The 212,960-nt window shown below is 66.4% G+C and carries 249 protein-coding genes, 2 tRNA genes, 1 other RNA gene and 1 pseudogene (1 of these 253 only partly in view); 147 read left to right on the top strand and 106 right to left on the bottom strand.

What is annotated here, in order from left to right:
- Window positions 1-30: 30 nt before the first annotated feature.
- Window positions 31-777 (top strand): 23S rRNA (guanosine(2251)-2'-O)-methyltransferase RlmB, encoded by a 747-nt coding sequence (rlmB, locus tag AACL56_RS18280; RefSeq protein WP_339091232.1) that lies wholly within the window; start codon window positions 31-33, stop codon window positions 775-777.
- Window positions 778-792: 15 nt separating this feature from the next.
- Here the strand turns inward: rlmB and AACL56_RS18275 are convergent, their stop codons facing one another.
- The 3 genes from AACL56_RS18275 to AACL56_RS18265 all read right to left on the bottom strand — a co-directional run bounded on the left by AACL56_RS18275 (window position 793) and on the right by AACL56_RS18265 (window position 2,978).
- Window positions 793-2,001: an NAD(P)/FAD-dependent oxidoreductase gene (locus tag AACL56_RS18275; protein WP_339091231.1), complete on the bottom strand. Its 1,209-nt coding sequence runs from the start codon at window positions 1,999-2,001 to the stop codon at window positions 793-795.
- A 93-nt stretch (window positions 2,002-2,094) separates the two neighbouring features.
- Window positions 2,095-2,265, bottom strand: coding sequence for a hypothetical protein (locus AACL56_RS18270; RefSeq protein WP_339091230.1), 171 nt, complete (start codon window positions 2,263-2,265; stop codon window positions 2,095-2,097).
- 110 nt (window positions 2,266-2,375) lie between these two features.
- Window positions 2,376-2,978 carry a helix-turn-helix domain-containing protein gene (locus AACL56_RS18265; RefSeq protein ID WP_339091229.1) on the bottom strand — a complete coding sequence of 201 codons (603 nt, stop codon included), beginning with the start codon at window positions 2,976-2,978 and terminating at the stop codon, window positions 2,376-2,378.
- A gap of 49 nt (window positions 2,979-3,027) precedes the next feature.
- On the opposite strand from AACL56_RS18265, the gene AACL56_RS18260 reads away from it, so the two are divergent.
- Window positions 3,028-3,549: a GNAT family N-acetyltransferase gene (locus tag AACL56_RS18260; protein WP_339091228.1), complete on the top strand. Its 522-nt coding sequence runs from the start codon at window positions 3,028-3,030 to the stop codon at window positions 3,547-3,549.
- A 6-nt stretch (window positions 3,550-3,555) separates the two neighbouring features.
- Here AACL56_RS18260 and AACL56_RS18255 read toward each other — a convergent pair whose 3' ends face one another.
- From AACL56_RS18255 to AACL56_RS18240, 4 genes are read right to left on the bottom strand one after another with little or no spacing between them, the layout of a single operon-like run.
- Entirely contained in the window at window positions 3,556-4,032 is a 477-nt protein-coding gene (locus AACL56_RS18255) for a DUF3237 domain-containing protein (RefSeq protein ID WP_339091227.1), read from the bottom strand.
- 16 nt (window positions 4,033-4,048) lie between these two features.
- Window positions 4,049-5,017, bottom strand: a complete 969-nt coding sequence (locus tag AACL56_RS18250; protein ID WP_339091226.1) for an aldo/keto reductase — start codon at window positions 5,015-5,017, stop codon at window positions 4,049-4,051.
- Between the two features lie 51 nt (window positions 5,018-5,068).
- Window positions 5,069-5,668: a chromate transporter gene (locus tag AACL56_RS18245; protein ID WP_339091225.1), complete on the bottom strand. Its 600-nt coding sequence runs from the start codon at window positions 5,666-5,668 to the stop codon at window positions 5,069-5,071.
- Window positions 5,665-6,270, bottom strand: coding sequence for a chromate transporter (locus tag AACL56_RS18240; protein ID WP_339091224.1), 606 nt, complete (start codon window positions 6,268-6,270; stop codon window positions 5,665-5,667). The genes AACL56_RS18245 and AACL56_RS18240 overlap by 4 nt, the downstream gene beginning before the upstream one ends.
- A gap of 85 nt (window positions 6,271-6,355) precedes the next feature.
- Here AACL56_RS18240 and AACL56_RS18235 point away from each other — a divergent pair, with 85 nt between their 5' ends.
- Window positions 6,356-7,279, top strand: a complete 924-nt coding sequence (locus tag AACL56_RS18235) for a YihY/virulence factor BrkB family protein (protein WP_339091223.1) — start codon at window positions 6,356-6,358, stop codon at window positions 7,277-7,279.
- A gap of 15 nt (window positions 7,280-7,294) precedes the next feature.
- On the opposite strand, the gene AACL56_RS18230 is transcribed toward AACL56_RS18235, so the two are convergent.
- Window positions 7,295-7,846 carry a DUF924 family protein gene (locus AACL56_RS18230; protein ID WP_339091222.1) on the bottom strand — a complete coding sequence of 184 codons (552 nt, stop codon included), beginning with the start codon at window positions 7,844-7,846 and terminating at the stop codon, window positions 7,295-7,297.
- A gap of 140 nt (window positions 7,847-7,986) precedes the next feature.
- Here AACL56_RS18230 and AACL56_RS18225 point away from each other — a divergent pair, with 140 nt between their 5' ends.
- From AACL56_RS18225 to AACL56_RS18210, 4 genes are all read left to right on the top strand, one after another.
- Entirely contained in the window at window positions 7,987-8,436 is a 450-nt protein-coding gene (locus tag AACL56_RS18225; RefSeq protein ID WP_339091221.1) for a CHRD domain-containing protein, read from the top strand.
- A 90-nt stretch (window positions 8,437-8,526) separates the two neighbouring features.
- Window positions 8,527-9,780: a patatin-like phospholipase family protein gene (locus tag AACL56_RS18220; protein WP_339091220.1), complete on the top strand. Its 1,254-nt coding sequence runs from the start codon at window positions 8,527-8,529 to the stop codon at window positions 9,778-9,780.
- Window positions 9,781-9,848: 68 nt separating this feature from the next.
- Complete coding sequence (locus AACL56_RS18215; RefSeq protein ID WP_339091219.1) at window positions 9,849-10,598, top strand: acetoacetate decarboxylase; 750 nt, start codon at window positions 9,849-9,851, stop codon at window positions 10,596-10,598.
- Window positions 10,599-10,953: 355 nt separating this feature from the next.
- A complete protein-coding gene (locus AACL56_RS18210) occupies window positions 10,954-11,736 on the top strand; it encodes a 3-hydroxybutyrate dehydrogenase (RefSeq protein ID WP_339091218.1) in 783 nt (260 codons plus the stop codon).
- A 124-nt stretch (window positions 11,737-11,860) separates the two neighbouring features.
- On the opposite strand, the gene AACL56_RS18205 is transcribed toward AACL56_RS18210, so the two are convergent.
- Window positions 11,861-12,817 carry a bifunctional helix-turn-helix transcriptional regulator/GNAT family N-acetyltransferase gene (locus AACL56_RS18205; RefSeq protein ID WP_339091216.1) on the bottom strand — a complete coding sequence of 319 codons (957 nt, stop codon included), beginning with the start codon at window positions 12,815-12,817 and terminating at the stop codon, window positions 11,861-11,863.
- A gap of 142 nt (window positions 12,818-12,959) precedes the next feature.
- Here AACL56_RS18205 and AACL56_RS18200 point away from each other — a divergent pair, with 142 nt between their 5' ends.
- Window positions 12,960-15,371 (top strand): YgiQ family radical SAM protein, encoded by a 2,412-nt coding sequence (locus AACL56_RS18200; protein WP_339091215.1) that lies wholly within the window; start codon window positions 12,960-12,962, stop codon window positions 15,369-15,371.
- A gap of 3 nt (window positions 15,372-15,374) precedes the next feature.
- On the opposite strand, the gene AACL56_RS18195 is transcribed toward AACL56_RS18200, so the two are convergent.
- Entirely contained in the window at window positions 15,375-16,100 is a 726-nt protein-coding gene (locus AACL56_RS18195; RefSeq protein ID WP_339091214.1) for a cold shock and DUF1294 domain-containing protein, read from the bottom strand.
- A gap of 16 nt (window positions 16,101-16,116) precedes the next feature.
- Window positions 16,117-16,497: a tautomerase family protein gene (locus AACL56_RS18190; protein ID WP_339091213.1), complete on the bottom strand. Its 381-nt coding sequence runs from the start codon at window positions 16,495-16,497 to the stop codon at window positions 16,117-16,119.
- An 86-nt stretch (window positions 16,498-16,583) separates the two neighbouring features.
- Here AACL56_RS18190 and AACL56_RS18185 point away from each other — a divergent pair, with 86 nt between their 5' ends.
- A complete protein-coding gene (locus AACL56_RS18185; protein WP_339091212.1) occupies window positions 16,584-17,531 on the top strand; it encodes a hypothetical protein in 948 nt (315 codons plus the stop codon).
- Window positions 17,532-17,552: 21 nt separating this feature from the next.
- On the opposite strand, the gene AACL56_RS18180 is transcribed toward AACL56_RS18185, so the two are convergent.
- A complete protein-coding gene (locus AACL56_RS18180) occupies window positions 17,553-18,425 on the bottom strand; it encodes a CoA transferase (protein ID WP_339091211.1) in 873 nt (290 codons plus the stop codon).
- A 170-nt stretch (window positions 18,426-18,595) separates the two neighbouring features.
- Here AACL56_RS18180 and AACL56_RS18175 point away from each other — a divergent pair, with 170 nt between their 5' ends.
- Window positions 18,596-19,498 (top strand): SDR family oxidoreductase, encoded by a 903-nt coding sequence (locus tag AACL56_RS18175; RefSeq protein ID WP_339091210.1) that lies wholly within the window; start codon window positions 18,596-18,598, stop codon window positions 19,496-19,498.
- 24 nt (window positions 19,499-19,522) lie between these two features.
- On the opposite strand, the gene AACL56_RS18170 is transcribed toward AACL56_RS18175, so the two are convergent.
- A complete protein-coding gene (locus AACL56_RS18170) occupies window positions 19,523-19,981 on the bottom strand; it encodes an Lrp/AsnC family transcriptional regulator (protein ID WP_339091209.1) in 459 nt (152 codons plus the stop codon).
- 126 nt (window positions 19,982-20,107) lie between these two features.
- Between AACL56_RS18170 and AACL56_RS18165 the strand changes: the two genes are divergently transcribed.
- Window positions 20,108-20,716, top strand: coding sequence for a glutathione S-transferase (locus AACL56_RS18165; protein WP_339091208.1), 609 nt, complete (start codon window positions 20,108-20,110; stop codon window positions 20,714-20,716).
- A 9-nt stretch (window positions 20,717-20,725) separates the two neighbouring features.
- Here AACL56_RS18165 and AACL56_RS18160 read toward each other — a convergent pair whose 3' ends face one another.
- Window positions 20,726-21,124 carry a DUF488 domain-containing protein gene (locus AACL56_RS18160; RefSeq protein ID WP_339091207.1) on the bottom strand — a complete coding sequence of 133 codons (399 nt, stop codon included), beginning with the start codon at window positions 21,122-21,124 and terminating at the stop codon, window positions 20,726-20,728.
- A 26-nt stretch (window positions 21,125-21,150) separates the two neighbouring features.
- On the bottom strand, window positions 21,151-23,022 hold the full coding sequence (locus tag AACL56_RS18155; RefSeq protein ID WP_339091206.1) for a PhoX family protein: 1,872 nt from the start codon (window positions 23,020-23,022) through the stop codon (window positions 21,151-21,153).
- A 109-nt stretch (window positions 23,023-23,131) separates the two neighbouring features.
- Here AACL56_RS18155 and AACL56_RS18150 point away from each other — a divergent pair, with 109 nt between their 5' ends.
- Window positions 23,132-23,959 (top strand): crotonase/enoyl-CoA hydratase family protein, encoded by an 828-nt coding sequence (locus tag AACL56_RS18150; protein ID WP_339091205.1) that lies wholly within the window; start codon window positions 23,132-23,134, stop codon window positions 23,957-23,959.
- A gap of 381 nt (window positions 23,960-24,340) precedes the next feature.
- Complete coding sequence (locus AACL56_RS18145) at window positions 24,341-24,655, top strand: hypothetical protein (RefSeq protein WP_339091204.1); 315 nt, start codon at window positions 24,341-24,343, stop codon at window positions 24,653-24,655.
- 31 nt (window positions 24,656-24,686) lie between these two features.
- Here AACL56_RS18145 and AACL56_RS18140 read toward each other — a convergent pair whose 3' ends face one another.
- From AACL56_RS18140 to AACL56_RS18130, 3 genes are all read right to left on the bottom strand, one after another.
- Window positions 24,687-24,902 (bottom strand): hypothetical protein, encoded by a 216-nt coding sequence (locus tag AACL56_RS18140; protein ID WP_339091203.1) that lies wholly within the window; start codon window positions 24,900-24,902, stop codon window positions 24,687-24,689.
- 84 nt (window positions 24,903-24,986) lie between these two features.
- Entirely contained in the window at window positions 24,987-26,246 is a 1,260-nt protein-coding gene (locus tag AACL56_RS18135; protein ID WP_339091202.1) for an acyl-CoA dehydrogenase family protein, read from the bottom strand.
- 188 nt (window positions 26,247-26,434) lie between these two features.
- Entirely contained in the window at window positions 26,435-27,583 is a 1,149-nt protein-coding gene (locus AACL56_RS18130; RefSeq protein ID WP_339091201.1) for a DSD1 family PLP-dependent enzyme, read from the bottom strand.
- A 123-nt stretch (window positions 27,584-27,706) separates the two neighbouring features.
- Here AACL56_RS18130 and AACL56_RS18125 point away from each other — a divergent pair, with 123 nt between their 5' ends.
- Window positions 27,707-28,558 (top strand): LysR family transcriptional regulator, encoded by an 852-nt coding sequence (locus AACL56_RS18125; RefSeq protein ID WP_339091200.1) that lies wholly within the window; start codon window positions 27,707-27,709, stop codon window positions 28,556-28,558.
- A 4-nt stretch (window positions 28,559-28,562) separates the two neighbouring features.
- Here the strand turns inward: AACL56_RS18125 and AACL56_RS18120 are convergent, their stop codons facing one another.
- The 3 genes from AACL56_RS18120 to AACL56_RS18110 all read right to left on the bottom strand — a co-directional run bounded on the left by AACL56_RS18120 (window position 28,563) and on the right by AACL56_RS18110 (window position 30,039).
- Window positions 28,563-28,685: a hypothetical protein gene (locus tag AACL56_RS18120; protein WP_339091199.1), complete on the bottom strand. Its 123-nt coding sequence runs from the start codon at window positions 28,683-28,685 to the stop codon at window positions 28,563-28,565.
- Window positions 28,682-29,254, bottom strand: coding sequence for a DUF4865 family protein (locus AACL56_RS18115; protein WP_339091198.1), 573 nt, complete (start codon window positions 29,252-29,254; stop codon window positions 28,682-28,684). The genes AACL56_RS18120 and AACL56_RS18115 overlap by 4 nt, the downstream gene beginning before the upstream one ends.
- Window positions 29,255-29,370: 116 nt before the next feature.
- A complete protein-coding gene (locus tag AACL56_RS18110) occupies window positions 29,371-30,039 on the bottom strand; it encodes a GntR family transcriptional regulator (RefSeq protein WP_339091197.1) in 669 nt (222 codons plus the stop codon).
- Between the two features lie 158 nt (window positions 30,040-30,197).
- Here AACL56_RS18110 and AACL56_RS18105 point away from each other — a divergent pair, with 158 nt between their 5' ends.
- The 6 genes from AACL56_RS18105 (at window position 30,198) to AACL56_RS18080 (ending at window position 36,926) form a co-directional block, all read left to right on the top strand.
- Window positions 30,198-31,196: a VOC family protein gene (locus AACL56_RS18105; protein WP_339091196.1), complete on the top strand. Its 999-nt coding sequence runs from the start codon at window positions 30,198-30,200 to the stop codon at window positions 31,194-31,196.
- A 78-nt stretch (window positions 31,197-31,274) separates the two neighbouring features.
- Complete coding sequence (locus AACL56_RS18100; protein WP_339091195.1) at window positions 31,275-32,129, top strand: fumarylacetoacetate hydrolase family protein; 855 nt, start codon at window positions 31,275-31,277, stop codon at window positions 32,127-32,129.
- Window positions 32,130-32,178: 49 nt separating this feature from the next.
- Window positions 32,179-33,411 carry an amino acid ABC transporter substrate-binding protein gene (locus AACL56_RS18095; protein ID WP_339091194.1) on the top strand — a complete coding sequence of 411 codons (1,233 nt, stop codon included), beginning with the start codon at window positions 32,179-32,181 and terminating at the stop codon, window positions 33,409-33,411.
- Complete coding sequence (locus AACL56_RS18090) at window positions 33,411-34,271, top strand: branched-chain amino acid ABC transporter permease (protein WP_339091193.1); 861 nt, start codon at window positions 33,411-33,413, stop codon at window positions 34,269-34,271. Before AACL56_RS18095 ends, AACL56_RS18090 begins: the two co-directional genes overlap by 1 nt.
- Window positions 34,268-36,124: a branched-chain amino acid ABC transporter ATP-binding protein/permease gene (locus AACL56_RS18085; protein WP_339091192.1), complete on the top strand. Its 1,857-nt coding sequence runs from the start codon at window positions 34,268-34,270 to the stop codon at window positions 36,122-36,124. Before AACL56_RS18090 ends, AACL56_RS18085 begins: the two co-directional genes overlap by 4 nt.
- On the top strand, window positions 36,117-36,926 hold the full coding sequence (locus AACL56_RS18080; protein ID WP_339091191.1) for an ABC transporter ATP-binding protein: 810 nt from the start codon (window positions 36,117-36,119) through the stop codon (window positions 36,924-36,926). Before AACL56_RS18085 ends, AACL56_RS18080 begins: the two co-directional genes overlap by 8 nt.
- Here AACL56_RS18080 and AACL56_RS18075 read toward each other — a convergent pair.
- Window positions 36,838-37,152: a hypothetical protein gene (locus tag AACL56_RS18075; RefSeq protein ID WP_339091190.1), complete on the bottom strand. Its 315-nt coding sequence runs from the start codon at window positions 37,150-37,152 to the stop codon at window positions 36,838-36,840. The two genes, AACL56_RS18080 and AACL56_RS18075, sit on opposite strands and share 89 nt — an antisense overlap.
- Before the next feature lie 358 nt (window positions 37,153-37,510).
- Here AACL56_RS18075 and AACL56_RS18070 point away from each other — a divergent pair, with 358 nt between their 5' ends.
- The 8 genes from AACL56_RS18070 to AACL56_RS18035 all read left to right on the top strand — a co-directional run bounded on the left by AACL56_RS18070 (window position 37,511) and on the right by AACL56_RS18035 (window position 42,869).
- A complete protein-coding gene (locus AACL56_RS18070) occupies window positions 37,511-37,759 on the top strand; it encodes a hypothetical protein (RefSeq protein WP_339091189.1) in 249 nt (82 codons plus the stop codon).
- Window positions 37,760-37,991: 232 nt separating this feature from the next.
- Window positions 37,992-38,252: a hypothetical protein gene (locus AACL56_RS18065; protein ID WP_339091188.1), complete on the top strand. Its 261-nt coding sequence runs from the start codon at window positions 37,992-37,994 to the stop codon at window positions 38,250-38,252.
- A gap of 106 nt (window positions 38,253-38,358) precedes the next feature.
- Window positions 38,359-38,649: a hypothetical protein gene (locus tag AACL56_RS18060; protein WP_339091187.1), complete on the top strand. Its 291-nt coding sequence runs from the start codon at window positions 38,359-38,361 to the stop codon at window positions 38,647-38,649.
- A gap of 110 nt (window positions 38,650-38,759) precedes the next feature.
- Window positions 38,760-38,954 carry a hypothetical protein gene (locus tag AACL56_RS18055; protein WP_339091186.1) on the top strand — a complete coding sequence of 65 codons (195 nt, stop codon included), beginning with the start codon at window positions 38,760-38,762 and terminating at the stop codon, window positions 38,952-38,954.
- A 242-nt stretch (window positions 38,955-39,196) separates the two neighbouring features.
- A complete protein-coding gene (locus AACL56_RS18050; protein ID WP_339092892.1) occupies window positions 39,197-39,592 on the top strand; it encodes a hypothetical protein in 396 nt (131 codons plus the stop codon).
- Window positions 39,593-39,810: 218 nt separating this feature from the next.
- Window positions 39,811-39,993: a hypothetical protein gene (locus AACL56_RS18045; protein WP_339091185.1), complete on the top strand. Its 183-nt coding sequence runs from the start codon at window positions 39,811-39,813 to the stop codon at window positions 39,991-39,993.
- Between the two features lie 119 nt (window positions 39,994-40,112).
- Window positions 40,113-40,394, top strand: a complete 282-nt coding sequence (locus tag AACL56_RS18040) for a hypothetical protein (protein WP_339091184.1) — start codon at window positions 40,113-40,115, stop codon at window positions 40,392-40,394.
- A 429-nt stretch (window positions 40,395-40,823) separates the two neighbouring features.
- On the top strand, window positions 40,824-42,869 hold the full coding sequence (locus tag AACL56_RS18035) for an Ig-like domain-containing protein (protein WP_339091183.1): 2,046 nt from the start codon (window positions 40,824-40,826) through the stop codon (window positions 42,867-42,869).
- 333 nt (window positions 42,870-43,202) lie between these two features.
- Here the strand turns inward: AACL56_RS18035 and AACL56_RS18030 are convergent.
- From AACL56_RS18030 to AACL56_RS17980, 11 genes are all read right to left on the bottom strand, one after another.
- A tRNA-Arg gene (locus AACL56_RS18030) sits at window positions 43,203-43,279 on the bottom strand.
- Between the two features lie 406 nt (window positions 43,280-43,685).
- Window positions 43,686-45,779, bottom strand: a complete 2,094-nt coding sequence (locus AACL56_RS18025) for a kelch repeat-containing protein (protein WP_339091182.1) — start codon at window positions 45,777-45,779, stop codon at window positions 43,686-43,688.
- Window positions 45,780-46,128: 349 nt separating this feature from the next.
- Window positions 46,129-47,193 (bottom strand): tyrosine-type recombinase/integrase, encoded by a 1,065-nt coding sequence (locus AACL56_RS18020; RefSeq protein WP_339091181.1) that lies wholly within the window; start codon window positions 47,191-47,193, stop codon window positions 46,129-46,131.
- A complete protein-coding gene (locus tag AACL56_RS18015; protein ID WP_339091180.1) occupies window positions 47,190-47,462 on the bottom strand; it encodes a DUF4224 domain-containing protein in 273 nt (90 codons plus the stop codon). The genes AACL56_RS18020 and AACL56_RS18015 overlap by 4 nt, the downstream gene beginning before the upstream one ends.
- Window positions 47,459-48,115, bottom strand: a complete 657-nt coding sequence (locus AACL56_RS18010) for a J domain-containing protein (RefSeq protein WP_339091179.1) — start codon at window positions 48,113-48,115, stop codon at window positions 47,459-47,461. Before AACL56_RS18010 ends, AACL56_RS18015 begins: the two co-directional genes overlap by 4 nt.
- Window positions 48,112-49,170 carry a hypothetical protein gene (locus AACL56_RS18005; protein WP_339091178.1) on the bottom strand — a complete coding sequence of 353 codons (1,059 nt, stop codon included), beginning with the start codon at window positions 49,168-49,170 and terminating at the stop codon, window positions 48,112-48,114. The genes AACL56_RS18010 and AACL56_RS18005 overlap by 4 nt, the downstream gene beginning before the upstream one ends.
- Window positions 49,171-49,172: 2 nt before the next feature.
- A complete protein-coding gene (locus AACL56_RS18000; RefSeq protein ID WP_339091177.1) occupies window positions 49,173-49,397 on the bottom strand; it encodes a hypothetical protein in 225 nt (74 codons plus the stop codon).
- 12 nt (window positions 49,398-49,409) lie between these two features.
- Window positions 49,410-49,622: a hypothetical protein gene (locus AACL56_RS17995; RefSeq protein ID WP_339091176.1), complete on the bottom strand. Its 213-nt coding sequence runs from the start codon at window positions 49,620-49,622 to the stop codon at window positions 49,410-49,412.
- Complete coding sequence (locus tag AACL56_RS17990; RefSeq protein ID WP_339091175.1) at window positions 49,619-50,083, bottom strand: ASCH domain-containing protein; 465 nt, start codon at window positions 50,081-50,083, stop codon at window positions 49,619-49,621. Before AACL56_RS17990 ends, AACL56_RS17995 begins: the two co-directional genes overlap by 4 nt.
- Entirely contained in the window at window positions 50,070-50,270 is a 201-nt protein-coding gene (locus AACL56_RS17985; RefSeq protein WP_339091174.1) for a hypothetical protein, read from the bottom strand. The genes AACL56_RS17990 and AACL56_RS17985 overlap by 14 nt, the downstream gene beginning before the upstream one ends.
- The gene (locus tag AACL56_RS17980; RefSeq protein WP_339091173.1) at window positions 50,270-51,139 is read right to left on the bottom strand and encodes a hypothetical protein; all 870 of its coding nucleotides are present in this window, start codon (window positions 51,137-51,139) and stop codon (window positions 50,270-50,272) included. Before AACL56_RS17980 ends, AACL56_RS17985 begins: the two co-directional genes overlap by 1 nt.
- 30 nt (window positions 51,140-51,169) lie before the next feature.
- Between AACL56_RS17980 and AACL56_RS17975 the strand changes: the two genes are divergently transcribed.
- The 3 genes from AACL56_RS17975 to AACL56_RS17965 are packed head-to-tail and all read left to right on the top strand — an operon-like array spanning window position 51,170 to window position 52,000.
- Entirely contained in the window at window positions 51,170-51,421 is a 252-nt protein-coding gene (locus tag AACL56_RS17975) for a hypothetical protein (RefSeq protein ID WP_339091172.1), read from the top strand.
- A gap of 2 nt (window positions 51,422-51,423) precedes the next feature.
- Window positions 51,424-51,663, top strand: coding sequence for a hypothetical protein (locus AACL56_RS17970; protein WP_339091171.1), 240 nt, complete (start codon window positions 51,424-51,426; stop codon window positions 51,661-51,663).
- A 34-nt stretch (window positions 51,664-51,697) separates the two neighbouring features.
- Window positions 51,698-52,000, top strand: coding sequence for a hypothetical protein (locus AACL56_RS17965; protein ID WP_339091170.1), 303 nt, complete (start codon window positions 51,698-51,700; stop codon window positions 51,998-52,000).
- Window position 52,001: 1 nt separating this feature from the next.
- Here the strand turns inward: AACL56_RS17965 and AACL56_RS17960 are convergent, their stop codons facing one another.
- The 18 genes from AACL56_RS17960 to AACL56_RS17875 form a co-directional block, all read right to left on the bottom strand.
- Complete coding sequence (locus AACL56_RS17960) at window positions 52,002-52,166, bottom strand: hypothetical protein (protein WP_339091169.1); 165 nt, start codon at window positions 52,164-52,166, stop codon at window positions 52,002-52,004.
- On the bottom strand, window positions 52,163-54,526 hold the full coding sequence (locus tag AACL56_RS17955) for a DNA cytosine methyltransferase (protein ID WP_339091168.1): 2,364 nt from the start codon (window positions 54,524-54,526) through the stop codon (window positions 52,163-52,165). Before AACL56_RS17955 ends, AACL56_RS17960 begins: the two co-directional genes overlap by 4 nt.
- The gene (locus tag AACL56_RS17950) at window positions 54,523-54,690 is read right to left on the bottom strand and encodes a hypothetical protein (protein WP_339091167.1); all 168 of its coding nucleotides are present in this window, start codon (window positions 54,688-54,690) and stop codon (window positions 54,523-54,525) included. The genes AACL56_RS17955 and AACL56_RS17950 overlap by 4 nt, the downstream gene beginning before the upstream one ends.
- 3 nt (window positions 54,691-54,693) lie before the next feature.
- Window positions 54,694-55,425, bottom strand: a complete 732-nt coding sequence (locus tag AACL56_RS17945) for a hypothetical protein (protein WP_339091166.1) — start codon at window positions 55,423-55,425, stop codon at window positions 54,694-54,696.
- 120 nt (window positions 55,426-55,545) lie between these two features.
- Window positions 55,546-55,830: a KTSC domain-containing protein gene (locus AACL56_RS17940; protein ID WP_339091165.1), complete on the bottom strand. Its 285-nt coding sequence runs from the start codon at window positions 55,828-55,830 to the stop codon at window positions 55,546-55,548.
- A gap of 26 nt (window positions 55,831-55,856) precedes the next feature.
- Entirely contained in the window at window positions 55,857-57,599 is a 1,743-nt protein-coding gene (locus tag AACL56_RS17935) for a YqaJ viral recombinase family protein (protein ID WP_339091164.1), read from the bottom strand.
- 12 nt (window positions 57,600-57,611) lie between these two features.
- Complete coding sequence (locus tag AACL56_RS17930; RefSeq protein ID WP_339091163.1) at window positions 57,612-58,634, bottom strand: ERF family protein; 1,023 nt, start codon at window positions 58,632-58,634, stop codon at window positions 57,612-57,614.
- A 10-nt stretch (window positions 58,635-58,644) separates the two neighbouring features.
- Window positions 58,645-58,824, bottom strand: coding sequence for a hypothetical protein (locus AACL56_RS17925; protein WP_339091162.1), 180 nt, complete (start codon window positions 58,822-58,824; stop codon window positions 58,645-58,647).
- Window positions 58,821-59,012, bottom strand: coding sequence for a hypothetical protein (locus tag AACL56_RS17920; RefSeq protein WP_339091161.1), 192 nt, complete (start codon window positions 59,010-59,012; stop codon window positions 58,821-58,823). Before AACL56_RS17920 ends, AACL56_RS17925 begins: the two co-directional genes overlap by 4 nt.
- Window positions 59,009-59,434 (bottom strand): zinc-finger-containing protein, encoded by a 426-nt coding sequence (locus AACL56_RS17915; protein WP_339091160.1) that lies wholly within the window; start codon window positions 59,432-59,434, stop codon window positions 59,009-59,011. Before AACL56_RS17915 ends, AACL56_RS17920 begins: the two co-directional genes overlap by 4 nt.
- A gap of 59 nt (window positions 59,435-59,493) precedes the next feature.
- Window positions 59,494-59,781, bottom strand: a complete 288-nt coding sequence (locus tag AACL56_RS17910; protein ID WP_339091159.1) for a hypothetical protein — start codon at window positions 59,779-59,781, stop codon at window positions 59,494-59,496.
- Window positions 59,778-60,008 (bottom strand): hypothetical protein, encoded by a 231-nt coding sequence (locus tag AACL56_RS17905; protein ID WP_339091158.1) that lies wholly within the window; start codon window positions 60,006-60,008, stop codon window positions 59,778-59,780. The genes AACL56_RS17910 and AACL56_RS17905 overlap by 4 nt, the downstream gene beginning before the upstream one ends.
- Window positions 60,005-60,271: a hypothetical protein gene (locus tag AACL56_RS17900; RefSeq protein ID WP_339091157.1), complete on the bottom strand. Its 267-nt coding sequence runs from the start codon at window positions 60,269-60,271 to the stop codon at window positions 60,005-60,007. Before AACL56_RS17900 ends, AACL56_RS17905 begins: the two co-directional genes overlap by 4 nt.
- On the bottom strand, window positions 60,268-60,504 hold the full coding sequence (locus AACL56_RS17895) for a hypothetical protein (protein WP_339091156.1): 237 nt from the start codon (window positions 60,502-60,504) through the stop codon (window positions 60,268-60,270). Before AACL56_RS17895 ends, AACL56_RS17900 begins: the two co-directional genes overlap by 4 nt.
- A complete protein-coding gene (locus tag AACL56_RS17890; RefSeq protein WP_339091155.1) occupies window positions 60,501-60,806 on the bottom strand; it encodes a hypothetical protein in 306 nt (101 codons plus the stop codon). The genes AACL56_RS17895 and AACL56_RS17890 overlap by 4 nt, the downstream gene beginning before the upstream one ends.
- A gap of 171 nt (window positions 60,807-60,977) precedes the next feature.
- Window positions 60,978-61,247, bottom strand: a complete 270-nt coding sequence (locus AACL56_RS17885; RefSeq protein ID WP_339091154.1) for a hypothetical protein — start codon at window positions 61,245-61,247, stop codon at window positions 60,978-60,980.
- An 83-nt stretch (window positions 61,248-61,330) separates the two neighbouring features.
- Window positions 61,331-61,768: a hypothetical protein gene (locus AACL56_RS17880; RefSeq protein ID WP_339091153.1), complete on the bottom strand. Its 438-nt coding sequence runs from the start codon at window positions 61,766-61,768 to the stop codon at window positions 61,331-61,333.
- Window positions 61,769-61,793: 25 nt separating this feature from the next.
- Window positions 61,794-62,489: a S24 family peptidase gene (locus AACL56_RS17875; protein WP_339091152.1), complete on the bottom strand. Its 696-nt coding sequence runs from the start codon at window positions 62,487-62,489 to the stop codon at window positions 61,794-61,796.
- A gap of 80 nt (window positions 62,490-62,569) precedes the next feature.
- On the opposite strand from AACL56_RS17875, the gene AACL56_RS17870 reads away from it, so the two are divergent.
- From AACL56_RS17870 to AACL56_RS17775, 20 genes are all read left to right on the top strand, one after another.
- Window positions 62,570-62,827 (top strand): hypothetical protein, encoded by a 258-nt coding sequence (locus tag AACL56_RS17870; RefSeq protein ID WP_339091151.1) that lies wholly within the window; start codon window positions 62,570-62,572, stop codon window positions 62,825-62,827.
- Between the two features lie 3 nt (window positions 62,828-62,830).
- A complete protein-coding gene (locus AACL56_RS17865; protein ID WP_339091150.1) occupies window positions 62,831-63,040 on the top strand; it encodes a hypothetical protein in 210 nt (69 codons plus the stop codon).
- A 271-nt stretch (window positions 63,041-63,311) separates the two neighbouring features.
- Complete coding sequence (locus AACL56_RS17860; protein ID WP_339091149.1) at window positions 63,312-63,620, top strand: hypothetical protein; 309 nt, start codon at window positions 63,312-63,314, stop codon at window positions 63,618-63,620.
- A 19-nt stretch (window positions 63,621-63,639) separates the two neighbouring features.
- Window positions 63,640-63,882 carry a hypothetical protein gene (locus AACL56_RS17855; protein WP_339091148.1) on the top strand — a complete coding sequence of 81 codons (243 nt, stop codon included), beginning with the start codon at window positions 63,640-63,642 and terminating at the stop codon, window positions 63,880-63,882.
- A complete protein-coding gene (locus AACL56_RS17850; RefSeq protein WP_339091147.1) occupies window positions 63,882-66,407 on the top strand; it encodes a DNA methyltransferase in 2,526 nt (841 codons plus the stop codon). Before AACL56_RS17855 ends, AACL56_RS17850 begins: the two co-directional genes overlap by 1 nt.
- A complete protein-coding gene (locus tag AACL56_RS17845) occupies window positions 66,404-66,655 on the top strand; it encodes a hypothetical protein (RefSeq protein WP_339091146.1) in 252 nt (83 codons plus the stop codon). The genes AACL56_RS17850 and AACL56_RS17845 overlap by 4 nt, the downstream gene beginning before the upstream one ends.
- Entirely contained in the window at window positions 66,652-67,536 is an 885-nt protein-coding gene (locus AACL56_RS17840; RefSeq protein WP_339091145.1) for a hypothetical protein, read from the top strand. Before AACL56_RS17845 ends, AACL56_RS17840 begins: the two co-directional genes overlap by 4 nt.
- Window positions 67,533-68,945: a replicative DNA helicase gene (locus AACL56_RS17835; protein ID WP_339091144.1), complete on the top strand. Its 1,413-nt coding sequence runs from the start codon at window positions 67,533-67,535 to the stop codon at window positions 68,943-68,945. Before AACL56_RS17840 ends, AACL56_RS17835 begins: the two co-directional genes overlap by 4 nt.
- Complete coding sequence (locus AACL56_RS17830) at window positions 68,942-69,484, top strand: hypothetical protein (protein WP_339091143.1); 543 nt, start codon at window positions 68,942-68,944, stop codon at window positions 69,482-69,484. Before AACL56_RS17835 ends, AACL56_RS17830 begins: the two co-directional genes overlap by 4 nt.
- A 53-nt stretch (window positions 69,485-69,537) precedes the next feature.
- A complete protein-coding gene (locus AACL56_RS17825) occupies window positions 69,538-69,663 on the top strand; it encodes a hypothetical protein (protein WP_339091142.1) in 126 nt (41 codons plus the stop codon).
- Window positions 69,660-70,133: a DUF1367 family protein gene (locus AACL56_RS17820; protein ID WP_339091141.1), complete on the top strand. Its 474-nt coding sequence runs from the start codon at window positions 69,660-69,662 to the stop codon at window positions 70,131-70,133. Before AACL56_RS17825 ends, AACL56_RS17820 begins: the two co-directional genes overlap by 4 nt.
- A gap of 11 nt (window positions 70,134-70,144) precedes the next feature.
- The gene (locus AACL56_RS17815) at window positions 70,145-70,684 is read left to right on the top strand and encodes a nuclease domain-containing protein (RefSeq protein WP_339091140.1); all 540 of its coding nucleotides are present in this window, start codon (window positions 70,145-70,147) and stop codon (window positions 70,682-70,684) included.
- Window positions 70,672-70,875 carry a hypothetical protein gene (locus AACL56_RS17810; RefSeq protein ID WP_339091139.1) on the top strand — a complete coding sequence of 68 codons (204 nt, stop codon included), beginning with the start codon at window positions 70,672-70,674 and terminating at the stop codon, window positions 70,873-70,875. Before AACL56_RS17815 ends, AACL56_RS17810 begins: the two co-directional genes overlap by 13 nt.
- The gene (locus AACL56_RS17805; RefSeq protein ID WP_339091138.1) at window positions 70,872-71,147 is read left to right on the top strand and encodes a hypothetical protein; all 276 of its coding nucleotides are present in this window, start codon (window positions 70,872-70,874) and stop codon (window positions 71,145-71,147) included. The genes AACL56_RS17810 and AACL56_RS17805 overlap by 4 nt, the downstream gene beginning before the upstream one ends.
- A complete protein-coding gene (locus AACL56_RS17800) occupies window positions 71,144-71,395 on the top strand; it encodes a hypothetical protein (protein WP_339091137.1) in 252 nt (83 codons plus the stop codon). Before AACL56_RS17805 ends, AACL56_RS17800 begins: the two co-directional genes overlap by 4 nt.
- On the top strand, window positions 71,359-71,820 hold the full coding sequence (locus AACL56_RS17795; RefSeq protein WP_339091136.1) for a hypothetical protein: 462 nt from the start codon (window positions 71,359-71,361) through the stop codon (window positions 71,818-71,820). Before AACL56_RS17800 ends, AACL56_RS17795 begins: the two co-directional genes overlap by 37 nt.
- A 22-nt stretch (window positions 71,821-71,842) precedes the next feature.
- Window positions 71,843-72,538 carry a hypothetical protein gene (locus AACL56_RS17790; protein WP_339091135.1) on the top strand — a complete coding sequence of 232 codons (696 nt, stop codon included), beginning with the start codon at window positions 71,843-71,845 and terminating at the stop codon, window positions 72,536-72,538.
- Window positions 72,539-72,568: 30 nt separating this feature from the next.
- Window positions 72,569-72,817: a hypothetical protein gene (locus AACL56_RS17785; protein ID WP_339091134.1), complete on the top strand. Its 249-nt coding sequence runs from the start codon at window positions 72,569-72,571 to the stop codon at window positions 72,815-72,817.
- A 60-nt stretch (window positions 72,818-72,877) separates the two neighbouring features.
- Complete coding sequence (locus AACL56_RS17780; RefSeq protein ID WP_339091133.1) at window positions 72,878-73,123, top strand: hypothetical protein; 246 nt, start codon at window positions 72,878-72,880, stop codon at window positions 73,121-73,123.
- A 5-nt stretch (window positions 73,124-73,128) separates the two neighbouring features.
- On the top strand, window positions 73,129-73,428 hold the full coding sequence (locus AACL56_RS17775; RefSeq protein ID WP_339091132.1) for a phage protein NinX family protein: 300 nt from the start codon (window positions 73,129-73,131) through the stop codon (window positions 73,426-73,428).
- Window positions 73,429-73,584: 156 nt separating this feature from the next.
- Here the strand turns inward: AACL56_RS17775 and AACL56_RS17770 are convergent, their stop codons facing one another.
- Window positions 73,585-74,634: a serine/threonine protein kinase gene (locus AACL56_RS17770; RefSeq protein WP_339091131.1), complete on the bottom strand. Its 1,050-nt coding sequence runs from the start codon at window positions 74,632-74,634 to the stop codon at window positions 73,585-73,587.
- A gap of 478 nt (window positions 74,635-75,112) precedes the next feature.
- Here AACL56_RS17770 and AACL56_RS17765 point away from each other — a divergent pair, with 478 nt between their 5' ends.
- Together AACL56_RS17765 and AACL56_RS17760 are read left to right on the top strand one after the other, a co-directional pair.
- Entirely contained in the window at window positions 75,113-75,403 is a 291-nt protein-coding gene (locus AACL56_RS17765; protein ID WP_339091130.1) for a hypothetical protein, read from the top strand.
- A 236-nt stretch (window positions 75,404-75,639) separates the two neighbouring features.
- Complete coding sequence (locus AACL56_RS17760; protein WP_339091129.1) at window positions 75,640-75,918, top strand: hypothetical protein; 279 nt, start codon at window positions 75,640-75,642, stop codon at window positions 75,916-75,918.
- A gap of 31 nt (window positions 75,919-75,949) precedes the next feature.
- On the opposite strand, the gene AACL56_RS17755 is transcribed toward AACL56_RS17760, so the two are convergent.
- Window positions 75,950-76,189, bottom strand: a complete 240-nt coding sequence (locus tag AACL56_RS17755) for a hypothetical protein (protein WP_339091128.1) — start codon at window positions 76,187-76,189, stop codon at window positions 75,950-75,952.
- 96 nt (window positions 76,190-76,285) lie between these two features.
- Between AACL56_RS17755 and AACL56_RS17750 the strand changes: the two genes are divergently transcribed.
- The 32 genes and pseudogenes from AACL56_RS17750 to AACL56_RS17600 all read left to right on the top strand — a co-directional run bounded on the left by AACL56_RS17750 (window position 76,286) and on the right by AACL56_RS17600 (window position 101,882).
- Complete coding sequence (locus AACL56_RS17750) at window positions 76,286-76,708, top strand: hypothetical protein (protein WP_339091127.1); 423 nt, start codon at window positions 76,286-76,288, stop codon at window positions 76,706-76,708.
- Between the two features lie 99 nt (window positions 76,709-76,807).
- A pseudogene (locus AACL56_RS34340) lies at window positions 76,808-77,059 on the top strand (HNH endonuclease); the annotation flags it as partial.
- Window positions 77,060-77,265: 206 nt separating this feature from the next.
- A complete protein-coding gene (locus AACL56_RS17745; RefSeq protein ID WP_339091126.1) occupies window positions 77,266-77,715 on the top strand; it encodes a hypothetical protein in 450 nt (149 codons plus the stop codon).
- Window positions 77,716-79,404 (top strand): terminase TerL endonuclease subunit, encoded by a 1,689-nt coding sequence (locus tag AACL56_RS17740; protein WP_339091125.1) that lies wholly within the window; start codon window positions 77,716-77,718, stop codon window positions 79,402-79,404.
- Between the two features lie 55 nt (window positions 79,405-79,459).
- Window positions 79,460-80,056: an HK97 family phage prohead protease gene (locus tag AACL56_RS17735; protein ID WP_339091124.1), complete on the top strand. Its 597-nt coding sequence runs from the start codon at window positions 79,460-79,462 to the stop codon at window positions 80,054-80,056.
- A 9-nt stretch (window positions 80,057-80,065) separates the two neighbouring features.
- Window positions 80,066-81,448, top strand: coding sequence for a phage major capsid protein (locus AACL56_RS17730; RefSeq protein WP_339091123.1), 1,383 nt, complete (start codon window positions 80,066-80,068; stop codon window positions 81,446-81,448).
- 72 nt (window positions 81,449-81,520) lie between these two features.
- Window positions 81,521-81,910 (top strand): hypothetical protein, encoded by a 390-nt coding sequence (locus AACL56_RS17725; protein WP_339091122.1) that lies wholly within the window; start codon window positions 81,521-81,523, stop codon window positions 81,908-81,910.
- Window positions 81,907-82,140 carry a hypothetical protein gene (locus AACL56_RS17720; RefSeq protein WP_339091121.1) on the top strand — a complete coding sequence of 78 codons (234 nt, stop codon included), beginning with the start codon at window positions 81,907-81,909 and terminating at the stop codon, window positions 82,138-82,140. Before AACL56_RS17725 ends, AACL56_RS17720 begins: the two co-directional genes overlap by 4 nt.
- The gene (locus AACL56_RS17715; protein ID WP_339091120.1) at window positions 82,133-83,539 is read left to right on the top strand and encodes a phage portal protein; all 1,407 of its coding nucleotides are present in this window, start codon (window positions 82,133-82,135) and stop codon (window positions 83,537-83,539) included. Before AACL56_RS17720 ends, AACL56_RS17715 begins: the two co-directional genes overlap by 8 nt.
- A complete protein-coding gene (locus AACL56_RS17710) occupies window positions 83,529-84,932 on the top strand; it encodes a phage portal protein (RefSeq protein WP_339091119.1) in 1,404 nt (467 codons plus the stop codon). Before AACL56_RS17715 ends, AACL56_RS17710 begins: the two co-directional genes overlap by 11 nt.
- Before the next feature lie 2 nt (window positions 84,933-84,934).
- Window positions 84,935-85,261, top strand: coding sequence for a hypothetical protein (locus tag AACL56_RS17705; protein ID WP_339091118.1), 327 nt, complete (start codon window positions 84,935-84,937; stop codon window positions 85,259-85,261).
- Window position 85,262: 1 nt separating this feature from the next.
- Window positions 85,263-85,634 carry a phage head closure protein gene (locus tag AACL56_RS17700; RefSeq protein ID WP_339091117.1) on the top strand — a complete coding sequence of 124 codons (372 nt, stop codon included), beginning with the start codon at window positions 85,263-85,265 and terminating at the stop codon, window positions 85,632-85,634.
- Window positions 85,635-85,699: 65 nt separating this feature from the next.
- Window positions 85,700-86,233, top strand: coding sequence for a hypothetical protein (locus AACL56_RS17695; protein WP_339091116.1), 534 nt, complete (start codon window positions 85,700-85,702; stop codon window positions 86,231-86,233).
- 2 nt (window positions 86,234-86,235) lie between these two features.
- A complete protein-coding gene (locus AACL56_RS17690) occupies window positions 86,236-86,703 on the top strand; it encodes an HK97-gp10 family putative phage morphogenesis protein (protein ID WP_339091115.1) in 468 nt (155 codons plus the stop codon).
- A complete protein-coding gene (locus AACL56_RS17685) occupies window positions 86,700-87,047 on the top strand; it encodes a DUF3168 domain-containing protein (protein WP_339091114.1) in 348 nt (115 codons plus the stop codon). Before AACL56_RS17690 ends, AACL56_RS17685 begins: the two co-directional genes overlap by 4 nt.
- A gap of 76 nt (window positions 87,048-87,123) precedes the next feature.
- Entirely contained in the window at window positions 87,124-87,576 is a 453-nt protein-coding gene (locus AACL56_RS17680; RefSeq protein WP_339091113.1) for a phage tail tube protein, read from the top strand.
- Window positions 87,573-88,364, top strand: coding sequence for a hypothetical protein (locus AACL56_RS17675; RefSeq protein WP_339091112.1), 792 nt, complete (start codon window positions 87,573-87,575; stop codon window positions 88,362-88,364). Before AACL56_RS17680 ends, AACL56_RS17675 begins: the two co-directional genes overlap by 4 nt.
- Window positions 88,357-88,962: a hypothetical protein gene (locus tag AACL56_RS17670; protein ID WP_339091111.1), complete on the top strand. Its 606-nt coding sequence runs from the start codon at window positions 88,357-88,359 to the stop codon at window positions 88,960-88,962. Before AACL56_RS17675 ends, AACL56_RS17670 begins: the two co-directional genes overlap by 8 nt.
- Complete coding sequence (locus tag AACL56_RS17665; RefSeq protein WP_339091110.1) at window positions 88,952-89,395, top strand: hypothetical protein; 444 nt, start codon at window positions 88,952-88,954, stop codon at window positions 89,393-89,395. Before AACL56_RS17670 ends, AACL56_RS17665 begins: the two co-directional genes overlap by 11 nt.
- Entirely contained in the window at window positions 89,338-89,802 is a 465-nt protein-coding gene (locus AACL56_RS34335; protein ID WP_425337065.1) for a phage tail assembly chaperone, read from the top strand. Before AACL56_RS17665 ends, AACL56_RS34335 begins: the two co-directional genes overlap by 58 nt.
- A 62-nt stretch (window positions 89,803-89,864) precedes the next feature.
- Window positions 89,865-92,666, top strand: a complete 2,802-nt coding sequence (locus AACL56_RS17655) for a phage tail tape measure protein (protein WP_339091108.1) — start codon at window positions 89,865-89,867, stop codon at window positions 92,664-92,666.
- A complete protein-coding gene (locus AACL56_RS17650) occupies window positions 92,663-93,253 on the top strand; it encodes a hypothetical protein (RefSeq protein ID WP_339091107.1) in 591 nt (196 codons plus the stop codon). Before AACL56_RS17655 ends, AACL56_RS17650 begins: the two co-directional genes overlap by 4 nt.
- A complete protein-coding gene (locus AACL56_RS17645; protein ID WP_339091106.1) occupies window positions 93,250-93,828 on the top strand; it encodes a hypothetical protein in 579 nt (192 codons plus the stop codon). Before AACL56_RS17650 ends, AACL56_RS17645 begins: the two co-directional genes overlap by 4 nt.
- The gene (locus AACL56_RS17640; RefSeq protein WP_339091105.1) at window positions 93,828-94,223 is read left to right on the top strand and encodes a DUF6950 family protein; all 396 of its coding nucleotides are present in this window, start codon (window positions 93,828-93,830) and stop codon (window positions 94,221-94,223) included. Before AACL56_RS17645 ends, AACL56_RS17640 begins: the two co-directional genes overlap by 1 nt.
- Window positions 94,223-97,270 (top strand): phage tail protein, encoded by a 3,048-nt coding sequence (locus AACL56_RS17635; RefSeq protein ID WP_339091104.1) that lies wholly within the window; start codon window positions 94,223-94,225, stop codon window positions 97,268-97,270. The genes AACL56_RS17640 and AACL56_RS17635 overlap by 1 nt, the downstream gene beginning before the upstream one ends.
- A 69-nt stretch (window positions 97,271-97,339) precedes the next feature.
- Window positions 97,340-98,209, top strand: coding sequence for a hypothetical protein (locus AACL56_RS17630; protein ID WP_339091103.1), 870 nt, complete (start codon window positions 97,340-97,342; stop codon window positions 98,207-98,209).
- Between the two features lie 3 nt (window positions 98,210-98,212).
- Window positions 98,213-98,626, top strand: coding sequence for a hypothetical protein (locus AACL56_RS17625; RefSeq protein ID WP_339091102.1), 414 nt, complete (start codon window positions 98,213-98,215; stop codon window positions 98,624-98,626).
- 15 nt (window positions 98,627-98,641) lie between these two features.
- Window positions 98,642-99,181, top strand: coding sequence for a hypothetical protein (locus AACL56_RS17620; protein WP_339091101.1), 540 nt, complete (start codon window positions 98,642-98,644; stop codon window positions 99,179-99,181).
- Window positions 99,178-99,687, top strand: a complete 510-nt coding sequence (locus AACL56_RS17615) for a hypothetical protein (protein WP_339091100.1) — start codon at window positions 99,178-99,180, stop codon at window positions 99,685-99,687. The genes AACL56_RS17620 and AACL56_RS17615 overlap by 4 nt, the downstream gene beginning before the upstream one ends.
- A complete protein-coding gene (locus AACL56_RS17610) occupies window positions 99,684-100,214 on the top strand; it encodes a hypothetical protein (protein WP_339091099.1) in 531 nt (176 codons plus the stop codon). Before AACL56_RS17615 ends, AACL56_RS17610 begins: the two co-directional genes overlap by 4 nt.
- Window positions 100,211-100,735, top strand: coding sequence for a DUF2514 family protein (locus tag AACL56_RS17605; protein ID WP_339091098.1), 525 nt, complete (start codon window positions 100,211-100,213; stop codon window positions 100,733-100,735). Before AACL56_RS17610 ends, AACL56_RS17605 begins: the two co-directional genes overlap by 4 nt.
- A gap of 70 nt (window positions 100,736-100,805) precedes the next feature.
- Window positions 100,806-101,882: an acyltransferase family protein gene (locus tag AACL56_RS17600; RefSeq protein WP_339091097.1), complete on the top strand. Its 1,077-nt coding sequence runs from the start codon at window positions 100,806-100,808 to the stop codon at window positions 101,880-101,882.
- Between the two features lie 61 nt (window positions 101,883-101,943).
- Here AACL56_RS17600 and AACL56_RS17595 read toward each other — a convergent pair whose 3' ends face one another.
- From AACL56_RS17595 to AACL56_RS17585, 3 genes are read right to left on the bottom strand one after another with little or no spacing between them, the layout of a single operon-like run.
- The gene (locus tag AACL56_RS17595) at window positions 101,944-102,399 is read right to left on the bottom strand and encodes a nucleoside 2-deoxyribosyltransferase (RefSeq protein WP_339091096.1); all 456 of its coding nucleotides are present in this window, start codon (window positions 102,397-102,399) and stop codon (window positions 101,944-101,946) included.
- A complete protein-coding gene (locus AACL56_RS17590) occupies window positions 102,396-102,752 on the bottom strand; it encodes a BrnA antitoxin family protein (protein ID WP_339091095.1) in 357 nt (118 codons plus the stop codon). The genes AACL56_RS17595 and AACL56_RS17590 overlap by 4 nt, the downstream gene beginning before the upstream one ends.
- Window positions 102,749-103,039 carry a DNA-binding protein gene (locus AACL56_RS17585; protein WP_339091094.1) on the bottom strand — a complete coding sequence of 97 codons (291 nt, stop codon included), beginning with the start codon at window positions 103,037-103,039 and terminating at the stop codon, window positions 102,749-102,751. Before AACL56_RS17585 ends, AACL56_RS17590 begins: the two co-directional genes overlap by 4 nt.
- Before the next feature lie 142 nt (window positions 103,040-103,181).
- Between AACL56_RS17585 and AACL56_RS17580 the strand changes: the two genes are divergently transcribed.
- Window positions 103,182-103,490: a hypothetical protein gene (locus AACL56_RS17580; RefSeq protein WP_339091093.1), complete on the top strand. Its 309-nt coding sequence runs from the start codon at window positions 103,182-103,184 to the stop codon at window positions 103,488-103,490.
- A gap of 120 nt (window positions 103,491-103,610) precedes the next feature.
- Window positions 103,611-103,895 carry a hypothetical protein gene (locus AACL56_RS17575; protein WP_339091092.1) on the top strand — a complete coding sequence of 95 codons (285 nt, stop codon included), beginning with the start codon at window positions 103,611-103,613 and terminating at the stop codon, window positions 103,893-103,895.
- On the opposite strand, the gene AACL56_RS34330 is transcribed toward AACL56_RS17575, so the two are convergent.
- The 3 genes from AACL56_RS34330 to AACL56_RS17565 form a co-directional block, all read right to left on the bottom strand.
- Window positions 103,841-104,116: a DUF3606 domain-containing protein gene (locus AACL56_RS34330; RefSeq protein ID WP_425337024.1), complete on the bottom strand. Its 276-nt coding sequence runs from the start codon at window positions 104,114-104,116 to the stop codon at window positions 103,841-103,843. The two genes, AACL56_RS17575 and AACL56_RS34330, sit on opposite strands and share 55 nt — an antisense overlap.
- A 98-nt stretch (window positions 104,117-104,214) precedes the next feature.
- Window positions 104,215-104,472 carry a hypothetical protein gene (locus tag AACL56_RS17570; RefSeq protein WP_339091091.1) on the bottom strand — a complete coding sequence of 86 codons (258 nt, stop codon included), beginning with the start codon at window positions 104,470-104,472 and terminating at the stop codon, window positions 104,215-104,217.
- Window positions 104,472-104,651 carry a DUF3606 domain-containing protein gene (locus tag AACL56_RS17565; RefSeq protein ID WP_339091090.1) on the bottom strand — a complete coding sequence of 60 codons (180 nt, stop codon included), beginning with the start codon at window positions 104,649-104,651 and terminating at the stop codon, window positions 104,472-104,474. The genes AACL56_RS17570 and AACL56_RS17565 overlap by 1 nt, the downstream gene beginning before the upstream one ends.
- A 130-nt stretch (window positions 104,652-104,781) precedes the next feature.
- Between AACL56_RS17565 and AACL56_RS17560 the strand changes: the two genes are divergently transcribed.
- A complete protein-coding gene (locus AACL56_RS17560) occupies window positions 104,782-105,408 on the top strand; it encodes a hypothetical protein (RefSeq protein ID WP_339091089.1) in 627 nt (208 codons plus the stop codon).
- A gap of 12 nt (window positions 105,409-105,420) precedes the next feature.
- Here AACL56_RS17560 and AACL56_RS17555 read toward each other — a convergent pair whose 3' ends face one another.
- Both AACL56_RS17555 and AACL56_RS17550 read right to left on the bottom strand, forming a co-directional pair.
- The gene (locus tag AACL56_RS17555; protein ID WP_339091088.1) at window positions 105,421-105,735 is read right to left on the bottom strand and encodes a phage protein NinX family protein; all 315 of its coding nucleotides are present in this window, start codon (window positions 105,733-105,735) and stop codon (window positions 105,421-105,423) included.
- Window positions 105,732-105,965 (bottom strand): hypothetical protein, encoded by a 234-nt coding sequence (locus AACL56_RS17550; RefSeq protein WP_339091087.1) that lies wholly within the window; start codon window positions 105,963-105,965, stop codon window positions 105,732-105,734. Before AACL56_RS17550 ends, AACL56_RS17555 begins: the two co-directional genes overlap by 4 nt.
- 243 nt (window positions 105,966-106,208) lie before the next feature.
- Between AACL56_RS17550 and AACL56_RS17545 the strand changes: the two genes are divergently transcribed.
- Both AACL56_RS17545 and AACL56_RS17540 read left to right on the top strand, forming a co-directional pair.
- Window positions 106,209-106,877 (top strand): winged helix-turn-helix domain-containing protein, encoded by a 669-nt coding sequence (locus AACL56_RS17545; protein WP_339091086.1) that lies wholly within the window; start codon window positions 106,209-106,211, stop codon window positions 106,875-106,877.
- A gap of 237 nt (window positions 106,878-107,114) precedes the next feature.
- Complete coding sequence (locus tag AACL56_RS17540) at window positions 107,115-107,588, top strand: hypothetical protein (protein ID WP_339091085.1); 474 nt, start codon at window positions 107,115-107,117, stop codon at window positions 107,586-107,588.
- Between the two features lie 251 nt (window positions 107,589-107,839).
- On the opposite strand, the gene AACL56_RS17535 is transcribed toward AACL56_RS17540, so the two are convergent.
- The 6 genes from AACL56_RS17535 to AACL56_RS17510 form a co-directional block, all read right to left on the bottom strand.
- Entirely contained in the window at window positions 107,840-108,319 is a 480-nt protein-coding gene (locus AACL56_RS17535) for a BLUF domain-containing protein (protein WP_339091084.1), read from the bottom strand.
- A gap of 665 nt (window positions 108,320-108,984) precedes the next feature.
- Window positions 108,985-109,458 carry a GNAT family N-acetyltransferase gene (locus tag AACL56_RS17530; protein WP_339091083.1) on the bottom strand — a complete coding sequence of 158 codons (474 nt, stop codon included), beginning with the start codon at window positions 109,456-109,458 and terminating at the stop codon, window positions 108,985-108,987.
- A 114-nt stretch (window positions 109,459-109,572) separates the two neighbouring features.
- Window positions 109,573-110,241 carry a phosphoribosylanthranilate isomerase gene (locus AACL56_RS17525; protein WP_339091082.1) on the bottom strand — a complete coding sequence of 223 codons (669 nt, stop codon included), beginning with the start codon at window positions 110,239-110,241 and terminating at the stop codon, window positions 109,573-109,575.
- A 172-nt stretch (window positions 110,242-110,413) separates the two neighbouring features.
- The gene (locus tag AACL56_RS17520; RefSeq protein ID WP_339091081.1) at window positions 110,414-110,641 is read right to left on the bottom strand and encodes a hypothetical protein; all 228 of its coding nucleotides are present in this window, start codon (window positions 110,639-110,641) and stop codon (window positions 110,414-110,416) included.
- The gene (locus AACL56_RS17515) at window positions 110,638-111,069 is read right to left on the bottom strand and encodes a hypothetical protein (RefSeq protein ID WP_339091080.1); all 432 of its coding nucleotides are present in this window, start codon (window positions 111,067-111,069) and stop codon (window positions 110,638-110,640) included. Before AACL56_RS17515 ends, AACL56_RS17520 begins: the two co-directional genes overlap by 4 nt.
- A gap of 17 nt (window positions 111,070-111,086) precedes the next feature.
- Window positions 111,087-111,515 (bottom strand): hypothetical protein, encoded by a 429-nt coding sequence (locus AACL56_RS17510; RefSeq protein ID WP_339091079.1) that lies wholly within the window; start codon window positions 111,513-111,515, stop codon window positions 111,087-111,089.
- A gap of 158 nt (window positions 111,516-111,673) precedes the next feature.
- Here AACL56_RS17510 and AACL56_RS17505 point away from each other — a divergent pair, with 158 nt between their 5' ends.
- Window positions 111,674-112,363, top strand: a complete 690-nt coding sequence (locus tag AACL56_RS17505) for an SOS response-associated peptidase (RefSeq protein ID WP_339091078.1) — start codon at window positions 111,674-111,676, stop codon at window positions 112,361-112,363.
- Between the two features lie 101 nt (window positions 112,364-112,464).
- On the opposite strand, the gene AACL56_RS17500 is transcribed toward AACL56_RS17505, so the two are convergent.
- The 4 genes from AACL56_RS17500 to AACL56_RS17485 form a co-directional block, all read right to left on the bottom strand.
- Window positions 112,465-112,541: transfer RNA gene (locus AACL56_RS17500), tRNA-Pro, on the bottom strand.
- Window positions 112,542-112,591: 50 nt separating this feature from the next.
- Window positions 112,592-113,296, bottom strand: a complete 705-nt coding sequence (locus AACL56_RS17495) for a glutathione binding-like protein (RefSeq protein WP_339091077.1) — start codon at window positions 113,294-113,296, stop codon at window positions 112,592-112,594.
- 85 nt (window positions 113,297-113,381) lie between these two features.
- On the bottom strand, window positions 113,382-113,639 hold the full coding sequence (locus AACL56_RS17490; protein WP_425337064.1) for a UBP-type zinc finger domain-containing protein: 258 nt from the start codon (window positions 113,637-113,639) through the stop codon (window positions 113,382-113,384).
- Between the two features lie 38 nt (window positions 113,640-113,677).
- A complete protein-coding gene (locus AACL56_RS17485) occupies window positions 113,678-115,357 on the bottom strand; it encodes an FAD-dependent oxidoreductase (RefSeq protein ID WP_339091075.1) in 1,680 nt (559 codons plus the stop codon).
- A 176-nt stretch (window positions 115,358-115,533) separates the two neighbouring features.
- Between AACL56_RS17485 and AACL56_RS17480 the strand changes: the two genes are divergently transcribed.
- The 3 genes from AACL56_RS17480 to AACL56_RS17470 all read left to right on the top strand — a co-directional run bounded on the left by AACL56_RS17480 (window position 115,534) and on the right by AACL56_RS17470 (window position 119,297).
- Complete coding sequence (locus AACL56_RS17480) at window positions 115,534-116,436, top strand: GNAT family N-acetyltransferase (RefSeq protein ID WP_339091074.1); 903 nt, start codon at window positions 115,534-115,536, stop codon at window positions 116,434-116,436.
- A 191-nt stretch (window positions 116,437-116,627) separates the two neighbouring features.
- Window positions 116,628-118,766 (top strand): polyphosphate kinase 1, encoded by a 2,139-nt coding sequence (gene ppk1 / locus AACL56_RS17475; RefSeq protein WP_339091073.1) that lies wholly within the window; start codon window positions 116,628-116,630, stop codon window positions 118,764-118,766.
- A 69-nt stretch (window positions 118,767-118,835) separates the two neighbouring features.
- A complete protein-coding gene (locus AACL56_RS17470) occupies window positions 118,836-119,297 on the top strand; it encodes a SixA phosphatase family protein (RefSeq protein ID WP_339091072.1) in 462 nt (153 codons plus the stop codon).
- 36 nt (window positions 119,298-119,333) lie between these two features.
- On the opposite strand, the gene AACL56_RS17465 is transcribed toward AACL56_RS17470, so the two are convergent.
- Window positions 119,334-120,854 (bottom strand): Ppx/GppA phosphatase family protein, encoded by a 1,521-nt coding sequence (locus AACL56_RS17465; protein ID WP_339091071.1) that lies wholly within the window; start codon window positions 120,852-120,854, stop codon window positions 119,334-119,336.
- A 264-nt stretch (window positions 120,855-121,118) separates the two neighbouring features.
- Here AACL56_RS17465 and pstS point away from each other — a divergent pair, with 264 nt between their 5' ends.
- The 7 genes from pstS (at window position 121,119) to phoR (ending at window position 127,875) form a co-directional block, all read left to right on the top strand.
- Window positions 121,119-122,153: a phosphate ABC transporter substrate-binding protein PstS gene (gene pstS / locus AACL56_RS17460; RefSeq protein WP_339091070.1), complete on the top strand. Its 1,035-nt coding sequence runs from the start codon at window positions 121,119-121,121 to the stop codon at window positions 122,151-122,153.
- 29 nt (window positions 122,154-122,182) lie between these two features.
- On the top strand, window positions 122,183-123,265 hold the full coding sequence (pstC, locus tag AACL56_RS17455) for a phosphate ABC transporter permease subunit PstC (RefSeq protein ID WP_339091069.1): 1,083 nt from the start codon (window positions 122,183-122,185) through the stop codon (window positions 123,263-123,265).
- The gene (pstA, locus tag AACL56_RS17450) at window positions 123,262-124,146 is read left to right on the top strand and encodes a phosphate ABC transporter permease PstA (RefSeq protein ID WP_339091068.1); all 885 of its coding nucleotides are present in this window, start codon (window positions 123,262-123,264) and stop codon (window positions 124,144-124,146) included. Before pstC ends, pstA begins: the two co-directional genes overlap by 4 nt.
- Before the next feature lie 13 nt (window positions 124,147-124,159).
- The gene (gene pstB, locus AACL56_RS17445) at window positions 124,160-124,945 is read left to right on the top strand and encodes a phosphate ABC transporter ATP-binding protein PstB (RefSeq protein WP_339091067.1); all 786 of its coding nucleotides are present in this window, start codon (window positions 124,160-124,162) and stop codon (window positions 124,943-124,945) included.
- Window positions 124,946-124,961: 16 nt separating this feature from the next.
- Window positions 124,962-125,663: a phosphate signaling complex protein PhoU gene (phoU, locus tag AACL56_RS17440; RefSeq protein ID WP_339091066.1), complete on the top strand. Its 702-nt coding sequence runs from the start codon at window positions 124,962-124,964 to the stop codon at window positions 125,661-125,663.
- Window positions 125,664-125,794: 131 nt separating this feature from the next.
- Window positions 125,795-126,487, top strand: coding sequence for a phosphate regulon transcriptional regulator PhoB (phoB, locus tag AACL56_RS17435; protein WP_339091065.1), 693 nt, complete (start codon window positions 125,795-125,797; stop codon window positions 126,485-126,487).
- 44 nt (window positions 126,488-126,531) lie between these two features.
- Entirely contained in the window at window positions 126,532-127,875 is a 1,344-nt protein-coding gene (gene phoR / locus AACL56_RS17430) for a phosphate regulon sensor histidine kinase PhoR (RefSeq protein ID WP_339091064.1), read from the top strand.
- Window positions 127,876-127,906: 31 nt separating this feature from the next.
- Here the strand turns inward: phoR and AACL56_RS17425 are convergent, their stop codons facing one another.
- The 3 genes from AACL56_RS17425 to AACL56_RS17415 all read right to left on the bottom strand — a co-directional run bounded on the left by AACL56_RS17425 (window position 127,907) and on the right by AACL56_RS17415 (window position 131,339).
- On the bottom strand, window positions 127,907-129,250 hold the full coding sequence (locus AACL56_RS17425; RefSeq protein WP_339091063.1) for an MATE family efflux transporter: 1,344 nt from the start codon (window positions 129,248-129,250) through the stop codon (window positions 127,907-127,909).
- Between the two features lie 3 nt (window positions 129,251-129,253).
- Window positions 129,254-130,993, bottom strand: a complete 1,740-nt coding sequence (locus AACL56_RS17420) for a hypothetical protein (RefSeq protein ID WP_339091062.1) — start codon at window positions 130,991-130,993, stop codon at window positions 129,254-129,256.
- A 76-nt stretch (window positions 130,994-131,069) separates the two neighbouring features.
- The gene (locus tag AACL56_RS17415) at window positions 131,070-131,339 is read right to left on the bottom strand and encodes a type B 50S ribosomal protein L31 (RefSeq protein WP_339091061.1); all 270 of its coding nucleotides are present in this window, start codon (window positions 131,337-131,339) and stop codon (window positions 131,070-131,072) included.
- A 172-nt stretch (window positions 131,340-131,511) separates the two neighbouring features.
- On the opposite strand from AACL56_RS17415, the gene AACL56_RS17410 reads away from it, so the two are divergent.
- Entirely contained in the window at window positions 131,512-132,579 is a 1,068-nt protein-coding gene (locus AACL56_RS17410; protein ID WP_339091060.1) for an oxidoreductase, read from the top strand.
- A gap of 54 nt (window positions 132,580-132,633) precedes the next feature.
- Here AACL56_RS17410 and rho read toward each other — a convergent pair whose 3' ends face one another.
- Together rho and trxA are read right to left on the bottom strand one after the other, a co-directional pair.
- Window positions 132,634-133,899, bottom strand: a complete 1,266-nt coding sequence (rho, locus tag AACL56_RS17405; RefSeq protein WP_081266259.1) for a transcription termination factor Rho — start codon at window positions 133,897-133,899, stop codon at window positions 132,634-132,636.
- 179 nt (window positions 133,900-134,078) lie between these two features.
- Window positions 134,079-134,411 (bottom strand): thioredoxin TrxA, encoded by a 333-nt coding sequence (gene trxA, locus AACL56_RS17400; protein WP_093195545.1) that lies wholly within the window; start codon window positions 134,409-134,411, stop codon window positions 134,079-134,081.
- A gap of 156 nt (window positions 134,412-134,567) precedes the next feature.
- Between trxA and AACL56_RS17395 the strand changes: the two genes are divergently transcribed.
- Genes AACL56_RS17395 through AACL56_RS17385 form a run of 3 tightly spaced genes read left to right on the top strand, consistent with a single transcriptional unit; the run spans window position 134,568 to window position 141,627 of the window.
- Entirely contained in the window at window positions 134,568-137,123 is a 2,556-nt protein-coding gene (locus tag AACL56_RS17395) for a PD-(D/E)XK nuclease family protein (RefSeq protein WP_339091059.1), read from the top strand.
- On the top strand, window positions 137,120-140,392 hold the full coding sequence (locus tag AACL56_RS17390; RefSeq protein ID WP_339091058.1) for a UvrD-helicase domain-containing protein: 3,273 nt from the start codon (window positions 137,120-137,122) through the stop codon (window positions 140,390-140,392). Before AACL56_RS17395 ends, AACL56_RS17390 begins: the two co-directional genes overlap by 4 nt.
- The gene (locus tag AACL56_RS17385) at window positions 140,389-141,627 is read left to right on the top strand and encodes a TIGR03862 family flavoprotein (protein WP_339091057.1); all 1,239 of its coding nucleotides are present in this window, start codon (window positions 140,389-140,391) and stop codon (window positions 141,625-141,627) included. The genes AACL56_RS17390 and AACL56_RS17385 overlap by 4 nt, the downstream gene beginning before the upstream one ends.
- A 236-nt stretch (window positions 141,628-141,863) precedes the next feature.
- On the opposite strand, the gene AACL56_RS17380 is transcribed toward AACL56_RS17385, so the two are convergent.
- On the bottom strand, window positions 141,864-142,613 hold the full coding sequence (locus AACL56_RS17380) for a hypothetical protein (RefSeq protein ID WP_339091056.1): 750 nt from the start codon (window positions 142,611-142,613) through the stop codon (window positions 141,864-141,866).
- A 536-nt stretch (window positions 142,614-143,149) separates the two neighbouring features.
- Here AACL56_RS17380 and AACL56_RS17375 point away from each other — a divergent pair.
- Window positions 143,150-143,818 carry a MarR family winged helix-turn-helix transcriptional regulator gene (locus tag AACL56_RS17375; RefSeq protein ID WP_339091055.1) on the top strand — a complete coding sequence of 223 codons (669 nt, stop codon included), beginning with the start codon at window positions 143,150-143,152 and terminating at the stop codon, window positions 143,816-143,818.
- 396 nt (window positions 143,819-144,214) lie between these two features.
- Here AACL56_RS17375 and AACL56_RS17370 read toward each other — a convergent pair whose 3' ends face one another.
- A complete protein-coding gene (locus tag AACL56_RS17370) occupies window positions 144,215-145,252 on the bottom strand; it encodes a hypothetical protein (protein WP_339091054.1) in 1,038 nt (345 codons plus the stop codon).
- A 205-nt stretch (window positions 145,253-145,457) separates the two neighbouring features.
- Here AACL56_RS17370 and AACL56_RS17365 point away from each other — a divergent pair, with 205 nt between their 5' ends.
- Complete coding sequence (locus AACL56_RS17365; protein ID WP_339091053.1) at window positions 145,458-146,051, top strand: recombinase family protein; 594 nt, start codon at window positions 145,458-145,460, stop codon at window positions 146,049-146,051.
- A 63-nt stretch (window positions 146,052-146,114) separates the two neighbouring features.
- Window positions 146,115-146,399, top strand: coding sequence for a hypothetical protein (locus tag AACL56_RS17360; protein ID WP_339091052.1), 285 nt, complete (start codon window positions 146,115-146,117; stop codon window positions 146,397-146,399).
- 60 nt (window positions 146,400-146,459) lie between these two features.
- On the opposite strand, the gene AACL56_RS17355 is transcribed toward AACL56_RS17360, so the two are convergent.
- Window positions 146,460-146,840, bottom strand: a complete 381-nt coding sequence (locus tag AACL56_RS17355; RefSeq protein WP_339091051.1) for a hypothetical protein — start codon at window positions 146,838-146,840, stop codon at window positions 146,460-146,462.
- Between the two features lie 784 nt (window positions 146,841-147,624).
- Between AACL56_RS17355 and AACL56_RS17350 the strand changes: the two genes are divergently transcribed.
- The 3 genes from AACL56_RS17350 (at window position 147,625) to AACL56_RS17340 (ending at window position 153,504) form a co-directional block, all read left to right on the top strand.
- Entirely contained in the window at window positions 147,625-152,340 is a 4,716-nt protein-coding gene (locus AACL56_RS17350) for a transglycosylase SLT domain-containing protein (protein ID WP_339091050.1), read from the top strand.
- A 79-nt stretch (window positions 152,341-152,419) separates the two neighbouring features.
- Window positions 152,420-152,695: a hypothetical protein gene (locus tag AACL56_RS17345; protein ID WP_339091049.1), complete on the top strand. Its 276-nt coding sequence runs from the start codon at window positions 152,420-152,422 to the stop codon at window positions 152,693-152,695.
- Window positions 152,692-153,504 carry an antA/AntB antirepressor family protein gene (locus tag AACL56_RS17340; RefSeq protein ID WP_339091048.1) on the top strand — a complete coding sequence of 271 codons (813 nt, stop codon included), beginning with the start codon at window positions 152,692-152,694 and terminating at the stop codon, window positions 153,502-153,504. Before AACL56_RS17345 ends, AACL56_RS17340 begins: the two co-directional genes overlap by 4 nt.
- A gap of 125 nt (window positions 153,505-153,629) precedes the next feature.
- Here AACL56_RS17340 and AACL56_RS17335 read toward each other — a convergent pair whose 3' ends face one another.
- On the bottom strand, window positions 153,630-154,472 hold the full coding sequence (locus tag AACL56_RS17335; protein WP_339091047.1) for an abortive infection family protein: 843 nt from the start codon (window positions 154,470-154,472) through the stop codon (window positions 153,630-153,632).
- A 311-nt stretch (window positions 154,473-154,783) separates the two neighbouring features.
- Between AACL56_RS17335 and AACL56_RS17330 the strand changes: the two genes are divergently transcribed.
- A complete protein-coding gene (locus AACL56_RS17330; protein ID WP_339091046.1) occupies window positions 154,784-155,338 on the top strand; it encodes a hypothetical protein in 555 nt (184 codons plus the stop codon).
- On the opposite strand, the gene AACL56_RS17325 is transcribed toward AACL56_RS17330, so the two are convergent.
- Together AACL56_RS17325 and ffs are read right to left on the bottom strand one after the other, a co-directional pair.
- On the bottom strand, window positions 155,323-156,987 hold the full coding sequence (locus tag AACL56_RS17325) for a site-specific integrase (RefSeq protein ID WP_339091045.1): 1,665 nt from the start codon (window positions 156,985-156,987) through the stop codon (window positions 155,323-155,325). The genes AACL56_RS17330 and AACL56_RS17325 overlap by 16 nt on opposite strands.
- 115 nt (window positions 156,988-157,102) lie before the next feature.
- Window positions 157,103-157,199: signal recognition particle sRNA small type (gene ffs, locus AACL56_RS17320), an RNA gene on the bottom strand.
- A gap of 179 nt (window positions 157,200-157,378) precedes the next feature.
- Between ffs and dnaX the strand changes: the two genes are divergently transcribed.
- From dnaX to AACL56_RS17280, 8 genes are all read left to right on the top strand, one after another.
- Window positions 157,379-159,277, top strand: a complete 1,899-nt coding sequence (dnaX, locus tag AACL56_RS17315; RefSeq protein WP_339091044.1) for a DNA polymerase III subunit gamma/tau — start codon at window positions 157,379-157,381, stop codon at window positions 159,275-159,277.
- Between the two features lie 73 nt (window positions 159,278-159,350).
- Window positions 159,351-159,683 carry a YbaB/EbfC family nucleoid-associated protein gene (locus tag AACL56_RS17310; RefSeq protein ID WP_007836669.1) on the top strand — a complete coding sequence of 111 codons (333 nt, stop codon included), beginning with the start codon at window positions 159,351-159,353 and terminating at the stop codon, window positions 159,681-159,683.
- Between the two features lie 115 nt (window positions 159,684-159,798).
- Window positions 159,799-160,389, top strand: coding sequence for a recombination mediator RecR (gene recR / locus AACL56_RS17305; RefSeq protein ID WP_339091043.1), 591 nt, complete (start codon window positions 159,799-159,801; stop codon window positions 160,387-160,389).
- Window positions 160,390-160,405: 16 nt separating this feature from the next.
- On the top strand, window positions 160,406-160,798 hold the full coding sequence (locus AACL56_RS17300; protein ID WP_339091042.1) for an MAPEG family protein: 393 nt from the start codon (window positions 160,406-160,408) through the stop codon (window positions 160,796-160,798).
- Window positions 160,799-160,950: 152 nt separating this feature from the next.
- Window positions 160,951-161,988 carry an ABC transporter substrate-binding protein gene (locus AACL56_RS17295; RefSeq protein ID WP_339091041.1) on the top strand — a complete coding sequence of 346 codons (1,038 nt, stop codon included), beginning with the start codon at window positions 160,951-160,953 and terminating at the stop codon, window positions 161,986-161,988.
- A gap of 55 nt (window positions 161,989-162,043) precedes the next feature.
- Complete coding sequence (locus AACL56_RS17290) at window positions 162,044-162,859, top strand: ABC transporter ATP-binding protein (protein WP_339091040.1); 816 nt, start codon at window positions 162,044-162,046, stop codon at window positions 162,857-162,859.
- On the top strand, window positions 162,859-163,695 hold the full coding sequence (locus AACL56_RS17285; RefSeq protein WP_339091039.1) for an ABC transporter permease: 837 nt from the start codon (window positions 162,859-162,861) through the stop codon (window positions 163,693-163,695). The genes AACL56_RS17290 and AACL56_RS17285 overlap by 1 nt, the downstream gene beginning before the upstream one ends.
- 34 nt (window positions 163,696-163,729) lie before the next feature.
- Complete coding sequence (locus tag AACL56_RS17280) at window positions 163,730-164,911, top strand: low temperature requirement protein A (RefSeq protein ID WP_339091038.1); 1,182 nt, start codon at window positions 163,730-163,732, stop codon at window positions 164,909-164,911.
- A gap of 45 nt (window positions 164,912-164,956) precedes the next feature.
- On the opposite strand, the gene AACL56_RS17275 is transcribed toward AACL56_RS17280, so the two are convergent.
- Together AACL56_RS17275 and gloB are read right to left on the bottom strand one after the other, a co-directional pair.
- Window positions 164,957-166,561 (bottom strand): transglycosylase SLT domain-containing protein, encoded by a 1,605-nt coding sequence (locus AACL56_RS17275; RefSeq protein ID WP_339091037.1) that lies wholly within the window; start codon window positions 166,559-166,561, stop codon window positions 164,957-164,959.
- Window positions 166,558-167,337, bottom strand: a complete 780-nt coding sequence (gene gloB, locus AACL56_RS17270) for a hydroxyacylglutathione hydrolase (RefSeq protein WP_339091036.1) — start codon at window positions 167,335-167,337, stop codon at window positions 166,558-166,560. Before gloB ends, AACL56_RS17275 begins: the two co-directional genes overlap by 4 nt.
- Here gloB and AACL56_RS17265 point away from each other — a divergent pair.
- From AACL56_RS17265 to AACL56_RS17205, 13 genes are all read left to right on the top strand, one after another.
- Window positions 167,336-168,106, top strand: coding sequence for a class I SAM-dependent methyltransferase (locus tag AACL56_RS17265; protein WP_339091035.1), 771 nt, complete (start codon window positions 167,336-167,338; stop codon window positions 168,104-168,106). The two genes, gloB and AACL56_RS17265, sit on opposite strands and share 2 nt — an antisense overlap.
- Window positions 168,107-168,172: 66 nt before the next feature.
- Entirely contained in the window at window positions 168,173-168,622 is a 450-nt protein-coding gene (rnhA, locus tag AACL56_RS17260) for a ribonuclease HI (protein ID WP_339091034.1), read from the top strand.
- 142 nt (window positions 168,623-168,764) lie between these two features.
- Window positions 168,765-169,700, top strand: a complete 936-nt coding sequence (locus tag AACL56_RS17255) for a helix-turn-helix domain-containing protein (protein ID WP_339091033.1) — start codon at window positions 168,765-168,767, stop codon at window positions 169,698-169,700.
- 118 nt (window positions 169,701-169,818) lie between these two features.
- The gene (locus tag AACL56_RS17250) at window positions 169,819-170,043 is read left to right on the top strand and encodes a hypothetical protein (RefSeq protein ID WP_339091032.1); all 225 of its coding nucleotides are present in this window, start codon (window positions 169,819-169,821) and stop codon (window positions 170,041-170,043) included.
- 258 nt (window positions 170,044-170,301) lie between these two features.
- Window positions 170,302-171,714, top strand: a complete 1,413-nt coding sequence (locus AACL56_RS17245; protein ID WP_339091031.1) for an amidase — start codon at window positions 170,302-170,304, stop codon at window positions 171,712-171,714.
- Window positions 171,715-171,853: 139 nt separating this feature from the next.
- Window positions 171,854-173,254 (top strand): amidase, encoded by a 1,401-nt coding sequence (locus tag AACL56_RS17240; protein ID WP_339091030.1) that lies wholly within the window; start codon window positions 171,854-171,856, stop codon window positions 173,252-173,254.
- 44 nt (window positions 173,255-173,298) lie between these two features.
- Complete coding sequence (locus tag AACL56_RS17235; protein ID WP_339091029.1) at window positions 173,299-174,522, top strand: urea ABC transporter substrate-binding protein; 1,224 nt, start codon at window positions 173,299-173,301, stop codon at window positions 174,520-174,522.
- A 25-nt stretch (window positions 174,523-174,547) separates the two neighbouring features.
- Window positions 174,548-175,414 carry an ABC transporter permease subunit gene (locus AACL56_RS17230; RefSeq protein ID WP_339091028.1) on the top strand — a complete coding sequence of 289 codons (867 nt, stop codon included), beginning with the start codon at window positions 174,548-174,550 and terminating at the stop codon, window positions 175,412-175,414.
- 28 nt (window positions 175,415-175,442) lie between these two features.
- Window positions 175,443-176,546: a branched-chain amino acid ABC transporter permease gene (locus AACL56_RS17225; RefSeq protein ID WP_339091027.1), complete on the top strand. Its 1,104-nt coding sequence runs from the start codon at window positions 175,443-175,445 to the stop codon at window positions 176,544-176,546.
- Entirely contained in the window at window positions 176,543-177,268 is a 726-nt protein-coding gene (locus AACL56_RS17220; protein WP_339091026.1) for an ABC transporter ATP-binding protein, read from the top strand. Before AACL56_RS17225 ends, AACL56_RS17220 begins: the two co-directional genes overlap by 4 nt.
- Complete coding sequence (locus AACL56_RS17215) at window positions 177,258-177,968, top strand: ABC transporter ATP-binding protein (RefSeq protein WP_339091025.1); 711 nt, start codon at window positions 177,258-177,260, stop codon at window positions 177,966-177,968. Before AACL56_RS17220 ends, AACL56_RS17215 begins: the two co-directional genes overlap by 11 nt.
- Before the next feature lie 13 nt (window positions 177,969-177,981).
- Window positions 177,982-178,971 (top strand): acetamidase/formamidase family protein, encoded by a 990-nt coding sequence (locus AACL56_RS17210; protein ID WP_339091024.1) that lies wholly within the window; start codon window positions 177,982-177,984, stop codon window positions 178,969-178,971.
- A gap of 28 nt (window positions 178,972-178,999) precedes the next feature.
- Window positions 179,000-179,506, top strand: a complete 507-nt coding sequence (locus tag AACL56_RS17205; RefSeq protein WP_339091023.1) for a GAF domain-containing protein — start codon at window positions 179,000-179,002, stop codon at window positions 179,504-179,506.
- 10 nt (window positions 179,507-179,516) lie between these two features.
- Here the strand turns inward: AACL56_RS17205 and glp are convergent, their stop codons facing one another.
- From glp to AACL56_RS17185, 4 genes are all read right to left on the bottom strand, one after another.
- The gene (gene glp / locus AACL56_RS17200; protein WP_339091022.1) at window positions 179,517-180,851 is read right to left on the bottom strand and encodes a gephyrin-like molybdotransferase Glp; all 1,335 of its coding nucleotides are present in this window, start codon (window positions 180,849-180,851) and stop codon (window positions 179,517-179,519) included.
- A gap of 4 nt (window positions 180,852-180,855) precedes the next feature.
- Window positions 180,856-181,491, bottom strand: coding sequence for a molybdenum cofactor guanylyltransferase MobA (gene mobA / locus AACL56_RS17195; RefSeq protein WP_339091021.1), 636 nt, complete (start codon window positions 181,489-181,491; stop codon window positions 180,856-180,858).
- A gap of 14 nt (window positions 181,492-181,505) precedes the next feature.
- On the bottom strand, window positions 181,506-182,651 hold the full coding sequence (gene moaA, locus AACL56_RS17190; RefSeq protein ID WP_339091020.1) for a GTP 3',8-cyclase MoaA: 1,146 nt from the start codon (window positions 182,649-182,651) through the stop codon (window positions 181,506-181,508).
- 79 nt (window positions 182,652-182,730) lie between these two features.
- Window positions 182,731-183,444: a hypothetical protein gene (locus tag AACL56_RS17185; protein WP_339091019.1), complete on the bottom strand. Its 714-nt coding sequence runs from the start codon at window positions 183,442-183,444 to the stop codon at window positions 182,731-182,733.
- Between the two features lie 226 nt (window positions 183,445-183,670).
- Between AACL56_RS17185 and AACL56_RS17180 the strand changes: the two genes are divergently transcribed.
- Together AACL56_RS17180 and AACL56_RS17175 are read left to right on the top strand one after the other, a co-directional pair.
- Entirely contained in the window at window positions 183,671-184,306 is a 636-nt protein-coding gene (locus tag AACL56_RS17180; RefSeq protein ID WP_339091018.1) for a superoxide dismutase, read from the top strand.
- An 11-nt stretch (window positions 184,307-184,317) separates the two neighbouring features.
- Window positions 184,318-185,247, top strand: coding sequence for a ZIP family metal transporter (locus AACL56_RS17175; protein WP_339091017.1), 930 nt, complete (start codon window positions 184,318-184,320; stop codon window positions 185,245-185,247).
- Between the two features lie 92 nt (window positions 185,248-185,339).
- On the opposite strand, the gene AACL56_RS17170 is transcribed toward AACL56_RS17175, so the two are convergent.
- Complete coding sequence (locus tag AACL56_RS17170) at window positions 185,340-186,773, bottom strand: aldehyde dehydrogenase family protein (protein WP_339091016.1); 1,434 nt, start codon at window positions 186,771-186,773, stop codon at window positions 185,340-185,342.
- A gap of 70 nt (window positions 186,774-186,843) precedes the next feature.
- Entirely contained in the window at window positions 186,844-187,398 is a 555-nt protein-coding gene (locus tag AACL56_RS17165) for a peroxiredoxin (protein ID WP_339091015.1), read from the bottom strand.
- A 130-nt stretch (window positions 187,399-187,528) separates the two neighbouring features.
- Between AACL56_RS17165 and AACL56_RS17160 the strand changes: the two genes are divergently transcribed.
- The 8 genes from AACL56_RS17160 (at window position 187,529) to AACL56_RS17125 (ending at window position 195,125) form a co-directional block, all read left to right on the top strand.
- Window positions 187,529-189,103: a phospholipase D family protein gene (locus AACL56_RS17160; protein WP_339091014.1), complete on the top strand. Its 1,575-nt coding sequence runs from the start codon at window positions 187,529-187,531 to the stop codon at window positions 189,101-189,103.
- A gap of 9 nt (window positions 189,104-189,112) precedes the next feature.
- Window positions 189,113-189,889, top strand: a complete 777-nt coding sequence (locus AACL56_RS17155) for a sterol desaturase family protein (RefSeq protein WP_339091013.1) — start codon at window positions 189,113-189,115, stop codon at window positions 189,887-189,889.
- A complete protein-coding gene (locus AACL56_RS17150; RefSeq protein WP_339091012.1) occupies window positions 189,867-190,823 on the top strand; it encodes a fatty acid desaturase in 957 nt (318 codons plus the stop codon). The genes AACL56_RS17155 and AACL56_RS17150 overlap by 23 nt, the downstream gene beginning before the upstream one ends.
- Before the next feature lie 4 nt (window positions 190,824-190,827).
- Window positions 190,828-192,741 carry an iron-containing redox enzyme family protein gene (locus AACL56_RS17145; protein ID WP_339091011.1) on the top strand — a complete coding sequence of 638 codons (1,914 nt, stop codon included), beginning with the start codon at window positions 190,828-190,830 and terminating at the stop codon, window positions 192,739-192,741.
- 6 nt (window positions 192,742-192,747) lie between these two features.
- Window positions 192,748-193,677: a DUF6999 family protein gene (locus AACL56_RS17140; RefSeq protein WP_339091010.1), complete on the top strand. Its 930-nt coding sequence runs from the start codon at window positions 192,748-192,750 to the stop codon at window positions 193,675-193,677.
- Window positions 193,678-193,694: 17 nt separating this feature from the next.
- Entirely contained in the window at window positions 193,695-194,066 is a 372-nt protein-coding gene (locus AACL56_RS17135; RefSeq protein ID WP_339091009.1) for a hypothetical protein, read from the top strand.
- A complete protein-coding gene (locus AACL56_RS17130) occupies window positions 194,053-194,283 on the top strand; it encodes a hypothetical protein (RefSeq protein WP_093122703.1) in 231 nt (76 codons plus the stop codon). Before AACL56_RS17135 ends, AACL56_RS17130 begins: the two co-directional genes overlap by 14 nt.
- Before the next feature lie 278 nt (window positions 194,284-194,561).
- Window positions 194,562-195,125 (top strand): hypothetical protein, encoded by a 564-nt coding sequence (locus AACL56_RS17125; RefSeq protein WP_339091008.1) that lies wholly within the window; start codon window positions 194,562-194,564, stop codon window positions 195,123-195,125.
- 7 nt (window positions 195,126-195,132) lie between these two features.
- Here AACL56_RS17125 and AACL56_RS17120 read toward each other — a convergent pair whose 3' ends face one another.
- Window positions 195,133-195,984, bottom strand: coding sequence for a metal-dependent hydrolase (locus AACL56_RS17120; RefSeq protein ID WP_339091007.1), 852 nt, complete (start codon window positions 195,982-195,984; stop codon window positions 195,133-195,135).
- A gap of 139 nt (window positions 195,985-196,123) precedes the next feature.
- Here AACL56_RS17120 and AACL56_RS17115 point away from each other — a divergent pair, with 139 nt between their 5' ends.
- Window positions 196,124-196,753 carry a TetR/AcrR family transcriptional regulator gene (locus tag AACL56_RS17115; RefSeq protein ID WP_339091006.1) on the top strand — a complete coding sequence of 210 codons (630 nt, stop codon included), beginning with the start codon at window positions 196,124-196,126 and terminating at the stop codon, window positions 196,751-196,753.
- Here the strand turns inward: AACL56_RS17115 and AACL56_RS17110 are convergent.
- From AACL56_RS17110 to AACL56_RS17080, 7 genes are all read right to left on the bottom strand, one after another.
- Window positions 196,750-197,898 carry an ABC transporter permease gene (locus AACL56_RS17110; protein ID WP_339091005.1) on the bottom strand — a complete coding sequence of 383 codons (1,149 nt, stop codon included), beginning with the start codon at window positions 197,896-197,898 and terminating at the stop codon, window positions 196,750-196,752. The two genes, AACL56_RS17115 and AACL56_RS17110, sit on opposite strands and share 4 nt — an antisense overlap.
- Before the next feature lie 8 nt (window positions 197,899-197,906).
- Window positions 197,907-199,091, bottom strand: coding sequence for an ABC transporter permease (locus tag AACL56_RS17105; RefSeq protein ID WP_339091004.1), 1,185 nt, complete (start codon window positions 199,089-199,091; stop codon window positions 197,907-197,909).
- A gap of 18 nt (window positions 199,092-199,109) precedes the next feature.
- Entirely contained in the window at window positions 199,110-200,096 is a 987-nt protein-coding gene (locus AACL56_RS17100) for an HlyD family secretion protein (protein ID WP_339091003.1), read from the bottom strand.
- Window positions 200,096-201,544, bottom strand: a complete 1,449-nt coding sequence (locus AACL56_RS17095) for a TolC family protein (protein ID WP_339091002.1) — start codon at window positions 201,542-201,544, stop codon at window positions 200,096-200,098. Before AACL56_RS17095 ends, AACL56_RS17100 begins: the two co-directional genes overlap by 1 nt.
- Before the next feature lie 4 nt (window positions 201,545-201,548).
- Complete coding sequence (locus AACL56_RS17090; protein WP_339091001.1) at window positions 201,549-202,280, bottom strand: MerR family transcriptional regulator; 732 nt, start codon at window positions 202,278-202,280, stop codon at window positions 201,549-201,551.
- Between the two features lie 64 nt (window positions 202,281-202,344).
- Window positions 202,345-202,713: a nuclear transport factor 2 family protein gene (locus tag AACL56_RS17085; protein ID WP_339091000.1), complete on the bottom strand. Its 369-nt coding sequence runs from the start codon at window positions 202,711-202,713 to the stop codon at window positions 202,345-202,347.
- Between the two features lies 1 nt (window position 202,714).
- Window positions 202,715-205,240 carry a sodium-translocating pyrophosphatase gene (locus tag AACL56_RS17080; RefSeq protein ID WP_339090999.1) on the bottom strand — a complete coding sequence of 842 codons (2,526 nt, stop codon included), beginning with the start codon at window positions 205,238-205,240 and terminating at the stop codon, window positions 202,715-202,717.
- Window positions 205,241-205,493: 253 nt separating this feature from the next.
- On the opposite strand from AACL56_RS17080, the gene ppa reads away from it, so the two are divergent.
- A complete protein-coding gene (gene ppa, locus AACL56_RS17075; RefSeq protein ID WP_339090998.1) occupies window positions 205,494-206,021 on the top strand; it encodes an inorganic diphosphatase in 528 nt (175 codons plus the stop codon).
- A gap of 60 nt (window positions 206,022-206,081) precedes the next feature.
- Here ppa and AACL56_RS17070 read toward each other — a convergent pair whose 3' ends face one another.
- Window positions 206,082-206,834 carry a hypothetical protein gene (locus AACL56_RS17070; RefSeq protein ID WP_339090997.1) on the bottom strand — a complete coding sequence of 251 codons (753 nt, stop codon included), beginning with the start codon at window positions 206,832-206,834 and terminating at the stop codon, window positions 206,082-206,084.
- A gap of 73 nt (window positions 206,835-206,907) precedes the next feature.
- Window positions 206,908-208,140, bottom strand: coding sequence for a GNAT family N-acetyltransferase (locus tag AACL56_RS17065; protein ID WP_339090996.1), 1,233 nt, complete (start codon window positions 208,138-208,140; stop codon window positions 206,908-206,910).
- An 18-nt stretch (window positions 208,141-208,158) separates the two neighbouring features.
- On the opposite strand from AACL56_RS17065, the gene AACL56_RS17060 reads away from it, so the two are divergent.
- Both AACL56_RS17060 and AACL56_RS17055 read left to right on the top strand, forming a co-directional pair.
- The gene (locus tag AACL56_RS17060; protein ID WP_339090995.1) at window positions 208,159-209,847 is read left to right on the top strand and encodes an NAD+ synthase; all 1,689 of its coding nucleotides are present in this window, start codon (window positions 208,159-208,161) and stop codon (window positions 209,845-209,847) included.
- A gap of 5 nt (window positions 209,848-209,852) precedes the next feature.
- Window positions 209,853-210,191, top strand: coding sequence for a P-II family nitrogen regulator (locus tag AACL56_RS17055; RefSeq protein ID WP_339090994.1), 339 nt, complete (start codon window positions 209,853-209,855; stop codon window positions 210,189-210,191).
- A gap of 133 nt (window positions 210,192-210,324) precedes the next feature.
- On the opposite strand, the gene AACL56_RS17050 is transcribed toward AACL56_RS17055, so the two are convergent.
- The 5 genes in view from AACL56_RS17050 to AACL56_RS17030 are tightly spaced (at most 31 nt apart) and all read right to left on the bottom strand, a layout consistent with a single transcriptional unit that may run on beyond the window.
- Window positions 210,325-210,915, bottom strand: a complete 591-nt coding sequence (locus AACL56_RS17050; protein WP_339090993.1) for a TIGR00730 family Rossman fold protein — start codon at window positions 210,913-210,915, stop codon at window positions 210,325-210,327.
- A 31-nt stretch (window positions 210,916-210,946) separates the two neighbouring features.
- Complete coding sequence (locus tag AACL56_RS17045) at window positions 210,947-211,354, bottom strand: diacylglycerol kinase (RefSeq protein ID WP_339090992.1); 408 nt, start codon at window positions 211,352-211,354, stop codon at window positions 210,947-210,949.
- Window positions 211,351-211,935, bottom strand: coding sequence for an RDD family protein (locus AACL56_RS17040; RefSeq protein ID WP_339090991.1), 585 nt, complete (start codon window positions 211,933-211,935; stop codon window positions 211,351-211,353). Before AACL56_RS17040 ends, AACL56_RS17045 begins: the two co-directional genes overlap by 4 nt.
- 19 nt (window positions 211,936-211,954) lie before the next feature.
- Window positions 211,955-212,803 (bottom strand): DUF3106 domain-containing protein, encoded by an 849-nt coding sequence (locus AACL56_RS17035; RefSeq protein ID WP_339090990.1) that lies wholly within the window; start codon window positions 212,801-212,803, stop codon window positions 211,955-211,957.
- A gap of 31 nt (window positions 212,804-212,834) precedes the next feature.
- Window positions 212,835-212,960: the 3' portion of a DUF3619 family protein gene (locus tag AACL56_RS17030; protein WP_339090989.1), read on the bottom strand. 297 nt of this gene lie beyond the right edge of the window; 126 of the gene's 423 nt are visible here — the last part of the coding sequence; its start codon lies off the right edge, out of view; the stop codon is at window positions 212,835-212,837.

The following is a 212,960-nucleotide window of genomic DNA, read 5'->3' as shown; positions in this document are numbered from 1 at the left end:
GCCGGTCCCGCAGGTGGGGATAATCCGGCCATGTCTTCTCCAAAAGTGATCTTCGGCTTCCATGCCGTGGGCGTGCGCATCAAGACCGCGCCGAAATCGGTGCTCGAAGTGATGTTCGACGCCAGCCGGCGCGATGCGCGCATGAAACAGTTCATCGCGCGGGCGCAGGAAGCCGGCGTGCGGCTGGTCGAGGCCGACGGCCTGCGGCTGTCCAAGCTCAGCGGCAGCCATGGCCACCAGGGCGTGGTGGCGCGGGTCGAACCCGTGGCGCAGGTGCGCTCGCTCGACGAACTCCTCGAAGGTCTCGAGGAAGCCGGCACCGTGCCCTTGCTGCTGGTGCTCGACGGCGTGACCGACCCGCACAACCTCGGCGCCTGCCTGCGCGTGGCCGATGGTGCCGGCGCGCACGCGGTCATCGCGCCGAAGGACCACGCAGCCGGCATCAACGCCACCGTGGCCAAGGTGGCCAGCGGCGCGGCCGAGACGGTGCCGTACTTCATGGTCACCAACCTCGCGCGCACGCTCAACGAACTCAAGGAACGCAACATCTGGTGCGTGGGCACGAGCGACGACGCGCCGGGCACGATCTACCAGAGTGATTTCAAGCGCCCGCTGGCGCTGGTGCTGGGCGCCGAGGGCGAAGGCATGCGGCAGCTCACGCGCAAGACCTGCGACGAGCTGGTGAGCATTCCGATGGCCGGCGCGGTCGAAAGCCTGAACGTCTCGGTGGCCAGCGGCGTGTGCCTCTACGAGGCGATGCGCCAGCGCAGCGCCTGAGCGCTGCAGCCTCCTTCAGTCCCGATGCGGGGGCAGGGCGGTGCCCTTGCGGTGGAAATAGACGAGTTCCGCCATGCGCCGCATCTGCGGCGTTCCCAGCAGGTGGTTGAACATCCAGTCGCTCTGGAAATGGTCGAAGGCCCAGCGCAACGTGCGCTTGAGCCGGAAGCCCGGGTAGCTGCGCACGAGCCAACCGGCGGGGTCGTCGGCCTCGCGGCGCACGAAGCGCGCCACGGCCTCGCCCGCACGCTGGCCATGCAGCAACGCGGTGTGGATGCCGCCCGCCGTCACCGGCGACACCATGCCCGCCGCGTCGCCCACCAGCAAGGCGCGTTCGCGTGACACCCGCGGAAGCACGCCGCCACACGGGATCATCCCGGCACGCACTGCCACCGGCGGTGCATCGCCGGGTGTGACCACCGATGAGATCTTGCGCAGCAGCGGGCCGAGCTTCAGCGCACCCTGGTCGTCGTTGCGCTTCATGCGGCGAGCCAGCCCGATCTGGCTCACCCCGACGCCTTCGAGCGCCCAGCCGATGTAGCCCGGTGCCAGCTGGCGGTCGACGAAGCAATGCAGCAGGTCGGGCGCCATGCGCGCACCCTTGTATTCATGTTCGACGCCGTAGAGGAAGCGCGTGTTGCGCGACAGGCCCAGCGCCTTCGCCACGCGCGAATGCGGCCCGTCCGCGCCCACGAGGTAAGTTGCCGAGATGCATGGCCCCTGCATCACCGGGACCTCCCAGCGTCCATTGATCCAGAGCGCCTGCTCGAACAGCGTGCCCAGCCGCACGTCGACGCCGCAGGCGCGTGCGGCGTCCACCATCCACTCGAGCAGCGATGGCGCGTCGGTGGCCCAGAACCAGTAGCCCGGCGCGTGCAGGTCGACGTGGCGCATGCTGGGGGCGTACAGCCGCACGCCTTCGATGCGGCGCACCAGCGCGGGGGGCACCTCGGCGAGCCAGGGCACGGTGTCGACCGCGTCCTTGACGATGATCCCGGTCGTGTGGAGCTTGTCGCCGGCGCTGGCCTTCTTCTCGAGCACCATCACGCTGAGGCCCGCAAGCGCGGCGGCTCGCGCGCAGGCCAAGCCTGCAAAGCTCGCGCCCACGACGAGCAGGTCGACCTTGAGGCTGCCCGTGCTGTTGCCGGCGCCGGGCGTGGGTGCAGGCGCAGCCGAGGAGGCCGCCGGGACGAGTGGGGAAAAGAGGCTGGAAGAGTTGTGCATGAGGCCGCTGACTTGAGCAATGCGCACCGCGTGTTGCGGTGCGCATGCAAAGTTAGCGGCGCTCTGTGCGCGCGGCGTGAAGCCTGCGTGAACTCAGGAAGGATCCTTGCCACGCGTGCGGCCGACCGCACTGAAGATGCCGATGCCCAGCAGGATCATGGCGCCGATGCCGATGTAGAGCGTGGGCACGCCGGCCACCGAGGCGCCCCAGATGAGGCCGCCCAGGAAAATCAAGAAACCGATCATGTAAAGCGCGAAAGACATCGTCGTTCCTCCGGAAGCTGAGATGCCTCGCAGTATCCCGGCCGGTGCCGGCCGTCGAACCGGCGCGTGCCGCCTGTGCATGTGGGAACCTGCCTACCCTCGGTGCACCGTCATTCGGGATTGGCCACCAGCAGGTAGCGGCAGCCTGCGCGTCCCAGCGCCTTGAACACGAGCGGTCGGTCGACGGCGAAGTCGAGGCAATCGCCTGGCGCAAGTTCGAAGCGTTCGTCGCCGTAGTCGACCCGCAGCGCGCCCTCGAGCATCCACAGGCACTGCCGGTATGGCTTGCCGCTCCATCGCGGATAGCCGACTTGCGCGGAGCGCGGCAGCTCGACCTCGACCAGCTCCACGCCGCTGCCCGACTGGCGCTCGGCGACCTGGCGGCGGAGGTAACCGGCCTCGGGATCGCGCCATACCTCCTGCGTTGCGCGCGGGCGCAGCCGTTGCGGCTGCACCTTGTCCTCGGTCAGCAGCTGCGCCAGCGGAACGCCCAGCCCGGCGGCCAGGCGGCCCAGCAACACGGCGGTGGGGCTGCTCTGCGCGCGTTCGACCTTCGAGATCATCGCCTTGCTGACCCCGGAGCGTTCGGCCAGGTCGGCCAGGCTGAGTTGCTGCGCCTGCCGCAGGGCCAGAAGCCGGCTTGCGATGAGGGCGTCGATGTTGTCGCCGGCCGGCTCCGAGGGAGCGGAAAGAGCAGATTTGTCGTTTCTCATATGAGATTATTATTCTCCTATATTGAACGAAATTCCGATGAGGAACACCATGCGTCTGATCCCCTGCACTGAAGAAGCGCACGCTGCTGCGATCCTTGCCATCCTCAACGAAGCCATCGTCACATCGACCGCGCTGTACGACTACAAGCCGCGCACGGCCGAGAACATGGTGGCGTGGTTCGCCACCAAGCGTGCCAACGGCTTCCCGGTGATCGGTGCCGTGGACGACGCGGGCAAGCTGCTGGGCTTCGCGAGCTACGGCACCTTCCGCGCGTTCCCGGCCTACAAGTACACGGTGGAGCACTCGGTCTACGTCCACAGTGCGCACCGCGGCGAGGGCCTGGGCCGCACGCTGATGGAGGCGATCGTTGCCGAAGCGGTGGCGCGCGACGTGCACGTGATGGTCGGCGCCATCGATGCGACGAACGCCGGCAGCATCGCGCTGCACGAGCGCCTGGGCTTCGAACATTCGGGCACCGTGCGCCAGGCCGGCTTCAAGTTCGGGCGCTGGCTCGACGTGGCCTTCTACCAGCGCGTTCTCTCGACGCCGCTGAACCCCGTCGACGGCTGAGGGCGCTCAGGCCAGCAGGTAGAAGCGCATCACCACCTCGGCGGGGTGGCGCATGCCGGCGCCGACGAACATGCGCTCGTTGATCCACTTCAGCGACGGCGATGCCGTCTCGAAGCGCGGGCTGCACCGGAAGTAGACCTGGGACGGGTCCACCGGCTCGCCGCGCAGCAGGCGGCCCATGACCTCGGGTGACGCGGAGCGCACCGCATGGTTCTGCACGTAGATCAGGTCGCCTGCATCGGTCTCGAGCCCGTAGCGCGCATCGAGTTCGCTCAGCGTGTCGCTTGCGATCAGCTGGAAGTCGCTGCCGCCTGGCAGCACGCGTGCGCGCCAGCCGTGGCCGTGTGCCTCGCCACCCGTGATCGGCACCACGCGGCGCGTCCCGCGCGCGCTCGTGCCGAGCACCTGCGGCATGCCCACCTCCACGCGCAGGTCGGCGAAGTGCTCGAGCGTGGGTGCGGCGATGGCATCGAAGACGTTCATCGCGCGGCTTCGTGCGTCAGGCGGCGGCGTTCTCGGCGCTGGCGCGATCGAGCATCTCGATGGTGCCGGTGTCGAGCTTCAGCTGCGTCGCGACCACGAGTTCCTCGAGCTGTGCGATCGAAGTGGCGCTGGCAATGGGTGCCGTCACGCCCGGGCGCGCGATCTGCCATGCAATGGCGACCTGGCCCGGCTTCGCGTTGTACTGCTGGGCCACCTTGTCGAGTGCGTCGAGGATGCGCAGGCCGCGTTCGTTGAGGTACTTCTTCGTGGTGTTGGCGCCGCGCGCGCTCTTGGACGCATCGGCCTCGGTGCGGTACTTGCCGGTGAGGAAGCCGGCGGCCAGCGCGTAGAAGTTGATCACGCCCACCTCGCGCTTCACGCACAGCGGCTCCAGCGCGTCCTCGAACACCGCGCGGTCGTACAGGTTGTACAGCGGCTGAAGGCTTTCGTAGCGCGCGATGCCGAGCCGCTCCGACACGTCCAGCGCTTCCTCGAGCCGCGGCGCGGTGTAGTTCGACGCCCCAATGGCGCGCACCTTGCCTTCCTTGACCAGTTTGTCGAACGCGCCCAGCGATTCCTCCAGCGGCGTGCCGGCGTCGTCGTCGTGCGACTGGTACAGGTCGATGTAGTCCGTCTGCAGGCGCTTGAGCGAAGCCTCGACGGCTTCGCGGATGTACTTGGGCGACAGCCCCACCTTGCCTTCGCCCATCGGCTTGCCGACCTTGGTGGCGAGCACCACGCGGTTGCGCTTGCCGCTCTGCTTGAGCCACTTGCCGATGATGGTCTCCGACTCGCCGCCGGGGTGGCCCGGCACCCAGCTCGAGTACACGTCGGCGGTGTCGACGAAGTTGAAGCCTGCGTCGAGCCATGCGTCGAGCAGCTTGAACGACGCCGCCTCGTCGACGGTCCAGCCGAACACGTTGCCGCCGAAGGCGAGCGGGGAGACGAGGAGGCCGGAGCGGCCGAGCGGGCGAAGTTGCGACATGTCGATGTGTTCCCTGAAGGTGGAGAAAAAGGAAGGACGTTGAACGAGAGGTTAGACGAAGCCCGTGGCGCCCAGCAATGCGCCGGCGCCGAGCAGCCAGAGCAGGTGGATGCGCGTGCGCCAGACGATCAGCGCGGCCACGCCGCTCAGCAGCCACAGGTGCCATGCGGGCGCGTTGCCGGCCTGGTTGCCGGCGGCCAGCACCCATCCGGTGGCGATCAGCAGGCCCACCACCACGGGGGCCATCCCTTGCTTGAAGGCCCGCACGCCACGCCGCGTGCGGTTGCGGTGGCCCCAGCGCGTGGCGAAGTAGGTGAGGGTCGTGCTCGGCAGCATGATGCCGACCATCGTGACCAGCAGTCCGAAGAAGCCGAGCATCCAGGCCGCGGGGCCGGCACCGATGCCGCCGCCCGCGTTGAGCCCGACGTTCCAGCCCATCAGCGCCACGAACAGCACGTTGGGGCCCGGCGCGGCCTGCGCGACGGCCACCGAGGAACTGAACTGCGCATCGGTGAGCCAGCCGTGCTGCGTCACCAGGTAGCGGTGCATGTCGGGCACCGTGGTGATGGCACCGCTGATCGACAGCAGGGACAGCAGCATGTACTGCCCCAGCAGGGCCAGCCAGTCGTGCCATTGCATCGCGATGGTCATGCGGGAATCCTCGTCCAGGTCCACACGCAGGCCACGCCGCCCACCACCAGCAGCACCCAGCCCAGCGGGACCTTGAACACCGCGATGGCCAGGAACACCAGCGCCATGAAGGCCAGGCAGGTGGCGAAGCCCAGCGGGTGCTTGCGCAGTTGCGGCACCAGCTTGATGCCCGTGGCGGCGATGAGCCCGCCCGACACCGCGCCCATGCCGCGCAGCGCGGCTGCCACCTGCGGGTTGCCCGCGTAGTGCGCGTAGAGCACGGCCAGCGCAAGGATCACGAACAGCGGCACCGTGAGCATGCCTGCCACTGCGGCCACCGCGCCGCGAAGGCCGAAGTAGCGGTCGCCGATCATCAGCGCGAGGTTGATCACGTTGGGGCCGGGCATGACCTGGGCGACGGCCCAGTCCTCGAGGAACTGCTCGGGCGTCAGCCATTTCTTCTTCTCGACCATGTCGCGCTGGACGATGGCGAGGACCCCGCCGAAGCCCTGCAGCGCCAGGAAGGTGAACGAGACGAACAGGTCGCGCGGGGACTTCGGATGGGCGATCTCGGGCGTGGCGGATGGCGCCGCCGCGCCGGTGGCGGGGGGAGACGGGTGCATGTGGTGCGATTATCGTAGCCATGCCTTCAACATGCCGGGCACCGCACTGACAAGCCGCCGCCCGGCGCCACGGGGAAACTCCAGCATGCTCCTGCAACTGCGCGCACTCTTCGATCTCTGCCGGCGGGCCTTCAATTCCTGGTCGAACGACTACGCACCGAGCATGGGGGCCGCGCTGGCTTACTACACCGTGTTCTCGATCGCGCCGCTCCTGCTCATCGTGATCGCGGTGGCCGGCCTGGTGTTCGGTCAGGAGGCCGCGCGGGGCGAGATCTTCGCGCAACTCTCGGGGCTCATGGGCGCCCAGGGCGCGGCCGCGGTGCAGGGCATGCTGCAGGCCGTCAACAAGCCCGCCGAAGGCATCGTGGCCACGGTGGTCGGCATCGGACTGCTGGTGGTGGGCGCCACCACCGTGTTCGGCGAACTGCAGGACGCGCTCGACCGCATCTGGCGCGCACCGGCCCGCATCAAGAACAAGGGCCTGTTCAACATGCTGCGGGTGCGGCTGCTGTCGTTCAGCATGATCATGGGCATCGGCTTCCTGCTCATGGTCTCTCTGGTGGCGAGTGCGGCGCTGGCCGCCCTGGGCAAGTGGTGGTCGCCGATGTTCGGTGCCTGGGAGACCACGGCGCAGGTGGTCAACTTCGTCTTCAGCTTCGCGATGGTCACGGTGATCTTCGCGATGATCTACAAGATCATGCCGCGCGCCAAGGTGCAGTGGCGCGACGTGTGGGTGGGCGCCGCGGTGACGGCGCTGCTTTTCACCGTGGGCAAGCACCTCATCGGGCTGTACATCGGCAAGAGCAGCGTGGCCTCGGGCTACGGCGCGGCGGGCTCGCTGGTGGTGGTGCTGGTGTGGGTGTACTACTCGGCGCAGATCTTCCTGCTGGGCGCCGAGTTCACCTGGGTCTACGCGCGGACCTACGGCTCGATGAAGAATGCCAAGGGCATCGCCGACCTGAACCCGTCGCCAACGCGCGACGTGCCGCTGCCGCACGACGACAGCTGAGCACGGAAGGGCCGCTCAGCCTGTGAAGCCGCCTTCGTCGAGGTATTTCTGCTCCTCGGCGGTCGATTCGCGCCCCAGCATCCTGTTGCGGTGCGGAAAGCGGCCGAAGCGCGCCACCAGGTCGCGGTGCATTACGGCAAAGCGCTGCGTGTTGGCGTCCACCGCCGCACAGAGCGCCACCGAGCGTTCCTGCTCCGCCAGCACTTCCGAGTGCATGAAAGGCATGTAGAAGAAGGGGCGCAGCACCGCCTCGATGTGCCGGTCGAAGCCCGCATCGATGGCTTTCTTCGCCACCGCGATCGCCTTGCCGTCGGAGGCCAGCATGTGTGGGTTGTTGCGCCAGGCGTTGCGCGGGAACTGGTCGAGCAGCACCAGCAGCGCGAGCGCGCCTTCGGCGTCGACCATCCAGTGGTCGAGTTCGCCGCGTGCGGCGGCATGGTGGGCATCGGTGAAGCGGGCGGTGAATTCGGCGTCGAAGGCGTCGTTCTTGGCGAACCAGCGCGCGTACCCCGCATCGCGCCAGAAATCGGCCACTTCGCGGGCCGAGGGAAGTGCTTGGGATGTCATCGGCACATTCTCTTCCAGCGCGCGTGAAGCACGCGTTTCTACCGAGGTACGCGGTGCGAAGTCGGGGCGATGGCCGACAAGACAACTCTCCCTGCGCTGCCTATGCTGTGGACGCTTTCACAACTCAGGAGATCGAACTCATGACCAAATATGGCACCTTTTTGCGCGCAGCCCTCGTCACCGGGGTGGCAAGTGCCGCGCTGGTCGGTTGCGGAATGATGTCGAAGTCGAATGTCGCGACCTTCAGCGGCGCGATGAACGCGGCCAGCGAAGTCCCGCCCAACATGACGCGCGGCAGCGGCATGGCGGAGGCCTGGTTGAACCGCGACACCAACGTGCTCAAGTACAAGATCACCTACAGCGGGCTCAGCGGCCCGGCCACCATGGCCCACTTCCACGGCCCAGCAGCCGCGGGCGCCAATGCCGGCGTGGTGCTGCCCTTCGCCAACCCCGCGAGCCCGATCGAAGGCCAGGCGACGCTCACGCCGGCGCAGGCCGCCGATCTCTCCGCAGGCAAGTGGTACGCCAACGTGCACACCGCCGCCAACCCCGGCGGCGAGATCCGCGGGCAGATGCTGCCGAAGATGTGATGTGTGCCTCGGGGCTTCGGCCGCACATGATCCTGCGCGGGTGAAAGCCCTGGTCAGGTTTGTGTCGCAGGGCTGGTGTCAAATGACCGCATGACGACGACATCGCCCAAGAAGAAGACCCAACCGGCACGCGCCACCCGAACCGCCCGCTCACCTTCCGCAGCCCCGTCCCGGCAACAGCCCCTGAATCCCTTCGCCTCGCGCCGCGAGGACATGCGCAACGCGCGCAAGGCGCTGGTGCTCCAGGGCGGTGGCGCACTCGGCGCCTACCAGGCCGGCGTGTATGCCGCGCTCAGCGAGACCGAGCTGCAGCCGCACTGGATCGCCGGCGTTTCCATCGGCGCCATCAATGCGGCGCTGATCGCGGGCAACGCGCCCGAGCACCGGGTCGACCGGCTGCGCGAGTTCTGGCACCTCGTGTCTTCCGGTCCTTCGCAGCGCCTGCCTGCATGGTTCGGCGACCGCGCCACGCAGAACCAGTACAGCGCGACGATGGCTTCGCTGGTGGGCATTCCCGGCTTCTTCGAGCCGCGCTATTCGCCGGCCTTCCTGATGGGTGGCGCCGCGCCGCTGCTGAGCTACTACGACACCTCGCCGCTGAAGGCCACGCTCGAGCGGCTGGTGGACTTCGATCGCATCAATGCCTGCGAGGCGCGCTTCAGCGTGGGTGCGGTCAACGTGCGCACCGGCAATTCGGTGTACTTCGACAACACGCGCCAGCGCATCGGGCCCGAGCACATCATGGCCAGCGGCGCGCTGCCGCCGGGCTTTGCGCCCATCAGCATCGATGGCGACGACTACTGGGACGGCGGCATCGTGTCGAACACGCCGCTGCAGTACGTGCTCGACACGCACCCGCGCTCCGAGCCGCTGGTGGTGCTGCAGGTCGACCTGTTCAATGCGCGCGGGGAAATGCCGCAGACCCTCGCGGGCGTGATGGAGCGGCAAAAGGACATCACCTACTCGAGCCGCACCCGCATGAACACCGACGCGATGGCCGCCAACATGAACCTGCAGCAGGCCATTGCCGACCTCATCACCAAGCTGCCGGCCAGCCTGCGCAACGACCCGAGCGTGCTCGCGGTTCAGTCGCAGCTCACGCACGAGCCGATCGACATCTTCCACCTGATCTACCGCGACAAGCCCTACGAGCTCGAGTCGAAGGACTACGAGTTCTCGCGCGCCGCCGTCGAAGAGCACTGGGAGGCGGGCGCGCGCGACATGCGCGTGACGCTGGCCCACCCCGAGACGCTGCGCGCCGATGCCACCGTCAATGGCGTGACCACCTTCGACCTGGGCGAGCACGGTTCGGGGCGCGTCAAGCGGCCGGGCCTGTCGGCCTGAGTCGGGATTCAGCTTCGACTAAGAAACCGGCGCCAGACTGGATCGTCACTTCAACAGGAGGAAATGCTGTGACCATCGAAGATGTGCGACGAACGGCGTTCGCGATGCCGCTGACCAGCCCGGCCTTTCCGCCGGGCCCGTACCGGTTCACGCGGCGCGAGTTCCTCGTCGTCACCTACCGCACCGACATGGACGCGCTGCGCGCCGTGGTGCCCGAGCCGCTCGAGGTGGTCGAGCCGCTCGTGAAGTACGAGTTCATCCGCATGCCCGACTCCACCGGCTTCGGCGACTACACCGAGTCGGGCCAGGTCATTCCGGTGCAGCTGCGCACCGCCAAGGGCGTGGAGAAGGGCGCGTACGTTCACGCGATGTACCTCAACGACCACCCGCCCATTGCCGGCGGCCGCGAGCTCTGGGGCTTTCCGAAGAAGCTCGCCTCGCCGGTGTTCGACTACGAGACCGACGTGGTGGTCGGCACGCTCGACTACGGCAAGGTGCGCGTGGCCAAGGCCACGATGGGTTTCAAGCATCGCGCCCTCGAACCCGGGCCCATCCTTGCGGGCATCGCGCAGCCCAACTTTTTGCTGAAGATCATTCCGCACGTCGACGGCACGGCGCGCATCTGCGAACTGGTGCGCTATCACATGGTCGACGTCACGCTGCACGGCGCCTGGAGCGGGCCGGCCTCGCTCGAGCTGCATCCGCATGCGCTGGCGCCGGTGGCCGACCTGCCGGTGCTGAAGGTCGAATCGGCGGTGCACTACATCGCCGACATGACGCTGGCGCTGGGCACGGTCGAACACGACTACCTGCAATGAGTACGCCCCCAGGCTGCGCGCACTTCGTGTCGCTTCGCCTTCCCCCTCGCCGGGGGCGACACCTGCGGCCCGGCGAAGCCGGTTCCGCGGTGTCCTTGACTCGCCCCCCAGGCTTCGCGCACTTCGTGTCGCTTCTCCTTTCCCCCTCGCCGGGGGCGACACCTGCGGCCCGGCGAAGCCGGTTCCGCGGTGTCCTTGACTCGCCCCCAGGCTTCGCGCACTTCGTGTCGCTTCTCCTTCCCCCTCGCCGGGGGCGACACCTGCGGCCCGGCGAAGCCGGTTCCGTGGTGTCTCACGATTGGAATCGGCGCAGGAATCAATCCGTCTTTCTCCTCAACCCTCAAGGAACATCACCATGCAACTCAAGGACAAGGTCGCCTACATCACCGGCTCGGCCAGCGGCATCGGCAAGGAAATCGCGATCCTGTTTGCGCAGGAAGGCGCGAAGATCGTCATTGCCGACCTCAACAAGGAAGCCGCCGACGCGACCGCGGCCGAGCTGAAGGCCACGGGCGCGCAGGCGATCGGCGTCGCGGTCGACGTGACGAACGAAGACCAGGTGAATGCGTCGGTGGAAGAGGGCGCGAAGGCCTTTGGCGGCATCGACATCCTCATCAGCAACGCCGGCATCCAGATCGTGCATCCGGTCGAGGAGTTCAGCTTCGCCGACTGGAAGAAGATGCTCGCCATCCACCTCGACGGCGCCTTCCTCACGACCAAGGCCTGCCTGAAGCACATGTACGCGCAGGGCCGCGGCGGCAGCGTGATCTACATGGGCTCGGTGCATTCGAAGGAAGCGTCGCTGCTGAAGGCGCCCTACGTGACGGCCAAGCACGGGCTCATCGGGCTGGCCAAGACCGTGGCCAAGGAAGGCGCCAAGCACGGCGTGCGTGCCAACGTGATCTGCCCGGGTTTCGTGCGCACGCCGCTGGTCGAGAAGCAGATTCCGGAACAGGCGAAGACCCTGGGCATCAGCGAGCAGGAAGTCGTCAAGAACGTGATGCTCAAGGAAACGGTCGATGGCGAGTTCACGACCACGGAAGACGTGGCGCGCGTGGCGCTGCTGTTCGCGGGCTTTCCGACGAATGCGCTCACCGGCCAGTCGCTGGTGGTGAGCCATGGCTGGTTCATGCAGTGAGCTTTTCTCCCTCCCACTCTGGGGGAGGGCAGGTGTGGGGGCGCTGCGGCGTTCGTTCGAGCGCGGCGCCTGATCGGCGCGCCGTCCCCGTCCCGACCTTCCTTCAAATGAGGAAGGCGCGGAGCTACAGCTTCAGCTCCCAGGTCTCGCCCACCAGCTCGGTGCCGTAGCCCTCGTGCGGCTCCGACTGCGTCAACCTGAACCCGCGCTTCGCGTAGATCTCCCGCGCCGCCAGCAGGCAGCTGTTGGTCCACAGCAACATCTTCCTGTAGCCCTTCAGGCGCGCGAAGGCGATGCATTCGTCCACCAGCTTGCCGCCCAGGCCCAGCCCGCGCGCGCTGGGCGCGAGGATCAGCATGCGCAGTTGCGCCACGGTGGCCGACTTGCGCACGACGAAGATCGCGCCCACCCGTTCGCCGTTGAGCTCGGCGATCCAGCAGCGCTCCCATTCGGGCTGGAACTTCAGCAGGAACTCGCTTGCGATGCCGGCCACGAGCGCTTCGAACTTGCTGTTCCAGCCGTATTCGCGCGCGTAGATCTCGCCGTGCTGCTGCACCACCCAGCCGATGTCGCCGGGCGCCGGGTCGCGCAGCACGGCGGCCTGCGGCCTGGCCGGCGTGGTTTCGGGGTCGAGGAGAGACTGCATCGTGCCCATGGCCCGCACCAGTTGCTCGCGCTGCGCCGGCGCGAGCGGGGCGAGCAGGCCGGCGGCTTCCTCGCGCGATTTCTGTTGCAACGGCGCAAATGCGGCATGGCCGGCCTCGGAGAGTCGCAGCACGCTCTGGCGCGCGTCGCGCGGATGCGGCTCGCGCGTGAGCCAGCCTTCGGTCTCGAAGCGGCGCAGGATGCGGCTCATGTAGCCCGCGTCGAGGCCGAGGTCGCGGCCGATCTCGCTGGCCACCGCCATTGCGCGGTGCGCGAGCTCGTAAAGCACGCGCACGTCGGTCAGCGACATCGGACTGCCGAGGTAGGGGTCGAGTGCGCCGATGCGTCGGGTGTAGAAGCGGTTGAACTGCCGGATCGCCTTCACGGCGGCGGCGTCGACGAAAGTGGAAGACTCTGACATGGTTGCCATTGTCATTAGATTGGTTGACTTTGGCAATTAATGGAAGTCATGGCTGGCAGCGCGGTCACAGGATGTTTGTAGCGACAGAAATGATGGAAAACCCTAAAATCGAGGGTTGCCCACAACGGCGCCGGCATGGCGCCGCTCACTCCCAACGATGAACGCCCCCGTCGACGTCTCCCTTTTCGCTCGTGCCGCCAAGCCGCTGACCAGCTACCGCAAGTACTGGGCGGCCCGCTTCGGCACGGCCAGGTTCCTGCCGACTTCGCGCAAGGAAATGGAAGCGCTCGGCTGGGACAGCTGCGACGTCATCGTGGTCACGGGCGATGCCTACGTCGACCATCCGAGTTTCGGCATGTCGGTGATCGGCCGCATGCTCGAGGCGCAGGGTTTCCGCGTCGGCATCATCGCGCAGCCCGACTGGCAGAGCGCAGAGCCGTTCAAGGCGCTGGGCAAGCCGAACCTGTTCTTCGGCGTGACCGCCGGCAACATGGATTCGATGATCAACCGCTACACCGCGGACCGCAAGATCCGCAGCGACGACGCCTACACGCCCGGCGACGTCGGCGGTTCGCGGCCCGATCGCGCGGCCATCGTGTATTCGCAGCGCTGCAGGGAAGCCTGGAACGACGTGCCGATCATCCTCGGCGGCATCGAGGGCAGCTTGCGCCGCATCGCGCATTACGACTACTGGTCGGACAAGGTGCGCCGCTCCGTGGTGGTCGATTCCAAGTGCGACCTGCTGCTGTATGGCAACGCCGAGCGCGCCATCGTCGAGATCGCGCACCGCCTGGCCGCCAAGGAGCCGGTGCAGCAGATCACCGACGTGCGCGGCACTGCCTTCGTGCGGCGCGAAACGCCCGAGGGCTGGTTCGAGATCAACTCCACCAGCGTCGACGAGCCGGGCCGTGTCGAGGCGCACGTCAATCCGTACCTGATGGTGTCCGACCAGGCCAAGGCCAACGGCGCCACCTGCGCCAAGGAAGACGAGGCTGAAGCCGTTGCCAAGGCGGCGGAAGCTGCGGGTTCCGCAGCCGGTTCCGTGGTGAACCCCGCCATCAAGCCGCTGAATTTCGTGCCCAACCCGGCGCTGGCTTCGCGCGCGCGAATCAAGGTGCCGCCGCGCGACCATTCGGTGATCCGCCTGCCGGCCTACGAACAGGTCCGCAGCGACCCGGTGCTCTACGCGCACGCCAACCGCGTGCTGCATCTCGAGACAAACCCCGGCAATGCCCGCGCGCTGGTGCAGGCGCACGGCGAGGGCGCCACGGCGCGCGACGTGTGGATCAACCCACCGCCTATTCCGCTCACCACCGCGGAGATGGACCATGTGTTCGACCTGCCGTACGCGCGCAGCCCGCACCCGCGCTACGCCGACGAGAACGGCAGCCACGACGGCGCGACCAAGATCCCCGCGTGGGAAATGATCCGCTTCAGCGTGAACATCATGCGCGGCTGCTTCGGCGGCTGCACCTTCTGCTCGATCACCGAGCACGAGGGCCGCATCATCCAGAGCCGCTCGGAAGACTCGATCATCAAGGAGGTCGAGGCGATCCGGGACTCGGTGAAGGGCTTCACCGGCACCATCTCCGACCTGGGCGGCCCCACGGCCAACATGTACCGCATCGGCTGCAAGTCGCCCGAGATCGAAGCGGCCTGCCGCAAGCCGAGCTGCGTGTACCCGGGCATCTGCCCGAACCTGAACACCAACCACGACCCGCTGATCAAGATCTACCGCCGGGCGCGTGCGCTGAAGGGCATCAAGAAGATCCTGATCGGTTCCGGCCTGCGCTACGACCTGGCCGTGCAGTCGCCCGAGTACGTGAAGGAACTGGTGCAGCACCACGTGGGCGGCTACCTGAAGATCGCCCCCGAGCACACCGAGCAGGGGCCGCTCACGAAGATGATGAAGCCCGGCATCGGCAGCTATGACAAGTTCAAGCAGATGTTCGAAAAGTACTCGGCCGAGGCGGGCAAGAAGCAGTACCTCATTCCGTACTTCATCGCCGCGCACCCGGGCACCAGCGACGAGGACATGATGAACCTCGCGATCTGGCTGAAGAAGAACGGATTCCGCGCCGACCAGGTGCAGACCTTCTATCCGAGCCCGATGGCCACGGCCACGACGATGTACCACACCAACAAGAATCCGCTGCGCAAGATCACGCGCGAGAGCGAGACGGTGGACATCGTGCGCGGCGACAAGCGCCGCCGCCTGCACAAGGCCTTCCTGCGCTACCACGACGCCAACAACTGGCCGCTGCTGCGCGAGGCCCTGAAGAGCATGGGCCGCGCCGACCTCATCGGCAACGGCAAGCACCATCTGATCCCGACCTGGCAGCCGCTGACCGACGGCGGCTACACGAGCGCGCGGCGCAAGAACTCGACCGCCGCTCCCGTTGCGGCCAAGGCGGCGCCCGTGAAGCTGGCGCCGGTGAAGCCGTCGAAGGGCCGCATGCTCACGCAGCACACCGGCCTGCCGCCGCGCGACAACGGTTCGGCACCTTCGGGACCGGGGTCGCGCAAGGCCGCCGGCCCGGTGCGCGGCAACATCCGCAAGCCGCGCTGAACGCTAAAGAGCAAATGCCAGCAGGTCCGCTGGCAGCAGCTTGCCCACCCAGGCGCCCACGGCCGCCATGTGGGCCAGCACCGTCGCCCAGTAGCCCGCCATGAAGCTCGCCTTGCGCACCTTGTGGCGGAACAGCCGTTGCGCCACCCATGCGCCCGGCCAGCCGCCGGCCAGCGAGAGCATGTGCAGCGTGTTCTCCGGCGTGCGCCAGCGGCCGGTCTCGGCGGCGTTCTTGTCGAAGCCGTAGGCGAAGAAGGCCAGCAGACTCAGCAGCAGCAACACGCCGAGCGCAACAGCCGGCAGACGCGCGGTCCAGACGCCGTAGCCGAGCAGCGCGGCATACACGGCGAGCAGCAGCACCATCGCCAGCGGGAACGAGGCATCCCGTCCGCTGCCGCTGCCGCTGCCGCTGCCGCTGCCGCTGCTGCTGCTGCCGTTGCCGCTGCGAGCGCGAACAGGCTGCCGGTGCGGGGCAGCGGAAGCGCGGCCCTGCCTGCGTTGCTGCTCCGGCCGCCTTGCTGCGCCCACGGCCCTCACCGCCACGGCGCGCGGCCCCTTGCCGCCCACGTGGATTTCCTCGAAGTCCAGCTTCATGCCGACCTGCGGCGTGGTGCCGCTGGCGGCGAAGTCGCGCAGGTGCACGAACACGTCGGCGGAAACATCGGGACAGCGGATGAAGCCGAAGCCCCGGTCCTTTTCCCATCGTACGAGCGTGCCCTGGCGTTTCATCGGCGCATTCTCGTTGCTAGGCGTACTGCATCTCGCCGTTGCCGAACGACCAGTTCTCCTTGGCCACCTCGACGAGATGGATGAACACGTCCTCTCGACGGATATGCAACCGGCGGTGCAGGTCGTCTGCCACGCGCCGGTAGAAGGCCTTCTTCATCTCGACCGTGCGTCCTTGGTTCAGCGTGACCTGGATCATCACCATGCCCGGCGAATAGGCGATGCCGAGGTAGCTCGCCGGACGCACCATGTCGCGCGCTTCGTGCCGCGCGATGACCTGGAACTTGTCGTCCTCCGGCACGTTGATGGTGTCCCGCATGGCCTGGTAGACGAGGTCGCCGATGGCATGGCCCAGGTCCTCGGGGCTGTCATTGGAAATGTCGATCCGGACGAATGGCATGCGGGGTTCCTCGGTGGATACGGAAGCCGGAGATTAGCGGTCAACCGGCAGCACAGGTGAATCGCTCCGATGTATGGTGTGGCCCCATGAGCAGTTCGCCCCGCCTGCCGGTTTCCTGGACCCGAATCCTGGCGGGAGCGTTGCTGCTCGCGGCCTGCGCACGAGTGCCGGCGGCGCCGCCCGATGCCGCAGCGGGCGCGGCACCGGCAGCACCGGCCGGAGCAGCGCAGACGCTGCGCGCCACGCACCAGCGCATGAGCGACAAGCTCGAGCGCAGCAGCTTCGGGCGGCCGATCCAGCTCGATTCCATGGAAACGCCCGATGGCCTGCAGGGCGACGTGTACGCGGTGGTCGACCATCCGCTGTCGGAAATCAGCGCCACGCTCAGGGGCCCGGCCCACTGGTGCGACGTGCTGACGCTGCACGTCAACAACCGCCGTTGCACGGTGGCCAAGGGAGCGCAGGGGCGCGAGACGGTCACGCTGTATGTCGTGCGGCGCTACGACAAGCCGGTCGAGGACGCCTTCGAGCTGCCGTTCGCGTACCGCGTGGCGAGCGCCACGCCGGAGCACCTGTCGGTCGAGCTCACCGCGGAGAGCGGCCCGCTAGGCACCAGCAACTACCGCGTCACGCTGGAGGCGGTGGCGCTCGACGAGCGCAAGAGCTTCCTGCATTTCAGCTACAGCTACGACCACAACGCGATGGTGCGGCTCGGCACCATGGCCTACCTCGCGACCTTCGGCAGCGAGAAGGTGGGCTTCACCGTCACGGGCAAGACACCGGAAGGGCAGCCCGACTACATCCGTGGCATGCGCGGCCTGGTGGAGCGCAATGCAATGCGCTATTTCCTCACGCTCGACGCGTACCTGTCGGCACCGGGCGCCGACCAGGCCGAGCGTCGGCAGCGCCGCTGGTTCGCCGGGGCCGAGCAGTACCCGCGGCAACTCCACGAAATCGACCTCGACACCTACCTCGCGCTCAAGCGCGAGGACAGGCAACGCGACGGCGGCACCGGCGCTCCTTCGTCCAGGTGACGCCGCGGTGCGGCTGTCCGCTCAGCCGGCCAGCGTGAGCAGTGGCACGTCGCGCTCGCGCGCCATGGCGTCGAGCTCGGCACGGGTGCGCTGCGCGATCCAGGCCGCCAGGGCCTCGTGCGTGGCCGGCGCCATCATGTCCTTCGAGTGCAGCTGCGCCGCTTCACCCAGCCGCGCCGCGAAATGCGGCTCCAGCGCGGCCACGGCCACGCGGCCATCGGCGCAGGGGTACACGCGGTAGCCTGCGTGCGCGCCGCCGACCGCGCCGTCGGGCTGCGTCAGGCCCCAGGTGCGGGGTAGCGCCAGCCAGTCGGCCGAGGCATTCAGCGCCACCTCGAGGTACACGCCGCCCGGCCTGCGCGACCGCAGCAGCATCGCCTTCAGCACCGCCTCGCTGGCGAGCAGCGCGCCGCCCATGTCCGCGTAGAGCGTCGGCGGCAGTTCGGTGCCGGTGACGAGGCCGCTTTCGGCGAGGTAGGTCAGGTCGTGTCCCGGTTCCTCGGCGCGTTCGCCCGGCGCGCCGACGATGGCCACCTGCGACAGCGCCGGGTGGCGTGCCTGCAGCGTAGCCCAGTCGAGCCGGAGCTTGGCCAGCGCGGAAGGGCGGAAGGACGTGAGCAGCACGTCGGTCTTCGCGAGCTCTGCGTGCAGCTGCTGCTGGCCGGCCTCGGTCTTGAGGTCGACCGGGCGGATCTCCACGCCCTCGTGCAGCGCCGCGTAGGCGGGCCGGTTGTACAGCGCCATCGGGTCGCCTCCGGGCGGTTCCAGCTTGAGGCAGGCCGCACCCATGGCGCGGCAGCGCAGCAGCGCGGCGGGGCCGGGCAGGTTCAGCGCGAGGCTCAGGACGCGCACGCCGTCGAGCGGTGCACTGTGGTCGTTGGCGGATGTCGGCATGGGCTGGTCTTGTCTCCGGGAAGGGCTTGTTTTCCACATTCTCGCGCGGCGTGCCGGCCCGCACGGAGCCAGTTCCCGCAAGCCGCCGGGCCGCTGCGCGCGTAGCATGGGGCGGTGGCAGCCGTCCCTCGCCGCTGCCGCAGCAACATGCAAACGACAAGGAGACGAACATGTTCGAAGCATCCCTGATGAGCGGCCAGCGCATCCTCGTGACCGGCGGTGGCACCGGCCTGGGCCGCGCGATGGCCGAGCGCTTCCTGGGCCTGGGCGCCGACGTCGCCATCTGCGGACGGCGGCAGTCGGTCTGCGAGGAAACGGCCGCAGAGTGGCGCCAGCAGTTTCCGGGCCGGCGCATCGACACCTTCGGCGTCGACATCCGCATCGCGCAGCAGGTCGACGAGATGGTCGAGAGCCTGTTCGGCAGCGGCGGCCTCACCGGACTGGTCAACAACGCAGCGGGCAACTTCGTGTCGCCCACCGAGAGCCTCTCGCCGCGCGCCTTCGACGCCATCGCCAACATCGTGTTCCACGGCAGCTTCTACGTCACGCAGGCCGTGGGCAAGCGCTGGGTGGCTCAGTCGAAGGCGGGCGAGTGGAAGACGGGCGACGCATTCCGCAGCGTCATGAGCATCATCACCACCTGGGTCGACAACGGCAGCCCCTACGTCGTTCCCTCCGCCATGAGCAAGGCCGGCATCGACGTGATGACCAAGTCGCTCGCGGTCGAATGGGCGCGCCACGGCATCCGCCTGAATGCCGTCGGGCCCGGCGAGATTCCCACCGAAGGCATGAGCAAGCGCCTGAATCCCGGCGAGGAGCCGGGTGCGCGCAGCAAGCAGCACAACCCGATGGCACGCACCGGCCGCATGAGCGAACTGCAGAACCTCGCAGCCTTCCTGATGGCGCCCGGGCAGTGCGACTGGCTCACGGGTCAGAGCATCATGATGGACGGCGGCAACGCGCTGGCCACCGGCGGCAACTTCTATGAACTGCGCCAGTGGAGCGACGCGGACTGGCTGGCCGCGCGCGAGCGCATCGAGGCACAGAACCAGAAGGACAAGGCGCAGCGCTGAACCACCGCGCGGTGGATCGCCGCGCTACTTCTCCGGCGGCTTCGCCGCATGCACCGTCACGTGCTTGTTCACCGGGGTCGACAGCACCAGCGATGTGGTCACGGCGCCGTCGACCGCCAGCGCGTCCACCACGCGTTCGAGATCGGCCGGCTCGGCGATTGCGCAGCGCACGAAGAAGCAGTCTTCGCCGGTGACGCGGTCGGCGCCCAGCACCTCGGGCATGGCCTCGAACAGCTTCAGGTACTTCGCGATGCCGGCGTGCGTGGTGTCGATGCGGATGATGGCCTGCAGGCCCACGCCCAGTGCGCGCAGGTTGACGCGAGCACCGTAGCCCTCGATCACGCCGGCCTCCTCGAGCTTGCGCACGCGCTCGCTCATGGCCGGTTGCGACAGGCCGATGCGCTTGCCGATGGCGGCCAGGCTCTGGCGCGCATCGGCCTGCAGCGCTTCGAGGATCAGGCGGTCTTTCTTGTCGATGTTCATGTGCGTTCCTGCGGCTCACCTCACCGATGGTCGATCGGTTTGCGGCCGCGATTTTCGATGGATCGCCCTTGGGCGCACGCGTTGCCGCCGCTATCGTGAAGAGACATCTTCCTGGAGAAAGAAACGATGCAACTCGTCGGCATGCTCGACTCGCCCTACGTGCGGCGCACCGCCATCTCGCTGCGCCTGCTGGGCGTTCCCTTCGAACACCGGTCGGTCTCGGTGTTCAGCACCTTCGAGCAGTTCCGCGCCATCAACACGGTGGTGAAGGCGCCCACGCTGGTCTGCGACGACGGATCGGTGCTGATGGATTCGGCGCTGATCGTCGATCACGCGCAAGACCTCAGCGGCCGCAGCCTGGTGCCCGCCGACCCGGCCGCGCGCCTGCGCACGCTGCGGCTCACGGGGCTCGCGCTGGCCGCTTGCGAGAAGACGGTGCAGATCGTGTATGAGCACAACGTGCGGCCCGCCGAGAAGCTGCACCAGCCGTGGATGGACCGGGTGCGCGCGCAGCTTGCCGCGGCCTACGCGGCGCTCGAGGGCGAACTGGCCGCCGCGCCGCTGTCGGCCGACGAGGAGACGATGACGCAGGCCGGCGTGTCGACGGCTGTGGCCTGGGCCTTCACGCAACTGGTGGCGCCCGATGCCGTGTCGCCGGCCGGGCATCCGGCCCTGGCGTCGCATTCGGCGCAGGCCGAGAGCCTGCCGGTGTTCCTCGGCGCGCCGATGGTCTGAGCGGCATGCTCAGTCGGCGATCTTCGCGCCGCGCTCGGCCAAGAGGGCGCGAAGCACCGAGCGGTGGCAGCGCGCCTCGTCTTCGCAGTAGCAGCCGAGCGACATGGCGGTGCCGTGTGACAGCGCGGCCAGCAGGTCGAGGCTGCGCCCCGCGTCCGGTTCGGCCATCTCGTGCCTGAACCTGCGCACGAAGGCGTTCCATTCGGCGGCGGATCCGGTCTTCTGCGCTTCCTGCGCCTGCTTCATGGTTTCGGCGGAAGGCGCGAGGTTCGGGTACCACACGTCGTACCAGTCCTGCGAGGCGAACTCGGTCTTGGGAACGCCGCGCGGCGGGCGGCGCACGGTGCCGATGCGCAGGCCTTCGCCGGGTGCGCGCGGGGTGCCCAGTCGGACGATGCGGATGCTCATGCGGGTGCTCCGTGCGGTGATGAGGTTCAGGTGCCGACGATACCGCCGTCGCGCCGCCGGATCGCCAGCGTGGCGGAGCGGGGGCGCGCCTGGCCGGGTGCGGTTCCGTCGGGCCAGGCGCTGTTGTGCCCGCCGTCGCCGTCGTCGCGCGCCTCGCCCGGATGCTGGATGTTCACGAACAGCGTGCGCCGGTCGGGCGTGACCACGCAGCCCGTGATCTCGCAGCCGTTCGGCCCGGTCAGGAAGCGCTTGATGCGGCCGGATGCCGGGTCGGCGCACAGCATCTGGTTGTTGCCGAGCGAGGTGTAGGGCGGCTTGCCGATCGCCTGGCCGCTCATGTCGGTCTGGATCCAAAGCAGGCCGCCACGGTCGAAATGCAGGCCGTCCGGCGCGCCGAACATGTCGGCCTCGGCGCTCGGGTAACGTGCGCCGCTGCCGGCCTGTGCCGGGTCGCCGGCCAGGGCGAAATGGTTCCAGCCGAAGCCGGTGGCAGCGGCATCGCCGCCGTCTTCCCGCCAGCGAAGGATGCCGCCGAAGAAGTTGTTCGCGCGAGGGTTGGCGGCGTCGGTGCCGGGCTTGCCCGCGTCGCCGCGCTGGCTGTTGTTGGTGAGGGTGACGTACACCTCGCCGGACTGCGGGTGCACCGCGATCCACTCGGGCCGGTCCATCTTCGTGCCGCCGACGATGTCGCCCGCCAGGCGCGCGTGGATCAGCACGTCGGCCTGGTCCGCGAAGCCGGCGGCAGCGTCGAGCCCGTCGCGGCCGTGCACCAGAGGCAGCCAGCTGCCGCGGCCGTCCGCGTCGTAGCGCGCCACGTACAGCGTGCCTTCGTCCAGCAGGTGGCTGTTGGCCGCGCGCGCGGCGGCGTCGGTGCCGGGGTGCACCTTGTCGCGGCTGACGAACTTGTAGATGTATTCGAAGCGCGAGTCGTCGCCCATGTAGACCACGAGTCGGCCGTCTTTCGCGACGGTGCAGGTCGCGCTTTCCTGGCGCTTTCGGCCCAGCGCGGTGCGCTTGACGGGCGTGGCGGCGGGGTCGAACGGGTCGATTTCGACCACCCAGCCGAAACGGTGGGGTTCGTTCGGATGGCGGCTCAGGTCGAACCGCTCGTCGAAGCGCCAGTACTCGACCCACTGCGATCCCGCCACGGTGCCGTATCGGCGCTGTGCGGGGGTGGCGGCCCGTGCCGCTTCCTTCGGGCCGCCGAAATAGCCGTGGAAGTTCTCTTCGCAGGTCAGGTAGGTGCCCCACGGCGTGACGCCCATGGCGCAGTTGGCGAAGGTGCCGAGCACCGCGTCGCCCGCCGGATTCGCCGCGGTGCGCATGCGCGGCGTGCCCGCGGCAGGACCCGAGATGCGCATCGGCGTCCTGCCGTGCACGCGGCGCGCGAACGGAGAGGGCAGCACCTGCCGCCAGCCCTCGGGGCCACGGCGGATCTCGATCACCGAGACGCCCATGGCATGCAGCGACTTGCGGACCTTCTCCGCGCTCCACCCGCCGGCCTTGACGCCGTCGACGTGCAGCAGTTGTTCGTCGGTGTATTCGTGGTTCATCACGAGCAGGCCGCGCTCGCCGGCCCCATCGAGCGGAAAGAAGTGCATGCCGTCGTGATGCATGCCGGCCTGCAGCGCCTGGTCGTCGGCGCTGTTGCCCGCGTCGGCTGCAAACGCCGGCATGCGGCCGGCCACGCCGGTGGGGGTGCCCCAGGGGTAGAGCAACTGCCATTCGTACTCGGGCGGGATGGTGACCCCGTCATGCAGCGAGGCGGGCACGCCCGTGAATCCGAGCACCTTGCCTTGCGCGGCGAGGCCCGACGATGCACAGCCCTGGCCGAACAGCGCCACCACGGCCGCGGCCGAACCCGATCGAAGAAGAAACTGGCGGCGGTCCAGGGTCATGGCGAGGCGTTCAAGAGGTGTTGTGCAGGCGACAGCGGCAATCATCGCCGAGCGGCGCGGCGCGCGATACTGCCGCTGAAACGGCAACGGAACCCCCAGGAGACAACGAATGAACGACCGCATCGAATCGATCCGCCACCCCGACGACGTGGTGGAACTCCAGCTGGCGCGCGCCGACAAGATGAACGCGCTCGACCCGGCGATGTTCGATGCGCTCATTGCCGCCGGCGAGTCGCTGCGCAATGACCTGACGGTCCGGGCCGTGGTGATCTCGGGCCGTGGCAAGGCCTTCTGCGCGGGGCTCGACATGGCGTCGTTCCAGCGCATGCAGGAGGGCGCGGGCTCCGGTGTGCTGGGCGAGGGCGCCGCGGGCGCGGACCTGGTGGTGCGCACGCACGGCATCTCGAATGCGGCGCAGCAGGTGGCCATGGTGTGGCGCGACGTGCCGGTGCCCGTCATTGCCGCCGTGCACGGTGTGGCCTTCGGCGGCGGGCTGCAGGTGGCACTGGGTGCCGACATCCGCCTGGTGTCGCCCGACACCCGCATGTCGGTCATGGAGATCAAGTGGGGCCTGGTGCCGGACATGGCCGGCATGGTGCTCATGCGCGAACTGGCCCGTGCCGACGTGGTGCGCGAACTGACCTACACCGGCCGCATCTTTTCGGGCGAGGAGGCCCTGCAGATCGGCTTTGCCACGCGCCTGTGCGCCGACCCGCTGGCCGAGGCCCTGCAGATGGCACACGACATCGCACTGAAGAGCCCCGACGCCATCCGCGCGGGCAAGCGGCTGCTCAACGGGGCGGCCTCGCAGACTGCGGCCGAACTTCTCATGGCGGAGTCGGTGGAGCAGAAGGCGCTGATCGGCAGTCCGAACCAGGTCGAAGCCGTGAAGGCCAACATCGAACGCCGCGCGCCGCGTTTCTCGACGCCTGCCTGAGGCGTCCGGCCGCACGTGCGGCGGGCCGACGTTCCCGGGTGATCCTCCGGCCCGTCAGGGCCGGTTTTCGCGCACGCTCACCTGCTTTCTGTCTGTTTTCTGCCACCTCCGGTCCGTTCCCGCCGGTGGGTTCTGGCGCGCCCGGCTTGCCCGAACTGGGGCGTGATAAGCGCGCGTACAACAGTCAAAACGATTCAAAGTGATTTTTGAGTACTGTTGTGTAAGAATAAAGTAGTTGTTTTATGGGGAAGTTTCATGGAATTGGATACAACTTGTGTGCAGAAGGTCACGCCTTCGCCCCTGATGCCCCCCGCAGAGGGTGGCTCCTGAAGCCGCCCTCATCAACAATTGGATGCTTTCGTTTAGCGACGGCGATCCTGCATGTCGACCACCACGTTTTTCTGTAACCTCAGCGTGCCCATTCTTGTGGGCGAGGATCGCTACAAGTACGTCCCCATCGTCGGGGTCTTTCGCAGCATTCCCTTCGACCAGGTCGATGAATGGGTGATGGACGCCGATGGCGCCCCGCGCAGCGACCGCGAACTCGCGGCCGAAGTCCTTGTAGAGATCCGCAAACCGCTCGGCGCGAGCGGCCGCACCGCGCCCCACGCATTCGACGTGGCGGACATCCTGCAACTCGATCGCGCCGCGGCGATCGTGGTGTCCACCTTCCTGGCGGCGCTTCCACGCGTCTGATCCGCGTGTCTTGCCTGGCTCGGCTGGGCGCTCAATCGCACCTGAACAGCACGCCCTGGCCCGGCGTGGTCGGCGCATCGGCCTGTTCCAGGAAGCGGATCGGATTCCCGTCCTTGCGGCAATAGGCCTCGGCCTCTTGCGGGCCCGCCGCCCGAAAGATGCCGTCGTTGAGCCGCACCACCCCCGTCTGGGGCACGGCGCAGGCGGCGAGGGCGATGGGAAGAAGGGCAGTCAGCAGTCGGCGCATGGAGATCGAGGTCCGGTCGGAAAGAGGAAGACCCGGGACTTTAAGCGCTCCGCCTTCCGAGCGCCCGACACCGCGGCATCCGTATCAGGACGCGATCGCTCCCACCGCCCAGTAGAAGGTCGGCCTGGCCCCGTTCAGCAGGTGGTCGCCCACCACGCGGCCCTTGTAGATCGTCGGGTTGTGCGACGCCAGCGTGCGCGCGTTGCGCCAGTGCCGGTCGAGCCGGCGGTCTTCCTGCAGGGCCGAGGCGCCGCCGATGTCGAACAGCCGCGTGCCTGCCTGCAGCACCGCATCGACGATGCCGGCCTGCGCCTTGGCGGTGTTCAGTTCCACTTCGAACAACAGGCTTTCCGGTGCCGCTTCGCCGCGCGCGCGATGACGGTCGATCTCGCCCAGCCCGCGCGCCACCGCCTGCACGGTCGACGCCGCGATGAAAGCCGTGCTCGCGAGTTGCCCGATGACCTGCTGCACCAGCGGGTCCTCGCGCGGCGTGCTGCCGCCGCCATGGCTGTAGACGCGATTGCGCGGCTGTACGAAGGCCACTGCGTCGCGCACGATGGCGCGCGCGATGCCCGCGAGCGTGGCCAGGTGGGTGAGCTGGAAATGCGCGGTCAGCGGCGTGGGCTGGTCGCGCACATAGAGCAGCACGTTCTCCGGCTTCACCCGCACGTTGCGAAAGCGCGTGGTGCCCGAGGCGGTCAGCCGCTGGCCGAAGCCGGTCCAGTCGTCCACGCGCTCCACGCCCTGCGCCTCGGCGGGCACGAGTGCGATCACGCGGTCGCTGCTGCCGTCGTCGTTGATGCGTTGGGCCGACACCGAGATCCAGTCGGCGTACAGCGTGCCGGTGCTGTAGTACTTGTCGCCGTCGAGCAGCCAGGCGTCGCCGTCGCGACGCAGCGTGGTCTGCATGGTGCCGATCGGGCCGTCTCCCAGTTCAGTGGTGGCATTGCCGAACACCACGCCCTCGGCGGCCAGGCGCATCCATGGGCCGTGCAGTGCGGGATCGATCTCGGCAAGCAGCCGCTCGATGAAGCCGAAGTGCGCGCGCAGGATCTGCGGCAGGTTCGAGTCGGCTTCGCCGAGCTCGATCAGCAGGTCGTAGAGCTGCTCGACCGATGCGCCGATGCCGCCGTGCTCGAGCGGCACGCGCAGCGCACCGAAGCGCTCGGCGTTGAGCCATGCCACGGGCTCGTAGGCCAGTTCGCGCGCGATCTCGCGCCGCGTCGCATGCTCGGCGATTCGCTGGAACACCGGGCGGAAGCGCTCGAAGAGCTGTTGCGAGGAGGGCGCGTGAACGCCCGCGACGTGCGCCGGGGGGCGCGTCGTTTCTTGGATGGATGACATGGGACGGGGCGGCGCCGGAGCGCGCGCTGAAAGAGAAAGGACAGACACGGACAGGCGCTCACTGTCCCCCGCGCTCCCGCGTTTGTGAAATACGCTTTTCGCGTTTTCTTATGCCGTGCGCGATGGGTCCTGGCGATGCCGGTGCGCACGAACCGGCACGCCCGGCACGCCCGGCACGCCCGGCACGTTCAGCGCTTGCCGCGCGCGTCCACCGGCCAGATCGCCACCAGCGTGCCGCCCTCCACCACGTGATAGGCGTCGTGCAGGTTCACCGTCGGGTCGCAGTGCGGCGTCACGAACTCCACGCGCGCGCCGAGCGCGGGCCGGTTGCCCTTCGGGACCATCAGCTTGCCGTGCTCGTCGCCGAAGAAGGCATAGCGGCTCGCGGCGTCCGCACCCTTGGCCACCAGCGGCACGCCGCTGTCGGTCGAGAAGCACTTGGTGCCGCCGTCCACCGTGACCCAGTCGGCCGCGTTGGTGCTGACCACCGCGGTCTGCACGAACAGCGAGACGTCGAACGGCGAAGGCTCGCCGCCGTTCGCCAGCACGGTCGCGTACTCGGCGTCCATGAACACGTACGAGCCGGCCTGCAGCTCGGTGAATGCGTTCTCCTGCACGTCGAGGTCGTGCGTGCCGGTGCCCGCGCCCGTCACGATGTCGAAGTTCAGGCCCTGGCGGCGCGCGGCCGACACGATGCCCGCCACGGTTTCGCGCAACGCCGCCGCGGCGGCGCTGCGCTCCTCGCGCGACACGATGTGCTGCAGGTTGCCCGCATACGACTGCAGACCGCGCAGCCGCAGGCGCGGCTCGGCCGCCACCAGCGCCGCGAGCTCGAGCACCTTGGCCTGTGTGGCGGCGCCGGTGCGGTTGTAGCCGGCGCCGTAGTCCACCAGCACGTCGAGCGGATGCGTGAGCTCGCCGGCGGCGCGCGCCAGTTCCGCCACGTTCAGCGGGTTGTCGACAACCACCATCACGTCGCCGGGCCGTGCGCGCTGCGCCAGCTTGATGAGCCGCGCGAACTTGCTCGGCGTGACCGCGGGCGAGGTGATGAGCACGCCCGGGATGCCGCCCAGGACCATCGCCTCGGCCTCGCCCAGCGTCACGCAGCTCACGCCGATGGCGCCGGCGGCCACCTGCCGCCGCGCGATCTCGACCGACTTGTGCGTCTTCACGTGCGGACGCAGGCTGATGCCGCGCGCCTTCGCGAAGGAGGCCATGCGCTCGATGTTGCGCGTCATGAGGGGCAGGTCGATCAGCAGGGCGGGCGTGTCGAGGAGGTGGCGGCCGCCGGGAACGCCGATGAGGGGCGCGTTGACTTGCTGCGTGTCTTGGGGCATCGGGGAAAGCCTTTGTGGGGGAGGGTGAGCCTGCGGCGAGGCCGTGCAGCGCCGCGCTTGTGTGAAATGATGCATCGAAATGTTCTTGCGACCCATCGTAGTTTCCCAAATGCCGGTGCCCTCATGAAGGTCCTCGACATCGAGGCGGTGCAGGCCTTCGTGCACGTCGCCGACCTGAAGAGCTTCACGCGTGCAGCCGAGGTCATGGACAGTTCCCAGTCGGCAGTGAGCCTCAAGGTGAAGCGCCTCGAGGATGCACTGGGCAAGCGCCTTCTCGAGCGCACGCCCCGGCTGGTGCGGCTTTCGGCCGAGGGCCTGGCGTTCCTGCCGGCGGCACGGCAGCTGCTTGCCGCGCACAGCGGCGCGCTCGAATCGTTCGCCACGCCGTCGCGCCGGCTGGTGGTGGGCATCAGCCACCACATCGTCGGCGCCGAGCTGCCGCTGCTCCTGCGCCGGATGAAGGACGCCGATCCGCACGTGGTGATGGAGGTGCGCGTGTCCACCTCGCGCGAGCTGCTCGACGACTTCGACCGCGGCGTTCTCGACGTCGCCATCGTCCTGCGGCACGACAACCGCCGCCTCGACGGCGAGGTGCTGTTCGAGGAGCATTTCGGGTGGATGGCTGTAACCGACTTCGTGCATCGATCGGGCGAGCCCTTGCGCCTGGCCACGCAGGCCGAACCGTGCAGCGTCCGCGCCATGGCCATCGCGGCGCTGACCGCGGGCGGCGTACCGTGGACCGAGGCGTTCGTCGGCGGCGGCGTGCTCACGGTGGGCGCCGCCGTGTCGGCGGGGCTCGCGGTGGCTGCGCTGGGGCGACGGGTGGCACCGCCGGGCACGGTCGACATGGGCCCGGTGTTCGGCCTGCCGCCGCTGCCGTCGCGCGACGTGGTGATGCACACCGGCGTGTCCGACAGGCAGGCGCGACGTGCGCTGCAGACGCTGGCGACGGCGATCCGCTCGACCGCCGCCTGAAGGCTCAAGAGACGAGGCGGCGCACCACGGCCGCCGCCAGGGCCGCGAGGCCGCAGAGCAGGACGGCCATCGCGCCGACGCTGGCCAGATGCGCCAGCCAGAGCTCGGAGGGGCGCGGCGCTTTCATGCGAGTTGCGCCAGGCCTGGCTTCGCAAGGTGCAGCACTTCGAGAAAGACGCCGGGGTCCCCAGGCGCCGGCGCATCCGCCGAGAGCGTGAAGCGAACCAGCCGCCACGCACCGGGCTCGAGGGCGGTCCACATCGCAACGCAACCCGGTTGCGCTGCGCGCTCGCGGTTGGCTTCGGCTTCCGCCGCGAACACCGCGGCGCGGTCGGCGTTCGCGTCCAGCACGCGCTCTTCGCGCTGCAGCCACGAAGCACGCCGCGCGCGGCCGGCGCCGGAGCGTGCATCCAGCGGCAGCCAGGTTTCCACGCGCGGCCGGCCGAACGAGTCGATCACGCCCTGGAAGCGCTCCCCCATGAGAAAGCGCGCTGCCGCCGAAAGGTCATGCCACAGGTAGACGGACGCATACAGGTGGCCGGTGGCGCCGTGGCGGCCACGCTCCTGCGAGACGAACGCCTTGAAGACCAGCCCTTCGGTGTCGTCCCACAGCGGGCCGCGCCGCAGGGCGCGCTGCCGTATGACTTGCATGTCGTAGTCGGCTGGAAGCCGGTGGGCGTACTGCATCGCGAACATCGATCGCTCCTTGTGATGAATGGGTCACGAAGGAGCTTGCGCGTGCGGTGGCGGCACCGGAAGTGGGCCGCCGATATAGCTGTGATGCGCCGGCGCAATGGCTGGCCGGCGCGCTTTCAGCGTTCGGCCGGCGGATTCGCCTTCAGCGCCGCCAGCAGGAGCCGGCCGGTGGTCTGAAGGTGTTCCGCGATCAGGGTCTGCGCGGCGAGGATGTCGCGGTTGAGCACCGCGTCGAGCAGGGCCTGGTGCTCCGCGCCCACGTCGCGCGATTCCTTCGACATCGGTGCCGACAGCTGCCGGTAGCGCTCGCTCTGCTGGTAGAGCATCTGGTGCATGCGCAGCAGCCAGCCGTTGGGGCAGCCGGCGACCAGCGCGTTGTGGAACTCCGCATGGCTGTCGGTCCACTCGGTGCTCAGCACCGAGGGCATGGCGGCGTCGCGTTCGGCCAGCCTCGAGAGACGGTGGTGGGCCGACACCACGCTGCCTTCCCAGGCCAGGTCGCCGTGGCGGATGGCCTCGGCCAGGCACAGCTTCTCGATCTCGATGCGCGCCTTCACCAGTTCCTCGAGGTCGGCCTGCGAGATCGGGCTCACGCGATAGCCGCGCGCCGGCTCGGACACCACCAGCGCCTCGGCTTCCAGCATGGCCAGGCCCTCGCGCACCGCGCCGGCGCTGACGTCCAGCTCCTCGGCCAGTGCAGCGATGTTGAGCTTGGACCCCGGCAGCAGGCGCCCGCCCACGATGGCGGTCCGCAGTTCGGTGAACACCTGCCGCGTCTGGCTCATGCCTCTTGTTTTTTCGTTCATTGCACTCCCGTCTCACCGCGAAAAACGGCTGATGTTACTTGTTAACCCTAATGATCCATGAACCGGCAAACAATAGACTAACGACAAAAGAATATATTATTTAACTGAACATGGATAGAAGAACGGAGACACACGACATGGCCGAGTTCCAGCTTCGCACCCGCAAGAACCCTGGGCGCGCCGACCTGCACAGCGTTCATTCGCTCGATGCTTTCGTCTTCACCGTGCCCGATCTCGACGAGGCGGCGCGCTTCTACGACGCCTTCGGGCTCGAGCCTCGGCGAGAGGGCGAGGGCGATCGCGCCCGTCTCGACCTGTTCACCGCCGGCCATCCCCATGCGTGGGGCTCGCTCTCTCAGGCGGCCGGCCCGAAGAAGCTGCAGTACCTGCGCTTCGCCTGCTTCGCAGAAGACTTCGACGCGATCGCCGCGCGCATCGAGCGCCTGGGCGTGCCGCGCTGCTCGCCGCATCCGCTGGGCGACGACCGGGGCCTGTGGGTGATGCACCCCGAGGGCTATCCGGTGCAGGTCGTGGTGGCGGCCAAGAGCGCGCCCGACGAAGGCAGCCCACCGGTGGTCGCGCCGCGTCCGCCGGTGGGCATCGGCGCTTCGCCGAACCGCGCGCGCATCCCGAAGGTGCATCCGCGCCGTCTCTCGCACATCCTGCTGTTCTGCGCGAAGGTGCCCGAGGCGGTGCGCTTCTACGAAGACGCGCTGGGCCTGCGCATCACCGACCGCTCGGGCGACCTGATCGTCTTCATGCACGGCGTGCACGGCAGCGACCACCACCTGATCGCCATGGCGCATTCGAACGGACCGGGCCTGCACCACCTGAGCTGGGACGTCGCCAACATCGACGAAGTCGGCCGCGGCATGGAGCAGATGTACGCCGCCGGCCATGCGCGCGGCTGGGGCGTGGGACGCCACGTGCTGGGTTCGAACTACTTCCACTACGTGCGCGACCCGTGGGGCAGCTACTCGGAGTACTCCTGCGACATGGACTTCGTGCCCGGCGACTTCGACTGGACCAGCGCCGACCATCCGCCCGAAGACTCCTTCTACGCCTGGGGTCCGAAAGTGCCCGAGGACTTCGTCACCAACTTCGAGGTCGAGGCCGGGGCGCCAGCCACGGCCTGAGACCGGTTCTCGGCTCTTCTTCTTCTTCTGGTTCTTCTTTTCTTCTTTACGCCAACGGCATCACACAAGGAACTCCCCATGCGTCTTCTCGCTTTCCATCACAACGGCCAGCCCGCCCTCGGCCTGCGCCTCGACCAGGAGGTGGTCAACCTCACCGCCGAAGGCCTGCCCGCCACGCTCGACGAACTGCTGCGCGCCGGCCCCGACGCCATGGCCGCCGCGAAGAAGGCCGGCAGCAGCGCGCGCACGCGCCTGCCGCTGTCGGACATCGACTGGCTGCCGCCCGTGCAGTCGCCCTCCAAGGCCATCGCGGTGGGCCTCAACTACATCGACCATGCGGCCGAGAGCAAGTTCGACCCGCCGACCTACCCGGTGCTGTTCCATCGCTTCCCTTCGTCGTGGGTCGGCCACAACCAGCCGATCGTGCGCCCGCACGTGTCGACGCAGTTCGACTACGAGGGCGAGCTGCTGGTGGTCATCGGCAAGGCCGGCCGGTACATCAAGAAGGCCGATGCGCTGAACCACGTGGCGGGCTACTCGGTGTTCAACGACGGCTCCATTCGCGACTACCAGTTCAAGTCGGCGCAATGGATGATGGGCAAGAACTTCGACCGCTCGGGCTCCTTCGGCCCCGAGTTCGTCACCGCCGACGAGCTGCCCGCGGGCGCCACCGGCCTGAAGCTGCAGACGCGCCTGAACGGCACGGTGCTGCAGGACGCCAACACGCGCGACATGATCTTCGACGTGGCCACGCTGGTGTCGGTGTGCTCCGAGCCGTTCGCGCTGCAGCCGGGCGACATCATCATCGCCGGCACCCCCTCGGGCGTGGGGCTGGCGCGCAAGCCGCAGGTCTTCATGAAGGCCGGCGACGTGTGCGAAGTGGAGATCGAAGGCGTAGGCCTGCTCTCGAACCCCGTCGTCGACGGGGACTGAAGCGCGGCACAACGCCGGCGCCAGTCACAACAACTACGGAGACAAAAAAATGAGCATCGATCGTCGTTCCTTCGTCACGGCCGCCGCAGCCGTCGGTGCCCTCGGCACCGGCGCCCTGACCGGCCGCGCCGCCTTCGCGCAGCAGCCCGCGGGCAAGCCCGTTCGCGTGGGCGGCACGCTGGCGCTCACCGGGCCGCTGTCGGCCACGGGCCTCGTGCACAAGCTCACGGGCGAGATCTACGTGGAGCAGCTCAACCAGCGCGGCGGCCTGTTGGGCCGGCCGGTGGAATGGGTGCTGAAGGACGACCAGTCCAAGCCCGACCTCGCGCGCACGCTGTACGAGCAACTGGTGACGGCCGACAAGGTCGACCTGCTCATCGGCCCGTATGCCACCGGCGCCATTCTTTCGGCCATGGGCGTGGCCCAGCGCTACAACAAGACGCTGGTGCATCACACCTTCGGCATCCCGAGCCTGGCCAAGTACGACCAGCAGTTCCCGGCGTGGTCGCTCGGCCCGGACCCCGAGAAGAGCATGCCCGCGATGGTGCTCGACATGCTGGCCACTTCGCCCAAGCCGCCGAAGACCATCGCGATCGTGACGAGCAAGTTCCCGTCGGTGCACTTCGTGGCGCTGGGCGTGCGCGAGGTGGCGAAGCAGCGCGGCATCAAGGAAGTGCTGTTCCTCGAATGGGACTTCGGCAACCGCGATTTCGGTCCCATCGCGGGCCGCGTGAAGGAGGCCAACCCCGACTTCATCTGGAACGGCGCCATCGGACTCGAAGGCAACCAGCTGCTCGATGCGATGAAGAAGATCGACTATGCGCCGCTGCACCACTTCTATCACGTGCCTGCGCCCGCGCCGATGCTCAAGGCGCCCGAGGCCAACGGCGCATTGGCCACCACGATCTTCGAGGACCACCCGCCGTTCACCGACAACCCCACGGCCGCCGAGTTCGTGAAGGTCTACCGCGAGCGCGCGGCCAAGGCCGGCATGCCCGACACCGCGGTGGAGACACAGGCCGCGGCCTCGTTCTCGGCCTGGCAGATCATCGAGGCGGCCGTGGTCGCCACCAAGGGGCTCGACGACAAGGCCATGGCCACCTGGCTGCGCGCCAACAAGGTCGACACCATCCAGGGCAAGCTGCGCTTCAACGAGCGCGGCAACTTCGGCGACGACCTCGGCAAGGTCAAGCAGGTGCAGAACGGCAAGTGGGTGGTGGTGTGGCCCAAGGAGTGGGCCGCCCCCGGCGCGAAGCTGCAGACGCGCGGGGTGGCCAGCTGATGAACTTCCCCAGTGCCACGCTGCTGGCCCAGTCCGTCCTGGCGGGCCTGTTCACCGGGGCGCTCTACGGCCTGCTGGGGCTCGGCCTCAGCCTGTCGTGGGGGATGCTGCGGCAGATCAACCTCGCGCACTTCGCGCTCGCCTTTCTCGGCGCCTACCTCACGTACGAACTGTCGAGCCACCGCGGCATCGATCCGCTGCTGACGCTGGCGGTGATCGTGCCGCTGTTCTTCGTGCTGGGCGTGGCGCTGCACTGGATGCTCACGCGCTTCAGGGTGAGCCCCTTCAACTCGCTGCTGGTCACCTTCGGCATCACGGTGATCATCGAGGCCCTGCTGCAGTGGACCTGGACAGCCGACTACCGCAAGCTCGAATCGAGCTATGCGGAGCACAAGCTGCAGATCGGTCCGCTGTTCCTGCCGGTGCCCGAGCTCATCACGCTGGTGCTGGGCGTGGGCATTTCGCTGGCCGTGTGGTTCGCGCTGCGCAGCACCGACCTGGGCAAGGCCATGCGCGCCGCCGCCGAGGACGCGCCCATCGCCGCCGCCTTCGGCGTGAACCAGAACGCGCTGGCGCTGATGCTCTCGGGCCTCAATGCGGCGCTGGCCGGCGTGGCGGGCGTGTGCATCGCGCTGGCCTACACGCTGTCGCCTTCGCAGATCTACGCATGGATCGGCGTGGTGTTCGCGGCCGTGATGCTGGGCGGGCTCGGCCGTCCGCTCGGGCCGCTCATCGCGGGCTGCGTCATCGGCGTGACCGAGGCCGTGACCATGACCGTCACCGCGCCGTCCTGGGCGCCGCTGGTGTCGTTCTCGCTGCTGATGTTCGTGCTGCTGGTGCGGCCGGGGAGGGTGGCATGAAGCGCGCGTTCCTGATCGTCCTGGCGGCCGGCGCAGGGCTGGCCGTGGTGCCGTGGCTCGGGCTGCCGGCGTTCTACGAATCCATCCTGTACCTGGTGCTGCACTGGATCGCACTGGCCACTTCGTGGAACCTGCTGTCGGGCTACTCGGGGTATTTCTCGTTCGGGCATGGCGCGTTCTTCGGCATCGGCATGTACACCACGGCCACGCTCGCGACACGCTTCGACATCCCGTTCCTCTGGACGCTGCCGGCCGCGGCGGTGGTCGCCGCGCTGGTCGGCGCACTGCTGGGCGCGGTGGCCTTCCGCGTGCAGGCGGTGCGCGCCGAGCTCTTTTCGCTGCTCACGCTGGCCGCCACGTTCGTGGTGGCGACCATCATCCTCAACACGCCCATCGACGGCGGGCCGGGCGTCTACATGAGCGCGGTGGCGGTGCCGCAGATCGGGCCGACGGCCGCGGGCACGTTCTACCTGCTGGCGCTGTGCGCCGCGGTGCTCACGGTGCTGGCGGCGCTGGCCGTGTACCACTCGCGCTTCGGCACCGGGCTCTTCGCCATCCACGACGACGAGGACGTGGCCGAGGTCATGGGCGTGCCCACCTACCGCTACAAGCTCGGCGCCTTCGCGCTCTCGAGCGGACTGGCGGGCGTGGTCGGGGGCGTGCATGCGCTGTTCATCTCGTACGTGACCACGGGCGACACCTTCACCATTGCGATGCCGCTCACCGTGGTGCTGATGGCGGTGCTCGGCGGCACGCGGCACTGGGCCGGGCCGATCGTCGGCGCCACGGCGATCACGCTGCTGCTGTATGCGTTCACCGGCGGCGACAGCGCCATCATCGGCAAGGGCCTGACGGGGCTGGTGCTGATCGCGGTGATCCTGTTCATGCCGCAAGGTTTGCTGGGTCAGGCGCTGAAATGGTGGAGTGCGCGCCGCGATGCGCCTGCGGCCCCCGCCGCTTCGGCCGCACCGGCGCATGCCGAGGCGCCTGCTGCGTCGGCGCATGCGGCGGCACCGGTGGCCGCCGCGTCCGCCCGGCCGGCCGCCAACGCCGGCGAAGTGCTGCTGCGTGCAGAAGGCGTGCGCAAGTCGTTCAAGGGCGTGCATGCACTGCGCGGCGTGAGCCTGGAAGTGCGGCGCGGCGAGATCCTCGGCCTGCTCGGTCCGAACGGCTCCGGCAAGTCGACCTTCATCAACGTCGCGAGCGGCCACTACGCGGTGACCGCGGGGCTCATCGAGTTCGAGGGGCGGCGCATCTCGGGCGTGCCGGCGCACCGCATCGCGCAGGGTGGCATTGCGCGCACCTACCAGATCCCGCGGCCGTTCGCGCACCTCACGGTGCTGGAGAACGTGGCGCTGCCGGCGATGTTCGGCGCCGCCGCGCTCGACCGGCAAACGGCCGAAGCCGAGGCCTGGCAGTGGCTGGCCTTCACCGGCCTCACCGAACGCGCGCACGCCCTACCGGCCGACCTGAACCTGCACCAGCGCAAGTTCCTGGAGTTTGCGCGCGCACTGGCATCGCGTCCGCAGGTGCTGATGCTCGACGAAGTGCTGTCGGGCCTCACGCCCTCGGAGATCGACGAGGCCGTGGCGCTCATCCGCCGCATCCGCGACCAGGGCGCCACCATCGTCTTCGTCGAGCACGTGATGCGCGCGGTGATGGCGCTGTGCGACCGCATCGTGGTGTTCAACCGCGGCGAGGTGCTCGCGGAAGGCGTGCCGCACGATGTGATGCAGCGCCCGGAGGTGGTGTCCGCCTACCTGGGGCAGGCGATGGAAGAGCAGGCGCCTGTCGCGCCCGCGTCCGCGCATGCCGTTGTGCCCAATGCCGGGAAGGAACTGGCCCATGCTTGAACTCGAATCCATCCGCGTCGCCTATGGCCAGGCCACGGCCCTGTGGGACGTGTCGCTGTCGATCGCCAAGGGCGAACTGCTGTGCATCGTCGGCCCCAACAGCGCGGGCAAGAGCACGCTCATCAACGCAGTGGCCGGCCTGCACCGCATCAGCGCCGGGCGCATGCGCTTCGAGGGACAGGACATCTCGCGCCTGGCGCCGCATCGCTTCTGTGCCCAGGGCATCGCGCTGGTGCCCGAGGGCCGGCGCCTGTTCACCGAGATGACGGTGCGCGAGAACCTCGAGCTCGGCAGCTACCTGCGCGCTGCGCGGCTCGAACGGGCACGTTCGCTCGAGCATGTGTGCGCGCTGTTCCCCGCGCTGAAGGAGAAGCTGGAGCAACCGGCCGGTTCGCTCTCCGGCGGCCAGCAGCAGATGGTGGCCATCGGCCGTGCGCTGATGGCACGCCCCAAGCTGCTGCTGCTGGACGAGCCCTCGCTGGGCCTGGCACCGAGCATCGTGCTCGACATGTTCACCGCCATCCGGCGCATCCATGCGGAGGGCATCGCGGTGCTGCTGGTGGAGCAGAACGTGGGCATGGCGCTGGACGTGGCCGAGCGCGCGGCGGTGCTGGAAGAAGGGCGCATCGTGGCGCTGGGACGGCCCGACGATCTGATGGCCCGGCCCGAACTGCGGCGCGCTTACCTCGGGCTGGATGCGGGGGATGAAGCCGCTACGTCGAATGCGTCGGCTCGCGGCGTTCCTGCAACGCACGGCGATTCGGCCGGCGCAGCGCCATCCACCACAGCAGCGCGGCATTGACCGCCCAGCTGCCCGCCAGCATCAGCAAGGCGGTGTTCGCCACGCCGGGGGAGAGGTCGAGCGTCATCAGGCTCAGCGACCATGGCAGCCCGCCTGCAATGGCGACCAGCATGCCGGCCTCGCTTTCCGGCACCACCGCGCACGCCAGGATGCACGCCACCCCGCCGACCGTGTAGATCAGCGCGACGGCGCGCCATCCGGAGCGCGACGCAGGGCGTTTGTGCAATTGTGAATTCGCAGCGGGCATGTACTGAGCATCGCCGATCCCCGCCCCCGGCGTGAAGGCCTGTTACGCGAAGGGTCGTAGTGTTTTGGCCACGCCAGCATCCACCGTGTGCCAACTTCTGCACGGTGAGCAAGACTGTTGCCGTGGCAGCGGCTTTTTGGCATCGGGTGTCGATGCGATCGGCGCGAGGCGAGGGCCCGCAACCGGCGTTCGAGATTTCAGGATCGGGAGCGCGTGGAGCCGGTGAAATCCGCTGCATGAGGCAGACACGGGCGATGCACTTCCGCGTCTTCGATCTGTAATTTGAGCGGGCCACCATCCGCGCATGGCTGGTCAACTTATCTCCATCGCCCTGACCGTGGACCAACACGACAACGGCGATTACTTCTGGGTGCTGCTGGAATCCTTCGACAACTCGATGGAGTTCGAATCCCTCATGGAAGCTGCCAAGGGCTTCCATACCTATGGCGAAGCGCTGCAGGCGGGCTACGCCGTGCTGCGCGGCCTGCCCGAAGACATGAACGTCGGTCCTCGTGAAGAAGCCGACGAATCGGCGTTCGCCGAGGACGGTGCCAGCGAACTCGACTGCGCACGCCACGATCGCTGACCGCCGCGCTGCGCGCTATGCCGATCGGCTGAAGCCACGCGCATGGGCCGTCCGCCAAATGGCGGATGTCCATTGGCTGTCAGCAGGCGTAGGCTCCGACCGACACGCTTCCCCATGGCGGAACGGAGACATTGCACCAGCACAGGCGGCCACACCCGAGGTGAGCCGCCGCTGTGCGTTGCGGCCTGTGCATACATCCAAGGCTGCGCTCACAAGATGTCGGGGAGTTTCGATGGTCGAGTATTTCCGTGTAGGGCTGCCCTACATCCGAGTGCGTTTCAAGGTTCCCGCGCGGCGCGGCGGGCGTGTCGAGCTGCGAGGAAGATTCGGCGTCATCACCGGCGCCAGCGGCGAGTACCTGCTCGTGAAGTTCGACGGCGAGGTTGCCGCCGTGATCATCCATCCGGTCGAACTCAACTACGTGGAAGCGGGCGAGGCCATCGAGCCTTCACCGCCCATTCAGGGGCCGGGTACGAGGCCTTGCACGGAATAGCCAAGACACTCTTCTTCGACCGGATTCCGGATCGGCCCTTCGCGGTTCCGGATTGCCGCCCAGCCGGGGCTATGCTCGTGCGAGTTATTCGCGCGACAGAAACGACATGAAGAAATCGAAACCCTCTGCCAGGCCTGCGGCCAAGGGCACCTACGACATCAAGAAGCAGTGGCATTGGGGCCGTGCCATGCGCGAACTGCGCATCGCCGATTTCCTGAAGGATGGCCGCGTGCTCGTTCCGGGTGAGTACACCGGCGAAGGTCCGGCTACCGACGATGGCACAGGCGCGCTGCGCACGGTGGGCGGCATCCAGGTGGGCGCGGCCAACTACGAGACCGGGATGATGTGGGTGGGCCGCAAGCTGCGCGAGGGCGACCTGCCTTCCAGGCCGGCCTGATCGCGCATCGATCCGCGAGACAGTCGGTCGAATGTTTTCAGGGTAAATCCCGGCGATTTTTGCCTCCGGCAGGTCTATCTTGAATTGGTGACCAACTGCCGGAGACGATCATGTTGATGGTGACGAAAGTAGTGGTGGTCGGCGCAACGGCCCTCGCGATGGGCGGCGTGCCGGCACCGGGCAGCGACCCTGCCAACACATCTGTCTCGGCCTCGCCTGTAGTGGCCGCAGTGAACACCAGCCAGGCAAGCCCTGCATGCCCGAGCGGCTGCAATGTCTGGCGGATGATCTACGACGGGCGCTGACGCGAAGCAGAGCGTCTTTGCATTGCGGCCCTTGCAGGCTGCCGGAGCGGGTTGTGCTCTTTGCCTGAACCGATGTCGCGTCGTCCCCACCGTGGGCTGGTTTACTGTGCTTTAAAACTGTATATTCATACAGTCTTTTTTGGCAACAGGCCTTGAGAGTGCCCACGCACTCGGGGCGATGAACCATGAATCAATCCGAGCTTTTCTTTCCGCGGGCCGCTGCAGCGGCAATGCCGATGGCCATGCCCGTGTCTTCCCCACCTGTGAAGCCCTTGCCGGCGCCGTTGCCCGCGCGAGCGCCGGTACGTGACGATCCGCCGTTCCGCTTCGAGGACGTCGAAGTCGAGGCGCGGGTGTCGTACACCGTGCGCCTGGCGGACTATCCGCATCCCGCGGCTGATGCCGCGAAGGTCGCAGAGCAGCGCTTTCGCCGCGAGATCGACAAGCAGCTCGGCGGCGACGTGGTCGCGGCGCTGCGCGCGTTCCAGAACGCCAGCGAGTCGAGCGAGAGCGACCTGTCCAGGACCGAGATCGCCATGGCCAAGCGCTGGGCCAAGGCCTACGACGCGGCGCGCACTGCCGGCTTTCGCGATCTGGGTGACACCGACGAGGCGTTCTTCGACGTGCGGCCGATATGAACTGAGTGCCGCTGTTGTCATGGGCGAGGGCGCCAGCCTTCGCCTTCGAGGACCAACTGCCGCACCGGTTGCGGCATGTCCTCGATGGCGCTCGCCGCCATCAAATCGATCGTCAGGCGCACGAGGCTTTGCCCGACCATTCGCCCTGCGTGACAACGGCGCGAAGACTCACCGCGCGACGGTCAGCTGCACAGTGAGGTGCTCCGGAAGGAGCTGACATGTCCACTCGACAGGACGAATTCTTCGCGGCGTTCCAGGCTCTGGAGGCCAGGCGAGAGAAGCACCGCATCCTGATGGCCCAGATCCTCGCGGGTGAGCCCTACGACCGCCAAGCGTTGAAGCGGGACCTGGAAGTCCTATGCAAGGTCTTCCTGGAGAAAGCCAAGCCGTTCGTGCACTAAACGGCACAAGACGCAAATAAAGTGAATCCATTTGTGAGGTCGCTGCGTAGAGCGGTCAGGCGGCCCGGTTGTTCAGCCGGGGCCCAGCCGTTTTTTCCATCTGGCGCAGGAGAAGAGCCATGGCGACCTACGAGAAAGTGATCCGCGAGACCGGCAGGTTCAAGGTGGTGGATGCGGATGACCGGCAGAGCACGGTCATCGAGTACACGACGTTCTTCCTGCGGGTGAGCCTGCACAAGGAATACAGCCCGAAGGTGGGCGAGATCTCCTATCGACTGGCGGATGGGCGGGCCGTCAATCGAACGCAAGGCGGACAGTTCTACATGGGCAACGAGGCCGCGCGGTTTCTGGCGGTGGGGGACTGTGAAGACGGCGCCGATGAGCGGCGCGAATTTCACTGAGGCCGGTTCGCTGACACTGAACGGCACCTCCCTCGCATGACAGACTAGGCGATGGATGTTGTCGGATGCTGAGCCTCGAAGCGCCATGTGCGCTTGTCCTCTAGGACTCGAAAAGTGATGTTGTCGCCTGACACTTGGTCTATCGACATCCTGAGGTTCCGGAATGTGATGGTTTGGGCGTTTCGCGGATCAGTGAGGTTCTGAAAGAACGCTACGCGCGCCAAACTCCCGAATTCGTCAGCATCCCGACCACACAGGTGGTGAACCGGTAGCAGTCCAGGCAGTCTGCGTCAGTAGAAATGACATCGAGCGTGTCCATCGGGCTAACCGGTCCTTCTACCTGTTTTCGGCGATGGACATGCGAGGTGGTCGCAACTATCGTCCCTCGCCATTGCCCACTACCAGATGCGAACGCCGGAAACCGGCGCCTTGCTCAGGCGCACCCAGCGCAGGATGTTCGTTTTCCACCCCTTGGCACTCCATCAGTCTTCTTTGGCACCGACCATTCACTTCGGCCAGCACGAAAGCGCGAGGCGCGTTGAATCCCCGGGACTTCATCGTCTCTTTCACGTCGTATCGTCGGTCCTCGCGTTCGTGATGCTCATGGCACTGGGGGCGTGCGGCGGTGGCGGAAGTTCTCCAGGCGCATCCTTCCTGCCGCTGCCACAGCCTGCGGCGCCAGCCTCGCCGCCGACGCTGGTCTCGATCCAGGTGGACCCGGCCAACCCCAGCCTGGCCGCAGGCACTTCAGTGCAGCTGACGGCCACGGCCATCTACAGCGACAACACGCACGGCGACGTGACATCCACCGCGGCGTGGAGCACGGCCAATGGCGCCGTGGCGAGCGTGGACGCCTCGGGCAAAGCGCTTGGCGCGGCCCCTGGAACCAGCATGGCCACGGCCAGCTTCGGCGGACAGAGCGGCAGCACGACGCTCACGGTCACGCCGGCCACCGTGGTCGGTATGGAAATCACGCCGCGCGCCGCTTCCATCGCCAAGGGAGCCCAGGCTCGGTTCGTCGTCATGGCCACGTTCTCGGACCACACGACGCAGAACATTTCCGCCGATGTCGACTGGCGTTCGTCCCCTCCCGCGGTGGCCACGGTCGATGGAACCGGGCTGGCCAGCGGTGTGGCACCGGGGCAGGCGACGATCACGGCAAGCTGTCGCCTCGCGCGCCTTTGCGCGTCCGTGCCCGCTGCCACCGCCACGCTCGATGTCAGCGCGGCGTCGCTGGCCTCCCTTGCCGTCACACCCGCGAACCCGAGCATCGCGCTCGGCACCGCACAGCAGTTCACCGCCATAGGGACGTACAGCGACCAGACCACGCAGGACCTCACGACCCAGGTGAACTGGGCGTCGAACAACCTCTCGACGGCGAGCGTGAATGCACAGGGCCTGGCCACCTCCGCAACGATCGGCCGCACAGACATCACGGCCGACCTGGGCGGGGTGAAGTTCACGACGACGCTGACCATCACACCGGCGCGCCTGGCGTCCATCGCGATGACGCCGCCATCTGCAACCGCCACGATCGGAGGGACATCCGGCGGCATCACGCGGTTCACCGCGACGGGGACCTACACGGATGGCAGCACGCAGGACATCACTGCTCGCGTGACCTGGGCGTCCGACACCGATGGCGTGGCGACCATCAGCAATGCGGCATTAACCGCGGGTTTCGCGACGAGCGTGGCCCAAGGCACTGCAACCATCAGCGCGGCACTGGGGAGCGTGAGTACGAGCGGACTTCTCACCGTCGAACCCAAGACGATCTTCTCGGCATCGGGTCCTGCGACCTGGAAGGTGCCGGCTGACGTCCACCTTGTCAGGGTTGTCGCATTGGGCGGCGGTGGCGGCGCTGCGGACGCTTCCAACCGCGGTGGCAATGGCGGCCAGGTGACGGCGCAGATGGCGGTCACGCCGGGTGAAACCTTGACTCTTTTCGTTGGGGGCGGCGGTCGCGGAATCGGCAACGGCGGCGTCGGCGGTGGCGGCGACTCCACCACAGCGGGCTCCGGTGGCGGCGCAACCACGCTCCAGCAAAACGCAAGCGTGCTGTTCATCGCCGGCGGCGGCGGAGGTGCCGGTGCCAGCGCAGGGGGAACCGACGGAGGCGACGGAGGCGGAAACGGTTTGGGTTCCGGAGCGCCGGGATCCGGCGTGGGCTTCGCAGGAGGCGGAGCGAACGGGAGCGGCGGGACGGCGGGCGCGGGAACCATCTCTTCCGGCTCCCCTGGCTCCAGCGCGAATGGCGGCGCCGGTTCGTCGTTCGGCGGCGGTGGTGGCGGTGGGTTCGGGGCGGCGGCGGGGGCGGCTTCAATGGCAACTACGGCGGTGGCGGCGGAGGCGGAGGCAGTGCGGGCCCCGCCGGGTCCACCTATGCGGTCGGCGCCAATGGCGCGACACGCTTCGGCAACGGGGGCGACGGCTCGATCACGGTCTCTTACTGATGTGAATCGCGGAGGCTGCTGACACGTTGGACTGCGACCCGGAACTGATGGTCAAGCGACTCTCGAGCGTCGACGTCGCGTGCGCCCACCCCCGGAAGCCATCATGCAAGAGGACTTTGTCCGGATAGGAAGCAGGCGCCTGCGCCGATCACCTGATCCGCATGTTCCATCTCTGATCGCACTCGCGGCGCTGCAGCACGCTGTCCAGTGACCTCTTCCCCTCGCACTGGGTAACTCGCCAAATTCGACGAATCTCAGCGGTTCATCATGATTGCTCGTGGAGCAAAAATGGCCGCTTTACAGAGGGAAGGTGCGTGTTCGTGGGGGCCTTGTGGGGCTTTGTGAATCACCTTATTGGCCTGCCCGGAGGGGATCGAACCCCCGACAACCTGCTTAGAAGGCAGGTGCTCTATCCAACTGAGCTACGGGCAGATTTGAAGCCTGGGAGATGCCTGAAGAATCAACGACTTAGACGTCATTGCTTCCAGGCTGGCCGCGGCGGATTCTACCCAGTTCCGCGCTTTGCCCTGCGGCGCAAGGTTCTGCCTCGCACCGCTCGAAGCCTCAAACAAAAAATGCACACAGCCCGATGAGGACTGTGTGCATTTCGATTTTTTGGTCGGGGCGAAAGGATTCGAACCTTCGACCCTCTGGTCCCAAAACAGACCGAGTTTCCATAGAAATCAACAGCTTAGACCGACTTCTTCTAACGGACGCACCATCTGATTAGATCACTTTTACCCTTGAGGAAAATTCGCCGTTAGAAGGTTTCTAAGCCGTGGAAGGTACTTCAGAGCGCGTCCCTTCAACTTGGTTTGAAAAAGCTAGCGGCCATCGCTCAAGGCAGGAAACGCTCCGCTCCGTCAACTTCGCCCGAGCCGGAGAACCCGCCCACCATCAGGACAGAGCCGTCGCCGAGCAGGACCGCGGAGGCGGCACTGCGCCCGGTGGCCATGGAACTCGCCGGTGTCCAAAGGTCGAAGTCAGGGTTGTAGATTTCCGCGGTGGTCAGGCGGACTCCGCCGCTTGCCGCACCGCCCGCGAGCAGCACCCGGCCGTCCGCCAGCGTCGTCATGGTCGGCAGGCCGCGCGTGCTGGAGAAGCTGCTGACCGTCCAACTCGATGTGGCGGTATTGAACCTTAGGGAAGTCGTGCTGCCGTCGCCCATCGCGAGGACGTCCCCTCCTGCAAGCAGGACCGAGGTGTAGACGTTGGCCGCGGGAACAGGGCCCGCTACGGGCGTTACGGCGCCACTGTCATTGACGGGAAACCGCTCGGCGGAGGTCACGAAACCGTTCTGGTTGACGCCGCCGAGTACCAGCACTTCATTGCCGCCCGGCAGCAACTGTGCTGCATGCTGCGCGCGTGGGGAGGACAGCTGCGTGGTCATGGTGGTCCAAGTGCCTGTCACCGGGTCATACAACTCGGCCGTCTGCGAAAAGGTCAAGCCAGGGTTGCGACTGTAGCCACCGATGACGAGGACCTTCCCGTCGGGCAGACGTGTGATGGTGGAACGCGTGCGCGGCTCGGCCATGTTCGCGACAGGCTGCCAGGTATCGGCGGCGGGGTCGTAGATTTCTGCCGAGGCCACGGTGGAGTTGCCCGTGCTGTCCCCGCCTGCGACAAGCACGCGCCCGTCGAGCAGCACGATGGCCGCCCCGTCGCTGCGAGGCGTCGACATGGACGCGGCCGCGGTCCAGCTGTGGGCCGCCGGGTCGTAGAGGACAACCGACGCGGTCGCTCCAGAAGCCGTGGCGCCGCCGATGACCATTGCTTTGCCGTTGGACAAGCGCACGACCGGCGCGTAGTGCCGTCCAGTCGGCAGTGTGGGCTCCAACGCCCAACTGCCGCTTCCAGTAACCGCGATCTGCACCTGCGCCTGCGCCGAGCCCGCGCTGTTGCTGCCCGTAACCGTGTACGTCGTCAGGGGCTGGATGGCAGCCGGGGTGCCGGTGATCGCACCGGTCAGAGAGTTGAGGCTCAACCCCGCGGGGAGCGCTGGCGCCACCGAGAACGCCGAGGGGGTGCCACCGGTCACCACCGCCGTGTTCGGAACGATGACTTGCGTTGCGGAGTAGAGCGCGCGCGGCGTGGCGTAAGCCACGCTGGCTGGCGCCACTGGCGCCGCCTGGACGGCTATCCGCAACGTGACCACGGCCGACCCGGTCGCATTGTTACCGGTGATGAGGTAGGCCGCGTCCGCAGCAGTTCCTGTAGGCGTTCCGCTGATCACGCCGGTCTGCGGGTCGAACAGCAGCCCCGCGGGCAAAGCCGGCGCGATGCTGTATCCGGTGATCGGACCGCCGCTACTGGCCGGCGCGTTGGCCGCGATGGCGACGCCCACTGTGTAGATCGCGGCACTCTCGCGGTAGGTCAGCCCGGCCGGCGCGGCCGGCGTGCTGCGCACCTCGATTTGCACACGGGCTGTCGCGCTGCCGCCCGCGTTCTCGGCGGTCACGACGTACACGGCGGATGCGGCCACAGCGGTAGGCGTGCCGCTGATGACGCCCGTGCCAGCGTCAAGGGCCAGCCCATCCGGCAATGGCGGCGCCACGGCGAAGCGTTCGATGGCGCCGCCGCTGGCGGTGGGCCTGTTGGGCACAATGGCTTGCCCCACCTCGTAGACCGCGGAGGTCATCGCGTAGCTTAGGCCCGCAGGCGACTGGGTGAGGTTGAGTCCAAAGCCGACGAAGCTCGCGCCGCCGGAGCCACCACCGCCACCGCCACATGCGGACAAGCCCAGAAGGCAGCCTAGGCACAAAGCCGTAAACCAAAGCCGCACGAATTGGAGGCGGAGCAAAGGCGTAGACGCGGACATGTGGGGGAGGGCAATTGCGAGTTTCAAAGCAAGAGGTCCGTAGGAGCGGTTTTCGGCGCACCCACCGCTTTCCTGCGTGACTGAATCACCATCGGCATAGGGAGCGGCGTGCAAGACGAAGAAGCATCCTGGCCTCGCGCCGAGATTTCTCGAATGGACGCCGTTGCAACTTCGGCGCGGAGTGTAAACATCTCGTGACAATTCGGCAACGGCGGATACGCCCTCGGCGCTGCAACCTCGCTGCTAGCTCAGTCGCAGCCAGACGTGATGGGACGATCTCTCCGCTGTTTCTAAGCATCCGCTTCGGCGTCGGGTCCAAAGACGAGCATTAGGGCCGTGCGGGCCGGCCGCGAATGCAGGAATGCCAGATCTCGGGGTTGTGAGCCTCTATACCCGTGTCGTGCATCCCCGCGTGCGCTGCGGAAAATATGCCCCGGCAGGAAGCTTCAACGGCGTTCCGACATCAGCGCGTTGCTGTGGTTTTCTTCGCCCGCTTGTGGCGCACGTACTCGGCTGTTTGCGTCTGTGTGCTGTGGCCCCCCATCGTCTGGGCTTGGCCGATTCCGCGCTCGCTCACGCCGTCGATGTCCGTGAGGGCTTTGGCACGGAGGTCGTGAAAGTGTGCATTCTTGACCTTGGCTCTTTCCCGCGCACGAGTCCAGGCGGTCGAGGCACCATCGTAGGTATAGGGTTCGCCCTTCAGGGTGGAGAACACATATCGCATGCTGACCGGCTTGGCCTTTCCGAGCTTGCCCTTCTGCCCTGGCACCGGCGGCGGATGCTTCAGCCGCTCGATGACCGCTTTCAGCTTCGGCGTCCATTCGATCAGGATGCGCACGGCCGTCGAATCCTCGGTTTTTGCTGGCTCGAAGAGGATCCCGTCTTTCCGGATCTGCGACCACTCCAAGGTCAACAGGTCGCCGATGCGCTGGCCGGTCAAGTAGGCCATATCGATCAGGCAGCAAATGGTGTGGCCTGAGCGCGTGCGAATGCCGTCCTCTCCGTAGCAGGCTGCCACCTTGATGCGGCGCAGTTCGCTGTCCGTGATGTAGCGCGTGCGCGCTCTCACCTTTTTCGTCTTGACCGGGTCGACAGGGTTGCTGCCAGCGGGTCGGAAATCCTTCACTTCGGCAAAGCGAAGTCGCTCTCGCAGGGCTGCGCGATAGGCGTTGTAGCTGCGCGGCTGCGCGTCCCAGGTGTCCAGAAAGTCGATCACAACGGTTGGGGTGATGTCGCGAGCCCTGAACTCTGCGAATGCTTCCGAAATCGCCTTGTTGTGCGTCCTGTCATCGGCCTGAGTTTTCGCGGTGTGCTTGCTCCCGATTTCCCTCATCCACGCGGCACACACTTTCGGCATCATGTCGTCGAGGGACTTGTCGGTCTCAATCTTGGCCAGCGCCATGTACATGGCCGACAGCCCTTCCTTGACCCGGCACAGCTTCGTCCACTTCCGGGTGTCGCCATCAGCTGCGACGTGGTAGTAGCTGCCACTCCTCTCGTAGACCCTTGGCGGTAGGTCGCGTTTCATGCTCTCTTCCTTGTGACCGGGCGGAGTTTTGGCTCATTGGCCGGCACGCTGGCACCAGCGCAGACCGCATCGTAGTGCGGCCGCTCGAGGATGACACTGCCGTCAACCCGAGAGCGGCGCGCGCGATAAAAGCCTTGGCGCAGCAGATCGGCCAGCTGCTCTGCGGGGCGCTTGTAGCCCGTTAGCTGCTTCAGCTCAGCCCGAGTCAGGACTGCGCTTGCTTGCTGCGCGCTAACACTGGGCGCCATGGGGATGCCGGGAGTGGTCATTGGATCTCCTTCAGCGCGTCGTCGCGCGCCTGGTTGAGCTCGGCCATGCGTTCCGTCGATCCGCCGGCGCGGTCGGGGTGCGCCAGGCTGGCCAGCGTGCGGTAGCAGCCGCGGATGATGGCGGCGTCAGGTCGGCCGTCGCCGTACTGGAGCACCTCGCGCCAGTGCCGTTTCATGCCGGCCACGATGGGCGCCGGCAGGGCGGCGAAGCCGGTGAAGGCGCGTTCCAGCACCACGGCGCCGCCGTGCCGCTCGATGGCGCGCATGGCCTCGATGGTGGCTGCCAGCGCGGCGATGTTCATCTCGACCTTCGTGTAGCGGTCGATGGCCATGCAGCGCGGCGCGCTGGTCCACGGGTCGTTCCAGTAGACCGCGGCGCCCGGGTCGGCCGGCTGCGCCTGATCGCTGCGGGGCAGGCCGTCGAGCCGCAGCTTCAGGTTGGTGCTCAGCACGAGGTCGTCGCCGCGCACGGCCATGCGGTCCAGCTCGGCGCGCAGGCGCTGCGTGGCGGCCGCGACGGTGATGTCCTGCACCGAGCGCCAGTTGCCCGCGCTGGATTGCTTCGTGGTGCCGAAGCGGCCGTAGGTGCGAGCGTCGGCTGCCGTGCGCCTCCAGCCGGGCGGCCATGCCAAGGGGAATGCGGTGATGGTCATCGTGCATCCCCTTCGCCGGTCTCGAGCGGCGTGTCGTCGAGCTCGGGCGCCGCCGGCAGCGTGGAGCGTCTCGCCATCTCGACAGCCTTGTCCAGCGTGGTGGCGCTGAAGGAAACGGGGCCGATTGGCGGGAACACCACCCAGTGCCCGGGAGCCCACAGCCGCGCGTAGCGACGCAGCGCGACGCCAGCGTTCATGCGGTCGCGCTGCTCTGGCGTCATCTTGTGATGATCCATACCCGGCCAACGCCACAGCTCTTCATGGTCGATGCGGTCGGCGAGGGTGAGCAGCTTCTGCTGCTTTGCGCTCGGTGTCTCCGCGCTCACTGCCGGCGCGTCCTCGCGCCCTGCGAAGCCGGTAGCATGCACGCAACCTGCTTGGCAATAGCATGTGTGCTTCGGTACAGCATCGCCGCAGTCCAAGCATTTCTCCTGCTCGCGCGCGACGATAGCGGCACCGGGTGAGGCGAGGGCGCCCAAGCAGACCTTGGCCGCACGATAGGCCTCATTCCACTGGGCGATGTCTATGTCACGGGTGCCCGGCGCACCGTAGCCGAGCGGCTTGATGTCCACGAAGGCGCGCAAGGCCTCCGCCACCGCTCCCGAAGCTGGCGCAGGCTCGGGCTTCTTCATGTGGTGAATGCGCCGCTCGATGATCTTCCGAATACCAGTCTGGCGGTCTTCGTCGGTGCGGTTCTGCTGGATGTAGGTCTCGATGACCTGAGCGATGTACGCCGGCCATGCGTCGTCGGCTGGTGCGCACTCGGACAAGACGCAGGCCCTGAGTGCGTCGAGGTAGGCAAGCGCAGAGAACTCCGCAGTCGGCATCGGTTGCCAGTGCGAAGGTCCGCCAGGGCCATCAGGTAGGCTTCGGCTGCACGCGATTCCGAGCGGAATGGACTCGATCAGCCTCCACGGCAGGTCCATCCCGGGGATGAAGCGCGCACGAGATACCTGTGAGCTCTGAAAGCGCAAGATGACGTCTGTTTGGCCGTCGCGCGGCGCAGTCGAGATTGGACGCCATTCGGCTGTGACGGTCTGGTCAGTGATGTTCATGCTCAGTCTCTCCATTCAATGCAGCCAGCGCTCGAGCACCGGCCAGTGGTCCGCGCGCCGATGGGCGACACGGTGTAGTTGAGGAGGCCGCCGCAGCGCGTGCACTTCATGGAGCTGCGCACGGCGGCGGTGGGGTAGTAGCTGGGTGGCGGGCAGTGCTGCTGGCGGATCTCCGCCTGCGCGCGCGCCACCGCGCTGGAGAGGGCGCCGAAGCCGGGACGGGTCATCGTGCGAGGCCTCTAGAACGGGATGTCATCTGAGTACTTCGCAAGCCGCCAGCGCAGCGGCTCGGTCAGCGGGTCCATGCCTTGCGGATGGCGCTCCCAGAGTTCGAAGTAGCGTTCGAGCAGTGCCGGCTTCTCGTCGGGAAGCGTGTAGATGAACCGGGCGAAGAACCGCGCCAGGTGGGCGGCCTTGCGGTACTTCGCGCGGGTCCATCGGAAGCGCCTCATGGGGCTACCTCGAAGAAGCCCAGCGCGCCCTTCAGCGGCCGGAAGGGCAGGGGCTTGGCGTTGGCCAGCACGAAGCCGACGGCGCCCATGTACCAGTGCGACTCGCTGTGCGCGACGCAGTCCACGATGTCGACTTGGCCGACGATGCCGCCGCGCTGCAGATCGTCGAAGTGCGGCAGCTCGACGCCCAGCGGATAGCAGAACTCCATCACGCCGAAGTACTCCGCGCGGGTCATGCCCTGGCTGGCGTGCACAAGGATCGTGCCGCGCTCGCGAGTGCGCCACATGCGGTTCTCGATGGTCTTGATCCGGCCCTTGGCGAGCTCACGCGCACGCTGCTCCGCGTCGGTGAGGTCCGGTCGGATGATCAGCCATGCCCAAGGCTGGCGGATCGACAGCGCCTTCATCGGCGCCAGCGCGGGCGGTAAGGGCTCCGTGGCCACGAACTCAGGCGGCGCCATGGCGGGCCTCCCGGATGTCGAACACCATGTCGTAGGAGCCCATCGCCGGCGGCATGCGCGGCTCGAGCTGGATGGTGACCACAAGGCCGCGCGCTCGGGCCGCGTCGACCAGCTGCTGGGCGGCCATCTGCACGGCCTGGATCTCGTGCGCGCGCTCGCGCTCGGGGGAGGTGTCGAGCAGTTGCATCATTCGTCTCCTGCGTGCTGCAGCGCCTTCTGCACGTCGGTGGAGAGCTGCTGGTCGGCGGCCTCGGCGAACAGGCGGCCGTAGCTCCACGACGTGTCGCGGAACACGCGGCCGTCCTCGAAGTCTTCGAGGCACGACAGCACGTCGTTCGCGATGTCTTTGTCCTCTGTGGTCTCGATCTGGAAGCGGTCGAGCGCGTTCTTCACGCGGTACGGGCCCTCGCTCCAGTCGCCGCGCGTGCGCTGCATGGCCACGGCCAGGTCGAGTCGCTGGTCCTTCTCGCAGAGCGCCTCCAGCACGTCCGACCAGGTCGACTCGAGCGGCAGCTGGTAGCGCAGCAGCATCGCCGCCAGCTCCATGTCGGCCTTGCGTTTTTCGACAAGCGCCTCGGCCTCGCGAGCCTTCTTGGCGTCGGCCTGCTTGGCTTCCTCCTCAGCGCGCGTGGCGTAGGCGTCGTACTCCTTCTTCAGCCGCTCGTAGGTGCTGGTGGCGTGGTCGAAGCTGTCGTCGGTGCGGCAGTGCCGGCGCAGGTCGCCGAGATAGCCGGCGTCGAGTCGGATGGTCTTCGGGTACCGGGCGCGCGACTTCGTGTCGCGCTCGGTGTACGAAGCGGGCATGCCGACCTCGGCCATCAGCGCTTCCACACGTGCGCGCACCGCCTTGTTCGCCTCAATGGCCGGCAGGTTCTTCTCGTGCGTCGCAACGTCGCGGGCACGGGCTTCCCCCAGCATGCGCAGCGCGTGCGCCGCTACGGCGCGCGGGTTGCCGGACTGGTACGAGCTCATCGAACTGGCGTAGCTGCTTGGGCTCGACATGCATTTGCCGATCGCGCTGCACAGCTCGACGGTCTGGATGGTGAGAACGGTCATACTGCGGGTCTTCCAGTGGAAAGGTGAGAAATGGATGCTCCTGACGCGAAGCCAGAGCCGCGAGTGATCCGGGCACGCACGCACGACGCGGCCTTGCCAGAGACCGACCCAAAGACAGCTGCGCAGCGGCAGCGGACTCTGGACCTCTTGAACGCGCGCAGCACCGAGGCTGCAGAAGGCAGCGCCTCCACGGCAAAACAGGCGCTGCGCTGGTCACGTTGGGCCGTGCTGATCGCTGTCATTGCGCTGGCGGTGTCGGCGATCCCGCTGATTCGGCCGTAGCGATGGGAAAGCCCACCCGAACCGCCAAGCAACTGCAGCAGATGCTGATACAGCGCATTGAGGCGCTCCCCGGCCTTCGAGGCCAGCAGACCGACATTCACCGAGGCGGCGTCATCGGAATATCGCCAGATGAAGGCGGCCCCAACTGGACGGTGCGAATCGTGACCGACCGTGGCGCGCACCGCGCCGACATCGCTCAGATCATCCGCACGCTGCAGGGGCAGTTCGACCTCGAGGATTGAAGCGCGACACACTGGAATACCGAGGAGAGAATCAGTGGCTGATTTCAGTACCAAAGACTCCGTGCAAGCATGGGTCAACGAGCGCGAAGATGGCATCTCTGCTCTCCGCTGGAACGTCGACATCGGAACTATCCAAGGAGCCAATGCCCTCGTGGCGCGCGCATGGCTTGCTGATTTCGATACGCGGGAACGCGAGCGGATCGACAGCGAGATGCGAGCGGTCGCGAAGTCAGCGGCCGATGCTGCCTGGTGGTCGGCACGGGTCGCATTCATTGCTCTGCTTGCGTCGGTGGCCTCGCTGCTTGTCTCCGCCTGGCCATACATATGGACGAAATAAGTCATAAGGCGCCCTCCGAGAACAAGCTGAGCTGGCGCGGCGCAGCGATGCGCCCGGCCACGCGGCGCTTCTTCGCCCAGGTCAGCAGCGTGGCGCGCCAACCAGCATGCGGCGTGGCGCGCGCCTGCGTCAGGAACACGCGGGCCATGTGACGGTCAGTGATCACGCGGCGACCCTCCCATAGATCTGCGCCTCATGCGCGAAGTTAGCCCGCACGAGGGCTTCAGCCTGCGCCGGCGCCACGCTGTTGCCGCACATGCGGACCTGGGCCGTCGCGCTGAGCTTGATGCGCGGCACTGCCAGCGGGTCGGCCGCCTGCACGCCGCCGGCAAACAGCAGCGCAGGATCCGGAATCTCGTGGATCACGTAGTCGGCCGGGAAGCTCTGCGCGAGGAACAGCTCGGGTGCTTTCAGCATGCGCAGCGTGATGTCGACCAGCACCCACCATTGGCCGGCGTGCTGCATCAGCACCAGGTCGGCCGGCTCCGAGAACTGCTCGGGTAGGTGCTCGTGCAGCAGGACGGCGCAGTGCCGCGCGCGCTCGCGCAGTTCGGGCGCCAGGCAGTCGGCCGGCACCTGCTCGACCTCGACCAGCCCCATACGGCCCTTCGTAGGCAGCGTGTGCATAGGCTCGGCCAGGCCTTGCCACTGGCCGCCGCTGCTGTAGTACTTCACGCAGTAGGCGGTGATCAGACGTTGGTTGCTTCCCGCGGCCGTGATCGTGGACATGGGGGCGTCGGCGGCGCGGCCGTCGCCTTCGTAGAAGCCACCGTTCGCCTGCTCGATGCATGCAGCCACCAACGCCTGCTCGCCGCGATGCGCGCCGGTGATCGTGCGGATCGGCTCGGCCACGTCGTTGCCCGCGCGCTCGCCGTGGTGAGTTAGGTGCGTGAGGTGCACGGCAGCAACGGCGCTGGTGGCGCCGCTGGCCGTCACCGTGTTGAGCGGCTGCTCGACGCTGCGCACGCCGTGGCTGAAGCGCTTCCCGCCGTCCTTGCCTTCCCCGTGCCCGGCATCGACCAGGTGCGCAGCCACGATGCCCAGCGGCACGCTGCCGCCAGGGCGCTTGATGAAGCTGTTTGCCGTGACGGTGTGCAACGGCTCCTGAATGTCGTGGCCCACGCTGTTCGCTCGGAACTTCGTGATGAACGCGCCTTCGACAACCGCGTGCTTCACGCCGCCGGCCACCACCGTGCCGAGCGGGCGGGTGATGTCGAGCGCGCGCGGCTCTTGCCCGGCACGTTCGCCGTAGCCGATGGTCACCAGGTTGGCACTGGCGAGCGCGTGATGCGTGCCGCCAGCGGACACCGTTGAAAGCGGCGCGGCGATAGCGTCGCCCTGCAGGTGGTTTTCCTCGATGCCGCGCAACGGGGCGATCACGGGCGCGACGACAGCATGGTGTCCGCCGGTGGTAACGGTGGACAGTGGCGCAGAGGCGGGCGCGCCGGCGTGGCCGGTGGTGTTCGTCATCACCAAGGGGGCCAACTGCGGTGCCACCACCGAGAAGTGCCCGCCCTTCACCTGCGCGCAGATCGTGCGCAGCGGCTCGTCGGCGGCCATATTCCGCTGGTTGCTGGCGTTGGCGTGCTCGCTGACGAACGGCGCCAGCACCGGCTGCGCGACGCAGGAATCAGCCTTCGCTGTGATGGTCTGCAGCGGCGCGCCAACCGAGCGCGAGGGCGACTGGCCCATGCGACCTCCCACGCCCACGATGAAGGGCTTCGGGCTGGCGAGCACATGCCGCCACAGGCCCTTCGCCACGCGGCGCATAGTGTTGGCTGCCAGCGGGCGCTCGCGGCCGAACACGCTGCGTGCCGGTAGGCTGAAGTCGATGCACTCGGCGGCTGAGCGCCAGGGCAGGATCTTGCCGGCCAGCACCGCCGCGCTCGTCGGGTCGCCGTGCGTGGCGTCGGGCCAGATGATGGGAAGCCCGTCGCGGCGCGCCACGAGGAACAGGCGCTTGCGGATCGTCGGCGCGCCCTGGTCGCAAGCGCGCAGTTCGCGCCACTCGACGGTATAGCCGTGGCCGCGCAGCTGGCGCACGAAGCTCTCGAACGTCTTGCCCTTGCGCGCCGGGTCCGGCCGGGCCGTGCCGTCAGCGCCCACCAGCAGCGGACCCCACGTGGTGAACTCCTCGACGTTTTCCAGCATCAGCACGCGCGGCTTCGTCAGCGCCACCCAGCGCATGCCCACCCAAGCGAGGCCGCGAATCTCCTTCGCGACCGGCGTGCCGCCTTTGGCCTTGCTGAAGTGCTTGCAGTCGGGCGACAGCCAGACCAGCGCCACCGGCTGATTGCCCGTCACCTTGATGGGATTCACCTCCCACACGCTTTCCAGCAGGTGCCGGGTGTGCGGGTGGTTGATGGCGTGCATCGCCAGCGCCTCGGGATCGTGGTTGATCGCGATGTCGACCGGACGCCCGAAGGCCGCCTCGAGGCCGGTGGACGTGCCGCCGCCACCGGCGAAGTTGTCGATGATCAGCTCATGGCCCAGGTCGAGCGGCATGCTGAAGGCGTCGCGCTTCATGCTGTGTGCGCCTCCTGCTGGTCGACAACCTCGCACACGGCCTCGGGCGTGATGCCGAGGGCCTGAGCTGCGGCGCGGGCGGCTGCCTCGCGGTCAGCGTTCAAGGCGAGGGCACGCGCGAACGCGGCCTTCACCTTTTCGATGGGGATGACGGCGAAGTCCATGGGTCAGGCTTCCTCGCCCCGGTCGTCGCTGTCTGCGTCGGCGTCCGCGTCGGAGTCGGCGTCAGCGTCGCTGTCGTCTGTCGGTTCGTCGCCTTCGGTGTTGCTGTGCTTCTCGAGGAAGAGGTCCGTCGCGTCGGCACCGCCGGGTGCGCCGCTGGTGCCGCCCTCGGCCGCCGGCGTGTCGGGCTTGCCCGCGCGGTAGCCTTTCTTCGCGGGCAGCAGCTCGGCGGGCGCCAGCAGCATGGCGGAGATCTCGCCCTCGCTGGCCAGGCCCGACAGCTCGCCGTAGACGTCGTTGTCCTGCAGCTCCTCGCCGTTGTACTGGATCGTGCCCATGATGGTCACGCTGCCGCCTTCGTTCAGCTCGTAGTGCAGGTTGGCCAGCACCACGTCGGTGAAGTCGACGTGCGATTCGTCGGTGCCCCAGTCCCAGACGAAGCGGTAGCCGCGCCACTTCTCGCCCTTGGCGTAGTGGTACGCCGTGGGCAGCCGCGGGTGGCGCAGATTCGGCAGCGGGATGACGACGTCGGGCAACGTCTCCTGGCCGGACTTCAGCGCGTTGTCGCAGTAGTGGTGCTCGCGCAGGCCGGGCTCGATGAGGTCGAGCAGAGTGTTCTCGCCCTTCAGCGAGAACGCGATGTCGATGGCGCGCACCTTCTCGTCGCCGTGCAGTTCGCGGCGCGGGTTCGCGTTGGTGATGGTGATGAACGTGGGCTTCTCGAGCTGGAAAGACATTGGGCTGGTGCTCCAGATGAAGGTGAAGAAAGAGGGCGTGCCGCTCGCGTGGCGCTGGCTGGAAAGGGAGGAGGGAGGAGGGAGGAGGAGATGGCCCAGCCAGGCGCGCCCGGAAAGGGATCAGGCCGCGACGGGCGCGGGGAACTTGTCGAAGGCCAGGGGCTTGATGTGCTCGCCGAAGTACTTGCCCTTCGACTCGGCGGCCATGAAAGCCGTGTGCACCTCCGGCGCGACGTTCGGGTACTGGTAGATGTGGCCAGGGCTGCGGGTGAATGTCACCTCGAGCGTGCGGCGCTCTGCGTCGTAGCCGATGGCCGCCACCTGGTGGGATTCCACGGGCGTGGTCGGGATCGCCACGTAGGGCTTGGTGGAGAAGGCGGCCGGAGCCGCGTAGGTCTTGGGCATGGTGGTGCTCTAGAAGTTGCGGGTGATCAGGCGGCCTGCTTGGCCTGGATGCCCTGCACGTGCCCCACGATGGCGGCCAGCATGTGAGGGAAATCGCTCTCGTGGTACCGGGGCGCCGCGCGCTCGCGGCCGGCCGGCTCGAAGCCCAGACCGCGCAGGCCTTCGGCGGTCAGCGTGAAGTACTGCAGCCGCTCGTTGATGGCGCCGATGCTCAGTGAGGGCGCGACGTTGGCGGCCGGCTGCGCGAGCGGCGGCATGGCGATGACGGTGGGAGCGGGCGTTGGTGCCGGCGTGGGAACAGGTGCCGCGGAGGCCGGCGCGGGCGCCGCCACTGGTGCGGGTGCTGCAGCGGTGACTCGCGCAGCCTCCTCGCGGGCAAGGCGCTGGCGCTCTTCTTCCTGCTCGCGCTCGAGGCGCGCGGCTTCTTCCTTGCGGATGCGCTCGCGGTCGGCCTCGATGCGCGCCTGCTCCTTCTGCTGGTGCTCGGCGATGCGCGCCTTCACCAGCGTGGCGAGGTCGTCCGGTGCCTTCAGCACGATCTGCGCGGTGTCGGGGAACAGGAATGCCACCTCGGCGGCCTGCTCGCGCAGCGTGGTCAGGTTCACCTGGATGCGGTCGGCGATCTCGTTCGCCGCGAGCTTCGCGCGCGTCAGCTCGTTGGAGACGGCTTCCTCCATGCTGGCCAGGCTGCGCTTGCCCTTGATGGCGCCGCCGAAGTCGGCCGGCACCGTCGGCATGTAGGGCTTGCCGAGGCGGCCGTTCAGCGAGGCAACGTGCGCGGCCAGACCCTTCACGCCGTCGGCGACGATTTCACCGCGTCGGCGATCCTTCTCGGCGGCCAGCAGTTCCTCGGCCATCTTGCAGCTCTGCTGCAGCAGCTTGTCGAGCGCGTCGGCAGCCTTGTTGGCCATGTCGACCGGCTGCACCTGCGCCAGCATCTGAGCCTTGGCCGACTTCAGCGCATCGCGACCCTGCTTCATAGCCTTGATCTGGGCGTCGAGGTTGACGAAGTCTTCGTCGGTCTTCGGCTCGCGGATCAGCCGGTTGTCGAGGAAGTCGCGCAGGCGCTCCTCGAACACCTTGAAGTTGTCCTGCAGGGCGAGCTGACCGGTGACCTGCACGAAGGGCGCGGGCAGGGCCTCCACCGGCTCGGCCACGACCTTCTCGGCCGCCGGCGCGGTGGAGGGCACGTAGGCGGCAAGGTCCTGCGCGAGCTGGGCCCATCCGGCAACGATCTGCGCGCGCAGCTGCAGGTCCGGCGTGTACCAGGCTTCGCGGCGCTCGACCAGCTCGTCGCCGTCCCACTTCGTGGCCATGAACAGCACCCGCTGGCAGCCCGATACCGCGCACTGCTGCTCCATCTGCACGCGGTACGCCAGCGGCAGGGCCGCGCCGTCCATCGTGGTCATCGCGGCGCGCAGTTCGTCGTTGAGCGACTTGTGCTCGAACGCGATCGACTCGTCCATGGTCAGGCCGTCGAACGACGCGCTCAGCTCGCCCTCGGTGCCGACCACCGGGTAGAGGTCTTCGCCGATGGTCGCTTCGGCGAGCGGCCGTGCGAGCGCTTCGGCGCGGTGGCCGTCATCGAAGCGGCGTTGCTGCGCCGCGTCGACCTCCGGCGTGATGCCGGTGTGCAGCTCGTGGAGCAGTTGCGAGCGGGTCTTGTACTTCGAGCAGCCCATCATCGCCGGCGCGTCGCTGGCGTTGAAGTGCGTCGCGCGGTGGGCGTGCCACTCGGGGCTACCTTGAACGAGGTCGAGGTTCTTCATGGTGGTGGTCTTTCAGGCGTTGAGTTCGGCGCGGCGCTTGTCGTAGAGCGCGTTGAGGTCGGTGCGGTGAGTGGCATCCGCCACGGCCTTGATGAGGTCGGCGGCGACGTTGAGCGCGTCTTCGTCGACGGCCTTGTGCAGCTGGTCGGCGACCTGCGCGTAGGTCGGGCCCGGCGCACCGCCACTGGCAGGCGCGCGGATGGCGGTGATCTGCTCGTCACTCAGCGGGTACTTCGTGCGTGCCTTGGCGATGACCTGGTCAGCCTTTGCGCGGCCCGCAGCGATGGCCGCGCGCCACTCAGGCAGGCGCTGCGCGAACAGGTCGGCGGGCCAGCACGTCGGCCCGGCAGGCGGCGGAGGCGCGCTGGCGCGCTGCTGCTGCGCGTCTTGGCCGTCATCGCCGCTGGCGCTGCGGCCGTCGTCATCGGCATCGTCCTTGGTGGCAAGGCCGGTAGCCGCGAGCAGCGTGTAGCGCTGCAGGTAGGTGATGGTCGACGCGACCTGCTGGATGCCGTTCTTCTTCCCGCTGTTGTCCGGCGCGCCGTCGAGCGAAACGGACTCGCTGTGGCCCAGGCGGTGGGTGATGGTGCACGTGACCACGATTCGGCCGCTGCCCTGCTGCAGGTCCCAGCGGTGCGAGAGCCCGTGGCGCGCCATCGCCGGCACCACCACGTCGGTGATGTGCGATAGCTCGGCATGCTTGTAGCCGACGAAGCCGCCCTTGTCCGTGGTGTAGCCCACCTGCTTGCGCTTGAAGATTTCCAGCGGCTCGGCCTTGAAGTCGGCCATGGCCTTCACGAAGGCCTTGCGCGCCTCGTTGGCCTCCCAGCGCTCCTGCAGCTTCATGGCGCTCTCGACCAGGTCGAGCGACGCGCCGCGGCCGAGCGCGATGAGCATCATTCCGAACGGGGAGGACTCGGGCATGCTGCTGGCCAGCGCGCCGCCCTGCTGCACGGCGGGCACCGGCGCCGAAGCAGTGCGGTCGATGGTTTCGAGTTCGAGCACCTCGTGCTCGGCGGTGGACGTTGCGTTCACGGGGTGCCTTTCAGAAGGGAAGGGAGGCGGTGGGGAAGAAGAGGGCGATGACCGCGGCCAGCACGCCGCAGCCGGCGCCGACGGCGATCCAGAGGACCGCCATGCGCAGCAGCGCGTCGATGGAGCCGTAGGGCTCGGCCACGGGGTCCGGGACCTCGTCGGGGAAGTAGTGGGGATGTGCGCGGCTCATCGCGTGCCTTTCAGCGCCGCGTGCTCGGCGGCGCGGTCGTTGTCGATCTGGGCGGTGATGGAGGCCGCCTCGGTCTCGCTGTGCTGGTGCTCGAGGTAGGCCTGCAGGAACAGGACGGTGATCAGGGCCGCGGCGCTGAGCGCCCAGCGCACGAGGTGCTGGCCGACGGTGGTGCGAGTGGCATTCATGCGGTCCTCGCTTTCACGGCGGCCACGACTGCGGCGCACTGCGCGACGTCGAACCACCCGATGTGGCATTGCTCGACGTCGGCGATGCCGAGTGCGCCGGCCAGCCAGGCATAGGCCTCGGTGCGCGTCATGCCGCCGCCTTGCCACAATGGGTTGAAGGCGTCCTTGGCCGCGCCGCGGGCCCGCCGCATCGGCGGTGTGGCCAGCGTGCCCAGCGGGATGCCAGTGAACAGGTGAAGGCCTACGTACGAATCGCAGCCGGTGCACATCAGCGCCCAAGGCCATTCACCGTACTCGCGGCCGTAGATGCAGGCGTTGGAGTCGATGAAGACGGGCGAGCTGCAGTGCGGGCACTTCTCTGGCACCGGCAGCGGGTTGCGCACGCGCGCCACGGCGCGGCGCGAGGGCACCCAGGGGGACACGGGTTCCGTGCGCGGAGGCAGGCTAGCGCGGCGCTCGCGCTCTTTGCGGCTGAGGCCCATCAAGCGGCCCTCGCTTTCATGCCCAGCTGCGCAATTTCGTTGTTGCGGCGGGCGATCTCGACATCGGTCGGCATGTCGTTCATCGCTGCCGACAGCGCGGTCGCCGCTTCGAAGCAACCGCTCTGCATAAGGAAGTGCTGCAGTACGCTTTCGAGACCGCCGAGGAACCCGGCCATCGCCGCGTCATCGCGGCCACCGGTGCGCGCGGCGATCGCGTGCCCGCTCACCTTCGCACTGCGGATGCTGGCGACCAGCAGGGCGGCGTCACGCTTGCTGATCGTGCTCATGCTGGGCTCCCGGTGGCCTTGGCGATGGCGGCGCGGGCTTCGGCGATTCGGTGCAAAGCCGATTTCGCGTTCTGCTCGGCCCACTCCACCTCTTCGGCAGCGCGGCCAACGTTGCCGCGTTCGAACAGGTGCATTGCCGCATCACAGTTGCCGCTGGCATCACCAGCAGCGCTGGCGGCGGCGCGAACCGCGTTGATCGCGCGGTCAAGGTCGAGGCCGTCGCTCATGCTGCTGCCCCTTCCTGCTTGGCCACGCGCTCTGCGTTCCACTTCGCCACCAAGGCCGGCAGCGGATCCGCGTCGACCCACGGCTGTAGCGCTGCGCCGAGCGCCGCGGTGTAGTCCGCGCGCCCATCGATCCCGCGCTCGCGCCAAACGCGCACAGCTTCCGCGCGGTACTCGTAGACCCAGTGGCCGGTAGATTCGAACCAGCGACGGAACGAGTCGGCTGCAAGGGGCAACTGCCCCGGCGTGTGCTGCGCGGTGCTCAAAGGACACCTCGGTTCTGCTGCGACAGCGAGAAGAGGTCGGACGGCGCGAAGTAGGCGGGCGTGGCCTTCGCCGCGTCCAGCGCGCGGTCGGCGGCCAGCGCGCGCTGCTCGGCTTCACCTTCGGCGATGGCAGCGCGGATCTCTTCCGACTGCCAGGCTTGGCCATCCGAGTCGACCAGCGGCAGCACCATGCGCAGCGCCGCGATCAGGCGAGCGGTGGGCTGGGCGCTCATGCCAGCATCCCCAGCGTGTAGTTGATCTGGGCGATGGCTTCGTCCACCGAGCCGGTGAACTGGGCGCCGTAGTCAGCGGCCTCGGCGGCGCGCTGGACCTGGTGCAACTTCGCGATCGCTTCCAGCAGCAGCCTCTTCGCAGCGGCTTCCGCCATCGAGTGCAGCGGGTAATGCTCGCGCGGCGACAGGGCGGCGGACGTCGGTGCGCGCAGCGCGCGCATCTGCGCCAGCTCGCGGTCCATTCCCGCGGTCATCGCGATAGCGCCGCCAGGGCTGCGCGCTTCGCTCGGTTGTACTTGCATTGCCGATCTCCTCAAGACCAATGCGGAAGTGCATCGGTGCGAGTGGAGTATGCATTACGCATAACTCAGGCGCAAGCAGTATGCATACGGCAACGCGAAAAAAAGTTGCGCAGAGTGCGGCGGCAACAAAAAAGCCCGCACGTGGCGGGCTGGTGTTGAAGGGGAGCTTTCCTAGTTCTCAGGTCTGCCTGAGGCCGAAACGGCCTTGGTCAGAGCGTCGAGACGGTCGAGAAGGCGCTGGTTCTCATCGCGGCGATTGCCCTCACTGATTGCGATCTGGATACACCGGCTGAAGATGTAGGGGATCACGGCGAGGCCGAGCGCCATGGCCGCCCCTGCAGCTTGCTGCGGAGCGCTTTGCGATCCGAAAATCGTGAAGGCCAGCAACGCACCGCCAGCGACGGCGCCCAACGCGGTGAGGGAGAAGAAGAACGCAATCATGTGGGCTCCAGGTGGTCTGTGTGGTGGAGTACAAGGCTTCGGCTGTATATCGCGTTTACAGCCTTGAGGCTGTCCGCCGCGGGCTACCTCGATGGCATGTGGTTCTGGTTGAGCTCCGAACCGGGCGGCCTCGGCTCGGAGCGCGTGCCATAGGGGCAACTGGTGGCGGTGCCGGCAAGCCATCCCGGCATGGCCGCCTCGAAGCCGCGATAGCGTGAATGGCGCTTCAGTGTGACGAAGGTCCCGTTGCTGTGCGCCTTGGTCGTGACTTTCACGTAGTCGAATCGAGCCACCTCGCTGACTGCGAACAGGGTGATCTCACCTTCTTTCGCCTCTGGGAAGTAGTTGCTGGCGATGGTGAATCCCTGGGGATAGCACTCGTTCATTGAGTGCACGACATTCCGGAATGCCGCTTCCGAAGAGAGGGGTGACGTGAACTCGGACGCAACGCTGTTCTGAGCGTCGATGACAGAAACGCAGCCGGCCAAGAGAACCGAAGCAAGAAAAACGAAGGTCCGCATACATCGCTCCTGTGCCGCGGCGCGGCTAGATTCGCTCGCTCTGCTTGTGGATCACGCGCCCGACAATGATGCAGGCGTTGCCGGTGCACTCCTTGTCTGGATAGCGCGCCTTGTCGACGTTGTCAGAGGAGAGCCACCAGGAGCCGCGCTCGCGCTTCATGCGCTTGATCACAGCCTCGCCCTCATAGTTGACGGCAAAGACGTCCCCGTCGCGAGGCTCCGTGTCCGCTGTGTTGATGACGACCATGTCGCCCTCGAACAGCTTGTCTTCCATCGACTGGCCGCGCACCTTGATCGAAATCAGGTGATAGGGCTTGAAGCCGCGTTGCTGCATCCAGTCGTTGCGGAAGAAGATCGGCGGCCCATCGATCTCGTCGAGCGGCTCGACTGCAAACCCGTTGACGCCTGCCTGCAGCCTGAGGGTCACCTTGCGAATTGAGGTGAGATCTGGATGGGCATCGAGGTCCACGAGCTCTGGTTCGGTGGCGGAAGACACCGGAGTGTCGAACCAGCCGGCGGGCTTGTTGAAGGCCATTTCCAGCTTGGCTGCCAGTGCGTCGCCAAGACCGCGACTGCCTGCGGTAATCGCGCTGAGGTGCGAACGCGGCGTATCCACGATTCGCGCCACCGCCGCCGCTCCACCTTCGTCGGCAAGTAGTTGCTTGAGGCGCTCCCGACGTCGGATGCGACGCGGGCTTTCTGGGCTCTCACTTTTTTCCATGCGCGGAGCGTATGCGTGTTGCATAAGCTTCCGGTATGCACTATGCTCCGCCTCATGTTGCGCATTATGCATACCACCCAATGAAGCTACGAGCATATCTGGACAGCCTTCCCCGCGGCGGTGTCGCCGAGTTTGCAGGGCGAATCGGCATCAGCCCGGTTTACCTGTCGCAGCTCGCAGCTGAGCAAGACGCCCGCGTCCCGAGCGAAAAGCTCTGCGTGAAGATCGAGCGCGAGTCCCGCGGCGCAGTGCCGCGTCAAGAACAGCGCCCGGACTGGCGCGAGATCTGGCCCGAGCTCTGCGGGCCGGCTTCCGAACTCGCTCGGGCAGGTGCCTGAGCCATGCGTGCCGCCTTCGTCGAGATCTGCATCGGCGCGGCCGTCGTGCTGGTCGGCCTGCATCTCACCTTCATGACCTTCGCGGCCGGCCGCTATGGCGCTGCCGCGTGCGCGCTCTTCGGAGTACTGCTCGGCGTGCTGCTGATCGTGGCAGGCGACCGCGAGTGGCAGGAGTCGCTCGACCGCCAGGACAAGCAGCAGGTCGAGGGCTAGGTCACCGATGTGAGTCCATTCCCCAGAGGCCTTTTTGGGCCGCCCTCCTGCAAGGCCCTCAACCGGCCGACTCCCCCGCGAGGGGGCTGCGCAGACAGGACGGCCCAACAAGACCTTTTCTTCAACCAAAGCGATGGGAGTCGTTTTCACCATGGATCGCAGTCTTCACCCAACCGAATGGAAACCACAAGAAACCACTGGAAAGCGCTGGCAAGCCAGCCTTCCGCTGATCGGCGAGGTGCCCAGGCCCAGCCCGATGGAAAGGGCGGTGGTGCACCGCTTGACCTTCAGCCAGGCGCTGCTCGACGCGGCGAAGCACAGCGGCATGGAGGACTGGGACATCGCCGACAAGATCCACATCAGCCACGGTTACATGAGCAAGTTCATGCGGTCCGTCGGACAGCAGTGGGCGAAGCGTCTCGTCGCGTTCATGCAGGTGACGGGCAGCCTGTCGCCACTGCAGTGGATCGCGGACCAGATGGGCTGCGACATCACCGTGCGCCATGCGCTGTCGGCCGAGCTGGCCGCGGCGCGCGCGCTGATCGCGGAGCACGAGCGCCGCGGCGGTCGGCTGGCCTGATAAGGGGGAGCGCACGAGCATGACGAGCATCTACTGGCCCGGCACGCGCATCGTGCGCTCGACGAACAACGGCTTCACCCTGGGCTTCACCGGCAGGCCGATCAACTGGAAGCCGCTGCAGCGCTCGGCGAATGCGCGGCGCACCAGCACCGCCAACGTGGACCGTGCGCGCAAAACGGGCAAGGACCTGTCGACCATGCACGGCATCAGCAAGAAGGCTGACACGCGCATCGCTGCGCAAGCGCGGAAGGCGAGGTCGTGATGGACTACGCCGACTTCCTCCGGGCCAAGATTCGCATGGCCCAGTTCAAGGGCTTCGATGTTCCGCTCGAGCAGATCAACCCCGCGCTGAAGCCGCACACCCGCGACATCGTGCGCTGGGCAGTGCAGGGCGGGCAGCGGGCCATCTTCGCCAGCTTCGGGCTCCACAAGACGGCCACGCAGCTGGAAATCTTCCGGCAGATCGGCATCGCGCGGCCCGAGCTGCTGCGCCTGCAGGTAGCGCCGCTGGGCGTGCGGCAGGAGTTCCGCGCCGAGATCGACGCGCGTTTCCACGGCGCGCACGCGATCGACATGCGCTTCGTGCGCCGCGACAGCGAGATCGACGATCCGGCCACTCTGTACCTGACCAACTACGAGGCCGTGCGCGAGGGCAACATCACGGTGCCGCGCTTCGGCGCTACGAGCCTCGACGAAGCCAGCGTGCTGCGCAGCTACGGCAGCAAGACCTACCAGGAGTTCCTGCCCGCCTTCGCGCCGGTCGAGTTCAAGTTTGTGGCCACGGCCACGCCGAGCCCGAACCGCTTCAAGGAGCTGATCCACTACGCAGGCTACCTCGGCGTGATGGACACCGGCCAGGCGCTCACGCGCTTCTTCCAGCGCGACAGCGAGAAGGCGGGAAACCTCACCCTCTATCCGCACAAGGAAGAGGAGTTCTGGCTCTGGGTGGCCAGCTGGGCGGTGTTCATCCAGCGCCCGAGCGACCTCGGCCATTCGGACGACGGCTACGCACTGCCAGAGCTTGATGTCCGGTACCACGAGGTGCCGAGCGACTACGCGGCGGCCGGCACCGAGAAGAATGGTCAAGGCCTGTTGATTCCGGACGTGGCCATGGGCCTGTCGGCAGCGGCCAGCGAGAAGCGCGGCAGCATGCCGGCGCGGGTGGCGAAGGTGCAGGAGCTGGTCGCCGCGGATCCTGCTGACCACTTCATCGTCTGGCACGACCTCGAGGACGAGCGCCACGCGATCCAGCAGGCGATACCCGAGGCCGTCAGCGTCTGGGGCACCCAGGACCTCGACGAGCGCGAGGACCGCATCGTCGCCTTCGGCAACGGCGCGCACCGCGTGCTGTCCACGAAGCCCGTGATCGCCGGCAGCGGCTGCAACTTCCAGCGCCACTGCCACCGCGAGGTCTTCGCGGGCATCGGCTTCAAGTTCAACGACTTCATCCAGAGCATCCACCGGGTTCACCGCTTCGGCCAAGCCCATCGGGTGCGCATCGACATCGTGCACACCGAGGCCGAGCGGGAGGTGCTGCGCACCCTGCAGGCGAAGTGGGCACAGCACGAGGAAATGGGCCAGAAGATGACCGACATCATCCGCAAGTTCGGGCTGAGCCAGCTCGCCATGCAGGACGCGCTGGCGCGCACGATCGGCGTGAAGCGCGTCGAGGTGCGCGGCGACCTGTTCACGGTGGCGCAAAACGACTGCGTCGAGGAGGCGCGGCTGCAGGCCGACAACTCCGTCGACCAGATCATCACCAGCATCCCGTTCGCCAACCACTACGAGTACACGCCGAGCTACAACGACTTCGGCCACACCCAGGACAACGCGCACTTCTGGGCGCAGATGGACTACCTGACGCCGGAGCTGCTGCGCATCCTGAAGCCCGGCCGCATCTACTGCTGCCACGTCAAGGACCGGATCAACTTCGGCAACGTCACCGGCGCCGGCATCCCCACCGTCAGCCCGTTCCATGCCGAGGCGCTGTTCCACGGCGTGAAGCACGGCTTCGACTACATGGGGATGATCACGGTGGTCACCGACGTGGTGCGGGAGAACAACCAGACGTACCGCCTCGGCTACACCGAGATGTGCAAGGACGGCACGAAGATGGGTGTGGGCTCCCCGGAGTACATCCTGCTGTTCCACAAGCCGCAGTCGGACCGCTCGCGCGGCTACGCCGACGTGCCGGTGGCGAAGTCGAAGGGCGACTACAGCCTCGCACGCTGGCAGGTCGACGCGCACGCCTTCTGGCGCAGCAGCGGCAACCGCATGCTGTCCGCGGAGGAGATGGCCAGCTACGGGCCCAGCAAGCTCGCGAAGCTCTTCACCGAGCACAGCCTGGCCAACGTCTACGACTTCGACTTCCATGTTCGCATCGGCGAGGAGCTGCTGGAGCGCCAGGCGCTGCCGAGCACCTTCATGAGCCTGGCGCCGGGCAGCCACCACGGCGAGGTCTGGCACGACGTGGTGCGCATGCTGACGCTGAACGGCGAGCAGTCCAATCGCGCCGTCGAGAAGCACGTCTGCCCGCTGCAGTTCGACATCGTCGACCGGCTGATCGAGCGGTACAGCAACAAGGGCGACGTGATCTACGACCCGTTCTGCGGGCTCGGCACCGTCCCTGTGCGCGCGATCAAGGCCGGCCGCCGCGGCGCCGGTTCGGAGCTGAACCCAGCGTACTTCCTCGACCAGGTGCACTACCTGCGCGCCGCCGAGCGCGAGGCGAGCATGCCCAGCCTGTTCGACTTCGAGGCGGCCGAGACCGAAGCGGAGGCCGCATGACGCCCATCCAGATCAAGATCGCCCGCCAGCGCGAGCATCGCATCCTGGCCGAGGGCTTGGCCATCGAGATCGCCATGGATCTGGGCGACCGCGAGGAGGCCGACCGGCACCGCCGCGAGATGGAAGCGCTGATCTCCGCCCGCGAGGCCGCGCTGCAGCTCGAGGAAGAGGAGGGCGCCAGCTACTTCTCGGCAGCGGGCGACATCGCAGCCATCCAGGCGGATGCGCGGAGGGCGGTGAGCGCGTGACCGACTCCGCAGAAAAGACCAAGCGGCCAGCGTCCCAGTACTACTGGGGCGACTGGTTCAAGGACGTGGCCTTGCAGAGCTGCTCGCTGCCGGCGCGCGGGCTCTGGCACGAGATGAACTGCCTGATGCACCAGGGCGAGCCGTACGGGCACCTCACCATGCCCAACGGCAAGCCCATGGAGCCCACGCAGCTGGGCAACCTCTGCAAGATCGGCCCGGCCCTGTGCCGCAAGCTGATCGCCGAGCTGGAAGACAACGGCGTGCTGTCGCGGGCGGAGAACGGAACGATCTTCAGCCGCCGCATGGTGCGCGACGAAGACCTGCGCAACCGCCGCGCCGCGGGCGGCAAGGAGGGTGCCGAGCATGGCATCAAGGGTGCCGAGGCGGGTTCCAAGGGGGGTAGGCCGAAGCAGGTGAAGGGGGGTTACGAAACCCCCCTCCAGGGTTCCCAAGAACCCCCCCCTTCTTCTTCGTCTTCTTCCTCTCCTTCAGATCTATTTCCGGAAGCTAACGCTTCCTCGTCGCCGGCCGAGCCGCCGGCATGCCCACACGCCCGACTGCTCGACCTCTTTGCCGAGCTGGTGCCCGAGCTGCCGCAACCGCGCCGCGAGATGTGGGCCGACGGCAAGGGCGCGGAGGCAATGCGCCAGCGCTGGAAGTGGCTGCTGACGGCGAAGCGCAGCACGAACGGGCAACGGTACGCGACGACGACCGAGGACGGCGTCGAGTGGTTCCGCCGCTTCTTCGAAGCCGTCGGCGCATCCGACTTCCTGACCGGCCGCAACGGCGCATGGCGCGGCTGCGACCTGACCTGGCTGATGGGCAAAGAGAACTTCACGAAGGTGGTGCAGGGCAACTACACGAACAAGGAAACCGCATGAACGACCGAGTCGATGAATCCCTCCTGGCGCCGGTGGCGCTGTGGAGCGCAGAGAGCGAGGCGTCGCTGCTGGGCGCGCTGCTGCTGGACAACGGGCTGTGGGACCGCGTGGGTGACGTGCTGGCCGACAGCGACTTCTTCCGGCAGGAGCACCGGCTGATCTACGGCGCCATAGGCGCGCTGATCAATGCCGGCAGCCAGGCGGACGTGTTCACGGTCTTCGACCAGATGAAGCGGATCCGGAAGGACGATCTGGTCGGACTGCTCACGCTGAACGAGCTGGCGCAGTACGTGCCGAGCGCCGCCAGCGTGCGCCAGTACGCGCTGATCGTGCGCGACTTCGCGCTGCGCCGGAAGCTGATGGCCGCCAGCAGCGAAATCCACGGGCTGGCGTGCCAGCGTGGCGTTGGGTTCGAGGAAACGCTCGAGCAGGCCAGCGCACTCGTCACGAGCCTGTTCGACGAGGGCAAGACCGACGAGTGGCAGACGATGGAGACCGGCGTCGTGCAGCTGCTGGATCGCATCAACGCCCAGGCCGAGGGCACAGCCGTCGACGACTTCACGGCCACAGGGCTGATCGACCTGGACGCGCGTCTCGACGGCGGCCCGCGCGACGGCGAGCTCATCGTCATCGGTGCGCGTCCCGGCATGGGCAAGTCGGCCCTGGCGTTGTCGATGGGCCTGCACATGGCCATGGAGAGTGGCAAGGCCGTCGGCATGTTCTCGATGGAGATGCCGAAGGCGCAGGTGACGAGCCGCGCCATGGCGCTGCAATCGCGCATCCACCTGAGCAGAATCAAGCGCGGTGAGCGCCTGAAGGACTACGACTGGCCCGCGATCACCGCGGCGACCGATCGGCTGCGCAGCGTGAACTTCCTGGTCAATGATCGCAGTGGCCTGAACATCAACCAGGTGCGCGCCAGCGCGCGCAGCCTGCGCCGGCGACACGGCAAGCTGGCATGCCTGATCGTCGACTACCTCGGCCTGATGGCCGGCATCGATCCGAAGATGCCGCGGGTCTACCAGATCGAGGAGATCACGAAGGGCCTGAAGTCGCTCGCCAAGGAACTCGGCTGCCCGATCTTCCTCCTGTGCCAGCTGAACCGCGCCGTCGAGCAGCGCGTCGACCAGATGCCGATCCTGGCCGACCTGCGCGACTCGGGCTCCGTCGAGCAGGACGCAGACATCGTGATGTTCGTGCACCGCCCGTACAAGGCCAACCCGACGCTGTCGGACGAGTGGAAGTACTACGCCAAGCTGTCGGTGGCCAAGCTGCGTGACGGCGAGCCGGGGCTGATCGACCTGATGTATGTGGGCGAGAACACGCGCTTCGCGAACTGGCCGGCGGAGACGCCCATCCCGACCAATCAGGTGCGCGTCGCGCGCTCTTCGAAGGGAGCCGAGCTGTGAGCTTCATCCTCGCAATCGACCCCGGCACCACGCAGTCAGGCTGGGTCATCTACGGTGATGGCCGCGTGCATGACAGCGGCGTGATGCCCAACCGTGAGATGGTGACCTGGCTTGCCACACGCGAAGACAGCGGTGTGCGCCTTGCCATCGAGATGATCGCCAGCTACGGCATGGCGGTGGGCCGCGAAGTGTTCGAGACCTGCGTATGGATCGGCCGCTTTAAGCAAGCCTGGCACTCGCCAGACACGGTGCAGCTGGTCTACCGAAAGGACGTGAAGCTACACCTGTGCGGCACGACGAAGGCCAAGGACCCGAACGTGCGTCAGGCGTTGATCGACCTATTCCCAGCCGTGGGCGGTGGTAAGACGCCGCAGATCGGAACGAAGTCCCAGCCGGGCCCGTTGTATGGCGTGAGCTCCCACGCGTGGCCCGCGCTTGGCGTGGCCGTCACGGTGGGGGAGCGCGAGCGGCCAGCGCCTGCCATCGCCGCAGCATCTGTGGTGGTCTTTGCGCCGATCCCTGAGGGGCTGCCGTTTTGATCTGCGCGCGCTGCCACCGTTGGCTTCACCGCACGCCGGTCTACGTCGCCGGCATGGCGCTCGGCCCGAAGTGCGCCACCGCCGTGGCCGGCTCGAAGCCGCGCCGCACGCCCATCACCACCGCGCTGCGCTCGGCCGATGCGCGCCAGCGCGACCTGTTCACCGAGGGCACGTCATGAGCCACGTCACCATCATCAAGAACACGCAGGGCAGGCTGCAGGGCCTCGACGAGAAGGGCCAGCGCGCCTACGCGAAGTGGCGCCGGCTGGTCGAAGGCCTGGAGATCGGGCAGACGCTGACCTTCAGCTACCGCTTCCCCCGCAGTCCGAAGCACCACCGCTTGTTCTTCGCGAAGCTGCAGAGCCTGCTGGACCGGACCGAAACCTTCAGCGACCTCGACAAGCTGCGGTACTGGGTGGTGATGTGCGCTGGCTACTTCGACCTGGTGCCGGGCTTCGACGGACAGCCGAACGCGATCCCGCGCTCGCTCGACTTCGACAGCATGGACGAGGCGGACTTTGGGGAGCTGCACCGGGCGGTCGACGCGTTCCTCTGGACGGCGCGCGCGCAGGAGACCCTGTGGCCGGCGCTGGACGCCGAGCAGCGATACGCCTGCGTGGACTCGTGGGTGCAGGAGTTCGCGCAGTGAAGCGCTCACCCATGCCCCGCGGCACCGGCTTCAAGCGCCCCGAGTTTGCGAGCGCCCCTCGACTTGCACCGGATCGCAATCCGCTCGCGCCGCTTCGCCCGGTTGTGCGCCGCGGCACCTACGCCGCGCCGCGCGCCGCCGCGGCCATCCCGAAAACGCCGCGCCGCGAGATCCCGCACCTGCTGACCATGGCGCGCGGCAAGCCTTGCCTGTTCCTGCTCGCCGGCATCTGCAACCACAACCCCGAGACCACGGTGGCGGCGCACTCGAACTGGGCCCAGCACGGCGGGAAGGGCGGTGCGCGCAAAGCAGACGACTGCTACTCGGCCTGGGCTTGCTTCGCCTGCCACACATGGCTCGACAGTGGCCCGACCGACAGCGAGAAGAAGCGAATGGCGTTCATGTTCGCGCACCTCTCGCAGGTCAACCACTGGCGGCGCATCGCCTCCGATCCCTCATCGAAGCCCCGAGACCGCGCCGCCGCGCAGCTCGCGCTCGACCACCTCAACGCAACGCCCGTAGGGCAACAGGAGACCGCATGCTCGGAATGATCACGAACCTTGCCAAGGCTGCCGTATCGCTCGCCTCGGCGCCGCTGGTTGCGGTCGCCGATCTGGCAACTCTTCCATCCAGTGCACTCGATGGTCGCGGGCCCTTCGACCGCACCGCCGAAGTACTGAAGAAGGCCGGACGCGCGCTCGAGGCAGCGGTGGTGCCGGAAGAGGAGGGACGCGAATCATGAACTGCAAGCCCGGCGATCTGGCGCTGACTCACGGCGCGCCCATCGACAACGACATCCTCGCTGAGGTGCTTGAGCTGCGTGAAGTGCACGGCGTCTACGGCCAGCTCTGGCTGATCCGGTCGCTGGGTTCCCCATTCCACATCACCCCGACCACCCGTCACATGCTCGTGGTTTGGCCGGACAAGATGCTGCGCCCCATCCGCGACCCTGGCGACGACGCCGTCGACGAGATGCTGCTGCTCGTGGGTGCACCGGAGGCTGCGACGGCATGAGCGCGGGCCTCACTCTCAAGCAAGCCGAGGTGCTGGCCTTCATGCGCGAGTTCTTCGCCGAGAACGACCAGCTTCCCCCGGCCGCCTCGCTGCGCACTCGCTTCGGCTGGGCCAGCGACAACGCCGCGGCCACCTACCTCATCACGTTGGCGAAGAAGGGCTACATCGAGCACAACGCCGTCGGCAAGTATCGTTTCACGAGGAACACAGCATGCGCAAAAAGTGTCGCCGCAAGCACTACGCCCTGAGCAACCCGATCGCGCTGGCCATCGCCGGCGCATGCATCACCGATGACGGCCGGCTCGACAAGCTGCGGCTGCTCGAGCTGTCGGCCATCGACGCCTTCGCCCGCGGCGTAGCCACTCCCGACGACTGGCGGACGATGGCCGACCTCACGAATCTGGCGCAGACCATGTGCGAGATGGGCATCGGCCCCGAGGTGATGCCCGCCGCCCTGCAGGTCGAGAGCGTGCTGGGCGAATCGCACATGCGCTACACGGCGACGGGCCGCATGGGCACGACCGGGCCCGGCCTGCAGGCCATGCGTGAGTTGCAGGAGTGGCACCACCTGCAGCGCACCAGCGTCGCGCGCTCGGTCTACGAGACCGCCATCGAGCGCGCCCACAACAAGATCCGCAGCGCACACCCCAGTGTGAAGGTCTGCATCGCGTGACAACGAACACAGGAAGGAAAACATGAGCACTGAGAGCAATACCCCCACCATCGAGGAGCGCTACAGCAGCGCCACCAACGCCAGCAACCTGAAGGTGGAGCGCGACTCCAACGTCCGCAACGTCGCCGACATCCTGATCGCCGCAGGCTGGAGTCGAAACCACTTCGGCACGTCCCTGATGCGGCTGCAGAGCGAGTGGGACGGAAGCGCAAAGCCGCGCGCGCTGTCGGCAGACGCTGTCCGCGTGCTGGCCGGCACGTTCGAGAAGGAACGCGGGCCGGACGGAAAGGTGTGGTTCAGCTTCCGGAATGGGCGTGTTCGCGTTTCACCCGCAGAGGCAGCCCGGCACCAGGCCAGCGAGTGGCATCTGCACGAGCTGGGCCTGCTGCTCCAGCGCCTCAAGTCGCTGCCCGAGGTACGCGACATGCTCATGTCCTGGGGTTCGTGCATGGGCATCGAGAGTGCCAGCGTGAAGGCGGCGGCGGTGGTTGCCTGGTGGCTGAATCACACCTGCCCGATGTGCCACGGCGGCGGGTACGAGATCGTTCTGGGGACAAATCGTCAGTCGAATCGCCTGTGCACGCACTGCAAGGGCTCGAAGAAGGTGAAGCTGCCGCACGGGCTCGATGGTGCGGCCATGGTCGGCGAGATCGAGCGCTCGCTGCACCAGGCAACGTGCAGCATGGGCGCCGCTACGTCGTCACGCCGCCGGGAGTGACTACGATAGCGGCCTCTGGAAAGGACACCCATGCGCACTCTCTTCATCGGCGGCACGCGGCACGGCAGCACTGCTGACGTCTCGGAAGACGAGACCATCCTCTACTTCGAGGATCAGGGCGTCAATGGGCCGCGGCTGGCCTACCACGTGCGGCGCTGGGACGGCGCAGGCGCGCCGGGTGGGTTCGACGCATTCTTTCTGTGTTCCGTGGTCAGAGAAGACGAGTTCGCCAACCAGCTCGCGGACGCGCTGCGAATCGCTGTCAGCGCACGGGCCTGAGGTCTGTTTGACCGAACGGCGTACCATCGCAGCCGCTATTCATCCAGACGTGAGGGCAGCATGAAAATCCAGGTTCTTCATACGAGTGCGTACTACGTGATGATCGCGGCTCCCGTGCCCGCCGATGGATCTACGCCGACGCGCGCGACCTTTCTGCCCATGATCGAAGACCTGCGAAGCATCGGGCTGCGGTTCCTTGATCTGGCGCTCACGCCTCAGAACGACGGCCCGGCGCTGATCTGTGAGCACGAGGGCGACTTCGTCGTTCGCGCCACAGCGCTGGGCTGGGAAGTGCAGAACGGGTGACCGAGATGACGACTCCCGAACTGACAGGGGCACACCTCGATTACCTGGTTGCCAAGGCCGAAGGCCTCGACCCGACGGTCGAAGCGCAGATGAGATTCATGCCTTCGACCGACTGGGCACAGGGAGGCCCGATCATCGAGCGCGAAAAGATCATGGTGGCCTGGAATGACGGCCACTGGATCGCAGGCGTCAGCGCCCACGTGGAGACCAACGGCGGGGTCATTCACAAAGGGCCGACTCCGCTGGTGGCCGCCATGCGCGCCTACGTCGCGGCCAAGCTCGGTACCGAAATTCAAAATGGCTGATGGCCGTTGACGGCGCGCCAGACCTACATACAATCGCCGCCCCATCGAGGAATCTCGCTGGTCGCTGAACCTGCTGTGCCTCGTACAACGGCCCAGGCCCACATACCCCGTCACGCTTTGAACGCAGCGCGCTCGCCCTTGAGAGGAGAGCTGCGCTCAAACATTGGCTCCAGGCTCAAGCTGCGCTTGATCTAGCGGCTGGGGGTTTAGGTCACGCCAAAGCTCCATGGCCGTTTGCGTCCTGCTTCCAACGTGACGGCGCAAAGCCTTCGAGATTGCGGTTCGATATGGTTCGGGAAGAAGTTCCGCCAACTTTCGAGGCGCGCCGTCGAGAATTTCTTGGTGAGTAAAACTGAGCTCTCGGCCGGCGAGCAGTTGAAGAAATAGAAGCCCGCAGTGATAGAGATCCATCCGATGGTCCAACGGCCCAAACTGATGGGGGTCGAGCGCTTCAGGAGCAAACATACTCGGATTTAGCCTGGTGTTCTGGACGTCAATTTCGCCTGCAAGTTTCGTTATGCCTAGGTCACCTAGCTTGAACGTTACCGCTTGTCCTTCCACGGCCATCTCGCTTCTTACAAACGAGATGAAGACGTTGCCGAAATGAATGTCTTGGTGAACGAAATTGGAACTGTGGAGATACTGGACGGCCTGCAGTAAGCAACGAGCCAGCGGTGTGAGCCATTGGGAAGGGTCAACCCAATCTTGGTAAAGAAGCACTGACAAAGGACGATAGCAGCGCTCTGTGACGATGTAGAACGTTTCCCGATACACAAAGGCGTCATATACGTATGTCACGTTTGGATGGCGCAAATGTAGGAGCCTTTGCACTTCCGCGTAAGCCGCGACGTGCATCTCTTCGAATGTTCCTGCAGGCTTAAGCACTTTGACAGCGAGCTTGTTCTGCCACTCATCGGCAGCCTCAAACACCGCGCCGAACGAACCCTCTCCGATAAATTCACCCACGACATAGGTGATTCCCGTTGCTTCGCTCGTGACAATAAATCCAGGGCTTGGAGGGTGAAATTCAGGAAGGTTCGCCGTTGGTGGATGTTCATCCGCTTCTTGTTCTGCTAAGGCATTGATTGCTAAATCAACCTGTTCAGGTGATGGCGTTGGCTCATCGAACACGTTCTTCAGGGTCCATGCAGACTGGGCAACGGCCTCTTCGTGTTGATTTTGAGCTGCCGAATTGTCATCTGCCATTGCTGTCTCCGGTTTGTGGAGCCTCCATCATCAAGGCTGGATTCGCTCGCGGGCTGATTTTTTACGAACTTTGAAAAGTTCAAAGTAGGTTTCCTCGGGCTGAGTTGACAGGCTCGAGACTTCGTTGTCTCTCAGGCCGACCACCGGCCTGTTCGCCCGCCTAGTGCGGGCTTTCTTATTCGCGCGAGCGACCGGCGGCGAGCGCGTCTCACCGAACTGCCGGACCGGGCACATAGCGATAAAGCGGGGCGCTCACCGGGCGCGCCAGACCGCTCGCGACCTACAGAAGCTAGGGCCTCAGATCGGAGTCACGAGCAGGACCAAGGTGAGCCAACCGCCGAGCGTGCGCGTTGGCCGGCCCCTGCGGCATACATCGGGCTGAACTCGGGTGACATACCGCCGGATCGCGTAACCGGCACCTTTCCCGTCATGGCAAGGGCCCCCGCCGGTAGCCGCGGCAACATCCAACGAGGTTCCCATGGCACATATCCGCTCCAGCTCTCGCTTCTTGGCCTTCGCGTTCGCCGCGGTGGCCGCCGTGTTGAGCACGGCCACCGTCGCTCTCGACCGCGTGGCCACAGCCTGCACCGCCGTCTACCAGTTCGCGTGCGACTTCGTGGCCAGCGTGCCGGCCAAGTTCGCCGAGCCGGTGCTGCGCCTGACCGCCCGCCCGGTCGAGCTGGTGCAGGCCTGCGCATACGCCTTGGGCCTGGCCAAGCGCGAGCGCCCGCACGTGCGCAGCCAGTGGCGCATGTGCCCGTCGGTCTAAACCGTCTGCATCGAGAGGCCCACATGGGCCTCTTTGCCTTGGGCCGCGAGCCGGTCCAGCGCAAAGAGCCAACGACCCCCGCCCCCGCAAGCTCCGCCCAACTTGAGGGCGATCCACTCCGGGCAAAGAGTGGAGTGTTTTCCGCGCTCAGCTCCGAGCGTCATCAAGCATGGAAGAACCGCAGCCTCCAGCGCCTCGCGGCGTAGCCGGATGGATGGCAAAACAAGGAACGCCCGATGCAGACCACCATCCTCGTCCTGTCCATCGTGCAGCTGCTGGCGCTGCTGGTGCTGTTGTGCTGCCTGCGGGTCATCTGGGCGCGGCTGCCGCTCACGCTCGAGGATGAGGCGGCCGCCTGGAAAGCGCAGGCCGAAGCCCACCGTGCCAAGCCGCCAAAGCTCACGCCAGAGGAGCGCGCGCAGGTCGCGGCCTACCGGGCGAAGCGGAAAGACGCGGCGACCGACGCGCAATCCGATCTGGAGGTGCTGGCACTGGCCCGCCTCAACCCGAACTGATCCGTGCAGTCGTCGGCATCGGCCTGCTGTGCTACTGGCCGCCGGCTTCCCGGTGTTTGATCGCGACCTGCAGAAGTTCGACCGCCCGCTTCAGCGCGTAGGTTTGGACGTCTGACATTGACAGGTTGACATTGCGAGGGACCGCCACGGTGAAGGAAATCGCCTCGACCGGATCGCCGTCGACGCGATGGACTACTGCATCTGTCCACGTCACCAGCCAGCCATGCTCGGCTGTGTTTTGAATGCTGAACGGTTGGCCAAGGAGTTTCATTTCGTCCGCCCGTCGCCGGGTCCGTGTTGAGGAACTCGGAATCTACCCGGCGGCAGGGCGGACTCCAGCCCGCACTGACCCGGAGCCAGATCCATCATGAACAAGCCCTACATCCACGGCATGCTGCCCGACGTTGCCGCCTGCGCCGAGGCAAAGCGGCCCGCCGCCGACCAGCCGCAGATCCGCTATCTCGGCGACATGCAGCGCCTGCAGCCGCAGCCCGGCGATGTGTTCGTGCTGACCTGCGAGCGGCCCATCGACACCGCCACAGCCGAGCGCATCAAGGCGCAGCTGTCCGGCCAATTGGGTGGCGCCACCGTGCTGATGCTGGGCGACGGCCTGAAGCTGGAAGTGGTCGCCGCACCCCGCGTCGGTGTCGACCTGGCGGCCGGCCCGTCCCAGGCTGCCATGGTGGATCGGGAAAGGGTGGTGCACAACTTCACTATCGGTGACGTCGCCACCGTTGAGCATGTGCTCGCCGCGGCACATCGGTCGCAGCGCTACGCCCCCAACACCTGATGGCGTGCGCAGGCTGCGACGCGCGACGCATCTGGCTGGCGCGCAAAGCCCGCCTCGCCGCCGAGCTGCTGGCCATCGCCCTGAAGAGGAGCCGACCCAATGGCACGACCGAGGCTCAAGACCCTGAAGTCCCAACTGCAGGGAATGCCGACCAGCCGCATCAAGGTGCTGGAGACGACAGCAGGAGCAACCCAGCGCATCCGCGGCCGTGAGTGGGAAGCCATCCGCGACCGCATCCTCCGCGCCCACGATGGCATGTGCCTGATGTGCCGCAACGAGGGAATCCCCCGCGCCGCCGACGAGGTAGACCACATCGTGTCCCTCGCAGCAGGCGGAAGCAACGACGACAGCAACCTCCAACCCTCTGCACGCCTCACCACGCGGCCAAGACGGCCCAGGAAGCCCGGGAACGGTACCGCAGGGCCTAGCCAGGGTGGGGGAGGGGTCAGGTCCCAGAGGGCCGTTTTGGGTGACCGACTGTTCTCGCACGCGGAGGTTTTTATCCGGGGGCGGGGAATTCACGGTCCCGCCCCATTATTTGTACAGAAATTCGCACCATGCCAACACCGAAGAGGGGCCGGGGCCGACCGGTCTTCAAGCCGACGCCGGCACTGCGGAAGCTCGTTGCCGGCAACGCGGGGGGCGGGATGTCGCGTGAGGCGATCGCCTGTGCCCTCGGTATCTCGCGCACGACCCTGCTCAAGCACTTCAAGGAGGAGCTCACAGCCGGTGCTCATGGCCACCGCAGCGCCGTGCTACAGGCCCTCGAGCGGGCGGCACTGAAGGGCAACGTCACCGCGTGCCGCGCCTACCTGGCCTTCACCTCCCCGGACCTGGAGGCGGTTGTGCCCAAGGCGGACCGCGCCAAAAAGATGGCGGCGCCGCAGCCGAACCAGGTCAAGGATGAGCCGCAAGGCAAGAAGGCGGAGGCACAGGCCGCCGGCCTGGTGGCGCAGGTCGGGACCGAATGGGAGGATCTGTTGAAGCCGCCGGCGCGGCTGCAGTAGGTGGAAGGTCTCGACCTCTCGTGTCCGGACTGGGTTGAACGCCTGAAGTCCGGTCGGGGCCTTGTCCCCGATCTTGACCTGCCGAATCCGACCGAAGGCGATCGGGCGGTTGGGATCTTCAACAAGCTCCGCCTCTTCGACGTCCCCGCGACGCCGACTATGGGCGAGGCCGGCGGGGACTGGTTTCGCCGCATCGTGTGGGTGCTGTTCGCGTCGCTCGATCCGGCTACGAAGGCCAGGCTGATCCGGGAACTGTTCCTGCTGGTCCCGAAGAAGAACAACAAGACGACCGGCGGGGCGCTGCTCATGCTCACCGCCTTGCTGATGAACGAGCGGCCGCGGGCGCCGTTCCTGCTGACCGGTCCAGTGCAGAAGACGGCGGACGATGCCTTCGCGGCTGCGGAGGGCGCCATCGCTCTGGATAACGTGCTCGCGAAAAAGCTGCACGTGCGCGACCACAAGAAGACGATCATCCATCGCGACACAGGCGCGAAGCTGGAGATCATGACGTTCGACCCGGACATCGTCACTGGCAAGAAGGTCGTCGGAGCGCTGATCGACGAAGAGCACATCCTCGGCAAGATGCCGAAGGCGAAGAAGGCCATGGTGCAGCTGCGCGGCGGCATGATGCCGTTCCCCGAGGCTTTCCTGGCCATCATCACGACGCAGAGCGACGAGGCGCCGGCCGGCGTGTTCAAGGAGGACCTGACGAAGGCTCGCGACATCCGCGACGGCAAGCGGCTGGGCGACATGCTGCCGGTGCTGTACGAGTTCCCGCGGGAGATGCAGAAGGATGCGTCGAAGCCGTGGCGCGATCCCGCGAACTGGTCGATGGTCACGCCGAACCTCGGACGTTCCATCGCGCTGACTTCGCTGGTGAAGGCCTGCGACGACGAGGAGGCCAACGGTGAGGATGCGCTGCGCACCTGGGCGTCGCAGCATCTGAACGTCGAGATCGGCGTGGGCCTGCACTCCGACCGCTGGGCCGGTGCCGACTTCTGGGAGGGCAACGTCGATGAGACGCTGCGCGATCTCGACGTGCTGCTCGACCGCAGCGAGGTCGCGGTGGTGGGCATCGACGGCGGCGGCTTGGACGACCTGCTGGGATTGACGGTCATCGGGCGCGAAAAGGAAACGCGCCGCTGGCTTGCGTGGCACCGCGCTTGGGCTCATCGAGTTGTACTGAAGCGCCGCAAGGAAATCGCCTCTCGGCTGCTGGACTTCGTAGAGGCTGGCGACCTGGTGCTGGTGGAGCGGCCGGGCGACGACGTCACCGCTGTGGCCGACGTCGTCTGCCAGATCCGCGACCGCGGGCTGTTGCCCGAGAAGCTGGCCATCGGCGTGGACGCCGCAGGCATCAACGACATCTTCGACGAGCTCACGTCGCCGGCGCGCGGCATCACCGAAGAGCAGATCATCGCCATCCCCCAGGGCTGGAAGCTGAATGGTGCCATCAAGACGACCGAGCGGAAGGTGGCCGGCGGCGAGTTCGTGCACGGCGGCACCGCGCTGATGAACTGGGTGGTCGGTAACGCGAAGGTCGATGACAAGGGCAACGCCGTCGCGATCACGAAGCAGGCGAGCGGAAAGGCAAAGATCGACCCGCTCATGTCCACCTTCAACGCTGTGTCGCTGATGTCGCTCAACCCAGCGGCGATGCACAAGAAATACCAGATGTTCTTCGCCTGAACAGGCGAAACCTTCCCAGGCCCGCAGTCGCGGGCCTTTTTCATTGGAGCGAACCATGGCCCTTAAGCGCGCCTATTCCACCCTCGAGATAAAGGCCGTCGACGGCGCCGAGGGAGAGAAGCGAACCTTCACCGGCATCGCCTCGACGCCCGGCACCGACCGCATGGGCGACATCGTCGAGCCCAAGGGCGCGGTGTTCAAGCTGCCGATTCCGCTGCTGTGGCAGCACGACAGCCGCCAGCCCATCGGCTGGGTGACCGCTGCGAAGGTGACCGACATGGGCATCGAGATCTCTGGCGAGGTTGCCGACGTGCCGGAAGAGGGCGACCTCAAGAACCGGCTGGCCACGGCCTGGCAGTCGATCAAGGCCAAGCTGGTGCGCGGCCTGTCCATCGGGTTCGATCCCATCGAGCACTCGCAGATCGACGGCACGTGGGGCCAGCGCTTCACGAAGTGGGAATGGCTCGAGCTGTCGGCCGTGACCATCCCGGCGAACTCCGAAGCATCCATCACCGCAATCAAGGCGGCTGACACGTCGACGCGGGCCGCGCTTGGCCTCACGCGTACGCCGGTCGTCCACCTCGACACCCCTCCCGGCGCCTCGGGAATCAAGAAAGACCGCCGTCCCGGCGTCGTTTACCTCAATCCCTGAAAGACCACCATGACCATCGCTGAACAAATCGCGGCCTTCGAAGCAAGCCGCCAAGCCAAGGCCGCCGAGCTCGCCGGCATCATGACGAAGTCGGCCGACGAAGGTCGCACTCTCGACGCCGAAGAAGCCGAGAAGTACGACACGCTGAAGGCCGAAGTCGAGCAGATCGACAAGCACCTGCTGCGCCTGCGCGATCAGGAAAAGCTGAACGTGCAGCGCGCCGCCCCCGTGGCCGGCGGCAACAGCGCCGACGCCGCTGCATCGCGCGCTCCCGCCATCATCAAGACCACGCGCAACGACGAGCCGGGCATCGGCTTCGCTCGCTTCGCACTGGCCATGTACGCGGGCAAGGGCGAGGTGAATGCGGCAAAGGCGTTCGCCGAGCAGAAGTACGGCAACGACACGCGTCTGCAGTCCATCATGAAGGCAGCCGTCGCCGCCGGCACCACGACCAGCGCCACCTGGGCGGGCAACCTGGTGGACTACCAGAACCTGTCGAGCGAGTTCGTCGATTTCCTGCGCCCACGGACCATCGTGGGCCAGTTCGGTGTGGCCGGCATTCCGGGTCTGCGCAAGGTGCCGTTCAACGTGCGCATCCCCGGCAAGACCAACGCTGGTACCGCCCAGTGGGTCGGTGAAGGTTACCGCAAGCCGGTGACCGCAGCCGGCTACGCGGCCGCCACGATGAAGTGGGCCAAGATCGCGGCCATCTCGGTGGTGACCGAAGAGCTCGAGCGCTTTTCCGATCCGTCGGTGGTGCAGCTGACTCGCGACGATCTGGCCGACGCGGTGGTCGAGCGCATGGACGTCGACTTCGTGGACCCCGCCAAGGCCGCCGGTACCGGCGCAGGCGAGTCGCCGGCTTCGATCACGAACAACGTCACGCCCATCCCCTCGTCGGGTACCGATGCCGACGGCGTGCGCGCCGACATCGCCGCGCTCTGGGCGACGGCCGACGCGACGAACCTGCCGGCCAACAGCGCGGTGTACATCACCGATGCGAAGACCGCGCGTGCGCTGACGCTGATGCGCAATCCGCTGGGCGCTCGTGAATTCCCGAACGTGCGCATCAACGGCTCGGGCGACATCGACGGCGTGCCGCTGCTGATCTCGAACTACGTACCGAGCGACACCTCCGGCTCGCTGTTCATCCTGGCGTTCGCCAGCGAGATCTACCTGGCCGACGACGGTCAGGTGAACATCGACATTTCGCGCGAAGCGACCATCTTCATGGACGACGCGGCGGCCACGGCCACCCCGACGGCCGCGCAGCTGGTCTCCATGTTCCAGACCAACCAGCTCGCGGTGCGCGCCGAGCGCTACGTGCGCTGGCAGAAGCGCCGCCCTCAGGCGGTGGCGTTCCTCAACGGTGTGCAGTGGGGCGGCGCGTAAGCAGGACTCGCCTGGTTGAAGGGGCCTCCCACGGGAGGCCCTTTTTGCAAGGCTGACCACAAAGGAACGACCATGAAAGTCACAGTGTTCGACAGCAAGACCGGCCGGGAGAAGGTGATGGCTCCGCGCTACGCCCGCATCTTCGAGGCCATGGGCCGTGGTCGCTACTCCACGCGGGACATGGTCGCCGCGACGGCCGAGCCGCCTGCTGCGCCCGCGCCCGCGCCTGCGACGGCACCGGCACCGGCACCGGCACCGGCACCGGCACCGGCTGCCGCAGCGACCGCGCCAGCTGGCAAACATGTCATCGCGGTCGACGGCGCGACTGTCGTGCTCGACGAGATGGACGCCGCGGCGCTGCACGAGCTGGCCAAGAAGCTCGACGTGAAGGTGCACCATGCCTCCGGCGCCGACAAGGTGCGCGCCGCGCTCGTGGAAGCCAAGGGCGCCGCTGCCGAATGAAGGCGGCCACGATCACGCGGGCCCTGGCGGCCGGCGCCAGCCTGCTCGCTGTGGTCGGCGCGGTGGCGCTCTCGGCGCTGCTGTGGTTCATCGTGCTCGGTGCCGCCGGCATCGGGCTCGTGGTGGCTGGCGTCTACGTGCTGGCCGGCCTCGGCTGGGCGCTCATCGCCGCCGGCGTCTTCCTGCTGCTTGTGACGGCCCTCGTGGGCAGAGGCATGAACCATGCGTAGCTTGTCCGTCTTTTCGGCCATGGCCAACGGCGCCCGGCAGAAGGCCAGCGGCCCGCTGCAGTCCGTGCCGACGCGCGGCGGATGGTGGCCGGTCGTGCGAGAGGCCTTCACCGGTGCCTGGCAGCAGAACATCGAGTGGAGCGTCGACACTGCGCTGGCCTACCACGCTGTGTACGCCTGCATTACGCTGATCGCGGCCGACATCGGCAAGCTGCGACCGAAGCTGATGGAGCAGGATGCTAACGGCATCTGGAACGAGACGGACAGCCCCGCCTACTCGCCGGTGCTGCGCAAGCCCAACCGCTTCCAGAACCACATCCAGTTCAAGGAGCAGTGGATCACTTCAAAGCTCATGCGCGGCAATGCGTATGCGCTGAAGGAGCGCGACGATCGAGGTGTTGTGAGGCGCGAGTACCTTCTGGACCCGACGCGCGTGCAGCCGCTCGTGTCGCCGGACGGCTCGGTCTTCTACCAGCTGGGCGGCGATTACCTTGCCCGCGTGACGGACGGCGGCGTCACGGTGCCGGCGAGCGAGATCATCCACGACCGGATGAACTGCATCTTTCATCCGCTGGTTGGCACCTCGCCGCTGTTCGCATGCGGCCTTGCCGCGAGCCAGGGCCTGAAGATCCAGGAGGACTCGACTCGCTTCTTCGCCAACGGCGCGCGGCCGGGCGGCGTGCTGACCGCACCTGGTGCCATCAGCGACGAGACCGCCAAGCGCCTGAAGGACCACTGGGACGAGAACTATGGTGGCGCGAAGGCTGGCAAGGTCGCCGTGCTCGGAGATAACCTGAAGTTCGAGCCGATGCGCATGTCCGCGGTGGAGGCTGAGCTCATCGCACAGCTGAAGTGGACGGCCGAGGTAGTTTGCTCGTGCTTCCACGTGCCGCCATTCAAGATCGGGCACGGCGACCTGCCGACTGGCCAGAAGGTCGGCGACATGAACCAGATCTACTACACCGACTGCCTGCAGTCGCTGATCGAGAGCATGGAGCTGTGCCAGGACGAGGGCCTCGGGCTCGACGTTCGGATCGACGGCCGCGGTCCCATGGGCACCGAGCTTGAGCTGGATGGCTTGCTGCGAATGGACCCCTCCTCCCAAACCGACATCCTGGTGAAGCGCGTGGGCGGATCGATCGATACCCCGAACGAAGCTCGGAAGGCGCTCAACCGCGGGCCGCTGACCGGCGGCGACACCGTCTACATGCAGCAGCAGAACTACTCGCTGGCCGCACTGGCGGAACGAGACAAGGGCAACCCGCTCGCAGCGCCAGCGACTGCTCCTGCGCCTGCGCCCGCTGTGGCGCCCGCGCCTGCACCGCCAGATGACGCCGCCGCGCAGGAGGCGCGCGACTTCCTCGACTACATCCAGAAGGAACTGACCCATGCGGCCTGAATTGAAAGCGCTCGCTGACGGCGTGATCGCGGCCGTGAAGGGGGTGGTGCGGGCCGCCGAGGAGACGTTGGCGTCGCGCATATCCGTCGTCGAACAGCGGCTTGCCACGCTACCGGACATTGTTGCCGAGGCCGAAGCGGCCGCCGGCCGAGCGCTGGCCGCGTTGCCGAAGCCCGAGGACGGGAAGAGCGTTGAGCCTGAGACTGTGCAACGCATGGTCGACGCCGCTGTGGCCGCGTTGCCAGCGCCGAAGGACGGCGTAAGCGTCACAGTGGCCGAGGTCGCGCCTCTCGTCGCCGAGCAGGTGGCCGCCGCGGTCGCGGCATTGCCGAAGCCCCAGGATGGCAAAGACGCCGATCCGGCTGTCGTCGCGCAGTTCGTCCGAGAGGCAGTTGGCGCACTGCCGGCTCCAAAAGACGGGATCAGCGTTACGGTGGACGAACTCGCTCCCCTCGTGGCAGAGCAGGTCGCTGCTGCCGTCGGCGCGCTGCCAGCGCCGCAGAACGGGAAGGACGTCGAACCTGAAGCGGTCGCCGCTCTCGTGCAGGCGGCCGTCGACGCCATTCCTCGGCCGAAGGACGGAGTGAGCGTGACCGTCGAGGAGCTGGCTCCGCTCGTCGTGCAGGAGGTGGCCAAGGCCGTCGCAGCGATCCCGGCGCCCAGGGACGGCAACGACGCCGATCCCGAACTGGTCGCAAAACTTGTGCGCGAGGCTGTCGACGCCGTGCCGAAGCCGAAGGATGGCGTCAGCATCACGCCTGCCGATGTGCAGCCGCTGATCGCAGACGAGGTAGCAAAGGCTGTTGCCGCGCTGCCAGTACCTAAGGACGGCGAAAGCGTGCCCGCCGAGCACGTGCAGCGCATGGTCGAAGACGCGGTGGCGAAGGCAGTGGCCTCCATTCGCGTGCCGCTCGATGGCGAGCCGGGCCGAGATGCCGCCCACATCGAAATTCTTCCCGCTATCGACGCGGCGAAGTCGTACCCGCGCGGCACCTACGCGCGCCACGCTGGCGGCCTGTGGCGCAGCTTTGAGACGACGGCAGCCATGAAGGGCTGGGAGTGCATCGTTGAGGGCGTCGCCGAGATCAAGGTTTCGTTCCAGGGCCGCACTGGCTTCGTGAGCGTCGAGCGCTCGAGCGGCACGCCGGACCTGCATCCCTTCAGCCTGCCGGCCATGATCTACCGCGGAGTGTTCCGTGAGGGCGAGACCTACGAGCAGGGCGACACCGTGACCTGGGGCGGCTCGCTGTGGTTCTGCAACGAGCCGACGGCGGACAAGCCGCTCGACGGCAGCAGGACCTGGCAGCTGGCGGCCAAGCGCGGCCGCGACGGCAAGGATGCACGCGACCCCGGCGCCCAGGCTGCTCCGGCACCTGTGAAACTGGGGACATGATCATGGTTGCACTCGTCACTCTTGAACAGGTGCAGCGGCGCGCGAACGACTTCTTGCCCGACAACGAGCCGGACCTGCAGTTTTGCGCCGACGCCGCGTCGGCAATCGTCATCGACTACCTGAAGTTCGGCGACACGCCACCAGCGTGGCTGGCCGCACTGAGCGATTCGCCGCCGGGCCCGCTTTCGGCGGTGCCGATGGTGATTCAGGCCGCAGTGCTCGAAGTCGCCGTGGAGATGGCCAAGAACCGCGAGGCCTCGGTGGGCGACCTGCTCTCCGACAAGGTCACACGGATCCTGTGGAGGCAGCGCGACCCCGCGCTGGCGTGACATGGGTCAGGTCTTCGCAGGGCGCCTGAACCAGCGCATCACGATCCAGAAGAAGACGGTCGGCCGTGACAGCTGGGGTCAGCCGACCGAGACGTGGGTGGATGTGCATTCCCGCTTGCCGGCCAGCCTGAAGACGATCAACGGCAGTGGGTTCGTCAATCAGGAGTTCGTGGCCGGCGGCGCCGAGGTCAGTCGCGCGACGGCGAGCTGGCGGATCCGGTACGTCGAGCCTGTCGACGCGAGCATGCGCATCGTGCACCACCGGATGCCGCGCTACCCCGATCTGATCTACGAGATCAAGGTGGTGCTGCCCGACGGCGTGGCGCAGGAGTTCATCGACCTGGGCGCCGCAATCGGGGCCAACAAGGGATGACGGCTTGGTCGGTTCCGGCCATGTGGGCCGGTCGGACAGTCGCAATCTGCGCGAGCGGGCCCAGCATGAGCCGCGAAGTCGCTGACCAGCTGCGCGCGGCCGCGGTGCCCGCCATCGTGCTCAACGACACGTTCCGGCTGGCGCCCTGGGCCGACATGCTCTACGCGGCAGACGTGATGTGGTGGGTGCGAAACGAGCCGGAGGCGCTGGCGTTCGAAGGGCTGAAGGTCACGGCCATGCCGAACCAGCGCTTCCCAGACCTGCTGTGCCTGCGCAGCACCGGCGAGCGCGGCTACGACCCGGACCCGGCCTGCATCCGCACCGGCGGCAACTCCGGCTATCAGGCGCTGCATGTCGCGATTCAGGCGGGCGCCGCGCGGATCCTGCTGTGCGGATACGACATGTCGGCGGGCAACGGGGGCCACTGGTTCGGACGCCACGCGGCGCCGCTGCGCAATGCCGACGCCAGCAGCTACCGGCGGTGGATCGCGCGCTTCCCTGATCTCGGCGGCCGCGGCGCTGACATCGTGAACTGCACGCCGGGCAGCGCGCTGGAGTGTTTTCCAGCCGGCGACCTGGCGACCGAGCTGCGGAGGTAGGGATGGCAAACGGCAGAGGATCGCAGCGGCGTGTGCATGCCAGCACTGCGGCGATGTTCCAGAAGGATGGCGTCGGTGTTGCATTCCTCGGTCCCGACATCGAGCAGGTCAACAAAGCACTGGAAAAGGGAATCCAGGAGAAGGTGCTGCGATCCGCTGCGCGTGCCGGCATCGATGTGTTCTACAAGGAAATCCGGCTCAAGGTGCCGTTCCGCACTGGCCAGTTGTACGAAGCCATCTACCAGTGGCACGACTACAAGCAGTCCACAGCGACGCGACAGGTCTACGCGACGGGCCCGAACAAAAAGAAGGCGCCGCACTGGCACCAGGTGGAGTACGGCAATCGCAACGTCGCCGCGCACCCCTACATCCGACCGGCCTTCCTTGGCAAGCTGCAAGCGGCCAACGACGCCGCCCGAATGCGGCTGGGCGAGCGCACGAGGGAACTCATCAGGGAGCTGAATCGATGATCGAGCCGACAGTCGTTGCCGCGCTGGAGACATTGTTTCCGGGCGCGGTCTACCCAGACGTGGCGCCCCAGGGCACCACGCATCCATTCGTGACGTACCAGCAGGTCGGCGGCGTGCCGTCGAACACGCTGTGCGGCAACACCGACAAGCAGAACGCGAGGCTCCAGTTCACCGTATGGGCCGACACCCGGCCGCAGGCGAACACCCTCATGCGGCAGGCAGAGAAGCTGCTCACCGACCCACCGATTCGTGGCGTATCGCAGGGCGGCCTTGCCGCGATCTTCGACGCTCCGACGAAAGCCTACGGCGCGCGCCAAGACCTGAGCTTCTGGGCCGCCGACTGAATTTCTCCGCCCGCGATTGGGCATCTCCACCAAGCCACCTTCGGGTGGCTTTTTCTTGTCCAAAGAAAGGCCAACCATGCCCTCCGAAGTCCTCTTGGTGCAAGGCACCTCCATCCGCATCTCCGAGACCACCGTCGACGTGCTCGACCCCACGCCGCTGCCGACGTTCGCGTCGCTCGACTGCATCGCGCGCGAGATCCAGTACCAGGGCGGCACGACCCCGGAAATCGATACCACCACGCTGTGCTCGACCGCCAAGGAGTTCCGCCTTGGGCTGGAAGACAGCGGCACCATGACCGTCACCGGCCACTGGAAGCAGGGCAACCCCGCGCACGCGGTGATCCGCACGGCGTCGCGCGACAAGCAGCCGCGCCTGATCGAGGTGACCTTCGAGGATGGCTCGATCTTCCGGGCGCTGGCGCTGGTGTCGCAGCGCTCCTGGTCGGCGGCCGTCGACGGCGTGGTCAGCGCGACCTACAACTTCCGGCTCACCGGCGAGACCGAGGAAGTCGATCCGTCTGGCGCGTGATCGACCTGACCATCGTTGCGACGGCCGAGCATCAGACCAGGTGCGGGCTGGCCGTGGCCGACGGCATCCGCGCCGTCGGCGGCACCGCGCGCCTGCAGCGCACGGAGGTTTGCTCGACGCTGCACGTGTGCGCCTGGGGCTGGCGGCAGGGCAAGCGGCTGCGCGATGCTGGCCACGAGGTGCTGGTGATGGAGCGCGCGTACCTGGGCGACCGCTTCGCCTGGTACTCGCTGGGCTGGAACGGCCTGAACGGTCGAGCCCGATTTCCCGAATGGCCGGCCGACGGCGGCGCGCGCTTCCGCGAGCACTTCGGCCACCTCAAGCGGCCGTGGCGCCGAGATGGCGGCTATGTGCTGCTGGTCGGACAGGTGCCCGGCGATGCGAGCCTCCAGGGGCGTGACCTGTCGAGCTGGTACAGCGAAGCCGCGCTGAAGGCGCAGATCGGCTACGAGGCTGACGTGCTGTTCCGGCCGCACCCGGCCGCCGTAAAGCGGGGAATCATCCACCGCCCCAACTACACGAGGCCGTCGACTGGGTCCCTTTCTGAGGCGCTCGACGGCGCGCTGGCATGCATCACGTTCAACAGCAATACAGGCGTCGAGGCGGTGCTGGCCGGCGTGCCGACTGTCGCCGTTGATCCCGGCGCCATGGCTTGGGACGTGGCCGCGCACCGGGTCGGTGACCTCCATCGGCCCGCGCGCGAAGCGTGGGCCCACCGGCTAGCGTGGCGGCAGTGGCGCCTCGAAGAGATTGCAGCCGGCAAACCATTCGAAGGAATCCATGCTTAAAACCTTCTCTGGCCGCCGCGCCAGCCAAGACGAATCCGAGCTGCGCGCGTTCATCGCGCTGCTGCAGGCCGAGGGTGTCACCCGCTACGCCGAGATCGGTGCACGCGAGGGTGACACCTTCCACGAGGTGATGACCAGTCTGCCGGCCGGCGCCGTCGGCCTTGCGTGCGACCTGCCCGGCGGCCTGTGGGGAAAGTCCACGACGGGGCAGAAGCTGCAAGCAGGCGTCCACGACGTCGGGCGTCGCGGCTATCAGGTCAGCACGCTGCTCGGGGACAGCACCCACCCTGATGTCGTCGCCGCTGTCGCGGACCTCGGGCCCTTCGACGCCATCCTCATCGATGGCGATCACACCTACGACGGCGTGAAGGCCGACTGGGTCAACTACCGCGACCTCGCGCCCGTCGTCGCCTTCCACGACATCGTCGGTACCGGCCAGGCCGAGCGTGTGCACGGCCGCCTCGTCGAGGTGCCGCAGCTCTGGGCCGAGATCAAGGCCGAGGGCTATCGCACCACCGAATTCATCGCGCCGGGCTCACTCATGGGCATCGGCGTCGTCTTCACTCGTTCACTTCCCAAGGACTCCCATGAACTTTGACATTCAGGCTCTCGAATCGACCACCCAGCTGACCCATGACGTGATCGTGGGACATCTTGCCGACACCACGGACGCAGACGGCAAGGTCGAACCGGGCGCCAAGGTCGGATTCGTCGTCGTCGGCCCGGCCAGCCCCGAGTACTCCGCGGCCGACCGCCGGATCCAGATGCTCAACATCCAGGATGCCAACAAGAGGAAGACGAGTGCCGACCTGACCACCGAAGCAGGTGCCGGCGCCGTCGTGGATGGCGGCAGTGTGCGGCAGATGATCATCATCCAGGCGTGCACCGTGGGATGGTTCGGCTTCACCGACGGCGGAAAGCCGTTCGAGTTCAGCGCCGAGAACCTGGCCCGCATGCTGAAGGCGCGTCCGAACTGGGTCGGCCGCCTACTGGGTGCAATCGAGAACGAAGCAAATTTCGCCGGGGCCTGACGGCGGCCCTGCTTGAGTACGCCCGCGCGCAATTCACGCTGTCCAAGCCCGACAAGAAAACGGGCAAGACCCGACTCAAGCTTCTGATCGAAATTCGGGACCAGACGGGCGTGGTCGCGCCCGAGCTGGCCAACATGCCGCCGTTGCCTGCCGAGACCGCACACCTGTGGAACTGGTTCCTCGACCTCAACAGCACGCGCACCGCGGGATTCACGATCAACCCGATCGGATGGTCAGACCTCGACGCTTACTTCCGGCTGCAGCGCATTCGCCCTGACGGCTGGGAAGTGGCAACGCTGCGGGCCCTTGATGACGCGTACCTGTCGATCCAGAACGACGAAGCGACCGGCGCTGTTGCTGGCGCCAAGGCCTTGAAGAGCCAGATGACCGGGAAGGCCGCCTTGTAGGCCTTGCCCTTGAACAACCATGGCCCGCCACGCGCGGGCCTTTTTCCCATGGAGGAGCCTCGATGTCCGATGTGATCGCCTCCGCCGTACTCGAATACACCGCCGATTCCTCGGGCGTCTCTGCGGCGATGGCCAGCGCGACTCAGGCCGTCAAAGGCTTCGAGAAGGCTGCAACCGGTGCGGGCGCGAGCGCTGGGAACGCGCTGGCCAAGGGCGCGAAGGATGCCGGCACCGCATCAACAAGCCTGACGCGAGAACAGGAGCGCCTGATCAACTCGATCGAGCGCTACTCCACGACGATCGGAAAGACTCGCGGCGAGGTGCTGGAGTTTCGCGCCGCGCAAGCGGGCATCACCGACCAGGTGCAGGCGCAGATCGCAGCGATTCGTGCTCAGGAAGCGGCATTGAAGAGCGGTGGCGCCCAGTTCAACAAGTATGGTGTCACCGCTGGCCAGACGGCCGCGGCGCTGCGCGGCGTGCCCGCGCAGCTCACAGACATCGTTGTAGGGCTGCAGGGCGGCCAAGCGCCGCTGACGGTGCTGCTGCAGCAGGGCGGTCAGCTGAAAGACATGTTCGGGGGGATCGTGCCCGCGGCGAAGGCGCTTGGCGGTGCGCTGCTGGGCCTCATCAATCCGTACACCGTCGTGGCGGCGGCCGCGGCCACGCTGGCGGCGGCGTATTTCCAGGGTGCCAAGGAATCGGAGAACTACAACAAGGCGCTGATCCTGACCGGCAACTATCTCGGCATCACAGTCAGCCAGTTGCAGGGCTACGCCACGACCATCTCTCGCACGGTGGGCACCCAGGGCGCCGCAGCGGAGGCGCTGACCTCGCTCGCCAACAGTGGCAAGGTGGCGACCGAGCAGCTGACGGCCGTCGGCACGGCTGTGGTCTACATGAACCGCGTGCTGGGCACGTCGATCGATGACGCGACCCAGAGCTTCACCAAGCTCGCCGACGAGCCAACCAAAGCCTCCGCCAAGCTGAACGAGTCGATGCACTACCTGACGCTCGAGACGTACGAGCGGATCCGGGCGCTGGAGGAGCAGGGCGACAAGGAAGCAGCTACGGCCGCCGCGCAGGGCGCGTTGGCGTCGGAGACGACTGCTCGCCTGTCGAAGATCGAAGCGTCGGCAGGATCGCTCGAGCGCGGCTGGCGCCTCCTCGCTGATGGCGCGAAGGCTGCGTGGGATGCAATGCTGGGCGTCGGACGCACGCAATCCATCGGTGAGCGGCTGACCGAAGCCCAAGGGAAGCTGAACGAATATCAGGCCAGAGTCTCGAACAATCCCGTGTACGGTCGCGCCTTCGGCGCTGCGGGCGAGAAGTTCCAGGCCGACGTCACTGCGCTCAACCGGTCCCTGCTCGTAGCGCAGGAGAAAGCCATCGCCGAAGGCGAGCGCGCGCGATCGGAGTCCGCCAAGATCGCCGCGTCCGACCGGCTCAAGAAGCTCAGCGATGAGATCGCGACCAACGCCAGCAAGCGGTCGAAGGCGCTCAAGCAGCTCGACGCCGACTACAAGACGCTCGGCAAGTCGACCGACACGCCGGAGTACCGGAAGCAAGTCGCCGACATCAACGAGAAGTTCAAGGATCCGAAGGGCGCCACCCCGAAGGCCTACCAGGACGACGCGGCAACGAAGTATCTCGAGGGCGTCCGCCAGGCCGGCGCGGCGCTGAAGGCTCAGCTCGAGGATGCGGACAAGCTGACCGCCTCCGAGAAGAAGATGGCGGAGTTCACGCAGCTGATTGCCGACCTCAAGGATAAGAAGGTGCTCACTGCTGAGCAGAAGAGCCTGCTCGCGGGCCAGGACGCGATCAAGGGTGCGCTCGCCCAGAACGTTGCGCTCGACGACCAGATCCGGAAGAAGGAAGCCGCCAAGAAGCTCAACGAGCAGGAGCTCGCCTTCGCCAAGCAGATGGAGGGGATCACGCGCTCCCTTGAATCGGCGCAGGAAACTCGCAACGAGCAGTACTTGCGCGTGCTCTCCGGCGCTGGCCTCGGTGACCGTGGCATGCAGGAGCTCGATGCTCAGAACGCGCTGTACCGCGAGTACCAGAAGAACCTGCGCTCGGTAAACGACAAAGCGTCCGATGCTTCGAAGAACGGCTTCGATGCGTTCAACACCGACGCCTACCGTGACGAGGTGAAAAAGATTCGTGCGGCGCTCGACGACGCGCTGGCCGCGCAAAAGGATTTCTACGCGAAGGACGCGGAGGCACGTGCGAACTGGGTCAACGGTGCCAGAAAGGCACTGAACAACTACCTCGACGAGGTGAGCAACGTCGCGAAGCAGACGGAGCAGGTGTGGTCGAAGGGATTCAGCGGACTCGAAGACCAGCTTGTCTCGCTCGTCACCACGGGCAAGGCCGACTTCAAGAGCTTGGCCGACTCCATCATCGCCGACCTCGCCCGTATCACGATCAGGCAGCAGATCACCGGACCGCTTGCGAAGCTGATGCTGGGCGGCATTGGGAATGGCGGAAGCGCGCTGGACTCTCTGCTCGCTTCGAACAACGCCTTCGGAACGGGCACCGGCGAGAGCAGCTGGTTGAGTTCCCTGGGGTCCAGTATTGGCAACTGGTTCACCGGGCTGAAGTTCGCTGATGGCGGCATTCCTCCCGTGGGCCGCGCATCGATCGTCGGCGAGCGCGGCCCGGAGTTGTTTGTCCCGAACACTGCTGGTCGCATCGTTCCGAATCATGAACTTTCCGGCGGCGGCCCCCCGGTCTCGGTGGTCATCCAGAACACCGTGGGTGACGTGGCCACGCTGTCCATGCTGAAGGAAGCGCAGTTGGGGACGGAGCGGCGCATTGCTGCCGCTCTCGGCCGGCAAAGCCAGTATGGGAGCACGCGGATATGAGCCTGATTGTTCCGCCTACCGGCTTCTGTCCCAACCTCTTCACGCTGCGGATGCAGGTTGCGCAGCGCGTGTTCTCCTCGCCGGACAGCGGCAGCGAGCAGGTGATCGACCGCCTCAACGATCGCTGGCTGCTTTCTCTGACGCTGCCGAATCGGCTGCATGCCGACGCCGCGGTGATCGAGGCGTTCATTGCCTCGCTCCGGGGGATGACGAATACCGTGGCCCTGTACCACTACGTGCGCAGAGTGCCGCGGGGCTCAATGCGGGGCGCGCCGACCGCTCAGGCTGCGGCGGCCGGCGCTCAGGCGTTGGTGCTCAATACGACCGCCGGCGCCACGCTGAAGGCAGGCGACATGATCGGCGTGGCTGGCCTGTTGCTCATGGTGGCGACCGACGCAACGGCCAATGGTGCAGGCGTGATGCTCGTGCAGATCGTGAACTGCCTGCGCGTAGCGGTGGGCGGTGGCTCTCCGGTGACCTGGGACAAGCCTACGGCACCGTTTCGCCTCGTGTCTCCCTCCGCCATCCAGTACATCCCGGGCCATTCGCCGGAAGCGTCATTCGACTTTGTGGAGGCCGTCGGATGAGATCGCTATCGGCCGCGGCCCTCACTGCACTGAGCAGTTCGCCCCTCCGCATCGCGCAGCTGGTTTACATGGGCTTCCCAGGCGTGCCGGTGGCTTTGGCGTCTTCCAATTTCGACATCGTGCATGCCGGCGTCACGTATCGCGGCGCCGCAGGGCTTGGATCGATCAGCCCCATTGAAGATGCGAAAGGCGAGGTGAAAGGCCTGCAGTTCCAGATGTCAGGGGTTCCAATCGAATACCTGGCGCTGGCGCTCGCGGACGCAACGGTGGTGCAGGGCGCTGCAATCAGCATTCGCAACGCCATCCTCGATGCCGGTCGCTCAGTCATCGAGGCGCCTGTCGATTGGACCGGATACGTCGACACGATGGCGATCGAAGAAGACGGAGAGACCTGCACAGTTGCTGTCACTGCGGAGAGCTCGGAGGTCGATCTCCTGCGTGGCAACGTGCTCACCACGAGCGACGCGGATCAGAAATTCCTCTACCCGGGTGACCGAGCGTTCGAGTTCGTCATTCCCCAGGAGGGCGTGCCGATCGTCTGGCCCACCAAGCAGTACTACATCGCCAGCCGCTGATGAGACTTCCCAACTGGCAATCGCGCTTTTCCGACTTCGGCAAGGCGCGCGCAAGCATGCCCTTTTCCTGGGGCTCCAACGATTGCTGCACGTTCGCTGCCGCCGCCGTGCAGGCGCTGACGGGCGTGAACCCGATGGCTGGCGTGCCGGTCTACGACAGCGCCCTCGCCGCAGCGCGGCTGATCGAGGAGGGCGGAGGCCTGCACGCGCTGGCCACCTCGTTGCTGGGTCCGCCCGTGGCTCCAACCATGGCCGCCGTCGGCGACGTGGTGCTCGTGCTGAACGATGGTCGAGAAGCCCTCGGCGTGTGCAACGGCACTTGTGTGGCTGGTGCCGGTCCTGAAGGCACCGTCTTCATCGGAATGGATGCCGCGCTCGCGGCCTGGAAGATCTGATGCCAACGTTCATCGCTCCCGTCGTCGCCTGGGCAACCGGGCTCAGCGTCACATCGGCCGTCGTCGTCGGTATCTCGTACGCGATCACGTTGGTGGGCACGATCGCGCTCTCCAGCTACCAGAAGCGCAAGGCCGAGCGCGTGGCGCGCGCGCAGTTCGATGCCGCGCAGGTCGACCGACTCGTGAACTACCCCGGCACCACGATGCCGCGCGAGCTGGTCCTGGGCCGCGTGCGCAAGGGCGGGCACGCGTTCTACAAGACCAGCATCGGGCAGTACAAAGAGCTGTTCGTCCTGTGCATCGCGATGGCCGGCCACGAGATCGACGGCTACGAGCAGATCTACCTGAATGATCAGCCCGTCGACGTGAACGAAGTGGGCCAAGTCACCTCAGCGCCATACGGACGCCCCGCCACGATCAGCGCGGAGCAGTCGGTGCCGTTCGGAGCGGACACCATCACGCTGGACCGCGACCCTATTGCCGGATCGGTCTCCGCCATCGAGTCACCTGTCGGCCAGATCGGCGGACACCCGGTCGAGTGCACCGTGTCCGGTCGCGTCGTGACGATCATCAACCAGCTGCCGGGCTGGACTGTGAAGGTGCACTACCAGTATGAGGGGTTCAATTCCTTCGTGCGCATCCTGAAGCACCTGGGCTCGCCTGATCAAGCTGCCGACGGCGAGCTGATGGTGATGCAGCCGGGTGTCTGGACCGCAGACCACCGGGCTCGGGGCGTGGCTTACCTGGTCTGCCACTTCGCATACAACGATGGTGCGCTGCCATCGGGCATTCCCACGGTGACCGCTGTCCTGCGCGGCGCGAAGATGCTGGACACGCGCACGGGCCCGACCCAGTTCTCCGAGAACCCCGCGTTGATGATGCGGCACGTCATGCAACTGCCGCAGTTCGGGAAGCGCACCAGCTTCACCCCGGCCGAGGACACGCGGATCATCGCGGCGGCCAACGCCTGTGACGACACGATCGACTACATCCCCGGCACCGTCGTTCGGATGTATCGCGCTGCGATCGTGATCCCCTTCGGCACTGCCACTCGCGACGTGCTGGACGACCTGGCGCAAGCCATGGGCGGCGAGTGGGCCTACGCCGCCGGCGAGCTGTTCGTGCGCGCAGGCGTTTACCAGTTGCCGGTGATGACGCTGACCGAGCGGGACCTAGCGACGGTGCAGCGCAACGGCGATGGATCGATCTCGCAGAACCCGAACGCGCTGAACCCGCATCGACCGCGCAACGAGAAGTTCAACACCGTCGCGATCCGAATCTGGGACCAGGCGGCGAACTACATCGAGACCACGATCACGCCGTTCCGGGCAGACGCCTTGGTTGCCGCCGATGGCGCAGAGCTTTCTCAGGAAGTGCAGATGCCGGCCGTGTTCTACGCGGGGCAGGCGTTCCACATCGCCGGCATCATGCTGCGCGACAGCCGCGATCCGATGACGGTGACGCTGTCGTTCAAGATGAGCGCCTATCCGCTGGAGCTTTTCGACGGGGTGCTGCTGGACTTGCCCCGCTACGGCTTCAGCAACAAAGAGTTCCGGATCCTGTCGCGCACGTTCGTGCCGGACGGTCGCATCGTGTTGATGCTGAAGGAAACCACTGCGGCGATCTTCACCTGGGGCGCTGGCTTCCTGCCGGGCGGTCTGGCCCCGAACAGCAACCTTCCGCAGCCATGGGACATTCACCCGCCGGCGATCCTCTCGGTCAGCAGCGGCGAAGACGAGCTGATCGTTCAAGGTGACGGCACCATCTTGAACGGCGTGCGGGTGACCTGGTCCCCAATCCTCGACGCTTCGATTCTGAATGGCGGGGCCGTCGAACTCGAGCACCGCGTCCTGCCGGACGGGGAGTGGATACGCGAGACTGCGCCAGGTGATGCGACTGGGTTGAAGTTCTCGGGCGTGGCCGATCTCGCTGTGATCCTGATCCGCGCGCGCACGCGCAACGGAATCACGGTCAGCGACTGGAGTCCGCAACTGATGCATCAGGTCATCGGCAAGACCGAGCCGCCGCCCAATGTCGAGAACCTCTCCATCGCTGGCACCGTGCTGTCGTGGTCGTTGTCGCGGCGCGTGCCAGACCTTGCGGGCTTCGTCTTCCGCTTCCACTACACCCAGAACCAAGACTGGAACAGCGCCGCGCCCCTGCATCAGGGACTCGTGACGGAGAGCCCGTGGGAGCCGGAGATGCGGCCCGGCGGCTTGGTGACCATCATGGTCAAGGCGCAGGACACGAGCGGCAATCAGTCCTTCCTGCCGGGCGTGGTGGTGATGAACCTGGGCGACCCGCCCATCGCAAACGTCGTCGAGGAGTGGGACTACAAGGCGCTCGGATGGCCGGCTGCCGCCGGGGAACAGAGCGGGTGGACGCTGGTCTCCGGCGACCCCACCGCGGACCCGTTGGATTCGTTTTATGGGTCGGACAACCAGGCGTTCTACGGCGGCGACACGGCACCGTTCTACAAGGCCGAGTCCTATGCGGAGATGGTCTACGTCACCACGCCGCTGCCGATCGGCTCCGCGCTCGCTGGGTCGAAGATGACGGTGGTTGCCGACGTGCAGGGCATCGACCTGCGCATCGAGTACCGGCTTGCAGGCCCTGGCGCCTTCTATGGGCCCGACGAGGATTCTTTCTACGGCCCTGACAGCGAGCCCTTCTACGGACCTCCCGGCGACTGGATGCCATGGCCTGGCCAGATCGTGGTTGCGAACGACGTGTACCAGTTCCGCGTCACCCTCGGCGCCGGCGCAACCCGGGGCATCTTGCAGGGTTTGGTGGTCACCGTGGACGCTCCAGACATCGAGGAGAACATCGACAACCTGGCCATCTCAGCGGCCGGGACGGTGATTCCCTACAACGAGCTTTTCTCGGTCATCAAGAACATCCAGGCCACGCTGCAGGTGAATGGCAGCGGCGCGGTGACCATCCGCATCGACAAGACCAACCCGATGGCCCCAGTGATCTGGGCCTACAACGCGGCGGGCGCCGCCGTCGCTGGCGCTACCGCCGACATCACGCTCAAGGGCTACTAGCCCGCCCATCCCGCATCAACAACGGCCCGCCTCGAGCGGGCTTTTTTTCGTTCATCGAAAGGAGCAGAGATGCCCGCACCACCCGCAAAAGATAGCATCGCCGGCAGCGGCGCCACGCCCAGCAACGCGCAGGCCCGAGCCGGCTTCGACGCGTTGTGGGAGAACCTTTGGGGGGCTGCAGGCCTTCTCGGATCGACTGGCTTGGCGGCGGATGCGCGTGCCCGGCTCGGCATCGGCCCCGTCATCAGCTTCCGCAACCGCGCGCGCAATCCGAACTTCGTCGTCAACCAGCGCGCGAAGGCTGGCTCGGTGGTGCTCGCAGCCGGTGTCTACGGGCACGACGGCTGGAAGGCGGGCGCGGCCGGCTGCAGCTACACCTTTGCCGCGTCGGGCCCTGACATCGTCATGACCATCACCGCCGGCTCGCTGGTGCAACCGATCGAGGGCAATCTGATCGAGGGCGGCGACTACGCGATGTCGTGGTTCGGCACCTCCCAAGGAAAGATCGGCGCGGGCGCTGCAGCGGCGACAGGCGTGACCGCCACTGGCGTGGCAGCGAACACGAACCTGTCCATCGAGTTTGGCACCGGCACTCTGTCCCGAGTGCAGTTTGAGCCTGGCCTCGTGCCAACGCCGTATGAGCGTCGACCGCTCACTTTCGAAGAGTTGCTGAACCGGCGCTACTTCCAGCTCGTCAACGTCGGGGCGCGATTCCTGGCGACCACACCTGGACAAGCCACCTCGACCATGGTGAACCTTCCGGTGGTGATGAGGGCGACGCCGACCATCGCCACATTCGCCACAGGCTCGGCCTCGAATGCCGCCACGTTCGTCTATCTCGCGGCGACGGTTCGTGGATTCCGATGCGAGCTGAACTGCTCCACAGCTGGCGATTCTTACGTTGTCGATTACACCGCGTCTGCCTCTGCGGAGCTCTGAACCATGTACACGAAATTCTCGAACTACATCCTCCGCGAAGATGGCGCCACCATTCCAATCGACCCGGAGAACGCCGACTACCTGGCCTTCGTCGAATGGTCTGCCGACAACGAGCCGGCGCTGCCGACAGGGCCGACGCTCGATCAGCGCGCCGCGGTGCTTCTCGCCGGCGTGGATGCGCACCTGAACGCCGCAGCTCGTGCCAAGGGCTACGACAGCATTCTGAGTGCATCGGTGCGCGCAGCGCTGCCGGACAGCCCTTTCCACGCGGACGGCGTCGCATTCGGAACCTGGATGGATCAGGTCTATGCGACCTGCTACCAGCTGATGGCGGCGGTGCAGGCGGGAGACGCCGAAGAGCCGACGCTCGAGCAGCTGATCGCGATGCTGCCGGCCGCGCCGGTGTTCGACAACTGATCGAGGGGTATGACCATGTCAATCCAGATCGACACCCCCGAGAAGCTGGCCGAATGGGTGAAGCGTGCTCCCTCGATCACGCTGTCGCCACTGGCGCGTGCGCAAAAGGAAATCCGCATGTACCAAGCCGCCGCGGTGATCATCGTGCTGCTGCTGGTGATCGAGCCGCAACTGTACCTGTACGACGTGCAGGAATCGTTGATCTACCGGGTTGCCAAGTTGGCTCCATCGCCGTACATGGTCACGGGCCTGTTCACTACCGGCGTGCTGGCCTGCTTGCCCCACCTGTGCACGCTGATCGCCATCCCGACGAAGCTCGGGCTGTATTGGCCGCGCATCGTGGCCGCGGGCGGGTGCTTCCTCATTTCGGTGACCTGGATCTATCTTGCGAACCTGGCAGCGCCTCTTGACCTCGGTTCGCTCAGTGGCTCGTACCTGGTGCGCTCGGCAGTCACAGTGGTCATCGGCATGTTCTACGCGTACTCCGTGAACTCCCAGCAAGCCCGAGAGCGGGCGGAAGCGCACGTAAAGCAAGAACAGGAAGCCGCACGATGAACAAGACTTTTTCCTCGGCCGCCGCGGCCTGGCTCCTCGCGTACAGCGCCGTCTGCTATGCGAACACGACGCTCGCGCAGGACGTGATGGCGTTCGACTGGATCTCGCTGGGGCTGGCCGGAGCCGCAGGCCTGCTCGGCGGCATCGGCCGCACGATGGTCACCATGATGAGCTTCAAGGCGCTTGTCGGAGACCTGAAGTTCGTCCTCGCGAAAGACATGCTGGTCGCCGTGGTCGGCGGTGTCTTCGCGCTGATCTGCGTGGAAGCCTGGAACTCGGCCGCCGATGCGATGAAGCAGATCGATCTCGTGAGCCTGCCGCAGATCACCCGCGGGTGGCGCATCTGGATCCTCGTGGTGGCTGGCGCATCGCGCGGCCGTTGGCTGGGCGTGGTGGACAAGTTCGTCACTGACGCAATCGACAACGCTCGCGCGAAGGTGCGCAACGGCGCGCCGGCCGACCCTGCGGTCAGCGACGTGGTTCCCCTCAACGAAAGCAAGCCATGACCCTCGACGAAATCATGCGCACCGGCATCGAGCCCGCCCTTGCCTGGCTGCCGGCGAAGATGACCAGTCTCGAGGCGCGCGTCATGCTGCTGGCCATCGGATTGCAGGAATCGAAGTTCGAGCACCGGTGGCAGGTCGTGAACGACTTTTCAAAGAAGGGGCCGGCGCGCTCGTTCTGGCAGGCCGAGCAGGGCGGCGGCATGGTGGCGGGCACCATGACCCATCCGGCAACCAAAGACTTGGCTTGTGCTGCCTGTGACGCCCGCCACGTGGCGTTCACCACCTTGGCGGTTTGGATCGCCATCGAGAACGACGACGTGCTGGCCGCGATCCTTGCACGTCTGCTGCTTTGGACCGAGCCCGGTGCGCTGCCGCGGGTGACGGACACCGAGGCCGCATGGCTCCTCTACCTGCACGCCTGGCGACCTGGTGCACACGCGCGCGGGACGCCCGCGAAGCGGGCCCAGCTGCGCGCCGAGTGGGAAAGACACCACCGCGCCGCGCGCGCCTTCCTGGGGCTTCCGTGAGCGCCGCGCTGGCTTGGGCCGTCGGCAACTGGCGGTTGATCGCTGTCGCCGGTCTTCTGGCGCTGCTGGGCCTGCAGACCGTGCGCCTCGCAGAGCAGCGCAGCGACACCGCCTCGGCGCGCACTGAGCTGGCCGACTACCGCGCCACTGCAGCTGAGTCCGCCCGCCTGGCCGAGCGCGCGCAGCGCACCCTCGAACAGACATGGCGCACCCGCGTCGATGGAGTCATTCAAGATGGACAAAAACAGATCGCCGCTGCACGCGCTGACGCTGATCGCGCTGGGGATGCTGCTCGTCAGCTGCACCAGCAGCTTGCCACCTATCGCGCCGCCGTCCGTGCAGCCAGCGCAGCGCCCGCCGCTGCCGCCGGAGGGCCGACAACCGCCGACCCCCTCGATTTGCTTGCCGACCTGTTCGGCCGGGCTGACGCTCGAGCGGGAGAACTGGCGCGCATCGCTGATAAACGCGGCGCCGCCGGCACCATCTGCGAGCGGCACGCCGATGCAGTGACGCTTCCGTAAAGGAGAGTCGCTCTTGAGCAACCATTTATCATTGCGACCGTCGGGAGGCAGACTCCTCTAGAAGAAGAAAATGGACAAAAAGCGGATCGATGCTCTGAATGGGCTCCGAGGCGCAGCTGCCTGCGCAGTTGCGCTTGAGCATTTCGTAATCTCGAACACGTACACAGTGCCGGGCGATTTGCGGTTTGAGGTCTCGGCATTCATCGGCGGGGTTGCCGTTGCCGTCTTCTTTTTGATCAGTGGCTTCGTGACGCCCATCGCCCTCGGGTCTACCTCCGCACGCGAGTTCTTGATCCGACGCGCACTGCGCCTCTACCCGGTTTTTGCGGTGTGTTGCCTGCTGCATGTTGCGGTCGGGATACTGGTCGGAAATTACGCCGCCAACTTCGACATGGCTAGGCTGTACTTCTTGATGGTTTCGCTCGTTGGTGGACTATGGGAACCGCCGCACGCCATGCCACAGCCGGTTGTATGGACGCTTCAGATCGAGCTCAAGTTCTACTTGATCTGCGCGGCCATCCTGTGGATTTCGCGGGGATCGTGGGCATCGATCAACCGACTATCGCTGGGCTTCCTCATCCTTGTGGCGATGTTCGCTTTCAAGTTTCCAGGTCTTGGCCCGGCATGGACTGGCGACATCGGTTTTGCAGCGACCATGTTGCCGTTCATGTTTATCGCCTTCTTCGCGTCCTTGCACTTCACTGGCCGGATCAGTGCTGGCGACATGTGGCTTGGCATGCTCGCCTCAAGTTGCGTTTTCTTGATGGGCCCTATGAGGCTTTTCACTTCCTGGGGCACACCGCTTCTCTCATTCGTGTTGGCGGCGGCGATCTTCGGGGCTGTTTTTGTGTACAGGAACTCGATCCCTTTCTTGCGTGGGCGAGTTGCAAATTTCGTGGGAGAGATCTCCTATCCGATGTATGCGATCCACACATCAGTCTCCACATTGGTCTTCAGCTACACGCCGCACGGGAAGCTGCCCCTTAAGTTCGCGCTCTATGTGCCGGGGGTGCTGCTTGCCTCCTACGTCATTCATCGATGGGTCGAGAAGCCCGCAATCGCTCTTTCAAAACGCCTTGCCCCTGGGCGTCGGAATGAGTCGAAGCCTGTTGATCTCCCGGCCGAGCTGCAGCTAGGGCGCCGATAGGCGACTGACCGCTATTCCGTCATTGGCCGCGTCTGAGTTGTGCGTTTTCTGCTCGACACAGTTACCGAAGATCGCGCATCGCCGGCGGTACCGTAGGCTGCGTCACGCCGAACAGTAACCTTGCTATCAGCTGCAGCGCCTCCTCGGCACCGGACACGAAGACAAGCGCCTGCTGCAAGTTGACGCCGAAGTCAGCAGGCTGGCCGCCATAGGCGACCACTGGCAGGCCAAGTGCCACGGCTGCTCCGACCTCGAAAGCAGTGCCCGAGTCCGGCCCGGCGCCGCGGAAGGCCTCCAGGTTCGCCACAACCCCATGGGCTGAACGAATCATCGCCATGTTGGCCTCGTAGATCGCGTGCGGCGGGATGCTGGCGGTGATCGACGCGTCGAACGGGGAGAGTGCTTCGAGGCCGAGCGTCTCGCACGCAGCGGCCATTACGGCGAAGTGCTGTTCCGCATCGGGCCGGAAGACGTCAGGGCCTGCGAGGTAAACGCGGGGGCGCGCTACTGTGCTCATGCCGTGGTGCGCGGCACACGGGGCGCTGCCTTCTTCGCCACGAAAGCCGCACGCAGAGCGTCGTTTGCGCGCGTTTGCCAGCCTGGCCCTGCCGCTTTGAGTGCTTCCAGCACCTCCGCGTCCAGGCGGATAGTCGTGGCCACCTTCGGGTCGGCCTTCACGCTGCCCACCGGCCGGCCGCGCTTGCGTGCCGCCAGCTGCTCGGGCGTGTGCACGGCAGCGAACTTGCCGGCCTGTGCCTCGGCCAGCGACTCGCGCAGACCTGACAGCGCCTCGCCTGCGTCGGCCTCGATGGCCTTCGCCACCTTCTCGACATCGAGGCCCTTCAGGGCCTTCAGAGACTTGATGGTCATCGCTTGATCTCCTTCGGAAGAATGTTGGCCTTGTCGGCCTTCGAATACACCGCCACCAGCAGCACCACCTCATCCTCGGTCAGGTTGAAGTAGATCACCCGGGCGCCGCCACGCTTGCCCTTGCCTGCCACCGTCCAGCGAACTTTACGGGCACCTTCGGCACCGGGAATCACGTCGCCTGCTTCAGGGTTGGCGGCAATGAAGCTGATGAACTCCATACGTTCCGTTTCGTTCCACACGTCGGCGGCTTGCTTCTGGAAGGTGGGGGTTTCGATGACGGTGAGCATGGATTTAATTGTAGTAACGATTAAATCGGCATGCAACGATTATTTTGTGCATACAGAAAAATGGTTGCAGGATCAGCGATGTCCTGAGCCGCGAGCGGTCCGCCAGCGTAGAAATCTCGCAGCGCATCCCCATGTGTGGAGCATGACCAGCACCATGTTGTTTCCGGCTCCGGCCGGTTCTGATCGTGCCCAGGCACTCGCAGCCGAAGTCGGCTGCGCCGTGGGCGAGTTCTCCCCGCCGTTCGGCCACATGAAGCCGGCCTTGATTGGAGCAGTGAAAGGGTTCTCGACAGCCTTAGAGACCTTTGGCGGTCGATTCGAGCGCCGGCAGCGGGTATACGTGTTCCCGAGCTGGCCGACGCTGGAGGCGGCGTTGCGCTATGTCCTGGACCGGCGCGCCGCCGGCGCCGGCGGCGAGCGCGCGCAGGCATACGTCAGCGCTGACCGGTAGGAAGCTTGTAGGCGAACAACGCGACTTCGGCGCGGAAGGCTCCATTCGTTGCTTAATCGATGAGCGCGTCCTCCAAGATTCGCCGCTGAGTCAGCCGAGAGGAACCAAACGCCAATGCCAATGAATTTTTTGCGACGCATCGAGAATGCGTCGTTCCCCCTGTTGATCCATGAGGAAGCCGACATCCATTGCGCGGCGGTGTTGGCTGCGGCGCAGTTGCTGGAAGCGAATCTGCCGGAGCCCGGCCAACTCGCCGACCAAGGGGCGGTTATCCTTCGCATCACGCCGATGGGACGAGCAGAGCTTCGCCGGCTTCGCGACCGTGGCGACGATTTCGCCGCCATCTCACTTCAGGAATTTGACGATTGCAGCCCCGGCCAACCTCGCGGGCTCAATGCCAAATGACCTTCGCTGGGTCCCGGGCGGTCGAATGCAGTTGAGACTGCAGCATCAGCCGTGCGGCCGTTGAGCGCGGCCAAATAGGTCCTGACACGCTCGGTTGAATTTCCGACCGCACGTAGTGCGATCCTGAGCTCTGGAACTGTGCAGCCGAGCTCCTTTGCCCACGCCTTCGCATCGGCAGCTGTATTCGCGGTGATCCTTTGGGTTTGCTTGCGAGAGATCATGATCGCAGGTCGTCTGGAAGTTAGGCGAGAGGGCCCCGCCGCACGTACCAGGCGAACTTTCGCCAAGCGCACAGCAGGGCATAGAGGCTCACGAGCGTTTACCTGATGGGAATGCCGACCGGCGATGCATCCTCGTCGTCGCCGGGCTCTCGCGGACCGATGCGCTCGTCTGGCGCGTATGCGATCAGCGCTTTCGTGCCGGCCTGCAGCGCGTCGAGCCACATGTCGTAGCTCTCGTCGGCCGACTCCAGTTCGCGCCACTGGGATGCATCATCGCCTTCCTCCATGAGCACCCAGTAGAAGTGCCCAGGATCCGACTCGTCGACGTGCACGGAAATCCGGCGGATATGCGACATCACTTCTTCTTCCCGAGGTAGACGCGCACGGCCTCGGCGGAATTGCCAACGGCTGCGACTGCCTCACGCAATTGCGCTTCCGTGCAGCCCAGCGATTTTGTCCACGACAGCACCTCGTGCGGCTCACTCAATGCGATGAGCTTTCGGTCGAGGCCTGTCTTTTTCGGATCGTCTGTCATGCGGGTCTCCTGTTGGCGCCAGCACCGCGCCAGCGTTGCCTGAAGTTCTCGCCGCGGTGGGCGGCCGGCCATCCTCAAAAAGCGATTCCGGCTGACAGCAACTCTCCTACGCCGGCGAGACTTTCCAGCCATGCCGCGCCTTGCCGATTACCCGCCCATGCTGCTCGACGAGCGGCCGCTCGACTTCGACGAGCCGGGCTGGATCTACGAGATCAAGTTCGACGGCTACCGTGTGGCGGCAGAGTTCGAGCGCGGTACGGTATCGCTGCGGAGTCGCAACGGCGCCGACGCGACCCGATGGTTTCCCGAGATCACACAGGCGCTGGCCAGCGTGAAGGGCGGGCAGTATGTTGTCGACGGCGAGATGTGCGTGCTTGACGAGCTGGGCCGAAGCGACTTCGACAAGCTGCAGGACCGGGCGCGTCGGCGTCGCTGGTACGAGGGTGCCTCGCCCGTCGTGTATTGCGTTTTCGACCTGCTGGTGTTCCGTGGAGAGGACATCACTCAGCAGCCGCTTGTCCAGCGGAAGGCGGCGCTGGCGAGGCTGTTCAAGCCGGCTCGGCCGGGGATCCTGGTGGTGCGGCATTTCGAGGACCAGCCCGGCGGGATTTTTGAAGAGGCGGTGATCCCGCTGAAGCTCGAGGGCTTGGTGGCCAAGCGCGCCGCCAGCGTGTACGAGCCAGGCATCCGTTCGAGGGACTGGGTGAAGGTCAAGCGGAAGGGCGCGGTGCCGCCCGAGCGGTTCAAGCGCAGGTGACGCTCAGCCGCGCTACTGGCTGAGGTCGTATCCGAACCGAGCCACTACATAGGCCCGCATGGCGGCTGCAAGAGGCGTCGGGCCTTCGACCCAGCCTCCGCCGGTGCCCCCACCTGCACGCACCGGCAGGCGCCCCACGGCGATGGCGCACCACGTCGATCCCTTGGCGGGCATCGGCGCGACGTGAATGCCCTCCCGTTCGATGATGGGGCCGCCGGCCGCCCAGTCCGTCGACGGGCTGAACCCAGAGGGCGCGGCCTTGCCTTCGGCCTTTGCCACCCAGCGGTCAAGCTCTGCCCCCAGCAGCTCGCGTGCTGATGCGCTCACTGCAGCACCACCTCAGTGCCGTCTGCTGCAACCATCACGCCCGGCGTGTTCTCCGCCACTTCAATCAGCACGCCCATGTGCCGATCGGGCGCGGTGATCGTCTTCGCCCTGTTGGTCGTCATCGTGCGCAAGCACTGCAGATACTCGTCGCGCAATGCCGGCGACAGCACGAACTTCTGCGGATAGACGTTGTTGTTCGCTCGCCAGTGGCTGATGAGCTTATCGGTCATCGTGAGGTACAAGGTCGCCATGGGCTGAAATGTTATCGAGGAGCGTCGAGGAAAACGAACCCCACAGAAGCGGGCTGATGCGGAACGACACTGATCTTGCGTCAATGCGACATCGAATCTTCGTGGATGAGACGCGGGGCGCCCGACGCCGTCCCACTGCATCCCGCTGCGGTGCCTCGCGGCATAGTCAAGCGCCAACGCCAGGTACAACACGAGCAGAATGGGCCAACCCGAGGGCATCCCATGCGAATCCTGCTAATTGAAGATGACCCCTTTCTCTTAGTTAGCGTACAGAAAGCTCTAACAGCGCTGGGCTATTCCATCGACGTCGCGTGCGACAGCTTGGAAGGACGGTACTTGGCGACTGAGGGTAATTACTCCCTCGTGCTGCTGGACGTTGCCCTTGCGGGCCCCGATCTGACTGTCTTGCAAGCCATCCGACGCTCCAAGCAGACACCTGTGCTGATGATCACGACGCGTGACAAGGTCGAAGATCGCCTCAAAGGCCTGCAACTAGGCGCGAGCGACTATCTTGCCATGCCGTTTTCTGAGCTAGCGCTCCAAGTACGCGTGCAGGCGATTTTGGAGCGACGTATGCCGCCGGAGACCAGTCGGCTGGGACTCGCCGATCTTGAGGTTGACATCCTGCGCCGGCAAGTCGCGCGCCAGGGGGTCTCGATCAAACTCTCGCCCAACGAATTTGCCCTCCTAGCGGAGCTTTTGCAGCATGCAGGCAAAACGGTTTCTCGCGGGGCCCTGGCACAGCGTGTCTGGCATACAAGCTTGGACAACGAATCCAATGCGTTGGAAGTAACGGTTCGCCGGTTGCGAAAGAAGCTTGATGATCCATTCGACACAAAATTGCTGCACACAGTGCGAGGGGTCGGTTACATGCTTGCCGATCGGGAGTGATAGCGGCGCGGTCTTTCGGCGTGCCGTCACAACGGTTCGAGCCGTCGCGCTCCATGCTGCAGACGATGACCTGCTCGGCATCGCAAGCCACGGCAAGGTTGGCAGTGTGAGTGACCATCAAAACCTGGCGGTGTTGCTCGGCCCGCGTGATAAGCCTACGAGCAGGTTGTAGCCGGTCTCGTGGTCAGGTTTTCTTCGGTCAGTAACCGTTAGGCGTTGAAACAGTTTCCGGAATGAGTGGCTCCACTCGGCTCCGGATATGGTGTCCTGACCGGTCGTCAAAAAACCCTGCGCATGACATTTCCCTTTGATCTGCAAAGCGTGGCGGCGTATGGTGTCGCCGCTCTAGTTGCATCAGGCTCGATCGTAATACGACGTTTAAAAAGCCGGAGGAGAAAGATGGATGCCGAAGTTTTTTGCCACGGCCATGCGGGGCAGTGGGTATTCGTGATCTCGCATCTTTTCGAGGTCGACGGCCGCGTCTCGGGTATGTCCGAGATTCATTGTTGTGGAGCATTGCAGGGCAGGCTATCCCTTAGTCGCCAAGTCGCTAGCGCGGCTTCGCTGGTCCAGTTCCTACGAGCAAAGTCAGTTGAGTGGGTAGAGCGCACTGAGCGGGATGCAAGTGACGCCGCGCAGATCGAAATGAAGGTACGCGAGACGACCCAGGTGGTCCGGCGCACTTTCGCGCTGTGCGTTCCGTTGCGATAAGAGGGGTTAGCATGCAGGAGATCCGACTCGCTTGGCAGCCAAGCGTCTCCCATCAAACGGACGTCGTCCAATTCAGTAACGAGTGGGTCCCGGCGTCTTCGGAGACAGTGGCTACGATGGAAATCGTGCTCCGCGCGGCAAATGATATTTACGGCGCTGGCACTCACTGGATCGAGATACGCGCGGCCTATCCGCACTCGGAAAGGGCAGTTTCTAGCAAATACCCTTCCAAGTAGGCAGGCCGGTTGCGCTCAGAGCGGGTCCCAGCGCGAGGTCATGCTGAGCGAACGAAACGTGGGTGCCGCATTGTCCGGCGAAATGCCAAAGAGTCCCATGTCGGCCAAGGGCCCCAGGGTTGCTTCGATTTCCGAATCCCAAGTCAACATGGCCATGGACCATTGGGGAAAAGCGCGTGCGGCAATGAAACGCGATTCCAAGACCGAAAGGCCGCAATGTCGTTGATCTTCAATGATGGCGGCCATGACGTGGTGAATAGCTGCCTCATCGCCTTCAAGGTACTGCATATAGGCACCCCGGAGGTGGCAAAGTGCGCCCGTGATCCCAACAGCATGGTTCTTGCGCCGAGAAGTCGCCAAGATGTCGGTGATGTCCGACCCTGAAGGATTCTTAGACACGCTCCGGTAGATCAGTCGGATCAACATCCAGCAATTATTGATCAAGGCCAAGTTGAGACAGCAGCTGCCGGAGGGCTTGTTGGTCGCATCCGGCATGCTTTTGCACGCTCGCAGCTGCTGAGCTGCTAAACCTCACCCTCTGTGCGTCCGTGCGTCTGTCCAAGTGCGCGCCCGCAGGAGCGTTTTCCCTCTTACGGAGTGTTGCAGCGCTAGGCGTTGTCCGACAAAGGAGCAGCGGCCTTGAGCCGTAAATTGTCAGTGCCGCGTCTCCTATTCTCCCCGCCATCCGAACGCGGCCCTTCTGTGTGACAGCAGACTTATTCGAACCCAGCTATTAGCTGGGTTCTTTTTGCTTTGGCTTCCAGCACTTTCCCAACCAAACCTGACTCTTTGGCGCATATCCGACACCGGTTTGACGTGCCGGCCCGCCGGGGCATGAGTGTGTCTTACAAAGGACGCTCGGGCGTAATCACTGGCGCAAGCGGAGACTGGGTTCGGGTACGCTTCGATGGGGAACTGAAAGCTGTTCCATTTTCACCCCATCACTTGGTCTACCTATAGGGGCCCAAATTAGTTGAGATGCGGCCAAAGCCCTTGGTACGAACACGGGGCTTGGATTGCGGCAGTGCCGCGAAAAGAGCCGCATCTCGGGCGTGAGGTTACGAGCGGATGCGCATAAGTGACTGTAGGGGACGGCGCCGTGTAACCCTTGTTGTCACTTCCGGAACTTCGGGACCAAAGCAGACTTTAGCGAAGCACTGTCAAAGTCGACGGTGCATCAACGCATTCGGCAGGGTTACGCCGCGTCGCTGAGGGAGTCGCTGTTCCACGACGACAAATCCGAAATGCTCGAAAAACGGCTGGGCAGTACGGCTCACATCCGATGACAGCAACGGTAGTCGCCGCTGCAATGCAGACGCCAGAATGTGGCGCATCAACGTTGACCCGATTCCCAAGCGTGGATACTCGCCCGACACGAAGAAATGGTCGATGTACCCGTTCGATTGCAGATCCGCGTAGCCGACAATTTTTCCTCGGTACTCGGCAACGAATGGATTGATGTCGCGCATACGCTGGGCCCACAAGTCGGCGTCCTGGTCCTCAGGCGCCCAAGCTTGGATCTGCTCCGCCGAGTAGTCCCGGCTCGCAATGCGACGAATGGCCGAGTAGTGCACTTTGAAAAGTGCCGCCTCTTCCCCGGGACAGAAAGCCCGTATCTCAATAGTGTTGCTCATCACCCTAACTAATGTGAACGAGTAGGCAGGCATCCTGCTGGCAATGTGCTTTTGCTCGAAGCAGAGTCGGCTGCGATATCTGTCGTCGACTTAAAGCGCGCGCTACTGCTACTGTCACAACGGCACGTCCGCGCGGCGCACGGCCTCCATGAATGTGGCCAGCTTGCCGGAGTCCAAGTGCCCGCGAGTTCGGACTGACGAACAAAGATCGAGTCCGAATGGTTGCACCTCCCGGATGGCAGTGCCGACGTTGTCGGGGGTCAAGCCGCCCGCTAGGAAAACCGGCCTCGGGCTGCGCCGAACCAGGTCGGCGCTGATGGCCCAGTCATGCACGCGTCCAGTGCCGCCCAGCTCGGGTACAGCGGCTGACGGACGCCCGGAGTCGAGAAGCAGAGCATGGACAAATGGCGAGTATGCGTCGGCGAGGTCGAGCACGGTATGGTCCTCCACGTGCAGCACCTGGACTCGTCGAATAGTTGGCAGCAGAACTGCCAGCCGCTCTGATTCCCGCGCGTCGATGTGATTGACCACCTGCACTGTGTTCGCTCCCGTTCGCCGCACGTGGTCGGCGATTGCATGGGCCTCGATTTCACACGTCAACAAGAACGTCGCGGTGGGAGGGGGAACGTCGGCAACGATGCGTGCGATCGCCTCATCGGAGATCGGCCCTGGTCCAGACGGCATCGCCGCCACGAGTCCCAAGGCATCCGCTCCCGCTGCGATGGCCATCTCAGCTTCCGCAGGGTTGCCGATGCAGCAAATCTTCACACGAGTTCTCTTCATCTCGTTCGCTTCCAACCTAAACCAACCATGGTACCCGACGCGTCTTGACCGACTCCGGCTGTTGGTCGCATCTGCCGTGCCCGGCTGGCAGGGCGGTACGCCGATCGCACATCCTTCGGGTAGCCAGACAAGAGTTCAATGGCGCGAAGACGGAGGAGCAGTTTTTCCGCACCTATCGTGAGGGGTGTGCCCGCCTGATCTCGACCGGTCCGATACCCCGGTACACAGTCTCGCCGTCCTTCAGCGATGTGACAGTCCAACGCGCGGCACCCTGACCCGGCGTGACCTTGTAGTGGCCAGGCGCCAGCGGCAGGACCTGCTCCTCGCGCGCGTCGTCGCTGTACCAGGCTGGCGTGTAGAGGATGGTGGTCTCGATGGGGAAGATGTCGGCTTGGTTCATGAGTGAATTGTCGGCGTGTCAGGTTTTTGGTCGGGCCACGAGTCGACATCGTCGTCGTTGGGGTGGAACCCAGTGGAACTGCGCGCATTCATGCGGGCCAGTGCCGCCATCCCTCGCTCCAGTTCGAACATGCACCACCAAAGCTGCCGGCGGCCCTCGGGCTTGCTCTTCGCCCCGCGGTGGAAGTACTCCATGCCTTTGACGAACTGTCCGCCCTCACGGGCCTGCACGATCCGCGCATTGCGTAGCGGGTTCAACAGGTCGTGGTCTGGGCGCGCCGGGTCGATGAGCCGTGCCTGCATGGTACGACCCCACATCTGCGGGTCGGCGGGCTCGAAGACGAACTCGCCGACGAAGCGCGGCGGCCCCATCACCTGGCTGCGCGTTCTCCAGGCTCCACGATTGCGCAACAAGACGATGGTCGCCACGTTCCAACCTCAACCCCTCAGAACGGCACAGGGCCATAGTTCGCGCGGATCAGATCGCCGGCGCTGCCGTCGCGCACGGTGCGCACGTGGTCGCCAACGGCGGCACACAGCTCGGCCACGCCGTGCGCGAACGCGAGCTGCTCGCGCGTCAGCTTGGCGCCGGGCGCTGCCAGGCCGACCTCGACTGCCAACGCATTGAACTTCGCCACTGCGCTGGTCAGCGTGTCGGCCGCGCCGGTGAGAGAGTTGAAGTGCTGGCGCGAGACGTCCTCGGGCGGCCGGTGGCCGACGACGTGATACAGCGCGATGCCTTCGGTGAAGTCGGTTTCAGCATCGGTGCGCCCATTCGTGAGGCGGTTCTGCTCGGCCACGTAGCGACCCACCCAGTCGTTCCTGGCGATGATGCGCGCCAGCTCGAGGTCGGGCACTTCGGTGGGTTTTCCCATGCCGCGCTGGTCTGGCGATGCGCTGGGGACGTGAATTTCGGAGGAAAGGGGCTGCATGATGAACTCCTAAATTACTGGATGGGCATACAGTATTATTCCGGCCATGGAGCTTCGTCAACAGGTCTCGATGTCGCAGAATGTGGGCGGAAGGACAACCCATGTGCAACCAGTACCGGACCCCCGAATCGGCGGAGGCGGAGCGCTTCTGGCGCATCCATGAGGGCCGCGGCCGCAGGCCGCTGCTTCCGCCCATCAACGTCTTCCCGCGGTCGCAGGCGCCGTTCATTCGTCGCGCGCGCCACGAGACGGGCTACGAGCGCGAGCTGGTGGTCGGGCAGTGGGGCCTGATCCCCTGGTTTGCAAAGGAACCGAAGCTCAGCTACTCGACGAACAACGCGCGCGGCGAGGAGGTGGAGTCGAAGGCGAGCTACAAAGACCCATGGAAACGCGGGCAGCGCTGCATCATTCCGGCCATCAGCTTCATCGAGCCGAACTGGGAAAGCGGAAAAAACCAGTGGTGGCAGTTCCGCCGCGCCGACGGCGCTCCGTGGGGTTTGGCCGGGCTGTGGAACACCTGGACTGACAAGGCAACGGGCGAGGTGCACGAGAGCTACACGATGATCACGCTGAACGCCAATGCTCACCCATTGATGAGCAGGATGCACAAGCCTCTGATTGACGGGGCGACACAAAGGCCCCTTCCGATGGAACTGCAGGACAAGCGCAGCGTGATCTCGATTGAACCGGGTGACGTCGACCTCTGGCTTGCCGGGACGATGGAGGAGGCGAGGGCGCTGCTGCAGCTGCCGGCGCTCGAGCTATTCGACGCGGGGCCAGTAGCGGCCTGACTGGTGCGCGCCGTTAGAAAAGCCGCATCGCGTTAGAAATCGAGGCTCAAAAACGAAAATGCGGACAACCACGTAAGTGATTGTCCGCATTACGATTTCTATGGTCGGGGCGAAAGGATTCGAACCTTCGACCCTCTGGTCCCAAACCAGATGCGCTACCAGGCTGCGCTACACCCCGACAAGCCTTCTATTCTAGCCCGGATATTTGGGGCTACCGAAAAATTCTCTTCAGCGCTTTTCGTACTGCGTCTTGCCGAAGAGAACTTCGCGCTCCTTGTCGCCAGTCAGGGGCTTGCGCAGATCGGCGAGCACCTTCACGCCGCGCTGCACCGCAGGGCGGGCGGCGATGCCATCGAACCAGGCCTTCAGGTGCGGGAAGTCGGTGAGCGTGATGCCCTGGTTTTCCCAACTGCGCAGCCACGGGAAGACGGCGATGTCGGCGATGGAATATGTCTTGCCTGCGATGAACTCGTTCTTCGAGAGCTGCTTGTCGATCACGCCGTACAGGCGCTTGGCTTCGTTGCTGTAGCGGTCGATGGCGTAGGCGATCTTTTCCGGCGCGTACAGGCGGAAGTGGTGCGCCTGGCCGAGCATGGGGCCGACGCTTCCCATCTGGAACATGAGCCACTGCAATACGTCGTAGCGCTCGCGGTCGCCGGTGGGCAGGAACTTGCCGGTCTTGCCCGCAAGATAGACAAGGATCGCGCCCGACTCGAAAAGCGAGATCGGGTTGCCATCCGGTCCATCGGGATCGGTGAGAGCAGGGATCTTGTTGTTGGGGCTGATCTGCAGGAACTCGGGTGCGAACTGCTCGCCCTTGCCGATGTTCACGGGGTGCGCGCGGTAAGGCAGGCCGCACTCCTCGAGCATGATGTGAACCTTGTGGCCGTTCGGCGTGGGCCAGGAATAGACGTCGATGGGCGATGCGGACATGTGTCTCGGGCTCCTTGCGTTGGGTGTCGGGATGGGAGCCGGGCAGCATATACGCCGCCTTTCAATCACGCGCAGGCGCGGGAATTCAGCCCACCTGCCGCTCGTGCGCGTTGCACCACATCCAGTCCTCGCCCGGCTCCAGCGACTTGATGACAGGATGGTCTTCGGCACGTGAATGCCTGGTGGCATGCCGGTTCTTCGACGAGTCGCAGCAGCCGACGTGACCGCAGTGCACGCACAGGCGAAGGTGCACCCAGGTGTCGCCGGTCTTCAGGCAGTCTTCGCAGCCGCGCGCGGTGTCGGGCTGCGCAATATCGGCGGGAACGTGATGGCAGGGTTGGATGCGCAAGTGACAACTCCTCTTTCGATGACGTCGTCCTGTCACGCCACCGCGGTGGACTGCGACAGGTGCTGGTGAATCAATGCGACGGCCGCAGCGCCTTCGCCGATGGCGCCGCCCACGCGTTTGACCGAACCCGAACGCACGTCGCCGACCGCGAACACGCCCGGCACGCTCGACTCGAGCTGGGTGGCCGGGCGTGCCGGAAAACCGCTGCTCGCGGCGGCGCCGGTCAGCACGAAGCCGTGCTTGTCGACCGCCACGCCGCATCCACCGAGCCAGGTGGTTTCGGGTTCTGCGCCCACGAACAGGAAGATGTTGCGCGCGGGGCAGTCATGTTCGGCGCCTGTGGTGTGACAGCGCCATGTCGCACCCGTCAGGCCTTCGTCGGAGCCGCCATGGAGGCGCACGAGTTCCGTGTAGGGCTGCAGCGAGATGTTGGACGTGGCCTCGATGCGGTCGATGAGGTAGCGCGACATGCTGGCCGCCAGCGAAGGCCCGCGCACCAGAACGTTGACCTTGGCTGCATGCCGCGACAGGAACACCGCCGCCTGCCCGGCCGAATTGCCGCCGCCGACCAGCGCTACCTCCTGATGAGCGCAGATCTTGGCTTCGATGGCCGAGGCCCAGTACCAGATGCCTCGGCCTTCGAATTCGCCCAGGCGCGGCACGTTCGGGCGGCGGTACCGCGCGCCGCTGGCGACGACCACGGTGCGCGCGTTGATGGTGCGCCCGTCGGCGAGCGCGATGCGCAGGCTGCCGAGGTCGTTTTCGCGCGAGCAGTCGAGCGAAGTCACCTTCGCCGGAATGAGCATCTCGACGCCGAACTTCTGTGCCTGCACGTAGGCGCGGCCCGCCAGCGCCTGGCCCGAGATGCCGGTCGGAAAGCCCAGGTAGTTCTCGATGCGGGCGCTGGCGCCGGCCTGGCCGCCGAAGGCGCGGCAGTCGAGCACGATGACGCGAAGGCCCTCGGAGGCGGCATACACCGCGGTGGCGAGTCCGGCCGGCCCTGCGCCGACCACCGCCACGTCGAACAGCTCGTCGCGTTCGGCGGTGTCGACCATGCCCAGGCAGCGCGCGAGCGCATCGTCTTCGGGGTTGACGAGCACGGAGCCGTCGGGGCACACGGCGAGCAGCTTGCCGGCGCCGTATTGGGCGAGCAGGGCAGCGGCGTCCGGATCGTGCTCGGCATCGACCACGTGATACGGGTAGCCGTTGCGCCGCAGAAAGTTCTCCAGCCGTGCCATGTTGGCCGACTGCGGCGCGCCGATCAGCACCGGCCCGCTGGCGCCCGACTCGATGAGCGCCACGCGCCGCAGGATCAGCGCGCGCGTGATGCGTTCGCCCAGGTCGGCCTCCGCCACCAGCAGCGCGCGCAGTTGCGCAGGCGAGACAAGCAGGGCCTCGACGTCTTCTTCGGCCTGGCCGTCGACCAGCGCCGGGCGGCCGCTCAGCTGGCCGACTTCGGCCAGGAATTCGCCCGGCCCCTGCCGAACGATCGGTACGACATGGCCGAGTCCGTCACGCTGGGTCACGGCCACCACGCCCTTGAGCAGCACGAACATGCCGGGGCCGGTTTCACCCGCGGTGAAAAGCCGGGCGCCGCGCGCGAACTGCTGGACGGTGCCGAAGCGTGCAATGCGCGCGATCTCGGTGTCGCTGAGGACGGGAAAGGTCTGATGGTGGCGGCTGCTGTCGGTGCCGTTCGGGTCGAGGGCCATGCGGAAACTCCGTGTCGCGAATCCACCGCATTAAACGGAGGTTCCGGTGCGTACGCAATGCTGGCGCGGCTTCGCCCGTGTTTTGACGGGGTGTAACACCGTCACGCAGCTGCAATCTCGCTGACATGCACGCTTCATGGCAGGTGCCGAGACTCCCTCGGCAGAAAGGGTTCCCCATGAAAGAACTGCCCAACCCGACGTTTCCGCTTTCGCAGATCGGGCTGCGCGCGGCCTTGTGGCCCGCTCCCGCAACGGGTGTCTCCACCGCTGCCCAGACATCGATGCCGTCGGCTCCCTCTGTTGTCTCCGTTCCGGCCCCGGCTGTCATCCTGCCGCCCGCCGTCGAATCCAGGCAAGGCATCACCGTGGGCTGGGCCCGCCACCTCGACGATGTGCGCGCCGCCCAGCGACTGCGCTACGACGTGTTCGTCGGCGAAATGGGCGCTCGGGTCTCCTCGCCGCTGGCCGGCCACGACATCGACCTGTTCGACGATTTCTGCGAACACCTGCTGGTGCGCGACGAACTGACGCAGCAGGTCATCGGCACCTACCGCGTGCTGACGCCCGCCCAGGCTCGCCGCGTGGGCAGCACCTACAGCGATACCGAGTTCGACCTGACCCGCCTGCGGGACCTGCGCGAACGCATGGTCGAACTGGGGCGCAGCTGCGTGCACCCAGAGCACCGCCAGGGCGGCGTGATCCTGGCCCTGTGGGGCGCGCTGGCTGGCTTCATGCATCGCAACAAGCTGGACACGATGATCGGCTGTGCCAGCATTCCGATGTCACACAACGGCGTGACCAACGGCGATGCCGCTGCCAGCATCTGGCGCCAGGTGTCGGCCACCCACATGGCTCCCATCCAATATCAGGTGCAGCCGCGCCTGCCGCTGCCGGTCGATAGGCTGGACAGCACGCTCGACGTGGAGCCGCCGGCGCTCATCAAGGGCTACCTGCGCCTGGGCGCCAAGGTACTCGGCGCCCCGGCCTGGGATCCGGACTTCAACGCCGCGGATCTGCCCATGCTGATGCGCATCGACGACCTGCCGGCGCGATACCGCAAGCACTTCCTGGGCGCATGAAACCACCGGCCGTCCTGTCACACAACGGGCCGGCCACCTTGGCTCCAGGCATGATGGAGCCGCACAAGGCCAGAGTGGCCGGGGCTCCGGACGCGTCACGGGAATGTCATGAGAACGTCACAAACGACGTCGACACTGTCATATTTCCGCCTACGTGTGCTCCCGTGCCGCTTGCTCCAGAATCCGCTCCCATGACCCCCGCCTCGGCAGACCGGCTGCCAGCCCTCGCTGCACCCACGTTCACGCTGCTCGACCGCGACCACAGCATCCTGTCGTTCAATGAGCGGGTGCTCGACTGGGCGCATCGGCCCGAGGTTCCGCTGATAGAGCGGCTTCGCTACCTCTGCATCGTTTCGTCCAATCTCGACGAGTTCTTCGAAGTCCGCGCCGCACCTCACCTGATCGCGGGCAGCGCCGGCGATCACAAGGGCACCTACACGGTGGAGTCGTTCGAGCGCCTGGCCGAGGCGGCCCACACGCTCGTGGCGCGACAGTACGCGCTGTACAACGACGAGCTGATGCCGACCTTCGCCACGTACGGCATCCACATCATTTCGCACGGCGAGCGCAACCCGGCGCAGCGCAAATGGGTCAGCGAGTATTTCGAGCGCGAAGTGCGCCCGCTGCTGATTCCCGTCGGGCTCGATCCTGCGCACCCGTTCCCGCAGGTGGCCAACAAGTCGCTGAACTTCATCGTTCGCCTCGGCGGCAAGGACGCCTTCGGGCGCGAGAACCCGATCCAGATCGTGAAGGTGCCCCGCGTTCTTCCGCGCCTGATCAAGATGCCGGCCAAGGTCTCGGACGGCAAGACGCTGTTCGTGGCGCTGTCGAGCGTGGTGCGCGCGCACCTTGCAAGCATGTTCGTGGGGCGCGAGGTGGGCGATTTCTCGCAGTTCCGCGTGACGCGGCATTCCGACCTCGCGGTGGACGAGGAAGACGTGAAGAACCTGCGCACTGCATTGCGCCAGGGTCTGCAGCACCGCCACTACGGTCAGGCCGTGCGGCTGGAGGTGTCGGCAAGCTGTGCCGAGTCGCTCGCCAGCTTCCTGCTGGCGCAGTTCAATCTGCCGCCGCAGGCGCTGTACCGCGTGCACGGGCCGGTGAACCTGGCCCGCTTCACGCAACTGGCCGACCTGCTCGAGGAGCCGAAGCTGCGCTTTCCGCCATATTCGGCGTCCTACCCGGTCACGCTGTCGCCCTCGCAGTCGTTCTTCGAACGCCTGCAGCGCGGCGACGTGCTGATCCACCAGCCGTTCGAGAGCTTCGACGGCGTGCTCGCGTTCCTGCGCGAGGCGGTGCTCGACCCGCAGGTGCTGGCGATCAAGCAGACCATTTACCGCACCGGCGCCGATTCGGAACTGATGGACCTGCTGCGCGAAGCCGTGCGCCGCGGCAAGGAAGTCACGGTGGTGGTGGAGCTGAAGGCGCGCTTCGACGAGGAAGCCAACATCAACTGGGCCGAGATGCTCGAGTCGATCGGTGCACAGGTGGTGTATGGCGTGGTCGGTCTGAAGACGCACGCCAAGATGCTGCTGGTGACGCGCCGCGAGGGCAAGCAGATGCGCCGCTACGGCCATCTCTCCACAGGCAACTACAACCCGCGCACCGCGCGGCTGTATACCGACATCAGCCATCTCACCGCCGACCCGCTGATGACCTCCGACATGGAAGCGGTGTTCGTGCACCTGGCCAGCCAGAGCCGGCTGCCCAGGCTCAACCGCATGTGGCTGGCGCCGTTCGACCTGCACAAGAACATCGTGGCGCAGATCGACGCGCTGGGCGCGGCCGCCGCGCTGGGCGAGCCGACGCGCATCGTCGCCAAGATGAATGCGCTGACCGACGAAGAGATCATCGGCGCGCTGATGCGGGCGGGGCAGAAGGGCGTCAAGATCGACCTGATCGTTCGCGGTGCATGCACGCTGCCCGCGCAGGTCCCGGGACTGACCGACAACATCCGCGTGCGCTCGGTGATCGGCCGCTTCCTGGAACATTCGCGGGTCTTCTATTTCCGTAACGGCGAGGACGAGTCGCTGTACCTCTCGAGTGCGGACTGGATGAACCGCAACATGATGCGTCGCATCGAGCTGGCCTGGCCCGTGACCGACCCCGGCCTGCGCCAGCGCCTGATCGACGAATGCCTCGTGGCGTACCTCCACGACGGGCGCGACGCCTGGGACCTTGGGGCAGACGGCATCTACAGGCGCGTCAACCACGACACGCACAAGGGCGAAGAGGGCGCGTCGCGCGCCATCGAGTCGCACGGTGCGCAGTCGGCGCTCATGGACCGCTACGCATCTCGAGGGCATCTGCGCGATGCAGCCAACAACTAGGGTCTGTCACCGATCAAACGCGCATGCGTCTGGTCGATGACAGACCTTGACGACCGAAAGACCATGACCATGGACTTGATCTTCTGGCGCCACGCGGAAGCCGATGACTGGACCGAGGGGTGCGACGACATGCAGCGCTCCCTCACCGCACGCGGCGAAAAGCAGGCCAAGCGCATGGCCAGCTGGCTCGACCGGCAGCTGCCCGACGGCACGCGCATCATCTGCAGCCCCGCGCGGCGTTGCGAGCAGACCGCGCTGGCGCTGGGCCGCAAGTACAAGCTGCGCCCCGAGCTGGCGCCCGACACCACGGCCGAAGCGCTGCTCGGCGCGGCCGGCTGGCCCAATGGCAAGTCGGTGGTGCTGATGATCGGCCACCAGCCGTCGGTGGGCCAGGCAATCTCGTTGCTGCTGGGGCTCAAGCAGGACAGCTGCCCCGTGCGCAAGGGCGCGCTGTGGTGGATCCGTACACGCGAGCGCGACGGCGACGTGCAGACCGTCGTGGTGACGGTGCAGTCGCCTGAGCTGCTTTAGCTGGCTGGCTGAAGAAAAGGTTGGGTGCGGGTCGGCTCAGCAGCCGCTCAGTTCCACTCGCCAGTAACTGGTCTTCTGCCAGGCGAGCACTTCCTCGCGCAGCAGATGCGCGGATTGCGGATAGGCCTCGGCCCAGTCGGGCGCACAGGCAATCGTGAAGGCGCGTGCGCCCAGCGCCGCCAGGTGGAGCGCCTGCGGATCGGGGTCCCGGCGCGCATGGCACAGGATGATCGCCAGCCGCAGCGACAGCAACTGCATGACGAAGGTTTCATCGTCCAGCACCAGCTCGAGCTTGCGCAGCTTGCCGCGCTGGCCCAGCACCAGTTGGCCGAGTGCGTGCATCTCGTTCACCGCGAAACCGGGTGCGTCGCAGTTGTCGAGGATGTAGGCGCCATGCTTGTGGTAGTCGCTGTGCGAGACCTGGGTGCCGATTTCATGCAGCTGTGCAGCCCAGCCCAGCTTGCGCAGCGCGCGGCCAGCGCGGCTCGAGGTGCTGCCGCCACGCGCGGCCGGCGAGAGTTGCACGAACAGCGTGGCGGCGGTGTCGCCCACGCGCTTGGCCTGCGCAGCGTCCACGGCAAAGCGGTTGGCCAGCCGCGCGACGGTGGCAGTGCGCATGTCGGCCACGCTGTCGTCGCGTTCCAGCAGTTCATAAAGCACGCCATGGCGCAGCGCGCCTTGGGCAACTTTCATTTCCTCGATGCCGAGCAGGTCGAACACGGCGCGCAGCACGCTCACGCCGCCGCCGATGACGGCCTTGCGGTCTTCGCGCATGCCTTCGACGCGCAGCTTGTCGACGCTGCCGGCCTTCAGCAGGCGGTCGAGCAGCCAGTCGAGGCCTTCGCGCGTGACCAGGCCGGGTTCGGCGCCCGACGCAGCCAGCACGTCGCCCACCGCGCCGATGGTGCCGGAAGCGCCGTAAGCCACGTCCCACTGGTCTCGGGTGTAGCCGGCGAGCGCGTCGTCGAGCACCGCCTTGGCCGCCACTTCGGCGGCGCGGAAGGCGGCGGCGGTGAACTGGCCTTCGCCGAAATGCTTCATCGACCAGGCGACGCTGCCCACGCGGTAGGACTCCATGCGATCGGCCACCAGAGCCTGGCCGATGATCATTTCGGTGGAGCGCCCGCCGATGTCGACAACCAGGCGCCGTTCGGAGTCGGATGCGTCGGTGTGGGGCAGCATGTGCGCAACACCCTGATAGATAAGGCGGGCTTCTTCCCGGCCCGGGATCACGTCGATGCCGAAGCCCAGGATGGTGCGCGCGCGCAGCAGGAACTCCTCGCGGTTGCGCGCTTCGCGCAGCGTCTGCGTGGCCACGGCGCGAACCTGGGAGCGCTTGAAGCCGGCCAGACGCTCGCCGAAGCGGGCGAGGGCGTCCCAGCCGCGCTGCATCGCCTCGGTGGTGAGATTGCGGGCGCTGTCCAGCCCGTTGCCCTGGCGAACCGTCTCCTTGAGGTACTCGGTGCGATGGATCTGGCCATGGTCGACCTGGCCGATTTCGAGCCGGAAACTGTTCGAGCCCAGGTCGACTGCTGCGAGGCGGGTGCCGTTTTGCATGTGAATCCGAAGAAAAGCGGGGGTGTCTTTGTTGTGTTTGATCGTAGCGCCGTCCCAGGGCGCACCGCCTGTCCATCGCGCCAGCGGCGAGGTCCGGAAGGCTAGGCGCGGCACATGACGTTTATGTGACAGCGTCACATGGGCCGAAGGGGAAAGAAGCGCATTTTCCCTCGACAGAGGGGTGTCACAGTGATGTCACAGAAGCTTTTTAGAGTCCGTCCCAAGCCCGAAAGGGACTACTTCTGACCTCTAAAAGGAAGCTTCATGAAAACGACGTTCAAATTTGCAACAGCCGGCCTCATCGCCGCGATGTTCTCCATCCCCGCCTTCGCCCAGGACGTGACTGGCGCCGGCGCCAGCTTCCCGGCACCGCTGTATGCCAAGTGGGCTTCCGACTTCAACAAGGCCACCGGCGTCAAGATCAACTACCAGTCGGTCGGTTCGGGTGCCGGCCTCAAGCAGATCGAAGCCAAGACCGTCGACTTCGGCGCCTCGGACGCTCCCCTGAAGGACGAAGAACTGCAGGCCAAGGGCCTGATGCAGTTCCCCACCGTCATCGGCGGCGTGATCCCCGTGGTCAACATCCAGGGCGTGAAGCCCGGTGAGCTGAAGCTCAGCGGCCAGGTCCTGGGCGACATCTACCTGGGCAAGATCACCAAGTGGAACGACCCCGCCATCAAGGCCCTGAACGCTTCCATCAACCTGCCTGACGCAGCCATCGCCCCGGTTCGCCGCGCCGACGGCTCGGGCACCAGCTTCCTGTTCACCAACTACCTGAGCAAGGTCAACGCCGAGTGGAAGACCAAGGTCGGTGAAGGCACGGCCGTGAACTGGCCCACCGGTGCGGGCGGCAAGGGCAACGAAGGCGTCGCAGCCTTCGTGAACCGCCTGCCGAACTCGATCGGCTACGTCGAATACGCCTACGTCAAGCAGAACAAGATGACGTACGCACAGATGCAGAACGCCGCCGGCAACTTCGTGTCGCCCGACGACTCGGCATTCAAGGCTGCCGCTTCCGGCGCCGACTGGAGTAAGAGCTTCTACCAGGTGCTGACCAACCAGGCCGACAAGGGCGCATGGCCCATCACCGGCGCCACCTTCATCCTGATGCAGAAGGTTCAGGACAAGCCCGCCAACGCCACCACGGTGCTGAAGTTCTTCGACTGGGCCTACAAGAGCGGCGACAAGACGGCCGACGACCTCGACTACGTGCCGATGCCCGACGGCGTGAAGGCCACCATCGCCAAGGCATGGGGTGACGTGAAGGATGCGTCCGGCAAGCCCGTCGCGTTCAAGTAATCCAACCTTCAGTCCAGATCGGCGCGTTCATGAGCAATTCTTCGCTCAAGGACGCGTCGCTTTCGTCTTTGCCGGAGCGACCTGTGTCATCCACCTTTCCTGCCGCTGCCACCTCCCTCGACCTCGCGGCCGAGCGCGGTCGTGCCACCGCCACCCCGCCACCCGCGAAGGCAGCCCGTTCCGGCCCGATGGCCGACCGCCTGTTCGGCTGGGCCGCCAAGGGCGCCGCGCTGCTGACGCTCGCGCTGCTCATCGGCATCCTGCTGTCGCTCATCGCCGGCGCATGGCCCGCCATCTCGAAGTACGGCCTCGGCTTCCTCACCAGCAGCGTGTGGGACCCCGTCAAGGAGGAGTACGGCGGCCTGGTCATGATCTACGGCACGCTGGCCACCTCGATCATCGCCCTGATCATCGCGGTGCCCGTCAGCTTCGGCATTGCGCTTTTCCTGACCGAACTCTCGCCCAACTGGCTCAAGCGCCCGTTGGGTACCGCCATTGAACTGCTGGCTGCAGTGCCGTCGATCGTGTACGGCATGTGGGGCCTGCTGGTCTTCGGCCCGATCCTGTCGACCTGGGTCCAGCAGCCGCTGCAGAAGCTGCTGAGCGGCGTGCCCTACCTCGGCGCGCTGGTCTCCGGCCCGCCTGTGGGCATCGGCATCCTGTCGGCCGGCATCATCCTGGCCATCATGATCATCCCGTTCATCGCCTCGGTGATGCGCGACGTGTTCGAAGTCACGCCGCCGCTGCTGAAGGAGTCGGCCTACGGTCTCGGCTCGACCACCTGGGAGGTCGTCTCCAAGGTCGTGCTGCCCTACACCAAGGCCGGCGTCGTCGGCGGCATCATGCTCGGCCTGGGCCGCGCGCTGGGCGAAACGATGGCCGTCACGTTCGTGATCGGCAACATGAACCAGCTCAACTCCCTGTCGGTGTTCGAGGCTGCGAACAGCATCACCTCGGCACTCGCCAACGAATTCGCCGAAGCCGGCGCCGGCCTCCACCAGGCCGCGCTGATGTACCTCGGCCTCGTGCTGTTCTTCATCACCTTCGTCGTGCTGTCGCTGTCGAAGATGCTGCTGGCTCGCATGAAGAAGAGCGAAGGAACCAAATCGTGAGTACCGCGCAAAACCTGATGACCGCCAAGGCGCTGGCAGAAGCGCGCCAGGCCAAGTTCGCCTCGCGCAACCGCGTCAACAAGATCGCACTGACGCTGTCGCTCGCCGCGATGGCGTTCGGCGTGTTCTGGCTGGTGTGGATCCTCTGGGAGACGCTGCGCCAGGGCGTCGGCGGCCTCGCCATCGCCACCTTCACCGAGATGACCCCGCCTCCGAACGAGGCGGGCGGCATCGCGAATGCGATCTTCGGCTCGTTCGTGATGGTGATGATGGCCACCTTCGTGGGCACGCCCATCGGCATCATGGCCGGCATCTACCTGGCCGAGTACAACCCCAAGGGGTGGCTCTCGTCGGTGACGCGCTTCGTCAACGACATCCTGCTGTCGGCGCCGTCCATCGTGATCGGCCTGTTCGTCTACGCGGTGGTGGTGGCCTACTTCAAGACCTTCTCGGGCCTGGCCGGTGCGATCGCGCTGGCGCTGATCGTGATCCCGGTGGTCATCCGCACCACCGAGAACATGCTGCAGCTGGTTCCGCCCGGCCTGCGCGAAGCGGCCTACGCGCTCGGCACGCCGAAGTGGAAGGTCATCCTGAGCATCACCCTGCGCGCCGCACGCGCCGGTGTGGTCACGGGTGTGCTTCTGGCGGTGGCACGCATTGCCGGCGAAACCGCGCCGCTGCTGTTCACCGCGCTGAACAACCAGTTCTGGACCGCCGACATGAGCCAGCCCATGGCCAGCCTGCCGGTCACGATCTTCAAGTTCGCAATGAGCCCGTATGAAAACTGGCAACAACTGGCATGGGCCGGCGTGTTCCTGATCACCATCGCCGTGCTCGCCCTCAACATCCTGGCGCGGGTACTGACGCGCACCAAACTCTAAAGAAGACGCCAACATGCCTACCACCGTTGCACCCCAACAAACGTCGCGCTCGAAGATCTCGGTCAAGGACCTGAACTTCTACTACGGCAAGTTCCATGCACTCAAGGGCATCAACCTCGAGATCCCGGAGAACAAGGTGACGGCCTTCATCGGTCCGTCGGGCTGCGGCAAGTCGACCCTGCTGCGCACCTTCAACCGCATGTTCGAGCTCTATCCCGAGCAGCGCGCCGAGGGCACGATCGCCCTGGACGGCGAGAACCTGCTGACCTCCAAGCAGGACGTGGCGCTGATCCGTGCCAAGGTCGGCATGGTGTTCCAGAAGCCGACGCCGTTCCCGATGTCGATCTACGACAACATCGCCTTCGGCGTGAAGCTGTTCGAGAACCTCTCGGCCAGCGAAATGGACGACCGCGTCGAATGGGCGCTGAAGAAGGCCGCGCTGTGGACCGAAGTGCGCGACAAGCTGCAGCAGAGCGGCTCGGGCTTGTCCGGCGGCCAGCAGCAGCGCCTGTGCATTGCACGCGGCATTGCGATCAAGCCCGAAGTGCTGCTGCTCGACGAGCCCTGCTCGGCACTCGACCCGATCTCGACCGCGAAGATCGAGGAACTGATCGCCGAGCTGAAGAACGAATACACGGTGGTCATCGTGACGCACAACATGCAGCAGGCCGCCCGCTGCAGCGACTACACCGCCTACATGTACCTCGGCGACCTGATCGAGTTCGGTGCCACAGAACAGATGTTCTTCAAGCCGCAGCGCAAGGAAACCGAGGACTACATCACCGGCCGCTTCGGTTGAAGTCAAAGGAGACAACATGACCGAGAAACACCTTTCCAGCCAGTTCGACAGCGAACTCAATGGCGTCTCGTCGCGCGTGATGGAGCTCGGCGGCATGGTCGAGTCGCAGATCCACCAGGCCGTGTACGCACTGCTGCAGTTCGATGCCGAGGCGGCCGACCGCGTGATGGAGACCGAGCATCGCGTGAACGCGATGGAGATCGACATCGACCGCGAGCTGTCGTCGATCATCGCGCGCCGTCAGCCCACCGCACGCGACCTGCGCCTGCTGATCGCCATCAGCAAGACCACGGCCAACCTCGAGCGCGTGGGCGACGAGGCCAACAAGATCGCACGCATGGTCAAGTCGATCATCGAGAGCGGATCGGCCCGTCAGCTGCCCACGACCGAGCTGCGCATCGCGGCCGACCTGGCCTCGGGCCTGCTGCGCAAGGCGCTGGACGCGTTCGCGCGCCTGGACACCGCCGCGGCGCTGTCGATCCTGAAGGACGACGACCTGATCGACAAGGAGTTCGACGGTTTCGTGCGCAAGCTGGTCACCTACATGATGGAAGACCCGCGCACCATCTCCGCCAGCCTGGACCTGCTGTTCCTGGCAAAGGCCATCGAACGCATCGGCGATCACGCCAAGAACATCGCCGAGTTCATCATCTACATCGTCAAGGGTGCCGATGTGCGGCACACTTCGATGCAAGAAATCGAGTCCGCGCTTCAATGACCAACCCCCAGGCTTGCCCACTTCGTGTGGCCGCCAACCCCCTTGCAGGGGGTAACGCCAGCGGTCCGGCGAAGCCGGTTCCGCGGCGTTCGCTGGAAGGGACCGGGGCGACCTGCAAGTGAGCAAATAACATGAAAAAACCCCGAGTCCTGATCGTCGAAGACGAGTCCTCGATCGCCGAGCTGATCGCCGTCAACCTGCGCCACAACGGCTTCGAGCCGATCTGGTCGGAGGACGGCGCCGCAGCCCAGCGCGAGATAGACGCCTTCCTGCCGGACCTGATCCTGCTCGACTGGATGCTGCCCGGCCAGAGCGGCCTGCAGCTCGCGCGCCAGTGGCGCAAGGACCCGCGCACCAAGTCCATTCCGATCCTGATGCTGACCGCCCGTGGCGACGAGCCCGACAAGGTGGCAGGGCTGGATGCCGGTGCCGACGACTACATCACCAAGCCGTTCTCGACCCAGGAGATGCTGGCCCGCATCCGTGCGGTGCTGCGCCGCCGGGCGCCGGAAGTGGTGACCGAACGCGTCGAGATCGGCGAGCTCGCGCTCGACACGTCCACGCACCGCGTGACCTGGCAGGGCGGCGCGCTGAAGGTCGGCCCGACCGAGTTCAAGCTGCTGGCTTACCTGATGCAGCACGCCGAGCGCGTGCACAGCCGGGCGCAGTTGCTCGACAAGGTGTGGGGCGACCACGTCTACATCGAAGAACGCACGGTCGACGTGCACGTCAAGCGTCTGCGCGAATCGCTGGGCGCGGCGGCACCGATGGTGGAAACCGTCCGCGGCGCCGGCTATCGCCTGACGGCCCAAGTGACGGTTTGAACGCTGTGGTGTCCGCTGATGTCGGGCGCGGATAATCGCCCGCCATGCCTTTTCGTATTGCTGCATTTTTAATAGCGTCTCTGCTCTTCGGAGCGGGCGCTGTCGCGGCATTCGGCTTGAAGTTCGTGTGGTTGGGAGCCTGGGCGGGCGCCGTGGTCTGGCTCGCGCTCGATGCCTGGCGCGCTCAGCGCCTGCTGCAGGTCTTGCGCAACGATGCGGCCGGTCTGCCGGCGCGGGGACCGGGTGTCTGGGGCGAACTGTCGGAGCGCATTCGCAAGCTGCTGCGTGACCGCGAGCAGCAGATACGCCAGGCGGAAGACCGCTTGCATGAGTTCCTGGCGGCGATCCAGGCTTCGCCCAACGGCGTGGTGCTGCTCGACGAGCACGGCCGCATCGAGTGGTGCAACCAGACGGCGGCCGCGCAGTTCGGCATCGACGCCGAGCGCGACCTGGCCCAGCACCTGGCGAACCTGGTGCGAGACCCTGCCTTCGTGGCCTACCTGGCGTCCTGGAACTACAGCCGCGACGTGATCATCGACGCGCCCGGCATCGGCAGCCACGCGCACCAGCGCGGCCACGCGGTGCGGCTGTCGGTGCAGGTGCATCCCTATGCCGGCAACCGCCGCATGCTGCTCACGCGCGATATCACCGCGCTCGAGCAGGCCGAGGCGATGCGGCGCGACTTCGTTGCCAACGTGTCGCACGAGATCCGCACGCCGCTGACGGTGCTGGCGGGCTTCGTCGAGACGCTGCAGAACCTGCCGCTCGATGCCGACGAACGCACGCGCTACCTGTCGCTGATGGGGCAGCAGTCGCATCGCATGGAAACGCTGGTGAACGACCTGCTGACGCTGTCGCGCCTCGAAGGCAGCGCGGCACCATCGGGCAACCAGTGGATCCGCATCCGCGCGTTGCTGGCGCAGTGCGAGGACGAAGGGCGCGGCCTCTCGGGCCGGCTGGCCCCGCTGGGGCACAAGCTCTCGTTCACCATGGATGCCGAGTCGGAGGTGTCGGGCGCGCCGACCGAATTGCAGAGCGCGATGTCGAACCTGCTGAGCAATGCCATCCGGTACACGCCGGGCGGTGGCGAGGTGGCCGTGAGCTGGCGCGTGTTGCCCGACGGCCGCGGCGAGTACGCCGTGAGGGACACCGGCCCGGGCATCGCCGCGGAGCACATTCCACGGTTGACGGAGCGCTTCTACCGCATCGACCGCAGCCGCTCGCGCGAGACGGGCGGCACGGGGCTGGGCCTGGCGATCGTGAAGCACATTGCGCAGCGGCACGGCGCCGAGTTGCGCATCGAGAGCGCGGTCGGCAAGGGCTCGCGCTTCGCGCTGGTGTTTCCGGCGACCCGCGTGCGCGAGGCACGCGTGCTGGCGGCCAAGTAGCCGGCGTCGGCTCGGGCCGGCCGCCGCGGATCTATCCGCCGCGCCGGGCCATGGTCCAGCGCAGCAGCACGCCGAACAGCAGTGCCGCCAGCGCCAGGGCACCGGCGCTCATGATCCAGAACGCCAGCGGCGATTGCATCGCGGGCCACGGGCCCAAGCCGCGATAGGCCAGAAGATAGCTGCCGCCCAGTCCGATTCCCCAGAGCATCGTGCAGTAGATGACCAGAGGCGCCAGCGTGACGCGGTAGCAGCGCAGCACGAAAACGCACAGCGTCTGCAGCGCGTCGGCCAAGTGGTAGGTTGCCACCACCAGAAGCAGTGTCGCGGCCAGCGCGATCACCGCGGGGTTGTCGGAGTACACGTTGGCCAGCTGGAAGCGCAGCGTCAGCATGCCGACCGCGAACAGGACGGCGCACAGCACGGTCAGCTCGAAGCCGAGCCGGCAGGCGTGGCGCGCCTTGGCAGTGTCGCGCGCGCCGAGCCAGAAGCTCACGCGCGCGCTGGTGGCAATGGCCAGCGACAGCGGCACCATGTAGGCCACCGCCAGCAGGTTCGCGGCGATCTGGTGGGCGGCCGCGGCCACGGTGCCAAGGCGTGCGATGAACAGCGCCATCAGCGTAAAGGAGGTCACTTCGACCAGCACCGCGAGGCCGCCGGGCACGCCCATGCGTGCGAACTGGCGGATCGTGCCCCAGTCGGGCGCCTCGAGGCGCTGCCACAGCCGGTAGTTGCGGTAGAAGTCGCCGTAGCGCAGCAGCCAGATGGCGCAGCCCAGCATGGCCCAGTTGACGCACAGCGTGGCCCAGCCGCAGCCCACGAGGCCCATCGCCGGCAAGCCAGCGCCGCCGAACGTGAACCAGATCGACAGCGGCAGCTTCACGAGCAGAGAGGCCAGCTGCAGCCAGGTGACGAGCTGCGGCTTACCCAGGCTCTGGTTGAGGGTGCTGAACAGCCGGAACAGGAGCGCGGGCGCCAGGCCGAAGGCCAGCACGACCAGGTACGCCTCGACTTCGCCGCGCATCTCGGGTGGCACCTGGGTGAGTCGCAGCACGGCGCCCGGTGAAAGCAGCACGGCCATGCCGAGCACGATCGCGATGCCTGCCAGATAGAGCGACTGGCGCACCGAGCGGCCCACCTCCGCGCCGCGGCCGCCACCGTGCAGTTCGGCCCACACCGGAAGCAGCGCCTGCAGCACGCCCATGAGCGAGACATACACGCTCACGAACACCGCCGCGCCCACGGAAAGTGCGGCCAGCGCATGTTCGGAATATCGCCCCGCGATGATGGTGTCGGTCACGCCGAAGGCCATCACGGCCAGCTGGCCGACCAGCACCGTGCCTGCGTGCCGCGCGATCAGGCTGCGTTCGCCGGCCACGTGCTAGGGCGCGATCTTCTGGTAGAGCAGCAGGTCGTCCGCGGGACTGCTGGGGCGGCGCAGCGTACCGGCGAAGCGCCACTGGTCGAACGGGATGATGGTGTGCAGCCGTTCGATGGTTTCGGGGCTGGCCAGCAGCCAGGTGCAGCTGTTGTCGAGCAGCAGCGGCTTCACGTCGAGCTGGCCGTGGTGGCGAAGCGCGGCAATATGGGCGCGGCTCAGCGCCAGTTCGGCAATGCAGCCCGGCTGCTTGCCGACCCGATCGACCACCGCATTGACCTGCGGCACGTAGCTGCGCGCGTAGTCGATGGGTGGCAGCCACAGCGTCATGAGCAGCATCCAGCAGAGCGCGGTGCCCCCGGCGGGCAGCACCAGCGTTTTCCAGAGCGCAGCGCGATGGCGCCCGGTGCGCCAGCGCACCAGCCAGCACCAGGCGATGGTTGCGGCCGCCGCAAGCACCACGGCGATGGCAGAGAACTCCGGCACGAAGCCCGGTACCAGACGCGCCACGCTGGCCGCAGGCTTGGGCGGCGCACCTGTCTGCATGGCGATCCAGTAGATCCAGCCCAGCACGGCCAGTCCGCTGAAGAACAGCACGTTGAACCAGTCGATCAGGGCCGAAGCGCTGCGGCGGAAGGTCGGCAGGGCGAAGGCCGCCAGCGTGGCGAAGGCCGGCAGGGCCAGCAGCAGCGAGCGGTCGGAGTAGTCGGTCGTCCAGGTGGCGGCCAGAGGCACCAGAGCGAACCAGAACGGCAGCGCCACATGGCGCGCCGTGAGCTGGCGCCGCCAGCGCCAGAGCGTCCAGACGGCCAGCGGCCAGACCGGCCAGGTGAACCACAGCAGGAGGCGGGCCTGGCTTCGGACGTCGTTGAGCACGGAGCCGTTGACCAGGGTGATCTTCCAGGTCGGCAGCTTCAGGCCGAACACCAGCACCGCGGCCAGCACGGTGACGCCGATCATGGTGAGAAGGGCGCCGCGGGTGTAGCCGGGGCCGGTGTCTTCGTCGACGTACAGATCGGCGCCGGCAGCCAGGGCATCTTTTCGACGCTCGTAGCCGATGTACAGCGCGCTGCCGATGGCCAGCGCCAGTCCGACCGTGGGCGCGCCGCTCAGCGTGATGCCGAGGGTGCCCACCGCCAATGCGATCACCGGGCCGGCACGGCGGTATGGCAGGGCGGCGACGCCGTAGAAGAGATGCGAGGCGAAGAAAAGCTGCGCCAACGCGGGAGTGGTTTCATGGCCGAGTTGGGCGAGTCCGAGGCAGGCGATCAGCGCGAGCAGCCCGCCGTCGGCAATGGCGCGGGCATAGTCGGTCGGACGGGCCTCGCCGCCGAACGCGAACGCCACGGGCTGTGCCCGCGCAGTGCGGGCCAGGTAGTAGACGGCGTACCAGGTGGCAGTGAACGTGCCCCACAGCAGGAACGCGAACACGATGCGCACGGCCAGGTCGGGGTTCAGCCACGACGGAGCGATCTTGATGGCCAGCGCGCCGATCCAGTAGGGAACGAGCGCAGGCGTCTCGGGCCGCAGGCCCAGCAGCAGCGGGTCGAACCACCGCGCGATGCCTTCGGTGGAGCGCGCCAGTTCCGCCATGTAGCCGAAGGCGGTGATGTCCGCGCTCTTCCAGGGCCCCCGGCCGACCAGGCCTGGCAGCAGGTAGGCCGCGCACAGCAGGAGCAACGCGACGCGTGGGAGGCGGCGCACTGCATTCTGGGCAACGATCGCGGGGGTGGGCTGATTCAAGAGGCGGAAATCTGGATTCGGAAAGAAAAAGGGCAGCGCGGTAAACCGGGCTGCCCTCGACGCAAAAGCGCGTGCCTTACTTCGAGGCGGCGCCGGTGGTCTTGCCGAAGCGGTTGCGGAACTTCTCGACGCGGCCGCCCATGTTGTCGACCGACTTCTGCGTGCCGGTATAGAACGGGTGCGATTCGCTCGTGGTGTCGAGCTTGAACAGCGGCAGTTCACGGCCGTCGTCGGTCTTGCCCGTTTCCTTGGTGTTCGCGCACGAACGAGTCACGAACTTGAAGCCGTTCGACATGTCGACGAACAGGACTTCGCGGTAATTCGGGTGGATGCCTTCTTTTGCCATGGTGTTTCCTTTTGCGCTGTTGGAATCAATGCGCGGTCGATGCGAGAGCCACCAGCGGCCAGTGTCTGGCGCGCTGCCTTGCAAGGAAGCCGGACGACGTGCCCAGCCGCACTTTTCGCGGAGCCGACGATTATCGCATACTGCCGCTTTTCCGAGCAAACCTGCCCCTCCCATGACCGATACACCCCTTCGCGCCGGCCTTGTCGGCTACGGTTTTGCAGGCCAGACCTTCCATGCACCGGTGCTCTCCGCCGTCCCCGGGCTTCGACTCGCGGCCGTGGCCAGTTCGCAGCCGCACAAGGTTCACGCGGACTGGCCAGGAGTGGCCGTGGTGCCGGACGCGGCGGCGCTGGTCGATCGGCCGGACATCGACCTGGTCGTGGTGGCCACGCCCAACGCCCAGCACCACCCGGTAGCGAAGGCGGCGCTGGAGGCCGGCAAACATGTCGTGGTGGACAAGCCCTTCACGCTGGACGTCGCCCAGGCCAGGGAGCTCGAACTGTTGTCAAGGCGCAACAACCGGATGCTGTCCGTTTACCAGAATCGGCGCTTCGACGCCGATTTCCTGACTCTGAAGGACCTGCTGGCCGGCGGCGAGCTAGGGCGTCCGGTGTATCTGGAATCTCATTTCGACCGCTTCCGGCCCGAGGTGAAAGTGCGCTGGCGGGAGCAGGCAGTGCCAGGTTCCGGCCTTTGGGTGGACCTGGGGGCCCACCTGGTCGACCAAGCGGTGCAGCTCTTCGGACGCCCCGACACCTTGCAGCTCGACACCGCCGTGCTGCGCGACGGCGCGGTGGTCGAGGATTACTTCCACGCCGTGCTGCGCTATGAGCAAGGACCGCACGCGCCGCTGCGCGTGGTGCTGCATTCGACGACGTTGGCTGCCAGTGCTGCGCCTCGCTACATCGTCCATGGCACGCTTGGCAGCTATATCAAGCATGGCGTCGATACGCAGGAAGACGCGCTCAGGGCCGGACAAAGGCCGCCGGCCGAAGGGTGGGGCGTCGATCCGCTCGATGGCGAGCTCACACGGGTCGGCAGCGACGGTGCGATCACCCGCCGCAGCATCGCCACGCGCGCCGGCAACTACGTCGACTATTACGCCGCGGTGCGCGACGCGATCCTGGGCCGCGGCTCGAATCCCGTGCCGCCCGAGCAGGCCGTCGCGTTGATGGAACTGCTCGACATCGGCCGCCAAAGCGCCTTCGAAGGCCGCGCCATCAAGACCGGAGGCCCATGAAAAAAGCGCGTCGACCCGCCAGGGTCGACGCGCTTTGACGGAAGAGCGTGGAGCTCAGCCGCCGCGACGCATCATGTCGAAGAACTCGACATTGGTCTTCGTCGCCTTCATGTTCTTGAGCATCAGCTCCATCGACTCGATCTCGTCCATGTTGTACATGAGCTGGCGAAGAATGCGGGTCTTCTGCAGGATCTCGGGTGCGAGCAGCAACTCTTCGCGGCGCGTGCCGCTGCGGTTGAGCTGGATCGACGGGAACACGCGCTTTTCATACAGGCGGCGGTCGAGGTGGATCTCGGAGTTGCCGGTGCCCTTGAACTCTTCGAAGATCACTTCGTCCATGCGGCTGCCGGTGTCGATCAGCGCAGTGCCGATGATAGTCAGCGAGCCGCCTTCTTCCACGTTGCGCGCCGCACCCAGGAAGCGCTTGGGACGCTGCAGCGCGTTGGAGTCGACACCGCCGGTCAGAACCTTGCCCGACGAGGGCACGACGTTGTTGTAGGCGCGGGCGAGGCGGGTGATCGAGTCGAGCAGGATCACGACGTCCTTCTTGAGCTCGACCAGGCGCTTGGCGCGCTCGATGACCATTTCGGCCACATGCACGTGGCGCGCTGCCGGTTCGTCGAAGGTCGAAGCGATGACTTCGCCCTTCACCGTGCGCTGCATTTCGGTCACTTCTTCAGGGCGCTCGTCGACGAGCAGCACCATCATGTGGACATCGGGGTAGTTGGCACTGATCGCGTGGGCGATGTGCTGCATCATCACCGTCTTGCCGCTCTTGGGCGGTGCCACGAGCAGGGCGCGCTGGCCTTTGCCGATGGGGGCGATGATGTCGATGATGCGGCCCGTGATGTTCTCTTCGCCCTTGATGCCGTCGCGCTCGAGCTTCATCTGCTCCTTGGGGAACAGCGGCGTCAGGTTTTCGAACATCACCTTGTGCTTGTTCTGCTCGGGCGGACCGTCGTTGACCTTGTCGAGCTTGGTCAGCGCGAAGTAGCGTTCGCCGTCCTTGGGCGTGCGCACTTCGCCTTCGATCATGTCGCCGGTGTGCAAATTGAAGCGGCGCACCTGGCTGGGCGAGATGTAGATGTCGTCCGTGCTGGCCGTGAAGCTGGTGTCGGGGCTGCGAAGGAAGCCGAAGCCGTCGGGCAGGATTTCGAGCACGCCATCGGCGAAGACCTGTTCGCCGGCCTTGGCGCGCTTCTTGATGATCGCGAACATCAGCTCCTGCTTGCGCATGCGGCCGACGTTTTCGATCTCAAGCGCTTCAGCCTGCTTGAGGACTTCAGACACGTGGAGTGCCTTGAGTTCGTTTAAGTGCATGGAATGACCCCTTGCGGGGTAATCGAACGGAAAACGGGGGGAGGTTGAATGTGAAGCGAGAAGTGCTTCACTAACCGGGGAACTCGAACCGGTTGCCTGTAAGGGCCGGTGATCTGTGGGAGATTATGACAGGAAAAACGCGCCGGCCAACGCATTGCGCGCTGGCCGGTTCAAATCGCTCAGGCGAGTTGCTGGTCGATGAAGGCCGTGAGTTGCGCCTTGCTCATGGCGCCGACCTTGGTTGCGGCCAGCTGGCCGTCCTTGAACAGCATCAGCGTAGGGATGCCGCGAATGCCGAACTTGGCGGGGATGTCGCGGTTCTCGTCCACGTTCAGCTTGGCGATCTGCAACTTGCCTTCGTAGGCGGTCGACACTTCGTCGAGGATCGGGGCGATCATCTTGCAGGGGCCGCACCATTCGGCCCAGTAATCGACCAGCACGGGCTGGCTGGACTTGAGCACGTCGGCCTCGAAAGAGGAATCGGAGATGTGTTTGATGAGTTCGCTGGCCATGTGATGTGTCCTTGTGCGCAGAGAGTTTCGGTGCAGCTAAAGTGCTGGTCATTGTGACAGAAACCAAGGGGTGGCGTGCCGCGCGGGGACGCTATCGCGGCGATAGCCAATGCCCTTGCAGGTCACGTCCCACGCTCTCAAATCCCTCGATAGAACATGAACGAAGGCCACCCCGTCCAGGCCCTGTGGTGCGATCCCGTCGATGGCGTCGTCGCGCGCATCGTCCGCGCTCTGGGCGAGCGCGAGCTGCACGCCGCCCGCACGGTGGTGCTGGTGCCGTATGCGCAGCTCATGGGGGTCGCGCGCGCCATGTGGGCGCGCTGCGGCAGTCCCGGCTTCGTGCCCCGTTTTGAAACCACCCACAACTGGGCCCGCAGCGCGGGCGGGTTCGTGCCCACCGGCTACGACATCGCGCACGACATGGCCCGTGACCTCGTGACCGCACAGGCGCTGCTGTCGCAGGCGGGCTTCCATGCCGAGCGCTTCGCCATGGCCGGCCGTGTGGTCGAACTGGCATATCAACTGGCGCCGCTCGCCGCTGCCGTGACGCCTGAAGAGCGCGTCGAAGGCTGGGCCCGGCGCGCAGCGGGCGTCGCCGAAGCAGGCAGCGAGTCGGAGTGGTTCCGCATCGAGAGCGCGCTGATCCGCGTCGCCGTGGCCTGGGTGTCGACCTCGGGCTTCGCGACCGACGTGCTGCTGCGCGAGTCCACGCGGTCGCAGGTCGATGCGCTGATCGTGCTCGAAGGCTTCCAGCCCGACCCGCTGACGCAGTCGCTGTGCGCCCTGTGGGGCGACCATGCGTTGCATCTTTCGCTCGTGCCCGCCGGCGCACCGCCGCAGCCCGCGGCGTCCCATGTGGCGCTCGACCCCGAGGACGAAGCCCAGCTCGCCGCCGCCTGTGTGCTTCGCCACCTTGCCGAAGATCGCGCCCCCGTCGCGCTGATTGCCACCGACCGCGCGCTGACCCGCCGCATCAGCGCCCAGCTTGCCGCGCAAGGCGTCGTCACGCACGACGAAACCGGCTGGAAGCTCTCGACCACGCGCGCCGCGGCCACCCTGATGACCGCGCTGCGCGCCTGTGCGCACGACGCCAGCAGCGACCAGGTGCTCGAGTGGCTCAAGGGGGGCGCCGATGGCGACGCGCCCACTGTGCAGGCGCTGGAAGTGCGCCTGCGCCGCGAAGGCCTGCGCGACTGGTCCGCGTGGTGCAGCCTGGTGGCACGCAGCGAGAAATCGCAGGATGTCGCGCTGCTGGCCTACACCGAGGCCATCGAAGAGCGCCGGGCGCCCATGGTCCGCGCGCGCGCTTTGGCCGAGTGGCTGCGCGCACTGCGGGAGCTGCTCGAGGCCGGCGGGCAATGGCAGCTGCTGGTCGACGACTTCGCAGGCGGCAAGGTCATTGGCGCGCTGTGGCTCGATGCCGGCGCGCACGGCGACGACGATGAGTTTCCTGGCGGACGCCACACCCTGGCCGAATTTTCCGCCTGGGTGCGCGACGTGCTCGAAGACGCGAGCTTCGTTCCGCCCGCTGGCGACCAGGCCCCGCGCGTGGTCGTGCTGCCGTTGTACCAACTGCTCGGCCGTGCCTTCGGCGCGGTGGTCATTCCCGGCTGCGACGACCGTCGCCTGCCCGCGTCGCCCGAGCCGCCGGGCAACTGGAGCGCAGCCCAGCGCCAGGACCTCGGCCTGCCCCTGCGCGAAACGCTCGAGGCCGCGCAGCGTGCCGCATGGGCCGCCGCCTTGCGCAACCCGTGCTGCGAACTGCTCTGGCGCCAGTCCGACGTCACTGGCGAGCCTGTCAGTCCGAGCCCGCTGGTGCAGGCGTTGCGGCTCGACCATGCCCTGGAGCCGTCCGTCGACCCGCGGCTGCCGCGCGAGGTCGCCGTGCGGCCGACGGCCGTTCCGCAGCCTTCGGGCGCGCTGTTGCCGCTGGAGAACATCTCCACCAGCGTCTACGAGGACCTGCGCCGCTGCCCCTATCGCTTCTTCGCGCTGCGCCAGTTGGGGCTGCGCAGCGCCGACGAGCTTGATGCCGAGGTGGACAAGCGGGACTTCGGCAACTGGCTGCACGCGGTGCTGGGGCACTTCCACGAGGCCCTGATCGAAACACCCACGCAAGATGCGCAGGAGCGGCTCGCCCTCATCGAGGACGCGGCGCAGCGCAGCACGCGCGAGATGGCGTTGTCCGATGCGGAGTTCCTGCCGTTCGCCGCGGCATGGCCCGCGGTGCGCGACGGCTATCTCGGCTGGTTTGCCGGCCACGAGGCGAGCGGCGCCGTCTTCGTCGAGGCCGAGCCCTGGAAGGAGCAGCCGCTGGGCAAGCTGCGGCTCGTCGGCCGGCTCGACCGCATCGACCGCATGCCCGACGGGCAGGCCTTCGTGATCGACTACAAGACCGAATCGTCGTCGGTGACCAAGGAGCGCGTGAAGGAGCCCACCGAGGACACGCAGCTTGCGTTCTACGCTGCGCTGGTGGCCGACGACACGCTGCGCGCGGCCTATGTGAATGTCGGCGAGAAGTCGTCCGGCACCCAGACCGTCGAGCAGCCTGCCGTGGTCGAGGCACGCGACGCGCTGCTGGCCGGGATCATCGAGGACTTCGCGCGCATCGCGCAGGGGGCGGCGCTGCCGCCACTGGGCGAGGGCGCCGTGTGCGACTACTGCGCAGCCCGCGGCCTGTGCCGCAAGGACTTCTGGGAACTGTCGAAATGAGCGGCGCAGCCTACGAACACAACGGCCGCCACGTCGAGCGGGAGGCCTTCTATACCGTTGCCTGCGACCCGCGCCGATCGGTCGCCGTGGAAGCGTGTGCCGGCGCCGGCAAGACCTGGATGCTGGTGTCGCGCATTCTTCGCGCGCTGCTGGAGGAGGGCGAATCGGCCTGCGAGCCGCACGAGATCCTGGCCATCACCTTCACCAAGAAGGCGGCCGGCGAGATGCGCGAACGCCTCGACCAGTGGCTCGAAGCCTTCGCCGAGCTTCCGCCCGAGAAGCTGCTGCACGAACTCGTGATCCGCGGCGTCGAGCCCGCCGCCGCGCACGCCGCGGTGCCGCGCCTGAAGGGTCTCTATCGGCGGCTGCTTGAATCCGGCCGGCCGGTCCAGTTCCGTACCTTCCATGCGTGGTTCGCGGGCCTGTTGCGCAATGCGCCGCTTGCCGTGTTGCGCGAACTCGGCCTGCCGTCGAACTACGAGCTGCTCGAGGACGACGCCGAGGCGCGCGGGCACACGTGGCGACCGTTCTTCGAGGCCGTCACCGCCGACAAGGCTGCGCTGGCCGACTACTACGCGGTGGTCGCCACGCACGGCCGCTCGCAGACCGCAAAGGCGCTGGGCGAGGCGCTCTCCAAGCGGGTCGAATTCTCGTTGGCCGACCCGGAGAACGCCGTGCAGCACTTCGGCGCGCTTCATCCCGCGCTCGAAGGTCTCGCCGAGCCGACCGACGCGCTGCGCGGCGAGCACGTGCGCCGCCGCTGGCTCGACCGCGCAGCCGCGCTGGGCCGCGAGACCAACAAGACACCGCAGAAGGCGGCCGAAGCCATCATCGACATCTTCGGCACCGGCGAACCCGATGCCGACGCGCTGCCGGCCGCGCTTGCACACCTGCGCAAGAACTTCTTTGTCGCGACCGAAGACCGGCTCAACAAGAACCTGCTGAAGTTCCCTGCGGCCGTCGACGCCGAGGCCGAGCTGCAGGTGCTGTGCGGCGCCCAGGCGCAGCATGCTGCGTGGCTCTACCAGCAGCGCATGACGCGTCTCACTCGCCTGCTCATTGCCGCTTTCGCCGAGGTGAAGCGCGCCCACGGCTGGGTTGACATGAACGACGTGGAGCAGGCCGCGCAGCTGCTGCTCGGCCAGTCGGCGCTGTCGGGGTGGGTGCAGGAGCGGCTCGATGCGCGCATCGCGCACCTGCTGATCGACGAGTTCCAGGACACGAACCCGCTGCAATGGCAGGCGCTCTACGGCTGGCTCAGCGCCTACGTCGGCGCGGGCAGCAGCGCGCCGCGCGTGTTCATCGTCGGCGACCCCAAACAGAGCATCTACCGCTTCCGCCGTGCCGAGCCGCAGGTGTTCATCGCGGCCAAGAAGTTCGTGCGCGAAGGTTTGGGCGGCGAACTGCTCAACTGCGACCACACGCACCGCAACGCACGTGGCGTGGTCAGGCTGGTCAATGCCGCCATGCTCGCCGCGCAGGATGCCGGCGAGTTCGACGGCTACCGCGCCCACACCACCGAGCGCACCGACGAGGGCGAGCTGTTGAAGCTGCCGGCCATCGATCGCGATGCACTCGGCAATGCGGCCGACGCCGAACCTGCGGACGACGGCATGCTGCACTGGCGCGACAGCCTGGTCACGCCGCGCGTGCTGCCGGAGGAGCAGCTGTTGCAGAAGGAGTGCGAGCAGGCCGCGCAATGGGTCGCACAGCGCATTGCCGACGGGACGCCGCCGCGCCAGATCATGGTGCTGGCGCGCCGCCGCAGCCGCCTGTCGGCCATGCAGGACGCGCTGCGCCAACGCCACATTCCCGTGCAGCAACCCGAGAAGAACGAGCTCCATGACGCGCCCGAGGTGCAGGACGTGGTCGCGCTGATCGACGTGCTCGTTTCGCCCGCGCACGACCTGTCGCTGGCGCGCGCGCTCAAGTCGCCGGTGTTCGGTGTCGACGACGAAGCTTTGGTCCAGCTCGCGCTGCGCCAGCGCGAGCGCGGCATGGTCAGCTGGTTCGCGCTGGTCCTGAAGGACGAGACCCTGCCGCCGGTGCTGGTCGATGCCGGATTGAAACTGAAGAAATGGCAGCGCTGGCTGATGACGCTGCCGCCGCACGATGCGCTCGACGCGATCTTTCACGACGGCGACCTGCTCGCGAAATTCGGCGCTGCCGTGCCGGCCACCATGCGCGCGAGTGCGCTGGCCAACTTGCGCGGCGTGCTGACCGCGTCACTCGAAATCGATGGGGCGCGCTTCGTCACGCCGTATGCGCTGGTGCGCGCCTTGCGCGCAGGCGGCGTGCGTGCGCCGACCGTTGCAGCACCCGACGCGGTACAGCTCCTGACGGTGCACGGTGCCAAGGGCCTCGAGGCCAACACCGTGCTGATGCTCGACTGCGACGCCGCGCCGCCGCGCTCGCAGACCATGGGGGTGCTGGTCGAGTGGAAGGGCAGCGACAGCGCGCCCACGCGCTTCGTTTTCCTCGCGAGCGAGAAGGCGCCGCCTGCGTGCGCGGTATCGCTGCTGGAAGAAGAGCAACGCGCGCGGCATCGCGAGGAACTCAACGGCCTCTACGTCGCGACCACGCGGGCGCGAGAGCGGCTGGTGCTGTCGTCCGTGCGGCCGGCGCGCGCCAACGAAAGCAGTTGGTGGAGCCGGCTGGAACCGCTGTGCGAGCGTACGGAGGCGGGGGAGCCGCTCGTCGAGCTGGCCATCGCCGGTGGCACGGGCAGCTTCTCGATGAGCCGGATGCCCGAAGTGCCGCCGTCAGCGGAGGCGCCGACCGCGAAAGACGCGAGGAAGAAGGCCGCCGATGCGACCGTCGATGCGCGTGCCGCCGCGTTCGGACAGGCCATGCACCGGCTGCTCGAGTGGGCCGTGCCTGGCGAGCCGCTGCCGGCCGCGCACGTGCGCGCCGCGGCCCGCGAATTCATGCTCGACGCCCAGCAGGCGCGCGGCGCTGCCGCCTTGGCCCAGCGCATCCGCGCGGGAGAAGGCGCGTGGGTGTGGGACGATCGCAGGGTCGACTGGCATGGCAATGAGGTCACGCTGGTGCACGAAGGCGAGACCTTGCGTATCGACCGCCTCGTGCGGGAGCGCGATGGCGGCGCCTGGTGGATCCTCGACTACAAATCCGCGGCGCGCCCGGAGCGGGACGCCGCGCTGATCGCACAGATGCAGCGCTATCGCGCCGCGGTGCAACATGCCTACCCCGGTGCCACGGTCCGCGTCGCGTTCCTCACCGGGCAGGGCGAACTGGTAAATCTCGAATGACTGTTTCTCCTGTCGTTGCCGTGATCGGCGGCGGACCCGCCGGGCTGATGGCGGCGGAAGTGTTGAGCGCGTCCGGTGCACAGGTGCACGTGTACGACGCCATGCCCTCGGTGGGGCGCAAGTTCCTGCTGGCCGGGCGCGGCGGGCTCAACCTCACGCATTCCGAACCGCTCGACGCGTTCATGGGGCGCTTCGGCGATCGGCGCGCCGAGCTCGAGCCGATGCTCGCGCAGTTCGGTCCGCAGCAGGTCCGCGATTGGGCGACGGGGCTGGGCGTCGAGACTTTCGTCGGCACCTCGGGACGGGTATTTCCGAAGGACATGAAGGCCGCGCCGTTGCTGCGTTCGTGGCTGCAGCGGCTGCGCGCGGCCGGCGTGCAGTTTCACATGCGGTATCGCTGGCTCGGCGAAGGCGCGGTCGATCTGTCCGCCCTGCGGTTTGCAACACCTGCGGGCGAAGTCACTGCGAAGGCCGATGCGGTCGTGCTCGCGCTGGGCGGCGCGAGCTGGGCACGGCTCGGCTCCGACGGCGCCTGGGCCCTGTGGCTGCAGGCGCGGGGCGTGGACGTCGCGCCGCTGCGGCCTGCCAACTGCGGCTTCGACGGCAGCGGCTGGACCGAACACTTCTCGAGCCGCTTCGCCGGCCAGCCGTTCAAGTCGGTGGCGGTCTCGTTCACCGACAGCCAGGGACGGCACTTTGCGCGCAAGGGCGAGTTCGTGGCGACGGCGACGGGCATCGAAGGCAGCCTGATCTACGCAGCCTCCGCGCTGCTGCGCGACGAGATCGCCGCAAACGGCAGTGCCACTCTGCTGCTCGACCTGTTGCCCGACCGCAGCGCCGAACAGGTGCTGGCGGCCGTCAGGCATCCCCGCGGCGCTCGCTCGCTGAGCAGCCACCTGAAGAGCCGCCTGGGCCTTGACGGCATCAAGGCCGGTGTGCTGCACGAAGTGCTGAGCCGCGACGCAATGGCGGATGCAACGCAACTGGCCGCCACGATCAAGGCGGTGCCGCTGAAGCTGGTCGCGACCCGACCCGTGGATGAGGCGATCAGCACCGCCGGCGGCGTGCGCTTCGATGCGCTCGATGTGCAACTGATGGCCAATGCACTGCCCGGCGTGTTCGTGGCAGGGGAGATGCTCGACTGGGAAGCGCCGACAGGCGGCTATCTGCTGACGGCGTCGATGGCCAGCGGTGTCGCAGCGGCGCGCGGCGTCATCCAGCGGCTGGACCTGTGAAGGCCTCGTGCCGTCGGAATTTCGCTTTTCGCCGAGAGTTTTTGCAAGCCCCGTTTCATTTCGCGTGGAATGAAACGTGACTTTGAAGAGGTTGACGAGCCTTACCGCCGCCCTCGAATCCCTTATGGTCAATAAAATCAATGACTTACGGGGACTGGGTTAAGACTAGGTTCTACAATTTGGTTGCACAGCCGATCTGATCCTAACAGGGGCGCGGCCGACAAGGTAGCGTTTGGCTAGCCGCCTCTTGCCTTCTTGGTCCACCCTTCGCGCCCAGGGGGTGCGACTTCCTCGCGCAAAATCTTCTCGATCAAAAAATTGATCTTCTGATTCACAAAGCTCTGCACGTGCTCGATTAGCTCTTTAGTTTGGATTTGACCATTCGAGCTCTCGATGTGGTCTGGTTGCATAAGTTCCCGGTAGAGATTGGGTTCTGCGATCGTCCGAGGATTCTGCGGAAAGACTAGGGCAATCTCAACTCGTTCAATTGGGGAGTCACCGCTGTGAGCCGCAAAGTTGTGGCGGTACTCCATCACATTGTCATGAATTTTATGGAAACGAGGGTCCAACTGAGATCGTTCGAGCTTGATTCTACGAGCGCCAGTTTTTGCGAAGCACTTTCCGTAGAAAGTCAGCGTGGCAACCATCAAGCCTTTGATGATGTTGTATGTCTCTCGGTCTTTACCTTGGCCGAAGTAGGCGCGTTGTTCGGCGGGACGAGGATCAGCAAGAGCAGCAATTTTCTCGATCCAGATTAGCGCGCTTCTGAGGTCCTTCTCTATCAGCGTGTAGCCCGCCAACTGTTTCGCCAAGGGACTGTCAAGAACGACTCGATAACAGGCTTTGCGCTTGTAGAAGTACGTGCGATGTATTTCTCCGGTCGCCTTGTTGACGTTCGTCCGTACCGTGTATGGATCGGGGAGCGTCTTAAACTGCGTGACTACAGATATGAATTTATCTGACTTCGGTGGTTCTGCATAAGGCATGAGTGATTCTTGATGATCCTCGTTTTTGGCCTAGTGCTCTTGGCCGATTTGCAAATCATCTCGAAAACGAAATGGTTTCGAAAGGGAGAGTACCTGTGCTCGCCAAATAGCAAGGGGCATCGCTGTTTCTTGCAATAGATTCAACTCTATCACAGCCGTTTTATACGCGTATTTGCGCGTATAGCGATAGCCTGTTTTCCTGACGATCATTTGGCCGGTCACGTCAGTTCGACGTGCCCCGAAACCTCCCTTGAGAGCCCTTCATGGCATCTGATCTACACCCCGAAAATTTCATACTCGAAGCCGACGCTGACCCCCATGGCGCGGTCCTGTTAGCGGGCGCATTCGTCGCGTTCCATCATGATGTCTCTGAGTGGTACAGCGGTTGCCTTATTCCGTGTGAACGAATCTTCAGAGCCGTGGAGTCCTTGGGCGGCCCAAGCGGCGACGCCTGCAAGTCCGGTGAGGCCGCGTCTTGGTTGCTGCTGTTCATGCGTGAGGAACTGAGCTACAGCTAAGACGTGAAAGGCACACCCATGGATTCGGCATCTGCACCGTTTACTGGTGCTGCTGCCCCTAACATTGGCCTCGTGAGCTATGAGCGCGTTACCGCAGAAATGCGCAAGGCCGCGCCGAGCATCACCGCTAGACAGATGCTGACCTTCATCGCGGTCGTGCGTACGAGCCCCTGCTCGCAGATCGAAATATGCAGGGTCACCGGCTTTACGAGGCAGACCACATCGCGGCACGTTGCAAAGTTGGTCCGGGTCGGATTGCTCGCTCAACGCAGGGACCTCGACAACGGGAGGTGCCAAGTCGTCCGCCTCACTGCGTCGGGGAGACTCATCCCGGCGACCCTTGGCAACACCTCTAGACCGCCCGAGCGGTGCGAGCGAATCCAGCCTGCGCCGTGCGATGATCTGCGCCCCTACACCCTTTCGCACGTCCCGCCAATGAACGCAGATCCTGACTCTTTCACCGAAGACCAGCGCAAGTTCCTCGCGATGCTGGTAAGTGACCTGAATGGACCAACCTGCACGGGGAGTCTTCTACGGATCATGGAGAGCGTCGTCTACGAACTGAAGTCCGACTTCGATCTGGACCGCCAGTCAATCAGCGACGAGACAACACGCGCCGACCTTGAGGTTTGCTTCGCCGCATTGCAGTATTTGAAGGTCAAGCAAGCGGCGGACGATAAGGACTAACGTTCGGGACTGTGCGAGGTCTCAAGCCATTTTGGTTTCATCGCAAAAATGTGAAAGCCCCTCGAAGAAATCCGGGCGCCAAATCCCCCTGGCCCCCTTGTGTGCGCCCACCCGCATACCGTGCCCGTCAACGCACGCGGACCGCGTGGGCACCCGCTGGCGTGTAATAGGCCAATGGCGACCACCGCTGAAGTCAGTCGCCGCGAACGGCCCTCACCACGGCGGCAGCTAAGGCGATGTGACATGCATTCCCTTGGTCGCATGGAAAGCCCATCACCTGAGGAAACAGGCTGCCCATACGGTGGCCTCATCGGCGTCCTTTAGCGGGCCAAGCGGACCGCCATGGTGTTAACCCGATCGGCGGGTCTCCCTGCCGCTTTGCTGCTCATGATTTTTTCAGAGCCCGTTTACGGAGTAGGAAAGGCTAGGGGTGAATCGAAAGTCCCAACGCTCATAGATCATTTCTTGTGCCGTCTTGAGCGCAAGCTGCGTCTTCTCAGCATTCGACTGGAACCGCTCGTCATGAACAACGCCGTTCCTGTACCCGCGCACGGTATCAATGTCCCGGAATAGCTCAGGCGACAAAACCGCCCAAAGTTCCAGCATGTTGGACTTCACGCTGCTGGTGTAATCCCTTCCGGTCGCCAGCGTAGCGCGGCGGTCTGCATTGATCCTCTTCCGCCGGTCGGGGAGATCGCGGTTCAACGAGTCGAGGTGCTTGCTCCAAAGCGCATTGAGTGTGGATTCGATAACGAACCACGAAAGGACCAAGGCTGTTTCGTAATTGCCTGCCTTGTATTCACTGAGGCTCTTTGCGTACAGAGCAAGCTTCTCGACAAGGCCGGGATTGTCGATGGCAACACTGAAGCGGGAGAACGCGTTTTCAAAGACAGAACGATCGACAACATAGCGGTTTGAGAAACGCGGGTCGTGCTCCAACGGGAGTGCTGCAGGGTTGGGCATCGCATTGAAACCGGGGGCCGCGAACCGGTCCGATTGGAAGGTCGATGCAATGCTTTCCATCGCCATGTTTTCGCCACCCCAAACGCCGTTTTCAAAGGTCACACGAAAAGCGTCGCGGTGCGTAATCTCGTGCAGATTGAAGAGCGCGTATTGCTTCAGTTCGAGCATTGCCGAGTCGAAGAGAAGGTAGAAGGCGTTCATGTGGTCGAGGTATTGGCCCCACCTTCCTACCATCTGCTCGATGGGCTCCACCTCGTTCGGTGCGAATTCGCGTTCCAGTGCTTCGACTCTTAGCATGATTCGGCCATCGCGGCAAACTTTCAACGTCACCTGACCTGTGTTCCCCTCGAACACTTCATCCTTCATCTGATTAAGAAACCAGTGTTGCTTCGTCTGGTCGGAGAAGTCGATCGCACTGTCAGCCCAATAGCGTCTTGATGGGTAAAAAGCCGTGAAGTTAGTCTTTTTCATTTCTTGCTATGCGGATTCCGGGTTGGCGTTCCAAATATTAGTGTGCGCGGAAGCTTACCCACACTGTCCATCTAACGTACACCCTCAGTAGACACATGCAGCGCCCGTGTTTTGTGTCTGGATAGGGTGTTCATTCGATTTGTTTGACACATTCCAAAATTGCTCTTAGACTTCATTCAGACATATCCCTAGGAGCGATACCGCCATGAACGCACAGTCCAAGACCCCCACGCATCCCGCCACCGGCAAGCGCATCGGCTATGTCCGGGTGTCCAGCGTGGACCAGAACGATGCCCGCCAGCTTGACGGGGTGGACCTGGACAAGGTCTTTACTGACAAAGCCAGCGGCAAGGACACCGACCGCCCGCAACTGAAGGCCATGCGTGAGTTCGTCCGCGAGGGGGACCACCTGTATGTTCACTCCATGGACCGCCTCTCGCGCTCCCTCAAAGACCTTCAAGCGGTCGTAGAGGACCTCACGGGGCGCAGAGTATCGGTGTCGTTCGTGAAGGAGGGGATGACTTTCACGGGCAACGATGACCCGATGGCAACGCTGATGCTCCAACTCCTCGGTGCCGTGGGCCAGTTCGAGCGTGCCCTCATCAAGGAACGTCAGCGCGAGGGCATCGCCATTGCCAAGACCCAGGGCGTTTATAAGGGTCGCAAGCCGGCGCTAGATGCTGAAGCCGCTGCATCGCTCCGTGACATGGCTGCACGTGGCATCCCCAAGACCGACATCGCGGCCTCCCTCGGCATCTCTCGGGCCAGCGTGTACGAGTACCTGAAGGCTTCGGCCTGAGGCGTCCCAGCGTCAACCCGAACGAGCCCCGAAAGGGGCTTTTCTCATTGGACAATGCCTCGCATGGAACCATCACTCGACATACGCAAGCTCCGTCCAGGGCTCTATAACTATCGCCTCACCATTGGGGGTGAACTGTTCGGCGAATCCGCTGATGCCTTGGAGACCATCTCTGAATGTCTCCACGACGCAGCGCAAGAGCTTGGTGACGGGTTCCCTTCGGTTCGCGTTGCTTACGGCGCCACAGGCCTCGGAAGTTTTCCTGTCGAGCGTCTCCTGAACGACCCTGCGGGACTAGCGGACGAACTGATGGAGCGCGTGTCGGCGCTGATCGAAGCCCGCAGGTAGTACTAGCCATGCCGCAAGCTCTCGATACTTCGCGTGATTCGCGACCTCTGATGCTGACCGTCAAAAGCGGCGCACGGCCCACCACGCACCGACAGCAAATGCGGCAATGCTGGTTGCGTAGAACGCGACGCTGAGCCAGAGGAAACACTTATGCCATCGCCACTTGGCCGTGCCGTCACGCTCTTCCCGAAATAACGTGAGCTGTGTTACGTAGGCGCAAAGCATGGCGCCACCGCAGGAGACCAAACCAGCCAAGAAAGCCCCCATCGGGAGACGCATGTCGGGAGTCGCAGCGCCTTTGGATGCAACGTTTCCCAAGTAAGCCAAGAGCGCCACGCATGCGCCGCCGTTCGCCAATGCGCTGAATTTGAATCCCTCTACAGAGAGGGTGATCATTGACTTGTAGGTTTCAGCCAGATGGGTTTCGTGCTGTGTTGCCATCGCCAATTGCTCTCTCAGAATTTTTCTCGATCATAGGCAAGCCAAGCGGCCCGAGCTTTGCACGTCTTTTCGCTTGTGGATTTGTGCCATAGCGCCAAGGCCCATTAGAGCCCGTTTGAGGCTCTCAAGTAAATCAATGCAGGGTGGCGCGAGTGGGCTTCATTGCCGCCTTGTGGCGCCCCTGAGCGGGCCAGCCGGGCCTCCTCGATTGACCCCTTCATTTGGTGAGCCCCTGGCCCTGCTCGGGAAGCCCCAGCCACGGCGATTGCGGCCCCCACTTGGTGACCTTCGCCATTGCCATGCGCCGGAGACCGGCGCCCATCCAACTTCACCGGACCTGCGTCCGCCCCGGTCATCAGACCTAGACCCCTGAGGTTTGGGAACGACCATGGGGGTTTGGGGGCAAGGCGAAGCCTCCTTAAAGATTCCTGAGGATGCCCCAAGGGTGCATCTCTCATGAGGATCATCTGAAGAAATCAAACCATAGAGATGCACCTGAAGGTGATCCAGTTGATTCCCATAACAACGCCTTCGGCGGGAGACCAACTGCCGTGCTTCTGGAGCCACCCTCCGGTGATGACTTCCTCATGGTCTCACTCGTGGCACGCCACCCCTCAGGTGTCCTATCGCCAGCAGCTTGAGTCCCACTCCATCCATCTCATGTGACCCCAAGCTGTTGCCGATAGGTCGCCCCAACCGCGTCCTTGTCCTGAGCCCCTACGCCGTCCTGGTGTCGGGGCTTTTTTCTTTGCCTTTCAACCAACCAATCTCAAGGAATTCAATCATGGGTCAACCGACCTCGACGGGGGAAGTCCGTCAGTTCACTCTCGATACCGAGAAGAAGTACGGCCTGCCGGAAGGCACGCTCTACAAGCAGGCAGACATCGAATCATCTTTTGGCAAGAACATGCTCTCCCCGAAGGGCGCCCAAGGCTGGTTCGGCTTCATGCCCGCCACGGCCAAAGAGTACGGACTGGATGACCCGAACGACTTCCAACAATCTGCCGACGCAGCTGGCCGCAAGATGCGCGACCTCATGTCGAAGCACAGCGGCAACATCGATTACGCGCTGGCCGACTACAACGGCGGTGGCAAGGCGGTGGACGCCCTCAGGATGGGCAAGCCCTGGAAGGAGACGGCGGGCTACCTAGCGAAGTTCCACGCCAAGACGGCGGACGAGATCGGCAAGCAGTCCTATGCGCCGATCCCGATGGGCCAACAGTTTTTGTCGCAGACCTCAACCTCAAGCGCTGATGGCCCGCTCGCCTCCGATCTCGCATCGGGAGGCCGTCGCCGCGACGCTGAGGTCGGGGGCTTCGTCAATGGCATTGCTAACTTGGGACATGCGATTAGCTTGGGCTTCCAGACACAGAACACGCTCTACAACTTCTTCAAGGATCAAGGCGTCGCCTCGGCAACCTCCGAGCTTTTCGACTGGGACTCTAAGCAGGCTAGGGACATCCTGACGGAGTTCCCGCAGGCCCACTGGCCCTACCTGCTCGAAGCGACGACGAAAGACAGCATGGATCGGCGCACCACGCGACTGCGCGAGACGATGGCGAAAGAACAGGAGTTAGCAAATCTTGGGTTCGTCCCGGCGCTCATCGGGGGCATCGTGGGTGGCTTGCCTGACCTCCCGACGCTCATATCGTTTCTGCCCGGTGTCGGCGGTGCAGGAATGATCACGAAGGCATCACGGCTTAGCAATGCGATGCGCCTGGGTCTCCTCGGGGGTGTCACCAACGTGGCCTATGACGCCTTCGGCAACCAGTTCAAGCCCACGGCCACGAACGACGACTTGGTTATCTCGGGGTTGTTCGGCCTGGGCCTCGGCGCTCTAACCGGTGGGCTCACCAACCCGAAGCGCATCGGCGCCCTCGGGGAGGACTTCGAGCGCCTGCGCGACTACGGTCTTCGCAAGGGCCGCGAGGGCATGGGCGACGAGATCAGGGACGCAGGCACGCCCATCCATGGCATCGATCCTGAGTGGCGCGGCAAGGTAGACGACTGGATCGCCGGGCGCCCCCGTGGCCCCGAGGTGGACCCCAACGGCCCCCGTATCGGCATCATCCGGGACGAGCCTGCCCCACCGCCCGTGATCGACCGGGGGCGCCTTCCGGACCTCGGAGAGGGCAACCCCAAGGCTCCCAAGCTGGAGGAGCCTGAGGTGCCGAGCGGCAACCCTTCGGGGAAACCGTGGGGCGCCGAGTGGGACAAGCCGATCCGCGTTGCGCGTGAAGGCGCTAAGGACATCCTGGAACTGCCGCCCATGCGGAAGATTAGCCAGCTGGCCGACTACATCCGGACGTACTCCACGAACGCCGACTTCGTTGCGATCATGGATCGAGCCCTCAAGGGCATCGACATCCGCAAGCTGAAGTTCGACATCGTTGACCCGGGAGCGGACCTGAAGAAACTGCGCGTGAGCCCCAAGGTGGCGCAAGCGATGCAAGGCGCCTTCGGTGTGGTCTCGACGCCGCACGGCTCTGCCGGTGACGGTATCCAGATGGCGCTCCGTGGGCACGGCTTCGGCAGGGGCAACCACGGCCTCAACGAGGAGACGTTCGTTCACGAGCTACTCCACGCGGCCACGGTCTACAAGATGCTGCGCGTGCAGAAGGGGCAGACCTCCGGGATGCATCCGAAGTCGATCCAGGCCGCGAAGGAACTGGAGGCGCTCTACACCACGGTGAAGCAGCACGCCCCTCTCGACACCCTGCCGGAGCGCGTGCGGATCGCCCTCGGGGACTCCTATGAGTTCGTCGCCTACGGTCTCACCAATCGGAAGTTCCAGGACTACCTCAAGGGCATCCAGTTGGGCGGAACGAAGACCACGCTGTGGACGAAGTTCACTGACGGCCTGCGCAAGCTCCTCGGCATCGGCGAGACGGAGCACAACGCCTACGCGAAGCTCATCGACCTCTCGGACCACCTCACCCGCAAGTCGGGCATCGAGGGCAAGCCACGGGTCACCAAGATGGAAGACGAAGGCGAGTTCATCACGCGGGCCGCTTCGGTGGACCCGGAGGATGCTGCAGCTGCGAGCGCCGCAAAGGTGCCCACGGTGTTCGGTTGGGGCCTCGGCCTGGAGCACAAGCTCGGCTCCGAGAAGCTGCCCCCTGCGGTGCGCGAGCTGGCATCCAAGCTGTTCGGCTCTACGGTGGGCCATAAGGGTCACGCGGTGGTCGAACGCAATGCATGGGACGAGACGCTGATGCGGGCCGAGGGCTGGAACGCGAGTATGAAGAAGACGGCCTACGGCGCCTTCGATGCCTGGTTCAAGGAGAGCAAGAAGGAGTTCCACAATCGTGGTGAAGCCTTCGAGGACTTCGGGACCCAGGTGAGCAACTACGTGCGCGGCTTCGAGGGGGAGTTCCACCCCGAGGTGAAGCGTGCGGGGGACCACCTCCGCAGCCTCTACAACGATGTCCGCGAGGAGATCAACAACCCGGCGAAGCGCAACGGCGGAACGAAGAAGGGGCTCACGGAAACAGAAGTCCTGGACGAGGCCAGCGGCGAGAAGCTCCTCGTGGGCAAGCTCGAAGCGAACCCGAACTACCTGCCCCGCAAGCATGACGCCCGGAAATGGGACGAGATGACGCGGACGTGGGGGCGTGAGGCCGTGGAGTCCTGGTGGGCGAACGCCTTCAAGAAGGCCGCTCCCGACCGCACAGACGAGCAAGCCAAGCGGTGGGCGGGGTGGTACATGCGGACGGTCGAAGAAGCTCACATGAACCGCAGCGCGGACCACCTGGAGGAGATGATGACGGGCTACGACGAGAAGGCCCTGCTGGAGTCGCTCGTGCGCAATGGTGGGTTCACCGAAGCGGAAGGCCACATGCTGATTCGCGGAATGTTCAAGGACCCGTCCTCAGACGCGGGCCGCACGGCATCGAGCCTTCGCCACCGGAACACCATCAGCGAGGCCCATAGCGAGCGGTGGAAGCCTGCGAACGGCGGCGATGAGGTGGACATCACCCTCAACGACTTCATCCAGTCCAACGCCCTCGACGTGTCGGAGTCCTACTTCCGGCGCACCGCATCGAGCATCGCGCTGGCCGACCGGCTCGACATCTACAAGCAGTCTGACATTGGGCGGATGATCGATGCGGCCACGGCCAAGACGTTCGGGCAGGAAGGCTTCAGCGAGGCCGCTGCGGTCGCCGCCAAGAAGGACCTCAAATTCGCCGTGGACCGCATCCAGGGGATTCCCCAAGAGGAGTTCTCGATGCTCAACAAGGCGATGGAGCACTGGCGTGACTTCAACGTGATTCGCCTCATGGGCGGCGCGGTGTGGAATCAGGTGACCGAGATGTCGCAGATTGTGGGGTCGATGGGATGGAAGGCCACGCTCGCTGCTGTGGGGGACCTTCGGGCGCTCCGCCGAGATGTCGCTACGGGCAAGGCTCCGCATGACTGGCTGGACCACCTGGAGAACACCATCGGGGGTGTCGGCTCGGAGTACGTGGCCCGCCTGGACTTCAGCCCCAAGGATGACTGGGTTCGCTACAAGGGCGACACGGCCATGAACCGGCGCCTGGACGCCCTCGATACGGGCACCAAGAAGCTCGCCAAGGGGGTCCTTGACTACACCGGCATGACGGGCACCATGATCCAGCAGAAGCGCATCCACGCGATTGCCCTGGTGAACCACTTCGTGAATGCCGCGAACGGTGCGCCAAGCAAGTTCCTCTCGAAGGAGCGCCTTGCATGGATGGGCATGAGCGAGTCCGACTACGCGAGCCTGAACAAGGCCATCGCGGCACACACGAAGGGCACCGGCAAGGGCGACTACGGCGCACGGCAGAACTTTGACTTCAAGGAGTTCGCCAAGGCCGAGCCGGAGATGAACTCGATGCTCATGAATGCGCTGCACCGCGAGACCCGCCGTGTGGTGCAGGAGAACGACCTCGCCTCGATGGTGCCCCTTATGGGGACCACACTTGGTAAGACCGTCTTCCAGTTCATGAACTTCACCATCCACGGCTGGAACAAGTCGATGCTGTTCGCGATGAACCACCGGGACTTCTCCACGCTGTCCACCGTCCTGCACGGATCGTTCTTCGCTTCGCTGGCCTACATGGGTCGCACGCAACTGAGCGCGATGGGGATGGACGATGCACAAAAGGAGGAATACCTCACGAAGCGCATGGCCCCCAAGCAGATCGTCGCCAACTCGTTCGGGCGCATCGCTCAGGTGTCCCTCCTGCCGACCGTCTACGACACCACGCTGGGCAACTTCACGGGAGCCCAATTCGCTGGCACGAAGACGACCTCGGACGTGACGAGCTTCGCATCGAACCCGACGCTGCAAGCGGTGAACGGCTTCCTCTCCCTCGGGAAGATGGTGCGCAACGCCGCATCGGATGACCTTCAGACCACGCAGCGTGACGTGAAGACGTGGGGGCGCCTGCTCCCGCTGAACAACGTTGCCCCGGTGAGCACGTTCCTAAACGCCCTCGCGAACGACTACCCCACCAACGAAGACGCCACGAAGTAACCCTTCAGCGTCCCCACTCGGCCCCCTCGGAGCAATCCCTGGGGGTCATTCTTTTTCCACTCACTACTCAAAGAAATCAATGCAAGACCCAGCACACATCCCCGGTGAGGAAATTCTCATCGAGCGGAAGATCACCTTTCGCAATTCCACCTTCGGCGGATTGAAGGCCTACATCCGCGAGCATGCACAGCGTACGGGCATGCGCCTCACAAACGCCGCTGCTGTTGATCGCCTGCTCCGCGCCCAACTGGTCTACGCGCTCGGTCGTCGTGCAGCGCACGAGATGATGACGCTGGCGACTGCTGTGGGGGCCGATGCGCTCGGGACCATCGACAACAAAGATGGTGTCGCATGAGCAAGCGCGATGGTCGTTCTCTCCTCAGCACGATCAACACCGTGCCAACTTCCACCATGGTGACCCTCGGGCTCACGTCATCGCAGGCCGAACGGATCATCCGGGTGCGCCGTGTGCTGCCTTTGATGGAAGATCGGCGAACTCCGTGCCTAGATGCAAGGAAGTTGTGGGAGCGGATCGGCAAGCCGCACGGGCGATTCCGCGATTGGGCGAGTCAGCACATCAAACCCATGATGGACCGCGCGGATTTAAGCGCGGAAATTTCCGCTCTAAAAATCCCGGCACGAGGAACGCCTCGCATCGACTACACATTGAGCCGCGACGTTGCCGCGCATCTTGCGATGCAAGCGAACACGGTTCAAGGCGAGGATATCCGCGCCTACTTCCTCGACATGGAAGACCTCGCGCAACGCCTCACGGTTCACCTCGGGGTTCGCGTCACGGCCATCGTGGAGACCGACACACAAGTCACTCACATGCTCCGCAAGCGTGCCGGAGATGATGCCAGGGCCGGGCGCATTGCGAGGGGCGCTGTGTGCTCTGTGGCGATCGAGCGGGAGAAACTGCTGAAGGGGGTCGTTTGCGAGGTTCTCACGGGTCACACCACGGGGTACTGGAGGGAGAGCTTCGGGCGCGGTGTACGGGACGTGCTCGACACTGATGACGCAAAGCTGTATGCCAAGTGCTACGAGTCGGCCCGCGCCGCAGTTGAGTCAGGTCTCGTCCGAAATCCAGAGGCCCTGCGCAAGTTTCTGAGGGCTTCGTATGGGGGGCGGATTGATCCTGCGAACTATCGGCAGGCGGCGTGAATTAGTAGAGGGTGAGAGAAACTCGCCCTCCATTTCACATTGTGGCATTCGTCTCGCGGCATCTGTTTTGTTCAGCGCGTGACGATTAGTGTCGGCCTCTGAGCACCAAATCAGTTGGTCGCGGGCTATGTTTTCTTGCTCTCTCTCCTGTCCCACGTCTCCATCACGAATGTCGCTACGGTGTGGGCTGCGTTGACGGCGAGGCGAGCATGGCGGGGCTCCAACTTGTACCCCTTCCGGCCCTCGCTATGGGCGCTACTTGCGTGTGTGCGTAGGGCGCCGATACCGTCCACCACTGAGAACAGCCCGCTGATGATCTGCCGAAGGTCGTCGTTCGCAATGCGGCCAGGATCAAGCCCGAGGTCCGCTCTGACGACCTTGAAGACGGGCTGAAGGTCTTGCTTGTCGGGCATCGTGAGCCCGTTGTCTTCGATGTAAACCTTGAAGATTGATTCAAGAATGTTGGCCGCAGCGGAGACCGCATCGCGTGGCTTGGCTTCAACGCTGTCTAAGGCCCGCTCGAATTCACGATGAATGGCAGGGAGGTCTCTGCCGTTGATGAGGTCGCTCAGGGCTTTGCTTGGCGCCATACCGCCGTCTGTGACAAACCCACCAATCCGATACGTGAGACCGTTCTTGGCAAGTACGGCCTCGATACGGCGCACGTTCTCGCGCTTCTTAAGAATGTATTCGTCCTCGGTCGTCCACTGCGGGGGCTCGTAGTCGCTCGCCATCACGGGGTCTTCCATGTACGGGCAAATGATCTTGCCCAGGACGGCGAGTGGATCGGCGTGCGCCTTGTTGGTGTTGCGAAGCCACTCTTGTGCCTTCACGTGCTTGCTACCTTCGGGCGGTTCGCCGGAAGCCTCCGCGTACATGAACAGGCTGTTCAAGCTGGCGTGCGTTTCCGCTGAAGACACAAGGTCGGAAACAAGCGCAATCAGCGGGGCCGGGATCAATTTGCCCACCTTGTTAGCCCCTCAGTGCGTAAAAGATGTGCCACCACCATCCCGTGCGTGTCTCAGCCCTATTAAGGCAATCGGACAGCACCACCGGATCAGTCGGGCTGAAAGTACATAGGCCAACCTGAAGCGCATATCGCTGGTTCTCCACTCGGACCAGCGCAGAGCCGAACCACACGAGGAGCGCGATCAAACTCACGACCAAGACCGTAGAGACGGATAACTTCATGGCTGGGCATTCTGCCAGTGCTCCTGTGCACCCCAGCCTAGGATATGCACCTCGATAGGCGTGGCCCCTGAGGTGGTCAAATCCCTGAATGACCTCTGCTCTGTTCGCTTCGCTGCCATTCACTCCCGAGCCCCCGCCCGTCGCCCTACAGGCGCCTTCAGGTGGGGAAGAAATGACCTCTGGAAACTTCTATGACTCCGTGGAGCGTCACTTCACGACCTTCGATGTGCAGATCACCGGACACAGCGCGGACGCTTACCTGAGAGCATTCACATGCGTCGAAGCTGAACGTCGGAAAGGGGTTGTCTACCTCTTTCGGTCGGAGCGGGAGGTGCCGCGTTTGGTTGGGAGCAGCGACATTCTGTACATCGGCCAAACAAAGAATTCCTTCCAGCGCCGATACCAGCAATGGGCGGCGCATCACGCGACGATCAAGCGAAACGAACACACGCTGGCCGGGTACGGACCAATCCGTCTTTCGACTTGTGACTATCGTGTGTTCGGCGAAAGCCTGCTCGCGGCGGAGAATCAGCTACTGTGGTGGTATTACGCCAACCATTTTGAGTATCCGCCTTTCAATTACACGCGAGCGAAGAACCCCGGCAAGGTGAAGCCGAAGGCAATGCCTCAGGAGGCCGCGTAAGGCTCCACAACGGCCAACTTTAGGGCAGGGTACTGGATTGCCTCCACGGCTTCTTGAACCTCTTGCAGCGTCCTGTGGTCGTATACCGTAGTGCCGATGCTGCCCACCGTCTTATGCCCGGTTACCTTGTCCATGGTGCCCTCGCTATGGCCCGCCTTTCGCATCAGCGGGCGCACCGTGTGGCGAAGGTAGTGGAAGGTCGGCGTGAGGCCCAATGCCTTGCAATGCTCTCCAAACCAGCGCCCGAAGAAGTCGCTCGGCTTTCCTTTGCGCAAGGGCAGGGCGGGCCATAAGGAGTTGCTGCGAGTCTTTTTGACCGCCTCCACGTACTTGAGAAACCCGAGCCGAATGAGTTCGCTGTGAATTGGGACACTGCGATGGCTTGCATCGCTCTTGATGCTTTGTCCTTCACCCTCGTTCGTCAGCACCAGGACATGGATGTCCTCGACCTTTTGTACGTCAGCCGTCCGCAATTGGCAGAGTTCGCCCAAACGGGTCCCCGTGTAGAGCCCCATCAGGGGAATCCAGTAAGCCGCGTCCCGGCCACCATAACGAGCATCGGGAAGGGCATACGCGGTGTGAAGCGGTGCGGTGAACAATGTCTTCAGTTCATCGTCTGTCCACGCACGGCGCTTGTTCGTTGTCGTGGTCTTGATGTCTAGGCCCCGCCAAGGCTGCTTGGGAATCCACTCAAGGGTCTCATGGGCGAACTTCAGCAGGGACTTGATGTTCGTAAGGCGGTCGCGTGCGGTCTTTGTCGTGTTGCAGTTTTCACGGAGCCATGTCCGGTACGTGTTCCCGATCTCCCGGGTGATGGCCTCCAGGGGGATTCCTATGTGCTGCCCCTCGAATTGCTTGAGGGCGCGGTCATAGACTGCGATGGAGTCGGCGGAGCGGGCTGAGTCTCCGGAAGTTTTCCACTTGCAGAACACGTCGCGCAGGGTGCGGGCCTTCGCTGGCTTCAAGGCTTCGGGTTTGGAGAGGACCACGGGTGTATCGACCACCTCCCCGGCATCCCGCAGGGTCACCTCTTTGTGCGCCGTGCGGTATGCCTTCAAGCAGGCGAGTAGTGCCTCCCGAGCACCCGGCGTTTTCGCATCGAACGAGACCCCGAGCTTTGCCGCCTCTGCCTGCGCCATTGGGAGCACCGCCGCGAGGTTTTGCCCCGCGAGTGATACAGCCGCCTTGCCGTCGAAGAAGGCATTCAGGTCGGCAAACTCCTCGCGCTCCTCCTCCGTGGCCCCGCTCAAATCATCGATACGGGGCTCGTTAGGGGTGGCCTGGGGGATGCTCAAACCGCCCCTCTTGCGCCGCATGCGGGCCATATCGGCGAGCAACGGCAGATCAGAACGGAGGTTGTCGTCCCGGCCCAGGACAGCGGCGCGGATGCGTGCGGCCAGCAGGGTAGCCATGTCGGGCGTTATCGCGTCAACCGGGGAGGGGTTGAGTTCGCTTCGCTTCGCCTCGAAATCGGCCAGCCATTCGGCCCGCTTCAGCGTGCCCAATAGGGTGGCCTCTCGTCGGTCGCTGGTGCCAAGCGCGATGTTCATCGCTCGCTTGCCGTAGACCTCGCGAAGGTCGGGCCATACAACGATGTTGAGATACCACCGTGAGCCTCGCCGATTCAAACCCGTAAGGGTGCCTGCCATGTCTTTCTCCAAGGTCATGGCTGTGCGAGGTTCTACAGTTAGGTTCTACAGACTGGGGCTCGTAACCCCTTGTCAGCGCGTAAGTTCTTGAGAACTCACGGCTTTTTGATGTTAGGTTGACGAGCCTTACCCCTGGCACTGACTACGCAGTTAGGGCTGCTTGGTTCCCCACCTGACCCGGTTGGCCACTTCACCATGCAGGGAGGCCCGTCAGGTCGCATTCTAACCCTCAGTCTTCGCTCGCCTCGCGCCGCTTCGCGAACCCCCTTTCGAGGGCAGGGCTGCCGGCTCGGGCGGCCGCACGTGGCGCACCTGCGCAGCGGGAGCAGATGCATGGCGTTTCTTGCAGGCCCGGCCGGATCGGCCGCCTGTGCCTTTTAGAATGCCCGCAATGTCCTATCTCGTGCTCGCTCGCAAGTTCCGTCCGAAAACCTTCGCTGAGATGGTCGGCCAGGGGCATGTGGTGCAAGCCCTCGAGAACGCGTTGACGACGCAGCGCCTGCATCACGCCTATCTTTTCACCGGTACGCGGGGCGTTGGGAAGACCACGGTGTCGCGCATCCTGGCGAAGTCGCTGAACTGCCAGGGGCCCGACGGGCAGGGCGGGATCACGGCCACGCCGTGCGGTGTCTGCCAGGCCTGCCGCGACATCGACGCCGGCCGCTTCGTGGACTACACCGAACTCGATGCGGCCTCCAACCGCGGCGTCGACGAGGTGCAATCGCTGCTCGAGCAGGCGGTCTACAAGCCGGTGCAGGGACGCTTCAAGGTCTTCATGATCGACGAAGTGCACATGCTCACGAACACCGCGTTCAACGCGATGCTCAAGACGCTCGAGGAGCCGCCGGAGTACCTCAAGTTCGTGTTGGCCACGACCGATCCGCAGAAGGTGCCTGTGACGGTGCTTTCGCGCTGCCTGCAGTTCAACCTGCGGCCGATGGCACCCGAGACGGTGCTCGAGCACCTCACGGCAGTGCTGCAGGCCGAACAGGTGCCCGCGGAGTCGCAAGCATTGCGCCTGCTGGCACGTGCGGCCCGCGGCTCGATGCGCGACGCGCTGTCGCTCACCGACCAGGCCATCGCCTTCGGCAACGGCGAATTGGTCGAAGCGGGGGTCCGGCAGATGCTCGGCAGCGTCGATCGCGGCCATGTGTTCCGCCTCATCGAGGCACTCGCGCAAGGCGACGGCAAGACGGTCGTCGAGACATCGGAGGCGCTGCGCGTCGACGGCATGTCCGCGGCGTCCACCCTCGAGGAAATGACAGCGGTGCTGCAAGCCATGGCGGTGCTGCAGGCCGTGCCATCGCGTGCCGAGTCGGCCGATGCCGCCACCGATCCCGACGGGGCCGACACTGCGCGTCTCGCTGCGCTGATGCCGGCCGACGAGACGCAACTGCTCTACAGCCTGTGCCTGCACGGCCGCGGCGAACTGGGCCTGGCGCCCGATGAATACGCCGCACTGACGATGGTGCTGCTGCGGCTGCTGGCGTTCAAGCCCTCCAACGCGGCTGCTTCGACGGCTTCCACGGAAAAAAAAACTCTGAATGAAGCTGCGGCTGTGCCGCAGCATGCGCCCGAGCGTGCCGCACCGCCGCCGCCGGTGCCCCGGCCTCCTGCGACGCCGGCTCCGATCGCCGCCACATCGCCGCCAGTAGCAACGCCGCCCGTCGCAACGCATTCACCCGTCGAAGTGCCGCCGGTTGCTGCGCCTGTTCCCTCCGTCGCGCCGGTTCCGGCCGGCCACCGCCTCGCAGTGGTCGACGAGCCGCGCCACGCCGATCCGCGTGCGGCAGCGCAGGATGCACCTGCCAAGGTCGTCGGCGTGCCGATCCGTGTCCAGCCGCCTCCCGGCGCGCGCGACGAACCAAGCGCCGACAGGCCACGCCCCTTCACCCCCATTCCGGCCAGCGAAGACGGCGACTTCTGGTACGCCACCGTCACGCAGCTGGTCGCGGCCGAGGCGATCACTGCGCTCGCGCGCGAACTGGCGCTGCAGTCGCAGCTCGTCGGGCGCGACACCGACCAATGGATGCTGCGCATCGAGCGCGAGACACTCAACCAGCCGTCGAGCCGCGAAAAACTCACCCTGGCGCTCGGCGCCATCGGGCACAGCGTGAAGCTGGCCATCGAGATCGGCGGCGTGGTCGACAGCCCTGCGCGACGCAACAAGCAGGCCGCCGAGGAGCGCCAGCGCGTGGCCGAAGAGGCCATCCTGAGCGACCCCGAGGTGCAGGCGCTGATGCGCGACTTCGACGCGAAGATCGTCCCCGGTTCGCTGAAGCCCGTCTGAGCGCTTCGACGGCGGCTCCCGACTCTCTTATCCTTCCCTTTTTCAACCCATCTCAACCGACCAGGACCACACGATGTTCAACAAAGGACAACTCGCCGGCCTCATGAAGCAGGCGCAGGCAATGCAGGACAACCTCAAGAAGGCCCAGGAAGAACTGGCGCACATCGAGGTCGAAGGCGAGTCCGGTGCCGGCCTCGTCAAGGTCGTCATGACCTGCAAGCACGACGTCAAGCGCATCACCATCGACCCCAGCCTGCTGGCAGACGACAAGGACATGCTCGAGGATCTGGTGGCCGCAGCCTTCAACGCCGCAGTGCGCAAGGCAGAGGAAACCAGCGAGCAGAAGATGGGCAAGCTCACCGCCGGCATGCCCGGCCTGCCGCCCGGCATGAAACTGCCGTTCTGAATGACCCTCTCCAGGGCTTGTCCAGTTCGCGCGATCGCCGGCGTTCGCGCCGGGCGCAGCACCTGCGGTCCGGCGAAGCCGGTTGCGCGGTGCCATGGCGAAAGGCGCGGCTGACATGGCGGACGCCAGTTCACTCGACGCTCTCGTCGACGCGCTGCGTCGCCTGCCGGGTGTGGGTGTCAAGTCGGCCTCGCGCATGGCTTTCCACCTGCTGCAGCACGACCGTGACGGAGCGCAGCTGCTTGCGCGCGCGCTGCAGCAGGCGGCGGGCAACGTGCGCCATTGCGAACTCTGCAACACCTTCACCGAGGCGCCGATCTGCAGCGTCTGCATGGACTCTCGCCGTGACGTGACCAAGCTCTGCGTGGTCGAGACACCGGCGGACCAGGCCGCGCTCGAGCGCACCGGGGCGTTTCGCGGCTACTACTTCGTGCTGATGGGCAAGCTGAGTCCACTCGATGGCATCGGACCCAACGACATCGGCCTGCAGAAGCTCTTCAACCGCGCACTCGACGGCACCGTGACGGAGGTGATCCTTGCCACCAACTTCACCGCCGAGGGCGAAGCCACCGCGCACGTGATCGGCGAAGGACTCAAGCAGCGCGGCCTGGTCGTCACGCGCCTTGCGCGCGGCGTGCCTGCAGGCAGCGAACTCGAATACGTCGATCTCGGCACCATCGCGCACGCGCTGGTCGATCGCCGCTGACAAAGCTCCATCACCCATGACCTTCTCGCTGCTCACCGTCGCCTACTGGTGCGTTTTCGTTGCCTGCGGCCTGCCTTATCTCGCGGCATGGGCCGCCAAGGCCGGCAGCTTCGGCCCGCGCGACAACGAACATCCGCGCGACTGGGCCGCGAAGCAGAGCGGCTGGCGCGCGCGTGCCAACAGTGCGCAGGCCAACAGCTTCGAAGGCCTGCCGTTCTTCATCGGCGCGGTGGTCATCGCACACCAGCTCGGCGCATCGCAGTCGCGTCTCGACATGCTCGCCGTGGCCTACGTGGTGCTGCGCGCGATCTACATCGCGGTCTACATCAAGGGCATCGGCAGCGTACGCAGCGCCGTATGGGCTCTCGCTTTTCTGGTCAACGTCGCGATACTTTTTCTGGCGCGCTGACCCTTGGGCGAAGGCTTCTCGGAGAGGCCTTCGTGTTTACGTAAAAACCCGCACGGGATGACCCCGATGCAGCGGTGTGGTGTGCCCCCTAAGCTCGATTCCGTCCACAGGATTCACAGAGCCCACGGGCACAGTTTCAGGCACACCGTTTCATGCTTCATCGCCGCACCCTCATTTCCGCTTCCGCCGTCGCTGCCGCAACCATCGCGCTGCCGCGTGTCTTTGCGCAACAGGCAAAGCTGGAGAAGACGAAGATCTCCATCGCGGTCGGCGGCAAGGCGGCGTTCTACTACCTCCCTCTCACGATCTCCGAGCAGCTCGGCTACTTCAAGGCCGAAGGGCTCGACGTCGAAATCTCCGACTTCGCAGGCGGTGCGCGCGCGCTGCAGGCGGTGGTCGGCGGCTCGGCCGATGTGTGCTCGGGCGCCTACGAGCACACCATCAACCTGCAGGCCAAGAACCAGTTCTTCCAGGCCTTCGTGCTGCAGGGGCGCGCGCCGCAGATCGCGGTGGGCGTGTCGACCAAGAACATGGCAGGCTACACCGGCATCGCCGACCTCAAGGGCAAGAAGATCGGCGTCTCGGCGCCGGGCTCGTCGACCAACATGGTGGCCAACCTCGTGCTGTCGCGCGGCGGCCTGAAGGCGAGCGATGTGAGCTTCATCGGCGTGGGTGTCGCGGCGGGCGCGCTCACTGCGTTGCGCTCGGGCCAGATCGACGCCATCAGCAACACCGACCCGGTGATGACGATGCTCGAACAGAAGGGCGACGTGAAGATCATCAGCGACACGCGCACGCTCAAGGGCACGCAGCAGGTGTTCGGCGGCACCATGCCGGCCGCCTGCCTGTATGCGTCGAGCGAGTTCATCCAGAAGAATCCCAACACCTGCCAGGCGCTGGCCAATGCCATCGTGCACGGCCTGAAGTGGCTGCAGACGGCCGGCCCCGGCGACATCATCAAGACCGTGCCCGAAACCTACCTGCTCGGCGACCGCGCGCTGTACCTCGCGTCGTTCGACAAGGTGCGCGAATCGATCGCCACCGACGGCCTCGTGCCGGCCGACGGCCCGAAGACCGCACTCACCGCGATCTCGAGTTTCGATCCCAGCGTGAAGGCCGACAAGATCGACCTCGCCAAGACGTACACCAACGATTTTGCCCGGCGCGCGAAAGACAGGTTCAAAGCCTGATTCCGAACGTCCCCGCGACCCGGCCTCGGCCGGGTTTTTTCTGCCCCGTCCGACGATGCACGACCACGCACTCGAATTCATTTCCATCAGCTGCACGTTCCGGTCGAAGGACGACCCCGGCCAGCGCTACACGGCGGTGGCCGACACCACGCTGCGCATCGGGGCAGGGGAGTTCGTCTCGGTCGTCGGTCCCACCGGCTGCGGCAAGTCGACGCTGCTGAACGTGGGAGCGGGACTGCTGGAGCCGTCGTCGGGCACGGTGAAGGTGTTCGGCCAGACGCTCTCTGGCATCAACACGCGCGCCGGCTACATGTTCCAGACGGAGGCGCTCATGCCCTGGCGCAGCGCCGTCGACAACGTGATGGTGGGTCTGCAGTACCGCGGCGTGCCCGATGCGCAGGCACGCGAGCAGGCCGAAGCCTGGCTGTCGCGCGTGGGCCTCGCGGGCTTCGGCGACCGCTACCCGCACCAGCTCTCCGGCGGCATGCGCAAGCGCGTGGCGCTGGCACAGACGCTGGTGCTCGACCCCGACATCATCCTCATGGACGAGCCTTTCAGCGCGCTCGACATCCAGACGCGACAGCTGATGGAGAACGAAGTGCTCGACCTCTGGAGCGCGAAGAAGAAGGCGGTGCTCTTCATCACGCACGACCTCGACGAGGCCATTGCCATGAGCGACCGCGTGGTGGTGCTGTCGGCCGGGCCGGCCACGCATCCCATCGGCGAGTTCGCGATCGACCTCCCGCGCCCGCGCGACGTGGCCGAGGTGCGCACGCAACCGCGCTTCGTCGAGCTGCACACCCAGATCTGGGAGGTGCTGCGCGACGAAGTGCTCAAGGGCTATGCGCAGCAACTGAAGAAGGCCGCGTGATGACCCGTCCCGGACTCAACGAACGCAACGCCCGGTTCTGGCAACTGGCGCTGCTGGTGGTGATCCTGGTGGCGTGGCACCTCGCTTCGCGCAACCAGCAGTTCGCTTTCTTCCTCGGCGAGCCGGTCCAGGTGGCGGGCCGCATCTGGAGCTGGTTCCTGCCGTTCGAGGTGCCCGCCAACGCGCTCTTTCCGGAAGGGCTCAAGGGCAACGCGGACATCTACACGCACCTGGGCACGACGCTGCTGGAGACGGTGCTGGCCTTCGGCATCGGCACGGTGCTCGGGCTCGCCTGCGGGCTCTGGCTGGCGCTCGCGCCAACTGCGAGCCTGATCCTCGACCCGTACATCAAGGCCGCCAACTCGATGCCGCGTGTGATCCTCGCGCCGATCTTCGCGCTGTGGTTCGGCCTGGGCATCTGGAGCAAGGTGGCGCTGGCGGTCACGCTGGTGTTCTTCATCGTGTTCTTCAACGTCTACCAGGGCGTGCGCGAGGTGAGCCCGGTGGTGCTGGCCAACGCGAAGATGCTCGGCGCCAACCAGCGCCAGCTGCTGCGCACCGTGTACCTGCCGAGCGCCACGAGCTGGGTGTTCTCGAGCCTGCACACGTCGGTGGGCCTGGCCTTCGTGGGCGCGGTGGTGGGCGAATACCTGGGCTCCGCGCGCGGCGTGGGCTACCTGATCCTGCAGGCCGAGGGCACCTTCGACGTCAACACCGTGTTCGCGGGGATCGTGGTGCTCACCGCGTTCGCGCTGGTGCTCGACGGCATCGTGGGCGTGGTCGAGCGGCGCCTCATGAAGTGGCAGCCGAGGAGCGGCGAAACCGAGAAGCTGTAGCGCACGCCGTTGCAACCATCCACGGGGGAGACCGATGAGCCACGAACACAAGCGCGCCACGACCTTGCGCTCGCGCGACGAGGCGGCCAGGGTCTCGAACGAAGAGCTGTTCTTCGACCTGGTCTACGCGTTCTCCGTCACCCAGCTGTCCCACTACCTGCTGGACCACCTCACGCTGTCGGGCGCGCTCCAGACGCTGGTGATGTGGTTCGCGGTGTGGCTGGGCTGGCAGTACACGGCCTGGACCACCAACTGGTTCAACCCCGGCACGCTGCGCGTTCGCGGCGTGCTCTTCGCGATCATGCTGCTGGCCATGGTGATGGCCTCCGCCTTGCCGGGAGCCTTCGCGGAACGCGGCCTGGTGTTCGCGCTGTGCTTCGTCGGCATCCAGGCGGGGCGCACCTTCTGCATGCTGGTGGCGATCGGCCCGAACGACCCGCTCACGCCGAACTTCCGCCGCCTGCTCGCCTGGAACTGCGTGGCCGGCGCATTCTGGATCGCCGGGGGTCTTGCCGAAGGGCAGGTGCGCCTGGCGCTGTGGTTCGCCGGCGTGCTGTGCGAATACATCGCGCCGATGGTGGGCCTGCGCTTTCCGGGCCTGGGGCGTTCGTCGACCCGTGAATGGACGATCGACGGCGGGCATCTCGCCGAGCGCTGCCAGCTGTTCGTGATCGTGGCGCTGGGCGAATCGGTGCTGGCCACCGGGATCGCCTTTGGCCATCACGTCGAATGGCATGCCGTCGACCTGTTCGCGCTGCTGGTGGGCTTTGCCGGCAGCCTGGCGATGTGGTGGATGTACTTCGACACCAGCGCGAAGGAAGCCACCCACGTCATCGAGCATGCCGCGGACCCGGGAGCCGTCGGCGCCAGGTTTCACTACACGCACGTGATCCTGGTGGCGGGCATCATCGTCTGCGCGGTGGCGGACGAGCTCACCATCGGCGAAGGCTCGCACCATGCCGAACTCAAGTACCTGGGCGCGCTCATCGGCGGGCCGGCGCTGTACCTCTTCGGCAATGCGCTGTTCAAGCGCGTGGTGCGCGGCTTCACGCCGCAATCGCACCTCTACGGGCTGGGCCTGCTGGCGGTGCTTGCCGTGTTCGCGTCGCACCTCACGGTGATGGTGGTGGGAGCGCTGACCACGGTCATCATGGTTGCCGTGGCAGCGCTCGAGGCCGTGGTGCGCCGCAGGGCGCAAGCCGCCTCGGCGCATTGAAAGAAGACGCGCCGGGACGTTGCCCGGATCAGCGCTTCTCCCGGATCAGCGCTTCTTCTTCGACGGCGTGCCGCCGCGCTTCTCGCGCACGATCTGCTGCTTGCTGCTCGCGGGCACCTTGGCAACGTTGGAGCCCCTGGGCGCTGCGGCCCTCGACGGCGCTGCGCCGCGCTTCGATGACGCCACCGTGTGCGCCACGGGGCGGATGCCGCTGCCCACGCGGGCCGCTGAGCTTGCGCGAATCGGCAGGTAGACCACCACGCTGTAGCCGCGCTTGAACGCATGGTTGGTGTTGACGTCGTTCCACTCGGCCACGGCGGAGGGCTTGAGGTTGTAGCGCCGTGCGATGGTGGCCACGCTGTCGGCGCGGCCGGCCTTCACGGTGGTGCGGCGCGTGACGATCTCGGGCTGGAAGGCCAGGTGGCCTTCGTCGGCCACCACGGCGGCCACGTCTTCCTTCACGCGCGCACCGCGCGGCACGATCAGCGTGGAGCCAGCCTTGATCAGCATGCGCGGCGGCACGTTGTTGAGCGCCCGCAGGTCGTTCTCGCTCATGCCCGAGCGTTGCGCAGCGTCGGCCACCGTCATCGTGCTGGGCACGACCCAGGCGGTCCAGCTGGCGTACTGGCCTTGCGAGTAGGCGTCGAAGTTGCGCTGGAACACGGCCGCGTTGTCCCATGGCAGCAGGATCTGCGGCGTGCCGGCGGCCAGCAGCACCGGCTTGTGCGCGGCGGGATTGAGCGCGCGGAAGTCTTCCAGCCGCACGTCGGCCAGCTTGGCGGCAAGTTCGACGTCGAGGTCGCGCGTGAGCGTGACCGTCTGGAAGTACGGGTGGTTGGCGATCACCGGCAGCTCGGTGTTGAAGGCCTGCGGATTGGCCACGATGTTCTTCACGGCCTGCAGCTTGGGCACGTACAGGCGCGTCTCGGCCGGCATGGTGAGGTCGCTGTAGGTGGTGGGCAGACCCAGGCGCTGGTTCTTCGCGATGGCGCGGCTCACGCTGCCTTCGCCCCAGTTGTAGGCGGCCAGCGCCAGTTGCCAGTCGCCGAACATGCCGTAGAGCTTCTGCAGGTAGTCGAGCGCGGCGCGGGTCGAGGCGACCACGTCGCGGCGGTCGTCGCGGAAGATGTTCTGCTTCAGGTCGAAGTCGGTGCCGGTGGCCGGCATGAACTGCCACATGCCCGCCGCACGCGCGCTGGACACGGCCTGCGGGTTGAACGCGCTCTCGATGTACGGCAGCAGCGCGAGTTCGGTCGGCATGTTGCGGCGCTCGAGTTCCTCGACGATGTGGAAGATGTACTTGTCCGAGCGCGCCGTCATGCGCTGGATGTAGTCGGGCCGGCTCGAATACCACTGCTCGCGGTCGCGCACCAGGTCGCTGTCGAGGTTGGGCATCTTGAAGCCGCGTCGGATGCGGTCCCACATGTCGACCGGCGGTGCGAGGGTGACGACGCTCGTCGAGCGGGCCTGTCCATTGGCGAGCGGGGAGAGGGCATCACGCGGATAGACCGGTGCCGCGTTGCCGGCGACCCTGGCGCCGGTGCCGCCGGCCTGGGATGACGAAGAAGGGGAGGAGCTGTTGGTGTTCGTGCCCGCGCAGCCCGCGAGCACCAGTGAACCTGCGAGGCAGGTGGCAGCGAAAAATTTCATCGGAAGTCGTTTTTCCATTGGCGCAGTGCGGCGAACACGTCGGCATCGGCTGCATCGGCAGCCAGCTCGGCGTGGGCACGCACCGCTCTAAGGACAGTGGCTTCGCGGCTGCGAAGAAAAGGGTTGATCTGGCGTTCGATGGCCAGTTGCGACGGCAGCGTGGGCTGCCCCTGCGCGCGCAGGCTTTCGCAGCGCGCGTTGTACTGAGTCAGTTCGCCGTTGCCCGGTTCCACCGCGAGGGCGAAACGCAGGTTAGCAAGTGTGTATTCGTGGGCGCAGCAGACACGCGAGTCGCCAGGCAGCGCGGAGAGTGCGTCGAGCGACGACAGCATCTGCGCCGGCGTGCCTTCGAACAGCCGGCCGCAGCCGCCGGAGAACAGCGTGTCGCCACAGAAGAGAAGCGGCGCCTGTGAGGGCGCCGCGGGAAGGAAGTAGGCAATGTGGCCAGCCGTGTGGCCCGGCACGTCGATGACCTGGAAGCGCAGTCCCAGCGCCTCTGCCACGTCGCCATGCGACAGCGGGGTGAAGGGCTCGGGGATGCGTTCGCGCGCAGGGCCCCAGACCCTGGCACCGGTGGCCGCGTGCAATGCCGCCACGCCGCCCGTGTGATCCGCATGGTGGTGCGTGACTAGAATCGCGGCCAGCTGCAGCTTGTGGCGCGCCAGCGCGTCGAACACCGGCTGGGCATCGCCCGGATCCACCACGATGGCGTGGCGCCCGTCGTGCAGCATCCAGATGTAGTTGTCGGCGAAGGCGGGCAGCGGAACAAGGGTCATGAGCGGTCAAATTATAGGTTTGCATGATTGGTTCGCGACCCCTCCGGGCCGCTACCTGCTGGCTTGGGAGCAAGCCCAGTTCGACCAGGCGGTGGCCGACGTGTTCGGCTATCACGCACTGCAGCTGGGCGCCGCCGAGGTCGACGGCCTGCGCACCAACCGCATGCCGCACCGCTGGCTGGCCCTCGACGATCCGATGCGCCCCGGCAAGGCGACGCTGCTGGCCGACTTCGCGGCCCTGCCATTCGCCGCCAACAGCCTCGACCTCGTGGTGCTGCCCCATGCACTCGAACTCAGTCCCGATCCGCATGCCACGCTGCGCGAGGTCGAGCGGGTACTGGTGCCCGAGGGGCGCGTGGTGATCTGCGGGCTCAACCCGGCCAGCCTCTGGGGCATGCGGCAGCGGCGCGCCCACCTCTACCGCCGCCTGGGCGTCGGCGACCTGTACCTGCCCGAAGGCGGCGAGTTCATCGGCTACTGGCGCATGCGCGACTGGCTGCGCCTGCTGAGTTTCGAGGTGGAGTCGGGCCGTTTCGGCATCTACCGCCCGGCGGTTCGCAGCGAGGCCTGGCTGGAGCGCGCGCGATGGATGGACGCCGCCGGCGAGCGCTGGTGGCCGATCTTCGGCGCGGCCTACTTCCTGGTGGCGGTGAAGCGCGTTCGCGGCATGCGGCTGCTGAGCGCCGACTGGCGCCGCACCGGCGCCCGCGCCACGGCGCCCGTGCCGATCGCCGGCAAGGTGCATCGCAACGAGCGCGGCGAACTCTGAGCGTGCGCCCGGGGCCGCCCCGATGCATCGACAATCGCCCGATCGAATGAAGAAGGAAAAGTCAGTTTGACCGAAGTCGTGATCTACACCGATGGCGCGTGCAAGGGCAACCCCGGCCCCGGCGGCTGGGGCGCCTGGCTCAAGTCGGGCCCCACCGAGAAGGAACTGTTCGGCGGTGAACTCAACACCACCAACAACCGCATGGAGCTCACCGCCGTCATCGAAGGCCTGGGTGCGCTGAAGCGGCCCTGCAAGGTGCTGCTCTACCTCGACAGCCAGTATGTGCGCATGGGCATCACCGAATGGATTCGGGGATGGAAGGCGAAGGGCTGGGTCACGTCCACCAAGCAGCCCGTGAAGAACGTCGAGCTCTGGCAGCGGCTCGACAAGCTGGTGAGCGAGGGCGGCCACCAGATCGAATGGCGCTGGGTCAAGGGCCACTCGGGCGACCCGGGCAACGAGCGCGCCGACATGCTGGCCAACAAGGGCGTGGACAAGGCGCTCGGGCGGCTCTGACCGGCCCCGGGGCGGCTCGTCCCCGGGTCAAACCCCTGCGCAAGGGGCATGGATGTTGCTAGAGTGATCTTCGGCGCGATCGAGCGCCACCGGTCGGTTTTGGGCGGTTCCGCCCCGCAGCCATTCACTCAATCGCAGCACCATGAACCTCGACTACTCCACCGACGCGGTCGACCCCAGCCAGCGCTTCGACTACTGGAGCGGCGTGGTCTGCGGGCACTTCATTCCCACCCGGACCATGGTGCCCGATCGCTCGCATTTCAACGCGCGCTTCTCGGTGCGTTCCATCGGCAACCTCACGCTCGCCGAGATGTCTTCGCCGCGCTGCCTGTGGGAGCGCGATGCCCAGCACCTGCGCAGCGGCCCCAATGAAGACTTCATGCTCAGCCTGATGGTCTCGGGCCAGGGCGTGCTGTCGCAGTCGGGGCGAAGCGTGGTGCAGCGCAACGGCGACATCGTGCTGTACGACGCCGCGCGGCCCTTCACTTTCGACCTCGCGCCCGAGTCGGCGCTGCTGGTGCGCATTCCGCGTAAGCAGCTGCTGTGCCGCGTCCCCGACGCGCACCAACTCACAGCCATGCACCTGGCCGACGGCCATCCCGTGGCCCGGCTGCTGGGCACCATGATCCGCGAGGCGGTGGCGCTCGAGCTGTCGGGGCTCGACGGCATGCAGGCCAGCCTGGCGAGTTCCCTGCTCGACATGCTCTCCACCGTGCTGCAGGTACAGACGGCGGGCACCGATGCGGGGCGTTCCGCGCACGGCGTGCTGTTCCAGAAGACGCGCGACTACATCGCCGCGCACCTGGACGACTGCGAGCTCGACGTCGAGCAGATCGCCCGCGCGCAGAACGTTTCGGCCCGCACGCTGGCGCGGGTGTTCGCCGAACAAGGCACCACGCCGATCCAGTGGCTGTGGCGCCAGCGGCTCGAGGCCAGCCACCGCGCGCTGATGGAAGGGCGCGTGCGGCAGGTCACGCAGGCGGCGTTCCAGCACGGCTTCAGCGACATGTCGCACTTCTGCAGGGTCTTCAAGAAAGCATACGGCGTGACGCCGCAGACGCTGCTGCGCCGGCACTGAGCCCGCACGGAACCGTGCGCGTCTGGCGGTTCCAGTCCATCGGATTGGCTCTGGCAGCCAAGCCCTCGTTGCCGTCGCTCCCTATCGTGAAGCCAACCCTTCACGCATGGAGACGACGATGCAAACCCCACCCCCCGCCGACCGGCCCGATGTCGCGGCGCTGGCCCGCGCGGCCGCACTGAACCTTGGCGCCGATCGCCTCGCGGCGGTCGAGCCGATCCTGTCCGCCTGGATCGCCGCCGCCAACGAACTCAGCCGCAAGATGAGCGATCCCGCGCACCAGGCGCTGATGCCCGTGACCGTCTTCGTGCACGCGCATGAACAGCCGGAGGACGCGGCATGAGCGCCGCGCCGGGCCGCTCCCAAGCAAGCTCGCACCGCAGCGCGAAGCGCGGAGGTCTTCCAATGAGCGCCGCGCCGGGCCGCCCCAAGCAAGCTCGCACCGCAGCGCGAAGCGCGGAGGTCTTCCAATGAGCGCCGCGCCGGGCCGCCCCAAGCAAGCTGCGCACCGCAGCGCGAAGCGCGGAGGTCTTTCAATGAGCGCCGCGCCGGGCCGCCCCAAGCAAGCTCGCACCGCAGCGCGAAGCGCGGAGGCACTTCGATGAGCGAACTTCTCGAACTCACGCTTTCGCAGGCAGCGCGCCTGGTGCGCGAGCGCAAGGTGTCGCCGGTCGAACTGGTCGGGGCTTCGCTTGCGCGCATCCGACAGCACGACGGTGTGCTCAAGTCCTTCATCACCGTGTTCGAGGAGCAGGCGATGCAGGTGGCGCGCGCGGCCGAGCTGCTGTCGGGGGCGGGCCACGAACTCGGCCCGCTGCAGGGCGTCCCGATCGCGCTGAAGGACAACATCGCCGTGCGCGGCACGCGCACCACGGCCGGCAGCAAGGTGCTCGCCGACTGGCTGCCCGAGGTCGACGCCACCGTCGCCACGCGGCTGCGGCAGGCGGGTGCCGTGTTCATCGGCAAGACCAACATGCACGAATTCGCCTGGGGCGGCACCTCGGCCAACCCGCACTACGGCGCGGTGTGCAACCCATGGGACACGGACCGCTTTCCCGCGGGCTCCAGCGGCGGTTCGGCCGTGGCGGTGGCGGCGCGTTTGTGCTTCGGTGCCATCGGCACGGACACGGGCGGTTCGATCCGCCTGCCCTCGGCGGTCAACGGCATCGTCGGCCTGCGCCCGACCTACGGCCGCGTGAGCAACCATGGCGTGGTGCCGCTCGCCTGGAGCATGGACACGGTCGGCCCCATGACGCGCACGGTGGAAGACTGCGCGCTCATGTTCGGCGCGATCGCCGGCTTCGACGCCAAGGACGCCGGCAGCGCACAACGTGCCACCGACGACTGCCTGAAGGACCTGGCCGACGGCTGCAGGCAACTGCGCATCGGCGTGGTGCCGGGCTACTTCTTCGAGCACCTGCAGACTCCCGTGCACGACGCGGTGAAGGAAGCGCTGGCCACCTTCGTCGACCTGGGTGCGCAACTGGTGGACGTCGACATCCGGAACATCCACGGCAACATCTCGGCCCAGCTCACCATCGAGTCGGCCGAGCCCAGCACCTACCACCAGCGCACCTTGCGCGATCGGCCGCAGTACTACGGCGACGACGTGCGCACGCTCCTGGAGACGGGCGAATTGCTGCTGGCCACCCACTATCTGCAGGCCCAGCGCTACCGCGCCTTGCTGCGCGCCGAATTCCTCGATGCCTTCCGCAGCGTCGACGTCTTCGTCTGCCCCTCGCTGCCGTTCGCGGCCACGCCGCTGGGCGAGACCACGGTGGAGATCGTGCCGGGCCAGCCCGAGGACATGCTCTCGGCCATCATGCAATTCACGGGCGTGGCCAGCCTCACGGGGCTGCCTTCGCTGAACGTCCCCTGCGGCTTCGACCCCGACGGGCTGCCCATCGGCATGCAGCTCATCGGCCGACCCTTCGCGGAGGCGACGCTGCTGCGTGCGGGGCATGCCTTCCAGCTTGCGACCGCCTTTCACCGTCGAGCGCCTGTGCTGCGCTGAAAGCCACCGGCTGACCGAACCAGCACATCGCGATGGCACTGTGAGCAAAGCGCCGGCGGCGGCCGGCCGATAACTTCGGTATCTGTGTCCAACGCGCTTCCAGAGCCATTCTCTTCACAACGAACGGAGTCCTCCCGCCATGTCGAACAGCGATCTGCACTACCTCGAGCTTCTTGAAGTCGGCCGCCTCATCCAGTCCCGGGAACTCTCCTCGGTCGAGGTGACGAAGGCGCAGCTCGCGCGCATCGACAAGGTCGACGGTGCGCTGAAGAGCTATGTGCGCACCATGGTCGATTCGGCGCTGGCCGAAGCCGCGCGCGCCGATGCCGAGATTGCCAAGGGCGAACTGCGCGGTCCGCTGCAGGGCGTGCCGGTGGGCGTGAAGGACCTGTGCTGGACGCAGGGCGTGCCCACCGCCGCCGGCATGACGCTCTACAAGGACTTCGTGCCCAACGAGGACGGCACCGTGGTGCGCAAGCTGCGCGAGGCGGGCGCGGTCATCCTGGGCAAGCTGCAGCTCACCGAGAGCGCCTACGCCGATCACCACCCCACGGTGTCTGCGCCGGTCAATCCGTGGAACGCGGCGCACTGGCCGGGGGTGTCGTCCAGCGGCTCGGGCGTGGCGACTGCTGCGGGCCTGTGCTACGGCTCGCTGGGCACCGACACCGGCGGCTCCATCCGCTTTCCTTCGGCGGCCAACGGCCTCACCGGACTGAAGCCGACCTGGGGCCGCGTGAGCCGCTTCGGCGCCTTCGAGCTGGCCGCCACGCTCGACCACATCGGCCCGATGACGCGCAGTGCCGCCGATGCGGGCGCGATGCTGGGCGCCATCGCCGGCGCCGACGCGAACGATCCCACCGCCAGCCTGCTGCCGGTGCCCGACTACCTGGCCGACATCGGCCGGGGCCTGGCCGGGCTGCGTGTGGGCGTCGACCTGCGCTGGGCCACCGAGGGCGTGGACGCGCCGACGCGCGAGGTCTTCGATGCAGCCGTCGCCGCGGTGAAGACGCTGGGCGGCGAACTGCGCGAGGTGCGCTTTCCCGATCCGGCGCAGGCGCTGGCCGACTGGTTCCCGCTGTGCGGCATCGAGGCCGCGGTGGTGCACGAGAAGACCTATCCGGCGCGCAAGGAGATGTACGGCCCGGCAGTGGCCGGCCTGATCGAGCTGGGCCTGGCGCAAAGCGGCACCGACTACCAGAAGATCGTGCTGCGCCGCCACGACTTCAGCGGCCGCGTGCGTGCGATGTTCGAGGACATCGACCTGCTCTTGATCCCGGCCACCGGCATCGCCTCGCCCACGATGGAGCGCATGGCCCAGATGGGTGTCGACGCCGAGCTGATGGCCGCGATGCTGCGCTACACCTGTCCGTTCGACATGACCGGCAGTCCGACCATCACGCTGCCCGGCGGCTTCACGCCCGCGGGCATGCCGGTGGCCTTCCAGTTCGTGGCGCGCCACTTCGACGAGGCACTGCTCGTGCGTGCGGGCGCCGCCTTCCAGCAGGCGACCGACTGGCACCGCAGGCACCCGGCGCTCTGAACCCCCAACGTTTTCTTCGTCACATCCCTCGAAAGCACATCACCATGAAACTACGTCACGCGCTTTTCTCCCTGGGTTGCTCGGTGGCGATCGCCACCTCCGCATGGGCCGCCGATCCGCTGAAGGTCGGCCTGATGGAAGACGTCTCGGGCGACCTCGCCTTCATGGGCAAGCCCAAGCTCAACGGCTCCCAGCTGGCCGTGGAGGAGATCAACAAGGCCGGCGGCATCATGGGCCGGCAGGTCGAGCTGATCCACCTCGACCCGCAGGGTGACAACGCCCGCTACCAGGAGTTCACGCGGCGCCTGCTGAGCAAGGACAAGGTCGACGTGCTCATCGGCGGCATCACCTCGGCCTCGCGCGAGGCGGTGCGCCCCATCGTCGACCGCACGCAGACGCCGTACTTCTACACCAACCAGTACGAAGGCGGCGTGTGCGACGCCAACATGATCAGCATGGGTGCGGTGCCCGAGCAGCAGTTCTCCACGCTCATTCCGTACATGGTCGAGAAGTTCGGCAAGAAGGTGTACGTGGTGGCGGCCGACTACAACTTCGGCCAGATCAGCGCCGAGTGGAACCGCACCATCCTGAAGGACCTCGGCGGCACCGTGGTGGGCGAGGAGTTCATTCCGCTGGGCGTGTCCCAGTTCGCGCAGACCATCCAGAACATCCAGAAGGCCAAGCCGGACTGGCTGCTGATGCTCAACGTGGGCGCCGCGCAGGACTCGTTCTTCGAGCAGGCCGCGGCCGCCAAGCTGAACCTGCCCATGGGCTCGTCGGTGAAGGTGATGCTGGGCTTCGAGCACAAGCGCTTCGCGCCGCCAGCGCTCAACCGCATGCACGCCACGGCCAACTGGTTCGAGGAAATCGACTCGCCCGCCGCCGCCGACTTCAAGAAGCGCTGGCACGCCAAGTTCCCCAGCGAGCCGTACATCAACGACATGGGCTACAACGCCTACAACGCGCTCTACATCTACAAGACGATGGTGGAGAAGGCCAAGTCGACCAAGCTGGCCGACCTGCGCAAGGTGATCGCGGCCGGCGAGGCCTGCATCGACGCGGCCGAGGGCAAGGTCTGCATCGACCCCAAGAGCCAGCACGCCTCGCACCAGATGCGCCTGATCGCGGTGGACGACAAGCACAAGGTCAGCGTGCTGAAGGACTACGGGACCATCCAGCCGTACTGGCTGGGCAAGATCGGCTGCGACCTGACGAAGAGCAACGACAGGAAGCAGTACACGCCGTCCGACCTGCCGAAGAAGTCCTGACCCCGCGCGCGCCGAGGACAACGCGGTGTTCGCCGAAGTCTTTTCGTTCTTCTACCAGTTCGCGGACGTGTTCGCGTTCCTCATCCTGTCGGCCGCCGGCCTGGCGATCGTGTTCGGGATGATGGGCGTGATCAACATGGCCCATGGCGAGTTCATCATGTGCGGCGCCTACGTGACTGTGGGCCTGGTGCATGCAGGCTTTCCGCTGCCGCTCGCGCAGCTGTGCGGCACGCTGGCCGCGGGGCTGGCCGGCGTGCTGCTCGAGTGGAGCCTGGTGCGCAAGCTGTACAAGCGCCCGCTCGATTCGCTGCTCGCCACCTGGGGCCTGAGCCTGATCGTCACGCAGGGCATGCTGCTGACGGTGGGTTCCTCGGTGGCCGGCATCGGCACGCCCGAAGGCAGCTTCGTGGTGGGGGGCTACACCTTCTCGGTCTATCGCATGGTGCTGTTCGCGGCGTCCGTGGCGGTGCTGGCCGGCATCTACATCGTCTTCATGCGCACCCGCTTCGGCGTGCATGCGCGCGCGACGATGCAGAACGCCGCGATCGCGCAGGCCACCGGCGTGCGGGTGGGGCGGGTGTATGCGCTGAGCTTCGGCATCGGCGCGGCGCTGGCCGGGCTGTGCGGCGCGCTCTACGCGCCCACCATGACCCTGATCCCGACGATGGGCGCGGCCTTCCTGGTCGAGAGCTTCGTCACCGTGGTCGTGGGCGGCGCCAACGTGCTGCTGGGCACCGCGCCGGCGGGCATCCTGCTGGCGGTGATCCGCACCGGGCTGAACGGCTGGGGCGGCCAGATCGTCGGGCAGATCGGCATGCTGCTCGCGGTGATCGTTGTCATCCGCATCCTGCCCGAGGGCGTCTCGGGCTGGCTCGCCCGCAAGACACGCTGACCACGCTGAAACGACGGAGTCGCATCGCATGTTCCAACTCATCAACGGCCCGCAGACGCTCGGCAGCACGCGCGCCTTCTGGCTTCCCTTCCTGGCAGTGCTCGCCGCGGTGCTGCTCTACCCGCTGGTGGCCGACGCCTACGACGTGGGCAACATGGCCTACCTGCTGACCTGGACCTTCATGGCCATGGGCCTGTGCCTGGTATGGGGCTACGGCGGCATGCTGTCCTTCGGGCAGACGCTGTTCTTCGGCATCGCGGGCTACGGCTACGGCGTGCTGGCCATCAACCTGGGCGGCGAGGCGGGCACGACCTTCCTGGCCCTGTTGCTGGCGCTGCTGCTGGCGGCGCTGGCCGCGGCGGTGCTCGGCTACTTCATGATCTGGGGGCGCGTGGGCGGCGTGTTCTTCGGCATCGTCACGCTGTCGGCCACGCTGGTGCTGGCTTTCTTCCTCGGGCAGACGGCCGGGCCCGAATGGCACATCGGCAGCGCGCGGCTCAACGGCTTCAACGGCATGAAGGACATGGCGCCGCTCAACCTGCCGTGGACCGGCGGCGAGACGCTGTACTTCGAGGGCATACCGCTCTACTACCTGGTGGTGGGGCTGATCCTGGCCGTGTACCTCGGCCTGCGCATGCTGCTGAACTCGCGTTTCGGCAACGTGATCGTCGCGGTGCGCGAAGACCCGCAGCGCGCCGAGCTGCTGGGCTACGACGTGCGCAAGTACCAGCTGGCCACCTTCGTGATCGGTTCGGCGCTGGCGGGGCTGAGCGGCGTGCTCTATACCTCGTGGGGCCAGTTCATCACGCCCGCGAGCATCGGACTGCCGGCGGCCGCGATGCCGATCGTGTGGGTGGCGTTCTCGGGGCGCGGGGACATCACGGCCACGCTGGTCGGATCGTTCCTGGTGCTGTGGGCATTCCAGACCATCACGTTGTACAGCCAGCAGGCGGCCTTGCTGCTGATGGGCGCGATGCTGCTGTGCACGGTGATGCTGGCGCCGCAGGGCTTCGTCATCGGCGTGGTGCAGGCGGTGCGGCGCGTGTTCGAGCGGCGCGGCGGTGCGGTGAAGAATCGCGCCGTCCAGGCGGCTGTCGAGTCCGTGCCGGACGGGCAGGAGGTGCGCGCATGACCGCACTGCTGCAGACCCGCTCGCTCAGCAAGCACTTCGGCGGCCACGCGGCCGTGTCGGATGTCGACCTGTCGGTGAAGCAGGGCGAGATCCACTGTCTCATCGGGCCCAACGGCGCGGGCAAGAGCACGCTGTTCAAGCTGATCGTGGGCACGCACGAGGCCACCTCGGGCCATATCGCCTTCCAGGGCCAGGACGTGACGCGCCAGCGTCCGTTCCAGCGCGTGCAGCAGGGCATGAGCATCAAGATGCAGGCGCCCAGCGTGTTCAAGGAGCTGCCGGTGCGCCAGAACATCCACATCGCGCTGCAGCACCACGTGAAGGGGCGTGCGGAGCTTACGCGCGAGGAAGACCGGCTGCTTGCGCTGCTCGACCTCGCCGCGGACGCGGCCAAGCCCGCCGGCGAACTGGCGCACGGCCAGCAGCAGTGGCTGGAGATCGGCATGGCGCTGGCGCTCAAGCCCGTGCTGCTGCTCATGGACGAGCCCACCGCGGGCCTGTCGCCAGAGGAAACCTTCAGGACGGGCGAGCTGATCCAGAAGCTCAACGCCGAGGGCATGACGGTGCTGGTGGTGGAGCACGACATGGCCTTCATCCGCCAGATCGCGCAGCGCGTGACGGTGCTGCATTTCGGCAAGGTGTTCGCCGAGGGCTCCATCGGCGAGGTCATCGCCGATCCGCGCGTGGCCGAGATCTACCTGGGGAAGACACATGAGCACTGACATCGTCCTCGACGTGAAGGGCCTGCGCGCAAGCTACGGCGCCACGCCGATCCTGCAGGGCGTGGACCTCACGGTGCGCAAGGGCGAGATCGTGAGCCTGATCGGGCGCAACGGCGTGGGCAAGACCACCACCATGCGCTGCCTGATGGGCCTGCTGCGCACGCGCGGCGGCAGCGTGCACCTGCGCGGCCAGGAGATCGCCGCGCTTTCCAGCGACGCGCGGGCGCGCCTGGGCATCGGCTACGTGCCGCAGGGGCGCGAGGTGTTCGCGCGCATGACGGTGGCGGAGAACCTGATGGTGGGCGAACTGGTCGGCGGGCCGGGCGGCAAGAAGCTGCCCGATCTGGTCTACCAGTACTTTCCGCGCCTGGCCGAGCGGCGCAACCAGCTCGCCGGCACCATGTCGGGCGGCGAGCAGCAGCAGCTGGCCATCGGCCGCGCGCTGGTGGGCAACCCGGCGCTGATGCTGCTGGACGAGCCGTCGGAGGGCATCCAGCCTTCGATCGTGCAGCTGATCTGCGATGTGCTGCGCGCCATCCGCCGCGACCTGGGCACGACGATCCTGTTCGTCGAGCAGAACCTGGACACCATCCTCGACGTGGGCGAGCGCGCCTACGTGATGGAGAAGGGGCGCGTGGTGGGGCTCATCGAGTCCGGCCGCATGAACGCGCAGACCGTGCGCAACCACCTGATGATCTGAAAGGACAACACCCATGAGCTGGCTCGACCGGTCGATCATGCACACGCGCGGCGCGGGCCGCGAACGCAGCATCGCCACGCACGAACTCACCGAGGCGAAGCAGGGCACCTTCCACTTCACCATCGGCCCGTATTCCAGTGCGGTGATGACGGTGAAGCCCGGCGACCGCATCGTGGTGGAAACGCGCGACGCCTTCGACGGCAAGGTCAGGACCGAGCAGGACCTGCCCTCGAAGGTGCTGACCATGCCCTTCGTGAACCCGCAGAACGGGCCGATCATGGTCGAGGGCGCCGAGCTCGGCGACACGCTGGCGGTGCACATCGAGTCGATGGCGCCGCGCGGGCCGAATCCGCGCGGCACCTGCTGCATGATCCCGGAGTTCGGCGCGCTCAGCGGCACGGCCTTCACGGCGCTGCTGAATGCGCCGCTGCCCGAGATCACCCGCAAGATCGACGTTGACGAGGAGGGCGTGTACTGGAGCAAGCGCGTGACGCTGCCCTACAGGCCGCACATCGGCACGCTGAGCTGCTCGCCCGAGATCGACTCCATCAACAGCCTCACGCCCGACCAGCACGGCGGCAACATGGACCTGCCCGACATGGGGCCCGGCAGCATCACCTACCTGCCGGTGCGCACCGCGGGCGCGCGGCTGTTCATCGGCGACGCGCACGCCTGCCAGGGCGACGGCGAGGTCTGCGGCACGGCGGTGGAGTACCCGAGCCTCACGACCATCCGTGTCGACCTCATCAAGGGCTGGCGGCTCGAATGGCCGCGGCTGGAAACGGCCGAGATGATCATGGCCATCGGCAGCGCCCGGCCGCTGGAGGACGCGACCCGAATCGCCTACAAGGAACTGGTGCTCTGGATGGAGGCCGAATACGGCTTTGACCGCTGGGACGCCTACATGATGCTGAGCCAGTGCGGCAAGGTGCGCCTGGGCAACTTCGTGGACCCGAAGTACACGGTGGGCGCGGGCATTTCGAAGACGTACCTGGCGCCATGAATAATTTCGAGGGCCTGATAATCGCTGCATGACCGAAATCACCCGACTGGCGGAACTGCGCCGAGTGGCCATCCTCGACACGAGCGAAGAGGCTGCCTACGACGAAATCACCCGCCTCGCGGCCCAGATGTGCGGCACGCCGATCGCGCTCATTTCGCTGATCGACGAGCGGCGGCAGTGGTTCAAGTCGCGCGTGGGCCTGAACGCGGCGCAAACGCCCCGGGAGCATGCGTTCTGCGCGTATGCCATCCAGGTGCCTGACCAGGTGATGGTGGTCAACGACGCGCTGGCCGACGAGCGCTTCAAGGCCAACCCACTGGTCACGGGCGACCCCAGCATCCGCTTCTACGCGGGCGCGCCGCTGGTGATGCGCAACGGCGAGGCGCTGGGCACGGTCTGCGTGATCGACACCCGGCCGCGCGAGATCAGCCCGGAGGCGCTCGAGCAGCTGCGCTTCCTGGCGCAGCAGGTGGTCACCCGGCTGGAGGAGCGGGCGCTCGATGAGCAGGCCCAAGACGAGGGGTCGCGAGGCTAGCCGGCCCGGCTCAGATCGCCCCGTCGAACACCATCACATCGACCTCGTCGCCCGGCGCGACGCTGCCTTGCGCGTGGTGCAGCACCACGAGGCCGTTGGCCTCGACCATCGAGCTCAGCACGCCTGAGCCCTGGTTGGCGGCCACGGTCACTTCCGGCAACGCGCCGGCCACTGGCTTGACGAAGCCGCGCTGGTACTCGGTGCGGCCCGGCTTCTTGCGGATGGGGCCCTTGCTGCGCGCGCGCAGCAGGGGCGGCGGGGCGCAGGCCGTTTCGTGGCAACCCATCATGCGCAGCAGGGCCGGCCGCACGAAGGCCAGAAAGGTCACCATCACGGCCACCGGGTTGCCGGGCAGGCCGAACAGCAGCGCCGGCTGCGGCGCGGGTTCATCCGGGATGGCACGAGAGATGGCACGAGGGATGAGCCCCACGGCCAGCGGCCGCCCCGGGCGCATGGCGACGCGCCAGAAGGCCATGTCGCCCAGCTGTTGCATCACGTCGCGCGTGTGGTCCGCCGCGCCCGCGCTGACGCCGCCGCTGGTGACGATGGCGTCGGCTTCGCGGGCGGCGCGTTGCAGCGTGGCGGCCAGCGTGGCGGGGTCGTCGCGGACCAGTCCGAGGTCGATCACCTCGCAGCCCAGCTTCGTGAGCAGGCCGAACACGGTGTAGCGGTTGCTGTCGTACACCGCGCCCTCGCGCGGGGCCTCGCCGACGCTCAGGATTTCGTCGCCCGTCGAGAAGTACGCGACCCGCAGGCGCCGCAGCACGTTCACGCCCGGCAGGCCGAGGCTGGCGATCATGCCGAGCGCGGCGGGCGACAGCCGTTCGCCGCGTCGCAGCGCGGGCTGGCCCTGCATCAGGTCTTCGCCCGCGAGGCGCCGGTTGTCGCCGCGGCGCAGCACGCGCGCCGGAAAGCTGACGCGGTCGCCGTCGACCTTGCAGAACTCCTGCGGGATCACGGTGTCCAGGCCCGCCGGCATCATCGCGCCCGTCATGATGCGCACCGCATCGCCGGCACCCAGCGCGCCGCGCCAGGTGGCGCCGGCCAGCGCCGTGCCCGCCACGCGCAGGCTCACCGAGGCGTCGCTGGGCGCATCGCACGGCAGCACGGCGCCGTCGAAGGCGTAGCCGTCCATGGCGGAGTTGTCGTGCGGCGGCACGCTGATGGGCGAGACGATGTCCTCGGCCAGCACGCGGCCGAGCGCGTCGAGCAGCGCGACGCTCTCGCGCTGCGTGACCACCGCGGACGCGGCGAGCCGCGAGAGAAAGGCGTGGACAGCCTCGACGCTCAGGTCGGCGGCGTCGTAGCCCGGAAGGGCGGAGGCGATGTCTGCAATGCGGCTCATAGGCTCACCGGTTCTCGAGGGCGTGCAGTTCGGCAAGGGTGTTGGCGTTGATGAAAGCGTCGGGCGCGTCGCCAGGGCGGTCGAAGGGCACGCGCACCGTGCGGTGCTGCGCGGTCCAGGCCTGCACCTTGCGGCCGCCGGCCTCGATGTAGCGGCGAAGGCTGTCGTGCAGCCCGGCGCGCAGCAGGCAGAAGACGGGCTGGGGCCGCAGCGTCACGCTGCTGTCGGAAGACGCTTCCGGCGCGGCGGCGATGGCGATCTCTGCGTTCTCCGAGGCCGCGGCCCGGGCCAGGCGCGACGCGAGGTCGCGAGGAAACAACGGCGTGTCGCACGGCACCGTCAGCAGCCAGGGCGTGGCGCAGTGCGAGAGGCCGCTCAGGAAACCCGCCAGCGGGCCCGGATAGTCCGCCAGGCTGTCGGGCCACACCGGCACGCCGAAGGCCTCGTAGTCGGGCAGGTTGCGGTTGGCATTGACCATGAGCGCGCCGACCTGCGGGCGCAGGCGCCGCAAGGCATGCAGCGCCAGGGGCTCGCCGTTGAACGGCTGCAACCCCTTGTCGACGCCGCCCATGCGCGATCCGCGCCCGCCGGCCAGCAGCAAGCCCGTGATGTCGGCAGGCGCGATGGCGTGCGCGGTCATGGCGGCCGCCTGCGTCATCCGCCGATGTAGCTCATCTCGACGCGGCGCGGCGCCTTGTCGCTGGCGTTGCCGGTGTCGTCGGGGCCTTGCAGGGCCCGCAGTTCGGAATAGCGGTCGGCACGGCCCTGCCAGATGTGGCCGATGGCCGAGGCGATGTCTTCGTCGCTCGCATCGCCGCGCAGCAGCGGGCGCAGGTCGTGGCCCGCGGTGGCAAACAGGCACAGATACAGCTTGCCTTCGGTCGACAGCCGGGCGCGGCTGCAGTCGTGGCAGAAGGCCCGGGTCACGCTGCTGATCACGCCGATTTCGCCACTGCCGTCCGCATAGGCCCAGCGCTGTGCGGTTTCGCCGGGCGCGGAAGCCTCGAGCGGAACGAGCGGAAACTCGGCGTGGATGCGCGCGATGACATCCGAGGAGGGCAGCACCTCGTCCATGCGCCAGCCGTTGGTGGCGCCCACGTCCATGTATTCGATGAAGCGCAGCACCACCTTGCCGCCGTGGTGGTTCCGGAAGTAGCGCGCCATCGGCAGGATCTCCTGCTCGTTGGTACCGCGCTTGACCACCATGTTGACCTTGACGGGCCCGAGCCCGGCGGCCAGCGCCGCGTCGATGCCCGCCAGCACGTCGGCCACCGGGAAGTCGACGTCGTTCATGTGGCGGAATACGGCGTCGTCAAGGCTGTCCAGGCTCACCGTGACGCGGTGCAGGCCTGCAGCCTTGAGCGCGGCCGCCTTGCGTGCGAGCAGCGAGCCGTTGCTGGTGAGCGTGAGCGCCAGCGGGTCGCCGCCGGGCGTGCGGATCGCAGCGAGCTGCTCCACCAGCGCCTCGATGTTCTTGCGCAGCAGGGGCTCGCCGCCGGTCAGGCGAATCTTGCGCACGCCGTGCCCTGCGAACAGGCGGGCGAGCCGCGTCATTTCCTCGAAGCTGAGCAGCGAGCTGTGCGGCAGGTACTTGTAGTCCTTGTCGAACACGTCCTTGGGCATGCAGTAGCTGCAACGGAAGTTGCAGCGGTCGGTCACGCTGATGCGCAGGTCGGTCAGCGGTCGGCCGAGGCGATCCTGGAGCAGGCCGGTGGCAGGCACGACCGACTCCGGCACGGCGACGGCGGGTTGCGCGCGGCCGAGGGCGGAGATCGGGATGACGGTGCTGCTGCGGTTCATGGGTTTGCGGGGAGGCGTCGATTCTCCGCCATTGCCCATGGACCCACCCGGTGCAGGCTACTCGTGCATACCCCCGGTTTCAGCCGCGGCAGAGCTTCAGGTTCGTGCGGGTGGCACGCACCACCGGCAGGAAGATCTCGGCGTCGGCCGGCGGATAGTTCTCCTTCACGCCCTCGTCGCTCAGGGCGGCGTCCTCCGCCAGCGGCTGCAGGGTCTTCAGGCAGGCAGCGCGGTCGTCGAGCTTGTACTGGGTGAGCGCGAGGTCGTTGCGGATCCAGTCCTTGGTGATCCAGTCGAGCGTCTCGTCGCAGTCCGACAACACCGGCGCCAGCGTCGTGCGGGCCGCGGCGTAGTTCTTCGCGTCGTACTGGCGCTTGAAGTTCCTGCGCGTGGCGGCCACGGCCTTGTCGGTGCACCCCGGGGTGGGGCGGGTGTAGGTGCCTTCGAACCCCGCCCGCGCGCCGCAGCTGTCGCGGCACTGCTCGGCGCCGTTGGTGGTCACCTTGACCTTGTCCGCGCTGGCGGCAAAGTTCACCACGCAGTCGGTGCCATCGAGCTTGGCCTTGCCGCGCGCGATGGTGCCGTCGAGCGCGCAGGTGTGGGCATTGGCGCCGATGGTGGTGATGTCGAAATGGCCGTCGGCCTTGATGCGCAACTGGCCGCTGCCGCGCTCGAAGATGTATTCGCCGGCGGCCGGATTGCCGGCCTGGGCGCTGGCCGCGGCCGGCCCCAGAAGGGCGCAGGGCAGGGCAAGGGCAGCGGCGAGGAGGCGCAGGTATCTGTTGGACTTCATTGCTGGAAAACTCCCGGAGAACATGCCGCAGCCAGTGTATCGATCGTTGCAAGAGGCTTCGTGACGCCGCTGCGGCGCACTTGCCGTTGGCCGGTCGCTGGCTGGTTTTAGGTATCGGCACGGGCGATGTCTTGACGCGGACAATGAGAATTCCTATCATTTGGACGCCTGAGTACGCAACAGTCGACAACGCAAAGGGCTCTTCCAACCTAGGAGCTTTTCGACCGTGCCGTACACCCTGCCAGCCCTGCCTTATGCCTTCGACGCGCTCGAGCCGCACATCGATGCGCAGACCATGGAAATCCACCATGGCAAGCACCACCAGACCTATGTGAACAACCTCAACGCGGCCGTGAAGGACACGCCGCACGAGGGAACACCCGTCGAACAACTGATCGCCGGCGTCGAGCAACTGCCCGAGGCCCTGCGCGGCGCGGTGCGCAACAACGGCGGCGGCCATGCCAACCACAGCCTCTTCTGGACCGTGATGGCGCCGGTCGGCAAGGGCGGCGGCGGGACGCCCGAGGGTGCGTTGGCCAAGGCCATCGACGCCGACCTGGGCGGCTTCGACGCCTTCAAGGACGCCTTCACCAAGGCCGCGCTCACGCGCTTCGGCAGCGGTTGGGCGTGGCTCTCGGTCGCTACCGGCGGCAAGCTCGCCGTGGAAAGCAGCGGCAACCAGGACAGCCCGCTGATGCGCGGCATCGGCTCGGGCAACACCCCGATCCTCGGCCTCGACGTGTGGGAACACGCCTACTACCTCAAGTACCAGAACCGCCGCCCCGAATACATCTCGGCGTTCTACAACGTCGTGAACTGGGCCGAAGTGGCCCGGCGCCACGCCGCCGCCACGGGCGGCTGAGGAGCAGCCCCATGAACGATCCGCAGCAGGCCACAGTGGCAGACGAGCGGCCTGTCCTCGTTCGCCCGGCGCGCCCCGTGCGCGAGTGGGTCGGCCTGGCGATCGTCGCTGCCGGCGCGCTCGTGCTGGTGGCGCAGTTCTGGCAGTTCGTGCGCGCCGATCCGCTGGTGTGGAACGCGCTGCTCGGCGGGTCGGTCGCCGCGCTGGCTACCGCGCTCGGCACGCTGCCGGTGCTGTTCTCGCAGAAGCTGCCCGACAGGCTGCAGGACACGCTGTTCGGCTTCGGTGCGGGCGTGATGCTGGCGGCCAGTGCCTTCTCGCTGATCATTCCGGGGCTGGAAGCCGCGAAGAACGTGGGCGTTTTCGGCGGCGGCAACTGGGCTGCCGGCGGGGTGATCGGCTCGGCCATCCTGCTGGGCGGCGCGGTGCTGATGCTCATGGACCGCGTGCTGCCGCACGAGCATTTCATCAAGGGCCGCGAGGGGCAGACCGCGAGGCAGTTGCGCCGCACCTGGCTCTTCGTGTTCGCGATCGCGCTGCACAACGTGCCCGAGGGCCTGGCGATCGGCGTCGGGTACGCGGCCAACAACGGACTGCGCGCCGACGCGCTGGCCACCGGCATCGCCATCCAGGACGTGCCCGAGGGACTGGTGGTCGCCGTGGCGCTGCTGGCCGCGGGCTACAGCCGCATCTTCGCGGTGCTGATCGGGATGGCTTCGGGCTTGGTCGAGCCGGTGGGTGCCGTGCTCGGCGCCGCCGTGGTCGGCCATTCGGTGATGCTGCTGCCCTGGGGCCTGGGCTTTGCGGCGGGCGCCATGCTGTTCGTGATCAGCCACGAAATCATTCCCGAGTCGCACCGCAAGGGCCACGAAGCGTACGCCACCAGCGGGCTGATGATCGGCTTCGTGCTCATGATGCTGCTGGACACCGCGCTGGGGTAGGGCCCTTCGCAGGACACCGCGGAACCGGCTCTGCCGGGCCGCAGGTGTCGCCCCCGGTGAGGGGGTGGGCGAAGCCTGGGGAGGGCCCAGTTCTAGCCGTGCCTGACGGCGACCGTCTTCAGCGTGGTGAAGCCGTAGAGCGCCTCGAAGCCCTTCTCGCGGCCGTAGCCCGAGGACTTCACGCCGCCGAAGGGCAGTTCGACGCCGCCGCCCGCGCCGTAGTTGTTGATGAACACCTGGCCGCTCCTCACGCGCCTGGCCATGCGGAACTGGCGTGCGCCGTCGGTCGTCCAGACGCCGGCCACCAGGCCGAACTGCGTGGCGTTGGCGAGCGCCACTGCCTCGTCCTCGTCGGCGAAGGCCATGGCGGCCAGCACCGGACCGAACACTTCCTCTTGCGCCAGGCGATGGCCCACCGGCACGTCGCGCAGCAGGGTCGGCGCCTGGTAGAAGCCGGTCTCGGGCGCTTCCTCGACCACGATGCCCTGCGCCACCATCGGGATGCCGGCATGCTGGGCGTCGCTCAGGAAGTCCCACACGCGCTGCTGCTGCGTCTGGCGGATCAGCGGTCCCACGTCGAGGTCCATCGCCGCCGGGCCGACGCGCAGGGCCTCGAAGGCATGGCCGAGGCGCTCGAGCAGCGGCTCGTAGATGTCGCGCTGGATCAGCACGCGCGAGCCGGCCGAGCAGGTCTGGCCGGCGTTCTGCACGATCGCATTGATCACCACCGGAATGACCGCGTCCAGGTCGGCGTCCGCAAAGACGATCTGCGGGCTCTTGCCGCCCAGCTCCAGCGTGACCGGGCAATGCCGCTCGGCCGCCACCTGCTGGATCAGCGTGCCGATCTTCGGGCTGCCGGTGAAGCTGATGTGATCGATGCCCTCGTGCCGCGCCAGCGCGTCGCCCACCTCGTGGCCGTAGCCGGTCACGATGTTGAGCGCGCCGGCCGGAAAGCCGGCTTCGGCCGCCAGTTGCGCCACGCGGATCAGCGAGAGGCAGGCGTCCTCGGCGGGCTTCACCACGCACACGTTGCCTGCCGCCAGCGCACCGCCGACGCTGCGCCCGAAGATCTGCATCGGGTAGTTCCAGGGAATGATGTGGCCGGTGACGCCGTGCGGCTCGCGCCAGGTGAACACGCTGTAGCCGTCCTGGTAGGGAATCGTCTCGCCGTGCAGCTTGTCGCAGGCGCCGGCGTAGAACTCGAAATAACGCACCAGCGCCACCGCGTCGGCGCGGGCCTGCTTCACAGGCTTGCCGCAGTCGCGCTGCTCGATCAGCGCGAGCTCGTCGACATGCTCCGCGATCTTCTGCGACAGCTTGTAGAGCAGGCGGCCGCGCTCGGCGGCGCTGACCTTGTGCCAGACACCCTCGAAGCAGTCGCGCGCGGCGCGCACGGCGGAATCGATGTCGCCAGAGTTGCTGCGCTGGATCTCGTCGAAGACCTGGCCGTCGGAAGGGTCGATGACCGGCAGGGTGCGGCCGGAGGAGGACGGAACGTCCGCGTTGGCGATGTAGTTGAGCTGCATGGGGCCGGATTTTGCGCGAAGCGCGCGAAACCCGCGGGCCCGCCGCCCGCAGCCCCTTCGCCGGGCTTTTCTACTTGGCCGCGGTGGCCTTCGGCAGCGCCCGCACCGCGTTCAGCGTGCGCTCGACGTGCTTGTCCGGATTCAGGTTCTGGTAGTAGTACGCGACCTTGCCGTTGGGCGCGATCACATACGACAGGCGGTTCGCGAAATCGGGCCGCGTCTGCATGACGGCGTCGAATCCCTGGATGACGGTCTTGGCCTCGTCCGATGCCACCGGAAACCGGCTCTGGCACGACTTGACCGAGAACTTCGAGAGGGTGTCGATGTCGTCCGCCGAGACACCGATCACGGTGGCGCCCAGCGCCGCGAACTGGTCGACGGCCTCTGCGAAGGCGTGGGCCTCGATGGAGCAGTCGTTGGAGTCGGCGGCCGGGAAGAAATAGAGCACCACCGGCCCCTTGGCGAGGGCGTCGGCCAGCGAGTAGCGGAAGGTCTTGCCGCCGAGCGCGGCATTGGCGGTGAACTTGGGTACCGGGTCGCCGATGTCCAGGGCAGCCCAGGCGGTGTGGGTGGCGGCTGCGAGCACCGTCATCAGCGCGATGCGGGAAAGGAACGGACGGGCCATGATGTAACTCCGGAGCAGGATGGGCAGAATTCTAGGCCTGCGAACTCCGCGCGGGGCCTCTGAAACCGGCGCCTGCCGGCTGGCGTACTGAACACGACAACTGAAAAAACCCCGCAATGGACGCACCATCATGAACGCCTGGCTTTCACTCTTGCGCATCGCGCTCGCAGGCGCCCTGGCCGCAGCGCTCGGCGCCTGCGGCTCGCTTCCGCCGGCACCCGACCGGCCCGCCGAATTCGCCGCCGCCGCCGACCCCGGCACGGCGCTCGCCAGGATTGCCGCGGCCTCCACCCCGCCCGGCGAGCATTCGGGCTTCCGGCTGATGCCATTGGGCGTGTATTCGCTCGACGCGCGCATCCAGCTGGCGCAGCGGGCCCAGCGCTCGCTGGTGGTGCAGTACTACCAGCTCGAGAACGATGCCGTCGGCCGGCTGCTGCTGCGCACGCTGCGCGAGGCCGCCAACCGCGGCGTGAAGGTGCGGGTGCTGGTGGACGACCTGTACACCGCGAAGAGCCAGCAACTGCTGCTGGCGCTGTCGGACACGCCGAACGTCGACGTGCGCCTGTACAACCCGTTCTGCTGCGGGCGCAACGGATTCCTGTCGCGCTTCGTGGCGTCGCCGTGGGAAATCGAGCGGCTCAACCACCGCATGCACAACAAGCTCTTCATTGCCGACGGCGCGATGGCGGTGGTGGGCGGGCGCAACATAGCCGAAGAATATTTCGTGCTGAGCGAGGCGCAGAACTTCATCGACATGGACGCGCTGGTGGTCGGCAAGGTGGTGCCGCAGCTCGAGAACATCTTCGACGCCTACTGGAACAGCATGCAGGTCTGGCCGATCGGCGAGATCGTGAAGGGCGAGGGCGGGCGCAAGCCGGGCGGCGCCGACTTCAACGACTGGGTCGGCATGGCCTCGCCGCCGCCGAAGGTCGTGCTGCCGCCGTCCGACATCCTCGGCTACGGACCGATCGGCGAGGAACTCGACGCCGGGCGCATGGGCCTGCTGTGGGGCGAGGCCCGCGCCATTGCCGATCCGCCGACCAAGCCGACCACCATGACCGCCGACGAGGCCATCGCCACCAGCGTCACGATGAAGGTGTGGGGCCTGATGATGGATGCGAAGACCGAGGTCGACATGACCTCGCCGTACCTCGTGCCGGGCGAGCGGGGCATGGCCGCCTTCGAGGACCTGGCGAAGCGCAAGGTCAAGCTCACGCTGCTGACGAATTCGCTGGCCGCCAACGACGAGCCGCTGGTGCACACAGGGTATGCGCGCTATCGCCAGCGCCTGCTCGAGAGCGGCGCCGACCTGTACGAGCTGAGCCCGCAGCGCACCAGCGCGGGCGAGCGCTTCGGCACCTTCGGCAAGTCGCTCGGCCGGCTGCACGCCAAGACCGCGGCCATCGACAAGACGCGCATCTTCATCGGCTCGATGAACCTGGACCCCCGCTCGGCGAGCCAGAACACCGAGATGGGACTGGTGGTGGACAGCCCGCAGCTGGCGCGCGAGATGCTGCGCATCATCAACATCAGCAAGCTGCAGAACTCGTACCGGCTGCGGCTGGCAAAGGGCACAGGCACGCTCGAGTGGCTCACCACCGACGGCGAGAAGGAAATGATCCTGACCTCGGAGCCCGAGTCGGGCTTCTTCCAGCGCTTCTACAACATGCTGATCGCGCCGATCGTTCCCGAGATGCTGTTGTAGCCTCGGGAGATGGCGCAGACCTTCACTTCGTTGTCCGCTCCGCAGGTCATGCTGTGGGGCGTGCTTTTTTTCGGCGGCATCTACCTCTGCTTCGGCGGCCTTACCTGGCTGCTGACGAAGCGCGTGCTGCCCATGCTGGGCATCGGGCGCGTGCTCGATCCGCGGCCCCTGCAGAAGGGCCAGCTGCGGCGCGAGCTGGGGCAGTCGGGTGTGTCGGTGCTCATCTTCGGCCTGGGCATGGTGTTTCCGTGGGGCTTGCTGCAGCTGGGCTGGGCGCGGCTCGATGGCGCAGCGGGGTGGCGGCAGGTCGCGCTTGAGATCGTGGCGCTCGCGGTCTGGAACGACGTGCATTTCTGGGTCAACCACCGCCTGCTGCACACGCGTTGGCTGCGGCGTTTCCACGGGCCGCATCATCGTTCGTTCGTGACCACGCCGTGGGCCACCTACAGCTTCCACCCGGTCGAGGCGCTGATGCTGGGCAACGTGATCCTGTTGCCGATGGTGGTGCACGACTTCAGCTTCTGGGCGCTTGCCTCGGTGCCGGTGTTCAGCCTGTTCTTCAATTGCATCGGGCATTCGAACTACGACTTCTTCACGGGCGTGTCGTACAGCCACTGGTTCGCGGCGAGCCGCCGGCACCACCTGCACCACGCCGTGCACAACGGCAACTACGGCTTCCAGTTCACCTTCATGGACCGGCTGTTCGGCACGCGCATCGCGGCCGATGCGGCGGAACCGCTCTTCCAGGCTTTTCGCAGCAAGCATGGCGCCACGACCGCGGCCTGACGCGCGCACTCGCTGGCCGGGGTTGCGCCATGGGCGGGACTGGCAGAGCCTTGCCTATCTCGCGGTGCTGCCCGCACTCGCGGCGTGGCAATGGGTGCACGGCTTCGATGCGCTGCTCTATGGGTTGATGCTGTTCCTCACGCTCGGCGTGGGCGTGATCCACCACAACCACGTGCACCTGCGCATGTGGCGCGGCCGGCGCATGAACCGGCTGACCGATTTCTGGATCACCCTGCTGCAGGGCCACCCGACCTTCGTGTTCTGGCCCGCGCACGTGGCCAACCACCATCGCCACCGGCACGGCCCGAAGGACGTGGCCCGCACCTATCGCTTCGGCGGCGACACCAACCACCTGCGGGGCTACCTGCTGCACCCGTTCCAGGCGGTGTGGGTGCTGATGCCGGTGTTCTTCGCATGGCTCGCGCGGCTGCGTCGGCATCGGCGCGGCGCCTGGCGCTACTGCATGGCGCAGTACGCGCTGTGGCTGGCCAGCTGGGCGGCACTGCTGGCGCTCGACTGGCGCAAGGCGCTGGTCTTCGTGATCCTGCCGCAGCTGCACGGCCTGCACTGGCTGCTCGCCACCAACTACCTGCAGCATGCGCACGCCGACGGACGGAAGACGCCCCGAAGAACCTCGTCGAAGGAGGCGCCCGGCGATACCCCGGGTAGCCACCTGAACTACGCGCGCAATTTCGAAGGGCTGGTGAACCCGTTGCTGTTCAACATCGGTCTGCACACCGCACACCACGAGAACCCGCATGTCCATTGGTCCGAGCTCACGCATCTGCATCGCACGCATTACCGCGCGCGGGTGGATCCGGCGCTCAACGAGGGCGGGCTGGTGCCCTACATGGTGCGCGTGTTCGTGCTGGGGCCCGTGTGGCCGCGTTTTCGCAGCCGCCCGCTGATGCCTCCCGATTCATCCATCACCTGAACCCATGCCCGTTTCATTCCAACGCGTCTACCTCGAAAGCGCCGGCTACTTCATGCCGGGAGAGCCCGTTCCCAACGACCGCATGGACGCGTACATCGCGCCGCTCAACCGCATGTCCGAGCGCATCAAGCGGCGCATCCTGGCGGAGAACGGCATCCTCACGCGGCACTACGCCATCGATGCCGAAGGCGTGACGCAGCACACCAATGCCCAACTGGCGGCCGGCGCGATCCGCGACTGCCTGCAGCGCGGCGGGGCGGAGCTGTCGCGCGTGTCGCTGCTGGCCAGCGGCTCTTCGGGCGGCGACACGCTGATGCCGGGCTTCGCGAACATGATCCAGGGCGAGCTGGCCGCGCAGCCGATGGAAACGCATTCGGTGCACGGCATCTGCGCGGCCGGCGTGTCGGCGATCCAGACGGCGGCGCAAGGCATCGAACTGGGCGCGCACCGCACTGCGCTGGCCGTGGCCAGCGAGATGCCGTCGCGCCTGTTCAAGCGCTCGCGCTTCGCGGCGCGCGGCTACGAGACCGACTTCGACTCTCACTTCCTGCGCTGGATGCTGTCGGATGGCGCGGGCGCCTTGCTGCTGTCCGACGGCTCGCCCGCGCTGGCCGCTGCGCCGGGCGTGCGGCTGAAGCTGAAGTGGGTGCACCAGAGGGCTTTTTCGGGCGACTACCCGGTGTGCATGCAGCTGGGGCTGACCGAGGACCGCGAAGAGCATGGGCGTGGCCATCTCGATTTCGGCTCGTGGGCCGAGGCGGAGGCGGCGGGCGCGCTGTCGCTGCGGCAGGACATCCGGCTGCTGCCGCACCTGTTCGACATCGGCATCCACGAATATGCGGGGCTGGTGCGCGACGGCTGGGTCGACCCGAAGCGGGTCGATCATTTCCTGTGCCACTACTCGTCGGAAAAATTCATTCCCGTCGTCGAAGACCTGATGGCCAAGGCCGACCTGTCGATCCCGCGGGAACGCTGGTGGAGCAACCTGGCCTGGCGCGGCAACACCGGCGCGGCGTCGATCCTGGTGATGCTGGCGGAGTTCCTGCACACCAAGGCGCTGAAGCCCGGCGAACAGATCTTCTGCTACGTGCCGGAGTCGGGGCGTTTCATGGCGGCGTACATGCTGCTCGAGGTGGAGGCGGCCGACGCCGCGCCCGTGGTGGTGGCGCCGCGCGCCGCTGCGGTGGCGGACGACGATCTCGTCATCGCGCCTCCGCACGATCCGGCGGCCGCGCCCGAGGGCCTCGGCGCCTTGCTCACCGAACTGGCCGCCATCTGGCACGACTACCGCTCGCGCGTGTGGCGCACGCCGTTGATTCGCCAGATCCGCGAGCGCCGCTTCGCCGTGCCCGACTACCTGAACTGGATGGCGCAATGGGTGCCGCAGGTGCGCGAAGGCAGCCTGTGGATGCGCGAAGGCGCGGCCTCCTTGAGCGGGCAATACCAGATGCTGGCCTCGCTGATCGGGGTGCATGCGGGCGAGGAGCAGAACGATTTCAACATCCTCTTCAGCGACTACCGCAAAGCCGGCGGCACCGTCGAGCGCATCGAGGACCTGCGCCGCAACCCGGGCGGCGAAGCGCTCAATGCCTACCTGCACGGCTTGGCCGCGACGCGCGACCCGATCGGGCTGCTGGGCGCGATCTACATCATCGAGGGAACGGGCCAGCGCATCGTGCCGGCGCTGCTGCCGCTGCTGAAAGCCAGCCTGAAGCTGCCGCCGGACGCCTTCCGGTTCCTGGAGTACCACGGCCACAACGACGAGCATCACCTGAGCCGCTGGCTCACCGCGGTCGAGATGGTGATGGCCGTGGAAGGGCAGGCCCGCGCCGCCCGCCAGATCGCCGACACCGCGCGCCACACGGCGGCGCTGTACCTGATGCAGTTCCAGCACATCACCGAACGCACCACCGACTGAATGCCCATGGACCGAACACCCGATTTCCTGACCCAGGCGCACGACGAGCGCGACCCCAGCCCCTGGTTGGCGCTGTACCTCGACCAGAGCACGCCGCTGCCCGACGACGTCAAGTCGGCATGGCTGGCCGATTCGAGCTCGGGCTCGCGGCAGTACCTGCTGCCTTTTCTGCGGCCGATCGCGCGGCTGACGATCATCCTGATCCAGATCGTGAAAGTGTTCGTTCCGCGCAATTGGTCGCATTCGATGCTGCTGCACCGCTTCCTGGCGTGGGGGCTCAAGCATTTCGTGTCGCCGGAAGCCAACTGGCTGATCCTGCGGCACTTTCACCTGGGATCGCAGGTGCTGGCCTTCATCGGGCGCAACTCGCCGGTGCCGGTGGCCACCAACCCGCTGGAGCCGGCGGACATCGACGCGCTGAAGGACGAGATGTTCCTGAAGCACGACCTGAACCTGTTCAATTTCGTGATCCGGCTGAACAAGGCCTTGCGCGACAAGGGGCTGGCGCTGCGCAAGGCCGAGAACGTCGATTTCTCGATGATCAAGGCGCCGGCGTTGCGCCTGGAAGACATGCCGCAGGGCAAGCTGAACTTTCTGGACCTGCAGAGCGCCATTGAATTGTTCACGCCGCTCTACCAACTGATGCTTACGGACAACGATTTCTGGCGCGCGGCGAATTCCTTGCAACTGGACGAAACCATCGGCATCTACACGGCGACGCTGCTGGACGCTCCGGAGCACCTGATCCTGGTCAACAACAAGCACCCGCTGGTGCCGCTGTCGACCCTGCGGGCAGGGCACCGGCTGGTGATCCACGGGCTTTCGACCGAGATGCTGCACAGCCTGCTGCAGCGCATGCAGGCTGCTCAGAAGGCACAAGGCACGCCGAATCGAGGCGCGCCGGAGACATCCCTATACGAGCAGCCACTTGCATAGGCGTATGCTGCCCCCAGATGGAAGCCATGAACACCACCGATAATCCGTCTCCCAAGACCGATCTGGCAGTGACCCATGTGCTGGCGCAACTGCTGGAAAAGCTCGAGCACAGCCCCGTGCCCGTCGGCGCAGAGCAGTACCGCTCCGTCGTCGAGCACCTGGTGCACGAGTTCGAGGATGTGGAGCAGGGCGCCGAACTCGGCCGCCTGCTCGATGCCTATCCGGCCGCGGCCGAGGTTTACGAGAACCTCAACTACAAGCACGCCGGGCTTTGCCGCTCGGCGCTCGATGTTTCCCTGGCGGCTGAAGTCAGCGCCCGGGAAGCCATTGCACGCGCGATGCGCCGTGCCGAACCGAACAGCAAGGACAAGATGCATGGCGAAGGGTGAAGTGAAAACGGCGGTGGTGGCGGACGGCCTGCGTTACAAATCCAAGGCGCCGGGTTCGCCGTTCCGCGCCTCGGCGTCGTTCAGCGGCGCGACCATGTCGTGCTTCATGTGCGGCAAGCACCGCGTGCGCTCGCAACTGCGCACCCGCCAGGTACTGGGCAAGTCCCAGACCGTTTGCGCGCCGTCGTGCAAGGCGCTCGACGAATCCCTGGAATAGGGGATGGACAAGCGGGCAGGCGTGGCAACCTGCTAGCACGTCCCAGAGACGTTTTGGCGACATTCCCGCGTGCATAAGTCACGGATTGGCTTCCACATCTGCGGCAATCGCTATACAGTTGGAAACAAATGATGCAGCTAATTGCATTTATTCCAAAGTTCTAATTTGTAGTCGATTTCCAATGAATTGCAGCCTCGCCATCGACGCCCCGCGCGGGACCACATGGAATTCAACGCTTGCAAAGGGGTTCAGCCATGGCTAAGCCGCGCCACGTCATCATGCAGGTGGTCAAGCGTTCGTCCGGCAGCGCGACCCACCATGTCGAATTCCTGATGGACGACAACTTCGCGGAACGCCTGCGTCAACTTCGTTCGCTGGTGCCTCCGCTGGGCAGTCTGAACCGTCAACGCGACCTCGTGATCGACAAGGTTCGGGTGCGGCTGCCCAACGCCATCTGGCGCTCGGGCAACGAAATTGACATGGACGGTGGCGTGGACGGCTCTTGCATCGTGATTGCAGCCGAGGGCTCGTTCAACTGCGGCGGCAAGGATCGCAAGACGCGCGAGAAGCTCGTGACCTACAACTTCTCGATCGCACGCCTGCTCGAACTTCATGCAGAGCGTCCGGAAGCCGAGACTTTCTACATTCGCGACGGCGTGTTCGCTAACGATGAGCCAGCTGAATCGCCCGCCGGTCGCTGGGTCATCTCGATGCACGAACTCGAAACCGTGATGCGCGTGCCCGATGCCCCGTCGGATTTCGACACGTTGCACGATCTCGCGCTGCGCCCCGAGCACCAGCAGATCGGCAGCGGCTCGCCGCAGCGCCACAGCTACAACTGATCGGGCCTCACGAAGCGGCGAGCGCTGCTTCTTGCGGCGCCGCGCCGCCCACGGGCACGTACTGTTCGCGGTTCTCCGTCAGCCAGCGTTCCGAGAGCGAGCTGTCCTGCTCCGCCGGATGGAAGTCCGAGCGCAGGTAGCTGCGCCAACCGGCCACGTTGCCACGAAGCAGGCCACCGCGGCCAAGCAGGATGCGGGCGGCGCTCCTCCAGGTCGACCACTTCCACAGCTGCTTCTCGTGGCGCAGGTTGTCGACGGTCTGGTGCAGCAGGTCACCCAGGAACATCATCGTCACGCGGCGGAACCAGCGATTGCGCCATTCGTCGGAGCCGCCAGCGGCCTTGTAGATGTCGAACGCCACGCTCTTGTGCTCGAGTTCCTCGGCGCTGTGCCACAGCCACATGGTGCGCAGGCGCGGCTCGGCACCGTCGAGGATCTTCGGATGGGCCAGCAGCCATTCGGCGAACATGGCCGTGAAGTGTTCGGTGGCGGCGGTCAACGCCAGTGCGTGGCGCGGATCGGCGTCTTCCATGAGCGTCAGTCGCTTGCTGGCGCGCGCGGTCCAGCCGTCGACCAAGCCCTGGCTCTCGAGGTGCTGGTTGAACAAAGAATGGATGCGCCGGTGCGTCGCCTCCTGCCCGATGAAGCCGCGAACCTCCGCCCGGTATTTTTCCTGGGCCTCGGGCGGCAACGTGGCCATGGCGTCGCGCACGGCATCGATGAAGAACTGCTCGCCGAACGGAAAGCTCATCGACAGCGCATTGAAGAAGGCGGTCGAGAAGGCGTCGCCGCCGCACCAGTTGCGGGCGAAGGGCGACTGCAGATCGATCAGGAGACGGCGGACTACGAGTTCGGTCATGGGGCAACCTCGGGAAAACACGTCGTGCGTGAAACGGAAAACCGGCGCAATGTTTGGTACAGGCTCGTACCGGATGCCGTCATCGTGCAATTGTGAATCGGTACTGTCAAGTACCGAGCGTTGAGAAAATGTGGCCTTCATGAGCGAAACCATCGAAAAGGCTGCCCCCTCGAAATCCGCCGAGGGCTCGGGCAGCGAGCACTACACGCGTCTTCTCCAGGGAATGGCGCATGCCGTGGCCGCCAAGGGCTACGCAGAAACCACCATTGCCGACATCGTGCGGGAAGCTGCCGTGTCGCGCCGCACCTTCTACGAACACTTCAGCACCAAGACCGAGTGCCTGATCGCGCTCTACGAAACCGCCAGCCGGCTTGGCCTGCAGGCGGTGAGCGAGGCTTTCGATCCGGTGCAGCCCTGGCATGCGCAGGTCGAGCAGGCCATGACCGCCTACTTCGACTATCTCGCGCAGGATCCGGTGCTGCTGCGCACCCTGTTCGTCGAAATCCTCGGACTGGGCATGCCGGGCCTCGCGGTGCGGCGGCGCATGAACGACGAAATCGCCAACTTCATCCAGGTCGCGATCAACAGCAGCGGCGGTGCCGAAGAGCCGGCCGTGCACCTGACGAGCGAAATGGCGATGACGGTGGTTGGCGGCATCAACGAGTTGGTGCTGCAGGCGATCGAGCAGGACCGCGCGGGCGACCTGCGCGAACTGGTCGTGCCCGCCACGCGGCTCGTGCGCGCCGTGGCAGCGGAAAGCCGGCGTTAGGCGGGCTTCGCGGCGGAAGCACGCGGAGTGGCTGCGAGCCAGAGCGTGAACAGGCCGCACAGCGTCAATCCCGCCAGCACACCGAGGTAGGGCAGCACGTCGTGCAGCGGTGCGCCCATCTGGTTGAGCCGCAGCGAGGCCTGGATGCCCGAGGTGCTCGGAAACACCCAGCGCAGCGCCTGCAGCGGTGCCGGCAAGGCCTCCACCGGCCACGAGAATCCCGAGAGAAAAGCCATCGGCAGGGCGGTGAACAGCAGGATCTGCAGCGCCCGCTCGCGGTCGCGGAACCAGCAGCCCAGCAGCAGTCCGATCGTGCAGATGGCCGGCACGTAGAACGCCAGCAGCACCAGCACGCCCCACGGATTGCCGCCTCGCGGATAGTCCTGCAGGAAGAACACCCAGCCGAAATAGAAAAGCCCGCTGAGCACGCCGAACACCGTGAGCGCGCCCAGCCGTCCCAGCCACGCACCCATCGACGCGCGCAGCCGGCCCGCCTCGGCCCAGGTGCCCGCAAGCATCGCCGCGCCCATCAGCAGGGTCTGCTGCAGTATCAGCAGCGCCACCGCCGGCACCACGTAGCTGCCGTAGCCCTCGGTCGGGTTGAACAGCGCCACCAGTTGCGTGTTGAGCGGGCTGCGGCTGCGCGCGGCCTGGATGGCGCTCTGGCCGCCGGCCTGCAGCTTGCGGATCTCCACACCCGCCGAGACCGTGCCCACGGCCTCCGAGAAGCCGTACAGCACGGCCTTGTTCAACAGTGCATACGCCCCGTTGCCCTCGATGGTCACGACAGCCGGCGTGCCGCGCAGCACGTTGCGCTTGAGATCGGCCGGCAGCAGCGCGTAGCCCTCGATCTCGCCGCGCCACAGGGCCTGCCGGGCCTCGTGCACGTCGCCTGTGATCATCCGAACGTCGAGCCGCGGATTGGCCTGCGCGAAGCGCGCGATCTGCCGCGACAGCGCGGTGTGGTCCTCGTCGACCACCGCCACCGGCACGCGGGTGACCGCCTGCGTGCCATAGGGCCACGGATAGAAGAAGCCGTAGATGACGGGCGCGAGCAGCATGATCAGCAGCACACCCTTGTCGCGCAGCACCGCCAGTGCGGTGTCGCGCCACGCGGCGCCCAGCCGGATGCGTTCGTCCGCCATAGCCGCCATCAGCGTCCGCCCCAGCTCTCGGGCGCTCTGGCCGCCCGCACCAGCGCAGCGGCGCACAGTGCCAGCAGCACGCCGGTGCCCAGCACCATCCAGAGCGGCGTCGCCACCGAATATGCCAGCGGCGCGCCCATCTGCAGCTGTTCCATCTGCACGCGGATGTAGTGCGTGTAGGGCAGCAGCCCGGCCCAGGCCTGCGCGAAGAAGGGCATGGCGACCAGCGGGAACCCCACGCCGCCGAATGCGAACGCCGGCGCGGTGATGAAGCCGGTGGCCGACAGCGCCGTGCGCAGCGAGCGCGTCAGACCGGACACGAACGCCCCGAGCGCGATCGACAGCGCCAGGAACACCAGCAGCGCGAACAGCGTCCAGCCGAGAGAGCCGGGCGGATGCCAGCCGCGCCCTGCAGTGATCCACACCATGGCGGCGACTGCCACTGCCGAAAGGCTGGCGAGCGGCCACGCCAGCTTGCCCGCCAGCGCAGCCAGCGCCTCGTGCCATCGCGGTGCCGCGCCCAGCCATTCGCCGATGCTGCGGTCACGCAGTTCGCGCCCCACGGCCCATGCGCCCGCGGTCATGGCCAGGATGTGCAGCAGCGCCGGGATCAGCGCGGCACCCAGGAACTGCTCGTAGTCGGTCGAGGTGTTGAACAGCGCGACCATGCTGGCCTTGATCGGCTCCATGCTCACGCGCGCGGCCGTCATCGACTCGCCGCGCCTGTTGCGCACCGTGAGTTCGACGCCGCCCGACACCGTGGCCACCGCGGTGCGGACGTCGCGCTGGATCAGGCTCGAATGCGTGCCCAACTGCGCGTTGTGCAGCAGCACGACCTGGCCGACCCGGCCCTGCTTCACGTCGCGGCTCAGGTTGCGCGGCAATTGCACTGCCGCGTCGACCGCGCCGCTGGTGAGCGCGCGCGCCATCTCGCCTTCGTCGCCGTAGTGCGCCACCACGTGCAAGCCCGGAGTGGCGTCCAGGAAACGCACCAGCTGGCGCGAAAGCGACGAGCGGTCCTGGTCGAGCACGCCGATCGGCAGGCGCTCGGGCAGGCCGGCGGAGAAGATCCACCAGATCAGGAACACCGCAAGCAGCGGCACCCACGAGATCATCGCGAGATCCCATGGCCGCGTGCGCAACAGCGCCAGTTCGCGCCGTGCGCTGGCGGTGGAAAAGCCGCGGAGGCTCATCGGAGGGTTCCGTCCGGCTCAGTCGACCAGCACGCTCATGCCGGGCCGTGCGCCCTCGATGGGCTTCAGCGGCCGGGCGCGGACCTCGAAGGTGCGCACGTCGAAGCCGTTGCCGCCACGCGTGGCGCGCCAGGTCGCGAAGTCGGGCAGCACGCCGGTGTAGTAGACCTTGAAGCGGGCCGTTCGCGTGTCCGCGGCCAGCGCGGGCAGGCGCGCGTCGAATTCGCTGCCCATCGCGAAGCGCGCGAGCCGGTCTTCGCGGACGTTCAAAACCACCCACTGGTCGTCCAGGTCGACCACCGTGACCACCGCCACGCCTTGCGGCGACAGCTCGCCGACCTTGGCCAGCACCTTCGCCACTTCGCCGCCGACCGGGCTGCGCAGCTCGGTCTCGGCCCTGGCGGCCTCGGCCTCGGCGACCACGCCGGCCACCTGGCGCGCCTGCGCGCTCGCGGCGGCCCTGTCTTCCGGGCGCGCGCCGGTGCGCGCCATGTCGTACTGCGCCTTCGCGGCGATGGCGGCGTCGCGCGAGGCCTTCCAGTTGGCCTCCGCCTCGTCGCGCTTCTGGTCGGCCACCAGGCCTTCGCGCGCAAGCCCGTCGACGCGGCGGAACGATGTCTGTGCGAGCTGCGCGGCGGTCTCCGCGCGCTGCCACTGCATGCGCGCCATCTCGATCTCCTGCGGCCGGGCGCCGTTCTGCGCCTTGTCGGCGACGGCTTGCGCGGCCTGCTCGGCGGCGGTCGCCTGGGCGAGCTTGGCGCGCACCTCGGGGCTGTCCATGCGCACCAGCACCGCACCCGACCGGATGCGATCGCCTTCCTTCACCGGCACCTCGGCCACGCGCGCCGTCACCTTGCCGGCGACGTCGGTCTCGCGCGCCTCCATCTGGCCCTGGAACACCTCCGGCGCGGGCTGCGACGCGCGCCAGAAGCCCCACACGAGCACCGCCAGCACGAGCAGGGCGGCGAGTATCGCGATCAGTTTGCGTGTCTTGGCACTCATCATCAGTTCACCCTCACGTCGGCACGCGCGATGTAGTCGGAAAACCTGTCGGAAAGCCCCGCGCTCTCGAGCAGCTGCGCGAGCGCCTGCACGTAGTCGTTCGCGGCTTGCGCGCGCTCGGTCAGCACCTTGGCCTGGTTGGTCTCGGCATCTATCAGGTCCAGCGTGGTGCTGGTGCCTTCGCGCAGGCCCGAAGTGCGCAGCCTGACGACCTCCTGCGCGAGCTCGACCGAAACTTTCATCTCGAGGTACTGGCGGCGCGCGTTTTCCAGCGCGCGCCAGTTGCGTTCCACCAGCAGCGAGATGTCGCTGCGTGCCTGCGCGCCGGTGCGCTCGGCCTGCTCGACCTGCTTGAGAGAGGCGGCCGACAGCGCGTTGCGGTCGATCGAGTCGTACAGCGTCCAGCGCACGCCGACGCCGGCCACCCAGTCGGCGTTGCCGCTCTTGAGTTCGCGCGTGCCGAAGGCGATGACCTGAGGCCGGCGCAGCGCCTCCTCGCCTTCGTGCAACTGCTCGGCCTGCGATTTCTTCGCGGCCACCTTGTCGAGCCCGGGATGCCGCGTGAGCGCGGAATCGATGAAGTAGCCCAGCGGCTCCACCGGCGCGCTGATGACGAAGAGCGGCGTCTGCGGCATCACACTGCCGTCGGCACGCACGGTGCGCGCGAGCGCCACCGCGGCCAGGGCCGCATCGTCCTCGGCCTTGCGCGCGTTGCGGCGGGCTTCCTCGTAGGCCGCGCTGGCCTGCAAACGCTCCACGCGCGAGATGACGCCGGCGGCGAGCATCTTCTGCGCCGCCGAATCGTGCTGCGCGATGGTGCGTTCGGCCTGCGCACGCAACGTGGCCGCGCGCTGTGCGAGCTGGGCGCCGAAGTAGCGCTGCACCAGCAGCGTGTCGACCTCGTGGCCAGCCTGTTCGGCGTCGGCCTGCGCCTCGCGGGTCTGGGCCGACACGAAGCCGCGCACCGCATCGGTCGCGCCGCCCACGTACAGCGGCCACACCGCCGAGACCGACGCATTGGCACCGGTGTCGTGCCGGTTCAGTGTGTAGCTGTTGGGCAGCTGCGGAATCGGCACCCGTGCGATGAAGCCCTGGATCGACGGCGGCAGCGACGAGCCGATCTGGCCGAGCTTCTGGTTGAGCGGATCGAGGTCGAGGTTCAGGTTCGCGTTGTAGGCATAGGCGAGCCCGGAGATGCTGACCACCGGACCGCCCAGGCCCTTGACGCCTTCGCCCTGCAGCTCCTTCGACTCGACCGCCGCGCGCGCGGCGGCGAGCTTGTCGGAGCGGTCGATCATGCGGGCGCGCGCCGCGTCGAAGCTCAGCGACAGGGTCCCGTCGTTGCGCGGCGGCGGCGCCTGCTGGAGCTGCGCGAGGGCGGTTCCGCCCCACCCGAGCAACGCCAGCACCACGAGCAGCAGAGGCCGGGGAACGTGGCGAGGTCGTGTCATTGTTTCAGGCGGTCTTGCGCAGCAGGGTATCGAGCTCCTGCTGCAGGATCACGGGGAACGCGGCCTGCACCGCACCGGTGGCGAGCGGACGCGCCTTCTCGAGCAGTTGCGCGGTGCGAGTGGGGTCGATGGCATCGCCGCCCAGCAGGCTGTCGGCCAGCGTGCGCAGCCAGTGCCGCGCCACGGTGCGCAGCGTGCGAGCCATGGTTTCCTGCATGCCGATCGCGGCTTCCAGTGGCAGGCCGAGCGCTGCGAGCTGTTCGGCGACCTGTCCGAGGGCGGGGCTGAGCATCTGCACCTGGCCGTCCGGAAGTTCGCGCATCAGGCCGGCCTTGACGGCGCGTGCGAGCAGGGCGGGCGTCATCTGGCCGTTCCACTTTGCCGCGAGCGCCTCGGACGAGACCACGACCGGCGTTTCTTCGGCGAACAGGCTGCCCGAGACCGAGCGCGCCACGGCCACCAGGTCGGGCCAGGACGACGCCGGTGCGCGCTCGAAGATGCGGCGGATCGCCTCGATGCCGAAGCCCTGGTCGCGCAGTTCGCGGATCAGCCCCAGCCGCTGCACGTGTTCGTCGCCGTAGAGGCCGAGGCGTCCGCGCAGGCGGGGCGGGGGCAGCAGCCCGGCCGTGGTGTACGCGCGGATGTTGCGCACCGTGACGCCGGTGTGCGCGGCCAGCCCCTCGACGGAAAGATCCTGTTCGGCTTGCGAGGCGGGGGGCGTGGCGGCGGCATTCATATGACGGGCCGAATGTTACATCGTAAATGTCACATAAGTCGATCTGAATCTCTGCGCAGGACCGTCAGGCAGGTTTCCGCAGCGCAGGGTCGTAGAAGAACTGCTCTTCGGCAATGCGCTCGCCCTCCCAGCGTTGCCAGGCGATTTCCTCCATGCGCATCGTGCTTCCGTCCTTGAAGGCGAACTCGAAGATCCAGTGGATCGCCACGTGGTCGCCGTTCACGAGCACCGGCCGCACGCAGGTGGAGACCACCGACTCGGTACGGGCCAGCACCGCGCTTTCCTGCGCCACCAGCGTCGACCGGCCGCGCCGCGGCTCGGCCTGGTTCTCGCGCATGGTGGCGCCTTCGGTGTAGTAGTCCTCGATGGCCTCGGCATGCGCGCCGCCTTCGACGGCTGCAATGAAGGCCTCCAGGCGTTCGGGCGTCGGCATGTCAGGACTTGACCTTGACCTCCACCCGGCGCGCTTCGGCGGGCGGGCCGTCGGCTTGCGACTGTTCGGGCTTGGCGAGCTCGATCTTGTCTTCTGGCGCGCCGGCTGCCTTGAGCGCGTCGCTCACGGCCATGGCGCGCTGCTTCGCCAGCTCGGCGTTCTTTGCCGGGTCGCCGCTGGCATCGTGGTAGCCGCTCACCAGCACGGTGCTGCCGCTCTGCACGGCCTTGATGACGTCGGCCAGTGCCTCCCTGGCGTTCGGTGCCACCTCCGAGCTCGCGCTCGCGAAGTAGAACTTGACCACGCCGTTCTCGACCTTCACCGCGGCGGCTTCCGCCGCAGCCACGGCGCCCGACGCGACCACTGCCGCGGGCGTCGACGGCGCCATCGCCGCGGGTGCGGCAGGGGCCGTGGCGGCCGGCGGCGTCTCGATCTTCGCGGGCACGGCGGCCGCGGCATCGCCCGCATGGAACTTCACCACCAGCGGCACGATGAGCAGCGCCACGATGTTGATGATCTTGATCAGCGGGTTCACCGCCGGGCCGGCCGTGTCCTTGTAGGGGTCGCCCACGGTGTCGCCGGTGACGGCGGCCTTGTGCGTCTCACTGCCCTTGCCGCCGAAGTGGCCGTCCTCGATGTACTTCTTGGCGTTGTCCCACGCACCGCCGCCGGTACACATGCTGATCGCCACGAACAGGCCGGTGACGATGGTGCCCATCAGCAGCCCGCCCAGCGCCTTCGGCCCGAGCGCGAGGCCGACGATGATCGGCACGAGCACCGGCAGCAGCGACGGAACCAACATTTCCTTGATGGCCGCGCCGGTCAGCATGCTCACGGCCTTGCCGTACTCGGGCTTGCCGGTGCCTTCCATGATGCCGGGGATGTCCCGGAACTGGCGGCGAACCTCTTCCACCACGGCACCGGCTGCGCGGCCGACTGCCTCCATGGCCATCGCGCCGAACAGGTAGGGGATCAGCCCGCCGATGAACAGGCCCACGATCACCATCGGGTCGCTCAGGTTGAAGCTGATGGCCTGGCCGAAGCTCTCGAGCTTGTGGGTGTAGTCGGCGAAGAGCACCAGGGAGGCGAGGCCTGCCGACCCGATGGCGTAGCCCTTGGTCACCGCCTTGGTGGTGTTGCCGACCGCGTCGAGCGGATCGGTCACCGCGCGCACGCTGTCGGGCAGTTCGCTCATTTCGGCGATGCCGCCGGCGTTGTCGGTGATGGGACCGTAGGCGTCCAGCGCGACGACGATGCCGGCCATGCTCAGCATCGACGTGGCGGCCACCGCAATGCCGAACAGGCCGGCCAGCGAGTACGACGCCAGGATGGCGATGCACACGAAGATCACCGGCCAGGCCGTCGAACGCATCGACACCCCCAGCCCCGCGATGATGTTGGTGCCATGGCCCGTGGTGGACGCCTGCGCGATGTGCTGCACCGGCTTGTATTGCGTGCCGGTGTAGTACTCGGTGATCCACACCAGCGCGGCCGTGAGCGCGAGGCCCACGAAGCAGGCGCCGAACAGCTTCAGCTGGCTGCCGCTGGGCGCGATGGCGTTGTCGGGAATGAGCCAGCTCGTGACGAACCAGAACGCGATCAGCGACAGCACGCCCGCCACCGCCAGTCCCTTGTAGAGCGCGGGCATCACGTTGACCATGCCCGGCGAAGCCTTCACGAAGAAGCAGCCGATGATCGACGCGACGATCGACACGCCGCCCAGCGCCAGCGGATAGAGCACCGCGTTGACCGGCGCCGCCGTGACCATCAGCGCGCCCAGCACCATCGTGGCAATGAGCGTCACGGCATAGGTCTCGAACAGGTCGGCCGCCATGCCGGCGCAGTCGCCCACGTTGTCGCCCACGTTGTCGGCGATCACGGCCGGGTTGCGCGGGTCGTCTTCAGGGATGCCGGCCTCGACCTTGCCCACCAGGTCGGCGCCCACGTCGGCGCCCTTGGTGAAGATGCCGCCGCCCAGCCGCGCGAAGATCGAGATCAGCGAGGAGCCGAAGGCGAATCCGATCAGCGGGTTGAGCAGGGAGGACAGGCCGTGGGCCCCGGCCGGAATGCCGCCGGCGGCCAGCACCCAGTAGAAGACCGACACGCCCAGCAGCCCTAGGCCCACCACCAGCATGCCGGTGATGGCGCCCCCGCGGAACGCGACGTCCAGCGCCGGGCCGATGCCGTGCGTGGCCGCCTGCGCGGTGCGCACGTTGGCGCGCACCGACACGTTCATGCCGATGAAGCCGCACGCGCCCGAGAGCACCGCGCCCACCACGAAGCCGACGGCGGTGGTCAGGTCGAGGAAGAGGGCGATCAGCACCGCCAGCACCACGCCGACGATGGCGATGGTGCTGTACTGCTTGGCAAGGTAGGCGGAGGCGCCGGCCTGGATGGCCGCTGCGATCTCCTGCATGCGGGCGTTGCCGGCGTCCTTCGAGAGAATCCAACTTCGGGCCCAGAAACCGTAGGCCACGGCCACGAGGCCGCAGACGATGGCCAGTATCAGGGGGGTGTTGCCGATCATGCTTTGCTTCTCCATTCGTTCGTTTAAGACTTGTGGAGACGGACGCCATGAACCCTGCGTGCAACGCGTACGGGGGCATGATTTCCGTCGCGTTGCTTCCTCGAAGCTCGCTGCACCGAGGTGCGGAGCCGATTGGCCAACGGTTGCAATTTACAGGCAAAAACGAGCGCGTGTGCGACCGTGCGGTGACACGGAAAGTAAACTCCGGGTTTGTCCCCATCCTTCTCATACTTTCAACTACTCGAAAAACGTCATGTCCTTCGACAAAGTTTCCCCCGGCAAGAACGTGCCCGACGCCTTCAACGTCGTGATCGAAATCCCGATGAACGCCGACCCGATCAAGTACGAAGTCGACAAGGAATCGGGCGCGATCTTCGTCGACCGCTTCATGACGACGGCCATGTACTACCCCGCCAACTACGGCTACGTGCCGCAGACCCTGTCGGGCGACGGTGACCCGGTCGACGTGCTGGTGATCGCCCCGTACCCGCTGCTGCCGGGCGTGGTCGTGCCGTGCCGCCCCCTGGGCATCCTGATGATGGAAGACGAAGCCGGCGTCGACGGCAAGGTGCTGGCCGTGCCCACCGACAAGGTGCTGCCGATCTACAGCCACTGGAAGTCGGTCGACGACGTGAACCCGATGCGCCTGAAGGCCATCAGCCACTTCTTCGAGCACTACAAGGACCTGGAAGCGGGCAAGTGGGTCAAGGTGCTGGGCTGGGAAGGCATCGACTCCGCCAGGAAGGAAATCCTGGACGGCATCGCCAACTACAAGAAGTAAGTTCTTCGTGCTGCCGCGAGGCAGCGTTCGAGGGGCGCCATGCCCCTCGAACCGGCGGCCTCAGGTCCGGACCGCGTCCGAGGCCAGCCGCATCCACTCGCGATTGACCGATCGCGCGTGCGAGTTCCAGTGGCGCGCGGCCTGCTGGAGCTCCTCCCACTGGCGCTGCGCGCCTGTGGCATCCCCTTGTTCAGCCAGCCATGCGATGTAGCGGGCACGGGTCTCGACCGTGTTGAACTGGCTCAATGCGCTTTCGAAGGCATCGCGCGCTTCCTGCTGGCGGCCGTCGGCAGCCAGTGCCCGGGCCGTGAGCACGGCGACCTCGTCCCGGCGGTAGTCGTCGCGCGTGGCGCGCAGGGCCTGCAGCGATTGCAGCGCTTCGCGCCCGGCGCTGGGGCCGCCTGCGGCAAGTAGTGCGCTGGCCAGGCCGAACTGAAGTTCGGGGTCGGAAGCCAGCGGGCCCTTCAGCGCGTCGCGGTAGTGGCCCACGGCGTCGGCTGCCTGGCCCCGGTCGAGCGCGGCCTTGGCCAGGCGCAGCTTGTTCTGCGCGGTGGGCGCGAGGTCGTAGGCCTCGGCCGCGGCGCGGTATTCGCGCTCGGGATCGATGAAGCCGATCGCCGCGCTCGCCACCTTGCCGGCGGTGCGCTGCATGCGCGAGGCGGGCAGGTACTCGACCACGAAGTACACGACGCTGCCCAGCAGCGGGAAGCTGAACAGGATGATGAGCCAGTACATCTGCTTGCCGTGGCGCATGGCATGCACCGCGAAGAACAGTGCGATCAGGATGTGCAGCCCCAGTCCGAAGATCGGCATCGGTTTTCCCCTCTGTGTTGTTGTGGATATCGGGCGCGTTTATAGCAGCCCCGCATGGCAACGCAGGGGCTGCTCAGGTCGCCTTGAACGGACTGCGCTCGCCGAGGTGATCCATGTAGTTCTCGATGCCTTCGCCCTCACGCTCTAGGAAGCGCTCGACCGCATCGGCGAAGGACGGGTGCGCCAGCCAGTGCGCGCTGGTGGTCTTCACCGGCATCAGCGCGCGCGCCATCTTGTGCTCGCCCTGTGCGCCGCCCTCGAAGCGCGTCGCGCCATGCGCAATGCACCAGGCCAGCGGCTGGTAGTAGCAGGCCTCGAAGTGCAGGCAGTCGACGCGTTCCAGCGCCCCCCAGTAGCGGCCGTAGGCAACCGGCGGTTCGCCGGGCTGTGTCGACAGCGCGATCAGGCTGGCGGCCATGGGCTTGCCGTTGCGCTCGGCGATGAACAGCAGCCAGGCCTCGGGCATCGTGTCGGCCATGCGCCGGAAGAAGTCGCGCGTGAGGTAGGGCGGGTTGCCGTGTTCGCGGTAGGTGCGTTCGTAGCAGCGGTAGAAGAAGTCCCAGTCGGCCTTGGCGATGTCGGCGCCGCGCGACCAGCGAAAGCTCACGCCGGCGTCCGCCACCTTGCGGCGTTCCTGCCGGATCTTCTTGCGCTTGTCGTGCGAGAGGCTGGCGAGGAAGGCATCGAAGTCGGGGTAGGTCCCGCCGCCGTTCGGCCCCAAGGCGAAATGCTCGCCCTCGGGGGGCTGCGAGGACGCGTCGGCGCCGGACGCGGGGGCTGCATTCGTCCAGTGGAACTGCACGGTGTTGCGCAGCATAAGGCCGGCTTCGGTGCAGGCAGCGATGTCGGCCTCGGAGCCGAACAGCAGATGCAGCGAAGACAGCTCCTGCTGCTTGCACAGGGCGATGAGCCCTTGCACCAGCAAAGTGCGGCTGGCGGCATCGCGCGCCAGCAGCCGCGCACCGGGCACGGGCGTGAACGGTACCGCGACCACGGCCTTCGGGTAATAGGCCAGGCCGTGCTGCTCATAGGCGTTGGCCCAGGCCCAGTCGAACACGTACTCGCCGTACGAATGGTCCTTGATGTAGAGCGGGCACGCCGCCTGCAAGGTCTCGCCTTGCCACAGCGTGACGAACTGCGGCATCCATCCGCTGTCGGGCGTGGCACTCCGGCTGTCGTTCAGCGCCGCGAGGTATTCGTGACGCATGAAAGGCGAGGGCTCGGCCTCGGCGGCGAGCAGTGTGTTCCATGCTTCCGGGCTCACGTCCGACGGCGATGACAAAACCCGAATGACATAATCGTTCAAGCCTTTTCTTCCTTCTGTATGACGCTCAAGCTCGCGATCGCGCAACTCAATTTTGTGGTGGGCGACATTGCCGGCAATGCAGAAAAGATCGTCGACGCCGCGCGCCAGGCGCATGCGCAGGGTGCGCGTCTGCTGCTGACGCCCGAGCTCTCCATTGCCGGCTACGCAGCGGAGGACCTGTTCCTCCGCCCCGCCTTCACCGAAGCCTGTGATGATGCCGTGAAAGGCATTGCCGCCGCTCTGGCCGACCTCAAAGACATGGTCGTGGTGGTGGGGCATCCCACGGGCGGCAGCGTGCGCAGCCGGTCGGTGGCGGTGCAGATGCGCCACAACGCGGCCAGTGTCATCAAGGAGGGCCGCATCCTCGAGACCTACGCCAAGCGAGAGCTGCCCAACTACCAGGTGTTCGACGAGCGCCGCTACTTCACGCCGGGACAGGGCAGTTGCGTGTTCGAGGCGGGCGGCGTGTCGGTCGGCCTGCTCATCTGCGAGGACGCCTGGTTCGACCAGCCGGCCGAACTGGCCCGAGAGGGCGGCGCCGAGGTGCTGGCGGTGATCAATGCGTCGCCGTACCACGTGGGCAAGGAAGGTGAACGGGTCGCGCGCATGTCGGAGCGAGCGCGGTCCGTGGGCCTGCCGCTGGTCTACGCGCACCTGGTCGGCGGACAGGACGAGGTCGTGTTCGACGGCGCTTCGTTCGCGCTGCAAGCCGACGGCGCGGTCGCCATGCAGGCCGGAAGCTTCCAGGAGAAGCTCCTCTTCGCGCAACTGGAGCGCACGGCGCAAGGCCGCGTGGGCTTCACCGATGAGCCGGGCGCCATCGCACCGGTGCGCGATGCCGAAGCCCAGCTGTGGGATGCGCTGGTGCTGGGCGTGCGCGACTACGTCGGCAAGAACGGCTTTACAGGTGCCATCCTCGGGCTTTCGGGCGGCATCGACTCCGCACTGGTGCTTGCCATCGCCGTCGATGCGCTGGGCAAGGAAAAGGTCCGCGCCGTCATGATGCCGTCGCCGTATACCGCCGACATCAGCTGGATCGACGCGCGCGACATGGCCGGCCGGCTGGGCGTGCGCTACGACGAGATTTCCATCAGGCACACCGTCGAGTCCTTCAAGGGCGCATTGGCCGGGGAGTTCGAGGGGCGGCCCGAGGACACGGCCGAGGAGAACATCCAGGCCCGCATCCGCGGCACGCTGCTGATGGCGCTGTCGAACAAGTTCGGCTCGATCGTGCTGACCACCGGCAACAAGAGCGAGATGGCCACCGGCTACTGCACCCTCTACGGCGACATGGCGGGCGGCTTCGCGGTCATCAAGGACCTGCTGAAGACCACGGTGTTCGCACTGGCCCGCTGGCGCAACGCCCACGACCCGTACGGCACCGGTGCCGAGCCCATTCCCGAGCGGATCATCACGCGCCCGCCGAGCGCTGAACTGCGGCCCGGGCAGACCGACCAGGACAGCCTCCCGCCCTACGACATCCTCGACGGAATCCTGGCACGCTACATGCAGGATGATGAGGGCATCGACGAGATCATCGCCGCGGGCTACGACCGCGCGGTGGTCGAGCGTGTCGCACGGCTGATCAAGATCAACGAATACAAGCGGCGCCAGGCGCCCGTAGGCATCCGGGTCACCCATCGAAGCTTCGGCAAGGATTGGCGTTACCCTATCACCAGCAAATTCAACGAAACCGCCGGAGCATAAAACCCATGAAGCAGATCACCGCCATCGTCAAACCCTTCAAGCTCGAGGACGTGCGCGAGGCCTTGGCCGAAGTGGGCGTCACCGGCCTCACAGTCACCGAAGTCAAGGGTTTCGGCCGCCAGAAGGGGCACACCGAGCTCTACCGCGGCGCTGAATATGTCGTCGATTTCCTGCCCAAGATGAAGGTCGAGGTGGTCGTGAACGAGGCCGACGTCGATCGATGCATCGAGGCCATCGTCAATTCGGCGCGTACCGGCAAGATCGGCGACGGGAAGATCTTCGTGACCGGGGTGGAGCGCATCGTGCGCATCCGCACGGGTGAAGAGAACGAAAACGCGGTCTGACCGATTCGCCCCCCGGCCGCGCGCACGTCGTGTCGCTTGGCCGTCCCTCTGACCGGGGCGACGCCTGAGGTCCCGCAAAGCCGGTTCCTCGCTTTTCTGAAAAGGGCCGGCCGCTGTGCAGCGGCCGCAGGGGTCAGAGGTTTTCCGAGAGGCGATCTTCTCGCGGGTGCAGGGGGACTTCAGCGCGAAGCGCCGCCAGCAGTTCAGGCACCTCGGTGCCGGTGCGGATCAGGTCCATCTGCCATTCGCCCATGAAGCCCTCGCGCACGCTGTGCGCCAGGAAGCCCAGCAGGCCGTCGTAGTAGCCGGCGGTGTTCAGGATGCCGGTCGGCTTGTCGTGATAGCCAAGCTGGCGCCAGGTCCAGATCTCGAACAGTTCCTCGAAGGTGCCGATGCCGCCCGGAAGGGCGACGAAGGCGTCGGCACGCTCGCCCATCATGGCCTTGCGCTCGTGCATGGTGTCGACCACGTGCAACTCGTCGCACAGGGGGTTGGCCAGTTCCTTGTCGACCAGCGCCTTGGGGATGATGCCGACGACCCGGCCGCCGGCCAGCCGTGTCGCCTCGGCCACGGTGCCCATCAGTCCGGTGCGGCCGCCGCCGTACACCAATTGGCCGCGGTGCTGGCCGATCCACTGGCCGACCGCTCGTGCAGCCTGGGAAAACTCGGGGCGTTCGCCGGGGCGCGAACCGCAATACACACAGATCGAAAATTCAGGAGTCATGCTGCCATCATGCCGCAGGCAGCCGGCCCGCTCATGACATGAAGCGTTGCCACAGCGCCGCAGCCCAGATCCCCCCGCACAGCGTGAGCGAGAGCAGCACCGCGGCACTGCCCATGTCCTTGGCGCGCTTGGAAAGGTCGTGCCACTCGGGGCCGATGCGGTCGATGGCGGCCTCGACAGCGGTGTTAAGCAGCTCGACGATCATCACCAGGATGGCGCTGCCCGCGAGCAACGCCACTTCGACCCAGCTGCGGCCCAGCCAGAAGGCAACCGGGATCATGACGATCGACAGGATCGCTTCCTGGCGGAAGGCCGGTTCGCTCCAGCCGGCGCGCAGGCCATGCAGCGAAATCAGCGTGGCATGCCAGACACGCTCGAAGCCCTTGCGGGACTTCTGCGGGTTGACGGCGGGGTCGGGAAGTTTCGGCAAGGCACTCATCGGCGACTCATCGGTTTGGAGGTGATGAGCCGCGTACCGGCCCAGGCGTCGTGCCAGAACTGGCGCTCGGGGTGAAAACGTGCGAGCAGGGCCCAGATGGCGACCCAGCCGAAGATCAGGACCGCCGATTCGCCGCCCGACAGCTTGAAGGGCGCAATGGCAGCCAGCGGCGGCAGGAACCAGATCCAGCTCAGCAGGTAGCGTCCGAGGGCGCGGCCCTGGGTGACCGGGCGGCCATGCGTGTCGACGATGCGGATGTTCCAGGTCTTCATGGCAAGAGTCTGGCCCTTGGTCCAGAACCAGACGAAGTACACGCCGAATACCACGAAAAGAAAAGCCTGCAGCAGGTGGCGCCGGGAATCCATCGCATCGCGCATCTGGCCCAGCGTGCTGAAGAGCCATCCCGACACGAACACCACGGCGAACAGCAGCATGCCTTCATAGAGCCAGCAAGCCATCCGCCGCCACAGACCCGGCGTGCCGGCGGCTATCGAAAGGTGAGCGGTGGTTGCAGGCGCGAAGGGCGCGGAGGGCGAGCCAGGCTGTTCGGACCCCGACGCTTCGGGAGGGCTGGAAACCATCGAAACCTTGTACCGGGAGTCAGGGGGCGGGAGCAGGCGTATCGCTTGCCGCGGGGGCAGGTACCTGTGCTTCCGGCGGCACCGGCGGCGAGGCCGTGCTCGATGACAGAGGCGCGGCGGGGGCGGCCGGGGCGACGATCACCGCGGGTGTCGCGCTGGGAGAAGTGCGCTCGGGCGGAGAGGCCACCATGAGCGTTGCGGGTGCGGACGCAGGCGCGGGCGGCGGAGTCAACAGGATCCTGGGAGTGTGCTGGCCGCCCGGCGTGACAGCCGGCACAGGCACCAGCCGCTGTGACGAGACGGGGCGCACCGGAACGGCGGCGCCGCGGGGCTTGGCCGGCGCGCGCTCGGCGAGCTTGCGCTTTTCTTCCTCGCTCAAGGCCTGGTATTGCTCCCACTTCGCCTTTCGCTCATCAGGAGGGATGCGCTTGACCTCGGCGAAATTCAACCGCGCCTGCACGCGCTGCTGGTTGCTGAGCGCGGCCCACTCGATCATCCGGCTGTGCAGGGTGTTCTGGTCGTCTGCGGACATGCTCTCGAAGTTGCGCGAGAGCGCCAGCCACTTCCTTTTCTGACCGACGTTGAGCGTGTTCCAGTGAACATTGAGCGGCTTGAGCGCATGCTGCTGCTCGGCGCTGAGTTCGCTCCATAGCGGCTTGGTCGTCGGGACGGCCTTGGGACTGGAGGTGGCCGATGGCGTCGTCGTGCCTCCCGACGACTTGGCGAAGCCCTCGGCAGGGGGTTGGGCGCTGGCGAGCGTCAGGCCGAAGGCGGCCGCTGCAAGCGCGCCTGCCCAAACGACGGCGCCCGCCTGGAGCGGGCGCGTCGGGCGGGGGGTGTTCGCGCTGGAGGAGGTGCGGCGTCGCATTCGGTCGGTCGGGGTGTCCGTCGTGAAATGTTCAGTCGGAGGCGCTGTCGGCCTTCAGGAATTGGGCGAAGCCGGGGTCGGTATAGGCAGCGGGCGGCAGATCGCCGGTGAGGAGGGCGGAGTCGACCTCGGCCAATTCGCTGGCGCGATCGTCGTC

This window comes from Variovorax paradoxus (genome assembly GCF_902712855.1).
GTDB classification, from domain to species: Bacteria; Pseudomonadota; Gammaproteobacteria; order Burkholderiales; family Burkholderiaceae_C; genus Variovorax; species Variovorax paradoxus_Q.
This window is presented reverse-complemented; position numbering and strand designations above follow the sequence as displayed.

Excerpts from the sequence above, each read along its gene's own strand:
- rlmB (WP_339091232.1), top strand. The coding sequence starts at position 31 with ATGTCTTCTCCAAAAGTGATCTTCGGCTTCCATGCCGTGGGCGTGCGC.
- AACL56_RS18275 (WP_339091231.1), bottom strand. The coding sequence starts at position 2,001 with ATGCACAACTCTTCCAGCCTCTTTTCCCCACTCGTCCCGGCGGCCTCC.
- AACL56_RS18270 (WP_339091230.1), bottom strand. The coding sequence starts at position 2,265 with ATGTCTTTCGCGCTTTACATGATCGGTTTCTTGATTTTCCTGGGCGGC.
- AACL56_RS18265 (WP_339091229.1), bottom strand. The coding sequence starts at position 2,978 with ATGAGAAACGACAAATCTGCTCTTTCCGCTCCCTCGGAGCCGGCCGGC.
- AACL56_RS18260 (WP_339091228.1), top strand. The coding sequence starts at position 3,028 with ATGCGTCTGATCCCCTGCACTGAAGAAGCGCACGCTGCTGCGATCCTT.
- AACL56_RS18255 (WP_339091227.1), bottom strand. The coding sequence starts at position 4,032 with ATGAACGTCTTCGATGCCATCGCCGCACCCACGCTCGAGCACTTCGCC.
- AACL56_RS18250 (WP_339091226.1), bottom strand. The coding sequence starts at position 5,017 with ATGTCGCAACTTCGCCCGCTCGGCCGCTCCGGCCTCCTCGTCTCCCCG.
- AACL56_RS18245 (WP_339091225.1), bottom strand. The coding sequence starts at position 5,668 with ATGACCATCGCGATGCAATGGCACGACTGGCTGGCCCTGCTGGGGCAG.
- AACL56_RS18240 (WP_339091224.1), bottom strand. The coding sequence starts at position 6,270 with ATGCACCCGTCTCCCCCCGCCACCGGCGCGGCGGCGCCATCCGCCACG.
- AACL56_RS18235 (WP_339091223.1), top strand. The coding sequence starts at position 6,356 with ATGCTCCTGCAACTGCGCGCACTCTTCGATCTCTGCCGGCGGGCCTTC.
- AACL56_RS18230 (WP_339091222.1), bottom strand. The coding sequence starts at position 7,846 with ATGACATCCCAAGCACTTCCCTCGGCCCGCGAAGTGGCCGATTTCTGG.
- AACL56_RS18225 (WP_339091221.1), top strand. The coding sequence starts at position 7,987 with ATGACCAAATATGGCACCTTTTTGCGCGCAGCCCTCGTCACCGGGGTG.
- AACL56_RS18220 (WP_339091220.1), top strand. The coding sequence starts at position 8,527 with ATGACGACGACATCGCCCAAGAAGAAGACCCAACCGGCACGCGCCACC.
- AACL56_RS18210 (WP_339091218.1), top strand. The coding sequence starts at position 10,954 with ATGCAACTCAAGGACAAGGTCGCCTACATCACCGGCTCGGCCAGCGGC.
- AACL56_RS18205 (WP_339091216.1), bottom strand. The coding sequence starts at position 12,817 with ATGACAATGGCAACCATGTCAGAGTCTTCCACTTTCGTCGACGCCGCC.
- AACL56_RS18200 (WP_339091215.1), top strand. The coding sequence starts at position 12,960 with ATGAACGCCCCCGTCGACGTCTCCCTTTTCGCTCGTGCCGCCAAGCCG.
- AACL56_RS18195 (WP_339091214.1), bottom strand. The coding sequence starts at position 16,100 with ATGAAACGCCAGGGCACGCTCGTACGATGGGAAAAGGACCGGGGCTTC.
- AACL56_RS18190 (WP_339091213.1), bottom strand. The coding sequence starts at position 16,497 with ATGCCATTCGTCCGGATCGACATTTCCAATGACAGCCCCGAGGACCTG.
- AACL56_RS18185 (WP_339091212.1), top strand. The coding sequence starts at position 16,584 with ATGAGCAGTTCGCCCCGCCTGCCGGTTTCCTGGACCCGAATCCTGGCG.
- AACL56_RS18180 (WP_339091211.1), bottom strand. The coding sequence starts at position 18,425 with ATGCCGACATCCGCCAACGACCACAGTGCACCGCTCGACGGCGTGCGC.
- AACL56_RS18175 (WP_339091210.1), top strand. The coding sequence starts at position 18,596 with ATGTTCGAAGCATCCCTGATGAGCGGCCAGCGCATCCTCGTGACCGGC.
- AACL56_RS18170 (WP_339091209.1), bottom strand. The coding sequence starts at position 19,981 with ATGAACATCGACAAGAAAGACCGCCTGATCCTCGAAGCGCTGCAGGCC.
- AACL56_RS18165 (WP_339091208.1), top strand. The coding sequence starts at position 20,108 with ATGCAACTCGTCGGCATGCTCGACTCGCCCTACGTGCGGCGCACCGCC.
- AACL56_RS18160 (WP_339091207.1), bottom strand. The coding sequence starts at position 21,124 with ATGAGCATCCGCATCGTCCGACTGGGCACCCCGCGCGCACCCGGCGAA.
- AACL56_RS18155 (WP_339091206.1), bottom strand. The coding sequence starts at position 23,022 with ATGACCCTGGACCGCCGCCAGTTTCTTCTTCGATCGGGTTCGGCCGCG.
- AACL56_RS18150 (WP_339091205.1), top strand. The coding sequence starts at position 23,132 with ATGAACGACCGCATCGAATCGATCCGCCACCCCGACGACGTGGTGGAA.
- AACL56_RS18145 (WP_339091204.1), top strand. The coding sequence starts at position 24,341 with ATGTCGACCACCACGTTTTTCTGTAACCTCAGCGTGCCCATTCTTGTG.
- AACL56_RS18140 (WP_339091203.1), bottom strand. The coding sequence starts at position 24,902 with ATGCGCCGACTGCTGACTGCCCTTCTTCCCATCGCCCTCGCCGCCTGC.
- AACL56_RS18135 (WP_339091202.1), bottom strand. The coding sequence starts at position 26,246 with ATGTCATCCATCCAAGAAACGACGCGCCCCCCGGCGCACGTCGCGGGC.
- AACL56_RS18130 (WP_339091201.1), bottom strand. The coding sequence starts at position 27,583 with ATGCCCCAAGACACGCAGCAAGTCAACGCGCCCCTCATCGGCGTTCCC.
- AACL56_RS18125 (WP_339091200.1), top strand. The coding sequence starts at position 27,707 with ATGAAGGTCCTCGACATCGAGGCGGTGCAGGCCTTCGTGCACGTCGCC.
- AACL56_RS18120 (WP_339091199.1), bottom strand. The coding sequence starts at position 28,685 with ATGAAAGCGCCGCGCCCCTCCGAGCTCTGGCTGGCGCATCTGGCCAGC.
- AACL56_RS18115 (WP_339091198.1), bottom strand. The coding sequence starts at position 29,254 with ATGTTCGCGATGCAGTACGCCCACCGGCTTCCAGCCGACTACGACATG.
- AACL56_RS18110 (WP_339091197.1), bottom strand. The coding sequence starts at position 30,039 with ATGAGCCAGACGCGGCAGGTGTTCACCGAACTGCGGACCGCCATCGTG.
- AACL56_RS18105 (WP_339091196.1), top strand. The coding sequence starts at position 30,198 with ATGGCCGAGTTCCAGCTTCGCACCCGCAAGAACCCTGGGCGCGCCGAC.
- AACL56_RS18100 (WP_339091195.1), top strand. The coding sequence starts at position 31,275 with ATGCGTCTTCTCGCTTTCCATCACAACGGCCAGCCCGCCCTCGGCCTG.
- AACL56_RS18095 (WP_339091194.1), top strand. The coding sequence starts at position 32,179 with ATGAGCATCGATCGTCGTTCCTTCGTCACGGCCGCCGCAGCCGTCGGT.
- AACL56_RS18090 (WP_339091193.1), top strand. The coding sequence starts at position 33,411 with ATGAACTTCCCCAGTGCCACGCTGCTGGCCCAGTCCGTCCTGGCGGGC.
- AACL56_RS18085 (WP_339091192.1), top strand. The coding sequence starts at position 34,268 with ATGAAGCGCGCGTTCCTGATCGTCCTGGCGGCCGGCGCAGGGCTGGCC.
- AACL56_RS18080 (WP_339091191.1), top strand. The coding sequence starts at position 36,117 with ATGCTTGAACTCGAATCCATCCGCGTCGCCTATGGCCAGGCCACGGCC.
- AACL56_RS18065 (WP_339091188.1), top strand. The coding sequence starts at position 37,992 with ATGGTCGAGTATTTCCGTGTAGGGCTGCCCTACATCCGAGTGCGTTTC.
- AACL56_RS18060 (WP_339091187.1), top strand. The coding sequence starts at position 38,359 with ATGAAGAAATCGAAACCCTCTGCCAGGCCTGCGGCCAAGGGCACCTAC.
- AACL56_RS18055 (WP_339091186.1), top strand. The coding sequence starts at position 38,760 with ATGTTGATGGTGACGAAAGTAGTGGTGGTCGGCGCAACGGCCCTCGCG.
- AACL56_RS18050 (WP_339092892.1), top strand. The coding sequence starts at position 39,197 with ATGCCCGTGTCTTCCCCACCTGTGAAGCCCTTGCCGGCGCCGTTGCCC.
- AACL56_RS18045 (WP_339091185.1), top strand. The coding sequence starts at position 39,811 with ATGTCCACTCGACAGGACGAATTCTTCGCGGCGTTCCAGGCTCTGGAG.
- AACL56_RS18040 (WP_339091184.1), top strand. The coding sequence starts at position 40,113 with ATGGCGACCTACGAGAAAGTGATCCGCGAGACCGGCAGGTTCAAGGTG.
- AACL56_RS18020 (WP_339091181.1), bottom strand. The coding sequence starts at position 47,193 with ATGAAACGCGACCTACCGCCAAGGGTCTACGAGAGGAGTGGCAGCTAC.
- AACL56_RS18015 (WP_339091180.1), bottom strand. The coding sequence starts at position 47,462 with ATGACCACTCCCGGCATCCCCATGGCGCCCAGTGTTAGCGCGCAGCAA.
- AACL56_RS18010 (WP_339091179.1), bottom strand. The coding sequence starts at position 48,115 with ATGACCATCACCGCATTCCCCTTGGCATGGCCGCCCGGCTGGAGGCGC.
- AACL56_RS18005 (WP_339091178.1), bottom strand. The coding sequence starts at position 49,170 with ATGAACATCACTGACCAGACCGTCACAGCCGAATGGCGTCCAATCTCG.
- AACL56_RS18000 (WP_339091177.1), bottom strand. The coding sequence starts at position 49,397 with ATGACCCGTCCCGGCTTCGGCGCCCTCTCCAGCGCGGTGGCGCGCGCG.
- AACL56_RS17995 (WP_339091176.1), bottom strand. The coding sequence starts at position 49,622 with ATGAGGCGCTTCCGATGGACCCGCGCGAAGTACCGCAAGGCCGCCCAC.
- AACL56_RS17990 (WP_339091175.1), bottom strand. The coding sequence starts at position 50,083 with ATGGCGCCGCCTGAGTTCGTGGCCACGGAGCCCTTACCGCCCGCGCTG.
- AACL56_RS17985 (WP_339091174.1), bottom strand. The coding sequence starts at position 50,270 with ATGCAACTGCTCGACACCTCCCCCGAGCGCGAGCGCGCGCACGAGATC.
- AACL56_RS17980 (WP_339091173.1), bottom strand. The coding sequence starts at position 51,139 with ATGACCGTTCTCACCATCCAGACCGTCGAGCTGTGCAGCGCGATCGGC.
- AACL56_RS17975 (WP_339091172.1), top strand. The coding sequence starts at position 51,170 with ATGGATGCTCCTGACGCGAAGCCAGAGCCGCGAGTGATCCGGGCACGC.
- AACL56_RS17970 (WP_339091171.1), top strand. The coding sequence starts at position 51,424 with ATGGGAAAGCCCACCCGAACCGCCAAGCAACTGCAGCAGATGCTGATA.
- AACL56_RS17955 (WP_339091168.1), bottom strand. The coding sequence starts at position 54,526 with ATGAAGCGCGACGCCTTCAGCATGCCGCTCGACCTGGGCCATGAGCTG.
- AACL56_RS17950 (WP_339091167.1), bottom strand. The coding sequence starts at position 54,690 with ATGGACTTCGCCGTCATCCCCATCGAAAAGGTGAAGGCCGCGTTCGCG.
- AACL56_RS17945 (WP_339091166.1), bottom strand. The coding sequence starts at position 55,425 with ATGTCTTTCCAGCTCGAGAAGCCCACGTTCATCACCATCACCAACGCG.
- AACL56_RS17940 (WP_339091165.1), bottom strand. The coding sequence starts at position 55,830 with ATGCCCAAGACCTACGCGGCTCCGGCCGCCTTCTCCACCAAGCCCTAC.
- AACL56_RS17935 (WP_339091164.1), bottom strand. The coding sequence starts at position 57,599 with ATGAAGAACCTCGACCTCGTTCAAGGTAGCCCCGAGTGGCACGCCCAC.
- AACL56_RS17925 (WP_339091162.1), bottom strand. The coding sequence starts at position 58,824 with ATGAGCCGCGCACATCCCCACTACTTCCCCGACGAGGTCCCGGACCCC.
- AACL56_RS17920 (WP_339091161.1), bottom strand. The coding sequence starts at position 59,012 with ATGAATGCCACTCGCACCACCGTCGGCCAGCACCTCGTGCGCTGGGCG.
- AACL56_RS17910 (WP_339091159.1), bottom strand. The coding sequence starts at position 59,781 with ATGAGCACGATCAGCAAGCGTGACGCCGCCCTGCTGGTCGCCAGCATC.
- AACL56_RS17905 (WP_339091158.1), bottom strand. The coding sequence starts at position 60,008 with ATGAGCGACGGCCTCGACCTTGACCGCGCGATCAACGCGGTTCGCGCC.
- AACL56_RS17895 (WP_339091156.1), bottom strand. The coding sequence starts at position 60,504 with ATGAGCGCCCAGCCCACCGCTCGCCTGATCGCGGCGCTGCGCATGGTG.
- AACL56_RS17890 (WP_339091155.1), bottom strand. The coding sequence starts at position 60,806 with ATGCAAGTACAACCGAGCGAAGCGCGCAGCCCTGGCGGCGCTATCGCG.
- AACL56_RS17885 (WP_339091154.1), bottom strand. The coding sequence starts at position 61,247 with ATGATTGCGTTCTTCTTCTCCCTCACCGCGTTGGGCGCCGTCGCTGGC.
- AACL56_RS17880 (WP_339091153.1), bottom strand. The coding sequence starts at position 61,768 with ATGCGGACCTTCGTTTTTCTTGCTTCGGTTCTCTTGGCCGGCTGCGTT.
- AACL56_RS17875 (WP_339091152.1), bottom strand. The coding sequence starts at position 62,489 with ATGGAAAAAAGTGAGAGCCCAGAAAGCCCGCGTCGCATCCGACGTCGG.
- AACL56_RS17870 (WP_339091151.1), top strand. The coding sequence starts at position 62,570 with ATGAAGCTACGAGCATATCTGGACAGCCTTCCCCGCGGCGGTGTCGCC.
- AACL56_RS17865 (WP_339091150.1), top strand. The coding sequence starts at position 62,831 with ATGCGTGCCGCCTTCGTCGAGATCTGCATCGGCGCGGCCGTCGTGCTG.
- AACL56_RS17855 (WP_339091148.1), top strand. The coding sequence starts at position 63,640 with ATGACGAGCATCTACTGGCCCGGCACGCGCATCGTGCGCTCGACGAAC.
- AACL56_RS17850 (WP_339091147.1), top strand. The coding sequence starts at position 63,882 with ATGGACTACGCCGACTTCCTCCGGGCCAAGATTCGCATGGCCCAGTTC.
- AACL56_RS17845 (WP_339091146.1), top strand. The coding sequence starts at position 66,404 with ATGACGCCCATCCAGATCAAGATCGCCCGCCAGCGCGAGCATCGCATC.
- AACL56_RS17835 (WP_339091144.1), top strand. The coding sequence starts at position 67,533 with ATGAACGACCGAGTCGATGAATCCCTCCTGGCGCCGGTGGCGCTGTGG.
- AACL56_RS17825 (WP_339091142.1), top strand. The coding sequence starts at position 69,538 with ATGGCGCTCGGCCCGAAGTGCGCCACCGCCGTGGCCGGCTCGAAGCCG.
- AACL56_RS17820 (WP_339091141.1), top strand. The coding sequence starts at position 69,660 with ATGAGCCACGTCACCATCATCAAGAACACGCAGGGCAGGCTGCAGGGC.
- AACL56_RS17815 (WP_339091140.1), top strand. The coding sequence starts at position 70,145 with ATGCCCCGCGGCACCGGCTTCAAGCGCCCCGAGTTTGCGAGCGCCCCT.
- AACL56_RS17810 (WP_339091139.1), top strand. The coding sequence starts at position 70,672 with ATGCTCGGAATGATCACGAACCTTGCCAAGGCTGCCGTATCGCTCGCC.
- AACL56_RS17805 (WP_339091138.1), top strand. The coding sequence starts at position 70,872 with ATGAACTGCAAGCCCGGCGATCTGGCGCTGACTCACGGCGCGCCCATC.
- AACL56_RS17800 (WP_339091137.1), top strand. The coding sequence starts at position 71,144 with ATGAGCGCGGGCCTCACTCTCAAGCAAGCCGAGGTGCTGGCCTTCATG.
- AACL56_RS17795 (WP_339091136.1), top strand. The coding sequence starts at position 71,359 with ATGCGCAAAAAGTGTCGCCGCAAGCACTACGCCCTGAGCAACCCGATC.
- AACL56_RS17790 (WP_339091135.1), top strand. The coding sequence starts at position 71,843 with ATGAGCACTGAGAGCAATACCCCCACCATCGAGGAGCGCTACAGCAGC.
- AACL56_RS17785 (WP_339091134.1), top strand. The coding sequence starts at position 72,569 with ATGCGCACTCTCTTCATCGGCGGCACGCGGCACGGCAGCACTGCTGAC.
- AACL56_RS17780 (WP_339091133.1), top strand. The coding sequence starts at position 72,878 with ATGAAAATCCAGGTTCTTCATACGAGTGCGTACTACGTGATGATCGCG.
- AACL56_RS17775 (WP_339091132.1), top strand. The coding sequence starts at position 73,129 with ATGACGACTCCCGAACTGACAGGGGCACACCTCGATTACCTGGTTGCC.
- AACL56_RS17770 (WP_339091131.1), bottom strand. The coding sequence starts at position 74,634 with ATGGCAGATGACAATTCGGCAGCTCAAAATCAACACGAAGAGGCCGTT.
- AACL56_RS17765 (WP_339091130.1), top strand. The coding sequence starts at position 75,113 with ATGGCACATATCCGCTCCAGCTCTCGCTTCTTGGCCTTCGCGTTCGCC.
- AACL56_RS17760 (WP_339091129.1), top strand. The coding sequence starts at position 75,640 with ATGCAGACCACCATCCTCGTCCTGTCCATCGTGCAGCTGCTGGCGCTG.
- AACL56_RS17755 (WP_339091128.1), bottom strand. The coding sequence starts at position 76,189 with ATGAAACTCCTTGGCCAACCGTTCAGCATTCAAAACACAGCCGAGCAT.
- AACL56_RS17750 (WP_339091127.1), top strand. The coding sequence starts at position 76,286 with ATGAACAAGCCCTACATCCACGGCATGCTGCCCGACGTTGCCGCCTGC.
- AACL56_RS17745 (WP_339091126.1), top strand. The coding sequence starts at position 77,266 with ATGCCAACACCGAAGAGGGGCCGGGGCCGACCGGTCTTCAAGCCGACG.
- AACL56_RS17735 (WP_339091124.1), top strand. The coding sequence starts at position 79,460 with ATGGCCCTTAAGCGCGCCTATTCCACCCTCGAGATAAAGGCCGTCGAC.
- AACL56_RS17730 (WP_339091123.1), top strand. The coding sequence starts at position 80,066 with ATGACCATCGCTGAACAAATCGCGGCCTTCGAAGCAAGCCGCCAAGCC.
- AACL56_RS17725 (WP_339091122.1), top strand. The coding sequence starts at position 81,521 with ATGAAAGTCACAGTGTTCGACAGCAAGACCGGCCGGGAGAAGGTGATG.
- AACL56_RS17720 (WP_339091121.1), top strand. The coding sequence starts at position 81,907 with ATGAAGGCGGCCACGATCACGCGGGCCCTGGCGGCCGGCGCCAGCCTG.
- AACL56_RS17715 (WP_339091120.1), top strand. The coding sequence starts at position 82,133 with ATGCGTAGCTTGTCCGTCTTTTCGGCCATGGCCAACGGCGCCCGGCAG.
- AACL56_RS17710 (WP_339091119.1), top strand. The coding sequence starts at position 83,529 with ATGCGGCCTGAATTGAAAGCGCTCGCTGACGGCGTGATCGCGGCCGTG.
- AACL56_RS17705 (WP_339091118.1), top strand. The coding sequence starts at position 84,935 with ATGGTTGCACTCGTCACTCTTGAACAGGTGCAGCGGCGCGCGAACGAC.
- AACL56_RS17700 (WP_339091117.1), top strand. The coding sequence starts at position 85,263 with ATGGGTCAGGTCTTCGCAGGGCGCCTGAACCAGCGCATCACGATCCAG.
- AACL56_RS17695 (WP_339091116.1), top strand. The coding sequence starts at position 85,700 with ATGAGCCGCGAAGTCGCTGACCAGCTGCGCGCGGCCGCGGTGCCCGCC.
- AACL56_RS17690 (WP_339091115.1), top strand. The coding sequence starts at position 86,236 with ATGGCAAACGGCAGAGGATCGCAGCGGCGTGTGCATGCCAGCACTGCG.
- AACL56_RS17685 (WP_339091114.1), top strand. The coding sequence starts at position 86,700 with ATGATCGAGCCGACAGTCGTTGCCGCGCTGGAGACATTGTTTCCGGGC.
- AACL56_RS17680 (WP_339091113.1), top strand. The coding sequence starts at position 87,124 with ATGCCCTCCGAAGTCCTCTTGGTGCAAGGCACCTCCATCCGCATCTCC.
- AACL56_RS17670 (WP_339091111.1), top strand. The coding sequence starts at position 88,357 with ATGCTTAAAACCTTCTCTGGCCGCCGCGCCAGCCAAGACGAATCCGAG.
- AACL56_RS17665 (WP_339091110.1), top strand. The coding sequence starts at position 88,952 with ATGAACTTTGACATTCAGGCTCTCGAATCGACCACCCAGCTGACCCAT.
- AACL56_RS17655 (WP_339091108.1), top strand. The coding sequence starts at position 89,865 with ATGTCCGATGTGATCGCCTCCGCCGTACTCGAATACACCGCCGATTCC.
- AACL56_RS17650 (WP_339091107.1), top strand. The coding sequence starts at position 92,663 with ATGAGCCTGATTGTTCCGCCTACCGGCTTCTGTCCCAACCTCTTCACG.
- AACL56_RS17645 (WP_339091106.1), top strand. The coding sequence starts at position 93,250 with ATGAGATCGCTATCGGCCGCGGCCCTCACTGCACTGAGCAGTTCGCCC.
- AACL56_RS17640 (WP_339091105.1), top strand. The coding sequence starts at position 93,828 with ATGAGACTTCCCAACTGGCAATCGCGCTTTTCCGACTTCGGCAAGGCG.
- AACL56_RS17635 (WP_339091104.1), top strand. The coding sequence starts at position 94,223 with ATGCCAACGTTCATCGCTCCCGTCGTCGCCTGGGCAACCGGGCTCAGC.
- AACL56_RS17630 (WP_339091103.1), top strand. The coding sequence starts at position 97,340 with ATGCCCGCACCACCCGCAAAAGATAGCATCGCCGGCAGCGGCGCCACG.
- AACL56_RS17625 (WP_339091102.1), top strand. The coding sequence starts at position 98,213 with ATGTACACGAAATTCTCGAACTACATCCTCCGCGAAGATGGCGCCACC.
- AACL56_RS17620 (WP_339091101.1), top strand. The coding sequence starts at position 98,642 with ATGTCAATCCAGATCGACACCCCCGAGAAGCTGGCCGAATGGGTGAAG.
- AACL56_RS17615 (WP_339091100.1), top strand. The coding sequence starts at position 99,178 with ATGAACAAGACTTTTTCCTCGGCCGCCGCGGCCTGGCTCCTCGCGTAC.
- AACL56_RS17610 (WP_339091099.1), top strand. The coding sequence starts at position 99,684 with ATGACCCTCGACGAAATCATGCGCACCGGCATCGAGCCCGCCCTTGCC.
- AACL56_RS17600 (WP_339091097.1), top strand. The coding sequence starts at position 100,806 with ATGGACAAAAAGCGGATCGATGCTCTGAATGGGCTCCGAGGCGCAGCT.
- AACL56_RS17595 (WP_339091096.1), bottom strand. The coding sequence starts at position 102,399 with ATGAGCACAGTAGCGCGCCCCCGCGTTTACCTCGCAGGCCCTGACGTC.
- AACL56_RS17590 (WP_339091095.1), bottom strand. The coding sequence starts at position 102,752 with ATGACCATCAAGTCTCTGAAGGCCCTGAAGGGCCTCGATGTCGAGAAG.
- AACL56_RS17585 (WP_339091094.1), bottom strand. The coding sequence starts at position 103,039 with ATGCTCACCGTCATCGAAACCCCCACCTTCCAGAAGCAAGCCGCCGAC.
- AACL56_RS17580 (WP_339091093.1), top strand. The coding sequence starts at position 103,182 with ATGACCAGCACCATGTTGTTTCCGGCTCCGGCCGGTTCTGATCGTGCC.
- AACL56_RS17575 (WP_339091092.1), top strand. The coding sequence starts at position 103,611 with ATGAATTTTTTGCGACGCATCGAGAATGCGTCGTTCCCCCTGTTGATC.
- AACL56_RS34330 (WP_425337024.1), bottom strand. The coding sequence starts at position 104,116 with ATGATCTCTCGCAAGCAAACCCAAAGGATCACCGCGAATACAGCTGCC.
- AACL56_RS17570 (WP_339091091.1), bottom strand. The coding sequence starts at position 104,472 with ATGTCGCATATCCGCCGGATTTCCGTGCACGTCGACGAGTCGGATCCT.
- AACL56_RS17565 (WP_339091090.1), bottom strand. The coding sequence starts at position 104,651 with ATGACAGACGATCCGAAAAAGACAGGCCTCGACCGAAAGCTCATCGCA.
- AACL56_RS17560 (WP_339091089.1), top strand. The coding sequence starts at position 104,782 with ATGCCGCGCCTTGCCGATTACCCGCCCATGCTGCTCGACGAGCGGCCG.
- AACL56_RS17550 (WP_339091087.1), bottom strand. The coding sequence starts at position 105,965 with ATGACCGATAAGCTCATCAGCCACTGGCGAGCGAACAACAACGTCTAT.
- AACL56_RS17545 (WP_339091086.1), top strand. The coding sequence starts at position 106,209 with ATGCGAATCCTGCTAATTGAAGATGACCCCTTTCTCTTAGTTAGCGTA.
- AACL56_RS17535 (WP_339091084.1), bottom strand. The coding sequence starts at position 108,319 with ATGCCGGATGCGACCAACAAGCCCTCCGGCAGCTGCTGTCTCAACTTG.
- AACL56_RS17530 (WP_339091083.1), bottom strand. The coding sequence starts at position 109,458 with ATGAGCAACACTATTGAGATACGGGCTTTCTGTCCCGGGGAAGAGGCG.
- AACL56_RS17525 (WP_339091082.1), bottom strand. The coding sequence starts at position 110,241 with ATGAAGAGAACTCGTGTGAAGATTTGCTGCATCGGCAACCCTGCGGAA.
- AACL56_RS17520 (WP_339091081.1), bottom strand. The coding sequence starts at position 110,641 with ATGAACCAAGCCGACATCTTCCCCATCGAGACCACCATCCTCTACACG.
- AACL56_RS17510 (WP_339091079.1), bottom strand. The coding sequence starts at position 111,515 with ATGGGAAAACCCACCGAAGTGCCCGACCTCGAGCTGGCGCGCATCATC.
- AACL56_RS17505 (WP_339091078.1), top strand. The coding sequence starts at position 111,674 with ATGTGCAACCAGTACCGGACCCCCGAATCGGCGGAGGCGGAGCGCTTC.
- AACL56_RS17495 (WP_339091077.1), bottom strand. The coding sequence starts at position 113,296 with ATGTCCGCATCGCCCATCGACGTCTATTCCTGGCCCACGCCGAACGGC.
- AACL56_RS17485 (WP_339091075.1), bottom strand. The coding sequence starts at position 115,357 with ATGGCCCTCGACCCGAACGGCACCGACAGCAGCCGCCACCATCAGACC.
- AACL56_RS17480 (WP_339091074.1), top strand. The coding sequence starts at position 115,534 with ATGAAAGAACTGCCCAACCCGACGTTTCCGCTTTCGCAGATCGGGCTG.
- ppk1 (WP_339091073.1), top strand. The coding sequence starts at position 116,628 with ATGACCCCCGCCTCGGCAGACCGGCTGCCAGCCCTCGCTGCACCCACG.
- AACL56_RS17470 (WP_339091072.1), top strand. The coding sequence starts at position 118,836 with ATGGACTTGATCTTCTGGCGCCACGCGGAAGCCGATGACTGGACCGAG.
- AACL56_RS17465 (WP_339091071.1), bottom strand. The coding sequence starts at position 120,854 with ATGCAAAACGGCACCCGCCTCGCAGCAGTCGACCTGGGCTCGAACAGT.
- pstS (WP_339091070.1), top strand. The coding sequence starts at position 121,119 with ATGAAAACGACGTTCAAATTTGCAACAGCCGGCCTCATCGCCGCGATG.
- pstC (WP_339091069.1), top strand. The coding sequence starts at position 122,183 with ATGAGCAATTCTTCGCTCAAGGACGCGTCGCTTTCGTCTTTGCCGGAG.
- pstB (WP_339091067.1), top strand. The coding sequence starts at position 124,160 with ATGCCTACCACCGTTGCACCCCAACAAACGTCGCGCTCGAAGATCTCG.
- phoU (WP_339091066.1), top strand. The coding sequence starts at position 124,962 with ATGACCGAGAAACACCTTTCCAGCCAGTTCGACAGCGAACTCAATGGC.
- phoB (WP_339091065.1), top strand. The coding sequence starts at position 125,795 with ATGAAAAAACCCCGAGTCCTGATCGTCGAAGACGAGTCCTCGATCGCC.
- phoR (WP_339091064.1), top strand. The coding sequence starts at position 126,532 with ATGCCTTTTCGTATTGCTGCATTTTTAATAGCGTCTCTGCTCTTCGGA.
- AACL56_RS17415 (WP_339091061.1), bottom strand. The coding sequence starts at position 131,339 with ATGGCAAAAGAAGGCATCCACCCGAATTACCGCGAAGTCCTGTTCGTC.
- AACL56_RS17410 (WP_339091060.1), top strand. The coding sequence starts at position 131,512 with ATGACCGATACACCCCTTCGCGCCGGCCTTGTCGGCTACGGTTTTGCA.
- rho (WP_081266259.1), bottom strand. The coding sequence starts at position 133,899 with ATGCACTTAAACGAACTCAAGGCACTCCACGTGTCTGAAGTCCTCAAG.
- trxA (WP_093195545.1), bottom strand. The coding sequence starts at position 134,411 with ATGGCCAGCGAACTCATCAAACACATCTCCGATTCCTCTTTCGAGGCC.
- AACL56_RS17395 (WP_339091059.1), top strand. The coding sequence starts at position 134,568 with ATGAACGAAGGCCACCCCGTCCAGGCCCTGTGGTGCGATCCCGTCGAT.
- AACL56_RS17390 (WP_339091058.1), top strand. The coding sequence starts at position 137,120 with ATGAGCGGCGCAGCCTACGAACACAACGGCCGCCACGTCGAGCGGGAG.
- AACL56_RS17385 (WP_339091057.1), top strand. The coding sequence starts at position 140,389 with ATGACTGTTTCTCCTGTCGTTGCCGTGATCGGCGGCGGACCCGCCGGG.
- AACL56_RS17380 (WP_339091056.1), bottom strand. The coding sequence starts at position 142,613 with ATGCCTTATGCAGAACCACCGAAGTCAGATAAATTCATATCTGTAGTC.
- AACL56_RS17375 (WP_339091055.1), top strand. The coding sequence starts at position 143,150 with ATGGATTCGGCATCTGCACCGTTTACTGGTGCTGCTGCCCCTAACATT.
- AACL56_RS17370 (WP_339091054.1), bottom strand. The coding sequence starts at position 145,252 with ATGAAAAAGACTAACTTCACGGCTTTTTACCCATCAAGACGCTATTGG.
- AACL56_RS17365 (WP_339091053.1), top strand. The coding sequence starts at position 145,458 with ATGAACGCACAGTCCAAGACCCCCACGCATCCCGCCACCGGCAAGCGC.
- AACL56_RS17360 (WP_339091052.1), top strand. The coding sequence starts at position 146,115 with ATGGAACCATCACTCGACATACGCAAGCTCCGTCCAGGGCTCTATAAC.
- AACL56_RS17355 (WP_339091051.1), bottom strand. The coding sequence starts at position 146,840 with ATGGCAACACAGCACGAAACCCATCTGGCTGAAACCTACAAGTCAATG.
- AACL56_RS17350 (WP_339091050.1), top strand. The coding sequence starts at position 147,625 with ATGGGTCAACCGACCTCGACGGGGGAAGTCCGTCAGTTCACTCTCGAT.
- AACL56_RS17345 (WP_339091049.1), top strand. The coding sequence starts at position 152,420 with ATGCAAGACCCAGCACACATCCCCGGTGAGGAAATTCTCATCGAGCGG.
- AACL56_RS17340 (WP_339091048.1), top strand. The coding sequence starts at position 152,692 with ATGAGCAAGCGCGATGGTCGTTCTCTCCTCAGCACGATCAACACCGTG.
- AACL56_RS17330 (WP_339091046.1), top strand. The coding sequence starts at position 154,784 with ATGACCTCTGCTCTGTTCGCTTCGCTGCCATTCACTCCCGAGCCCCCG.
- AACL56_RS17325 (WP_339091045.1), bottom strand. The coding sequence starts at position 156,987 with ATGGCAGGCACCCTTACGGGTTTGAATCGGCGAGGCTCACGGTGGTAT.
- dnaX (WP_339091044.1), top strand. The coding sequence starts at position 157,379 with ATGTCCTATCTCGTGCTCGCTCGCAAGTTCCGTCCGAAAACCTTCGCT.
- AACL56_RS17310 (WP_007836669.1), top strand. The coding sequence starts at position 159,351 with ATGTTCAACAAAGGACAACTCGCCGGCCTCATGAAGCAGGCGCAGGCA.
- recR (WP_339091043.1), top strand. The coding sequence starts at position 159,799 with ATGGCGGACGCCAGTTCACTCGACGCTCTCGTCGACGCGCTGCGTCGC.
- AACL56_RS17300 (WP_339091042.1), top strand. The coding sequence starts at position 160,406 with ATGACCTTCTCGCTGCTCACCGTCGCCTACTGGTGCGTTTTCGTTGCC.
- AACL56_RS17295 (WP_339091041.1), top strand. The coding sequence starts at position 160,951 with ATGCTTCATCGCCGCACCCTCATTTCCGCTTCCGCCGTCGCTGCCGCA.
- AACL56_RS17290 (WP_339091040.1), top strand. The coding sequence starts at position 162,044 with ATGCACGACCACGCACTCGAATTCATTTCCATCAGCTGCACGTTCCGG.
- AACL56_RS17285 (WP_339091039.1), top strand. The coding sequence starts at position 162,859 with ATGACCCGTCCCGGACTCAACGAACGCAACGCCCGGTTCTGGCAACTG.
- AACL56_RS17280 (WP_339091038.1), top strand. The coding sequence starts at position 163,730 with ATGAGCCACGAACACAAGCGCGCCACGACCTTGCGCTCGCGCGACGAG.
- AACL56_RS17275 (WP_339091037.1), bottom strand. The coding sequence starts at position 166,561 with ATGAAATTTTTCGCTGCCACCTGCCTCGCAGGTTCACTGGTGCTCGCG.
- AACL56_RS17265 (WP_339091035.1), top strand. The coding sequence starts at position 167,336 with ATGAGCGGTCAAATTATAGGTTTGCATGATTGGTTCGCGACCCCTCCG.
- gloB (WP_339091036.1), bottom strand. The coding sequence starts at position 167,337 with ATGACCCTTGTTCCGCTGCCCGCCTTCGCCGACAACTACATCTGGATG.
- AACL56_RS17255 (WP_339091033.1), top strand. The coding sequence starts at position 168,765 with ATGAACCTCGACTACTCCACCGACGCGGTCGACCCCAGCCAGCGCTTC.
- AACL56_RS17250 (WP_339091032.1), top strand. The coding sequence starts at position 169,819 with ATGCAAACCCCACCCCCCGCCGACCGGCCCGATGTCGCGGCGCTGGCC.
- AACL56_RS17245 (WP_339091031.1), top strand. The coding sequence starts at position 170,302 with ATGAGCGAACTTCTCGAACTCACGCTTTCGCAGGCAGCGCGCCTGGTG.
- AACL56_RS17240 (WP_339091030.1), top strand. The coding sequence starts at position 171,854 with ATGTCGAACAGCGATCTGCACTACCTCGAGCTTCTTGAAGTCGGCCGC.
- AACL56_RS17235 (WP_339091029.1), top strand. The coding sequence starts at position 173,299 with ATGAAACTACGTCACGCGCTTTTCTCCCTGGGTTGCTCGGTGGCGATC.
- AACL56_RS17225 (WP_339091027.1), top strand. The coding sequence starts at position 175,443 with ATGTTCCAACTCATCAACGGCCCGCAGACGCTCGGCAGCACGCGCGCC.
- AACL56_RS17220 (WP_339091026.1), top strand. The coding sequence starts at position 176,543 with ATGACCGCACTGCTGCAGACCCGCTCGCTCAGCAAGCACTTCGGCGGC.
- AACL56_RS17215 (WP_339091025.1), top strand. The coding sequence starts at position 177,258 with ATGAGCACTGACATCGTCCTCGACGTGAAGGGCCTGCGCGCAAGCTAC.
- AACL56_RS17210 (WP_339091024.1), top strand. The coding sequence starts at position 177,982 with ATGAGCTGGCTCGACCGGTCGATCATGCACACGCGCGGCGCGGGCCGC.
- AACL56_RS17205 (WP_339091023.1), top strand. The coding sequence starts at position 179,000 with ATGACCGAAATCACCCGACTGGCGGAACTGCGCCGAGTGGCCATCCTC.
- glp (WP_339091022.1), bottom strand. The coding sequence starts at position 180,851 with ATGAGCCGCATTGCAGACATCGCCTCCGCCCTTCCGGGCTACGACGCC.
- mobA (WP_339091021.1), bottom strand. The coding sequence starts at position 181,491 with ATGACCGCGCACGCCATCGCGCCTGCCGACATCACGGGCTTGCTGCTG.
- moaA (WP_339091020.1), bottom strand. The coding sequence starts at position 182,651 with ATGAACCGCAGCAGCACCGTCATCCCGATCTCCGCCCTCGGCCGCGCG.
- AACL56_RS17185 (WP_339091019.1), bottom strand. The coding sequence starts at position 183,444 with ATGAAGTCCAACAGATACCTGCGCCTCCTCGCCGCTGCCCTTGCCCTG.
- AACL56_RS17175 (WP_339091017.1), top strand. The coding sequence starts at position 184,318 with ATGAACGATCCGCAGCAGGCCACAGTGGCAGACGAGCGGCCTGTCCTC.
- AACL56_RS17170 (WP_339091016.1), bottom strand. The coding sequence starts at position 186,773 with ATGCAGCTCAACTACATCGCCAACGCGGACGTTCCGTCCTCCTCCGGC.
- AACL56_RS17165 (WP_339091015.1), bottom strand. The coding sequence starts at position 187,398 with ATGGCCCGTCCGTTCCTTTCCCGCATCGCGCTGATGACGGTGCTCGCA.
- AACL56_RS17160 (WP_339091014.1), top strand. The coding sequence starts at position 187,529 with ATGAACGCCTGGCTTTCACTCTTGCGCATCGCGCTCGCAGGCGCCCTG.
- AACL56_RS17155 (WP_339091013.1), top strand. The coding sequence starts at position 189,113 with ATGGCGCAGACCTTCACTTCGTTGTCCGCTCCGCAGGTCATGCTGTGG.
- AACL56_RS17150 (WP_339091012.1), top strand. The coding sequence starts at position 189,867 with ATGGCGCCACGACCGCGGCCTGACGCGCGCACTCGCTGGCCGGGGTTG.
- AACL56_RS17145 (WP_339091011.1), top strand. The coding sequence starts at position 190,828 with ATGCCCGTTTCATTCCAACGCGTCTACCTCGAAAGCGCCGGCTACTTC.
- AACL56_RS17140 (WP_339091010.1), top strand. The coding sequence starts at position 192,748 with ATGGACCGAACACCCGATTTCCTGACCCAGGCGCACGACGAGCGCGAC.
- AACL56_RS17135 (WP_339091009.1), top strand. The coding sequence starts at position 193,695 with ATGGAAGCCATGAACACCACCGATAATCCGTCTCCCAAGACCGATCTG.
- AACL56_RS17130 (WP_093122703.1), top strand. The coding sequence starts at position 194,053 with ATGGCGAAGGGTGAAGTGAAAACGGCGGTGGTGGCGGACGGCCTGCGT.
- AACL56_RS17125 (WP_339091008.1), top strand. The coding sequence starts at position 194,562 with ATGCAGGTGGTCAAGCGTTCGTCCGGCAGCGCGACCCACCATGTCGAA.
- AACL56_RS17120 (WP_339091007.1), bottom strand. The coding sequence starts at position 195,984 with ATGACCGAACTCGTAGTCCGCCGTCTCCTGATCGATCTGCAGTCGCCC.
- AACL56_RS17115 (WP_339091006.1), top strand. The coding sequence starts at position 196,124 with ATGAGCGAAACCATCGAAAAGGCTGCCCCCTCGAAATCCGCCGAGGGC.
- AACL56_RS17110 (WP_339091005.1), bottom strand. The coding sequence starts at position 197,898 with ATGGCGGACGAACGCATCCGGCTGGGCGCCGCGTGGCGCGACACCGCA.
- AACL56_RS17105 (WP_339091004.1), bottom strand. The coding sequence starts at position 199,091 with ATGAGCCTCCGCGGCTTTTCCACCGCCAGCGCACGGCGCGAACTGGCG.
- AACL56_RS17100 (WP_339091003.1), bottom strand. The coding sequence starts at position 200,096 with ATGATGAGTGCCAAGACACGCAAACTGATCGCGATACTCGCCGCCCTG.
- AACL56_RS17095 (WP_339091002.1), bottom strand. The coding sequence starts at position 201,544 with ATGACACGACCTCGCCACGTTCCCCGGCCTCTGCTGCTCGTGGTGCTG.
- AACL56_RS17090 (WP_339091001.1), bottom strand. The coding sequence starts at position 202,280 with ATGAATGCCGCCGCCACGCCCCCCGCCTCGCAAGCCGAACAGGATCTT.
- AACL56_RS17085 (WP_339091000.1), bottom strand. The coding sequence starts at position 202,713 with ATGCCGACGCCCGAACGCCTGGAGGCCTTCATTGCAGCCGTCGAAGGC.
- AACL56_RS17080 (WP_339090999.1), bottom strand. The coding sequence starts at position 205,240 with ATGATCGGCAACACCCCCCTGATACTGGCCATCGTCTGCGGCCTCGTG.
- ppa (WP_339090998.1), top strand. The coding sequence starts at position 205,494 with ATGTCCTTCGACAAAGTTTCCCCCGGCAAGAACGTGCCCGACGCCTTC.
- AACL56_RS17070 (WP_339090997.1), bottom strand. The coding sequence starts at position 206,834 with ATGCCGATCTTCGGACTGGGGCTGCACATCCTGATCGCACTGTTCTTC.
- AACL56_RS17060 (WP_339090995.1), top strand. The coding sequence starts at position 208,159 with ATGACGCTCAAGCTCGCGATCGCGCAACTCAATTTTGTGGTGGGCGAC.
- AACL56_RS17055 (WP_339090994.1), top strand. The coding sequence starts at position 209,853 with ATGAAGCAGATCACCGCCATCGTCAAACCCTTCAAGCTCGAGGACGTG.
- AACL56_RS17050 (WP_339090993.1), bottom strand. The coding sequence starts at position 210,915 with ATGACTCCTGAATTTTCGATCTGTGTGTATTGCGGTTCGCGCCCCGGC.
- AACL56_RS17045 (WP_339090992.1), bottom strand. The coding sequence starts at position 211,354 with ATGAGTGCCTTGCCGAAACTTCCCGACCCCGCCGTCAACCCGCAGAAG.
- AACL56_RS17040 (WP_339090991.1), bottom strand. The coding sequence starts at position 211,935 with ATGGTTTCCAGCCCTCCCGAAGCGTCGGGGTCCGAACAGCCTGGCTCG.
- AACL56_RS17035 (WP_339090990.1), bottom strand. The coding sequence starts at position 212,803 with ATGCGACGCCGCACCTCCTCCAGCGCGAACACCCCCCGCCCGACGCGC.